134 protein-coding genes and 1 tRNA gene (1 of these 135 running past the window's edge) are annotated in these 165347 nt (G+C 66.2%); 64 read left to right on the plus strand and 71 right to left on the minus strand.

Going from position 1 to position 165347, the window contains the following annotated elements; genetic code table 11:
* The 5 genes from MO486_RS08910 to folE form a co-directional block, all read left to right on the plus strand.
* On the plus strand, nucleotides 1-2705 hold the 3' portion of the coding sequence (locus MO486_RS08910; RefSeq protein ID WP_242906429.1) for an exodeoxyribonuclease V subunit beta. 904 nt of this gene lie to the left of the window's left edge; only the last 2705 of its 3609 coding nucleotides appear in the window; the start codon falls outside the window, past its left edge; it ends in the stop codon at nucleotides 2703-2705.
* A complete protein-coding gene (gene recD / locus MO486_RS08915; protein ID WP_242906431.1) occupies nucleotides 2702-4534 on the plus strand; it encodes an exodeoxyribonuclease V subunit alpha in 1833 nt (610 codons plus the stop codon). Before MO486_RS08910 ends, recD begins: the two co-directional genes overlap by 4 nt.
* Nucleotides 4535-4626: 92 nt before the next feature.
* A complete protein-coding gene (locus MO486_RS08920; protein WP_242906433.1) occupies nucleotides 4627-5031 on the plus strand; it encodes a hypothetical protein in 405 nt (134 codons plus the stop codon).
* A 109-nt stretch (nucleotides 5032-5140) separates the two neighbouring features.
* Nucleotides 5141-5614, plus strand: a complete 474-nt coding sequence (locus MO486_RS08925) for a hypothetical protein (RefSeq protein ID WP_242906435.1) — start codon at nucleotides 5141-5143, stop codon at nucleotides 5612-5614.
* A 64-nt stretch (nucleotides 5615-5678) separates the two neighbouring features.
* The gene (gene folE, locus MO486_RS08930) at nucleotides 5679-6287 is read left to right on the plus strand and encodes a GTP cyclohydrolase I FolE (RefSeq protein ID WP_242906452.1); all 609 of its coding nucleotides are present in this window, start codon (nucleotides 5679-5681) and stop codon (nucleotides 6285-6287) included.
* 65 nt (nucleotides 6288-6352) lie between these two features.
* Here folE and MO486_RS08935 read toward each other — a convergent pair whose 3' ends face one another.
* The 4 genes from MO486_RS08935 to gltB all read right to left on the minus strand — a co-directional run bounded on the left by MO486_RS08935 (nucleotide 6353) and on the right by gltB (nucleotide 15132).
* Nucleotides 6353-6778 (minus strand): hypothetical protein, encoded by a 426-nt coding sequence (locus MO486_RS08935; protein ID WP_242906453.1) that lies wholly within the window; start codon nucleotides 6776-6778, stop codon nucleotides 6353-6355.
* 83 nt (nucleotides 6779-6861) lie between these two features.
* Nucleotides 6862-8952: a TIR domain-containing protein gene (locus MO486_RS08940; RefSeq protein WP_242906454.1), complete on the minus strand. Its 2091-nt coding sequence runs from the start codon at nucleotides 8950-8952 to the stop codon at nucleotides 6862-6864.
* 128 nt (nucleotides 8953-9080) lie between these two features.
* Nucleotides 9081-10562, minus strand: coding sequence for an FAD-dependent oxidoreductase (locus tag MO486_RS08945; protein WP_255746577.1), 1482 nt, complete (start codon nucleotides 10560-10562; stop codon nucleotides 9081-9083).
* Nucleotides 10563-10653: 91 nt separating this feature from the next.
* Nucleotides 10654-15132 carry a glutamate synthase large subunit gene (gltB, locus tag MO486_RS08950; protein ID WP_242906455.1) on the minus strand — a complete coding sequence of 1493 codons (4479 nt, stop codon included), beginning with the start codon at nucleotides 15130-15132 and terminating at the stop codon, nucleotides 10654-10656.
* 229 nt (nucleotides 15133-15361) lie between these two features.
* Between gltB and MO486_RS08955 the strand changes: the two genes are divergently transcribed.
* The gene (locus tag MO486_RS08955; RefSeq protein WP_242906711.1) at nucleotides 15362-16657 is read left to right on the plus strand and encodes a TCR/Tet family MFS transporter; all 1296 of its coding nucleotides are present in this window, start codon (nucleotides 15362-15364) and stop codon (nucleotides 16655-16657) included.
* Nucleotides 16658-16685: 28 nt separating this feature from the next.
* Here the strand turns inward: MO486_RS08955 and MO486_RS08960 are convergent, their stop codons facing one another.
* Nucleotides 16686-17963 (minus strand): acetyl-CoA C-acetyltransferase, encoded by a 1278-nt coding sequence (locus tag MO486_RS08960; protein WP_242906456.1) that lies wholly within the window; start codon nucleotides 17961-17963, stop codon nucleotides 16686-16688.
* Nucleotides 17964-18057: 94 nt separating this feature from the next.
* On the opposite strand from MO486_RS08960, the gene MO486_RS08965 reads away from it, so the two are divergent.
* Together MO486_RS08965 and MO486_RS08970 are read left to right on the plus strand one after the other, a co-directional pair.
* Nucleotides 18058-18924: a hypothetical protein gene (locus tag MO486_RS08965; protein ID WP_242906457.1), complete on the plus strand. Its 867-nt coding sequence runs from the start codon at nucleotides 18058-18060 to the stop codon at nucleotides 18922-18924.
* Nucleotides 18925-19000: 76 nt separating this feature from the next.
* A complete protein-coding gene (locus tag MO486_RS08970) occupies nucleotides 19001-19642 on the plus strand; it encodes a DUF4253 domain-containing protein (protein ID WP_242906458.1) in 642 nt (213 codons plus the stop codon).
* A 13-nt stretch (nucleotides 19643-19655) separates the two neighbouring features.
* On the opposite strand, the gene MO486_RS08975 is transcribed toward MO486_RS08970, so the two are convergent.
* The 4 genes from MO486_RS08975 to MO486_RS08990 form a co-directional block, all read right to left on the minus strand.
* Nucleotides 19656-20135: a GNAT family N-acetyltransferase gene (locus MO486_RS08975; RefSeq protein WP_242906459.1), complete on the minus strand. Its 480-nt coding sequence runs from the start codon at nucleotides 20133-20135 to the stop codon at nucleotides 19656-19658.
* Between the two features lie 128 nt (nucleotides 20136-20263).
* Entirely contained in the window at nucleotides 20264-20815 is a 552-nt protein-coding gene (locus MO486_RS08980) for a superoxide dismutase family protein (RefSeq protein WP_242906461.1), read from the minus strand.
* A 76-nt stretch (nucleotides 20816-20891) separates the two neighbouring features.
* A complete protein-coding gene (gene ntrC / locus MO486_RS08985) occupies nucleotides 20892-22304 on the minus strand; it encodes a nitrogen regulation protein NR(I) (protein ID WP_242906464.1) in 1413 nt (470 codons plus the stop codon).
* Nucleotides 22294-23358 (minus strand): ATP-binding protein, encoded by a 1065-nt coding sequence (locus MO486_RS08990; RefSeq protein WP_242906465.1) that lies wholly within the window; start codon nucleotides 23356-23358, stop codon nucleotides 22294-22296. Before MO486_RS08990 ends, ntrC begins: the two co-directional genes overlap by 11 nt.
* Nucleotides 23359-23474: 116 nt before the next feature.
* On the opposite strand from MO486_RS08990, the gene MO486_RS08995 reads away from it, so the two are divergent.
* The 4 genes from MO486_RS08995 to MO486_RS09010 all read left to right on the plus strand — a co-directional run bounded on the left by MO486_RS08995 (nucleotide 23475) and on the right by MO486_RS09010 (nucleotide 28833).
* Complete coding sequence (locus MO486_RS08995; protein WP_242906474.1) at nucleotides 23475-23885, plus strand: GntR family transcriptional regulator; 411 nt, start codon at nucleotides 23475-23477, stop codon at nucleotides 23883-23885.
* 10 nt (nucleotides 23886-23895) lie between these two features.
* Nucleotides 23896-24864 (plus strand): ABC transporter ATP-binding protein, encoded by a 969-nt coding sequence (locus MO486_RS09000; RefSeq protein ID WP_242906477.1) that lies wholly within the window; start codon nucleotides 23896-23898, stop codon nucleotides 24862-24864.
* 1 nt (nucleotide 24865) lies between these two features.
* Entirely contained in the window at nucleotides 24866-26680 is a 1815-nt protein-coding gene (locus MO486_RS09005; protein WP_242906479.1) for a hypothetical protein, read from the plus strand.
* A gap of 101 nt (nucleotides 26681-26781) precedes the next feature.
* A complete protein-coding gene (locus MO486_RS09010) occupies nucleotides 26782-28833 on the plus strand; it encodes an alpha/beta fold hydrolase (RefSeq protein WP_242906481.1) in 2052 nt (683 codons plus the stop codon).
* Between the two features lie 83 nt (nucleotides 28834-28916).
* Here MO486_RS09010 and amt read toward each other — a convergent pair whose 3' ends face one another.
* From amt to glnA, 5 genes are read right to left on the minus strand one after another with little or no spacing between them, the layout of a single operon-like run.
* Nucleotides 28917-30371 (minus strand): ammonium transporter, encoded by a 1455-nt coding sequence (gene amt, locus MO486_RS09015; protein WP_255746458.1) that lies wholly within the window; start codon nucleotides 30369-30371, stop codon nucleotides 28917-28919.
* A gap of 16 nt (nucleotides 30372-30387) precedes the next feature.
* Nucleotides 30388-30726, minus strand: a complete 339-nt coding sequence (locus MO486_RS09020) for a P-II family nitrogen regulator (protein WP_242906483.1) — start codon at nucleotides 30724-30726, stop codon at nucleotides 30388-30390.
* 9 nt (nucleotides 30727-30735) lie between these two features.
* Nucleotides 30736-31563 (minus strand): TorF family putative porin, encoded by an 828-nt coding sequence (locus MO486_RS09025; RefSeq protein WP_242906485.1) that lies wholly within the window; start codon nucleotides 31561-31563, stop codon nucleotides 30736-30738.
* A gap of 12 nt (nucleotides 31564-31575) precedes the next feature.
* A complete protein-coding gene (locus MO486_RS09030) occupies nucleotides 31576-31812 on the minus strand; it encodes a hypothetical protein (RefSeq protein ID WP_242906488.1) in 237 nt (78 codons plus the stop codon).
* A gap of 49 nt (nucleotides 31813-31861) precedes the next feature.
* On the minus strand, nucleotides 31862-33271 hold the full coding sequence (gene glnA / locus MO486_RS09035) for a type I glutamate--ammonia ligase (RefSeq protein ID WP_242906490.1): 1410 nt from the start codon (nucleotides 33269-33271) through the stop codon (nucleotides 31862-31864).
* A 222-nt stretch (nucleotides 33272-33493) separates the two neighbouring features.
* Here glnA and MO486_RS09040 point away from each other — a divergent pair, with 222 nt between their 5' ends.
* Nucleotides 33494-34339: an undecaprenyl-diphosphate phosphatase gene (locus tag MO486_RS09040; RefSeq protein WP_242906492.1), complete on the plus strand. Its 846-nt coding sequence runs from the start codon at nucleotides 33494-33496 to the stop codon at nucleotides 34337-34339.
* A 9-nt stretch (nucleotides 34340-34348) separates the two neighbouring features.
* A complete protein-coding gene (locus MO486_RS09045; RefSeq protein WP_242906498.1) occupies nucleotides 34349-35128 on the plus strand; it encodes an META and DUF4377 domain-containing protein in 780 nt (259 codons plus the stop codon).
* A 46-nt stretch (nucleotides 35129-35174) separates the two neighbouring features.
* Here MO486_RS09045 and MO486_RS09050 read toward each other — a convergent pair whose 3' ends face one another.
* From MO486_RS09050 to MO486_RS09090, 9 genes are all read right to left on the minus strand, one after another.
* A complete protein-coding gene (locus tag MO486_RS09050) occupies nucleotides 35175-35789 on the minus strand; it encodes a YbhB/YbcL family Raf kinase inhibitor-like protein (RefSeq protein ID WP_242906499.1) in 615 nt (204 codons plus the stop codon).
* A 41-nt stretch (nucleotides 35790-35830) separates the two neighbouring features.
* A complete protein-coding gene (locus MO486_RS09055) occupies nucleotides 35831-36853 on the minus strand; it encodes an alpha/beta fold hydrolase (RefSeq protein WP_242906500.1) in 1023 nt (340 codons plus the stop codon).
* A gap of 59 nt (nucleotides 36854-36912) precedes the next feature.
* Nucleotides 36913-37698: a lysophospholipid acyltransferase family protein gene (locus tag MO486_RS09060; RefSeq protein WP_242906501.1), complete on the minus strand. Its 786-nt coding sequence runs from the start codon at nucleotides 37696-37698 to the stop codon at nucleotides 36913-36915.
* A gap of 149 nt (nucleotides 37699-37847) precedes the next feature.
* Complete coding sequence (locus MO486_RS09065) at nucleotides 37848-38207, minus strand: hotdog fold thioesterase (protein WP_242906715.1); 360 nt, start codon at nucleotides 38205-38207, stop codon at nucleotides 37848-37850.
* An 82-nt stretch (nucleotides 38208-38289) separates the two neighbouring features.
* Nucleotides 38290-38904 (minus strand): YkvA family protein, encoded by a 615-nt coding sequence (locus MO486_RS09070; protein ID WP_242906507.1) that lies wholly within the window; start codon nucleotides 38902-38904, stop codon nucleotides 38290-38292.
* Nucleotides 38905-39024: 120 nt separating this feature from the next.
* The gene (locus MO486_RS09075) at nucleotides 39025-40911 is read right to left on the minus strand and encodes a phospholipase D family protein (protein ID WP_242906508.1); all 1887 of its coding nucleotides are present in this window, start codon (nucleotides 40909-40911) and stop codon (nucleotides 39025-39027) included.
* Nucleotides 40908-41441, minus strand: coding sequence for a YceI family protein (locus tag MO486_RS09080; RefSeq protein ID WP_242906513.1), 534 nt, complete (start codon nucleotides 41439-41441; stop codon nucleotides 40908-40910). The genes MO486_RS09075 and MO486_RS09080 overlap by 4 nt, the downstream gene beginning before the upstream one ends.
* An 88-nt stretch (nucleotides 41442-41529) precedes the next feature.
* The gene (locus MO486_RS09085; protein ID WP_242906515.1) at nucleotides 41530-42006 is read right to left on the minus strand and encodes a histidine phosphatase family protein; all 477 of its coding nucleotides are present in this window, start codon (nucleotides 42004-42006) and stop codon (nucleotides 41530-41532) included.
* A gap of 133 nt (nucleotides 42007-42139) precedes the next feature.
* Nucleotides 42140-42769, minus strand: a complete 630-nt coding sequence (locus MO486_RS09090) for a ParA family protein (protein ID WP_242906517.1) — start codon at nucleotides 42767-42769, stop codon at nucleotides 42140-42142.
* Nucleotides 42770-42870: 101 nt separating this feature from the next.
* On the opposite strand from MO486_RS09090, the gene MO486_RS09095 reads away from it, so the two are divergent.
* Entirely contained in the window at nucleotides 42871-44373 is a 1503-nt protein-coding gene (locus MO486_RS09095; protein ID WP_242906519.1) for an AAA family ATPase, read from the plus strand.
* A 66-nt stretch (nucleotides 44374-44439) separates the two neighbouring features.
* Here MO486_RS09095 and MO486_RS09100 read toward each other — a convergent pair whose 3' ends face one another.
* The 4 genes from MO486_RS09100 to MO486_RS09115 all read right to left on the minus strand — a co-directional run bounded on the left by MO486_RS09100 (nucleotide 44440) and on the right by MO486_RS09115 (nucleotide 50190).
* Nucleotides 44440-45651, minus strand: a complete 1212-nt coding sequence (locus tag MO486_RS09100) for a hypothetical protein (protein WP_242906521.1) — start codon at nucleotides 45649-45651, stop codon at nucleotides 44440-44442.
* Complete coding sequence (locus MO486_RS09105; protein WP_242906523.1) at nucleotides 45648-46001, minus strand: PadR family transcriptional regulator; 354 nt, start codon at nucleotides 45999-46001, stop codon at nucleotides 45648-45650. Before MO486_RS09105 ends, MO486_RS09100 begins: the two co-directional genes overlap by 4 nt.
* Before the next feature lie 65 nt (nucleotides 46002-46066).
* A complete protein-coding gene (locus MO486_RS09110; RefSeq protein ID WP_242906525.1) occupies nucleotides 46067-48985 on the minus strand; it encodes an ATP-binding protein in 2919 nt (972 codons plus the stop codon).
* Nucleotides 48986-48993: 8 nt separating this feature from the next.
* Nucleotides 48994-50190 (minus strand): EAL domain-containing response regulator, encoded by a 1197-nt coding sequence (locus MO486_RS09115; protein ID WP_242906529.1) that lies wholly within the window; start codon nucleotides 50188-50190, stop codon nucleotides 48994-48996.
* Nucleotides 50191-50428: 238 nt separating this feature from the next.
* On the opposite strand from MO486_RS09115, the gene MO486_RS09120 reads away from it, so the two are divergent.
* Nucleotides 50429-54136 (plus strand): indolepyruvate ferredoxin oxidoreductase family protein, encoded by a 3708-nt coding sequence (locus MO486_RS09120; RefSeq protein WP_242906531.1) that lies wholly within the window; start codon nucleotides 50429-50431, stop codon nucleotides 54134-54136.
* A gap of 48 nt (nucleotides 54137-54184) precedes the next feature.
* Here MO486_RS09120 and MO486_RS09125 read toward each other — a convergent pair whose 3' ends face one another.
* The 5 genes from MO486_RS09125 to MO486_RS09145 all read right to left on the minus strand — a co-directional run bounded on the left by MO486_RS09125 (nucleotide 54185) and on the right by MO486_RS09145 (nucleotide 59725).
* A complete protein-coding gene (locus tag MO486_RS09125) occupies nucleotides 54185-56119 on the minus strand; it encodes a hypothetical protein (protein WP_242906532.1) in 1935 nt (644 codons plus the stop codon).
* A gap of 115 nt (nucleotides 56120-56234) precedes the next feature.
* The gene (locus MO486_RS09130) at nucleotides 56235-56444 is read right to left on the minus strand and encodes a hypothetical protein (RefSeq protein WP_242906533.1); all 210 of its coding nucleotides are present in this window, start codon (nucleotides 56442-56444) and stop codon (nucleotides 56235-56237) included.
* Nucleotides 56445-56497: 53 nt separating this feature from the next.
* A complete protein-coding gene (locus MO486_RS09135; protein ID WP_242906534.1) occupies nucleotides 56498-57106 on the minus strand; it encodes a DUF938 domain-containing protein in 609 nt (202 codons plus the stop codon).
* A gap of 8 nt (nucleotides 57107-57114) precedes the next feature.
* The gene (locus MO486_RS09140) at nucleotides 57115-57969 is read right to left on the minus strand and encodes an NYN domain-containing protein (RefSeq protein ID WP_242906535.1); all 855 of its coding nucleotides are present in this window, start codon (nucleotides 57967-57969) and stop codon (nucleotides 57115-57117) included.
* Nucleotides 57970-58039: 70 nt separating this feature from the next.
* Nucleotides 58040-59725, minus strand: coding sequence for an NAD(P)/FAD-dependent oxidoreductase (locus MO486_RS09145; protein WP_242906536.1), 1686 nt, complete (start codon nucleotides 59723-59725; stop codon nucleotides 58040-58042).
* Between the two features lie 71 nt (nucleotides 59726-59796).
* Here MO486_RS09145 and MO486_RS09150 point away from each other — a divergent pair, with 71 nt between their 5' ends.
* Together MO486_RS09150 and MO486_RS09155 are read left to right on the plus strand one after the other, a co-directional pair.
* On the plus strand, nucleotides 59797-60087 hold the full coding sequence (locus MO486_RS09150; protein WP_242906537.1) for an I78 family peptidase inhibitor: 291 nt from the start codon (nucleotides 59797-59799) through the stop codon (nucleotides 60085-60087).
* A gap of 31 nt (nucleotides 60088-60118) precedes the next feature.
* Complete coding sequence (locus tag MO486_RS09155; protein WP_242906538.1) at nucleotides 60119-60415, plus strand: hypothetical protein; 297 nt, start codon at nucleotides 60119-60121, stop codon at nucleotides 60413-60415.
* A 26-nt stretch (nucleotides 60416-60441) separates the two neighbouring features.
* On the opposite strand, the gene MO486_RS09160 is transcribed toward MO486_RS09155, so the two are convergent.
* Both MO486_RS09160 and MO486_RS09165 read right to left on the minus strand, forming a co-directional pair.
* A complete protein-coding gene (locus MO486_RS09160; RefSeq protein WP_242906539.1) occupies nucleotides 60442-60675 on the minus strand; it encodes a hypothetical protein in 234 nt (77 codons plus the stop codon).
* 75 nt (nucleotides 60676-60750) lie between these two features.
* Nucleotides 60751-63114, minus strand: coding sequence for a S9 family peptidase (locus MO486_RS09165; protein WP_242906717.1), 2364 nt, complete (start codon nucleotides 63112-63114; stop codon nucleotides 60751-60753).
* A 166-nt stretch (nucleotides 63115-63280) separates the two neighbouring features.
* On the opposite strand from MO486_RS09165, the gene MO486_RS09170 reads away from it, so the two are divergent.
* From MO486_RS09170 to MO486_RS09185, 4 genes are all read left to right on the plus strand, one after another.
* Nucleotides 63281-64684 (plus strand): cytochrome ubiquinol oxidase subunit I, encoded by a 1404-nt coding sequence (locus MO486_RS09170; protein ID WP_242906540.1) that lies wholly within the window; start codon nucleotides 63281-63283, stop codon nucleotides 64682-64684.
* Nucleotides 64684-65691, plus strand: a complete 1008-nt coding sequence (gene cydB / locus MO486_RS09175) for a cytochrome d ubiquinol oxidase subunit II (RefSeq protein WP_242906541.1) — start codon at nucleotides 64684-64686, stop codon at nucleotides 65689-65691. The genes MO486_RS09170 and cydB overlap by 1 nt, the downstream gene beginning before the upstream one ends.
* Before the next feature lie 115 nt (nucleotides 65692-65806).
* Nucleotides 65807-66076 (plus strand): YcgL domain-containing protein, encoded by a 270-nt coding sequence (locus MO486_RS09180; protein WP_242906542.1) that lies wholly within the window; start codon nucleotides 65807-65809, stop codon nucleotides 66074-66076.
* 10 nt (nucleotides 66077-66086) lie between these two features.
* Entirely contained in the window at nucleotides 66087-69377 is a 3291-nt protein-coding gene (locus MO486_RS09185; RefSeq protein ID WP_242906543.1) for an ankyrin repeat domain-containing protein, read from the plus strand.
* Between the two features lie 376 nt (nucleotides 69378-69753).
* Here MO486_RS09185 and MO486_RS09190 read toward each other — a convergent pair whose 3' ends face one another.
* On the minus strand, nucleotides 69754-71583 hold the full coding sequence (locus MO486_RS09190; RefSeq protein WP_242906544.1) for a monovalent cation:proton antiporter-2 (CPA2) family protein: 1830 nt from the start codon (nucleotides 71581-71583) through the stop codon (nucleotides 69754-69756).
* A gap of 60 nt (nucleotides 71584-71643) precedes the next feature.
* Here MO486_RS09190 and MO486_RS09195 point away from each other — a divergent pair, with 60 nt between their 5' ends.
* Both MO486_RS09195 and MO486_RS09200 read left to right on the plus strand, forming a co-directional pair.
* Nucleotides 71644-72516: an energy transducer TonB gene (locus tag MO486_RS09195; RefSeq protein ID WP_242906545.1), complete on the plus strand. Its 873-nt coding sequence runs from the start codon at nucleotides 71644-71646 to the stop codon at nucleotides 72514-72516.
* Nucleotides 72500-73390 carry an energy transducer TonB gene (locus tag MO486_RS09200; protein WP_242906547.1) on the plus strand — a complete coding sequence of 297 codons (891 nt, stop codon included), beginning with the start codon at nucleotides 72500-72502 and terminating at the stop codon, nucleotides 73388-73390. The genes MO486_RS09195 and MO486_RS09200 overlap by 17 nt, the downstream gene beginning before the upstream one ends.
* A gap of 69 nt (nucleotides 73391-73459) precedes the next feature.
* On the opposite strand, the gene rho is transcribed toward MO486_RS09200, so the two are convergent.
* Complete coding sequence (gene rho, locus MO486_RS09205; protein WP_242906558.1) at nucleotides 73460-75139, minus strand: transcription termination factor Rho; 1680 nt, start codon at nucleotides 75137-75139, stop codon at nucleotides 73460-73462.
* A gap of 187 nt (nucleotides 75140-75326) precedes the next feature.
* Nucleotides 75327-75653, minus strand: coding sequence for a thioredoxin TrxA (trxA, locus tag MO486_RS09210; protein WP_242906560.1), 327 nt, complete (start codon nucleotides 75651-75653; stop codon nucleotides 75327-75329).
* Between the two features lie 210 nt (nucleotides 75654-75863).
* Between trxA and rhlB the strand changes: the two genes are divergently transcribed.
* The 8 genes from rhlB to MO486_RS09250 all read left to right on the plus strand — a co-directional run bounded on the left by rhlB (nucleotide 75864) and on the right by MO486_RS09250 (nucleotide 83183).
* Nucleotides 75864-77537, plus strand: coding sequence for an ATP-dependent RNA helicase RhlB (gene rhlB, locus MO486_RS09215; protein WP_242906562.1), 1674 nt, complete (start codon nucleotides 75864-75866; stop codon nucleotides 77535-77537).
* Between the two features lie 69 nt (nucleotides 77538-77606).
* The gene (gene ftsE, locus MO486_RS09220; protein ID WP_242906564.1) at nucleotides 77607-78296 is read left to right on the plus strand and encodes a cell division ATP-binding protein FtsE; all 690 of its coding nucleotides are present in this window, start codon (nucleotides 77607-77609) and stop codon (nucleotides 78294-78296) included.
* A complete protein-coding gene (gene ftsX, locus MO486_RS09225; RefSeq protein ID WP_242906568.1) occupies nucleotides 78289-79221 on the plus strand; it encodes a permease-like cell division protein FtsX in 933 nt (310 codons plus the stop codon). The genes ftsE and ftsX overlap by 8 nt, the downstream gene beginning before the upstream one ends.
* Before the next feature lies 1 nt (nucleotide 79222).
* Nucleotides 79223-80068 (plus strand): response regulator, encoded by an 846-nt coding sequence (locus MO486_RS09230; RefSeq protein ID WP_242906570.1) that lies wholly within the window; start codon nucleotides 79223-79225, stop codon nucleotides 80066-80068.
* Nucleotides 80065-80814, plus strand: a complete 750-nt coding sequence (gene ung / locus MO486_RS09235; protein WP_242906572.1) for a uracil-DNA glycosylase — start codon at nucleotides 80065-80067, stop codon at nucleotides 80812-80814. The genes MO486_RS09230 and ung overlap by 4 nt, the downstream gene beginning before the upstream one ends.
* Nucleotides 80815-80952: 138 nt before the next feature.
* Nucleotides 80953-81831 carry an RNA polymerase sigma factor RpoH gene (gene rpoH, locus MO486_RS09240; RefSeq protein WP_242906719.1) on the plus strand — a complete coding sequence of 293 codons (879 nt, stop codon included), beginning with the start codon at nucleotides 80953-80955 and terminating at the stop codon, nucleotides 81829-81831.
* A gap of 119 nt (nucleotides 81832-81950) precedes the next feature.
* Complete coding sequence (locus tag MO486_RS09245; RefSeq protein ID WP_242906574.1) at nucleotides 81951-82637, plus strand: amino acid racemase; 687 nt, start codon at nucleotides 81951-81953, stop codon at nucleotides 82635-82637.
* A gap of 78 nt (nucleotides 82638-82715) precedes the next feature.
* Nucleotides 82716-83183, plus strand: a complete 468-nt coding sequence (locus MO486_RS09250; protein WP_242906576.1) for a DUF1203 domain-containing protein — start codon at nucleotides 82716-82718, stop codon at nucleotides 83181-83183.
* A 60-nt stretch (nucleotides 83184-83243) separates the two neighbouring features.
* Here the strand turns inward: MO486_RS09250 and MO486_RS09255 are convergent, their stop codons facing one another.
* Together MO486_RS09255 and MO486_RS09260 are read right to left on the minus strand one after the other, a co-directional pair.
* Entirely contained in the window at nucleotides 83244-84503 is a 1260-nt protein-coding gene (locus MO486_RS09255) for an NAD(P)/FAD-dependent oxidoreductase (RefSeq protein ID WP_242906578.1), read from the minus strand.
* Nucleotides 84504-84507: 4 nt separating this feature from the next.
* A complete protein-coding gene (locus MO486_RS09260) occupies nucleotides 84508-85458 on the minus strand; it encodes an NAD(P)H-binding protein (protein WP_242906579.1) in 951 nt (316 codons plus the stop codon).
* An 85-nt stretch (nucleotides 85459-85543) separates the two neighbouring features.
* Between MO486_RS09260 and MO486_RS09265 the strand changes: the two genes are divergently transcribed.
* The 3 genes from MO486_RS09265 (at nucleotide 85544) to MO486_RS09275 (ending at nucleotide 89373) form a co-directional block, all read left to right on the plus strand.
* On the plus strand, nucleotides 85544-86086 hold the full coding sequence (locus MO486_RS09265) for a MarR family transcriptional regulator (protein WP_242906581.1): 543 nt from the start codon (nucleotides 85544-85546) through the stop codon (nucleotides 86084-86086).
* 61 nt (nucleotides 86087-86147) lie between these two features.
* Nucleotides 86148-86891 carry a protein-L-isoaspartate(D-aspartate) O-methyltransferase gene (locus MO486_RS09270; protein WP_242906582.1) on the plus strand — a complete coding sequence of 248 codons (744 nt, stop codon included), beginning with the start codon at nucleotides 86148-86150 and terminating at the stop codon, nucleotides 86889-86891.
* A gap of 19 nt (nucleotides 86892-86910) precedes the next feature.
* Complete coding sequence (locus MO486_RS09275) at nucleotides 86911-89373, plus strand: hypothetical protein (RefSeq protein WP_242906583.1); 2463 nt, start codon at nucleotides 86911-86913, stop codon at nucleotides 89371-89373.
* Here the strand turns inward: MO486_RS09275 and MO486_RS09280 are convergent.
* Complete coding sequence (locus MO486_RS09280; RefSeq protein WP_242906584.1) at nucleotides 89307-91490, minus strand: primosomal protein N'; 2184 nt, start codon at nucleotides 91488-91490, stop codon at nucleotides 89307-89309. The genes MO486_RS09275 and MO486_RS09280 overlap by 67 nt on opposite strands.
* 444 nt (nucleotides 91491-91934) lie before the next feature.
* Here MO486_RS09280 and MO486_RS09285 point away from each other — a divergent pair, with 444 nt between their 5' ends.
* Nucleotides 91935-93341, plus strand: coding sequence for a DUF3106 domain-containing protein (locus MO486_RS09285; protein WP_242906585.1), 1407 nt, complete (start codon nucleotides 91935-91937; stop codon nucleotides 93339-93341).
* On the opposite strand, the gene MO486_RS09290 is transcribed toward MO486_RS09285, so the two are convergent.
* The gene (locus MO486_RS09290) at nucleotides 93270-93671 is read right to left on the minus strand and encodes a DUF4286 family protein (RefSeq protein ID WP_242906586.1); all 402 of its coding nucleotides are present in this window, start codon (nucleotides 93669-93671) and stop codon (nucleotides 93270-93272) included. The genes MO486_RS09285 and MO486_RS09290 overlap by 72 nt on opposite strands.
* 6 nt (nucleotides 93672-93677) lie before the next feature.
* A complete protein-coding gene (locus tag MO486_RS09295; RefSeq protein ID WP_242906587.1) occupies nucleotides 93678-94844 on the minus strand; it encodes a DUF3667 domain-containing protein in 1167 nt (388 codons plus the stop codon).
* A gap of 38 nt (nucleotides 94845-94882) precedes the next feature.
* Here MO486_RS09295 and MO486_RS09300 point away from each other — a divergent pair, with 38 nt between their 5' ends.
* Together MO486_RS09300 and sppA are read left to right on the plus strand one after the other, a co-directional pair.
* Nucleotides 94883-96268 (plus strand): MATE family efflux transporter, encoded by a 1386-nt coding sequence (locus MO486_RS09300; protein WP_242906588.1) that lies wholly within the window; start codon nucleotides 94883-94885, stop codon nucleotides 96266-96268.
* Between the two features lie 51 nt (nucleotides 96269-96319).
* Nucleotides 96320-98209: a signal peptide peptidase SppA gene (sppA, locus tag MO486_RS09305; RefSeq protein ID WP_242906589.1), complete on the plus strand. Its 1890-nt coding sequence runs from the start codon at nucleotides 96320-96322 to the stop codon at nucleotides 98207-98209.
* A gap of 302 nt (nucleotides 98210-98511) precedes the next feature.
* Here sppA and MO486_RS09310 read toward each other — a convergent pair whose 3' ends face one another.
* Nucleotides 98512-98745, minus strand: coding sequence for a hypothetical protein (locus tag MO486_RS09310; RefSeq protein ID WP_242906590.1), 234 nt, complete (start codon nucleotides 98743-98745; stop codon nucleotides 98512-98514).
* Nucleotides 98746-98808: 63 nt separating this feature from the next.
* Between MO486_RS09310 and MO486_RS09315 the strand changes: the two genes are divergently transcribed.
* Nucleotides 98809-99585 (plus strand): SDR family oxidoreductase, encoded by a 777-nt coding sequence (locus MO486_RS09315; RefSeq protein WP_242906591.1) that lies wholly within the window; start codon nucleotides 98809-98811, stop codon nucleotides 99583-99585.
* Nucleotides 99575-100093: a hypothetical protein gene (locus tag MO486_RS09320; RefSeq protein WP_242906592.1), complete on the plus strand. Its 519-nt coding sequence runs from the start codon at nucleotides 99575-99577 to the stop codon at nucleotides 100091-100093. The genes MO486_RS09315 and MO486_RS09320 overlap by 11 nt, the downstream gene beginning before the upstream one ends.
* Before the next feature lie 72 nt (nucleotides 100094-100165).
* Here the strand turns inward: MO486_RS09320 and MO486_RS09325 are convergent, their stop codons facing one another.
* The 8 genes from MO486_RS09325 to MO486_RS09360 form a co-directional block, all read right to left on the minus strand.
* Nucleotides 100166-100807 carry a DUF4124 domain-containing protein gene (locus MO486_RS09325; protein WP_242906593.1) on the minus strand — a complete coding sequence of 214 codons (642 nt, stop codon included), beginning with the start codon at nucleotides 100805-100807 and terminating at the stop codon, nucleotides 100166-100168.
* Entirely contained in the window at nucleotides 100807-101481 is a 675-nt protein-coding gene (locus tag MO486_RS09330; protein ID WP_242906594.1) for a DUF4124 domain-containing protein, read from the minus strand. The genes MO486_RS09325 and MO486_RS09330 overlap by 1 nt, the downstream gene beginning before the upstream one ends.
* Nucleotides 101482-101578: 97 nt before the next feature.
* Entirely contained in the window at nucleotides 101579-102193 is a 615-nt protein-coding gene (locus MO486_RS09335; RefSeq protein WP_242906595.1) for a DUF1579 domain-containing protein, read from the minus strand.
* Nucleotides 102194-102262: 69 nt separating this feature from the next.
* A complete protein-coding gene (locus MO486_RS09340) occupies nucleotides 102263-102826 on the minus strand; it encodes a Sua5/YciO/YrdC/YwlC family protein (protein WP_242906596.1) in 564 nt (187 codons plus the stop codon).
* 12 nt (nucleotides 102827-102838) lie between these two features.
* Nucleotides 102839-105331: a DNA topoisomerase I gene (locus tag MO486_RS09345; RefSeq protein WP_242906598.1), complete on the minus strand. Its 2493-nt coding sequence runs from the start codon at nucleotides 105329-105331 to the stop codon at nucleotides 102839-102841.
* A 285-nt stretch (nucleotides 105332-105616) separates the two neighbouring features.
* Nucleotides 105617-106108, minus strand: coding sequence for a DUF494 family protein (locus tag MO486_RS09350; protein WP_242906600.1), 492 nt, complete (start codon nucleotides 106106-106108; stop codon nucleotides 105617-105619).
* Nucleotides 106109-106144: 36 nt separating this feature from the next.
* Nucleotides 106145-107299 (minus strand): DNA-processing protein DprA, encoded by a 1155-nt coding sequence (dprA, locus tag MO486_RS09355; RefSeq protein ID WP_242906602.1) that lies wholly within the window; start codon nucleotides 107297-107299, stop codon nucleotides 106145-106147.
* A 75-nt stretch (nucleotides 107300-107374) separates the two neighbouring features.
* On the minus strand, nucleotides 107375-108526 hold the full coding sequence (locus MO486_RS09360) for a LysM domain-containing protein (RefSeq protein ID WP_242906604.1): 1152 nt from the start codon (nucleotides 108524-108526) through the stop codon (nucleotides 107375-107377).
* Between the two features lie 165 nt (nucleotides 108527-108691).
* On the opposite strand from MO486_RS09360, the gene def reads away from it, so the two are divergent.
* The 4 genes from def (at nucleotide 108692) to MO486_RS09380 (ending at nucleotide 113224) form a co-directional block, all read left to right on the plus strand.
* Nucleotides 108692-109210 (plus strand): peptide deformylase, encoded by a 519-nt coding sequence (gene def / locus MO486_RS09365; RefSeq protein WP_242906721.1) that lies wholly within the window; start codon nucleotides 108692-108694, stop codon nucleotides 109208-109210.
* 5 nt (nucleotides 109211-109215) lie between these two features.
* Nucleotides 109216-110157 carry a methionyl-tRNA formyltransferase gene (fmt, locus tag MO486_RS09370; RefSeq protein WP_242906606.1) on the plus strand — a complete coding sequence of 314 codons (942 nt, stop codon included), beginning with the start codon at nucleotides 109216-109218 and terminating at the stop codon, nucleotides 110155-110157.
* On the plus strand, nucleotides 110154-111461 hold the full coding sequence (gene rsmB / locus MO486_RS09375; RefSeq protein WP_242906608.1) for a 16S rRNA (cytosine(967)-C(5))-methyltransferase RsmB: 1308 nt from the start codon (nucleotides 110154-110156) through the stop codon (nucleotides 111459-111461). The genes fmt and rsmB overlap by 4 nt, the downstream gene beginning before the upstream one ends.
* 95 nt (nucleotides 111462-111556) lie before the next feature.
* Nucleotides 111557-113224, plus strand: coding sequence for a glycosyltransferase family 39 protein (locus MO486_RS09380; protein WP_242906610.1), 1668 nt, complete (start codon nucleotides 111557-111559; stop codon nucleotides 113222-113224).
* A 1-nt stretch (nucleotide 113225) separates the two neighbouring features.
* Here the strand turns inward: MO486_RS09380 and MO486_RS09385 are convergent, their stop codons facing one another.
* On the minus strand, nucleotides 113226-114020 hold the full coding sequence (locus MO486_RS09385; RefSeq protein ID WP_242906612.1) for a glycosyltransferase family 2 protein: 795 nt from the start codon (nucleotides 114018-114020) through the stop codon (nucleotides 113226-113228).
* A gap of 25 nt (nucleotides 114021-114045) precedes the next feature.
* Between MO486_RS09385 and MO486_RS09390 the strand changes: the two genes are divergently transcribed.
* Nucleotides 114046-115206: a glycosyltransferase gene (locus MO486_RS09390; RefSeq protein ID WP_242906614.1), complete on the plus strand. Its 1161-nt coding sequence runs from the start codon at nucleotides 114046-114048 to the stop codon at nucleotides 115204-115206.
* Between the two features lie 72 nt (nucleotides 115207-115278).
* Here MO486_RS09390 and galE read toward each other — a convergent pair whose 3' ends face one another.
* Genes galE through MO486_RS09410 form a run of 4 tightly spaced genes read right to left on the minus strand, consistent with a single transcriptional unit; the run spans nucleotide 115279 to nucleotide 119254 of the window.
* A complete protein-coding gene (gene galE / locus MO486_RS09395; protein WP_242906616.1) occupies nucleotides 115279-116262 on the minus strand; it encodes a UDP-glucose 4-epimerase GalE in 984 nt (327 codons plus the stop codon).
* A 25-nt stretch (nucleotides 116263-116287) separates the two neighbouring features.
* Nucleotides 116288-117799 carry a PH domain-containing protein gene (locus tag MO486_RS09400; RefSeq protein ID WP_242906618.1) on the minus strand — a complete coding sequence of 504 codons (1512 nt, stop codon included), beginning with the start codon at nucleotides 117797-117799 and terminating at the stop codon, nucleotides 116288-116290.
* On the minus strand, nucleotides 117789-118298 hold the full coding sequence (locus MO486_RS09405) for a PH domain-containing protein (protein ID WP_242906620.1): 510 nt from the start codon (nucleotides 118296-118298) through the stop codon (nucleotides 117789-117791). Before MO486_RS09405 ends, MO486_RS09400 begins: the two co-directional genes overlap by 11 nt.
* A gap of 2 nt (nucleotides 118299-118300) precedes the next feature.
* On the minus strand, nucleotides 118301-119254 hold the full coding sequence (locus MO486_RS09410; RefSeq protein ID WP_242906623.1) for a lauroyl acyltransferase: 954 nt from the start codon (nucleotides 119252-119254) through the stop codon (nucleotides 118301-118303).
* Between the two features lie 128 nt (nucleotides 119255-119382).
* Between MO486_RS09410 and dtd the strand changes: the two genes are divergently transcribed.
* The 4 genes from dtd (at nucleotide 119383) to MO486_RS09430 (ending at nucleotide 124348) form a co-directional block, all read left to right on the plus strand.
* Nucleotides 119383-119823 carry a D-aminoacyl-tRNA deacylase gene (gene dtd, locus MO486_RS09415; protein WP_242906625.1) on the plus strand — a complete coding sequence of 147 codons (441 nt, stop codon included), beginning with the start codon at nucleotides 119383-119385 and terminating at the stop codon, nucleotides 119821-119823.
* An 81-nt stretch (nucleotides 119824-119904) separates the two neighbouring features.
* A complete protein-coding gene (gene rpoD, locus MO486_RS09420) occupies nucleotides 119905-121752 on the plus strand; it encodes an RNA polymerase sigma factor RpoD (RefSeq protein WP_242906627.1) in 1848 nt (615 codons plus the stop codon).
* A 126-nt stretch (nucleotides 121753-121878) separates the two neighbouring features.
* Entirely contained in the window at nucleotides 121879-124236 is a 2358-nt protein-coding gene (locus MO486_RS09425) for a GH92 family glycosyl hydrolase (RefSeq protein ID WP_242906629.1), read from the plus strand.
* Between the two features lie 36 nt (nucleotides 124237-124272).
* Nucleotides 124273-124348 (plus strand) — tRNA-Ile (locus MO486_RS09430).
* A 351-nt stretch (nucleotides 124349-124699) separates the two neighbouring features.
* Here MO486_RS09430 and MO486_RS09435 read toward each other — a convergent pair.
* The 6 genes from MO486_RS09435 to MO486_RS09460 all read right to left on the minus strand — a co-directional run bounded on the left by MO486_RS09435 (nucleotide 124700) and on the right by MO486_RS09460 (nucleotide 137063).
* Nucleotides 124700-131032, minus strand: a complete 6333-nt coding sequence (locus MO486_RS09435; protein WP_242906631.1) for a D-alanyl-D-alanine carboxypeptidase family protein — start codon at nucleotides 131030-131032, stop codon at nucleotides 124700-124702.
* Between the two features lie 29 nt (nucleotides 131033-131061).
* Complete coding sequence (locus tag MO486_RS09440) at nucleotides 131062-132177, minus strand: hypothetical protein (protein WP_242906633.1); 1116 nt, start codon at nucleotides 132175-132177, stop codon at nucleotides 131062-131064.
* Nucleotides 132174-132620: a hypothetical protein gene (locus MO486_RS09445; protein ID WP_242906635.1), complete on the minus strand. Its 447-nt coding sequence runs from the start codon at nucleotides 132618-132620 to the stop codon at nucleotides 132174-132176. Before MO486_RS09445 ends, MO486_RS09440 begins: the two co-directional genes overlap by 4 nt.
* A gap of 34 nt (nucleotides 132621-132654) precedes the next feature.
* A complete protein-coding gene (locus MO486_RS09450) occupies nucleotides 132655-133920 on the minus strand; it encodes a hypothetical protein (RefSeq protein WP_242906637.1) in 1266 nt (421 codons plus the stop codon).
* Nucleotides 133917-136169 (minus strand): hypothetical protein, encoded by a 2253-nt coding sequence (locus MO486_RS09455; protein WP_242906639.1) that lies wholly within the window; start codon nucleotides 136167-136169, stop codon nucleotides 133917-133919. Before MO486_RS09455 ends, MO486_RS09450 begins: the two co-directional genes overlap by 4 nt.
* 186 nt (nucleotides 136170-136355) lie before the next feature.
* Nucleotides 136356-137063 (minus strand): BTAD domain-containing putative transcriptional regulator, encoded by a 708-nt coding sequence (locus tag MO486_RS09460; protein WP_242906641.1) that lies wholly within the window; start codon nucleotides 137061-137063, stop codon nucleotides 136356-136358.
* Between the two features lie 326 nt (nucleotides 137064-137389).
* Between MO486_RS09460 and MO486_RS09465 the strand changes: the two genes are divergently transcribed.
* Nucleotides 137390-137650: a hypothetical protein gene (locus MO486_RS09465; protein ID WP_242906643.1), complete on the plus strand. Its 261-nt coding sequence runs from the start codon at nucleotides 137390-137392 to the stop codon at nucleotides 137648-137650.
* A 92-nt stretch (nucleotides 137651-137742) separates the two neighbouring features.
* Here the strand turns inward: MO486_RS09465 and MO486_RS09470 are convergent, their stop codons facing one another.
* The 4 genes from MO486_RS09470 to MO486_RS09485 all read right to left on the minus strand — a co-directional run bounded on the left by MO486_RS09470 (nucleotide 137743) and on the right by MO486_RS09485 (nucleotide 145059).
* On the minus strand, nucleotides 137743-140244 hold the full coding sequence (locus MO486_RS09470) for an efflux RND transporter permease subunit (RefSeq protein WP_242906645.1): 2502 nt from the start codon (nucleotides 140242-140244) through the stop codon (nucleotides 137743-137745).
* Between the two features lie 24 nt (nucleotides 140245-140268).
* Nucleotides 140269-141393: a YCF48-related protein gene (locus tag MO486_RS09475; RefSeq protein WP_242906647.1), complete on the minus strand. Its 1125-nt coding sequence runs from the start codon at nucleotides 141391-141393 to the stop codon at nucleotides 140269-140271.
* Between the two features lie 225 nt (nucleotides 141394-141618).
* Nucleotides 141619-142950, minus strand: coding sequence for a DUF1329 domain-containing protein (locus tag MO486_RS09480; RefSeq protein ID WP_242906649.1), 1332 nt, complete (start codon nucleotides 142948-142950; stop codon nucleotides 141619-141621).
* A gap of 15 nt (nucleotides 142951-142965) precedes the next feature.
* Entirely contained in the window at nucleotides 142966-145059 is a 2094-nt protein-coding gene (locus MO486_RS09485) for a DUF1302 domain-containing protein (protein WP_242906651.1), read from the minus strand.
* 254 nt (nucleotides 145060-145313) lie between these two features.
* On the opposite strand from MO486_RS09485, the gene MO486_RS09490 reads away from it, so the two are divergent.
* From MO486_RS09490 to hemC, 4 genes are all read left to right on the plus strand, one after another.
* Nucleotides 145314-146024 (plus strand): carboxylesterase, encoded by a 711-nt coding sequence (locus MO486_RS09490; RefSeq protein WP_242906653.1) that lies wholly within the window; start codon nucleotides 145314-145316, stop codon nucleotides 146022-146024.
* Between the two features lie 177 nt (nucleotides 146025-146201).
* Complete coding sequence (locus MO486_RS09495) at nucleotides 146202-147281, plus strand: histidine kinase (RefSeq protein WP_242906723.1); 1080 nt, start codon at nucleotides 146202-146204, stop codon at nucleotides 147279-147281.
* Between the two features lie 39 nt (nucleotides 147282-147320).
* A complete protein-coding gene (locus tag MO486_RS09500) occupies nucleotides 147321-148052 on the plus strand; it encodes a LytTR family DNA-binding domain-containing protein (protein WP_242906655.1) in 732 nt (243 codons plus the stop codon).
* Between the two features lie 383 nt (nucleotides 148053-148435).
* Nucleotides 148436-149356 carry a hydroxymethylbilane synthase gene (gene hemC, locus MO486_RS09505; protein ID WP_242906657.1) on the plus strand — a complete coding sequence of 307 codons (921 nt, stop codon included), beginning with the start codon at nucleotides 148436-148438 and terminating at the stop codon, nucleotides 149354-149356.
* Nucleotides 149357-149365: 9 nt separating this feature from the next.
* Here the strand turns inward: hemC and MO486_RS09510 are convergent, their stop codons facing one another.
* The 5 genes from MO486_RS09510 to MO486_RS09530 all read right to left on the minus strand — a co-directional run bounded on the left by MO486_RS09510 (nucleotide 149366) and on the right by MO486_RS09530 (nucleotide 155272).
* Nucleotides 149366-150319, minus strand: coding sequence for a DmsC/YnfH family molybdoenzyme membrane anchor subunit (locus MO486_RS09510; protein WP_242906660.1), 954 nt, complete (start codon nucleotides 150317-150319; stop codon nucleotides 149366-149368).
* A gap of 9 nt (nucleotides 150320-150328) precedes the next feature.
* A complete protein-coding gene (locus MO486_RS09515; RefSeq protein WP_255746514.1) occupies nucleotides 150329-150670 on the minus strand; it encodes a heavy metal-binding domain-containing protein in 342 nt (113 codons plus the stop codon).
* Between the two features lie 9 nt (nucleotides 150671-150679).
* On the minus strand, nucleotides 150680-151450 hold the full coding sequence (locus MO486_RS09520) for a 4Fe-4S dicluster domain-containing protein (RefSeq protein WP_305037364.1): 771 nt from the start codon (nucleotides 151448-151450) through the stop codon (nucleotides 150680-150682).
* An 11-nt stretch (nucleotides 151451-151461) separates the two neighbouring features.
* On the minus strand, nucleotides 151462-154470 hold the full coding sequence (locus MO486_RS09525; protein WP_305037365.1) for a molybdopterin oxidoreductase family protein: 3009 nt from the start codon (nucleotides 154468-154470) through the stop codon (nucleotides 151462-151464).
* A gap of 130 nt (nucleotides 154471-154600) precedes the next feature.
* The gene (locus MO486_RS09530; RefSeq protein WP_242906662.1) at nucleotides 154601-155272 is read right to left on the minus strand and encodes a hypothetical protein; all 672 of its coding nucleotides are present in this window, start codon (nucleotides 155270-155272) and stop codon (nucleotides 154601-154603) included.
* A gap of 121 nt (nucleotides 155273-155393) precedes the next feature.
* Here MO486_RS09530 and MO486_RS09535 point away from each other — a divergent pair, with 121 nt between their 5' ends.
* The 10 genes from MO486_RS09535 (at nucleotide 155394) to xerC (ending at nucleotide 165267) form a co-directional block, all read left to right on the plus strand.
* Nucleotides 155394-156362 carry a YafY family protein gene (locus MO486_RS09535; RefSeq protein WP_242906664.1) on the plus strand — a complete coding sequence of 323 codons (969 nt, stop codon included), beginning with the start codon at nucleotides 155394-155396 and terminating at the stop codon, nucleotides 156360-156362.
* A complete protein-coding gene (locus MO486_RS09540) occupies nucleotides 156362-157270 on the plus strand; it encodes a patatin-like phospholipase family protein (protein WP_242906666.1) in 909 nt (302 codons plus the stop codon). The genes MO486_RS09535 and MO486_RS09540 overlap by 1 nt, the downstream gene beginning before the upstream one ends.
* A gap of 78 nt (nucleotides 157271-157348) precedes the next feature.
* A complete protein-coding gene (locus MO486_RS09545; RefSeq protein ID WP_242906668.1) occupies nucleotides 157349-157672 on the plus strand; it encodes a hypothetical protein in 324 nt (107 codons plus the stop codon).
* An 82-nt stretch (nucleotides 157673-157754) separates the two neighbouring features.
* A complete protein-coding gene (locus MO486_RS09550; protein WP_242906670.1) occupies nucleotides 157755-159929 on the plus strand; it encodes a prolyl oligopeptidase family serine peptidase in 2175 nt (724 codons plus the stop codon).
* Between the two features lie 76 nt (nucleotides 159930-160005).
* Nucleotides 160006-162150 carry a S9 family peptidase gene (locus MO486_RS09555; RefSeq protein WP_242906672.1) on the plus strand — a complete coding sequence of 715 codons (2145 nt, stop codon included), beginning with the start codon at nucleotides 160006-160008 and terminating at the stop codon, nucleotides 162148-162150.
* 68 nt (nucleotides 162151-162218) lie between these two features.
* On the plus strand, nucleotides 162219-162590 hold the full coding sequence (locus MO486_RS09560) for a YbaN family protein (RefSeq protein ID WP_242906726.1): 372 nt from the start codon (nucleotides 162219-162221) through the stop codon (nucleotides 162588-162590).
* Between the two features lie 30 nt (nucleotides 162591-162620).
* Nucleotides 162621-162884 carry a lipoprotein gene (locus tag MO486_RS09565; protein WP_242906674.1) on the plus strand — a complete coding sequence of 88 codons (264 nt, stop codon included), beginning with the start codon at nucleotides 162621-162623 and terminating at the stop codon, nucleotides 162882-162884.
* Nucleotides 162877-163725, plus strand: coding sequence for a diaminopimelate epimerase (gene dapF, locus MO486_RS09570; RefSeq protein ID WP_242906676.1), 849 nt, complete (start codon nucleotides 162877-162879; stop codon nucleotides 163723-163725). Before MO486_RS09565 ends, dapF begins: the two co-directional genes overlap by 8 nt.
* Nucleotides 163722-164393 (plus strand): DUF484 family protein, encoded by a 672-nt coding sequence (locus MO486_RS09575; RefSeq protein WP_242906686.1) that lies wholly within the window; start codon nucleotides 163722-163724, stop codon nucleotides 164391-164393. The genes dapF and MO486_RS09575 overlap by 4 nt, the downstream gene beginning before the upstream one ends.
* Nucleotides 164386-165267, plus strand: coding sequence for a tyrosine recombinase XerC (gene xerC, locus MO486_RS09580; protein ID WP_242906688.1), 882 nt, complete (start codon nucleotides 164386-164388; stop codon nucleotides 165265-165267). Before MO486_RS09575 ends, xerC begins: the two co-directional genes overlap by 8 nt.
* Nucleotides 165268-165347: the final 80 nt, after the last annotated feature.

Below are 165347 nucleotides of genomic sequence, written 5' to 3' on the forward strand. Positions count from 1 at the left end.
TGCTCGCCGGCACCAGCGTGAAGCGCGCGGGACACACGCCGCGCTCGCCGCTGTTCGACGCGATGGGCGCGATGCTGACAGCGGATGCGGCGCTGTTGCCGTGGCGCGAAGCGGTCGACTTGACGCTGCTGCATCGGCTGCGCGGTGCTGCGCGCGCGCGCGACCAGGCGCGCAAGCAGGCCTTCAACGTGCGCGGCTTCGACGACCTCGTCGCCGGCGTGTACGAGGCGCTGCTGACACCCGAGGTGCGCGAGCGGCTGGTCGCGGCGTTGCAGGCGCAGTTCCCGCTGATGCTGGTAGACGAGTTCCAGGACACCGACGCTCGCCAGTGGGCGATCTTCGACCAGTTATCGCAACACGGCGGACTGGTGCTGGTCGGCGATCCCAAGCAGGCGATCTACCGCTTCCGCGGCGGCGACGTGCATGCCTACTTGCGGGCGCGGCACGGCGTGGGCGCGGCGTCGCAGCTCGACCGCAATTTCCGTTCGCGGCCCGGCGTGGTGGCGGTAGTGAATGCGCTGTTCGCGGACATGCCCGCCGAGGCGATGGGTGCAGGCATCGATGTCGTGCCGATCCACGCCGCCAAAAGCGATGACAACACGCTGCTAGTCGACCGCGCACCCGCGCCGGCGCTGACCTTCCACTCGGTGCCGCAACGCGCGGATGGGGAAGGCGGCTGGCGCGATCACAAAGCCGCCGAATCGGTCGAGGTCGCTGCCGCGCTGTGCGCGCGTGCGATCCGCGACGCGCTGCAGGCCGCCGCCGAAGGCCGTGCCACCCGCCGCGACGCCAACGGCGTGCAGCGCGCGCTGGAGCCGCGCGACTGCGCCGTGCTGGTGCGCCGCCACAACGAAGCCCAGGCGGTGCGCGATGCGCTGGCAACGCTCGGCGTGCCCGCAGTGGCCACGGGCCGACAGAGCCTGTTCTCCAGCGAAGCGGCGCAGGAACTGCTGACCCTGCTGCTCGCGCTGGCCGCGCCCGGCGATGAACGCCGCCTGCGCGCAACACTCGCTTTACCGTTATTCGGCTTGGATGCGTCCGCGCTGCGCGCGCTGGAAGACGACGGCGAACAGTTGCGGCGCTGGCAACTGCAGTTCGAACACTGGCGCCTGCGCTGGCAACAGCACGGCCCGCAGGCGATGCTCGCCGACGTCGTCGCGCAACGCGCGGCGACGGTGCTCGCGCTGCACGACGGCGAACGCCGCCTCACCCACCTGTTGCAGCTCGGCGAGCTGATGCAGGAGGCGCGCGCCGCGCGTCTGGGCATGCATGGCCAGCTCGACTGGCTGCGTGCGGCCATCGACAGCGCCGACGACGCCGACGAAGCGCAGTGGCCGCGCCTGGAATCCGACGCCAGCCGCGTGCAGATCCTCACCTTGCACAAGAGCAAGGGCCTGGAGTTCCCGCTGGTGTTCCTGCCGTTCGTGGGCATCGGCCGCGGCGGTGGCAACAGCTCCGATTTCGTCAGCTACCACGACACCGATGGTGAGCGCGTGCGGCAATGGAAAACGGAGCTTGCGCACGACGCATTGCCGTGGAAGGCCGCCAGCCAACTCGCCGCGCAGGAGGAGCGCGAGGAAGACATGCGCCTGCTCTACGTCGGCCTCACCCGCGCCATCGAGGCGTTGTGGGTGTGTGGCGGCGCGCTCGCCAGCCACGACAAGTCGGCACTGTCACGCTTGCTGCGTGGCAACGTGCCGGGCGCTGCGCTCAGGTGGGCGCTCGATGGCTTGCTACAGGTGCGCAGCGGCTTGCCCGATCCCGACGACACCACGCGCCTGTACCTGCAGGACGCGGTCGTCGCACCACCCGCGCGCGAACCCCTGCGGCGCCTGCATCGCGACTGGTGGATCCACAGTTTCAGCCAGCTGCACAGGCAACGCCCGCACGGCATGCAGGCGCTGGTCGAAGAGACGCCGGCCAGCGACGAGCGGCCGTTGGCCGTGGCCGTGGAGACGCCGCGCGACCTGCGCTTCAGCGGCGAGCGCTTCGGCAACGTGCTGCACCACGCGCTCGAACATACTGATTTCGCCGCCTGGCGCGATCACGCCGGCGAGGCGCCGCCGCCGGGCCAGGACGACGTGCTGCGTCGCGCGCTGCAAAGCCAGGATTATCGCGACAGCGATTTCGCCGACGGCGTGCGCGCACTGACGCCGCTGGTCGCCGCCACGCTCAACGCGCCGCTGCCCGAAGGAATGCGCCTGTGCGATGTGCCACCGGCGCAGCGCATCGCCGAGCTCGAATTCCACTTCACTCTCGACGATGCCAGCGCCATGGCCTTGCTTGCCCTGCTGCATGCGCATGGCATCGCCCGGGAGCGCCGCGACTTCGGCGCGTGGCCGCGGCTCAGCGGCCTGATGACCGGCAAGATCGACCTGACCTACCGCGTCGACGGCCGCGTCCACGTGATCGACTACAAGTCGAATTACCTGTCCGATTACGACGCAACCACGTTGCAGCAGGCGATGGCGGCCAGCGAATACGACCTGCAGGCGCTGCTGTACGCGGTCGCGGTGCATCGCTGGCTGCGCCTGCGGCTGGGCGACGCCTACGACTTCGACGCGCATTTCGGCGGCGTGCGCTACCTGTTTTGCCGCGGCCTGGATCGCGAGGCGCCTGCACGCGGCGTGGTCGTCCCGACCCTGCCGCGCGCCTTGGTCGAAGCCGTCGATGAACTGCTGGCGCCAGCCGGAGGCCGCGCATGAGCCGGCCGCTGCGATGGCGCGACGGTGACGGCGTGCGTGCGGTCGATCTCGCATTGGCCGATGTGCTGCGGCGGCGCGATCGTGCCGATGGCGTCGAGCCCGACGAACGCGTGTTGCAGGCCGCGGCATTGGCTTCACTGGCGATCGCGCAGGGCCACGCTGCATTCGATCCGGCGCGACCGGAATTGCTGCTCGATGATGCTGGCGAACTCCCCGACGCACGTGCGTGGTTGCAGGCGTTGGCGGCATCGCGCTGGGTCACTACGCCCGGCGGCGATGCCGTTGCCGATTCCGGTGCGCCGCTGGTGCTCGAAGCCGGCCTGCTCTACCTGCGCCGTTACCGCGAATACGAGCGCCGCCTCGCGCACGGCCTGCAGCGGCTCGCTGCTCACCCATCGGACGCAGACGTGATCGATGCGGAAGCAATTGCGGCGTTGTTTGCCGCCTTGTTCCCGCACGCCCGCGACGGCGACCGACAAGCGCGCGCCGCCGCGTTCGCACTCGTGCAACGGCTGCTGTTGATCACCGGTGGCCCCGGGACCGGCAAGACCACCACCATCGCCCGCCTGCTGTTGCTGCTGCTCGCGCAGGCGCAACACGCTGGCAGCGCGCCGCCACGCATCGCCCTGGCCGCACCCACTGGCCGCGCCGCCGAACGCATGGCGCAAAGCCTGCGCAATGCGGGGACGCAATTGCGCGCGACCGGCATCGATGCGGTGCTGTGCGACGCTTTGCCGACCGCAGCCAGCACCCTGCACCGCCTGCTGGGCACGATCGTCGACAGCCCCCGTTTCCGCCACGATATCGACCATCCGTTGCCCTACGACGTGATCGTCGTCGACGAAGCCTCGATGGTCGACCTGCCGTTGATGTGCAAACTGGTCGAAGCCGTCCCCGTTGGCGCGCACCTGATCCTGCTCGGCGATCGCGACCAGCTGCCCTCGGTGGAAGCGGGCGACGTGCTCGCCGCCATCGTCGATGCCGCGGGCGATGACGATGCCTTGCCGGTGGCAAGCGCGCACGCGCTGCAGCCCCTGCTGGGTATCGTGCCGGCAACATCGGGAACAACGCACGGCCTCACCGGCCACCGTGTGCAATTAAAGCGCGGTTATCGCCTGTCCGATGCGCTCGATCTCGCGCCGCTCGCCACGGCCATGCGCGATGGCGATGCCGATCGCGCGCTCGCGGTGCTGCGTGACGACGCGTTGCGCGGCGTGCACTTCCATGACGGTTTGCTCGACCCGCTCGCCGGGGCAACGCGCGATGCGTTGCTCGCACCGTGGCGTGCACTCGCCGACATGGCCGATCCCGCACAGGCGCTGTCGCTGGCCAATCGCATGCGCCTGTTGACTGCCTTGCGCGAAGGTCCGCAAGGCGCGCACGCGCTCAACGCGCGGATCGAGGAGGCGCTCGCCGGCGCACAACGCGCACCCTACTTCCACGGCCGCCTGCTGCTGATCACCGAGAACAGTTATCGCCATGGTCTGTTCAACGGCGACATCGGCATCTGCCTGCGCGACGACGAAGGCGCCACCGTCGCCTGGTTCGCCGGCAGCGACGGCCCACGTGCCTTCCATCCCGCGGCGTTGCCCGCGCACACCGGCGCGTTCGCGATGACGGTGCACAAGGCGCAAGGTTCGGAGTTCGATGAAGTCTGGTTGCAGTTGCCGCGCCTTGATGCCCGCCCGCTGTCGCGCGAATTGCTGTACACGGCGATCACTCGCGCGCGCAGCGCCTTGCATGTGTGTGCGAGCGAGGGCGTATTGCGCGCGGCGCTCGCACGCCATGCCGTGCGCATTTCGGGCCTAGCGGCGCGACTTGCGCGTTGAGCAAGACGGATTTCACTGCGCGTGAACCCGGTCCGATCTAGGATGACTGGTGCGCCTGGCAGTGGCGTGCCTCTCCACGACAGGAGCGACCCATGAGCAACACCAAGAAAGGTCAAAGCATCGTCGCCGATGTGATCGCTCCCGTCGGCACCGTGATCGGCGCGTTCGCCACCACCGCCGCCAAAATCACCGTCGAAGCATCGGACCCGGCCGACAACTACATTGAGCATTTCCACAGCAGTTATCACAACGCCGCGTACTACAAGGGCGGCCGCGATTGGAACGATTACGCCCCGGCCTACCGCTTCGGCTACGACAGCTATCGCCATTACCGTGGCCAGGACTTCGAGGATGTCGAGCATGCGCTCGCGCGCGACTGGAACAGCGTCAGGGCAGGGTCGCGCCTGGCCTGGGACGAGGCTCGCGGCGCCGTGCGCGACAGCTGGCACTATCTCGAAAGCAACCTGACCGGCGATTTCGACCACGACCGCGGCTGAGACGGCACGCGGGCGCCGGTACGTCTGCCTGACGGCCGCTTTCACCGCTGCTGAACGTTATCGGCAATAGCTTGACCACGAACACCGCGGCAATGCGGGAGATCGCGTCATGAGCATCCTCAAGAAGGACCATATCGTCGGCGCCGGCAGTGGCGCGCTCGCCGGCGGGGTCGCCGGCGCCGCGCTTGGCGCGGTGGTGGCGGGACCACCCGGGATGGCGGTGGGTGCGGTGGCAGGCGTCGCGCTCGGCGCCAGTGCCGGCGACCGCATCGCCGAATCGCGGGACCGGCGCGAGAACCTCGGTCACTTCCAGCAGATCTTCCACAGCATGCCGTACTACATCGCCGGCCATGACTGGCACGACTACGCCCCGGCCTACCGCTACGGCATCGATACCTATGCCAGCCACGGCGGACAGCCGTTCGCGCAGGCCGAGTCGGTGTTGCAGGGCGGCTGGGAGGCGCACTCGCGGTTTGGTTCGAGGTTGAACTGGCAGCAGGCGCGACCCGCGGTCGAGCACGCCTGGCGTTCGCTGGACGAGGCCCTGCACAAGACCGAGCACGTCACCCCGGCGCAAAGCTGATCGCGCAGGAAGAAGCCGGGCGCGACCGGGTAACATGGCGACCCCGTAAGCAGGGCGATCCGCCATGAGCGATACACGCACTGATGACAGCCGTAACGATGTCAGCCGCGCCGAGGCCGAAGACGCTGTCCGCGTCCTGCTGCGCTGGTCCGGCGAAGATCCGCAGCGCGAAGGTCTGCTCGACACGCCCAAGCGCGTGGTCAAGGCCTACGAGGACTGGTTCAGCGGCTATGGCCTCGACCCCGAGGACTATCTCGCCCGCACCTTCGAGGAAGTCGAGGGCTACGACGAACTGATCGTGTTGCGCGACATCCAGTTCGAGAGCCATTGCGAGCACCACATGGCCCCGATCATCGGCCGCGCCCACGTCGGCTACCTGCCCGACGGCAAGGTCGTCGGCATCAGCAAGCTCGCGCGCGTGGTCGAGGCCTACGCGCGCCGCTTCCAGGTCCAGGAGAAGCTGACCGCTCAGATCGCCGACTGCATCCAGCGCGCCTTGCAGCCGCGCGGTGTCGGCGTGGTGATCGAAGCCGCGCACGAATGCATGACCACGCGCGGCGTGCACAAGCGTGGCGTCAGCATGGTGACGTCGACGATGCTCGGCGGCTTCCGCGAGGATGCGCGGACGCGCGCGGAGTTCCTGCAGTTCATCAGCGTGGGAACGGGGCGCTGACCGTCGCCTAGGACGGCGGCCGGGCGCATGGTGCCCGGCCGCGATGCAGCGGGGTGCGCTGCTACCTAGTGCGTATGCCGGATCAGGCCTTTCGGCGGATCGCGTTCGTTGCTGATCACCGGATCGCATTGGAACGTGCAGCCGGCGGTGGTGTCGGCCACCCTGACCTTGTAGTGCGCGGTCTCCTCCACGGTGTTGGCGTCGGTGATGACCCCGTTCGCGGGGGCGTTGCCCCGCCAGGTCAGTTGGTTCCCGGTATCGTCCAGGAAGCTCACGGCATCGATGCTGTAACGGTTGTTGTCGTCGTCCAGGGACAGGTTGAGCGTCGCGGTACCGCTGTTGACCCTGACCTCCATGCCGCCGGCACCATCGTTGCCGCCGCTGTACATGTAGCTGTAGACCGCATTGTTGGAGGCGGTGGTGTTGGTGTAGCCGTCGGAGCCGTTGGACGGGAAATTGCGGACGTCCAGGTTGGCATTGGTGCTAGGCATGACTGGGAACTCCAGGTTGGGGGAATGGCCGTCCAGGCCGGGGAAGCGGGTGCCAGCCCGCCGGTCCAATCACAGGTCGTGCGTCATCGCGTGGCCACCGCCGTCGATGCAGGCCAGGGCCGCAGTGGCACATAGCCGGCAGCGTCGAGGCGCTGGTGATACCGCTGTGCCTGGTCGTTGTCACCGAGGTGGCGCAGCGCGCGCACGAGCGGATCGAGTCGCACGAACGGCAGCGGATCGGCGGCGTTCGCCAGCAGTAATTGCCGCGCGCGGTTCCACGAGGCAGCTGCCACGGTGTCGTCGCCTGCCAGTTGCGCCGCTTCACCCTCAAGCAGCAGCGTGTTGACGTGCGTGATGTTCAACGGACCCGGCTGTGTCTGTCCTTCCGGCTCGAGCAGGGCGCGCGCACGCGCCAGCTGCGCGCGCGCCGTTGCCGCATCGCCGCGTGCCAACGCCAGTTGTGCGAGCAGGTTGTGGGCATCGGCGAGTCCGCGCTGCACGCGCTGGTCCTTGGGTTCGGCCGCGTGTGCTGCGGCGAGCAGCGTTTCCGCTGCATGCGCATTCGTTGCCGCTGCAGCCGGGGCTGGGCCGGCATCGAGCTGTGCCTGCCACAGGCGGCAGAGCCCCAGACTGACCTGCCATTTGCGGTTACTGGGATCCTGCCTCGACAGTGCCTCGGTGAGTGCACCTGCATCGCGCACGCTGGCGCGAGCTTCGGTCCACCGCCCACGTTGTGTCTGCGCATCGGCCAACAGGGCCAGCGCTTCGGCCGATTCCTTCTTCCAGCGTGCGTTTCTGGGTTCGGCGCTGCGGTTGCCAGCAATACCGCGCACCTCTTCGGCAAATAGCGCTTCTGCATCACGCAGCTTGCCCTGCCGCATGGCTAGCGTTCCCAGCCAGGACGTGGCGTTGGCGGCCTCGAATTGCAACGCGGTGTCCGTTGGTCGCTGCCTGGTCCAGATGCGATACAAGGCCAGCACCTCGCGCATCGCCTCCTCAGCCTTGGCATAGCGCCCGCGCTTCTCATCCATCACCGCCAGGTTCTGGTGGCCATAGGCGACTTCCTTCTGCCAGCCGAAGTTGTCCCGATCCATCGCCGCCAGCGCGATCGCGCTATCGCGGTACTTGCGCAGCCACGCCTCGGCGTCGTCGTAGCGGCCCTGTTGCAGGGCGACGTAACCGATCCAGTACTCGGCCTGCGCCAGGTCGAACAAGCGTTGCCCGTTGGCCGGCTGGCGCTCGCGCAACGCAGTGCTGCGCGCATGCGCCTCGCGGAACGCGGTCATCGCTGCGTCGTGGCTGCCTTCGTCCAGTCGCACCTGGCCGATGCCGGTGAGTGAGCGCGCCTGTTCCTCCAGTGCCCGGTCGCTGAGGTCGCGCGGATCGAGCGTGGCGAAATACGTGGTGGCCTTGTTGTCGACCGCACGCATCAGGTCGAGCCGGCCGACGGTGGTCAGTTTCTCGCGCAGGTCGCCGAGCATGAAGCCGAGGATGTCCTCGGCCTGCGCCTGCCGGCGCTGCGCATCATTGCGCGCGACGTAAGCGGTCGCCGCCAGTGCCAGCGCGATCGCCATGCCCGCCAGCGACGCGGCCGCGACCATCACCAGCTTGCGGTTGCGGCGCTGGGCTTCGCGTTGCGCCAGCGTGTCGTAGCCGACCCCGAGCAGGCCTGCGACCAGTTTCAGGAACGCGCGTTCGCGGCCGTCGCCCTCGCGGCGTGCATCCGCGGCCAACGGCTCGCGCTGCACGCCGTTGGCGTCGGCCTGCAGCAGTGCCGGCGGAAAACAACCGAGTGCGGGATCGTGCTTGCCGGAGCCGCGACTGGTGGGGTCACCTGCGACCACGAAGCACAGCACGCGCGCACCGCGGCCGCTGCTGCGGAACGCTTCGACTTCGGCATTCACCCATTGCGACTGCGCCGCCGCGGGCGAACAGATCACCACCAGCGTCGCGGAGTCGTCGAGCGCGCTGCGGATCGTCGTGCTCAGGTCGCCGGCGCTGGGCAGCTCGTCGCGATCGCGGAACATCGCGCCCAGCCTTGCAGGAATCGGGCCATCGATACCGGGCGTACCGACCAGCCGCGACGGCACCCGGTAGCCCTCCAGGCGGCGCAGTAACCAGCGCGCCCAATGGGCGTCGGCATGGCTATAGCTGAGGAAAGCGCGGTAGCGCACGGGGGGTTGTCCCGGGGGCGACGGAGGAACAACGCCGTGTCCCCGCGGCAACGGACAGGCATTGGAAACCGTGCCGACGAACGGTCGGCAAGCCTCGCAATACCAGGGCTTCGCGCCTTATGCGGGGGTCACCCGCACAGCAGCTTCACGATCCCCGCCGCCGCCTCGCGGCCTTCGTACGCCGCGGTCACGACCAGGTCCGCGCCACGCACACCGTCACCGCCCGCAAACACGCGCGGGTGGGTGGTCTGGAACGGCAAGGCCGTTGTTGTCGCCCCGCGCCGCGATGCGCAGCCGGCTTGCGGTTGTGCCAGCACGCGGATGCGGCCGTCGCGTTCCAGTTCGATGCCGTGCGCCGCCAGCCACTCCGGCGGATCGGGCTGGAAGCCGAACGCGATGATCACCACGTCCGCCGCCAGCACCGATTCGCTGCCAGGCACGATCTCGGCGCGTTGCCGTCCGCGCGCATCGGGTTCGCCGAGGACGGTATCGGCCACGCGCACGCCTTCGACGGATTCGTCGCCGAGCAACGCCAGCGGTTGTCGATTGAACAGGAACTGCACGCCTTCCTCGCGTGCATTCGCCACTTCGCGTGCGGAGCCCGGCATGTTGGCCTCGTCGCGGCGATACACGCAGCTGACGCGGGCCGCACCCAGGCGCACCGCACTGCGCACGCAGTCCATGCCGGTGTCGCCGCCACCGAGCACCACCACGCGCTTGCCTTTCAGATCGGGCAACGCGATGTGGTCTTCCCAACCGGCGATCGGCGCGCCTTCGGGATGCAGGCCGCTGACGATGCGGCCGTTCTGTACCAGGAACGGCAGTGCCGGCAGCACGTTGGCCAGGTCCTGTCCCGGCAAGCCGCCATCGGTATAGCGATAGCTGCCGATGCCGAGGAACACCGCATCGAAGTCGGCGAGCAGCGTATCGAGGTCGATATCGCGCCCGATCTCGACGCCGAGACGGAACTCCACGCCCATGTCGTCGAGCACTTCGCGCCGCGCCACCATCACCGATTTGTCGAGCTTGAAACTGGGGATGCCGAAATGCAGCAGGCCACCGATCGCTTCGTAGCGATCGAACACGGTCGCGTGCACGCCCGCACGGGCGAGGCGATCCGCGCACGACAAGCCGGCCGGTCCCGCACCGATCACCGCCACGCGCTTGCCGGTCGACACCACCGACGACAAGTCGGGTTTCCAGCCGTCCGCGAGCGCGGCATCGACGATGTACTTCTCGATCGCACCGATGGTGACCGCGCCGAAACCGTCGTTGAGCGTGCAGCTGCCCTCGCACAGGCGATCCTGCGGGCAGACCCGGCCGCAGATTTCCGGCAGTGGATTGGTTTCGTGGCATAGCGCCGCGGCTTCGTGCACACGGCCCTGGCGCGCGAGTTCCAACCATTGCGGGATGTAGTTGTGCAGCGGGCATTTCCACGAGCAGTACGGATTGCCGCAATCGAGGCAGCGTCCGGCCTGGTGCTTGGCTTCGGCGTGATCGAAACGGCCGTACAACTCGCTCCAGTCGCCGTCCTGGCGCAGCGCCAGCGGAATGCGCGGCGGCATCTGCCGCGGTTGTTCGCGGAACAGGAAGGCGGGCTTGCCGATCAGGGGTTTCTTGTCCATGGGCTTGCTCACGCGATGTCCCTCGAAACCGTCATTCGCGGGAATGACCAGCAAGGGCGGATGCAGTGGATCGAACTCATGCGGCCCTCCTGAGATTCTCGGCCAGCAGTTCCAGACTCGCCGCTTTCGGTTTCACCAGCCAGAACTTGCCGAGGAAATCGCGCATTTCCTCGAGGATGCGCTGCGCCCAAACGCTGCCGGTGAGCGCGGCGTGGGTCTCGAGCAGGTCGCGCAGGTGCGAGCGGTGGTTTTCGAATCCGTCGCCGACGATGCGCAGCAGGTCGATCAGTTCGTGGTTGTAGCGATCGACGAAATCGCGGTCGAGATCGAGCACGTAGGCCATGCCGCCGGTGAAGCCGGCGCCGAAGTTCAGGCCGGTGCGGCCGAGCACCGCGACCACGCCGCCGGTCATGTATTCGCAGCAGTGGTCGCCGACACCTTCGACCACCGCGGTCGCGCCGGAATTGCGCACTGCGAAGCGTTCGCCGGCGCGGCCGGACGCGTACAACTCGCCGCCGGTGGCGCCGTACAGGCAGGTGTTGCCGAGGATCGGCGTTTCGTTCGCCGCATAACGCGCTTCCGGTGACGGTCGCAGCACGATGCGGCCGCCGGCCATGCCCTTGCCGACGTAGTCGTTGGCTTCGCCGATCAGTTCGAAGTTCAGGCCGCCGGCCTGGAACGCGCCGAAGCTTTGTCCGGCGCTGCCATGGAAGCGCAGCGTGATCGGCGTATCGGCCATGCCGCGATCGCCATGTGCGCGCGCGATCGCGCCCGACAGGCGCGCGCCGATGCTGCGGTCGGTGTTGCGGATCGGGTACTCGAATTCGCCGCCGCGCTTGTGCGCGATGACGTCGGCAAGCTGGGTGTCGAGTTGCGCGGCCAGGCCCGTCGGTGCGACCGCCAATGCCGGCGTGCCGCAATGACCGCCATGCGCCAGGCCGTCGCTGGCGAGCAGCGGCGACAGGTCGAGCCGTTGTTGCCGCGCGCTATCACCTTCGACCTGCTTCAGCAGATCGGTGCGCCCGACGATCTCGCCCAGCGAACGCACGCCGAGTGCGGCGAGGTGGTGCCGCACTTCTTCCGCCAGCAACTTGAAGAAGTTCTCCGCGCGCTCCGGCAAACCGGTGAAATGATCGCGGCGCAGCGCCTCGTCCTGCGTCGCCACGCCGGTGGCGCAATTGTTCAAGTGGCAGATGCGCAGGTACTTGCAGCCGAGCGCGATCATCGGCGCGGTGCCGAAGCCGAAACTCTCGGCGCCGAGCAACGCGGCCTTGACCACATCGAGGCCGCTCTTCAAACCGCCGTCGGTCTGCACGATCACGCGTTCGCGCAGGTCGTTGGCGAGCAGCGCCTGCCGCGTTTCCGACAAACCCAGTTCCCACGGCGTGCCGGCGTAACGGATCGACGACAGCGGACTCGCCCCGGTACCGCCGTCGTGGCCGGAGATGGTCACGAGATCGGCGCCGGCCTTGACCACGCCGGTGGCGATCGTGCCGACGCCCGCGTGCGAGACCAGCTTCACAGACACCAGCGCCTGCGGATTCACCTGCTTCAGGTCGAAGATCAGCTGCGCCAGGTCTTCGATCGAATAGATGTCGTGATGCGGCGGCGGCGAGATCAGGCCGATGCCGGGCATCGCGTAACGCAGCCGCGCGATCAGCGCGTTGACCTTGTGGCCAGGCAGCTGACCGCCCTCACCCGGCTTGGCACCCTGCGCGACCTTGATCTGCAGCACTTCGGCGTTGACCAGGTATTCGGGCGTGACGCCGAAGCGGCCGGAGGCGATCTGCTTGATCTTCGAGACCTTGTCGCTGCGATAGCGCGCCGGGTCTTCACCGCCCTCGCCGGAATTGCTGCGGCCGCCGAGGCGGTTCATCGCCATTGCCAGTGCTTCGTGCGCTTCCGGCGACAACGCGCCCAGGCTCATCGCGGCGCTGTCGAAGCGGCGCACGATGGCTTCGATCGGTTCGACTTCGTCGAGGGGGATGGCAGCGATCTGCGACGTATCGAGGTCGAGCAGGTCGCGCAGCGCCGCCATGGGGCGTTCGTTGACCGCAGCCGCGTACGCCTGCCAATCGGCGTAATCGCCGGAGGCGACCGCACGCTGCAGCGTCGCGACCACGTCGGGATTGAACTGGTGGTATTCGCCACCCGACACGTACTTCAACAAGCCGCCGATTTCCGGCAGCGCGTTCGCATTCCACGCCGACCTGGCCAGATGCGCCGCGTCGGCCTGCAGGGCAGCGAAGCCCGCGCCGCCGATGCGCGACGGCGTACCGGCGAAACACTTGTCGACTACTTCGCGATCCAACCCGACGATCTCGAACAGCTGCGCGCCGCGATAGCTGCCGATGGTGCTGATGCCCATCTTCGAGATGATCTTGAGCAGGCCCTTCTTCACGCCGCGCCGGTAGCTGCGGCCGATCTGCGCGACTTCGCCGTGCTTGGTCTGCAGGATCCCGCGCACGCCGAGATCGTGCAGGGTCTGGTAGGCGAGGTACGGATACACCGCGGTCGCCCCGAAACCGATCAGGCAGGCGACGTGGTGCGGATCGCGGGCGGTACCGGTCTCGACGACCAGGTTCACGTCGCAACGCAGTCCCGTACGCAACAGGTGGTGGTGCACTGCGCCGGTGGCGAGCAGCGCATGCAGCATCAGGCATTCGCGTCGCGGGTAGCGGTCGCTGAGCAGCAATATCAGGCAGCCCTCGCGCGCGGCGGCCTCGGCTTCGGCGCAGACGCGGTCGAGTGCGGCCTGCATGCCGGTGTCGGCATCGAAGTTGAGGTCGATCAGCCGATGCGTCGTGTCGAACGGCGTCGTCGCCAGCAGCTGCCGCAGTTTGCGTTGCGAGAACACCGGTGAGTTGAGCAGCACGTGGCGCACGTTGTGCGGGCCATCGTCGAAGACATTGCCCTCGCGGCCGATCTGCGTGGCCAGCGACATCACGCAGTCTTCGCGTAGCGGATCGATCGGCGGATTGGTGACCTGGGCGAAGGCCTGGCGGAAGCAGTCGTACAGCGGCCGCACCTGTTGCGACAGCACTGCCATCGGCACGTCGTCGCCCATCGAGCCGACCGCTTCCTGCTCGGTCTCCGCGAGCGGACGCAGCACCTGCTCGCGTTCCTCGCGGCTGAGCTGGAACAGTTTCTGGTAGCGGACCAGCGTTTCGTGATCGAACGGCTCGGCGGCGAGGCTGGGATCGATCAGTTCGCTGTGCAGGTAGGTCATGCCCTGCTTGAGCCAGCGCTTGTATGGCGCGCGCGCGCGGTTGATCGCGTCGATCGCCTCGCTGTCGAGCAGTTCGCCGCGTTCGAGGTCGACCGCGATCATCTCGCCGGGCCCGAGCTTGCCCTTGGCGTCGATGTTGGCTTCGGGTTCGTCCCACACGCCGGCTTCTGAGGCGATCAGGAAATGCCGGTCGCGCGTGCGCAGCCAGCGCGCCGGGCGCAGGCCGTTGCGGTCCAGCGTGCACGCGGCGTAGCGCGTATCGGCGGTAACGATGCCGGCCGGTCCGTCCCACGGCTCGGTGTTGAGCGCGTAGTACTCGTAGAACGCGGCGAGGTCGGCGTCCTTGTATTCCAGCGATTGCGTCGCCGGCGGAATCAGGATGCGCATCGCCTTCAGCAGGTCCATGCCGCCGGCTTGCATCAGCTCCAGCATGTTGTCGAGCGATTGCGAATCGGAACCTTCGACGCTGATCACCGGGTCGAATTCGGCGAGGTCCAGTTCCGGTGTATGCCATACCTGCGCGCGTGCCTGCGCCCAGGCGCGATTGCCGGCGATGGTGTTGATCTCGCCGTTGTGCGCCAGGAACCGGAACGGCTGCGCCAGCGGCCAGCGCGGCGCGCTGTTGGTGGAGAAGCGCTGGTGGAAGACGACCGCGCTGCTGGTGAGTTCCGGGCGCTGCAGGTCGGGGTAGAACTGCGCGAGCCGGTCCGGCAGCACCATGCCCTTGTAGCCGATCGCGTGGGCGGCGAGGCTGACGACGTAGAAATCATCGATGTGCTGCAGCCGTTGTTCGGCACGGCGTCGGGCCAGGTACAGCGCATGCTGGAACGCGGCCGGCTCCGGCCGCTCGCCGTCGATGTCGACCGCCGGCACCACGAACAACTGTTCGATCCGCGGCATGGATTGTTTTGCGCGCACGCCGCACGCGCTGGGATCCACCGGCACCACGCGCCACCCGGCCGCGGCCAGCTTCACTTCACGCAAGGCCTGTGCGAAACCTGCGCGCACTTGTGCGGCGGCCTCATCGTCGTGCGGGAGGAACACCAGGCCTGCGGCATAGCGCGCACCTAGCGCGATCTTTGCTTCCGTGGCCAGCGCACGCAGCCATGCATCCGGCGCGCGGATCAGCAAACCGCAGCCGTCGCCGCTGAGACCGTCGGCGGCGATGCCGCCGCGATGGGTCATGCGGACCAGCGCCGAGATCGCGCGATCGACGATGACGCGGCTGGGCGTGTCGTCGAGTTGTGCAATCAAGCCAAAACCGCAGGCGTCGCGCTCATCGCGCGGGTTGTAGAGCCCGGGTTGCAGTCGCTGGTCTGTCTCCATCGTCGTTTCTCTGTTGAAAAACTGCGGAACGCAGGGACGGGGCAACGCGGTTCGCTTGCGCGGTCCGGCCTGCCGTCATCCTTGGGATGACTCGACTAGACCACAGTTTGTGCGCTGCCGCAAATTGCTTTTTGATCGGTTAAGCGGTTGAAAATGAAACTATTTTTAGAGCTGAAGCCCTAGTTGCTTTCAAGCACGCGCTACACTTCGAACTCGCATTCAATCAGCCATCCCCGTGACCGAACCCGTCCCCCACGGCGCGCGCAAAGCCGCGCTGATCTTCATCTTCGTCACTGTCCTGATCGACATCCTCGCGTTCGGACTGATCATCCCGGTGCTGCCGCACCTGGTGAAGCAGTTCGTGGGTGGCGATACCGCCAAGGCCGCGTACTGGGTCGGCGTGTTCGGCACGATGTTCGCGCTGGTGCAGTTCGTGTGCGCACCGATCCAGGGCACGTTGTCCGACCGCTTCGGCCGGCGGCCCGTGATCCTGTTGTCGTGCCTCGGGCTCGGCGTCGACTTCATCTTCATGGCGGTGGCGAATTCGCTGCCGTGGTTGTTCGTCGGCCGGATGATTTCCGCGCTGACCTCGGCCAGCTTCACCACCGCGAACGCCTACATCGCTGACGTCACGCCGCCGGACAAGCGTGCACAGGCGTTCGGCATGATCGGCGCGGCGTTCGGGCTCGGCTTCATCGTTGGCCCGGTCGTCGGCGCGCAACTCGGCGCGATCGACCTGCGCTGGCCGTTCTGGGGCGCGGCGCTGCTGGCGCTGTGCAACTTCGCCTACGGCTGGTTCGTGCTGCCGGAATCGCTGGCGCCGGAACATCGCACGCACCGCTTCGACTGGGCGCATGCCAATCCGCTCGGTTCGCTGAAACTGCTCAAGCGTTATCCGCAGGTGTTCGGCCTCGCCGCGGTGGTGCTGCTGATCAACCTCGCGCACTACGTCTACCCCAGCGTGTTCGTGCTGTATGCGGATTACCGCTATCACTGGGGCTTGCAGATGGTCGGCTACGTGCTCGGCATGGTCGGCATCTGCAGCGTGATCGTCAACGTGCTGCTGGTGAAGCGCGCCGTTGCGGCGTGGGGCGAGCGGCGCACGCTGATGATCGGCTTGTCGTGCGGCATCGTGGGGTTCGCGATTTATGGCCTCGCACCGACCGGCGCGTGGTTCCTGGCCGGCATTCCGATCATGGCCATCTGGGCGTTCTCGATGCCGGCCACGCAGGCGCTGGTGACGCGCCAAGTCGGTCCCGAAGTGCAGGGTCGCATCCAGGGGGCGTTGAGTAGCCTGGTCAGCCTCGCCGGCATCGCGGGGCCAGCGATCTACACCAGCGTGTTCGCGCTGTTCATCACCCCACGCGCACCGATGCATGCACCTGGGGCGCCGTTCCTGTTGGCGGGTGCATTGTTGCTGGCTGCCCTGTTGGTGGCGTGGCGCTTTGCGCGGACACCGGCGTCGGCGGGTGCGGAACGCGAGGTGGCGTTACCGCCAGCGACGAGCGAGCTGGGCGCGGACTAAACGCTCCAGCGAAAACGGATGACGGTCCTCAGCGTTCGAGGATCGCCACCACACCCATGCCGCCGGCGGTGCAGATCGACACCAGGCAGCGGCCGCCGCCACGTTCTTTCAGCTCTTTCGCTGCAGTCGCGACGATGCGTGCGCCGGTTGCGGCGAACGGATGGCCCGCGGCCAGCGACGAACCATTCGGATTGATTCTGGCCGGGTCGATGCGGCCCAGCGGCGCATCGAGGCCGAGGCGCGTCTTGCAGTACTCCTCGCTTTCCCATGCCCGCAACGTGCACAGCACCTGTGCGGCGAAGGCTTCGTGGATTTCGTAGATGTCGAAATCCTGCAGCGTGAGGCCATTGCGCTTGAGCATCTCCGGCACGGCGATGGTCGGTGCCATCAGCAGGCCTTCGCCATGGACGAAATCGACCGCGGCGACGTGCGCGTCGCGGATGTGGCACAGCACTTCATGGCCGTGCTTCTGCGCCCACTCGTCCGATGCGACCAGGCAGGCGGAAGCGCCATCGGTCAGCGGTGTCGAGTTGCCGGCGGTGAGCGTGCCGCGGCCGGAGGTCCTGTCGAACGCGGGTTTCAGCGTCGCCAGTTTCTCGATCGAGGTGTCCGCGCGCAGGATGTTGTCGCGCGACACGCCGCGGAAGCTGACGACGAGATCGTTGAAGAAGCCGCGCTCATAGGCCGCGGCCAGCTTGTGGTGCGAAGCAACGGCGAGCTCGTCCTGCGAATCGCGCGAAATGTTCCACTGCTTGGCCATGTCCTCGCAGTGGTCGCCCATCGACTTGCCGGTGCGTGGCTCGGCGACGCCGGGAAAATCCGGCTTGAGTTCGCGCGGATGGAAGCCCTTGAACGCCAGCAGCTTGTCCTTGGTCGTCTTCGCCATCGCCGCGGCGAGCAGGCGCCGGCGCAGTTTCTGTCCGTACACGATCGGCACGTCGGATGTCGTATCGCTGCCGCCGCCGATGCCGACCTCGATCTGCCCGGTGGCGATCTTGTTGGCGATGGCGATGATCGAATCGAGCCCCGTGCCGCAGGCGCGCTGCAGGGTGATGCCGGGCGTCAGCGGTGACAGACCCGAGGACAACGTCGCTTCACGGCCAAGGTTCCAGTCGCTGCTGTGTTTGATCACCGCACCCATCGCCACTTCGCCGAGTTGCTGGCCGTGCAGGCCGAACTTCTCGACCAGCGCGCCGAGCGTGCGTACCGACATGCCGAGGTTGCCGACGTCGGCGTAGGCGGTGTTCTGTCGGCAGAATGGAATGCGGACGCCGCCGAGCACGGCGACGGGACGGCCTTGCAGCATCGAACACCTCGCGGAGCGCAATCCGCCGCGGCGCGGCGGGCATAATGCGCTGCAGTGTAGCTCCGGCCGCGTGTATGGCCAATCACAGGTAGCGATGACCGATTCGACCATGCATGTACTGGGCGCATTGGCGCTGGAACTCGCGCCCGGCAGCGACGTCGCGCGCGACACGCTGGCGCAGGCCGAAGCCGGCGCGCTGGCGACCTTGATCGCGCACGATCTCGCCGGCTTCGCGCCGGAGGCCGCGGGCCTGGAGCTGGTCATGGTCGGCGCGCATTACGACGCGGTCGAACTGTTGCGCCCGGGCTGGCCGCTGCACCATGAACTGAATCAACTGGCAGCGCGTGCACCGGGGGCTTCCGAAGCGCGCGTCATCGCCTTCGGTGCCCACGACACCCGCCTGCCCGGCACGTTGACGCCCTCGCTTGACCATGCCGGCGGCCCGTTGCGACTGGTGCCTTTCGTGCTTGGCGGGGAGGCCGCGGTGGTGGCGCGCGTCGGCGATGTCCTCGAGCGCGACCTGATGGAACGCGGCATGGCCGGCGCGGCCACCGCCCTAGCGGCGCAGGAAGCGTTCGGCTTGCGCGTCGAGCACGCGCGCTACCTCACCGTGCACGACCTCGCTGCGCTGATGGCGATGCAGTACGAACACGCCGGCCTTGCTCCGCTATGGCCGATCCTCGAGGCCGCGCTGCTCGCTCCCGGGCATGAGGAATGGCTGGACGCGCTCCCGGAACCACTGCTGCATTACTTCGAATGCGAAGTCCGGATCGCGTTGTTCACGCCGCAAGCCTGGCGCGCGCGCTATGCGCCGCAGGCAGGGGTCGAATGCGAGAAGCTCGAGCGGCAGTTCGAGTTGTTCCAGGCGCGGCAGCGACAGTTTGCGGCGGTGCTGCAGGCGCATGGCGTGGCGGTGAACTTCGTGCATTGCGACGCTGGTGAGACACGCGACGCGTTGTGAACGACCGGTGCTGAAGTAGATGGACTAGTCCAGCGTCTCAGGCACATTCCGTCTGGCTCATCAGGGCAGGTGTCATATGTTCGTCAAACCAATCCTCTTGCTAACCCTTGCACTCATGGTGGGTTGCAACGTAACAGGATCAGAGCTTTCTCCGCAGGAGGAAGCCTTGATCGCTACGGTAAAAATGGAACGTGGCATGGCAGCGAAAGCAAAATCTTCCGGCGTTTCGATCGAGCGACTCACAGCAGTTACGCCGGATTACCACGAAGCCCCGGCGGATGGCATCGTCGTGAACACAAGGCCGAAGCGTGGCCGCGTTGCATTGGCCGAGATGCGGGATCGATTGGCTGGAACGCCGTATCGCGCCTATCTGCTCGATGACGCTTTTGGAACCGGCCCGGACAAAGTGGCTGTCGTAAAGCGCGATGACTATGGCTATCTGGCAATCGTCCGCACCGACGGCATCAACCACGACCTGGATCATTCGAAGGTGATGGAGCGTTACAAGCGGTGGGACGCAAAGTACGGACTGAAGTTGGTTGGCGCTGGCCAGGACTGGCTCGAGGCGGAGTTCCGCAACCCACCCGGCGACTGGTTGGCCTTCGCCAAAGAGGTCTACGAGTTCTGTCCAGATGTAGTTGACCAGGGAACCGGAGAGGTTTCAGTGCTGGCCAAAGAAATGGAAAAATCAAACACAGTCTATCTTTGGTGGGACTAACGGCGTCAGTGGATCAGAACTCCGCTTCGTAGATGCGGTAGCCGGCATCGTGCATGCCGAGTGCGGAATAGGTGCGCTGCGCATTGGCGTTGTCTTTTTCGACGTACAGGCGCAGCCCGATCACGCCGGGCGTGGCGCGAGCGAGTTGTTCGGCATGCCGGTGCAGCGCAGCGTACACGCCCTGGCGACGGTGGTCGGGTGCGACGTACACGCTCTGGATCCACCACCAGTCGCCGTTGCGCCAATCGCTCCATTCGGTGGTGAGCATCAGCGTGCCGACCGGGATGCCTACCGTCTCGTGGCCGGCCATGGCCGCATCCTGCATGGCGACGAAGTAACGCGCCTTGGCCGGATCGGCGATACCCGCTGCGATGCCGGCGCGGATCGTGGCCGGATCGAGGTGCTTGTGTTCGGTTTCCCACGCCATCGCGATCATCCACTGCGCGAGCAGGTCGGTGTCGGCGGGCTGGGCTTCACGGATGCGCGGCGTCATGGGGACAGCATAACGGCGCGGCGTGGATCCCGTGTAGGAGCGGCTTATAGCCGCGAGTTTATTCTCGATGGCGAGCGCAAGAGCTCGCGGCTATAAGCCGCTCCTACAGGATGGGGATGCGGCGTCAGTCAGCGGGTGACGGTGATCACGCCGCAGGCCACGCGCGCGCCGGAGTTGCCGGCAGGTTGCGTGGCGTAGTCATCTGGGGCGGCATGCACCACCAGCGCACGGCCGGCGATGTCGTTGGCCGCACCGCCGCCGAGGGTGACGCCATGCAGGTGGATGTTGATCTGCGCCACGCCTTCGGCGTCGGCGACGAGGTTGTCCATGTCGCCAGCGTGGTGCGGGCCGCTGCCGGCACGGCCGTGCGCGCTCGCGCCCGGATTGAAATGGCCGCCGGCGCTGCTCGCGTCGACAGCGCTGCAGTCGCCTTTCTCGTGCACGTGGATGCCGTGCTGGCTGTTCGGCGCGAGGCCGCCGACGGTGCCGCGCAGGTGCACGCCGTCGCCCATCGGCTGCAGCGTCCCCTTGCCGCTGACCAGGCTGCCGGAGGCCGAGGCGAGCATGACGGTGGCGGCCTGCGCGGTGCTCTGTGCGGGTGGTGGCGGTGCAGGTGCGGGCGGCGCGCTGGCGCAACCGGCGGCGAGCAGTGCGAACGCGACGGCGGGAACGATGCGCATGACAGGCTCCTTGGGGTTCGACGCGGACACACTAGTCCGCTGGCGGTTGACTTGCGATGAAGTTGGGAAACGGCGGCTAGTGCCGCTTGCGGCCAGGCCCCAGCTTGCGCGTCAGCGTGTTGCGGCCGAGCCCGAGCTTCGCCGCGGCTTCGCTGCGATGGCCGCCAGTGTGCGCGAGTGCGGCTTCGAGCAGGACGTGGTCGAGTCGGGTGCGTGCGTCCGCGTGCAGGTCGCTGTCGCCAGCGGCGAGGCGCTCGCGCGCCCAGGCGGCGAGCGCCACTTCCCACGACTCCGCTGCCGTCGTGGTCGCGTCGACGGGCACGAAGGCGGCATCGAGTTCGGCGATGCCGATGGTTTCGCCCGGCGCCAACGCTGCCAGGCGCCAGCACAGGTTTTCCAGCTCGCGCACGTTGCCGGGCCAGGCGTGCGCGCGCAGGCGTTCGAGCGCGGGCTTGGCGAAGCGCTTGGCCGGCGCGCCGAGTTTGTGCGCAGCGGTGGCAAGGAAACGTTCGGCAAGTTGCGGCACGTCGTCACGGCGCTCGCGCAGTGCCGGCAATTGCAGGCGCACCACGTCGAGCCGATGCAGCAGGTCGGCGCGGAAGCGGCCTTCGGCGACCAGTTGTTCGAGGGCCTGGTGCGTCGCCGCGATCACCCGCACGTCGACGCGGATCAGTTCGCGCCCACCGACGCGGAAGAACTCGCCTTCGGCGAGCACGCGCAGCAGCCGCGTCTGCAGCGGTAGCGGCATGTCGCCGATCTCGTCGAGGAACAGCGTGCCGCCATCGGCCTGTTCGAAGCGGCCGATATGGCGCTTGTTGGCGCCGGTGAACGCGCCGGCTTCGTGGCCGAACAATTCGCTTTCGAGTAATTCGGCCGGAATGGCGGCGGTGTTCAACGCGACGAAAGGTTTGCGCGCGCGCGGCGATTCGCGATGCAGCGCGCGCGCGACCAGTTCCTTGCCGGTGCCGGTCTCGCCGGTGATCAGCACCGACAGCGGCGCTTGCGCGAGCCGGCCGATGCTACGGAACAGCGCGCGCATCGCCGGCGTGTCCCCGATCAATTCGGTGGCGGCATCGGTAGCGACGACAACATCGCGGAGTTCTGCGCGCGGCTCGCCCTGCGGCAGCGCGCGCGCGGCGAGCGCGACGGCGTCGTCGAGGTTGAACGGCTTCGACAGGAATTCATGCGCGCCGCCGCGGAACGCACCCGCGGTGCTGGCGATGTCGGTGTAGGCGGACATCACGATCACCGGCAGTTGCGGCTGCGCGGCCTTGAGTTTTTCCAGCAACACCAGGCCGCCGTCGCCGGGCATGCGCACGTCGGTGAACAGCAAATCGGGCGCGCCGCGTGCGTGCAGGGCCGCGAGCGCGTCGGCGGCGTTTTCGAAGCCATCGACCGCGTAACCGGCTTCGCGCAGCGCAGTGGCGAGCACGAAGCGCACGGCGCGATCGTCGTCGACGACCCAGATGCGGATGCCTTCATTCGCCATCGGTCGCTCCTGTCTCTTCCAACGTCAGCGGCAGCAGTACGGTGAACACGGTGTGCCCCGGTCGCGAGCGATACGCCAGCGAGCCGCGGTGTTCGCGCACCACCTGCTGCGCCAACGCCAGGCCAAGCCCGCTGCCTTCGGCGCGACCACTGACCAGCGGCAGGAACACCTGTTCGGCCAGCTCTTCCGGTACGCCGTGGCCGTCGTCGCTGATCTCCAGGCGCAGCACCAGCGGGTGCGCTTCCTCGCCGATGCGCAATCCGTGTTCGGCGCGCGTGCGCAGGGTGACGTTGGTGGCGCCGGCTTCGATCGCGTTGCGCACCAGGTTCCACACCGCTTGCGTGAGGCGATCGCTGTCGCCGGTCAATTCCGGCAGGCTCGGGTCATAGTCGCGCAACAGGCGCACCGCCCAGCCGGCATCGGCTTCGGCGAGTCGCAACACGCGCTCGAGCACAGCATGGATGTTGAGCGGCTCGAACGGGCGCGGTGGTGCCGGTGACAGCAGGCGATCGATCAGCGCGGTAAGACGTTCGACTTCCGCTTCGATCAATCCGGTGAGTTCGCGCCGGCTTTCGTCCGAATGTCCATCGTCGTTGACGCGTCGCGCCAGCAGCTGCGCCGCGCCCTTCAAGCCGGCGAGTGGATTGCGCAATTCATGGGCGAGGCCTTTCAACGCCGCCGACAGCGCCAGCGGCAACGCCAGCGCCGGGTCTTCGCCGGGGAATTCCTCGACCGGATGCGCCTCCAGCCACCAGCCGCCGTCGTCGCGCTGCGACAGCAGCACGTCGGCAAACCGCGAGGTCCCGGTGCCCGGGAACGCCAGCGCCAGCCGTCGCAGCCTGGCGAATTCGCGCCCCGGCGCTTCCACCAGCCACTGCGCGAGCGCATCGCCGTCCTGTTCGAGCGCCGCCAGCGGCAGTCCCGGCAGGCGCTTGCCGCCGACCCCCAGCCAGTGCGCGAAAGCCAGGTTGCCGCCCTCGATCCGACCGTCGGCCGCGATCCAGGCCACTGGCGTGGTCAGTTGATCGAGTACAGCGAAAGGCTCAGGCGACATTGCACCAATATAGTGCAACGCAAAGGAGCTGTGCGATTTCTTCATCGTGCCCTTGACAGCTTGCGTTCGGCGCGATTACCTTCTGTACCACCACACACGGTACAGAAGGTACGGTCATGTCCCGCACGGTTCCTCTGCTCATTCCGGTCAGTCCGGGCGACCCGCGCTCGATCACTCGCCAGATCACCGATGGCATCCGCCGCCAGATCGCCAGTGGCGAACTGCCGGTCGGCGCGCAGCTGCCCAGCGTGCGCGGGCTGGCCCTGCAGCTGACGATCAACCCCAAGACGGTCGCCAAGGCCTACACGGAACTGACCGCCGAAGGCTGGCTCGATGCGCGCCAGGGGCTGGGCCTGTTCGTGGCCACACCGCGCCAGCGCCTCTCCGAGACCGAGCGCGAACGCCGTCTTGGACTAGCCGTGGAGACCTTCACCGCTGAAGTGGTCGGCCTCGACTTTCCGCTGGAGGTCGTGCTCGACCAGGTCAGTACCGCCTTGACCCCTTATCTCAACAAACGCTCTGCCTGAAGAAACCCTCATGCCTGCATCCAACCTGCAAGTGGTTCCGCGCAGCGAGGCGCCACCCTCCCCGGCCGTGTCGGACTACGTAATCGAAACCGATCAGCTCGATCTGCTTTACGGCCGCAAGAAGGCATTGAACCAACTGACGCTGCGCATTCCGCGCGGTCGTATCCACGCCATCGTCGGTGCCAACGGCGCGGGGAAGTCGTCGTTGTTTCGCGTGCTGCTTGGCTTTCAGTCACCGACCAGCGGGCGCGCCCGCATCCTCGGCCACGACTGCACCAAGCTCACCGAGCGCGAACGCGCACGCATCGGCTTCGTCAACGAGGAGCACAGCGTGCCGGCCTGGTTGCGCGTCGATGAAGTGGTCGGGATGCAGCGCCGGCTGTATCCCCAATGGGATGAAGCGCGTTACCAGAGCATCGTCGGCCACTTCCATGTGCTGCCGGAACAGCGCATCGCCGAACTCTCGCGCGGCGAACGCGCCGGCGTGAATCTGGCGATGGCACTCGCACAGGGACCGGAGCTGTTGATCCTCGACGAACCGACGCTGGGCCTGGATGTCGTCGCCAAACGTGCATTTCTCGAAACGGTGCTGTTCTCAGTCGATGACACCGACACCACGATCATCTACTGCTCGCACCAGATGGAGGAGATCGAACGGCTTGCCGATAACCTGATCATCCTCGAACGCGGCGAACTCAAGCACATGTCCCCGCCGGACGAGTTCTGCGAGCGGGTACAGCTGTGGATCGCCGAGTTCCCGTTTGTCGCGCCCGCTGATCTGCCTGGTGTGCTGCATACGCAGCGCATCGATGGCCTGTTCCACTGCCTGGTGCTGGATCAGGACGACGGCTTCGGCGCGCTGCTCGAAGCGCGCGGCGCACGCCGTCAGTACCGCACCACGGTCAATCTCGATCGCGCCGTCAATGCCTTCCTCACCCGCGGCCATGCGGCGCCGGCGCGAGAGGAAGGAGGGGAATGACATGAAAGACCTCTTCTTGTCGGAATGGCGCCGCTTCCGTCGGCACACGTTCATTGCCACCTTGATTCACGCACTCTCGCTGCTGTTCCTGTCGCGCGTGACCAATGTGCTGCATCTCGGGTACGAAGATCAGGGGATGATGCTGGTCGTCTACATGCTGCTCGGCCTCACGCTGGCGGTGGTGCAGATAGGCAGCTATCGCAAGCCCAGCCAATGGTTGTGGCTGATCCATCGGCCGCTGGCGCCGACGCGGATCTTCGCGGCCTTGGCGTTGTCGGCCCTCTCCATGTTGGCGGTGGCGGTGCTGGCTCCGCTGTCGGTATTCGTGCTCGCTACCGACATCTTCACTACGCAGGTAGTGGATAGCCGGCACTACGTCGCGCTGGTTTACGCGATGGCATTCACGATGATGGCGTGGCTGGCCGGCACGCTTGCCTGCGTCAGTCGGCACAAGGCGACGGTGATGGTGTTGATCGCGCCGGTGTTGCTGGCGATGCATCTGGCTTCGGCATGGGCGTTGCTGCTGCCGGCCTTCGTCTGCCTCGGCTGGCTGGCCTGGATCGCCATGCAGGGCTTCCGCGCCGACCGCGAAGCGCCGATTGCGCGGCCGAGTGTGCTGCTGCTTTCCGCGCTGCCGTTGCAGCTGGGCTTCTTTTTGCTGGTGTTTCAGCTGAGCAAGGTGACCTTCGAAGTCGCCGATCTGGTGAAGACCAGCTATCCCGGAAAGACGGTGTTGACCACGGATCCTGATGCGGAAGCACAGATGCGTTCGATGAGTCAGGACTTCGTGATCAAGGGTCTGGCAGGCAGTCGTGATCCGCGCGCAGCCGCGTGGCGTCAACAATTGCCGCTCCTGGACGTTGCCGAGGTCATGCCCGACATCGAGCGCTTTCCCGTGCGTCACCAGATCAGCAATCTCAGCGCGCGCTGGTGGGACGAGAAGCGCAATGTCGAATGGACCTTCAGCCATGATCGGATGATGTTCCATGGCCGCGACCCCAAGACCGGCGTCGACCGCGGCTGGTGGGGTACGGCTGGTGCGGGTACGACGCAGTCGTTCGCGCAGATCCCCACCTTCGGCATGACGGCCAATACGTTGTACGCCATCGATGACACCACCCAGCGTCAGCACGCACTCGTGCGATTGCCGCCGGGCGAGCGGTTCGTCGGCCGTCCGGTACGCGCCCTGAATCGAACACTGGTGCTGACCAATAAGCGCGTGCTTGCCTATCGCTCGGATTGGCGGACGTCCTCGCCTGACTCACCACCGCTGCTCGACTGGCAGCTCGCAACGGCGAGCGACAACGAACAGCCGGTCACGGTGAGCGTCGTCGAGCTTCTGGACGGGTGGCTGGTCTCGCTCTTCTATTACCCGGGCCCGGAATTCGATGGATTCGAACGCCTGGTAGCGCCCTGGCAGCAGGTCGTGTACGTCGGCGCCGATGGCGAGACCAAGGTAGTGGGAGAACGCCGCGATCTAGGCGGTGTCCAGATCGTGCTGGGCGGTTCCATCGCGGTACCAAAAACGTCGTGGTGGCTGTCTCCGCTGCTGTACACGCTGGGTCGATGGCCGGGGAGCGTGCTCGACAAGGGACTGACGCAGCCGCCGAAACTCGCACCGCTGCCCGAAGTGCGCGTGTTCTATCCGGTGGCCGCAGCGCTGATGTTGCTCTCGCTGGCGTTGGGTTATTGGTGGCTGCGCGGCGCACCGATCAGTGCGGCACGACGACACCTGTGGCTGGCCAGTTGCGCCGCGCTCAGCCTGCCTGCGTTCCTGAGCCTGATGTGCCTGGAGCCGCGCGCACCTCGGCGTTAGCCCTGCATCGCGTGCGCAACTTCGGCTGCGCACGCAGGAACCTCTTTCGGAGAACCGCAATGCCAGTGTCGAAGATCGGCTGGCAAGCCAGAGGCTTGCCCATGCAAATGCTGGGAGCGGCGCTGGCCGTGCTACTCAGCGGCCCGTGCTTCGCCGCCGATCCGGTGGCGGCAACGCGCGACGCGCTGCAACAGGCCAAGCAGCGGGCGGCGACGCAATCCCGGCCGCCGCTGATCTCGCGGGAACTGCTGATCCGCCAACCCGAGATCGGCATCGTGCGGCTCGCACCGGATGGACGCTATCTCTCGTTCCTCAGGCGTCGCGAAGATCGCACCGATGTGTGGCTGCAGGAGGTTGCCACCGGCAAACGATTCCGGATTCTCCCCGATGTGCGCGGCGTCGAGCACGCGTGGTCGGGGGATGGTCGTCGCCTATGGCTGGCCGATGAGCAAGGTCTCGCCGTGGTCGATAGCGCCGATCGCAAGGCCAGGCGCATCTTCAAGTGGGACAGCGCGCGCAAGCAACGTTATTGGGGCGTCGACCCACGTGAGCCGGCATATGCGCTGATCAGCGAAGAGATCCGGCGGAACGGCGCAACGCGGTATCGCTATCTGCTGGTCGATGTCAGCGGCAAGACCCGGCCATTGCACGAGTCCGCGCTTCCCCTGCGCAAGGTGCTGTTGACCGGGGACGGCCGCCTGGCCTTCGCCGCTGCCTATGACGGCCCTCGCTATGACACCGTCATCCGGCAATACACAGCGAACGGCGTGCGCGAGCTCGCCCGCTGCGTCGGGATCGAGAGCTGCGATCTCGTCGGCCATAACGCGCAGCGCAATGAGCTGTGGGTGCTCGCTCACTTCGGCGAAGACAAGCTTGCACTGCGGCGCTGGCAGGCGAGTACTGGCCGCTGGCAGACGGAGCATCGCGATCCGGCCGGCATCGCAGATGCCGATGCCTTGCTTTGGAACGCGATGCGCGAGGACTGGCAGGCGATTGCGTACTATCGCGACCGGCGCCATTGGTACGGCAATGGCGCGCAGGCGCATCTGGACACGCTGCAACGGCGCCTGCCGGAAGCCAATCTGCAGTTGTCGCCCTCGGCCAATGGCCGCGTGTGGTTGGTGCGCGCACAGCAGGCCAACTGGCCCATCGCGCGCCACTTCCTCTATCAGCCGGGGCGCGATCGTCTGCATCCGCTGTTCGCACGCGATGATGCCGCGTTGAAGATGCCACACACGCAATACTTGACGACGGCGCAGGCGGTCAGCTGGCGTGCCAGTGACGGCATGCTGCTGCACGGCTATGTCTATCTGCCGCGTGGCGTCGAACTCGCCAAGGCGCCGCTCCTTGCCTGGGTGCATGGCGGGCCGTTCGGCAGACTCGAAGACAACTACGACGCGCGCATGCAGTTGTTGGCCAATCGCGGCTACGTGGTGTTCCTGCCTAATTTTCGCGCCTCGACCGGTTACGGCCTGCGCTATACCCGGGCCGCGCAAGGCGATGTCGGCAACGGCCGCGTCCTCAAGGATGTCATCGACGGTTTGGATTTTCTTCTGGCGCAAGGCATCGGCCATCGCGACCGGCAGGCGGTGATGGGGCATTCCTTCGGTGGCTATGCGAGCCTGCTGGCCGTCAGCCACTATCCGACTCGCTTCCGCTTCGCCTTCGCAGGTGCTGCGGGGACGGACTACGGCTGGATGAAGCAGTGGCAGGTCGATAACGAAAGCGAGGCGCTGCGTAGCGAAGGCCCGCCGGTCGCGCTAGGCTTTCCGCAACACGGTCTGCCGTTCGCTGACGCGGCGTGGCGGCAGAAGATGCAGCGCGAGTCGCCTCTGGCATCGGTGTCGAAGCTGCGCGTGCCGGTCTATCTCTGGGCCGGCGCGAAGGACGATCGGGTGCCGATCAAGAGCGTGGTTCATTACGCCGGCGAGGCGCAGCGTCACGGCAAGCAGCTCACGCTGCTGATCGACCCCGAGACCGGCCATAACCCGCAGCAGCTTCTCAATGCCGAGGCCTGGCTGTTTCTGCTGGAGCACGCGGCGCATCGACACTTCGGCGGTGGCGTCACGCCCGCGTCGCCGGAACTGGAGGCGTTCCTGCGCAGGCATGTGCGGATCGATTCGCAACGCGCGCTGACCGGCTACACGAAGTAGGCGTCATTCCAATCGACTTCATGTTCGCAAAACCAGAAACCCCGGCCGAAGCCGGGGTTTCTCGATACAGCCAAAGCGACAACTCAGCTTTCGTACGCCGCTTCGCCATGCGAAGCAATGTCGAGCCCCTCGCGTTCGGCTTCCTCCGGCACGCGCAGGCCGACGGTGTACTTCACGATCAGGAAGGCCACCAGCGCGACCACGCCCGACAGCGCCACCGTCACCAGCACGCCCTGCAGCTGGATCCAGACTTGCGAGGCGATCGAGTACTCCGGCAGCGCGGTTTCGGTGACGTAATCCCAGATGCCGCTGCCACCCAGCGACGGTGCCGCGAACACGCCGGTCAGCAGCGCGCCGAGGATGCCGCCGATGCCGTGCACGCCGAACACGTCAAGCGCGTCGTCGGCGCCGAGCAACCGCTTCAGGCCGCTCACGCCCCACAGGCAGACCACGCCCGCGAGCGCACCGATCACCAAAGCGCCGCACAGGCCGACGAAGCCGGCGGCCGGCGTGATCGCGACCAATCCCGCGACCGCACCCGATGCGGCACCCAGCATCGACGGCTTGCCCTTGCCGATCCATTCCACCGCAGTCCAGCCGAGGACTGCCGCAGAGGTGGCGAGGAAGGTGTTGACGAAGGCCTGCGCCGCGACCGCATTCGCTTCCAATGCGGAGCCGGCGTTGAAGCCGAACCAGCCCACCCACAGGATCGACGCGCCTACCATCGTCTGCGTGAGGTTGTGCGGCTTGATCGCCTCGCGCCCGTAACCGACGCGTTTGCCGATCACGTAAGCGCCGACCAGGCCCGCGACCGCGGCATTGATGTGCACCACGGTGCCGCCGGCGAAGTCGAGCGCGCCTTTCGCGAACAGGTAGCCCGACTGTGCCAGTACGCCCGGCACCGCTTCGTTGCTGGTGAACGCGTCCGGCCCCGGGAAGAACCACACCATGTGCGCCATCGGTGCGTAGGCGAAGGTGAACCACAGCACCGTGAACAACAGCACGCCGGCGAACTTCACCCGCTCGGCGAACGCGCCGATGATCAGTGCGCACGTGATGCAGGCGAATGCGCCCTGGAACACGAAGAACGCCAGCTCGGGCACGTACACGCCCTTGGTGAACGTCGCGGCCATCGCACTGCTGGTCAGCCCCGCGGCGAACAAGCGGTCCCAACCGCCGATGAAGGGATTGCCGGTGGTGAACGCCAGCGAGTAGCCGTACAGCACCCACAGCACCGTCACCAGCGAGAACACCAGCAGGCACTGCATCAATACCGACAGCACGTTCTTGCTGCGCACCAGGCCGCCGTAGAACAACGCGAGTCCCGGCAAGGTCATGAAGATCACCAGTGCCGAACACACCAGCAACCACGCGGTGTCGCCCTTGTCCGCGACCGGTACGGCAGGTGCAGCGGCCGCGGCGGCTTCTTGCGCAAACGCATTCGCCGAGGCGAACAACGCCGCGATGGGCGCGACGCCCAACGCAAGCTTGCGTCCCAGTTCCCCGCACGCGCGGGTTTCGATCATTGTCGTGTTCATATCGAATCTCGCAGGGTTAGAGGGCATCGTCGTCGAGCTCGCCGGTGCGGATGCGCACCGTCTGCTCGACCGGCAGCACGAAGATCTTGCCGTCGCCGACCTTGCCGGTTTTCGCGGCGGTCTGGATCGCCTCCAGTGCCGCGTCGAGCAGTGCTTCCGGCACGGCGCATTCGACCTTCAGCTTCGGCAGGAAGTCGACCACGTACTCGGCACCGCGATACAACTCGGTGTGGCCTTTCTGCCGGCCGAAGCCCTTGACCTCGGTGACGGTGATGCCCGAGACGCCGACTTCGGTGAGCGCCTCGCGCACCTCGTCGAGCTTGAACGGGCGGATGATCGCGATGATCAGTTTCATGTCCTCTCCTCAGAACGCCTTGGCGAAAGTGAGCGTGAACGTCGAGTCGCCGATGTAGTTGCCATGCGGATTGGTGTACAGCGCTTCATCCGTGTCGGTGTCGCTGTAAGCGGCGGCGATGGAGAAGCCGCTGTCGAAGGCCTTGGTCACGCCGAGCTTCCAGTCGGTGTACTCGAACGCCTCGTTGTTCTCGATCCACTGCTTGCCGCCATGCGCGTTGAGCGTCCAGCCAGGCGTGAACGTCCAGTTGACGGCGAGATCGAGATAGCCGCTACCGTCGGAATCGACGTAACCGAAGAGGTCGGTGAGTGAGTAGAAGTACTTGACGCTGAGCGGGCTGCTAGAAGCGGGGCCCACGGTGATGCCGGCGTAGACCTCGCCGGTGTTGGCGCTGTTGAAGCCGTCCGGGAACTCGCCCGGGTAGTAGTAGTACAGCGCGCCAACGTCGAAGCCGACGCTGTCGCTGAACTTGCCGCGATAACCGCCATAGGCATCGAACTCCAGGCTGCTGGAAATCGGTGCCGCGTCGGATGAGAGGTCCGACAACCAACTGATGTTGCTGCCCCATGCACCGATGTAGAAGCCGCTGTCGGCGGCGTATTCGATGCCGCCCTGTACGGCAGGGTCCTGATCAGTCTGCGAAATGCCGCGGAACACATAGTCGCTGGTGAGCGACACGGTACCGGCAACTCCACCACTCGTGCTGGGTGCGGGCGCGCTGGGATTCGGCGGGCCCTCTTCCGCATTGTCAGTAGTACCAGCCTGCACCGCCGTCATCCCCATGCCGACGAGCGCGAGTGAAACGGATAGTGCAACTGCCTTTTTCTTGGACGACATGACGCGAGCTCCTCATAAGTGGTAGCCCTCCCCGGTCACTGTTCGTTGCGTTGCGGCGCGGTGCAGGTCCTTTGCGGCCGGGCTGCGTGCCTTGCGGCGTGATTCAACTCCTGCGATTTCTAAATTTTTATTGGTGATGCTTTTTGCTCCTCCCCTTTTTTGCGAAGCAAAAAGGGGGAGGTTGGGAGGGGGTGCTTTTGCTGTGGCCTTGGCTTTGTTCGGATCGATACAAAGCGACAGCAAAAGCACCCCTCCCCAACCCTCCCCTTCGCCTGCGGCGAAAGGGAGGGAGTAATGCTTAGATCGTGTAGTACATCTGGTACTCGAGCGGGTGCGTCGCCGCGCGGAAGCGCGTGACTTCCTGCATCTTCAGCGCGATGTAGCCGTCGATGAAGTCGTCGGTAAACACGCCGCCGGCCTTGAGGAAGTCGCGATCCTTGTCCAGCGCTTCCAGTGCCTGGTCGAGCGAGTGGCACACGGTCGGGATGTTCTTCTCTTCTTCCGGCGGCAGGTCGTACAGGTCCTTGTCGCTCGGCGCGCCCGGATCGATCTGGTTCTTGATGCCGTCGAGGCCGGCCATCATCAGCGCGGCGAAGGTCAGGTAGCCGGTGTTCATCGGATCCGGGAAACGGATCTCGATGCGGCGCGCCTTCGGATTGGCCACGTACGGAATGCGGCACGACGCGGAGCGGTTGCGCGCCGAGTACGCCAGCATCACCGGCGCTTCGAAGCCCGGCACCAGGCGCTTGTACGAGTTGGTGGTGGAGTTCGCGAACGCGTTGATCGCGCGTGCATGCTTGAAGATGCCGCCGATGTACCACAGCGCCATCTGCGACAAGCCGCCGTAGCCGTCGCCGGAGAACAGGTTGGTGCCGCCCTTGGCCAGCGACTGGTGCACGTGCATGCCGCTGCCGTTGTCGCCGACGATGGGTTTCGGCATGAAAGTCGCGGTCTTGCCGTTGCGGTGGGCGACGTTCTTGATGATGTACTTCATCGTCAGCAGCTCGTCGGCCTTCTGCACCAGCGAGTTGAACTTGGTGCCGATTTCGCACTGGCCCGCGTTCGCCACTTCGTGGTGGTGCACTTCGACTTCGATGCCAACCTGCTCCAGCGTCTTGCACATCTCGGCGCGGATGTCGTGCAGCGAGTCCAGCGGCGCGACCGGGAAGTAACCACCTTTCACCATCGGCCGGTAGCCGGTGTTGCCGCCTTCGTATTCGCGGCCGGAGTTCCAGTGCGCTTCTTCCGAATCGATGTGGAAGAAGGTGTGGCCCATTTCATTGGCGAAACGCACGGAGTCGAAGATGAAGAACTCGGGTTCCGGGCCGAAGAAGGCCTGGTCGGCGATGCCGGTGGACTTCAGGTACGCTTCGGCGCGCTTGGCGACGCCGCGCGGATCGCGCGAGTAGGCCTGCATGGTGGCCGGGTCGAGGATGTCGCAGGTCAGCACGATGGTCGGATCGGCGGTGAACGGATCCAGGAACGCGGTGCTGGGATCGGGCAGCAGCACCATGTCGGACTCGTTGATGCCCTTCCAGCCGCTGATCGACGAGCCGTCGAACATCTTGCCGTCCTCGAACAGCGAGGCATCGACGATCGACTTCGGGAAGGTCACGTGGTGCTGCACGCCGCGCATGTCGGCGAAGCGCAGGTCGACGAATTCGACCTTGTGGTCCTTGATGAGCTTTTCTACGTGTTCGAGCGACATGGGTCGGCCTCAAAGGTTGGAGTGGATGGGTTGCCTTGCTTAAAGCAAGTCGCGTGCCAGGTTTCTCGACTTGGCAACTTATTGATTTTGCGTGGAAACTTTGCTTCGAAGCCGCAGAGTTGCACGATTGCGGTGCGGCCCAACTCGGCTTAAGCACCAATCTGGTGCGGGACTGCCTTCGGCTATGCTGGCCCCTGTTCACTCTCCATCCTCGTCACCCGCATGACCGACCTGCTCGCCGCGCTGCTGCTCGGCATCATCGAAGGCATCACCGAATTCCTGCCGATCTCCAGCACCGGCCACCTGCTGATCGCCGAGCGCTGGCTCGGGCACCGCAGCGACCTGTTCAACATCGCGATCCAGGCTGGCGCCATCCTCGCGGTGGTGCTGATCTACCGCGAGCGCCTGTGGCAACTGGCGATGAGCTTCCTGCATCGGGGCGACGTGCCTGCGGCTTCAACCGGCGTGTACGGACAAGCGCCGCGCGATTACGCGTACAAGCTGGCGTTGGCGTTCGGCGTCACCGCCGTCCTCGGCGTCGCGGTGAAGAAGCTCGGGTTCGAGCTGCCCACTGCGGTCACACCGATCGCCTGGGCGCTGGTGCTGGGTGGCGTGTGGATGCTCGCGGCCGAACATTTCGCCGCGAAACGCGCGACCGCACTCGGCGAACGCAGCCATGTCACCTGGAGCGTTGCGACGCTTGTCGGCATCGCCCAGGTTGTCGCCGGCGTGTTCCCCGGAACGTCGCGCTCGGCGACCACGATCTTCGTCGCGTTGCTGTTCGGCGTCACCAACCGCGCCGCCGCGACCGAGTTTGCCTTCCTCGTCGGCATCCCGACCATGTTCGCCGCCACCGGTTACGAACTGCTCGACGTGCTCGGCAATGGCCAGGCCGCGCACGAGGATTGGGGACTGCTCGCGATCGCCTTCACCGCTTCGGCGTTCACCGCCTTTGTCGCAGTGAAATGGCTGTTGCACTACATCCAGAGCCACCGCTTCACGGCATTCGCGATCTATCGCTTCGTGCTCGGTGCTGCATTGCTATGGTGGGTACCGGCCGGTCACTGAGGGTTCGCCATGAAAACGTTCGTCGTATCGGTGTTCGCCGTGATGCTCGGCGCCTGCGCCGCCTCGCCGACCGCCGACGCGGACCAGCCTTCGCTGAGTGGCTTCCACTGGCACCTGACCAGCGCGACGGATCGGGCAGGGCAGCCGATCGTCGCGCTGCAACCGGACGCCGGGCACCAGTTGCGCCTGTTGTTCGACGACGGTCGCGTCAGCGTCAGCGGTGGTTGCAACCGCATGAGCGGCAGCTATCTCCAGGAGCGCGACACGCTCAACGTTGGCGCGATGGTGCAGACGGAGATGGCCTGCAGCGACCAACGGCTGATGGACATGGACAGCGCCATCGGCGCGCGCTTGCACGGCGAACTGCAGAGTCGCGTCGAAGGCGACGATGCCGCGCCGCGCTTGTCGCTGGTCGCCGCAAATGGCGACCGGCTTGCGTTCGCAGGCGTGCCGACCGCAGAAACCCGTTATGGCGGGCCGGGCGAGACCATGTTCCTGGAAGTGGCCGCGCAACGCGTTCCCTGCGCGCATCCGTTGATCCCGGACAAGCAATGCCTGCAGGCGCGCGAGCGCCAGTACGACGCGCAGGGCATCGCCGCCACGCCGTCAGCGCAGTGGCAACCGCTGTATCAGCAGATCGAGGGCTACGAGCACCACGCCGGCGAGCGCAACGTGTTGCGCGTGAAACGCTTCGATCTCCGGAACCCGCCGGCCGATGCGCCGTCGGTCGCCTACGTGCTCGACATGGTGATCGAGAGCGAGATCGTCACACCCGAGCCTCGCAACTAGAGCGTGCGCGTCTGCCCGCCATCCACTTCGACACGCGACACCGCGCTCAACCAGCGACCTGCGGGTGCAGCGAATACGTGCCGTAGATCGCGGCTTCGGCCAGCACATGCGTGTTCATCGCATGGAACACGTCGGCAGCGGTGAAACGCTGCGGCAGGTCGAGGCGTTCGACGTCGAGCGCGAACAGGCGGAAGAAGTAGCGGTGCAGGCGCAGGTCGTTGGAGGGCGGGTAGGGGCCGTCGTAGCCGTAGTAGTCGCCCCCCATGGCGTCATCGCCGGCGAACCAGCCGGTGTAGTCGTTAAGGCCCTGGCGCGAGCCCGGCGGCCCGGGTGGATTGAGCTTGCCTTTGAGGCTGATGCCGTCGCTGCAGGCGCCGGTCGCAATCGAATGCGTGGTCGCGGGGATGTCCGCCATCGCCCAGTGCACGAAATCGGCGCGCGGTTGCTCGACGGGGATGTCCATGTCGTCGCGACCCACGGTGGAGCCGTCCGTCGGCGCATCGGTGTCGATGCACAGCAACGCGAACGAACGCGTGTTGGCCGGCGCGTCGTCCCAGGCCAGGTGCGGGTTGCGATTGCCGCCGAAACCGTCGGGGGTGCCCATCGCGAACTCGGCGGGAATGCGTCCGCGATGTTCGAAACTCTCGCTCCAGATCCGCATCGTGCTGTCTCCTCAGGCGGGGCGACAGTATTGATCGCCGTTTACGACATTGCGACCGTCGCCGCCAGCCGGTCCGCGACCCAGCGTTCGGCGAAACCGGCGCCATGCATGTTTTCGAGGAAGCCGCAGTGGCCGCCGTGGGTGGCGATTTCCAGCGTTGCCGTAGGCGGCAGCTGCAGCGCCCGCAGATCGCCGACCGGGATCACCGGATCGTCTTCGCTGGTCAGGATGCTGGTCGGCACGGTCAGCGCGGCGAGGCGGTCGTGGGCGATGTTGTAACCATCGAAATAGCGGTCGAGGGTGCCGAAGTCGGTGTATTGCTCGACCAGCCAGCGGGTCAGCTCGCGCAGGTTCAACGCCAGGGTACGGTCGTCGAAGTTGTGCCGCTGCGGGAACAACTCGCGCTTGCGCTTGAGTGAACGCACCCACTTGCGCTGGAAATACCAGTGATACAGGCCGAAGCCGGTTTCCAGCGTGTCGATGACCTGCGCGGGATCCACGGCCGGGCAGACCGCGGCGACGTGCGCCACCGACAGACCGGCGGCGGGTGCGCGCAGCGCCAGGCGCAAGGCGAAATTGCCGCCTAGCGAGTAACCACCGATCACCAGCGGGCGCGTGGCGAAACGGTTGGCGACGTCGACCGCCGCGTGCACGACTTCGTCGAGGCGGTTGGAGTGGAACACTTCCTCATTGAGGTGATGGGTGTCACCGTGATCGCGGAAGTTGAGGCGGAACACCTCGAAGCCGCGCGCGAGCAACTGCGCCGCGGTGGTGCGCATGTAACTGGACTCGGTGCTGCCTTCCCAGCCGTGCAACAGCAAAGCCAAGCCGCAGGGCGTGACCCCCGGCACCGCACTGTGCAGGCCCTGCAGGCGCACGCCGTCGCCGCCGTCGACGATATGGGTGGTCGTCACCGCCCCGGTCGCTGCCAGCGCGCGCTGGCCATGCCGCAGGCGCCACGGGCTTGAGCTCAACCCCGACTGCAGATGCGGGCTATGCAGCCAGCGCGGTGGCTGGTAATCGGCGGCTCGCAACAACGGTGGATGCCCGGTGTGGAGGTTCATGTCCGCAGCCTAGTCCTGCGCATGTGAGGCCAGGCTCTAATTGAGGTGCGCACTACGCACTAGGCGGCCGACATGGCCGCGATGATGCGTTCGCGCGCCAACTCGGCGATGCGGCGGCGGCCGCCGGCGTCGGAGGCGTCGATCGGATCGAGGAAGCAGACCTCGGCATGCCGCGTCGGCTCGCCGAGCAGGCGCAGGAAATTGGCGAAGAAGCTTTCGCCCGGCTGGAACGCCACCACCGGCTGCGCCGCGCCGCGCTTGCCGTAGCGCAGCGCCACCGGCTGTACGCAGGCGCCGGCTTCGACCGCGGCGAGGAAGATGCGGGCGTGGAACGGGCCGATTTCACGGCCATCGCGGGTGCGGCCTTCCGGGAACACGCCGACCGAGCGTCCCTCGCGCAGGCGCGTCAGCATTTCGTGCAGCACGCCGCCGAGGGATTCGCTGCTGCCGCGATGGTGGAAGATGGTCTCGCCGCGCTGCGCGAGCCATCCGATCAGGGGCCAGCTTTCGATCTCGCGCTTGGCGACGAAACCCATCATGCGTTGGCTGTGCAGCGCCACGATGTCGATCCAGCTGACGTGGTTGGCGACGAACAGCGTCGGTCCCTCCAGCGGTGCGCCACTACGGTGCAGGCGGAAGCCGAAGATCCACATCATCCCGCCCGACCACTGCCGGATCGCCCAATAGCGCAGCGGCTCGCGACCGATGCGGATGCCGTCGGTGAGCGGCGTCATCAGCAGCAGCATCAGCGGAATGTGGACAACGACGTGCCACAACAGCAGCGGCACACGGAGCAGATAGCGGAACCAGCGAGCGGAATCGGTGACAGGGGATGCAGCATTCATGCCGTCACGATAAGCCGGGAATGAGGAATGGGGAACCAGGAACGGCGAGGCTGGTCTTGGGCGATAGGCTGTAGGAGCGGCTTATAGCCGCGAGCTTTCCACGCTGGAGAGCAACAACTCGCGGCTATAAGCCGCTCCTACGTCGGGATTTATGGACGCGCGATCACCGCCAGCGTCAGGCGCGAGATGCACACCAGTCGGCCCTGGTCGTCCTCGATACGGATTTCCCAGACCTGGGTGCTGCCGCCGAGATGCAGCGGCCGCGCAGTGCCGGTGACCAGGCCCTCGCGCACGCCGCGGACATGGTTGGCGTTGATCTCGATGCCGACCACGCCTTTGCCCTGCGGCACGGACAACCCACCGGCGCTGCTGCCCAGGGTTTCCGCCAGCAGCACCGAAGCACCGCCGTGCAGCAGGCCGTAGGGCTGGTGAGTGCGTGCATCCACGGGCATGGTGCCGCGCACGTAATCCGTCCCAAGCTCGGTGAAGCGGATGCCCAGTACTTCCATCGCCGTGTTGGCGATGAGGCCATTCAGCGTGTCAACGCTGCTGCCCGGGCGGAACAACGAGGCTGCCTTCAATCCGCTGCGCTCAGCCGAACTTGAAGATGCCCGGGCGCCAGCCGCGGGTGTACGAGCCTTGCTTGGAGGCGTAGCCGCTGCTGCTGCCGTAGCCGGTACCGAAGTCGCGTTCACGACGGACGTGCATGCGGTCGATCAGCTCGTCGCGACGGCTGGCGAGCCAGTCGGCGTGGCCGACCGTGGCCGGATCCTGGCTGCGGCGCTGCGCTTCGTGCTGGCGGTAGTCGCAGAAATCGTCGTAGGCGTCGAGTTCGTGCTTCAGTTCCCGCACCGCCAGCTCGATCATGAGCGCGTCGTCGAGGAAGCCCAGCACCGGCACGCTGTCCGGGATGACGTCCTTGGGGTCGGCGAAGTACACCAGGACCGACAGCACGCGCTGGCAGTCGGCTTCCGGCAGCGCCCAACCCACGTCGCGCACCATCGCGATCATGTCGTCCAGGCGCAGCAGGCGCTCCTTGATGAAGTCCGGCACGTGCACTTTCTGCGCTTCGGTCAGCAGCCCGGTGGCGGCATCGACGATCTGCTGGGCGCTCTGGCCCGCGGTCGCGGCGCGCGCAGCTTCCATCGCCTTGTTGAAATGCTCGAGATCGCGGTCGTTCAGGTCGATGGTCAGCGAGATCGCCATGGCAGGTCCGGAGGTGGCAGGGGAAAGGCGGGCAGACTAGGCCGAGGGTCGTCGGTGCGTCAAATTAAAGCAACGTCGGGGGCGGCCAGACACGGCCTCCTCAAATGTGAAGCCAGTGGATTACAGGATCGGCGCGAGCCCGGCGCCGAAGGCGGTGAAGATACGCGTGGTCAGGCCCTTCAGGCTGAGGCTGACCTCGGGGAACTCGCCGACCGGGCGATAGCAGCGGCGGAAGTCCGGATGATCCTGTGGCAGCGGCTGGGGGCACTGCGGCCCGGGCACGAATTCGTAGCTGGTGGCGTAGCGCAGCGGCCACAGGTCGAACAGCGGCAGGTGTTCGGACACCTTGCCCAGCGAGTAGTCCAGGCCCGAGAGCACCGGTAACTTGTCGCGGCGCGCGATGGCCCATGAATTCTGCGGTGCGATATCGCGCCGGATGCTGGCGGCCAGCGCCTGGGCGAACACGGGATCGTCGATCACAACCGCGCTCTCGGTGTTGTAACGGTCGGCGCGGGGATCGAAGTTGTGGGTGCCGACCACGCCGACGCGTTCGTCGATCACCAGCGACTTCGCATGCAGTCCCACGCGCACGCCGGCGCGGCGCAAGGGCACCGGGTCATTGGCACCGCTACCGAAGAACCGGGTGGCGACGTGTTCGCTCTGCTGCTGCGGCGTTTCGCGTATGCCCGCATCTTCGGTGACGGTCTTGCCAGGTTCGAGGGGTATCGCGCCAGTGGTGGCCGGATCGATCGGCGCATCCGCAGGGAACGGCTTGTATTCGTAGATGTTGAAACCGAATTCGCGCAGGTAGCGGCGCTTGTACTTGTGCGACAGCGCATAGACGATGAAGGCGTCGGTGGCGGCGAGGCTGTTGGTGGAAACGACCACGCGCGGCGCATCGCTGCGCTGGTGCATCGCGCGGAACATCTCCTGCGCCGGCTTCGACAGCACCAGGTAGGGCGTCTGCAGCAGCACTTCGCGCTGCGCCGATTCGATCAGCCCGCGCAGCGAATCGCTGGCTGCGCGCTCATCGCGTGGCGCGCTGCGGCGGTGTTTCTGCGGCAGGTCGGCGATGAACTGCACCGCGCCGACCGGGATGGCGGGCACGACCAGGCGTTCGTGCACCAAGGCCGCGTCATCGGCATCGCGCGACATCGCTTCGGCGCGTTGTTGCTGCACATAGGCGGCGTGCGGCACCGCCGGTACGCCCTTGCGCAGCAGCCAGCGGCCCACGTCGTTGAGGCGTTCGGCGGGCACGCTGCGGCGCGAGGTCCAGAACGCCTCGAAATTCGCCGCCATTTCGCCGGCGACCGGCCCGGCGATCAGCACGTCGCGGTCGCGGAAGTTGTATTCGGCATCCCAGTCGTAATAGTCGTCCTGGTAATTGCGGCCGCCGGTGACGCCGATGGCCCCGTCCACCAGCAGCAGCTTGCTGTGCATGCGCTGGTTGAGCCGCTTCCAGCAGCACGCCGCGGCCAGCAGGTATTGCGGATAGGTGATGCGAGCCTGCCGGAAGAGCGGGTTGTACACACGCAATTCGAAATTGACGTGCGCACCGGCCAACGCCGCCAGGGTATCGACGTTGCGCAGCGCCGAGAGTTGGTCGATCAGCACCCGCACCTTGACCCCGCGCCGCGCCGCGGCCAGCAGCTCGTCCAGGACCAGGTGGGCGGCGTCGTCCTCGTCGAAGATGTAGGTCTGGAGGTCGATGCTGTGGCGTGCGCTGCGCAACAGGTCGAGCCGCGCCAGCAGCGCGTCCGGGCCGCGGTCGAGGATCAGCGCGTAATGCCGCGGCGCTTCCGGTGTCGAGGCGGCAAGCGCGTTGTTGCCCAGTTCCTGCAGCGGCGACGGTCGTGCGCAGTTGGCGCCGGGGCCGCAATCGATTGCCTGCGAACGCGTGTCCAGTGCGATGGTCGCGGCGCGGTCGCGTTGCGCCTCCGACAACGTCGCGCAGCCGCTGCACAACGCAGCGACCAGCAGCGCGGCGATGCGTTGTGCACGCGTCATGGGGATGCGTCGCCGGCAGGGGTGGGCGCGGGCGCGCGCCAACGCACGCGCAGTGCGAAGCGCACCTGTTCGCGCAGTGCCAGCGTCCAGCGATCCAGCCCATAGTTGCTGCGACGGACGCTACCCGCGGCAACGATGTCGCAGTCGTAACCCGGGCGCTGGCAGGTGGACGGCTCCAGCAGGAAACGTTCGCGCCGGCGCACGCCGTGCATGCGCAGTTCGCCATCGAGTGCGCCGCCGGCGTGGGGCAGCTGCGCCGAGTAAGGATCGGACACGAACTCGATCAACGGGTAGCGGGCGACGTCGAAGAAACGCGGGCCGCGGGTGATCTCGGTATAGCGGGGATGGTCGACGATCTCGATCGCGCGCGCGTCGATGCGGAAGCGCACCTGGCGACGGCCATCGGCCAGCGCCACGACTTCGCCGTCGACCTGCGGAAAGCGTCCTTCCAGCGTCCGTCCCCAGCGGGTGTGCAGGCGGAATTCGAATTGCGACGCCGGATCGAGCGTGCCGAGGCTGTCGCCGGCCATGGTCGTTCCTGCAATAGCGGTACCGACGACGGCTGCGCCTGACACCAGCCACCACCACGCCCAGGCCATCCGCATTGCGTTCAGACCGTCACGGCCACCAGAACGCCGACAACTGTGCGATGCCCGGTTCGATCGCCGCCGTCGCCGGCAGCGACAGCACCGCGATGCCGCCTGGTGGCATGCCGCGGTAATCGCCGGACTGGCCGCTGTGCATCAGCGCCGCGAGTTGCTCGAAGCCCGGGTTGTGACCGACCAGCAGCAGCCGTTCGACCTCGCGGTGCGCATCGGCCAGGGTGGCGAGCGTGCCGGGCGTGGCGTCGTAGATCACCGGTTCCAGGCGCTGGTCGACATAGCCGATCGCGGCCAGCACCGCTTCCAGCGTCTCGCGGGCGCGGCGTGCGGGCGAGCACAGCACCTGGTCGGGAACCAAGCCCTTGTCGCGCAACCAGCGCCCGGCCGCTTCGGCCTCCGCCAGGCCTTCCGGCGACAGCGGTCGATCGATGTCGGCCTGGCCGGCGCTGGCGGGTTCGGCGTGAGCGTGTCGCAGGAGGATCAGTTCGCGCATGGCAGGCCGTAATGGTTGGGTTCAAATCACTCTACGGGGAATCGGTTGTAGGTGGTGTAAAACTTTGTGCAAAGCGGGGTTCACGCCGACCGTACCGCGGCGCGATGTCCTTCCCCGGATGCCGTTGCGGCTTTCAGGCCCGCTTGAGCCACTTCAGCAGTGGCGCCCAGTCGTCCTGGTGTTCGCGGATCTGCGCCGAGTGGTAATCGAACAGGCTGCGTCCCAGCCCGGCCATCAACACATAGGCCTGGGTGTCTCGGAGCTCCGCCACCAGCGGGTAGGGCCATTGCCGCAGCGTCTCCATGTACTGCTGCGAGGCATTCGTCCACGGCTTGAGGCGGTTGCCGACCAAGCCGACCGGCAGCTTGCCTTTCTTGATCCGCGGATGCTGCGCCAGCGTGTTGAGGAAGGGCACGGTGGCCTCGAGGTCGATGAGCGACGGCAGCACCGGCACCACCACCGCGTCGGCGACGTCGAGGAAGTGCGCGAGTTCCGCGCCGTGCGCGCCGGCGGCGGCGTCGATCACCACGCGGTGCACGCCGTCGGGCAACTTGCGGTCCCAGTCCCTGCGGGTGCCATCCAAGGGCAGCACCGCGGATTCCAGGGTCGCGCGTTTCTCGGCCCAGTGCCGCGACGAGCCCTGGCGGTCGGCGTCGACCAGGACCGTCCGCTTGCCGTCGACCGCGAAGTGCGCGGCGAGGTTGGTCGACAGCGTGGTCTTGCCCACGCCCCCTTTGGAACTGGCCACGAGTACCGTCTTCATTCCGACCCCCGGCTGAGTGGAAGTCGCAGCGTACACGGGCCCGCCCCGGGCTGCGACCGCCCGCTTTGCTATCGTCCGCGCACCTCTCCAGCCCGACTGCCATGAGCGAACTGCAGGACCTGACCGCACTCATCCGCGCCAACACCGCATTGATCGTGATCGAGACGCCCGATGAGGCGCGCGTGGTCGAGCTGTTCCGGCAATCGCTGCTACATGTCTGGCGCGCGTTGTTCCGTTGGTCGATCACCGAAGGCCTGCGCCGCGTCGACCTCGATCGCGAGGATCCGTCCGAAGTAGCCCCGGATGCCAGCAGCACCTTGCAGGCGATCCGCGATGCCGACCAGCGCGGCATCTACCTGTTGCTCGATTTCCATCCTTACCTGGGCTACGCCAGCACCCAGCGGCAGTTGCGCGAAATCATGCAGCGGCGCGATTGCCAGCCGCACGTGCTGGTGCTGATCGGCAACAAGATCGAACTGCCGCCCGATCTCGAACCGCTCGCGGTGCGTTACAACCCGCGGCTTCCCGACGCCAATGCGCTGTTGAAACTGGTGCGGGACGAAGCTGCGTCCTATGCCAGGGAACACGGCGGCAAGCGCGTGGAGGTGGAACAGGAAGCGGTCGTGCAAATCGTGCGCAACCTGCAGGGGATGAGCGAAACCGACGCGCGGCGCATTGCCCGCCACCTCATCTTCCGCGATGGGGTGCTCGGCGCGCACGATTTGCCGGAGTTGGCGAAACTCAAGTTCGAGTTGCTCAATCGCAGCGGACACCTGCATTACGAATACGACACCGCGCGCTTCGCCGATGTCGCCGGCGCCGCCCGGCTGAAGCGCTGGGTCTCGCAGCGACGCGATGCCTTCGTCGAGGACCAAGCGGCTGCAGGCAGTGCTTTGTACCGCGTCGAGCCCCCCAAGGGCATCCTGCTGCTGGGCGTGCAGGGCTGCGGCAAGTCGATGATCGCCAAGGCCGTTGCCGGCGGTTTCGGCGTGCCGCTGGTACGACTCGATTTCGGCACGCTGTACGACAAGTACCACGGCGAAACCGAAAAGAACCTGCGTAGCGCGCTGGCGTCGACCGAGCAGTTGGCGCCGTGCGTGCTGTGGATCGACGAGATCGAGAAGGGCCTGGCCGCCGGCAGCGGCGAGGGCGACGGCGGCGTATCGCGACGCGTGCTCGGTTATCTGCTGACATGGATGGCGGAGCGCAAGTCGCGGGTGTTCCTGGTCGCCACCGCCAACCAGGTCAACGAGTTGCCGCCGGAATTGCTGCGCAAGGGTCGCTTCGACGAAATCTTCTTCGTCGATCTCCCCGATGCGTCGACGCGCGAGGACATCCTGCGCCTGCACCTGCGACGGCGCGGTATCGATCCGGCAGGCTTCGATTTGCCCGAACTGGCTCGGGTCGCCGATGGTTTTTCCGGTGCCGAGATCGAACAGGCCATCGTCGCCGCGCTCTACACCGCGAACGCCGAACGCGCACCGCTCGATCAGGCGATGCTGGCGCACGAACTGCGCAACACCCGGCCGCTGTCGGTATTGATGGCAGAACCAGTCGCGGCGCTGCGGCACTGGGCCCGGGAGCGCACTGTCAGCGCGGATTGAGCATGCGGAACGACGCCAGTTCCGCTCGGTGACAGGTCGCTACCGATCTCGCGGATGGCCTCGCGCCTATAGTGGTTGCATGGCGTTGGCAGCGCGCGCGAGCAGCGCACGCTCGTCGACACCGGAGCCTGCGAGCGTCGCGCGCTGTTCGGCAGGCATCCGCCGCCATGCGTCTACCCTTGCGTTCAAACGCTGGTAGAAGGGTTCTGCTTCGGCGGTGATTGCCTGCCCGTCAGCGCCAGCGATCCGTCTACGACCGATCCGGCGTATCCACTCCGAATCGGCGGAGGCAGCAAGCACGGCATACGCAGCACGACATTCCACCTGCAACGCGGCATCGGCAGTGCCTTGCTGCATCGACCAGCACAACGAGTGGAGGCCGTCGTGCTCGCGGTCGTGTGCGACCCAGAGCGCAGTGTTCAAGAATTGCGTTCCCTGCGGGGAGAGTTCGCGTTCCAGCGCCGGCGGCAGCGGTTTGCGCGACAAGACATCGGTCAATGCGACCAGCAGTGCCCCGGAGCGACTGTCGTAGGTTTTGCTCTGTGCCATTCGCACCAACGCCGCACGTGCGCCTTGGTTGTCGTGAGCCTGCTGCCGGCAGGTCGCGGTCATCGCCCAGACTGCACCGTTGTCAGATTCCGCTGCCTGCAGATGTGCGAGCGCAGACGGTGAGCGACAGCTCGCTGCAGCCAGGTACCGGCCCAGATGTGTATTGGAAACGTCGGCGACAATCGCATCGAGCTGTGTCTGCAGTTCCTGCGGCAAAACATCAGCGTCCACCGACCAGCCCTGCAGTCGAGCAAACGAATAAGCCAGTGCGCGCTCGTCTGTGCGGTCGCTGGCCAATGCAGTGCGGATCAGATCGAGACGGTATTCGGCATAGGCCGATTCAAGCGCGCGTTGTTCCCGGTTCTGAACCCACTTGGTAGCCGAGAACAGCAGATCCGAACCGACGTTGTAAGTTTTCGACCACCATAGCAGTGACAGCGAACCCAATAGCAACATCGTCAACAGCGACATCCTTTTCATCGTGGCTTCCTCTTCGAATGCGGTCCATTGCTCGCGGCCAGCGCTGGCTGCTAGATCCGGCAGCAGGTCGACGCAGACCCAGGGCAATGGGTGACGTTGCGTGTGCGCAAGTTCACGACAGCGATCGCGCAAGGCTTGGCGCATCGATGCGCCCCAAGCTTCGCGAAAGCGACGGGGGTACAAGTGCAGGGCGAAGCCGTAGAGACGATCGACGGGTGCCAGCCACCACGGATCCCGTGGGCGGCTCATGCGCCACCCTGCGTATGGGGCAGGTGGCCATGGGCGAAAGCGACGAGGCGCTGCAGGCGCGCGGTCTCTTCGCGCACGGCGCGGCGGCCCAGGGCGCTCAGGCGGTAGTAGCGGCGACGTTCGTCGCCCGCCGGGTCGGTGCGCTCGCCAGCTTCCTCGATCAGGCCGCTCTCAAGTAGACGTTTGATCGCGCCGTACAAGGTGCCTGGCCCCATCCGCGCCGCGCCGTCGGTGATGCGTTCGACCGCCTGCATGATCGCGTAGCCATGGCGTTCGCCTTCGAGCAGTGCCAGCAGGATGTGGTGCAGTACTGGGCTGAGTGGTGGCAGTTCAGCAGGGACACGAGGCATGGCGGCGTCTCTATATCGCGTTGCGATATATATATCGCAACGCGATATAGAACGGCAAGGGGCGATCAAGCCGGATATCGCTCGACGACGTACAACTTCAACCGCTCGGCCGCGGTGGCGAGATCGGCGGCGAGGGGAAGGATGGCGGGCCATTCCTGGCCACGACCGGCTGCTTCGAGCTGGCCGGCGGTTTCGGCCAACTCCAGGGCACCGACGATGCGGGCGGCGCCCTTGATCTTGTGCGCCTGGCGGGTGAGGGCGATGAGGTCGCCGTTGGCGCGGGCGGAGATCAGTTCAGCAAGGTCCTGGGTGGTGCTGGAGAGGAAATCGTCGAGCACCGCGCGCGCTTCGCGGGCGCTGCCACCGGTGAGCATGTCGAGCGTGGTCGGGTCCAGCGGTGGCGGGGTTTCGAGTTGCGGCAAGGACTGCCCGATCGCAGCAGCGGCATTGGCGTCGGCGGCGATCGGCGTGGTCGGCACGGTATGCGGCAACCAGCGGCGCAGGGTGGCGGAGAGGGCGGGAATGCCGACCGGTTTGGCGAGGTAATCATCCATGCCGGCGGCGAGGCAGCGTTCGGCTTCGCCTTTCAGTGCGGCAGCGGTTAACGCGACGATCGGCGTGCGGGCGCGTCCGTCGCGCGCTTCCTCTTCGCGGATCGCACGCGCGAGTTGGTAGCCGTCGAGCTTCGGCATGTGCACGTCGCTGAGCAGCAGGGCGTAGCGGCCGCTGCGCCACTTTTCCAGGCCTTGCTCGCCATCTTCGGCGGCTTCGCTGGCATAGCCGGCGAGCGCGAGCTGACGCGCGATCACCAGACGATTGGTCGGATGGTCATCCACCAGCAGTACCAGGCTGCGTTCGCGCTCGGCTTCGTCCACCGTCGGCAGGCGGCGTGGGGCGAAGCTGGCGATCTCCGCGGCACTCTGCGTTTCCACTTCGACTTCGGTTGCAGGCGCGCGCGGCAAGATCACCGTCAGCCGCATGGTGGTGCCGAGTCCGGGCACCGATTCCATCGTCACCGTGCCGCCCATCAGTTCGGCCAGACGCCGGCAGATCGCGAGGCCGAGTCCGGTTCCGCCAAAGCGTCGGGTGGTATCGCCCTCGGCCTGCGCGAACGGCTCAAACAATCTCTTTTGCGCTTCGGCGCTGACGCCGATGCCGGTGTCGGTGACGCGAAAACACAATTCGTCGCTGCCGAGCACGCCGGCATTGCGATCACTGCGTTTGATTTCCAGTGCCGCCTGCACCAGGCCTTGCTCGGTGAACTTGATGGCGTTCGACAGAAAGTTGCTGAGGACCTGTCGCAAGCGCAGCGCGTCGGCGTAATGGGCGGGCGCAAGGCGCTCGTCGACGGTGCAAGTCAGGGTGAGTCCTTTGCTCGAAGCCGAGCCGCCGAAGTTGGCGACCGCGCTTTGCATGACGCGTGTCAGGTTGACCGCCCTTGGCGCCAACTCCAGCCGTCCGGCTTCGATCTTCGAGAAGTCGAGGATGTCGCCGATGATCTGCAGCAGCGATTGTGCCGACGACTGGATCACATTCAACGCGCGGCGCTGGTCGGGATCGAGTTTGGTATGGGCGAGGATCTCGACCATGCCGGTGACGCCGATCATCGGCGTGCGGATTTCGTGGCTCATCGCCGCGAGGAAGGCGCTCTTGGCGTGATTGGCTTCCTGCGCGCGTGTTTCGCTGGCGCGCAATTCGGCTTCGAGTTGCTTGATCCGGGTGAGGTCGACCGCGACGCCGAGGATGCCGTTGCCGCCATGCTGCTCGTCCGCGATCGGGGCCAGCGCCAGCAGCACCGGCACAAGGTGGCCGTCGCGATGCAGCATGAAGGTTTCGCTGGGCGGCAGGCCCAGTTCGGCGACGGTGCGGTATGCGCGCCAATCCGCCGGGATCTTTTGACCCAGGCGTGCGCTGAGGGCTTCGGCGATGTGCTGAAAGGTGTGCGGCGGCTGCAACGATGGCGCGAAATCGCCGACGCGGTCGAGCATCGGCGCGTCTTTGCCGATGAATTCCTCGGCGCGATAACCGAAGAGAGATTCGGCGGCGGTGTTGAAGAGGAAATAACGGCCGGCGCCATCGATCGCGGCGACCGCAGTCGGGGCAGCGTCGAGCAGCGAACGCTGGAAGGCTTCGCGGCGCGCGAGTTCGGTGCGGGTACGTTCGTTGCGGGCAAGTTGTGCCGTCAGTTCGTTCTCGAACTTGACTACATCGCTGCGCATCTCGAGGAAGGCGTCCAGCACTTCGCCGGGTTCGCCGTGTGGCTGGTAACGCGGTTGCGCGGTGTAGTCGTGTGCGCGCATTCGCCGTACCAGCCAGGTCAGGCTTTCGACGCCGCGGTAGGCGTTGCTCAGCACCTGGCGTCCGATCAGCCCCGCCGCCAGCAGCGCCAACAACGACAGGCCGATGCGCAACGCACTGACCCGTTCGCCGCGGACGATGTCGGCGCGCACCACCTGTTCGGCCTGGACCATGGCCAGGTCGGACAGCGTCTTGAGCCGGGTCGTGACGGGGTCGATCGCCGGATACAGCTCGGTGTCGGCGAACTGGCCGAGCGCGGCGATGTCCTGCTTCACCAGGATCGCGCGCAAGGTGTCGCTGGCGCGGTCGGCGCGCACGCGGGCTCGTTTGATTTGCTCGAACAGGTCCTGTTCTACGCCGCTGCGCGGCATCTGTTCCAGCAGCGTCCATTGCTCGCGGATGCGCGCCTTGGCGTTGTCCACCCCGGCCACGCCTTCGTTCCAGGTGATGAGGTAATTGCGTGCCTTGAACGTCGTGTCGACCACGCCGAGGCTGTAACCGTCGGCGACCGCCTTGATCCGGCGCAGGCCCAACAGCGATTCATCCTTCAATGCATACAACGATTGCCGTGTGCCGTATTGCGCGATCTCGTCGATCACCAACACGGTGGCGCCCGTCAGCAGGAACAGCCCGAACAACGCCCACAACTGGCGGCGGATGCTCAGCTTGGACAGCTGTAGGCGCAAGGCGCGCCTCAGTGTTCCGGACGCCGCCAGCGGTCGATCATCGCGGGCAGTTCCTCGCCGGGCACCGGCTGTGCGATCAGGTAGCCCTGCGCCATGGTGCAGCCGAGACTGGCGAGCATCTGCCACTCCTCCACTGTTTCCACGCCTTCGGCCACGGTATCCAGTTGCAGTTTTCGCGCCAGATCGAGGCTGGCTTCGATCACCGCGCGCTTGCGCGGTTGTTGCGGGGCGCCGGAGACGAAGCCCTGGTCGATCTTGAGTTCGGTGAACGGCACCTGCGACAACTGCGCCAGCGAGGAATAGCCGGTGCCGAAGTCGTCGATCGACAAGCCGAAGCCCTTCAGCCGCAACCGCGCCAGCACGGCGAGGCCGCGCGCCGGATCGGTCATCAGCGAACTCTCGGTGACCTCGAGCACGACGTCGGCTGGATCGACGCCGTGATCGCGCACGATCTGCTGGTAGTGGTCGGCTGCGGCCGGATCCTGCAGGGTCGTCGGCGACACGTTCACCGACAGTTTCAGGCGCAGGTCATCGCCCTCCCAGCGCCTTTTCCACGCGCAGGCCTGTTCCAGCATGCAGTCGGTCAGCGCTGCGGCCAGGCCTTCGCGCTCGAGGACATGAATGAAATGCAGCGGACGCACGATGTGGCCATCGGGTCGCTGCCAGCGCGCCAGTGCTTCGACGCCAACCACCTTGCCATTGCCGAATTCCGCCTGCGGCTGGAACCACGGCACGATCTCGCCGCCGGCCAGCGCCGCGCGGGCATCTTCGACGCTGACGTCGGCTTCGTCGTCGTCGGCATCGACATGCAGAGTGTCTTCGTAGCGCAGCAGCACCGCTTGCAGCTTGTCCGAAGTCAGCGGTTTCTCGACACTACCAAGCACGCGCAGGCCATAGGCGCGGGCCATGGTCTGCACGGTGTTGAGCAGGGCCGGATCGAGTGCGCTGACCAGGGCGACGCCGCGCGCAAGCCGGCGCTGGGCGACGTGGCCGATGAATTCGATGCCGTCCATGCCGGGCATGTCGAGGTCGACCAGAACCACGTCTGGCGGCTGCAGCAGTTGTTCGAGCATGGTCAGCGCGGCGTTGCCGTCGGCCGCTTCCTGCACGTGCTCGACGTCGAGCTCGGCCAACAAGCGCAGCGCCATCCGGCGCTGGAAGCCGTGGTCTTCGACCACCATCACGCGAAGGGCTGACAGGGTCATCCGTTTCCCCTGGAAGGATGCTTGCCGGCGAGCGCCCAAGCCTACTCCAGTCGATGCGACAAGCAATAGCAGCAATACGCAGGCATTTGCAGCCCGGGTGTACGCTGGAAACGGTGAGTTGAAGCGGGCCCGCTGCTAGAATTCCGCTTCTTCGCTCGGACTTCCGGCGTGCACCCTGCATTTGAATCGCTGGGGCATGCCGCTTCCCCCTGTCCCGAGCTTGTCGAATGGGCCCCCCATGACCAGCACCGCCGAACTCAGCTCCCCCGATTCCGCCAACACCACGCTCACCCATTGCGGGGTTCAAGCCGGCGTGCTGGACACGGACTACACCCTCGACGACAAGTACGGTCGCGTACAGGGCCGCATATATCTCTCGGGCGTGCAGGCGTTGGTGCGGCTGCCGCTGATGCAGCGGCTGCGCGACCAGGCCGCGGGCCTGAATACGGCCGGCTTCATTTCCGGCTACCGCGGCTCGCCGCTGGGTGGCTTCGATCTCGAGTTGTGGCGCGCGCGCAAGCACCTGGAAGCGGCGGCGGTGAAGTTCACCCCCGGTTTGAACGAAGACCTCGGCGCGACCATGGTCTGGGGCACGCAGCAGACCAACCTGTTCCCGGGCGCCAAGGTCGAGGGCGTGTACGGCATGTGGTACGGCAAGGGCCCGGGCGTGGACCGCACCGGCGACGTGTTCAAGCACGCCAATGCCGCGGGCACGTCGAAGCATGGTGGCGTGCTGGCATTGGCCGCCGATGACCACGCCTGTCGCTCGTCGACGCTGCCGCATGGTTCCGAAGGCGAATTCGTCTCCGCGCTGATGCCGATCCTGAATCCGGCCGGCGTCCAGGACATCCTCGACCTCGGCCTGATTGGCTGGGCGATGTCGCGCTTCACGGGGCGCTGGGTCGGCTTCAAGACCATCGCCGAGACCGTCGAGTCGTCGATGTCGGTGGACGTCGATCCGTTCGCGCTGCAGATCGTCACCCCGGACGATTTCGAACTGCCGCCGGGCGGTCTCAGCATCCGCTGGCCGGATCCGCCGATGGACCAGGAGATGCGCCTGCACCGTTACGCGGTGAAGGCGGCGCAGGCATTCGCGCGCGCCAACCGGATCGACCGCATCGTGCTCGATTCGCCGAACGCGCGCCTGGGCATCATCACCACCGGCAAGTCGTACCTCGACGTGCTGCAGGCGCTGGAATACCTCGGCCTCGATGCGCGCGCCTGCGCCGATCTCGGCATCCGCGTCTACAAGGTCGCGATGACCTGGCCGCTGGAACCGGTCGGCCTGCGCAACTTCGCGCGCGGGCTCGAAGACATCCTCGTGGTCGAGGAAAAGCACGCCTTCATCGAAAGCCAGATGAAGGAGTCGATGTACAACTGGACCGAAGGGCAGCGTCCATCGATCGTCGGCAAGTACGACGAAGCCGGCGAGTGGATTTTGCCGTCGACCGGCGAACTGACGCCGGCGCGCATCGCGCAGGTCATCGCGCGCCGCATCCAGCGGTTCCACAACAGCGAACAGATCGAGAACGTGCTGCGCTGGATCGCCGAGAAGGAGGGCGAGCTGGCGCTGCCGCGCGCCAACTTCCCGCGCGTGCCGCATTACTGCTCCGGCTGTCCGCACAACACCTCGACCGTGGTGCCGGAAGGTTCGCGCGGCCTCGGTGGCATCGGCTGCCACTACATGGTCACGTGGATGGACCGCAGCACCGATACCTTCACCCACATGGGCGGTGAAGGTGTGACCTGGAGCGGGCAAGCGGCGTTCACCGAAACCCAGCACGTGTTCCAGAACCTTGGTGACGGCACCTATTTCCACAGCGGTTCGCTCGCGATCCGCCAGTCGGTCGCCACCGGCGTCAACATCACCTACAAGATCCTCTACAACGATGCGGTCGCGATGACCGGCGGCCAGCCGGTCGACGGCACCCTGTCGGTACCGCAGATCGCGCACCAGGTCCGCAGCGAAGGCGTGCAGACGATCGTCGTGCTTTCCGACGACATCGAAAAGTGGACCGATCATTCGATCTTCCCGTCCGGCGTGGAGTTCCTCGACCGCAAGGAACTCGACGCCACGCAGAAGCGCCTGCGCGAAGTGAAGGGCGTCAGCGTGCTGATCTACGACCAGGTCTGCGCGACCGAGAAGCGCCGCCGCCGCAAGCGCGGCAAGATGGTCGATCCGCAGAAGCGCGTTGTGGTCAACACACTGGTGTGCGAAGGCTGCGGCGATTGCGGGCAGAAATCGTTCTGCGTGTCGGTGTTGCCGAAGGACACCGAGTTCGGCCGCAAGCGCGAGATCGACCAGTCGAACTGCAACAAGGACTACAGCTGTGTCAACGGCTTCTGCCCAAGCTTCGTCACCGTGCACGGTGGCACGCCGCGCAAGGGCAAGAAGATCAATGCTGCCGAACGTCTGGCCAATTTGCCGTTGCCGACGATGGCGACCGACCTGTCGCAACCCTGGAACATCCTGATCACCGGCGTCGGCGGCACCGGCGTCGTCACCATCGGCGCGTTACTCGGCATGGCCGGCCATCTGGAAGGCAAGGGTTCGACCGTGCTCGACCAGACCGGTCTCGCGCAGAAAGGCGGCGCGGTCACCACGCATATCCGCATCGCAAAAACGCCGGCCGATATCCACGCCGTACGCATCGCCGCCGGCGAAGCCGACCTCGTGCTCGGCTGCGACATGGTCGTGGTCAACGACTACTGGGCGTTGTCGAAGGTCCGCGCCGATCGCACCAAGGTCGTGCTCAACACCTACGAAGCGATGCCCGGCACGTTCACCACGCGTCCGGACATGCAGTTCCCGGCCGCCGACATCGTCGCCGCGGTACGCACTGCGCTCGCCGGCCAGGATCCGTTGCAGATCGATGCGACCCAGCTCGCCACCGGATTGATGGGCGATGCGATCGCCGCCAACCTCTTCATCCTCGGCTACGCCTGGCAGCAGGGCCTGGTGCCGATTTCGTTCGAAGCGCTGATGCGTGCGGTCGAACTCAACGGCGCCGCGATCGAGATGAACAAGACCGCGTTCGCCTGGGGCCGCCTCGCTGTGATCGACCCGGCTGCCGTCAACGAAGCCGCCGGAATCGTCCGCAACGTTCCGACCGCCGCCGAACGCACCCCGCACGCGCTGCCAGTGCTTGCTCCGCGTCCCTCGGAAGGCCACGAATCCGGCCTGGCCGACGCGCTTGCCGCGACCCGTCGCGAAGACGAACTGCGCCACGTGCCCGAGGCCAGTGGTGGCGAAGTCGCCTTCCTCCCGCTCGACGACTTGCGCTTGTCGCGTTCGCTCGATGAAGTCATCGCCCGCCGCATCACCTTCCTCACCGACTACCAGAACGCGGGCTACGCCAAGCGTTACTCGGACTTCGTCGCCAAGGTGCGCGCGGCCGAAGCTGCGAAAGCACCGGGTAGCACCGATCTCACCGAGGCTGTCGCCCGCTATGCCTTCAAGCTGATGGCATACAAGGACGAATACGAAGTCGCGCGTCTGTACACCAGCGGCGACTTCAAGCGGAAGCTCGAACAGCAGTTCGACGGCGACTACAAGCTGCACTTCCACCTTGCCCCGCCGCTGCTGGCGAAGAAAAACGCGCAAGGCCAGCTGCAGAAGAAGGAATACGGCCCGTGGGTGTTCACGGCGTTCAAGCTGGTGGCGAAACTGCGTGGCCTGCGCGGCACCGCGTTCGATATTTTCGGCTACACCGCCGAACGCAAAGGCGAGCGCCAGTTGATCGCCGATTACGAAAAGACCATTGGCGATCTTCTGGCCACGCTCGATAGCGGTAACGTCGGCCTCGCCGCCGAGATAGCCTCGATCCCCGAGCAGATCCGCGGCTACGGCCACGTCAAGGAAGCGCACCTGCACAAGGCCAAGCTGCGCGAGGCTGAGTTGCTCAGGGAGTGGAAGAACCCATTGCGGGTGGTGCAGGTCGCATAACAAGAAAGCCCCGCTATTGCGGGGCTTTTTTCGTGGGTGCGACGCGCGTTACTTGCGCGGCGTGAAGATCGGCGTCAGGTAATCCGGCTTGCCCTGGATCCGCTCCAGATGCGGATAGCGGAGGCCGTCGTGGTAGTCGACGGTGATGGTGCGGAAGCGATCGAACTCCTTCACCAGCAGGCGGATCGGCGCCTTGTCGGTCTTCGCCGCCTTGATCGCGTCGCTCAACGTCTCCTTGCCATATTCGAGATCGTTGACCGCGACGATCGTCATGCCGTTGCCGATGCCGGCGTTGAACGCGGCGCTATCCCAGCGCACGTCGCCGACTTTGCCGTCCTTGCCGACGTTCATGCCGATCGAATAGGTGAAGTCCGCGCCGCCGTCGTTGTCCTTGGCGCGGGCCTTGGCGTAGGCATTGGGTTCGTCCTTGTAGACCAGGCGCCAGCCGCTGGCCTCGATGCCGCCAGTGACCGGCGTTTTGCCGTCGAGGCGATCGCGCAGGAAGGTAGCCCAATCGTCCGCGACCACGCCGTTGAGCGTGGCGACCACGTCGTCAAAGGTGTAGGTGTTCTGCGTCTTCCAGACACCATCGTCGACGCCGAAGAAAGCGCGGGCGAAATCATCCAGCGACTTCTTGTTGCCGCTCTTCGCGCGGATGCGCGCATCGGCCTCCAGCCAGATCATCTGCCCGGCGGAGTAGTAGTCCTCGCTGAGTTGCCAGTTGCGGTACGGCTTGGGCGAGCGCCGGGAGATGATCGGGTCGTTGGTCGTGTCCTGCACCGCGCGCCACTGCATGCCCGGGCGGTTGTCGGCATACGTCGCCGCGACCAGCGCCAGCGCATCGCGCGAAGCGTCCTGCGGACGCAGTCCCGAGCGGGCGGTCAGCACGTTGCCCCAGTACTGGGTTTGTCCTTCGTAGACCCACAACAGGCTGTCCTGCATCGGTACGTTGTAGTTCGGCGTCCACAAGTCGGCGGGGCGGCGGAATTTGCCGTTCCACGAATGCGTGTACTCGTGCCCGAGCAGATCGGTGCTGCCTGTTTTCTTGTCCCAGTCGGTGAAGTAGTCGGCGCTAACGCCGTTCTCGCTGGAGCGCTGGTGCTCCAGGCCGATGCCGCTCATCTGTTCGGACAATGCAAGCAGCAAGTCGTAATGGTCGTAGTGCTGCGCGCCGTAGAGCTTCACCGCCTGGCGCACCAGTTCGACGTGTTGGGCGAGGTGCTCGGGCTTGGCTTCGAGGTACTTCTGCGCGTCCGCGACCATGCTGAGCCGTACCGGGACCTTCGCGCCCGGGGCGAGGTCGATCTGCTTGAAGTAGCGCCCGGCGAACACCGGCGAATCGGCCAGGATGTCGAGCGGCACGGTCTTGTAACGGACCGTATCGCCGTCCTTGCCGGCGACGTCGAGTGCCGTCGCCGCGGACCAGCCCGTGGGGTAGGTCACGCTGGCGTCGTAGGGAATCCGGCTCGCGTTGTGTCCGGCGGGATACAACACCATCGCGTTCCACTGCAGGTTGAGCATGTTCGGGGTCATCACCACGCGGCCCTGCGCGCTCTCGGTGGGCGAGAGGAACTGGTATTCGGCGTTGATGGATTGCACGCCCGCAGGCACGTCGATATGGAACGCATAGACGTTGAGCGGATCGCGCTTCCAGGCGAGCGCCTGGCCGTTGCCTGTGATCTTCAGTCCCGCGAGCTTGTCGATCGGGCCCGATGGCCCGTGGTTGCCCGGCAGCCACTGCGGGTACAGCAGCGTCAGGCGCCCGGCCTGCACCGGGATGGTTTCGCGGATCTTGAAAATGCGCTGCGACAAATCGGTGGCGTCGACCGCGATCGCGATCGTGCCCGGATAGGCGACATCGGCGGGTGCGGCAATCCCGGCACTGGCCAGCGACGGCGGCGGCGTGGTCTGCGCCTGCACGGAGGAAACCAGCAACAACATCGGCAACAACGCCGGGGACAGACGACGGAGCGAACGGGACATGCACAACCCCTGGGACGGACACAAACTCCGCATCCTACGGACGCCGCGCGTCGGCGCACCCCCCATTCGGCATGGTCGATGCCGATTGCGTCACGTCTGCGCGCCCCGCCGGGGCTTACACCGGCCGCCCGCTCTCCCGCATCAGCTGGTCGAACCGCGTCCAGTTGAGCTTGCGCCGATAGACCTTGTTGGTCGGCCGCCACTCGATCGCGCCCTTGGACACCAGCAACGTGCCGAAGCGCTTGCCGTCCTGCTCGATGACGAACTCGATGTCCTCGCGCCCCAGCTCGCGCTTCGGCAGGTTGAAAATCACCTTGTGGGCCATGCGCCGGCTCCAGTCAGGGCCAATCGCCTGCCATGCACCTTAGCGCGGCGCCGTCATCCCGCCGTGATGCCGCGACGCCAGACCAGCGTGTGGTTGTTCGCCGGCATCGCCACGTCCGCGACCAGGGGCAGTCCGATGCCACGCGCCAAGGCATCCACCGCTTCGAAATCGCGAATCGCCGAGCGCGGATCGCGCGCCTGCAGCCAGCCGTCGAACTCGCGGTTGCTGGCGCTGGTGTAGTTGCCGTCGTAGTTGAAGGGCCCGTAGACCGCCAGCGTCGCGGTGTCGGCCAGCGCCGCATCGAGCGCCGCAAACATCGCCTCGACTTCGACCCAACCCATGATGTGCAAGGTGTTGGCACTGAATACCGCATCGTAGCGCTGCGTCGGCCATGGTCCACGCACATCCAGTGCGATCGGCGCCGGCGCGTTCGGCAAGCCCGCCTCGTCCAGCCACATTCGGATACCGGGCAGGTTCTCCGCGACATCCGAGCACTGCCACGTCAGCCACGGCATCGCCGCCGCGAAATGCACCGCGTGCTGGCCGGTGCCGCTACCGATTTCCAGGACATGGCGGCGATTGGCGAAGTGTTCGCGCAACACCGCGAGGATCGGATCACGATTGCGGTCGCAGGAAGGCGAGAACGGTTTGTCGGTCGTCATCTGCCGGGTCAGTCCAGCGCACGCACGTAGATCGTCCTGCTGCCGCTGCCGCCACGTTCCTCGATCGCGAAATGACGCGGGTGGTGCTTCACCAGGTCGCTCAACTTCTTGTGGCCGTACAGGCGCGGATCGAAATCGGGACGGATCTTGGTCAGGTACGCACCGACGGCGCCAAGGTGAGCCCAGCCCTGTTCATCGGACTCTTCCTCGATCGCACGGCGCAGCAGGTCCACCGGCAACGGCAACACTGCCGGCTTCGCGGGCGGTCCTGATCCGGCGTTGGCGGCGGTGGGGGGCGCGGCTTCCATCGTTGTCGTCACCCGTGCCGTGGTCTTCTTCTTCGACCTCGCCGGCTTTGCGACGACCGGCTTCGATGCCGCAGCCGGCGCGACCTCTGCACGCAATACCTCGGTATAGATGAACTTGTCGCAGGCCTGTACGAATGCATCCGGCGTCTTGCGTTCGCCGAAGCCATAGACCGTCAGGCCTTCCTCGCGCATGCGTTGCGCCAGGCGGGTGAAGTCGCTATCGCTCGAGACCAGGCACATGCCATCGAAACGCCCGGTGTACATCAGGTCCATCGCATCGATGATCAGCGAGCTGTCGGTCGCGTTCTTGCCGCTGGTGTAGGCGAACTGCTGCACCGGGTTGATCGAGAACTTCAGCAGCGCGTTCTTCCATTGCGTCGCCCGCGTGGAAGTGAAGTCGCCGTAGATGCGCTTGACGCTGGCCACGCCGTACTTCGCTACTTCTGCCAGCAAGCCTTCGATCACCGAGGGCTGCGCGTTGTCGGCATCGATCAGTACCGCGAGCTTGCGCTGCTCGTCGTCGACGTCAGGCTTGCCGTTGTTCCTGGGCTTCATCCTTGTCCGCTCCCGTCGAAGGTCAATCACTGAAGCGGCATTGTGCGCGCCTGCGACGCAGGACGGTTGCCTACGCTGCGCGCGCCACGCCGGCCAGGATGCTCATGGCCACCGCTTCCGCGGTCTTGATGCCATCCACGCCCGCCGACAGGATGCCGCCGGCGTAGCCCGCGCCTTCACCGGCCGGGAACAGCCCGCGTGTGTTGACGCTGTAGCCATCGCCACCGCGGGTGATGCGCAGCGGCGACGAAGTGCGGGTTTCCACGCCGGTCAGCACCGCATCGTGCATCGCGAATCCCTTGATCTGCTTGTCGAACGCCGGCAGCGCTTCGCGGATTGCGGCGATCGCGTAGTCGGGCAGCGACTGGCCGAGATCGCCCAGGCGCACGCCTGGCGTGTACGAGGGCAGCACCGCACCGAACTCGCGCGACGGCCGGTCGCGGAGAAAATCGCCGACCAGCTGTCCCGGCGCCTCGTACTCGCCGCCACCGAGCACGAATGCATGGCTTTCCCAATGCCGTTGCAACGCCACTCCAGCCAGCGGACCTTCACCGTACGCCGCGTAATCCTCCGGCGCGATGCCGACGACGATGCCCGCGTTGGCGTTGCGTTCGTTGCGCGAATACTGGCTCATGCCGTTGGTGACCACGCGTCCCGGCTCGCTCGCCGCCGCCACCACCGTGCCGCCAGGGCACATGCAGAAGCTGTAGACCGAGCGCCCATTGCGGCAGTGGTGCACCAGCTTGTAATCGGCTGCGCCGAGCAACGGGTGCCCGGCCTGCGGCCCGAACCGCGCCTGGTCGATCAGCGATTGCGGATGCTCGATGCGGAACCCGATCGAGAAGGGCTTGGCTTCGAGGAACACGCCGCGTTCGTGCAGCATCGCGAAAGTGTCGCGCGCGCTGTGGCCGAGCGCCATCACCACGTGGTCCGCGCGCAGTTCCTCGCCGGTGGCGAGCGTCACTCCGCGCACATGGCGGTGGCCGGCGGCATCGGTCTCGATCAGCACATCGTCGACGCGGCTGGAGAAGCGGATCTCGCCGCCCAGCGATTCGATCGTCGCCCGCATGTGCTCGACCATCGACACCAGCCGGAACGTGCCGATGTGCGGCTTGCTGACGTATTCGATCTCCTCCGGTGCACCGGCTAGCACGAACTCGCGCAGCACCTTGCGTCCATGATGCAGCTTGTCGCCGATCTGGCTGTGCAGCTTGCCATCGGAGAACGTGCCCGCGCCGCCCTCGCCGAACTGCACGTTGGACTCCGGGTTGAGCACCTTCCTGCGCCACAACCCGAACGTATCCACGGTGCGCTCGCGCACTGCCTTGCCGCGCTCGAGGATGATCGGACGGAATCCCATCTGCGCCAACACCAGGCCTGCGAACAAACCGCACGGTCCCATGCCGATCACGATTGGTCGCAATGGCATGGTCGCCGGCGCCTTGGCGACGAACTTGTAGGACGTGTCCGGCGTCGGCATCACGTTGTGCAACGGCTTACCGTTGTCGCCACGTGCGGGCGCCGCCGCTCCGGCATCCAACTGCAATCGCTGCAGGAGGTCTGCCTCGCGCGGCGTCTCCACGTCCACGGAATAGATCAGCACGATGGCACCGCGCTTGCGCGCGTCATAGCTGCGCTTGGCGACGGTGTAGCCGCCCAGTTCATCCGCGGCGATGCCGAGCCGCGCCAGGATCGCGTCGGTCAGCGCGGACTCCGCATGGTCCAGCGGGAGTTTGATGTCGGTGAGGCGGAGCATATGGAGCGGGATTTTACGCGACACTGACACTTGCTGAGGCACGCTGGTGCCTGATTCCAGGGAGAAGACTGATGCACCGCAATCTCAATCTACTCATGCTGCTGGTCTTGCCCTTGAGCGCTTGCGCGCCAATGCCGCCTGGACCTCCGCCGCAGGCAGGGCAGTGCGTCGATGCGCCGGCACAATGGGCGGTCGGCAAAACCGCGACCGCCGACGTCGTCGAGCGCGTACGCGTCGACACGCATAGCCGTACCGCGCGGGTACTCAAGCCTGGCGAGGTGGTGACGATGGAGTTCAACGCCGAACGCGTGAACATCTACGTCGACGCCAACGGGCGGATCGAGCGTGTTGCCTGCGGCTGACGCGGGCTTCAGGCGCATTGGATAGAAAACGATGGATTCCGACCTCGATGCCTTGTCGCGCGACGAGTTGATTGCGGAGTTGATCAAGCTGCGTAACGCCGTCCGCGCCCACCGCGACAGCACGGAACATGAGCTTTGCTGGCATCACCCCGCGCTATGGAATCTCCTGCCCGAGCAGTCCCTCGTGTCTCCGGTAGTGCCGGAATGGCCGGTGTTCCTGCGGGGTTGCATCCGGTATCGCGAATCGCTCAATGCACAACTTCCCGGCGCTCCGCGTTCGCATGAGGAGTTCGGGGAGGGCAGTGCCAACCCACCGAAGCCGGGTTGAAAACCGTCCGAGGGTGCAGGCAGCGTTCAAATCCGATCGTCGATCCCGACCACGCCTGACTGCTTGGCGCAGTGTGCGCAGCAGTAGAAGACGCCTGCGTGCTCGGCGCCGTGGCCGATGATGCGGCAGTCACAGTGGGCGCAGGTCGGGGCGAGGGCATGGATGGCGCATTCGAACGAATCGAAGGTGCCGTTGCCCATCGGGCCGTTGATGGAGAAGGCCTTGTCGTAGTCGTTGCCGCAGACGTCGCATCTGGCCATGTCGCACCTCGATCACAGGCGGGGCCGTGATCGTGGCGCGGGTCGTGCGCAGGCGCGGTGAAGACGTCGTTGCGGCTATTTCAGGGTGCGCTCGAACAGCTCGTAGATGCGGCGGTATTCGTCGTACCAGCTCTCGGGGTGGGTGAAGCCATGGCGTTCCAGCGGGTAGCTGGCCAGCTCCCACTTGTCCTTGCGCAGTTCGATCAACCGCTGCGCCAGCATCACCGAGTCCTTGTAGAACACGTTGTCGTCGATCATGCCGTGCGCGATCAGCAGCGAGTCCTGCAGGCCGGCGGCATATTCCAGCGGCGATGAAGTCTTGTATGCCTCGGGATCGAGTTCGGGCGTGTTGAGGATGTTGGACGTGTATTCGTGCTCGTACTGCGACCAGTCGGTGACCGGACGCAGCCCGGCGCCGGCCTTGAACACGCCGGGTTGCTTGAACAGCGCCATGAACGCCATGAAGCCACCGTAGCTGCCTCCGTAGATGCCGACGTGGTCGCGGTCACCCTGTTTGTTCGCGACCAGCCAGTCGAGGCCGTCGAGATAATCCTCGAGTTCGGGCGTGCCCATCTGCCGGTAGATCGCGGTGCGCCAGTCGCGGCCGTAGCCTTCGCTGGCGCGATAGTCGAGGTCGAGCACGATGTAGCCCTGCTGCACCAGCAGGTTGTGGAACATCTGCTCGCGGAAATAGTTCGGGTATTTGTCGCTGACGTTCTGCAGGTAACCGGCGCCGTGCACGAACAGCACGATCGGATAGGTTTTGCCGCTCTCCATCTGTTTCGGCGCATAGAACTTGCCGTGGATGACGCCAGCACCATGCTTCGACGGCACCTGCACGTATTCGGGTTCGATCCATTCGCGCGCCTTGAACGCAGGCTTGCGCGTGTCGGTGAGCTGCACCAGGCCATCGCCGTTGGCGTTGACCACGGCGAGTTGCGGCGGGGTGTAGCTGTCGGAATGGCGCACCAGCAATTTCGAGCCATCCGGCGACGGCACGAAATCCTCGACGCCATCGAGTGCGGTGACTTCGCGCACGGCGCCGCCGCCGACATCGACGTTGCAGACTTCGTAATCGCCCGGTTGCTGCTGGTTGCAGAGGAAATAGAAGCTGCGGCCATCGGCGGACAGTGTCGGCGCAGACACCTCCCATTGGCCGCTGGTGAGCGCGCGGGTGTTAGTGCCTTCGACCAGGTACAGGTGCGAATAGCCGCTCTGTTCCGACAGCAGCCACAACGTCGCGTTGTCGCGCAGCCAACCGAATTCGTTGAAGCTCCAGTTGATCCAGGCCGCGTCGTGCAGGCGGTGGCGCGGTTGCAGGGTGGCGCCGGCGAGATCGATCGTCGCGATCCAGCGATCCTTGTTGTCGATCGCGCGGACCAGGACCGCGACGTTGCGGCTGTCGGCGCTCCAGCTCACGCCGGCAGCGGCGTTGCTGCTGTCGCTGCCGATGCGCACGTCGCGGTTGCCTTTCAATGGGTCCTTCTTCGCAGTTTTCCGCAACGTGGCAAGCGGGTCGTCTTTGATGCCGGGCAGTACACCGAAGTCGAGTTGCTTCGCGCTCGCGTTCGCCACGTCGACCAGCCACAGCTTGTGCGGCGGCAGCGGATTGCGGCCGACGCGGGTGCGGACTTCCTCGAATTCCTCATAACCGGAGTCGGTCACGTATTTCGGCATCTTGCCTTTCTGGCCGGTGTCCGCGCCCTTGGCGGTGGTGACGACGAGCAGCCAGCGGCCGTCGGGCGAAAGCGCGCTGTCGGCGATCTCGACCTCGTTGCCGAGGTACACCGGGGCCGGCGCGCGGGTCGGATCGGTCTTTCGCCAGGCCTCGCTCTGTTCGCGCAAGGCGTCACGGCGCGCCTTGTCCTGCTGCAGCGTTTCGATCAGGCGCAGTTGGCGCTCGCGCAGATCATCGGCTTCCGGTGGTGCGGTCGGCGACTTCTCCGCCTTGACGTTTGCCGCCTGCACGATGCCGTCGCGTGGGGTCCAGCGATACCAGTCGGTGCCGACGCGCCACACCAGCGCACCGTTGCTGCTCCATTGCGGTCGCGTGTCGTCGTCGTCGTTGCGCGTGAGTTGCGTCAACGCGCCGTTGCGCAGATCGCGCACGAACACGTCGCCGTTGCGGACGAAAGCCATGCGTGCACGCTGCGCATCGAACACGGGTGCAGCCGCGTCGATCTCCGCGCGCGCAGCGCCATCGAGACGGGTCGCGCTGCCACCCGCGCGCGACTGCGCGTAGGTGTCGCGTATGGTCGCGCCCTCGCGCTTGAGCGTGTAGTACGCGCGCGTGCCATCCCATGCCCACCACGCCTGTTCCACCGGTGGCCCGATCCAGTCGGGGTCGGCCATGATCTGTTCGAGGGTGAGTCGCTCGCCCGTCTGTGCGAGGGCCGTGGTGGCGAACAGGAAAAGCGACAAAGGCACGCAGCGGCGCATCGGCATGGGTCGGAACTCGAGGAAATCGTTGTTTTAAGCCGGCCGCAGCGTAGCAGTCCGGTTGTCCGCAACGACCGGCCATCGGTCATGGTGGCTGGCACCGTCGCATGATGCGGCGCACAATATGCGGCGCGGCGCTCCCCCGCGCGCTGCGGAGGCGCCTTGCGTGGATGCACTGCTGCTGTCGCGGATCCAATTCGGCTTCGTCATTTCCTGCCACATTCTGTTCCCCGCGTTCACGATCGGCCTGGCCAGTTGGCTGGCCTTCCTCGAATTCCGCTGGCTGCGCACGCGCGATGAACTCTGGCGCGACCTGTACTTCTTCTGGCTGAAGATCTTCGCCGTGTCCTTCGGCATGGGCGTGGTCTCCGGCATCGTCATGAGTTTCCAGTTCGGCACCAACTGGGCGGTGCTGAGCGAGAAGGCCGGCAACATCCTCGGGCCATTGCTCAGTTATGAAGTGCTGACGGCGTTCTTCCTCGAGGCCACCTTCCTCGGCGTGATGCTGTTCGGCTTCAAGCGTGTGTCGGACAAGTTGCATTTCTTCGCCACGTGCATGGTCGCGCTGGGCACGTTGATCTCGACGTTCTGGATCATCTCGGCCAACAGCTGGATGCAGACGCCGCAGGGCTACACGCTCACCGCGGAAGGCGTGTTCGAGCCAGCGAGCTGGTGGGCGATCGTGTTCAACCCCTCGTTCCCATACCGGCTCGCGCACATGGTGCTGGCCGCGTTCATCACCACGTGCTTCGTCATCGGCGGCGTCAGCGCCTGGTACCTGCGTCGCGGCGTGCATGTCGAAGCCGGCAAACGCATGTTGAAACTGGCGGTGGCGTTCGCGGCGATCGCGGTGCCGGCGCAGGTTTTCGTCGGCGATCAACATGGGTTGAATGCGCTCGAACATCAGCCGATCAAGGTGGCTGCGATGGAGGCCCACTGGCGCAGCGAGCCCGCGGGTGAGGGCGTGCCGCTGGTGTTGTTTGCGGTGCCGAACGAGAAGGAAGAACGCAACGATTACGAAATCGCGATTCCCAAGATCGGTAGCCTGATCCTCACGCACACGCTCGATGGCGAGATCCAGCCGTTGACGGCGGTGCCGGCGAGCGAGCGGCCGCCGGTGAAGCCGGTGTTCTACGCATTCCGGGTGATGGTCGGCCTCGGCTTGGCGATGTTGCTGCTGACGCTGGCTTCATTGTGGGCATGGCGACGCCAGCATCTGTTCGAGTCGAAGTGGCTGCTGCGCAGCTGGATCGCGATGTTGCCCACGGGGTTCATCTGCATTCTTGCCGGCTGGTACGTGGTCGAGATCGGGCGCCAGCCCTACGTGGTCTATGGCCTGCTGCGCACCGCCGATGCGGTGACGCCGACCATCGATGCCGGCAGCGTGCTGGCGTCGTTGCTGGTGTTCGCCGGCGTCTATGTCACCGTGTTCGGCGCGGGCATCTGGTACCTGTTCAAGCAGGTGCGCAAAGGCCCACAGCCGCATGAGCCGGCACCTGAGCGCGAACACGGCGAAAAAACACCGGCGCGGCCGTTGTCGGTTGGCGACGATGCAAGGGAGATGCCGTGATGGAGTACTGGCTGCCCATCCTGTGGTTCGGCGTCATCGGCTTCGGCGTGCTGATGTATGTGTTGCTCGACGGCTTCGTGCTCGGCCTCGGTATCCTCGCGCCGTTCGCGGAGGACGAGCACCAACTCGACCACATGATGAACACCGCCGCCCCGATCTGGGACGGCAACGAAACCTGGCTCGTACTCGGCGGCGCCGGCCTGCTCGCGGCGTTTCCGAAAGCGTACGCATTGATCCTGTCGGCGTTGTACCTGCCGGTGCTGTTGATGCTGATCGCGCTGGTGTTCCGCGGCGTCGCGTTCGAGTTCCGCTTCAAGGCACAGCGCGCCAAGCTGTTCTGGGGCGCGGCGTTCGCGCTCGGTTCGATGTTCGCCGCCTTCGCGCAGGGCGTGATCCTCGGCGCGCTGGTCGAAGGCATGCCGCTGCAGGCCGGGAAGTATGTTGGCGGTGCATTCGGCTGGTTCAGTCCGTTCTCGATGCTGACCGGTGTCGCGGTGGTGTTCGGTTACGCCTTGCTCGGTTCGACCTGGCTGATCCTGAAAACCGAAGGGCGCATGCAATTGATCGCACGCACCCTGACGCGGCCGCTGGTGCTGGTCGTCGTCGCGTTCATGGGCCTGGTGAGCGCGTGGCTGCCGTTCCTCGACTCACGGATCATGGCGCGCTGGTTCGAAGGCGGGAATTTCTGGTGGTTGTCGCCGGTGCCGTTGCTGGCGCTGTTGAATGCATTCCTGTTGTGGCGCGCGGCGATGCGCGAAGGCCGCGACGCGGCGCCGTTCGTATCGGCGCTGTGCTTCTTCGGGCTCGGTTTCGCCGGGCTGGTGCTCGGCATCTGGCCCTACCTGGTGCCGCCGGCGATGACGATCTGGGATGCGGCGTCGCCGCCGTCGTCACAGGGCTTCGTGCTGGTCGGATTGATCGTGTTGTTGCCGGCGATCCTCGGTTACACGTACTGGTCGTACTCGGTGTTCAAGGGCAAGGTCGCCGCCGACGCCGGGTATCACTAGCCCGGAACAGAATCCCGCTCTACTGACTGCCGCGTTCAGCTGCGGCGAAACTGCGGGTTCCGTCACAGCGGTGTTTCCGACACAATCCCCGGTATTCCAAGCAAATGCCGGGGCGATGCAAGCCTACGTCTACAAGAGCCTGAAAAAGGCCGACACCTACCTGTATCTCGCCGCGCGTGACGATTTCGCGCGCCTGCCGGAACCATTGCGCACGCAGCTGGGCGGTTTGCAGTTCGTGCTGGAGCTGGTGCTGACTCCCGACCGCAAGCTGGCACGCGAAGATGTGAGCGTGGTGCGCGAGAACCTGTCCGCGCGCGGCTTCCACCTGCAATTCCCGCCGACCGTCGTCGATCCGATGACCGAGGATTGGGGCACCGATGGCTGAAGTTAAGTCCATGCTCCTGATCAAGCGCGGCTTGCCGAAATTCGCGATCGCCGCCGCGGTGGGCGTGGTACTGGCGGCGTTGGGTGGCTTTGGCGGCGTCATCGCGGCGCTGGCCGGGACCTTGGCGCAACCGGCGTTCGCGCTGGCGTGGTCGTGGCGACGCGGAACGCGCGCGGCTGGCGATTGGCGTCGTGACGCCCTGGCGCTGGCGACGTTGTGGGGGGCTGGATTGGCGGTGGTTGCCGTTGGCGTGGCCTGGCCGCTGGCGACGCTGCGCGAGAGCGGCAGCCTGGGCGCGGCGATCGGCCTAAGCCTGGTCGCGGGCCTGTTGCTGCTCGGGCTGTGGCGCACCTGGCCGTTGTGGCATGGGCTGGAGCGAGACGGCGGCCCGTGGCGCACGCACGTGCGCAGCCTGGGCGAAGTCGAAGTCGGCGTCTGGCGAGGACTCGGCGTTGCCGCGCTGGTTGCGGCAGTCCTCACGCTGGTCCTGCTGCCGGCCTGGCCCGACCTGCTGATCCCGACCGCGCAATGGTTGCTCGCTGGCGCACTTGCGCTGCTGTCGCCGCTCGCGCATTGGCTGCTGCAACGCACGCCGGCGGCGACACCGTTGCCGCAGGTCGAGCTGCCGTTCGATGACGAGGACGAAGCCTTCGACGAGCACGGTCTCGACGCGACCACGCCGACGACTGCCGTCGAGCTCAACATCGCGCTGTACGCCGCCGCGCGCAGCGGCCGCGTCGATCGCGCGCTGGCCTTGCTCGAAGCCGGCGCCGATGCGCATGCGTTGCCGCCGCATGAAGACCGCGACCAGCGCACGCTGCCGATGCTGGCGGCGGTGTTGCCCGACCTGCGCCTGTTGCGCGGGCTGATCGGGCATGGCGCCGATCTGAACGCCGCGCATGCCGGCATGGCGCCGCTGCTCGCCGCGACGCGCGACAGCTGGCACGGCCGCCCCGAAGCGGTGATGACCCTGCTCGCCAACGGCGCCGATCCGCGCGTTGCCGATGCCGATGGCAACACCCCGCTGCACCACGCCGCGCGCAGTTCCGATCCCGGCGTCGCCGCATTGCTGCGCGATGCCGCGGCCGAACTCGATGCCCGCAACCACGATGGCGTGACCCCGCTCGGCATCGCCTGCGCCTCCGGCAACTGGCGGTTGGCGCGCTTCCTGCTTGAACGCGGTGCGAAAACCGAACCCGCCAACGCGACGCCCGCGCTGCTCGCTGCCGCCGCGCCCGAGGAAGACGATGCCGCCGGTGTCGCCTTGCTGCTCAAGCACAAGGCCAAAGTCGACGCGCGCGATCGCCATGGTCGCAGCGCCCTGCACGAAGCCGCGCGCGCCGGTCATGCCGAAATCGTTGCCACCCTGCTCGCTGCCAATGCCGACGTGCAGGCGCGCGATGATCGCGGTCGCACGCCATGGCTGGATGCGGCCCGCGGTGGTCACCTGGCGGTGATCGAGCGCCTGTTGCCGCTGCGGCCGGAGTTGCACACCGACGACCACGAAGGTCGCGATGCGTTGCAACTCGCCAGCGCTGGCGATCCGCCGAACCTGCCACTGGTGCAGCGCCTGCTCGAACTCGGCCTGGATCCGAATCGCCGCGGCAATGACGGCAAACGCGCAGTCGACCTGGCTGCCGAATCCGGGCGCTGGAGTGTGGTCGCAGCCCTCGATCCGGACTATCCATTGCCCGCCACGGTGACGGATGCCGGACCTGCCGCACCACCTCCCGACCGCGCGCCCGCGACGTTGCTGCGCGAAGGCCTGCTCGCGGGTCGTTACGCCGACCTCGATGCATTGGTGCAACTGCTGGCGCCGCGCGAACTGGGCGCGTTGTTGCTGGACACCGACATCGCCGCGCAACCGGCACGCATCGACTGGCTGCTCGCGCATGGTGCCGATCCCGAGGTGCGCATCGACGGCGGCGACAACGCGATGTTTGCGGCGATCTCGCAGGGTCCTGCCGCGCTGCCCACATTGCAGACGCTGCTGCACCGAGGCGTGGCGCCCGCGGGCAGTGGCGGCGTCGCGCGTTTCCTCTCTGCCTGCGTCGTCACCGATCATGCTGGCCGCGGCCTGGAAGCCTGCGCACTCGACCTGCTCGAACGCGGCGCGGATCCGTTCGCGCCTTCGCTGGCCGGTGACCCACCGTTGGCGCTGGCGGTGCGGCTGGGCTGGTCGCGTCTGCTCGAACGACTGGTAGCGCATGGCGTCGATCTCGATGCGCGCGACAGCCACGGCATGACCGCGCTACATCTTGCCGCGGCGCTGGGCCGCGAAGCGTCGCTGAAGGCGTTGATCGCACACGGCGCCAATCCCGAGATGCGCGCCGCCGATGGCCAGACGCCACTCGGCGTGGCGCTGTCCGCCGGTCGCCGCGACCTTGCCGACTGGCTCGACTGGCGCGGCTGGCCATTGCCCAAGCGTGCGCTGCAGGCCTCCGACCTGCCTGCCGCTGCGATCGTCGGCGAAGTGGATGCCGTGCGGCGCCTGCTCGATCTCGGCCTGCCGGTCGATGCGCTCGACACGCAAGGGTGCACGGCGCTGTTGCGCGCTGCCGGTGGCGGTCATCGCGCCGTCGTCGATCTGTTGCTGGCGCGTGGCGCCGATCCGAAAATCGCCGCGCGCTCCGGCGCGACGCCGCTGTCGGCCGCGGTCAGCATGCGTCAGGGCGAGATCGTCGAGCGGTTGCTCGACGCCGGCGCGCCGCTGGAGCAGCGCCTGCCTGGCGAAGTCACGGTGTTGATGCTCGCCGCCGCCCTCGGTTTGCCGGATCTGGTCGCGCGCCTGCTCACCGCTGGCGCCGACGTGCACGCCGGCGATGCGCAAGGCCTCGCGCCGCTGCATTGCGCCGCACTGTTCGGTTTCACCGCGCGTGAACGTCCGCGTCTGGTCGCGTTGCTCGACACCCTGGTGTTGGCCGGCGCCGAGCCCGATCAGGCGGCCGCCGGTGGCGTCACGCCCTTGCTGCTGCTGCTCGGCGCGCGCGCCGAACCTGGCACTGCCTGCGACGAGGAAGTCGTCCTGGCCGGTCTCGACCGTCTGCTCGACGAAGACGTCGCGCTCGACGCCAAGGATCCGCGTGGCTTCGGTCCGCTGCACCTGGCCGCGCTGCACGGCCTGCTGAAAGTGGTGCAACGCCTGCTGCGTGCCGGGGCCGATCCCGACCTGCGCGACACGCTCAATCGCAGTGCCAAGGAAATTGCGGTGATGCGGGGCTTCGTCGACGTCGCCGCCGAATTTGTTCCGGCTACGCCTGGCGGTGTGTCGATGGCGCGTTTTTTGCGCGAGCCGCGCTGATCCTGCCTTTCCTCGTCATCCCTGCGTAGGCGGGGATCCAGTGACGTTGCTCCTGCCTTTGCTCGTCATCCCTGCGGCCTTCAACAGCCGAATGGCTGTTCAAGCAGGGATCCAGTGACTTTGCTCTTTGCATTTTGGGCAAAGGCATTCCACTGCTGCGCAGCGGGTCACTTTTCTTTGCTGGCCCAAAGAAAAGTAACCAAAAGAAATGGCCTTCTTGGCAAGAGCACAGCCAGCGACGTGGAGATTGCGGAGATTTTTCGACTCGGCATCCTGCCTCGGTCGAAAAACGGCGCACGTCCAGTGCGCCGCCCTCCGGGTTATGTGTTTGGTCGATCCGTGGTGGCTCTGCGAAGCAAAGCGATAGGCGGTGCCATCAGTTGCGCTGCGGGTCTTCGTCGTTCGACGCAACGATCTCTCCCAGTACGCCTTCGCCAACGTCCGCGCTGAACAGCTCTTCCAGTTCACGACGCGCGTCGTACACGGTTTGCATCAGCGCGTCCTCGTCGTCGCGGACCAGGTGTTGCGCGCGCAACAAGCGCTCGTCGTGTTCGTGGAAGCGCCGTACGTGGTCGCGGGCGACGTCCGTCGGCACGCCGAGTTCGACCAGCACCTGTTCGCCCAGCTTGAGGCTGGAGTGATAGGTCTCGCGCATCACTTTCGCGCCCAGGTCCAGCAGTTCCCACGCGTGGCGGCGATCGCGCGCTCGCGCGTAGACGACAGCGTCGGGATAGAGCCGGCGGATCACGCGCACGGTGCGCAGGTTGTCGTCCTGTTTGTCGATCGCGACCACGAACACCTTCACGTTGGCCGCACCGGCGGAGCGCAGCAACTCGGTCTTCGCCGGGTCGCCGTAATAGATGACGTTGCCGAAGCGACGCGAGAAATCCACTTGTTCGACATCGTTCTCGATCGCGATGAACGGCGTTTTGTGCGCAGCCAGCAGGCGCGCGACGATCTGGCCGAAACGGCCGAAACCGGCGATCAGCACCTGCGGATGACCGTCGGGGATGGCGTCGAACGCGCGTTTCTCCACCCGCGGCGGATTGGCATCGAGCATGCGCGTCACCGCAACCATCAGCAGCGGCGTCAACGCCATCGACACGCCGACCACGGCGACCAGGCGGTCGCGCATCGCCATGTCCAACAGGCCGGCTTTCACCGCTTCGGCGAAGACGACGAACGCGAATTCGCCGCCCAGCGCGAGTACCGCCGCGAGCCGCAACGATTCGCGGCGGCCGAGTCCGCCCGGATGCAGGCCGATCGCGAACAGCAGCGCGAACTTCACCGCCATCAGCACCGCGACCATCGCCGCGATCACCAGCGGCTCCGACATCACCCGCTGCAAATCGATGCTCATGCCTACGGCCATGAAGAACAGGCCGAGCAACAATCCCTTGAACGGATCGATCTGCGATTCGAGTTCGTGCCGGTACTCCGAATCGGCCAGCAGCACACCGGCAAGGAATGCACCGAGGCCCATGCTCAGGCCGGCCAACTGCATCAGCCACGCCGCGCCGAGGACGGTCAGCAACGCGGCGCCGGTGAACACCTCCGGCATCTTGGTGCGCGCGACGATCCGGAACACGTGCCGCAGCAGCAGGCGACCACCGAGTACCAGTGTCGCGATCGCCGCAATCGCTTTGACCACCGCGAGCCACGCGGGCTCACCCGCGGTCGCGGAAGCGACGTGGCCCAGCAGCGGAATCGCCGCCAGCAACGGGATCGCCGCGAGGTCCTGGAACAGCAGGATCGCAAACGCCAACCGCCCGTGTTCCGCGCCCAGCGCCTTGCGTTCCGACAACAGCTGCAATCCGACCGCCGTCGACGACAACGCCAACCCGAGACCGACCACCACCGCGGCTTTCCACCCAAGTCCACCGGCGAACATGGCAATCACAGCCAACGCCAATCCGCTCAATGCCACCTGGGCCCCGCCCGCCCCGAAGACCGGCTTGCGCATCACCCGCAACCGCGCTGGCGAGAGTTCCAGTCCGATCACGAACAGCATCATCACCACGCCGATCTCCGACGCCGCCAACACCGGCTCGGCATCGCTGATCACCTTGATCCCGTAGGGTCCCAGCGCCACGCCGGCGACCAGGTAACCCAGCACCGCGCCCAGGCCGAAGCGCCGGAACACCGGAACCGCGATTACTGCGGCCAGTAAAAAGACCAACGCGAGTTCGAGACCACCGCCGTGCATGGGCACCTCCTGGGGCGATTATGCGGCCTACGAGAATTCGCACCCCATTTCCCGTCGTGCTTGAATGCGGTCGTCGAAAGGACCTCCGGGCTGCTGCTGGGCCCTGCAACAATGAAAGGGAAAACCGTGAAACGAATAATTCTGACGCTATGCCTGCTGTTGTCCGATCTGGCGTCAGCCGAGGATCGCAAACCGCTTGAGCTCGATGTCAGCGGCGAACTCATTATCGACAAGCAGGGTGCGGTGCTCGACTACAAAATCAACGCGCCGCTCGAGCCGCCGGTGAAGCAGCTGGTCGACACAGCCGTGCGCAAGTGGCGGTTCGAGCCAGTGCTGCGCGGTGGAGTACCGGTCAACGCGAAGAGCCTGATGTACTTGTCGCTGACGGCGATGCCGGTCGATGCCGGTTACCAGTTGAAGGTCGACCGCGTGCGCTTCGGCGGAACTCGCATTCTTGCGACGCATCCCATCCTCCCGCGGTATCCGCTCGAAGCGGTGAGGGCGCGCGTCAATGCCGAGGTGATCGTGGCACTGCGCATCGACGGTGATGGCAAGGTTGTCGATGCAGTCGCCGTTCGTTCGCGTTTGTTGAACGCCAAGGGACCGGAGAAACTGCAAGCCGCTTTGCGCAAGCGTTTCGAACAGGCCAGCGTCATCGCGACCAAAAGCTGGACATACCAGGCTGCGGAAGCCGGTGACGTGCCCGAAACGACAGTCCTGCTGCCGGTCTCGTACTGCGTGGGGGAGGGCTGCCAGACCCGGACCGGGGAGTGGCGCGTTGCTGACGCAACCAATCCGGCTCACCCGGTCCCATGGTTGCCCGCCGACAAGCAGCAATTCGATACGGATGGTCTTCGCGACGGCCAGATGATTGCCGTGGACAACGCGATCAAGCTGCAGGCGCCGGTCGTTGTAGTTGGCCGGCAGCTATAGCGGTCCCACCATCCTGTACATTCCCGCCGTGGAGCGACACGATCGGGAACTTGCTTTGGAAAAGGACATTGGGGCGATGAACAGGATTCTATTGGCGTTGTTGTTGCTGACCTCGGGGTTCGCGCAGGCGCAGACGCCGGGGGAAGAAAGAAAGCCTTTGCGGCTTGATGTGGATGGCGAAATCGCCATCGACCAACAAGGAGTCGTGTATCAGCACAACCTGAGCACGATCCTGGCACCGGATGTCAAAAAGTTGGTTGATGCAGCCATCAGCAAATGGCGGTTCGAACCGGTCTTGCGTAATGGCAAACCCGTAGCCGCGAAAAGCGACATGTACCTGACGCTGACCGCCAGACCGGCCGATGGCGGATATCGCTTAAGCATCGAACGTGTGCGGTTCCACAGCAGCCGACAGGCCACGCACAAGATCGCTCCCGCGTATCCGTTGGATGCTTTGCGAGCGGGAGTTGGTGCCGACCTGCTGGTAGCGTTACGCGTGGACAGGGAAGGAAGCGTGCTGGACGTGGCAGTCGTCCAGGGTGAGCTTGTGTCCAAACGGAAGCGCGTCAATCCTGCAATGCTGAAGAGCTTTGAAAAGGCGGCAAAAGACGCCTACAGGAAATGGAAGTACGAACCAGGCGATGGAGACGCCGCATCCGATACGACCCTGCTGACGATGATGTCTTTTAGCACCGGGGATAGCGATCGGGTGCTGGGCGGCTGGAAGCCCCTGGACAAAACGCAGCCAAACCCGATTCCGTGGCTGCCGGCAGCGCAACAGGCATTCGACGCAGAAGGACTGCGTCAGGGCCAGTCGATTGCGCTGGATGGCGGGGTCAAGCTGCAAACGCCGGTGGCAGGGACGTCGTTGTAGGCACCTAAGGCACCAAAAAAGAAAAACGCCCCGCAATGCGGGGCGTTTTCGTTTTGCAGTACAGAACGATCAGCGCTTCATCGAAGCAAAGAACTCGTCGTTCGACTTGGTCGTCTTCATCTTGTCCAGCAGGAACTCCATCGCCGCGATCTCGTCCATGCCGTGCAGCAACTTGCGCAGGATCCAGATCTTCTGCAGCAGGTCCGGCTCGATCAGCAGGTCTTCGCGGCGGGTGCCGGAGCGGTTGATGTTGATCGCGGGGTAGACGCGCTTCTCGGCGATGCGGCGGTCCAGGTGCACTTCGGAGTTGCCGGTGCCCTTGAACTCTTCGTAGATCACCTCGTCCATCTTGCTGCCGGTGTCGATCAGCGCGGTGGCGATGATGGTCAGCGAACCGCCTTCCTCGACGTTACGCGCGGCGCCGAAGAAGCGCTTCGGGCGATGCAGGGCGTTGGCATCGACGCCGCCGGTCAACACCTTGCCGGAGGACGGCACGACGTTGTTGTAGGCGCGGGCGAGGCGGGTGATCGAGTCGAGCAGGATGACGACGTCGCGCTTGTGTTCGACCAGGCGCTTGGCGCGCTCGATCACCATTTCGGCGACCTGCACGTGGCGGCCGGCGGGTTCGTCGAACGTGGAGGACACCACTTCGCCGCGCACGGTGCGCTGCATCTCGGTGACTTCCTCGGGGCGCTCGTCGACCAGCAGCACGATCAGGTGCACGTCCGGATGATTGGTCGTGATCGCGGTGGCGACCTGCTGCATCAGCATGGTCTTGCCCGCTTTCGGCGGCGACACGATCAGCGCGCGCTGGCCTTTGCCCTGCGGCGCCATCAGGTCGAGGATGCGGCCGGTGATGTCCTCGGTGGAGCCATCGCCGCGCTCGAGCTTGAAGCGGCGACGCGGGAACAGCGGCGTCAGGTTCTCGAACAGGACCTTGTTCTTCGACGCTTCCAGCGGCTCGCCATTGATGGTGTCGACCACCGACAGCGCGAAGTAGCGTTCGCCGTCCTTCGGGAAGCGGATGCGGCCCGACAGATGGTCGCCGGTACGCAGGTTGAAGCGGCGGATCTGGCTGGGCGAGATGTAGGTGTCGTCCGGACCGGCGAGGTAGCTCGCCTCGGCCGCGCGCAGGAAGCCGAAACCGTCCGGCAGGATTTCGAGCACGCCATCGGCGGCGACGCCTTCACCGTGGCGGGTCAGCACCTTGAGCAGGGCGAAAATCACGTCCTGCTTACGGGCACGGGCGACGCCTTCGGAGATGTTCAGCTGTTCGGCGATGTCGAGCAGCTTCGGCGCCGGCATGCGCTTGAGGTCGCCGAGCGAATACTGCGGGAAGCCTTCCGGCACGTTCGGATGCGGGCGCGGGACGAAGGTCTCGCCGTTGCCGCCGTCGTCCTGCATGCCACCACCACCGCCCTGGTAGCGGTCACGCTGGCGATCGCGGCGGTTGCGGAAGCGGTCGCGGCGGTTGTTGTTGAAGCGGCCACCCTGCTGATCGCCGCCTTCGCTGCCGCCGCCAGCTTCGCCGGCGTCGTTCTGGACGTTGGCGGAGGCGGGTGCGCTCGGAGCGGGCGCTGAAGGCGCCGGTGCGTTCGGGGCGGTCGTTGCAGCAGGGGCGGGCGTCGGAGCGGGCGGCGGCGTGCTGGCAGCGGATTCGGTCGGGGCGGCGGCCGCGGCCTGGCTGGCGCGCGGTTTACGCACGCGCTTCTCGGCGACGTCGCCGGAGTCGGTGTTGTTATCGGACAAGCGTGGATTCCTCGCTAAGGCGAGCGCTCGCGGTGCGCGAGCGGGTCTGGGGTTCGTGCGGATTAAAAGCTGGGGCTTCAGAAGGGTGCGGCGCCGAGAAAACGCGCCGGGCGAATGGAAACTAGCACCGCGGTGCCGCCGCGGCAAGCGGCCGCGGCGTTTTCATGCAGTTGGTTCAGGAATGCGGTTACAGCACCTTGTCGATCAGCTGCGCCAGCTGCGCCTTGCCGACCGCGCCGATCTGGGTGGCCTGGACCTGGCCATCCTTGAACAGCAGCAGGGTGGGGATCGAGCGCACGTGGTACTTCATCGCGGTGGTGCGGTTCTGGTCGATGTCGACCTTCACCACCTTGGCGCGGCCGGCGTAGCTCTCGGCCAGCTCATCCAGCGCCGGGGCGATCATCTTGCACGGGCCGCACCAGGTCGCCCAGAAATCCACCAGGACCGGCTCGGCAGAATTGAGCACGTTGGAGTCGAAATCGGCGTCGGTGGCGTGGATGACCTTGTCGTTCATGGGAATTCCTTGGGAATCAGCGTGCTATTCAAGGGATGGCGCGGCCGTGGCGGCGCTTGGTTGCTGTTAAACTGGGGTGTTTCCGCAGGGCTTCAAGCCCCTGCGCGACCTCGAAATCGATGACGGCAGTCTGCTTCGCGGACGCCCCCTACGCAAGCGCGCCCCGCCGCGCCGACCACCTGCAATACACCTGGATCGCACGCCAAACGCATGAGCGACAAGCCCCTTACCGATATTTCGTTTTCCGAATTCGACCTGCATCCGGCCCTGTTGGCCGGGCTCGAAACCGCCGGATTCTCCCGCTGTACCCCGATCCAGGCCCTGACCCTACCGATCACCCTGCCCGGGCGCGACGTCGCCGGCCAGGCCCAGACCGGCACCGGCAAGACCCTCGCGTTCCTGATCACGGTGATGAACCGGTTGCTGACCCGTCCGGCGCTGGCCGAGCGCAAGCCCGAGGACCCGCGCGCGCTGATCCTGGCGCCGACCCGTGAGCTGGCGATCCAGATCCACAAGGATGCGGTGAAGTTCGGCGCCGACCTCGGCATCAAGTTCGCCCTGGTCTACGGCGGCGTCGATTACGACAAGCAGCGCCAGCTGCTGCAGGACGGCGCCGACGTGATCATCGCCACCCCCGGCCGCCTGATCGATTACGTCAAGCAGCACAAAGTGGTGTCGCTGCACGCCTGCGAGGTGTGCGTGCTGGACGAGGCCGACCGTATGTTCGACCTCGGCTTCATCAAGGACATCCGCTTCCTGCTGCGCCGCATGCCGGTGCGCACCGAACGCCAGACCCTGTTGTTCTCGGCAACGTTGTCGCACCGCGTGCTCGAGCTCGCCTACGAGCACATGAACGAGCCTGAGAAAATCGTGGTCGAGAGCGAGTTCATCACCGCGGCCAAGGTCCGGCAGAAGGTGTACCTGCCGGCCAATGAAGAGAAAATCCCGCTGCTGCTCGGCCTGCTGTCGCGTAGCGAAGGCGCGCGCACCATGGTCTTCGTCAACACCAAGGCCTGGGTCGAGCGCGTCGCGCGTGCGCTGGAGCGCGGCGGTTATCGTGTCGGCGTGCTCAGCGGCGACGTGCCGCAGAAGAAGCGCGAATCGCTGTTGCAGAAGTTCCAGAAAGGCCAGCTCGAAATCCTGGTCGCCACCGACGTCGCAGCGCGCGGCCTGCACATCGATGGCGTCTCGCACGTCTACAACTACGACCTGCCGTTCGATGCCGAGGACTACGTGCATCGCATCGGCCGCACCGCGCGCCTCGGCGCCGAAGGCGACGCGATCAGCTTCGCCTGCGAGATCTACGCGCAGAGCCTGCCGGATATCGAGGCCTACATCGAACAGAAGCTGCCGGTCGAACCGGTCAGCGCGGAACTGTTGGTCGCGCTGCCGCGTAAGCCGCGCGAAGGCGTGGAAGCCGAAGCCGCCGACGGCGAAAGCATCAGCTCGATCTTCAAGGAAGCGCGCGAACAACGCGCTGCCGACGATGCGCGTCGTGGCGGTGGCCGCGAGGGCGGCGGTCGCAGCCGGAGCGGAGCCGGCGGTGGCGGGCGCAGCAGCGGTCCCGGCGAGCGTCGCAGCGGGCCGGGAGCAAGCCGCGGCCCGCGTCCGCCGCGCAAGCCGGACGTCGCGCATACGCCGAAGCCGGTGGTCGCAGCGGTCGCCGCAGCGCCAGCGAGCGAAGGTGAACGCACAGCACGCAAGCGTCGCCGTCGTCGCGGCGGCCAGCGTATCGAAGGCGGTGAAGGCATCCAGGTCCAGCGCACGCAGGCGGCGGCACCCAAGCCGGCGGCATCTGCTGGCGATGCCAAACCGTCGTTGCTGTCGCGCATCGGCAAGGGTTTGAAGTCGCTGGTGACGCGCGCGCCGCGTTCGCAGCACTGATGCGCTAGCCGCAGCGAACCGCACGGGCGATACTGCGGCCTCCTCCGTGGAAGGCATGCCGCATCGCCCATGTCGGTCCTGCGTTTCGATAACGTCAGCAAACAATATCCCGGCGGCCACGTCGCGTTGAGCGACGTCAGCTTCACGGTCGCGCCGGGGGAGATGCTGTTCGTCACTGGCCATTCCGGCGCGGGCAAGAGCACGCTGCTGAAGCTGATCCAACTGGCCGAACGCCCAACGCGAGGCGCGGTGCTGTTCACCGAGAAGAACCTGCTGAAAGTGCGCGGCCAGCGCGTACCGCTGCATCGGCGCAGCGTCGGCGTCGTCTACCAGAACCACCAGTTGTTGATGGACCGCAGCGTCGGCGAGAACGTCGCACTGCCCCTGATCCTGCGCGGGATGAAGCGCGGTGAGATCGGCAAGCGCGTGCGTTCCATCCTCGAACGCCTCGGCCTCGGCGCACGCGAACGCGCGCTGCCGTCGCAACTGTCGGCCGGCGAGCAGCAACGCGTCGGCATCGCCCGCGCCATCGTCGCCGAACCGACGATGCTGGTCGCCGACGAACCCACCGGCAACCTCGATCCCACCCTATCGGCGGAGATCATGGCGCTGTTCGCCTCGCTGCCCGAGCGCGGCACCAGCGTGCTGGTCGCCAGCCACGACCTCGGCCTGGTCAAGCGCATGAAGAAGCGCGTGCTGGTGCTCGATCACGGCAAGCTGGTCGACGACATCGCGCCGGAGGATCTGGCCGATGCATGACCGCACCGCCCATTCCTCGCGGCTTGGCGCGTGGTTCGACCACCACCTCTACAGCTTCGTCGCCAGCCTCGGCCGTTTCTTCCGCAAGCCGTGGTCGACCTTGCTGACCATTGGCGTGATGGCGGTAGCGCTCGCGCTGCCGCTGGGGCTGTGGCTCGTGCTCGGCAACGTCGCGCGCTTCGCCGGCGAGGTGAAGGCCTCGCGCGAGATCTCGGTGTTCCTGAAATCCGACATCACGCCTGAGCGCGCGCGCGCCTTGAGCGAAGCGCTGCGCGCGCGCGGCGATGTCGCCACGATCACCTTGCGCACGCCGGAACAGGGCTTGGCGACGTTGCGCGAACGTAGCGGCCTCGGTGAGGCCATCGATGCGCTCGACAGCAACCCGCTGCCGAGCTTGTTGCTGGTGACGGCGAAAGGCGATGACCTGCTGCTTGCGTCGTCGCTGCAGTCACTGCCCGAAGTCGAGTTGGTGCAGCACGACGCCCTGTGGCGGCAGCGCCTGGATGGCTGGCTGCGTTTTGGTGGCCGCGTCGCCTGGGTGCTGGCGGCACTGCTCGGCCTCGGCGCATTGCTCGTCGTCGGTAACACCGTGCGCCTCGACATCCAGTCGCGGCGCGAAGAAATCGGCGTGCTGCAGTTGCTCGGCGCCACCGACGGCTTCATCCGCCGCCCGTTCTTGTATCTCGGCGCGTGGTACGGCCTGGCTGCAGGCGTATTCGCGCTGGCGTTGCTGACGATCGCGCACCTCGCGTTACGCGCACCCCTGGCGGAACTGGCGACGAGCTACGGCAGCCACTTCGCGCTCAACGGCGTCGATCCGCAGCAGGCCGGCATCGTGTTGCTGGGTGCGACCGCGCTCGGCTGGCTCGGCGCCGGCATCGTCACCGGGCATTTCCTGCGCCAGACCCGGCCAACGGATACCTGAGATGGAGCCCCAGAACCTCCGCCACGTCATCAGCGATGCACCGCGCGTCATGGTCGTCGACGGCTCGCGGCTGGTGCGCAAGCTGATCGGTGACGTGCTCACGCGCGAATTGCCGAATGTCCAGGTGCTCGGCTGCGCCGGCCTCGTCGAAGCGCGCGAAGTACTCGCCGCGGGTCCGGTCGATCTCGTCACCACTGCACTCGTGCTGCCCGATGGCGACGGCCTGGCGCTGGCACGCGCAGTGCGCGAAGCCGGGGGCCAGGCTTACGTGCCCGTGATCGTCGTCTCCGGCGACGTGCAATCGCGACTTGAAGATCGCAGCCTCAGCGAAGACATCACCGATTATTTCGACAAGGCGCTCGGCCACAGCGCGCTGGCCGCCTTCATCCGCGGCTACGTGCAGCCGCAACCGATCGCCGGTGCGCGGGTGCTCTACGTCGAGGACAGCAAAGTGGTCGCGCTGGCGACCAAGCGCATGCTCGAGCGCCAGGGCCTGCAGGTGATCCACTGCATCAGCGCCGAAGACGGACTCGCCTATCTCGAAGCGCACCGCAGTGGCGATGACGTGCCTGGCGCCGACCTGGTGCTGACCGACGTCTATCTGAAAGGCGAACTCAGCGGCCGCGACCTGGTCGCGCGCATCCGTGGGGAGTTCAGCTATGGCAAACGCCAGCTGCCGGTGCTGGTGATGACCGGTGACGAGAACCGCGACAACCAGAGCGGTTTGCTGCGGCTCGGTGCCAACGACCTGGTGCTGAAGCCGATCGAGGAACGCCTGCTCGTCACCAAGGTGTTGTTCCAGCTGCGCCTGGGACGCCTGCCGGAACAGCGCAACTTCGACGCATGAACGAGGTCGCGGCTCGAGACAGGTTCGACCGCATCAGGCTCGAGCCGAGCTGGAAAGCGCATGTCGGCGATTACCTGCAGCGCGACGACATGCAGGCGCTGGCGGCCTTCCTGCGCCAACGCAAGGCCAAGGGCGCACGCATCTATCCGCCTGGTCCGAACATCTTCGGCGCCTTCGACGCGACGTCGTTCGACGCGACCAAGGTGGTGATCCTCGGCCAGGACCCGTACCACGGCCCCGGCCAAGCGCATGGTCTGTGCTTCTCGGTGTTGCCCGGCGTGGCGGTGCCGCCGTCGCTGGACAACATCTTCAAGGAAATCCAGCGCGACCTCGGCATCGCCCGCCCGGACCACGGCTGCCTGCTGCCGTGGGCCCACCAGGGCGTGCTGCTGCTCAACGCGGTGCTGACGGTGGAGGACGGCCGTGCCGGCGCACACCAGGGCAAAGGCTGGGAAGGGTTCACCGACCACGTCGTCGATGTGCTCAACCGCGAGCGCGAGGGCCTGGTGTTCCTCCTGTGGGGCAGCTACGCCCAGGCCAAGGGCAAGGTCATCGACCCGCGCCGCCATCGCGTCCTCAAGGCCCCGCACCCTTCGCCGCTGTCTGCCCATCGCGGCTTCCTGGGCTGCGGGCACTTTTCCGCGACCAACGAATACCTGGCCCGCCACAGCCAAACCGCGATCGACTGGTCGCTGCCGTCGCGGGCGGCCCTTGCGCTGGCGGCCGCCGCCCCCACAACCGTTTGACGGCCTGTGTGCTGTATTGGGGATGGAGTGCTGCCGATAAGCCGGTCAGTGTTCCATGAATGCAACGCTACAGAACTTCTGGCACGGTTAGCAGTCATAGATGGCCACTGCTAAAATCGGCCCATGAGCGAAATCACCATGTCTCAAGCTGCCATGTCCCAAGCGTTGGTTGCCAACAACCTCCCGATCCCGAGCGCGCTCGGTTCGCTGGACGCCTACATCGGTACCGTGCACCGCATCCCGGTGTTGTCGGTCGAGGATGAGCAGGCGCTCGCGCAGAAGTTCCGCGACGAGGACGATCTCGACGCCGCCAAGCAACTGGTGCTGTCGCACTTGCGCTTCGTGGTCCATGTCGCGCGCGGCTACAGCGGTTACGGTCTGCAGATCGGCGATCTGATCCAGGAAGGCAACATCGGCCTGATGAAGGCGGTCAAGCGCTTCGACCCGAACGTCGGCGTGCGCCTGGTCAGCTTTGCCGTGCACTGGATCCGTGCCGAGATGCACGAGTTCATCCTCAAGAACTGGCGCATCGTGAAGGTCGCCACGACCAAGGCGCAGCGCAAGCTGTTCTTCAACCTGCGCAAGTCGAAGACGCGCCTGGGCTGGTTGAACGCCGAGGAAGTGCGCGCGGTGGCGAAGGACCTCAACGTCTCCGAACGCGAAGTGCTGGAGATGGAGTCGCGCCTGTCCGGCCGCGACATCGGCTTCGACCTGTCCGGCGACGACGATGACGATCACGCCCCGCCGGCGCCGGCCGCGTACCTGATGGCGCTCGAGGAAGATCCCTCGCAGGCCTACGAACGCGCCGACAGCGAAGACAACCAGCTCGAACTGCTGCGCGAAGGCATGAGCCAACTCGACGCCCGTTCGCGCGACATCATCAAGCGCCGCTGGCTCGACCCCGACAGCAAGATCACGCTGCAGGAACTGGCCGACGAATACGGCGTCAGCGCCGAACGCATCCGCCAGGTCGAGGCCAATGCGCTGAAGAAGATGCGCGGACTGTTCACCGCCTGACCGCGGCATCACGATGAATCCACGACGGCCCGGGTAACCGGGCCGTTTGCATTTGCGGCCCTGCGTCCGTATCCGCATTACGATGAAGGTTCCTGCATCCCTGCACGGAGCTCGACGTCATGCCCCAGCACATCGGCATCGTGGCCTGTTCCGCCGAAGGCGCGGCCCTGTGCTATCGGACCATCTGCGTGGAAGGCGCGCAGCACTTCGGCCCGCACCACCACCCCGAGATTTCGATGCATACGTACTCGCTCGCCGAGTACATGAAGTACATCGACCGCGACGACTGGCAGGGCGTGGGCGAGCTGATGCTCGGTTCCGCAAACAAGCTGGCGAGCATCGGTGCCGATTTCGTGATCTGCCCCGACAACACCATCCACCAGGCACTTCCCTGCATCGAGGCGCGATCGCCGCTGCCATGGCTGCATATCGCCGGAGTCGTCGCCGCCGAGGCGACCGAGCGCGGATTCAGCCGCCTGGGCTTGACCGGGACGCGTTGGCTCGTCGACAGCGATATCTATCCGGACAAGCTCACGGCACGCGGATTGGGGTTTGCGCGTCCGTCCGCTGCCGAACGCGACGCGATCAACCGCATCATCATGGACGAGTTGGTCTATGGCGTATTCAAACCCGAAGCGGTCGCCTGCTTCCAGCGCGTCATCGGCCGGATGAAAGATGCGGGCTGCGATGCCGTCGTGCTCGGGTGCACCGAAATCCCGTTGCTCATGAACGACGGAAATTCGCCGCTGCCGACGCTCGACTCCACGCGACTGTTGGCGCGCGCGGCGCTGGCCCGGGCAACGTGACCTGACGAACCGCAAGAATCGGATATCGCGTCCCAACCAGCACGCCTAGCCTGCGCACATCCCACAACGGAGTGCGCCATGAACTATGTGATCAGCGGGTTGCCATTGCAGTCGTTCCAACCCTTGTTCGCTCTCGACGACGACGCGTTGCGCGAACGCGGGGTCGTGCGCCAGATCGCCGACCGCAAGCGCAGTTTTCCCTGCCGGATCACCTTGCAGGACGCCGAGCCCGGTGAATCGCTGTTGCTGCTGTCGTGGACGCATCAGGACGCGGCGACGCCGTATCGCTCCGGCGGACCGATCTTCGTCCGCGAATCGGCGTTGGTGACGGGCGCGTTCCGCAACATGATCCCGGAACAGCAACGCAGCAGGCTGTTGTCGGTGCGTGCCTATGATGCCCACGGCTGGATGCGCGATGCCGAAGTTGCCGAGGGCACGTTGCTGGAAAGCCTGATCGAACGCTTCTTCGCCGATGCGCAGGTCACCTACCTGCACGTGCACAACGCGCGCCGCGGCTGCTATGCCTGCCGCGTGGATCGCGGCTAACGACACTGCCATCGTAGGAGCCGCGATCGTCTGCGCAAAGATCGCGGCTATAGGCCGCTCCTACGGGAGCTGATCCTTGCCCAGGATGATCCGCGCATGCCGCTGGTAGCCGACATAGGCCCAGCTCCAGTTGATCAGCACGATCAGGCGATTGCGGAAGCCGATCAGGAAGAAGATGTGCACGACCAGCCAGAACAGCCAGGCGAACAGCCCGGAAAACTGCAGGTCGTGTAGTTCGACCACCGCCTTGTTGCGACCGATGGTGGCGAGGTTGCCGTAGTCGCGGTAGCGGAACGCCGGCGTCGGCGCGTTGCGCAGGCGTGCGCGGATAGCGCTGGCGACGTGCGCGCCCATCTGCTTCGCCGCGGGGGCGACGCCGGGAACCGGGCGTCCACCCTGTTGCACGCTGGCGAGATCGCCGGCGACGAAGATCTCGGGATGATTCGGCACGCTGAGATCGGGCGCAACCTGCACGCGTCCGGCGCGGTCGCGAGGGGCATCGAGTAATGCGCCCAACGGCGATGCGGCGACGCCCGCGGCCCAGACCACGGTGCGCGCGGGGACGAAGCGGTCGCCGAGTCGATAGCCGCGCGCATCGATGGCGCTGACCGGCGTGCCGGTGACGACTTCGACGCCGAGCTTTTCCAGTTGCCGCTGTGCCTTGATCGAAAGCGATTCCGGGAACGATGCCAACACCCGCGGCCCAGCTTCCAGCAACCGCACTTTCGCCTCGGCCGGATCGATGTTGCGGAATTCGTGCTTGAGCGTATGCCGTGCGATTTCCGTCAGCGTGCCGGCGAGTTCGACGCCGGTCGGGCCGCCGCCGACGATGGCGAAATTGAGCCAGGCCGCGCGTTCGGCCGGATCGTCGCAACTTTCGGCATGTTCGAAGGCGAGCAGCAGGCGGCGGCGGAGTGCGAGCGCGTCGTCCAGCGTCTTCAGTCCCGGCGCATGCGGGGCCCAATCGTCGTGGCCGAAGTAGGCGTGGGTGGCGCCACTGGCAAGCAGGAGATAGTCGTAAGCGACGCTGTCGCCATCGGCGAGGATGACGCGGCGCGCGGAGGCATCCAGTTGCACCACTTCGCCCAGGCGCACTTCAGCATTGCGCTGGTCGCGCAGGATATGCCGCAGCGGCGCGGCGATGTCCGGCGCCGACAAGCCGGCGGTCGCGACCTGGTACAGCAGCGGCTGGAACAGATGGTGGTTGTGACGATCGATCAGGGTGATGCGGACCCGATCACGCGCCAGGGCGCGCGTCGCCCACAAGCCGGCGAAGCCGCCGCCGACGATCACCACATGTGGAACGGAAGTTGCGGTCATAGGCTCAGCTCGTCGGTCGAAGTACGCCAGCAACCGGTTGCAATGCGGGCGCTACCACGCCGACCTCGCGCGGTGCGCGGCCGAGCAGTTCCGGCAGCCGGTTGCGGCGTGGGCAGTTGTCGTATTGCAGCAGCTCCCAGTGACCGTACGAAAACGGCGTGACGTGCAGCAGATCGCAAATGTGGCTGGCCAGCCGTGCAAGCAGGGTCGGAATCGCCAGCTGCCGCGCTGGTGCGCCGGCGTGCAGGCCCCGCATCGCAGCGAGGTGCTCGCCGAGCGTGCGTGCATGCAGGCCACCGAGGTCGAATTCGCGTGCGTCGCCACCGCGCGCGGGGGCGAGCGCGAGCCGCGCGATGGCTTCGCCGAGATCGCGTACATCCAGCACCGCGATCCGCCCATGCGCGTCTTGCGGCAGCACGTGGATCGGCCAACGCGCCACGCGCCGGATCCAGCGCGCGCCATAGCCGCCTTCGCCATCGAGCAATGACGGTCGCACGATGCACCAGTCCGCGCCGCTCGCGCGCAGCGCGGCTTCACCATCGCGCTTGGAGCGCAGGAAGCCGCTGCGCACGGGCGCCTCGAGGCCGAGGGCGGAGACGTGGATGAGGCGCAGGCCGCGCGCTGCGCAGGCCGCTGCCAGCGCCGCCGGGGCGAGGTGGTGCACGCGCTGGTAGGTCTCGCGGCCGCGTTCGCGCAGGATGCCGACGCAGTTGATCACGATGTCGCAATCATCCAGTACGCTGCGCCAACTGCCGGCGTCGAGCAGGTGTTCGAAGCGGATTTCGCGGTATTCGGCGCCGCCTGCCGGCAGCTGCCGGCGTCGTCGCTGCGGGTGGCGGCTGCCGATCACCACCGGGCAGCCCACTGCCTGCAATGCGGCGACGACGTGGCGGCCGATGAAGCCGCTGCCGCCCAGGACCAGGACCTTCCGGTCCGGTACTTCGGGAGTACGCATCTCCTTGCTCCCCGCGTCAGTAATTTCTGTCTTGACAGAAATATATGACGGAATTAGCTTGCATGCAAAGCCCGCGCACAGCCACATGACCACGCCCGTCGACACGCTCTCTCCGGTCAGCCGCCGCTTCGTCCTGCACTGGGGCGAGATGGGCTCGCGCTGGGGCGTCAACCGCACCGTGGCGCAGATCCACGCGCTGCTGTTCCTCGCCGGGCGGCCGATGCATGCCGAAGAGATCGCCGAGATCCTGGTGGTGGCGCGTTCCAACGTCAGTACCAGCCTGCGCGAGTTGACCAACCTCAACCTGATCAAGGTCGTGCACCTGCTGGGTGATCGTCGCGATCATTTCGAGACCGGCAAGGACGTGTGGGAGCTGTTCCGCACCGTGGTGCGCGAACGCAAGGCGCGCGAGTTCGACCCGACGGTGGGCGTGCTGAAGGAGTGCGTGGCCGATCCGGCATTTGCGCAGGAACCAGCCGACGCGCGCGCGCGGATGAAGGAAACGTTGGTGCTGATGTCGGCGCTGTCGGCCTGGGGCGAGGAAATGCTGCGGCTGGAACCGGCCACCCTGATGAAGCTGATGAAGCTGGGCAGCAAGATCCAGAAGCTGCTGCGCGAGAACGCGTAGCAGCGTCATCACCCACTTGCGTTGCCGTGTTGCTCACGGTGGCGAGCCTAGACTCCGCGCCATGCCGGGTAAGGCCGCCACCGCCAAGGGGCTGCAGCGCGCGCTTTACGTGCTGGTGCTGGGCTTGTGTCTGGCATCGGCGGGCGCGCAGGAGCGCGAGGCTCCATACACCGCACTACGCCGCGCGATGGTGGTGGAGATCCGCCAACAAGCCGCTGGCGAAGCGGACATCGACCGTCGCGTTCTGGAGACGATGGCGCACGTGCCGCGCCATGCGTTCGTGCCGGAGACGCAGCGATCGCATGCGTATGAAAACCGGCCGCTGTCGATCGGTTACGGCCAGACCATCTCGCAGCCTTACATCGTGGCGCTGATGACCGACCTGGCACGGCCTGGGAAGGCGCACAAGGTGCTGGAGATCGGCACCGGCTCCGGCTATCAGGCGGCGGTGCTGGCGGAGCTGGTCGCGCAGGTGTATTCGATCGAGATCGTCGAGCCGCTCGCCACGCAGGCGGCGCAGCGCCTGCGCGCGCTGGGTTACACCAACATCCATACGCGGGTCGGCGACGGGTACTACGGCTGGCCGCAGGCAGGGCCGTTCGACAGCATCGTCGTGACCGCCGCGGCGCCGGCGGTGCCACCGCCGTTGCTGCGACAACTGAAACCGGGTGGGCGCATGGTGATCCCGGTCGGCACTTCGTTCTTCACCCAGACGCTGATGCTGGTGGAGAAGGATGCGCAAGGCCGGGTACGCACGCGGCAACTGGTGCCGGTGCGGTTCGTGCCGCTGACCGGCAACCACTGACGCGATCGATGCTGCGGCCATGTCCGCGCGCCCCGTCCGTCTTGCTTGCGCCATCGCATTGATCTCGGCCGCGGCGTTGGCCTACCAGTTGCTGCTGATGCGCTGGCTGGCGATCGCGCACTGGCATCCCTTTGCGGTGGTGATCATCAGCCTGGCCTTGCTTGGCCACGGCGCCAGCGGTACCGCGCTCAGCGTATTGCGCGAACGCGCGGTGGATCGCTTCGACGCATGGTTCCCGGCAGCGGCGATCGTGTTCGCGCTCACTGCAGCGGTGTGCCTGGGACTGGCGCGCGCGTTGCCGTTCAACGGCCTGGAACTGGTGTGGAACTGGCGACAATTCCTGTGGCTGAGTGCGCTGTACTTGTGCCTGGCGCTGCCATTCTTCTTCGCCGCGGCGTGTTTCGGCCTGGCGTTCGCGCGTCATGGCGACGACATCCCGATGCTGTACGGCGCCGATCTGTTCGGCGCCGGCGTCGGCGCCGTGCTGGCGTTGGTCATGTTGTGGCTGGTGCCGGTGGATGTGGCTTTGCTGCTGGTCGTGCTGCTCGCGCCAGCGGCTGCGGTGGTGATGCGTGGGCTCGCATCGCGGACGGCCACGTGCGCCATCGTCGCAATACTCGTCCTCGTGATGTTGGCGACGACACGCGCGCTGGCACCGGCGCCGAACGAATTCAAAGGATTGGCGAAAGCATTGCTGGTACGCGACGCGCGCATCATCGCCGAGCGCCACAGCTCCTACGGCTGGCTGGCGGTGGTGGCGAGTCCGCGACTGCCGTTGCGGCAGGTGCCTGGATTGAGTCTCAACAACCTGCAGGAGCCGGCGCCGCAACTGGGCGTGTATACCGACGGCGACTCCCTCAGTGCGATCACCCGCAACGACGGCAAGCGCGCATCGCTTGCCTACCTCGGGCGCACGACCTCGGCGTTGCCATATCGGCTGCGCCTGCGTCCGCGCGTGCTGGTGCTCGGCGCCGGCGCTGGCTTCGAAGTGCTGCAGGCCTTGGCGCTGGATGCACGTACCGTGCGCGCGGTCGAGACCAATCCGCAGATGGTGGGCCTGGTGACAGCGCGCTATGGCGACTATGCCGGCGGGCTGTACCGCGATCCACGCGTACAGGTGCAAGTGGCCGAGCTGCGCGGTTTCGTGCGTGCGACGACCGCACGCTACGACCTGATCGTGCTTGGCCAGGGGGGGTCGTTCGCTTCCGGCAGCGCCGGCGTCACGGCGGTCGCGGAGGACTACGCCGCGACGGTGCAGGCCCTGCGCGACGACTACGTGCGGCTGGCGCCCGGTGGACTGCTCGCGATCACGCGCTGGGAGAAGCAGCCGCCGCGCGATGCGCTGAAGTTGTTCGCCACCGCCGTCGAGGCATTGCGTGCCGAAGGCGTGCGCGATGCCGGGGTGCAACTGGCGATGATCCGCAACTGGGACGCGAGCACGCTGTTGCTGAAGCGCGGCGCATTCACTGCCGGCGAGATCGAGCGATTGCGCGCGTTCGTCGAGGAGTTCAGCTTCGATCCGGTGCATTACCCGGGCATGCGTGCAGGCGAGGGCAATCGCTACCACGCGCTCGCACGCGCCGAGGCATTCATTGGTGCACGTGAACTGCTGTCGCCACGCGCCCAGGCGTATGTCGAGGCCTACAAGTTCGACATCGCGCCGGCGACCGATGACCGGCCGTACTTCGCCAACTTCTTCAAGTGGGCGACGCTGCCGGAGCTGTGGCGCCTGCGTGCGCAGGGTGCGGCGGTGCTGCTGGATTCCGGTTATCTGCTGTTGCTCGCGGCGCTGGCGCAGGCGATGCCATTGGCGGTGGCATTGGTGTTGTTGCCGTTGCTGGCGCTACCGCGGCGCGACGAGATCGCACGCGGCCTGCGTCTGCGGGTACTGGCGTACTTCGCCTGCCTAGGCCTGGCGTTCATGCTGATCGAGATTGCGTGCCTGTCGCGGCTCACGCTGCTGGTTGGGCAGCCGCTGCTGGCCATCGGCGTGGGCTTGGCGGGGTTCCTGCTGTTCGCCGGTGGCGGCAGTCTTTGCGCGCAACGTTGGCGCCACGACCCGGCGCGTTCGATCGTGCTGGCGGTGTGCACGATTGCGCTCGCGCTGGCCTGGCACTTCGCGGTGTTCGCGCTGGCGTTACGAGTCGGTGCAAGTTGGTCGCCGTGGTTGCGCGCGATCCTCGGTCTGCTGACGATCGCGCCGCTGGCATTCGCGATGGGCCTGCCGTTTCCACTGGGCTTGTCGCGGCTGGCACGCACCGTGCCGGCGCTGGTGCCGTGGGCCTGGGGCATCAACGGCTGCGCGTCCGTGGTCGCGGCGATCGCGGCGTTGCTGCTGGCGATCGAAATCGGGCTGGCGACGACGTTGCTGGTCGCGCTGGGGTTGTATGCGTTGGCGGCTGCGGTATGGCCGGCTCAATACAGATCGACGGGATCGATGTCGAGCGACCAGCGCAGTTTGCGTGCTTCGGGCAAGGCATAGATTGCGGGTAACGCGGCATCGAGCGCCGCGTGCAAACTGCGACGATCGCCTGCGGACAGCAGCAACTGTGCGCGCTGATAGCCGGCGCGCCTCGGCATCGGTGCTGGCAGCGGCCCTTGCAGTTCGAGTTGCGTGTCGACATCGCGCAACACCGCCTTTGCCGCTTGCAGGAACGCCAGCGGCGGTTCGGCGTGCTGCGCTTCCGCGCGCAGAAGCGCGAGGGGCGCGAATGGCGGGAAGTTCGCTGCCTCGCGCTGCGTGAATTCGCTGTCGGCATACGCGTGGTAGCCGCCGTTGATCAGCGTCAGCAATAGCGGGTGCTCGGGATGGTGCGTCTGCAGGAGTACTTCGCCGCGCTTGTCGGCGCGACCGGCGCGCCCGGCGACCTGGATCAGCAACTGCGCCAGTTTTTCGCCGGAACGAAAATCGGCGGAGAACAGGCCTTCGTCGATGCCGACCACGGCGACCAGGGTGAGGTTCGGCAGGTCGTGGCCTTTGGCGAGCATCTGCGTGCCGACCAGGATGCCAGGTCGCGTGCCGAGTTCTGTCAGCAAAGTTTCCAGCGCATCACGCCGCCGGGTACTACCGCGATCGACGCGCAGCACCGGGACGTCGGCGAATGTTTCCGCCAGCCATTCCTCGAGCCGCTCGGTCCCGATGCCCTGCGGCTGCAGCGCGAGGCCGCCGCAATCCGGACACGCATCCGGCACCGCCTGGCGCGCACCGCAGTGGTGGCATTGCAGGCGACGGCCGCCGGCGTGCACGGTCATCGGTGCGTCGCAGCGTTTGCATTGCGCCGACCAACCGCAGTCGTGGCACAGCAGCACCGGTGCGTAGCCGCGACGGTTCTTGAACACCAGCACCTGGCCACCGGCGTCGAGTGCGGCGCGGATCGCGGTGAGGAGCTCCGGCGACAGACCTGCCTGCAATGGGCGTTTGCGCACGTCGAGCACGCGCACCGACGGTGGCCGTGCATCGCCGGCGCGCTGGGTCAGGCGCAGGTGCGCATAACGCCCGCCACGGGCGTTGTGCAGCGTTTCCAGCGAAGGCGTGGCGCTGCCGAGCAGCACCGGCACGCCCAGCGCCTTACCGCGCACCAGGGCGAAATCGCGGGCGTGGTAGCGGATGCCGTCCTGCTGCTTGTAGCTGCCATCGTGCTCTTCGTCGATCACGATCAGGCCGGCGTCCGGCAGCGGCGTGAACACCGCCGAGCGCGTGCCGACGATCACCCGCGCTTCGCCGCGCCAGGCCGCCGCCCAGACGCGCGCGCGCTCGCCATCGTTCAGGCCCGAGTGCAGCGCATGCACGGGCACGCCGAGGCGCGCGCGGAAGCGCGTCAGGGTCTGCGGTGTCAGCCCGATCTCCGGCACCAGCACCAGCGCCTGTTTGCCGCGCGCGAGGCAGTCGGCGATGGCGTGCAGGTAGACCTCGGTCTTGCCGCTGCCGGTGACGCCGTCGAGCAACAAGGCGGCGAAGCCGTCTGTGGCCTGGATGGTGTCAATGGCGACACGCTGTTCGGCATTGAGCGTGGGTCCGGGCTGCGGCGTCGGCGCGTATTGCGTAGCGGGAATCGCCATCCGTTCGGCGAGGCCGCGCTTGAGCAGGGCGCGTGCGGCGCTGCGCCAGTCTTCGAACTGGTCGTCGAGTCGGCTTTCATCCAACGCACCTTCGAGCAGCAGATCGGCCAATCGCCGTGGTCTGCCGCGCAGGCGCGAGTGCGCGGTCACGCCGGCTTCGGTCAGCACCCAGGCCCAGGCGTGAGTGTCCGGCAACGGCTCGCCGCGTCGCAGCGCCGCCGGCAAGGCGGTGGCGAAGACCTCGCCGAGCGGCGCATGGGTGTAGCGCGCTAGCCAATGCAGCGAGTCGCGCAACTCGCCGTGGAACAAGGGCGTGGCATCGAGCAGGGAGAGCGCCGCGCGCAACGCCGGCGCATCGGGATCGGGCGCGCCGATGGCGGCGACGAGGCCGACCAGTTCGCGGTTGCCGAACGGCACGCGCACGCGGCTGCCGACGTCGTCCGGCATGGGCGCGTGGCCTTCCGGCGCGTAGTAGTCGAACAGTCGCGGCAACGGCAGCGGCAGGGCGACGCGCAGGATGGATTCGGCGGCAACGGGCATCGCGCCAGTCTAGCGGTCGCCGAGTTCGTGCCGCAGGCGCGGCGAGTTGCCGGCGACAGCTGGTCGATAGCGTGACGAAGGTCTCGCAAACGCTCGAATCAAAAGGGATTTTGTCCTTATCCACACGATCTGTGGATAAGGCTGTGCATGGACGTGCGGCAGGAATGCGCGAAGACGGATTTCCAAGCTCCGCAGCTTGCTTGGTGAAAAAAGTGCCACAAGGCACTTAGTCTTTAGAATCAATGGGTTGTTCGTGAAACCAAGTTGAAATACGGCGCGGCCGGGTCGTGAACCGAGTCCGGGTGACGTTTCTATTACCGCTGTGCACAACCGATTTGGGCGCAAGCCTTGTACAGCCTCGCGGAGCCGGACTTTGCAGTGCTGTCAAGACGGTCTCTCGGCAATGCGCATCGCTATGATCCGGAGGATGACGACTGAGTTTCGATGACCGCGGTGCTTCCCTCCACGGCCGCGCTGGCCGCCTTCTTCCGCGGGATCGACCGCCGCGCGGCTGTCCTGGCCGAACTGCAATGCGGCGACCCGCTCGCTGGTAACGCCGCACTCGCCGCGGCGATGCGCGCATTCCGGACCAGCGCCGGGCCATTGCCGTTGGCGCAGTGGCCAGAGCGGTTCTGGGCATTGCTGCTGGCGACTCCGCAACTGCGGCGCAGCGCGCCGCCGTCGGCATGGGCGCCGCAGTGGCAGCCCCTGGCCGCGCTTGGTAACGGACCGCGTGCGGCGGTGCTGCTGCGACTTGCGGCGGGACTGGACATCGACGCAGCGGCAGCCGTGCTGGCGGTCGCGCCAGCGACCTACCTCGCCGCGCTGCAACCCGTGGCTACGGACAACGTCTGGCAGGCGCTCGAGGCCGCCATCCAGCAACAGGTGCAATCCCTGTCGCCGCAAAGGCTCGCGCACCTGGCACAGCTGCGCGAACGGGCGTTGCTCGGGCAGCCGGCGCCGCCGCCTCGTGCACCGGTGGCGGCAACGCAACCACGCGCGCCGCGGCGTTGGTCGCTCGCACTGTCATGGCTGGGACTGGCCGCCTGCGTCGCGGGCTTCGCTGCAACCTTCTTCTGGTCGCGTCCGCCGGGAGACGCCGATGCCGCGCTGCCAGGTCGCAGCGAAGCGCTCCCGCCGGCGGCAGCACCCGCAGCACGCTTCGATGCTGACTTCGCCGCGTCCAGTCATCGCGATTTCGCCTTGCTGGCTGATCCGGAAGGACTGCGGAAGGCCCAAACCCTGTCGTTGAACGCGTGGTACGTGGCGGAGCTGGCGAAGACGCCCGTCGCCGCATCTGCGGCCCCGGTGATGGACGTCGTACCGGCCATCGCCGCGCCAGGACCTGTGCTGCCGTCAGCGTCCTGGGCGGCGATGGATGCAAGCCAGCGCGCCGGGTACCTCCAGCGCATGGCGTCCTGGGATGCCTTGCCGGCCGCCGAACGGGGTGCGCAACGCGAGCGCTACCACGCCTGGCAAGCATTGAATGCCATTGAGCAGGCGCAGGTGGATACCGCGGCGCAGGCGTTCGCCGGCTTGCCCGAGGCGGAACAGCAGGCGGTGCGGCAACGGTTCGCGGCGCTCGACGCCAGCATCCAGCGAGGCTGGCTGCTGGGCCCGGATCTGGGCGCCGATTATCCGAAGCTGCATCCGTTGCTGGCGCAATTGCCCGCAGAGCAACATGCGTCGTTGCTGGTCGCGTTGCGGGTCATGGGCGCGGCAGAACGTGCGGATCTTGCGCGATTGGCGCAACGGTTGCCGCCGCAGCAACGCGCGGACTTACTCCGCGGCTTGCTGGCGACGCCGGTCGCGGACCGCGGCGCCTGGCTGCGGCTGCGTGTCGCGGACTGAAGACGGCTGGTCGATGTTGTCCAAAGCAACCTCACGCAGGGTGCGGCGCCGGATGCGCACGCCTTCCTCGCCGAAGCGCTGCAGGCCATCGGCGCGCAGTCGCGGGGCGTGTTCGCGCAGGTAGCTGTCGAGCGACGCATCGTCGCGCACCAGGTAGCGCACGCTAAGACCAAGCCGGCCCGCGGTCGGCCGTGGATCGAGTACTTCATGCAACTGCGCGCTGACGAAACCGGGCAGCGCGAGGATTTCGCGGATGTGGATATCGAGCCAGGCGCGGTACTCCTCCGCGATCGCGACATCGAATTCCAGATTTACTTCGTAGACGACCATTCCGCTTCACATCCAGACAAGACTGGCTGCCATGGTGACCACCACGCCGATGGACAGCAACACCAAATAGCTGACCCCGAGCACGAAATACTTCAGCAGGGTCATCAGCCAGCCCTGTTCATATATCCGTTTCTGCATGAGCAGCAGGTACAGCGGCATCCAGATCCACAGCAACGCCTCCAGGATGCCCAACAACCCGTTCAGGAAGCCCGCCTTGGGCCCCACCCAGTCTTCCAGCGCGTTCAGCGAGACCAGCCCGAGCAGCGCCAGGCAGAGGAAGGCGTGGCTGTGCAGGCCCACGATCAGGTGCTCCATGTACATCCGACGCTTGAACAGGTACGCCAGCTTGAGCAGCAGCGCGAATACCGGCAGCAGCAGGAACAGGGTCGAGGGCACCGCGCTGAGGACGGCGTCCTTGAACCGGTTCGGGTCGTGCTTGAGGCGGGCGATGTTGGCTTTGGCGCGCCCGACCTGGACGTTGATCCAGCGGTTGGCGAAATCCGGCAGCCACGACACCGTGAGCGGGTTCTTCTGGGCGTCCCACGGCTTGCCATTGAAGGAGATCGTGTCTTCCTCTTCCTCTTCCTCGGAAGATGGCGGCGCGCCCTTGCCCTGTGCTTCGCGCAATTGTGCGATGCGCCTCTCGGCGGCTCTGTTGATGGCGACTTCCGCGGCGATCAGCGCACCGTCGACGCCGGGAACGCCGTGCTCCTCGCGGCGGGCCTTGGTCAACTCGGCCAGCGCTGCGTCGCGCCGTTGCTCAGCTTGGACGACTGTGGTGGCGCGTCCGATGTCGCTGTCGTCGCGGCCGTTGAAGTTGACATTGTCGCCGCTGATATCGAACGCGAACTGCGCCATGAAGAACGTGATGATGCTGAGGAACACGAACAATCGCACCGGACTGACGAAACGGATGCGATGACCGGCGAAGTACTCGCGGCTGAGATAGCCGGGCTTGGCGAACAACGGCCACAACGTGCGGAACACGCGCGCATCGATGTTGAACACGCTGTCGAAGAAATCGCCGAAAAAGCTGCTGAAATGCCGCACCAGCCCCTTCACCGGCTGCCCGCAGGCGTAACAGTGTTCGCCGAGGAGCGGCGTGCCGCAGTTCTGGCACGCCGGCGGCGTGGGGTCCCTGGTGGCCGTAACGGCCGTCGTCGTTGCGTTCATGCCACTAAGATAACGAAAAGAAACTTCGAGACGACTTCGTGACGTTTTCCCCCAACGCGCCGCGCTTCGCCCGCGAAGTGCGCGCCACCGCCTTGCTCGCCGCACCATTGGTACTCGGGCAGCTGTCGGCGGTCCTGATGACCTTCGTCGATACCGTGCTGGCCGGGCGCCACGGCGCGACCACGCTGGCCGCGGTCGCGGTCGGCAGCGCGGTGTGGTCGGTGGTGATCCTGGTGCTGGTCGGGGTACTGATGGCGATTCCGCCGTCGGTGTCGCAACTCGACGGCGGCGGGCGCCGCAGCGAGATCGGCCCGTTGTACCGGCAGGCGCTGTGGCTGGCTTTGGCGTTGGGCCTGGCCTTGTTCGTGCTGGTCAGCCTGGCGGCGCCGCTGCTGGCGGCGATGGGCATCGCAGACGACGTGCGTCCGGGTGCGATCGCCTTCCTCGGCGCGATCCGCTGGGGTGCGCCGGCGCTGGCGTTGTTCTTCGCCAGCCGCTACCTCAGCGAAGGCCTGGCCTGGACGTTGCCGACGATGCTGTTCGGTATCGCCGGCGTGCTGCTGCTGGTACCGGTGGGATCGACCCTGATGTTCGGGTACGGGCCATTGCCAGCGCTGGGCGCAGCCGGGCTCGGATACGCCACCGCGCTGGTGCTGTGGTTGCAGGCGCTGGGCCTGCTGGCTTATCTGCACTGGTCGCCGCGCTTCGCCGATCTCGACTTGTTCTCGCACTGGCAACCGCCGCATCCGCGCGAGATTGCCGCCCTGCTCAAGCTGGGCCTGCCGATCGGGGTGACGGTGTTCCTTGAAGGTGGGTTGTTCGTCGCCACCGCGCTGTTGATCGGCACCCTCGGCGCGACTGCGGTCGCCGCGCACCAGGTCGCGATCAACGTCGCCAGCCTCGCCTTCATGGTGCCGCTGGGCGTGGCGATGGCGACCACGGTGCGGATCGGCCAGGCCGCAGGCCGCGGCGATGGCGATGGCGTGCGCGCGGCCGGGCGTGCCGGGTACGCGATCGTGCTCGGCACCCAGTTCATCACCGCCTCGATCATGGTGTTGGGCCGGCACGCCATTGCCGGCGTCTACACCGACGACATGGCGGTGGCCGGATTGGCCGCGACATTGATGTTGTTCGCGGCGACTTTCCAGTTTCCCGACGGCATCCAGGCCCTCTCCGCCGGCGCCCTGCGTGGACTCAAGGACACGACCTGGCCGATGGCGATCACCGCATTGGCGTACTGGGGCCTGGGCATGCCGCTCGGGGTGATCCTCGGGCTGCGGCTGGGCTACGGCGCGCAGGGGATGTGGGTCGGGCTGATCGTCGGCCTCGCCGTCGCCGCGACTTTGCTGGGCTGGCGATTCTTGCGACTGGCCCGGCGCGCCCCCATGGTCAGTACAAGCGTCGCAGTGACCTACGACGCATGAAAGCGCGCCGCGGCGCGGTTACGCTGTCAGCAATGTTCCTGGAGTGATGCAATGAACCAAGTCCGCCATCGCGGCCCGATCGTCAGTTTCTTCGTCGGTCTCTGGGACGTGATGAATTTCACCCGCCGGCTGATCCTGAACCTGTTCTTCTTCGGCCTGGTGCTGCTCCTGCTCATCATCCTGTTCGCCAGCGGCGAGCGCGCCGCGATCCTGCCCGAACGCACCACCCTCGTGATCGCGCCCGAAGGCCGGCTGGTCGAGCAGTACACGAGCGACCCTGCGTTGCGCGCGCTGTCCGCCCTCGTCGGCGAGGAACGCGACCAGGAAGTACAGTTGCGCGACCTGTTGCGTGCGCTCGATGCCGCCAAGGACGACAAGCACATCGAACGCGTGTTCCTGCGCGTCGACCAGCTGCAACCGACCGGCTTCGCCTCGCTGCGTGAGGTCGCCGACGCGCTCGCCAAGCTGCGCGCCGCCGGCAAGCAGATCGTCGCCTTCGGCGAAGGCTTCGAGCAGGGCCAGTACCTGCTCGCCGCACAGGCGAACGAGGTCTACCTCGACCCGATGGGCGGCATGTTCCTCGAAGGCCTCGGCCGCTATCGCCAGTACTACCGCCAGGGCCTGCAGGAGAAACTCGGCGTCGACGTGCACCTGTTCAAGGTCGGCGAATACAAATCCGCCGCCGAGCCGTATGTGCTCGACGCAGCTTCGCCGCAGGCGAAGGAAGCCGACCTGTACTGGATGAACGACGTGTGGCAGCGCTTCCTCGGCGACATCGCCAAGGCGCGCAAGCTCACCCCGCAGCAACTCGCGGCCGGCATCGATACGCTGCCTGAAGGCATCGCCGCGGCGCAGGGCGACCTGGCGAAGTTCGCGCTGCAGCAGAAGCTGGTCGATGGCCTGAAGACGCAGGAAGACGTCGACAACCTGCTGATCGAACGCGGCGTCGCCGACGAGGATGCCGAGGGCGGCTTCCGTCAAATCGGATTCGATGACTATCTCAAGCACGTCGATAGCGGCCTCGTCGCCACGGATCCACGCCCGCAAGTCGCGGTCGTCGTCGCCGAAGGCGACATCAGCGGCGGCGAACAACCGCCCGGCAACGTCGGCGGCGTTTCCACCTCGGCCCTGCTGCGCGAAGCGCGCGACGACGAGCACGTGAAGGCGGTGGTGCTGCGCGTCGATTCGCCCGGCGGCGAAGTGTTCGCCTCGGAGCAGATCCGCCGCGAGATCGTCGCATTGAAGGAAGCCGGCAAGCCGGTGGTGGTGTCGATGGGTGATCTCGCCGCGTCCGGCGGTTACTGGATTGCGATGAATGCCGATCGCATCTACGCCGACCAGTCGACGATCACCGGTTCGATCGGCATCTTCGGCCTGATCCCGACGATCCCGCGCGCGCTCGACAAGATCGGCGTGCACAGCGATGGTGTCGGCACCACGCGCTTCGCCGGCGCGTTCGACATCACCCGTCCGCTCGATCCGGCAGTGGGCGACGTGATCCAGTCGGTGATCGACAAGGGGTATCGCGATTTCACCGGCAAGGTCGCGCAGGCGCGCAAGCAATCGATCGAGCAGATCGACGAAGTCGGACGCGGCCGCGTCTGGACCGGTGCGCAGGCGAAGGAGCGCGGTCTGGTCGACGCATTCGGTGGTATCCAAACGGCGATCAGCGATGCCGCCACTCGCGCCAAACTCGGCAAGCCCGATGCATGGCGCGTGCGTTACATCGAGAAATCGGCGACGCCGTTCGAGCGCCTGTTCGCTGGTTTCGTCGAAAGCCGCATCGGCGGTGCGTGGGTGCGTGATTCCGGTTTCGCGCGTGGCCTGTTGGCGCGCGCGCTGCCGCAAACGGAACACGACCTGCGCTTCCTCGAACGCGCGCTGACGCCGAGCCGCAATGCGCCGGTGAAGGCGCTGGCTTACTGCTTCTGCGGGTTCTGATGGGTGTCTCCTTCTCCCCGTGAAGCGGGGAGAAGGTGGCCCGAGGCGGCGCCTCGGGATCCAGCCCGCTCTTAGCTCTTGCCCTTCAAAAGACAAGGCATTCCACTGCTTCGCAGCGGGTCACTTTTCTTTGCTGGCCCAAAGAAAAGTAACCAAAAGAAATGGCCTCCTCGGCAAGAGCGCAGCGCGGAGGTCACGGAGATTTTTCGACTCGGCATCCTGCCTCGGTCGAAAAAAGGGGCACGTCCTGTGCGCCGCCCTCCGGGTTATGTACTGAATCGGCTCGTCATTGCAGGCAAGGGCTACTGCCCCGATGTCTGCGCATCGATCTCGGCTTTCTGCTGCTCTGCCGCGTCCAGCACCGTGTCTTCAACGGCCTTGGCCTTGTCGATCGGTGCCTGGATCGCGTCGCGCAACTCGGTGTGCGTTTCCACCGCGGCCTGCGGTTCTGGCGGACGCTCCTTTTCCGGCGGTTGCGGCTTGGAGCAGGCGGCGAGCGTGGTCAGTAGCAGTGCAATGAGCAGGGTTCGCGGCATCGCGGCAGCCTCGGTCGGGTCCGGCGCTATGCTAACGCCTCGTCGCATCGGCAAGGAGCAAGCATGGACCCCAAGCGCTGGCGGCTGGACGGACAACTGGCGCTGGTCACCGGCGGCAGTGCGGGCATCGGCCGCGCGATCGCGCGTGAGCTGCTCGGCTTCGGCGCCGACGTGCTGCTCGCCGCACGCGACGTCACGGCGCTGGAATCGGCGCGCGCGGAATTGATGGAGGACTTTCCCGACCGTGAGGTCAATGCCTTCGTTGCCGACGTCGCCGAGGACGAACAGCGGCGCGAACTGCTGGACTGGGTCGAGGACTTCGGCGAAGGCCTGCACATCCTGGTCAACAACGCCGGCGGCAACGCCACCAAGCCGGCCACCGAATACACCGAAGACGAATGGCGGCAGATCTTCGAGATCAACCTGTTCTCGGCATTCGAACTCTCGCGCTACGCCTATCCCATGCTCACCCGCCACGCCGCGTCGAGCATCGTCAACGTCGGCAGCGTCTCCGGCTACACCCATGTCCGCAGCGGTGCGCCCTACGGCATGAGCAAGGCGGCGATGCACCAGATGACCCGCAACCTCGCCGTCGAATGGGCCGAAGACGGCGTCCGCGTCAACGCCGTCGCCCCCTGGTACATCCGCACCCGCCGCACTTCCGACAAGCTCGCCGACCCCGACTACCTCGATGAAGTGCTGTTGCGCACGCCACTTGGGCGCATCGGCGAGCCGGAAGAAGTTGCCGCTGCGGTAGCGTTCCTGTGCTTGCCGGCGGCGAGTTACGTCACCGGGGAATGCATTGCGGTGGATGGTGGCTTCCTGCGATATGGGTTCTGACCAGAAAACGACACGGCTCCTGGTCGTCGCGGTCTTGCTGGTGTCCTGTGCCAGTGTCCTTGCTGCGCAACCTGCAACGTCGAACACGACGGATGCGCAATGCGTGCGTGGCGAACCGGAGCCGCAACTGACGGGTTCGACGCAGTTGCGTTCGCACGAATTCGTGCGGACCGGTGCGCTGGAATCAGTGGAAAGTGCCGTCCTGCGCAATGGCCTGGTGGTCACGATCAACCAATACGGTTGCGCGCATTTCGGCCTCGAGGTCGCGTTCGATGCCGCCGAGCGGCGCCGCGATGAATCCGTGCTACAGGCCGTTCTTCGATTAATGCAACACTTGTTGCGGGTGGCACCTGGTTTCTCGATCGGGCAACGCTTCCTCGATGTGAGTGCACAGGGTGCGCAAGCCACGGTCCCGATCGAATTCGTCGAAACCGAAGGCTACTCGTGGTTCGTCGTGGCTGCCGACAGTCGCGGCAGGCTGGTGGTGACATACGACGTTGCCCTGTAGCGCCTGGGTTCGCCTCGAACACGCGGCAGGCGCGACTGATTCGCACGGGAACGCGTTGCAATCGTCTCGCGCTTATTTGTTGCAGCTGCTCTCGGCGAGGATTTTCGCAAGGCGGTCGTATTCGGCCTTGCGCGGGCTGCCGTCGCCGGCACGGGCGTACTTCCAGCGGAATTCGGCTTCGTCGACGCGACCGCGCCAAGCCTGGCACAACGCGTCATCGACGATCGGCGTGCATTCGTCGGTGCGCATCTCGCAGGCTTCGCCAGCAGCCATGTCGGGGTTGCCGTCGAGGCCCGTGGTGGCGAGAGGGGCGCATCTCTCTTCCGGCTCTCCGTTCTCAGTGACGAAGACGTCCTCGTCCCACGTCTTGCACTGGAACAGTGCCGGTGGCGGCTCGCGTTCGGCTTCGGGCGTGGCGGCCGTCGGCAGCGGCGTGGTTTGGGGGCCGACCACCAGTTCGAAATTGCCGAGGATGGGCGGGGCTGCGGCTGGGGCTGGTTGTTCGCGTGCCGTCGGCGGCGGTGCAGTGGGCAGGACGCCGACATTGCGCGTCACTTGTTTCATGCCCGGACCACAGGGCTTGTTCTGCATCGTGACCGCCCCGGTGGCATCGGTGCAGCGGTAGATCACGGAGTCTTGCGCGTGCACTGCGGGGACGGCCGCCAGCAGCAAGGCGAGGGCGGCCAGGCCCAATGAAAACAGGGCATGACGCATCAATCGGTCCCGCAATCGTTGGCCAAGCGTGCATTGATACCGCGTTCCTCGACACGGAGCACGTCGCGCTCGGACGGCATCGCGTTGAAGAAGCGGCGGCGTATCGCGTCGCGGCGATCGACCATGCGATCGCAGACCTCCGCCTGAGGCAGGGCGTAGCAGGTATCGCGGATCCAGGTGCCCGCGCCATAGGCGGCGATCGGGTGCCTCGAGCCCGAGACCGTGTGGCTGCCGCCGCTGATGTCGACATGGTCGTTGCGGATGCGGAAGTCGACACCCGCTTCCTGGCGTGGAAAGACGGGATAGACCGGGTAGCCGAGCGTCCAGAGCGGCACCCAGCGCGGATTGCCCTCGGCGTTTTCGCTGGTGTAGCGATCGCCATCGGGCGTGGTGCATTCGTACAACGGCCGCGGCGGATAGGCGACGACGACGCGCGGTGGCTGGGGATAGTCGTCCCGGGCCGGTGGCGGCGGTGGTGCAGGCGGGCGTGGCGCGGCGTCCTTGGGGCGCACCATCGTCCGTGTCTCCTGCTGCTCGCCCTTCAGGCAGGGTGTATCGCGCAGCGCGACCTTGCCGCGCGCATCGACGCAGCGGTAGATGGTGACGTCGGCCGCCGGCACCGGCCGCGACACGGCGGCGAGCAGCAGGAGCGCGATAGCAAGGGTGCGGGCCATGCGCGCATCTTGCGCGCGTCGCGTGCTGTCGCAAAGCGGGTGGCAGCCGAAGACGGTGCCGGCTTTCAGCACCGTTCATGCATCGGCCGCCCCGGGTTCACTTTGCCCGCGTGTACTCGATTTCCATGGTCTTGGCTTCCTTGCCGTCGCGGGTTTCGTGCATCTCGAAGACGTGGTGATCGTTGTCGACGATGCGCAGTACCTCCCGCACCGGAATCTTCGCGCCACCCTTGCCGGCGTCGGCCATCTCGCCGGTGAGGATGTAGGTCTTGGTGGCCGGATCGTAGTCGCCGTGGGCGACGAACATGCCGGTCGAGGCGTCGTCCATCCAACTGCTGTAGTACTTGCCGGTGACGTTGTCGTAGCCGGTGTAGCCCACGCCTTCGAACGGTTTGCCCATCCACTGGCTGTGGAATTCCGAACGCAGGTGGCGGCCGCCCAACACGAGCGTGTTGGTGGCGGTCCCGGTTTCGGTCATGGGCTTGCCCTTCGGGTCCATCCACATCGATTGCTTGGTGGTCCAGTTGCCGGCCATGGTTTCGAGTTGCTTGTGCTGTTCGCCGGGTTGGCCGGCTTTTTCCCAGGCATCCATCATCGCCTTCTGCTCGGGGGTCATCGCCGGTGGCGCGGCATCCTGCTTCGTCTCTTGTGCGGCCAATGGCAGGGCCAGGGCCAGGGCCAGCGTCAATCCGCAGAGATGGGACATCTTCATGGCAGCCTCCTCGAAGGAATCCGGATGCCGCGGGAAGCTACGGTCGCGCGCGTGAAGCGCACGTGGGCATCAGCCGCGCAACTGGGCGCCAGTGCGGGCGTCGTGGATCGCGGTCGGTGCGGCAAGGCCGTCAGTGTCGCCGGCGACGAGGCCGTCGAGTTGCGCGAGCAGGGCGGGGTCGAGCTGTTCGCGCGCGAACGCTGGCGGTTGGCCGCTGGCATTGGCACTGGTCGACACCAGCGGGCCCACGAAGGCTGTGCACAACCCGACCACGACCGGGTGTGCGCTGACGCGTACGGCGACACCGCGGTGCAGGCCGGTGATCCATGCCGGCACGCGCGCGGTCGCCGGCACGATCCAGGTGTGCGGACCGGGCCAGCTCGCGTATACGGCTTCGCGGCGGTCGGTGGGCAGCAGGTCCCAGTCGAGCAGGCCGTCGAAGTGTTCGAGCGTACCCGCGATCAGGATCAGGCCCTTGTCGACGGGGCGCTGCTTGATGGCCAGCAGGCGGGTCACCGCGGCTTCATCGAATGGATCGCAGCCGAGGCCCCACACAGCTTCGGTGGGGTAGGCGATGACGCCGCCGCGATGGAGCTGCTCGGCGGCTTCGGGGATGGTCAGCGGCGTGGACATGTCCGCATGGAATCAGAACGGCGCGTCGTCGGCGCCGACACGTGCCGTTTTCCTGGCGACTTTCTTCGTTGCCTTCTTCGCCACTTTCTTCACGGCCTTCTTCGCCGTTTTCTTGGTGGCTTTCTTGGCGGGCTTTTTATCCGTCGCGGCGGCCTTCTTGGCGACCTTCACCGCCGGCTCCTTCTTCGCCGCGGCTTTCTTGCCGAAGCGACCGCGCATCGGCTTGCCAGTCTTCTCCATCAACTCCTGCGCTTCTTCCAGCGTCAGCGAAGCAGGTTCGCGATCCTTGGGGATGCGGCCGTTGAGTTTGCCGTCGCTGAGATACGGGCCGAAGCGGCCGTTGAGCACCTGGATGTCACTACCGGGGAATTCCTTGATGATGCGATTGCGCGCGATCTCTTCCTTCTCTTCGATCAGGAACACCGCACGAGCCAGGTCGATCGTGTACGGATCGTCTTCCTTCTTCAGCGAGGCGTAGACGCTGCCACGCTTGGCGAACGGGCCGAAGCGACCGATGCCGACGCTGACTTCATGATCATCGTGCGTGCCGAGCTTGCGCGGTAGCTTGAACAGCTCCAGCGCATCGGCGAGCGCGATGGTGTGCATGCTCTGGCCGGGACGCAGCGAGGCGAAGGTGGGTTTGTCCTCGTCATCGGCGGTGCCGATCTGTGCATACGGGCCATAGCGGCCCAGGCGCACGCTGACCGGCTTGCCCGACTTCGGGTCGGTGCCGAGCTCACGCGCGCCGGTGGCTTCGCTGCGTTCGACCGATTCGGTTTTTTCGTCGACCAGTTGTTTGAACGGGCCCCAGAATTTTTCCATCAACGGCACCCAGTCTTCCTCGCCGCGCGACACCGCGTCGAGTTCGTCTTCCAACTTCGCGGTGAAGTCGTAATCGACGTACCGGGTGAAGTGACCGCTGAGGAAGTTCGACACCGCGCGGCCGACATCGGTCGGACGGAAGCTGCGGCTTTCCATCTCGACGTACTTGCGGAACAGCAGGGTCTGGATGATCGATGCGTACGTCGAGGGCCGGCCGATGCCGTATTCCTCCAGCGCCTTGACCAGCGCCGCTTCGGTGAAGCGCGGCGGCGGCTGGGTGAAGTGCTGGTCGGCGTGGATGCGGTCGAGCGGTACGCGCTCGCCGGGTTTCATCGCCGGCAGCTTGCGGCCTTCGTCCTCGTCCTCGGTGTCCTTGGTGTCCTTGCCTTCTTCGTATACGGCGAGGAACCCGGGATCGATCACGGTGGTGCCGGATGCGCGGAAGCTGTGCTCGCTGCCCGCCGCGAGGTCGACGCTGACGGTGTTGAGCGTGGCCGGCACCATCTGCGAGGCGACGGCGCGCTTCCAGATCAGTTCGTACAGACGGCGTTCGTCGTCGGACAGGAAGCGTCCCACCTGGGTGGGCGTACGCAGTGCCGAAGTTGGGCGCACCGCTTCGTGCGCTTCCTGCGCGTTCTTCGATTTCGTCTGATAGACGTTGGGCTTGTCCGGCAGGGCGCGCGTGCCGAAATCGCGCGCGATCACGTCGCGCAATTCGCTCAGCGCTTCCGCGGACAGGTTCACCGAGTCGGTACGCATATAGCTGATGAGGCCGACGGTGCCTTCCTCGCCGATCGCTACGCCTTCATATAGTTTTTGCGCGACCTGCATGGTGCGCTTGGTGGTGAACCCGAGCTTGCGCGAGGCTTCCTGCTGCAACGTGGACGTGGTGAACGGCGGCGACGGACGACGCTTGCGTTCCTTGCTGGCGACATCGGTGACGTGCAGCGCGCCGTTGGCGGCACGGATGATGCGCGCGCGCGCGGCTTCTGCGGTATCGCCATCGGTGACGGTGAATTGCTCGAACTTCTTGCCGTCGAGCTTGGTGAGCTTCGCGGTGAACGATTGCGACGGGTGCGCGCATTCGGCTTCGATCGACCAGTACTCGCGTGCGATGAAGGCTTCGATCTCCTCCTCGCGCTCGACGATCATGCGCAGGGCCGGCGACTGCACGCGGCCGGCAGACAGGCCACGTTGCACCTTGCGCCATAGGACCGGAGAGAGGTTGAAGCCGACGAGGTAGTCGAGCGCGCGGCGCGCCTGTTGCGCGTCGACCAGCGGCGTGGCGATGTCGCGCGGCTGGCTCATCGCTTCCTTGATCGCGCGCGGGGTGATCTCGGTGAACACCACGCGTTGCAGCGTCTTGCCCTTGAGCAGGCCGCGCTCCTTGAGGATCTCGGCGATGTGCCAGCTGATCGCCTCGCCTTCACGGTCCGGGTCGGTCGCCAGGAAGAGTGCGTCGGCGGACTTGGCGGCCTTGGCGATGGCGTCGACGTGTTTCTCGTTCTTGTCGATCAGGTCGTAGCGCATGGCGAAACCGTTGTCCGGATCGACCGCACCTTCTTTCGGGACCAGATCGCGGACATGGCCATAGGAGGCGAGGACGGTGAAGTCCTTGCCAAGGTATTTGTTGATCGTCTTGGCCTTGGCGGGCGACTCGACGATGAGGAGGTTCTTGGCCATACGCGGCAGAGAGTCCAAGTTGAAGCGGGAGCGCGCCATATCGGCAACGCCAAAGGACGCTGGAGAAGGCAACGCCCGGGGCCGGGGCCACGGGCGTTGGAAGTGTTTCCTTATTTAGTGGTGTCACGCCGTGGCCGCGGCTGTCAAGCGCGGGCTGGCTTTCGCTCCCTCCCCTGCGAAGGCAGGGGAGGGTTGGGGAGGGGTTGTGTGGTGATTCGAATAGCTCGGCGCTGCGCGCCTCGCCACCCCTCCCAACCTCCCCCTGCAAGCAGGGGGAGGAGTCAATCAGTGCACCGGTTCCGGCTCGTCCAGGAACATCTGGGTTTCCATCCACGCGTAGGCCGCTTCCGAGCCCGGCTGGTTGAACAGCACCAGCAGCACGACCCACTTCAGGTCGTCGAGGTCGAGTTCGTCCTGATCCAGCGCCAGCGCGCGGTCCAGGACCAGTTCGCGCTGGTCGGTGTCGAGGATGCCCTGTTGTTCGAGGAACAGCAGGAAACCGCGGCATTCCACGTCGAGTTTGTCCAGTTCCGGACCATGGAAAACCCGGGTCGGGCCGCCGACGCGCGGGGTTGCCGCTTCCGGCCGCTGTTCGGCGAGGGCATCGAGCCAGTCGAAAGCCTTGTGGATTTCAGCGGGGCTGAAGCCGGCCTCGGTCAGTTCGTTGAACAGCGGGCCGCTTTGGAGGGAGTCGCGATCCCCAACCGGTGGGACGGCGTCATTGGTGAAGTAGTGTTCGAACAGGTACAGCAGGACGTCCAGAATGCTCTCTTTCATTTCCCTCGGCCTGCACCGCGGTGGTGCTGTAGAGGATCAGGATAACTTGCGGGTGTAGCGGCCGTGCTGAACAACCACGCGGCCCTCAAGCTCCATGACCAGCAGCATGGAGGACAGTTCGGCGGCCGTCAATCCGGTCCGCGCGACCAGTCGATCCATACCGGTAGGGTCGTGGCCAAGTGCCTGCCACAAGCGCTGGTAGTCAGGGTCGACCCAATCCAGCCCGTCGGCTGAAGGGGCGGCAACGGCTATCGAGGGTGAGTTGGGGGCCGTCAGTCGCCCACGCAAGGCTTCGGCCAGCTCTGCCGCCAGCGGCGCGAGGGCCACGACCACTTCCGGTGCACTTTCGACCAGCCCAGCGCCTTCGCGGATCAGCCGGTGGCAGCCATGCGCCATGGGGTTGTGGATCGAGCCGGGCACGGCGAAGACCTCGCGCCCGGCCTCGGCGGCTTGGCGGGCGGTGATCAGCGCGCCCGAGCGTTCGGCGGCTTCGATGACGAGGGTGCCGAGGCTGAGGCCGGCGAGGATGCGGTTGCGGCTGGGGAAATGCTCCTTGCGCGGCCCAGTGCCGGGCGGGTGCTCGCTTACCACTGCGCCCTGTCCGGGGATTCGTGCCATCAAGCGGGCATTGCTACGCGGGAAGGCCACATCGGGGCCCGTACCGAGCACGGCGACCGTCAGCCCGCCCGCAGCGAGTGCGCCTTCGTGTGCCGCGGTATCGATGCCTGCGGCCAGGCCGCTGGCTACGCACAAACCGGATTCGGCGAAGGCGTGGGCAAAGTCGTAGGCATTGTCGCGACCGCCGGCGGTGGGTGAGCGGCTGCCGACCAGCGCCAGCGTCGGATGCCAGAGCAGGGACGGGTTGCCAGCGACGAACAGCGCCAATGGCGGGCTGGCGATGCGGCGCAGGAGCGGCGGATAGTCGGGTTCGTGCCAGCCGAGCAGGTGATGGCCAGGTTCGCCGAGCCAGTCGCGACAACGCGCCAACACAGTGGGGTCCGGGGCTTCCAGCGTGCGGATCTGATCGTCGTCGAGGCCGTGGGTGCGCCAGTTCTTCACGCCTGCCGCGAGCGCATCCTGCGGCGTGCCATGGGTATCGAGCAGGCGCCGGCGTGCGGCCACGCTGCCGCCGGTGAGGATGAGATGCAGGAGGGCTGCATTCGTGTTGTCGCGTTGTGTGTCGTCTTGCATCGACACAGGCTGGGACAGAAACAGCGACGGCGCCCTCGGGCGCCGTCGCATTGTTGCGTCAGGTTTTTCCGGTGCTCAGTACGGCGCGTCCGGATGCTTGAGCTCGTAGCCGATGCGCGAAGGCTTGATGCTCTCCATCACCAGGCCATAGCTGACCTTGTCGAAGGTGCGGAACACCATCACGTGGCCGGCGAACTCGTCGGGCAGGCGCAGCGTCTGGCTCTTGGAGAAGAGGTCAGGGCTACGGTTGGTGCCATATTTCACGCGATCGGGGACTTCGCTGCCGACGCGCCAGATCGAGAAGACGGTGCCATTATCGACACCTTCGCGGGAACCGACCGACAACGCGACCACGTCACGTGGACCGCCGAAGGCAACCTGGTCGGCGACGCCGACGATGCGGGCGCGGCCGTAATCAAGCTGCTGCTTGGGCGGATGCGGGAAGAACTGCAGGTCATAGGGCTGGGCTTCGACAGCGATCAGGCGGTCGCCGACGCGAACCTCGCGGCCCTCGTCGTCGATGACCAGCGTGCTGGCCTCGATGCCGCCGACTTCGCCACGGCTGATGGTGCCGGTAGTCAACTGCACCAGTTCGTAGCCAAGCACTTCGCTGTTGTCGCCGGCCAGCGCCACGCTGGTCCAGTAGTTGGCGGAGTCGAGAGTACGACGACCGCGGAAATCCAGGTCGTCCTTGCCGAAGATGTCGCAGCAGTTGACGCGGTCGAGGCGGGTAAAGCGCACCGAGGGACGCACGATCGCGTAGCGCTGGCCGGCGGGCGCATCCGCCACACCCTTGACGTAGGCCACCTGGCCCTTAGCGCTGAGCAGGCGGTCTTCCTCGAGGCCGACCACGTAGGGCAGCTGCTCGAACTGGTCGACTACGCGCAGGTTCTTCAGGAACGGCTCGATTTCCGACAGCGGCACGCCGGTGACCGGTGCTTCCTGGCGCGGGCCTTCCTGCACCGCGACGCGGTTGAGGTAAGCCAGTGAGATGATGTCGCCCGGGTAGATCAGGTGCGGGTTCTGGATCTGCGGGTTGGCCTGCCAGATCTCCGGCCACAGCCACGGCCGCTTGAGGAACCGTCCGGCGATGTCCCACAAGGTGTCGCCCCGCTTCACCACGTAGGTGTCCGGGTGGTCGCCGCGCATTTCGACAGCGGCGGCATAAGTGGCGACGGTCAATAGCGCGACGGCGCAAGCCGTCCGCATCGTATGAGTGACACGCATCCAAGAATTGCGCTCAAGCATGGCGGCCATGTATCCGCTCCCCTTCAAGAATTTCCCCTTGCAGCCGGGCCACTATAGCCCACAAACGACGAGCCATTGCAAGCACTCGGCGTTACAATCCCACTACCACTTGTGCCTGTGACCGGCACCCCTATTTCTATCGATATGGCCCTGCTCCCCATCCTCGAATTCCCCGATCCGCGCCTGCGCACCAAGGCAGCCCCGGTGGACCCGGCACGGCTGGCTGACCCTGCGTTCCAGCAGCTGTTCGACGACATGTTCGAGACCATGTACGCCGCACCGGGCATCGGCCTGGCTGCGAGTCAAGTCGACGTGCACCAGCGTTTCATGGTGATAGACGTGACCGAGGAGAAGAACCGGCCTCTGGTTTTCGTGAACCCGGTCATCACGGCCCGTGATGGCGAGCAGGTCTACCAGGAAGGTTGTCTGTCGGTGCCCGGCATCTTCGCCGATGTCACCCGCGCCAACGAGATCACGGTACAGGCGCTGGACCGTCATGGACAGGCATTCGAGCTGCATGTCGACGGCCTGCTGGCGGTATGCATTCAGCATGAGATGGACCATCTCGAGGGCAAGCTGTTCGTGGACTACCTGTCGCCGCTGAAGCGCGAGATGGTGCGCAAGAAGCTGGTGAAGCAGCGCCGCGCCGCCGACGCGGCGTAGAGCGAATGACCCTTCGGATTGTTTTCGCCGGCACGCCGGACTTCGCCGTGCCGTCGTTGCGCGCGGCTGCGCAGCGCAATGAAGTCGTCGCCGTATACACGCAACCCGATCGCCCGGCCGGGCGCGGACGCGGGCTGACTGCATCGCCGGTCAAGCTGGAGGCGTTGCAGCGCGGGATCGAGGTGCTGCAACCGGAGTCGTTGAAGTCCGAGTTGTCGCGCGATGCACTGCGTGCGCTCAAACCCGACCTGATGATCGTGGTCGCCTACGGTCTGATCCTGCCGCAACGCATCCTCGACATTCCGCGCCATGGCTGCTGGAACGTGCATGCCTCGCTGCTCCCGCGCTGGCGCGGTGCCGCACCGATCCAGCGGGCAATCGAAGCTGGCGATACCGAAACCGGCGTGTGTCTGATGCAGATGGAAAAGGGCCTCGACACCGGCCCGGTGCTGCTCGAGCAACGCATCGCTATCGGCGAACACGAAACCGGCGGCCAGCTGCACGACCGCCTCGCTGCACTCGGCGCACAGGTGCTGGCCGATGGCCTCGGCCTGCTGCGCGCCGGCATTCGTCCGGTCGCGAAGCCGCAACCGGCCGAAGGCGCGACCTACGCGCACAAGCTCGACAAGGCCGAGGCGAAACTCGACTGGTCGCAACCAGCCGAGATGCTGGCGCGCAAGGTGCGTGCATTCAACCCGTGGCCGGTGACCGAAGCCGAAGTCGCGGGCGAGCGCCTGCGCATCCACGGCGCCGTGGCATTGCCGCTCGCACATCGCGCGGCGCCAGGAACGCTGCTGCTGGCCAGCCGCGACGGCCTCGACATTGCCTGTGGTGAAGGCGCGCTACGCATCCGCGTGCTGCAGCGCGAAGGCGGCAAGGCGATCACCGCCGCCGACTACCTCAACGCGCGCCGCGACTTGCAGCACACCGGGTTGAACCACACATGAGCGGAACCGCCACGCGCGTCGCAGCCGCACAAGTGCTCGACGCCGTGCTCCACCGCGGGCGTTCGCTCAAGGCCGAACTTGCCAACGCGTTGCCGAAGTTCTCCGATCCGCGCGATCGCGCACTGGTCGAGGCCATCTGCTTCGCCGCGCTGCGCCAGCGTGCGCGTTATGACGCTGCGCTCTCGAACTGGATGCCGAAGCCACTGGGCCGGCGCGATGGTGAGTTGCGCGCCTTGTTGTATGCCGGGTTTGCGCAACTCGATGCCCTGGGCCTGCCGGCGCATGCCGCGGTCGCGGAAACCGTCGAGGCAACGCGCGCCCTGCATCGAACCCACCAGGCCGGATTGGTCAACGCCTTGTTGCGCCGCGCAGTACGCGACGGTCTGCCGCAGGGCGACGCCGCGTCGACCTGGCCGGACTGGTTGCTCGCGCAGCTGCGCCGCGACTGGCCGGATGACATCGAAGCCATCCTCAAGGCCAGCGCCGAAGCGGGGCCGCTATGGCTGCGCGTGAATCGCCAGCGCAGCACGCGCGCATCCACCGGTGAGCGCCTGCATGCCAGCGGCATCGAAGCGCATGCGCCCGAGACGCTTGCGGATGCGTTGCGCGTCGACACGCCGGTGCCGGTGTCCGCACTGCCCGGATTCGCCGATGGCGAAGTGTCGGTGCAGGACGCCAGCGCGCAACTGGTGGCCGATGCCCTCGCACCCATCGCCGGGACACGCGTGCTCGACGCCTGTGCCGCGCCGGGTGGCAAGGCCGCGCATCTGCTGGAACGCGATCCGTCGCTGCGGCTGACGGCGCTCGATGTCGATGCCGCCCGCCTGCAACGCGTGCGCGCGACGTTCACCCGCCTGGCACTCGGGCGCGATGCACAGCTGCAGGTCGTCGACGCGGCCGATGCGGCCACGTGGTGGGATGGCGTCCCGTTCGACGCGATCTTGCTCGATGCGCCGTGCTCGGCCACCGGCATCGTGCGCCGGCAACCCGATGTGCTGCTGCATCGGCGCGAAAGTGATATCGCTGCACTCGTTGCGACGCAGGCGCGCCTGCTCGACGGCTTGTGGCCGGCGCTCGCACCCGGTGGCGTGCTGCTGTACGCGACCTGTTCGATCCTGGCCGATGAAAATGCGCGCCAGATCGATGCCTTCCTCGCCCGCACGCCGGATGCACGTGCCGACCCGCTCGACGAACGTTTCGGACGCGAAATCCCGTTCAAGAATGGCGGGGTCGGTCGGCAGCGACTGCCCGGCGAAGATGGCATGGATGGCTTCTTCTACGCGCGATTGCGAAAGCAGAGCTGAGCTGCCTTCTGTGGGAGCGACTTAAGTCGCGATCGGACAATCCGCATCGCGACTTAAGTCGCTCCCACACATACGACCGCTATGATGCGCAACCGATGACGCTGACCATCGACCAACGCCGCCAGCTGTATTGGTTCTTCGCGATCGCCTTCGTCGTGCTCGCCGCGGGCATTGGCCTGCGCGAACCCTGGCCCGCGGACGAGCCGCGCTTCGCCCTCGTCGCCAAGCAGATGTGGGAATCGGGCGACTGGCTGTTCCCGCATCGCGGCCGTGAGCTGTATCCGGACAAGCCGCCGCTGTATTTCTGGTTGCTCGGCGCGGCGTATGCGGTCGTGCGAAATTGGACCTGGGCCTTCCTGTTGCCGTCGCTGCTGGCGGCGCTCGGCACGCTGTTCCTGACTTACGACCTCGGTCGTCGCCTGTGGTCGCACTGGGCCGGGTTGTGGGCCGCGGTCGCGGTGCTCGCGGCACTGCAGTTCATCTATCAGGCCAAGCGCGCGCAGATCGATCCGACGGTGACGTTCTTCATCACGCTCGGCGTGTACGGCATCCTGCGACACACGCTGCTCGGGCCGCAGTGGCGCTGGTACTGGCTCGGCTGTTTCGCCGCCGGGTTGGGCGTGATCAGCAAAGGCGTCGGTTTCCTGGCGTTGCTCGCAATGATTCCTTACGGATTGATGCAATGGCGACGCTGGCCGGGATTGACGTCGCCCGGCGCGGGCCATGCTGGGCATTGGGCGCTAGGCGCGCTCGCCTTCATCGGTGCGATCGCGTTGTGGTTCGTGCCGATGGTGATCAGTGCGTTGACCAGCGGCGATCCCGAGCAACGAGCCTATCTCGACGAACTGCTGTTCCGTCAGACCGCGACGCGCTACACCAATGCGTGGCATCACACCCAGCCGCCCTGGTACTTCCTCGGCGTGATCGCCGGTTTCTGGCTGCCGTTCTCGCTGGCGTTGCCGTGGTTGCTGCCGCGCTGGCGCGATGCGTTGCGAGCACGCGATGCGAAGGTCTGGTTGCCGCTGGGATGGGCGCTGCTGGTGCTGCTGTTCTTCAGCGCCAGCCCGGGCAAGCGCGACATGTACATCCTGCCCATGCTGCCGATGGTGGCACTCGCGGCGGCGCCGTATCTCGAGGCGATTGCCGCATCGAAACGTTTCCGTGCACTGCTATTGGCACTGGCTGCGCTACTCGGCGCGGCGTTGCTCGGCGCCGGCATGGCTGCGCTGTTGGGTGATCCGCGTTTCGAACTGAAGATCGAAGCCGAGCGCGGCCTGATGCCAGGCACGGATCAGCCATGGTGGCTGTTGAGCGGCGTCGGCGCCGCGATGTTGCTTGCCTTGCTTGCGCTGCGACGACATCCGCTGCACGCAGCGGCGACTGCACTGGTGACCCTGGTGGTCGCGCTGTTCAGCGGAACCGCGTTGCTGCTCGATGCTGAGAACTCGGCAGCGGCGGTGATGGCGCGCGCACGTGTGTTGGCCGGCGACGCCGAGATCGGGCTGGTCGCTTGGAAGGAGCAGAACCTGCTGCAGGCGCAAGGGCCGACGACGGAGTTCGGCTTCAAACGCACGCCCGAAGCGCAATTCGCGGACGGCGCGGCCTGGCTGCGCGCGGCGTCGCAGTCGCGGCGGCTGTTCGTGCTCGATGAGGCGATGGAAGACTGTGTCGTGCGTGATCGCGCCCAGTTGGTCGGGACCGCGAACCGGCGCAAGTGGTATCTGCTGGACGCCAGCGCGATCGCGGCGTGCTCAAGCCAGTGAACTAGGTCGCGCGACCTGCGAGCAAGTCGTATTTGAGCTTGGCGTACCGTGCATGCAGCAGGTGGAAACGCCAACCGGCGCTGCCATCGATCAGGCCGCCGCGGACGACCAGGTTTTTCAGCAGATACGCAAACGCAGCCAGCAGGCCGCGGCCGACGAACGCGCTGCGTCCGCGCTCGCGTTGTTCGCTCGCCCACAGCTGCGCGTAGCCTTGCAGCTTGCGCCAGTACTCTTCCGCATCGCGCGCGGTGTCGTGCTCCAGCACGACGTCCGACGTTTCCACCTTGTTGCCAGCGACGTCGAGGTATTCGTGTACGGCTTTCAAACCGTGGCGCAGATGGGGGCGGAACAGGCGATGCACCGGCTCGCGCGCGAAGCTGCCGGCGCGCATCGCGTGCCCAAGGAAATGGGTGCGGCGCAGCAGCAGCCACACGTCGGCCTGCTCCACATTCGCATGTCCAACGTCGCCGGAGCCGGAGAACAAGGCGCGCAACGCGTCCTGTGCCGGTGGTTCGAGCCATTCGTCGGCGTCGAGCAGGATCACCCACGGCTGCGCAGCCATGGCGATCACGGCGTTCTTCTGCGCGGCGAAACCGCGCCAATCCTGGTGCTCGACGCGCGCGCCGAGGCCGCGCGCGATCGTCACGGTGTCATCGTTGGACCCGGAGTCGAGCACGATCACCTCGCGGCACACCGGCAGCAGCGAACCGATGCAGCGGGCGATGCGGTCGGCTTCGTTCTTGGTGATGACGACGCCGGACAGGGGCAAGGTCGATGGCGCGGATGATGAAGGCATGGGCGGCGATTGTAGACTGCACGACATGAGCGAGACCGTGCCGACAACACCCGTACGCGTGCTGCATTTCGTCACCGGCGGGTTTTCCGGCGGTGCCACGCAGGTCGCGATCGCGCTGGTCAATGCCGCGTTGCACAGCGAGCGCGTGCAGCCGTTGCTGGTGCTGCGGCGCAAGCGTCGCACCGATCCCAAGCGCATCGCCGAACTCGAACAGGCCGGAACACCGTTGGCCGTCGTGCCCGGCTGGTCGCATGCGGCGACGATCTGGAGCCTGGTCAAGCTGTGCAGGCAGTTCCGCCCCGACGTGCTGGTCGCGCACGGCTTCAGCGAACACTTGTGGGGGCGCTACGCCGGCCTGCTGGCGCATGTGCCGCACCTGGTCCATGTCGAGCACAACACGCGCGAACGCTACACCGCCTGGCGATTGCAGCAATCGCGCTGGCTGGCGCAGCGCACCGACCGCATCGTCGGTTGTTCGGAAGGCGTGCGCCTGCGCTTGCTGGAGATGGGCATGCCGGCCGGGCGCACCATCGCCATCCCGAACGGCATCCGCCTGGAGCCATTCGCCGATGCCGAGGCGCACCCGTTCGCACAGCGCGTACCGGGCATCGTGATGGTGGCGCGCTACTCCAAGCAGAAAGACCATGCGACTTTGCTGCGCGCCGTGGCGCTACTGCACGACCGCGGGCTGCAACCGCCGCTGCTGTTCGCGGGTGGTGGCAAGGCGGCGCACCGCAAACCGATGGAGCAGCTGGCCTCGCAGCTGGGGTTGTCGGATCAGGTGCACTTCCTCGGCCTGCACCGCAACGTGCCCGACCTGCTGATGCGGCACCAGATCGCGGTGTTGAGCACGCATTACGAAGGCATGCCGCTGGCGTTGATCGAGGGCATGGCGGCCGGTTGCGCCGTGATCGGCAGCGCCGTGCCGGGCGTGCGCGAAGTGATCGACGATGGTGTCGATGGCCGGCTGGTGGCAGAGAGCGATCCGACGGCGTTGGCGGATGCGCTGGAAGCGCTGTTGCGCGATCCGGGATCAGCGGCGCGGCTCGGCACTGCGGCGCGCGCGGTGGCGATCGAACGCCATAGTCGCGAGTTGATGAACCAGCGTTACGAAGACCTGTTCCTCGCCCTGGCTTCTGCTCCCTCCCCTGCGAAGGCAGGGGAGGGTTGGGGAGGGGTTGAGTAGTTGCCGACGAACACTCGGCTCTGCGAGCCTCGCACCCCATACCAACCTCCCTGCAAGCAGGGGGAGGAGTAGTCAGGTAGGCCAGTGCGCGTGCTTGCGCTCCCACGCCCAGGCATGCGCGACGATGGTGTCGAGATTGGCAAACCGTGGCTGCCAACCCAGCTCGGCGCGCGCGCGATGTGAGTCGGCGACCAGGCTCGGCGGATCGCCCGCGCGACGTTCGCCGACCACCACCGGGATCTCGCGACCGGTCACGCGTTGTGCGGCCGTGATCACTTCGCGCACCGAGAAGCCATTGCCATTGCCGAGGTTGTAACGCGCACTCCCGCCACCGGCCAGCAGCTGCTGCAACGCGAGCAGGTGCGCATCGCACAAGTCTTCGATATGGATGTAGTCGCGCACGCAGGTGCCGTCGGGCGTGGCGTAGTCGTCGCCGTAGATGGTGATGTGCGGGCGGCGTCCGGCGGCGGCTTGCAGGATCAGCGGCAGCAGGTGCGTTTCCGGCTCGTGGCATTCGCCGAGTTCGCCGTCGGGATCGGCGCCGGCGGCGTTGAAATAGCGCAGGCACACCGACTTCAATCCGTAGGCGTGGTCGTAGTCCTCCAGCATCTGCTCGACCATCCACTTGCTGCGGCCGTAGGGGTTGATCGGCTGCTTGGGATGGGCTTCGTCGATCGGTACGTAGGCGGGATCACCGAAGATCGCCGCGGTCGAGGAGAAAATGAAGCGTGCGACGCCATGGGCGCGCATGCCGTCGAGCAGCACCTGGGTCGCGGTGACGTTGTTGCGGTAATACTTGGCGGGATCGGCCACCGATTCGCCGACCTGGATGCTGCTGGCGAAATGCATCACCGCCGCGGGTTGGCATGTACGCAGCACTTGGTCGACGAAAGCGGCATCGTCAATGTCGCCGACATGCAGCTCCGCGTTCTGCACTGCGGCGCGGCGGCCGCTGCTCAGGTCGTCCGCCACGATCGGGTTGAAGCCCGATTGCCGCAGCCGTTTCACCATGTGCGAACCGATATAGCCCGCACCACCGACGACCAGGATGTTCAAGATGCACCTTCAGTAGAAAACATGCTCACCACTGCAACTTGCGCTGCGCCAGCGTGCGCGCCAGGCGCGTGTACAAGGCGCGCGCGTCCGCTTCGGCGATGTAACGGATGCGCAGCGGTGGCGCCAGCGCGGAGGCGCCGGCGGTGTCCAGCCACAACGTCGCCATGCCGTGGTGGCGATCGAACGGGGTCCGCTCCAGGCGCAAGGCCTGCAACTTGTCGAGCTCGGCGAAGCGCCAGTAACGCGACCACCAGCCGCCGCGGAGTGCGATGAGGCGCGCGTTGAGCGAGTAACCCGCGCGACGCGCGTGCTGGCGCGCGGCGTAGATCGACCACGGCGCCCACAACAGCGCGAGCAAGCCCCAGCCGCCGAAGCGCCACGTCAGTGCGATCGTGGCGATCAATGCGAACACCACGCCCGGCTTGCACAACCGGCGCCATGCGCGCGGATGCAGCGGTTGCCAGTCGAGTGCGTCCCAACCAGCGTCGGCCGGGAGCAGGTGGCGGATCAGGTCGTCGCAGGCCTGCGGCGTGGCGATCGGGGCCAGTTCGCGCAGCGCGCGTTGCGGCTGTCCCTGTTGTTCGCCGACCGCACTGTCGATATGCAGGCTGCGGCGCTTGAACCAGCGATGCAGCACGCCTTCGTGCAAGGTCCAGGCCTGGATCCGCCGCCGCGCCGCGCTGGTCCTGGTGCGCGCGAGCAGGCCGCGTTCGACGGTGAGGCGGCGGCCGTGTTCGCTCAAGGTGAAACCGTAGTACTGCAACAACGCCAGCACGATCGACAGCAGCCGCAGCAGCGCCACGAACGCGAGCAATAGCGACGCCGCGGCCAGCACGTATTGGGCTGGTCCGAAGTGATGCGTGCCAGCCCAGCCGAACAACGCTTCGCCCCAGGATTCGAACAGGTTCGGGATCAGGCGCGAGTTGTACTGCGAGGCGCCGGCAAAAGCGCCGCCGATCACGATCAGGCCGCGGTTCGAGATCAGGCCGAGGCGTACCAACTCACCCGGCGACAATGCGAGCAGCACCTCATCCCGGGGCGCATCGATCACGTCCGGCGCCGGCACCTGTCCGCGATGGCGGATCAGCTGTTCCAGCGCCAGCGCATCATCCATGCGCAGCACGCGCATCTGCGCCTCGGGTTTCTGTCCACCCGCCGACTCCAGCCGCAACTCGGCAACGCCGAACAGGCGATGCAGCAACGACTGCTGCACGACCACGTTATGGATGCGCGCGAACGGAATCTCGCGCCGGCTGCGGTGCAACCAGCCGCTGCGGATGGTGATGCCGTCGCTACCGATCCGGTAACGGTAGGTGAAGTACTGCAATACCGAGATCAGCGCGAGCACACCGACGCCGATCAGTGGCCACAGTTCGTTGTTGTCGGCTCGCTGGCCGAAGAAGAACACTGCGACCAGCGGGACGATGAACTGCTTGAGCTGCGCCACCAGCACGAACAACCATGACCACGGATGCAGGCGGCGGTCCGGGGCTTCCACGGTGTCGGCGGGCACGGTCTCCACCGCGTCAGAGGGCATCGTCGTCGTGGTCGAGCTGGCGGGCGAGGCGATCGCGCAGGCGTTCGGCGTCGCCTTCGTCGAGGCCGGACACCGACACCGCGCTCATCCTGCTGCCGGCGGTATGGATCACCAGCGTGGCCAAATGCCAGCGTCGTTCCAGCGGGCCGTGCTTGAGGTCGAGGTGTTGCACGCGCGAAGCCGGCACGCGTGTTTCGCGCCGCCACAGATTGCCGCGCAGCAGCGCGAAGCCATCGGCGTCGAGCAGCCAGAACGTGCGGCGATGGCGGCGCGTGCCGCTCCAGCTGCCCACCATGATGCCGACCGTGAGGCCGATCGCTGCCGCCAGCAACGGCGAAACGACATCGCGTGCTTCGGCCGCCATGCCGAACGCGAAGGCCAGGCCCACGCCGAGTACGGAGGCATCGGCCAGCACGAACAGGCTGCGAGCACGCGGCGGCAGGGGGTTCCACTCGGGTGCGGGCAACTCGGATGCGGACAATGTGGCGGCTTCGGTCATGGTCACGATTCGGCGCGGCGTTGGTAGCGGTGAGGGTAGCAACCCGGCCAATACGGATTGCACAGCGGCGAGCCTTGCGGCTGGATGGAATAGCGCTTGTAGGTCCATTGGTACTGCGCCGGATCGCGGCGAGCAATGTGTTCGACCGCAACGTTGAGCGCGGCGACGCCCGCCTCCGCATCGGCGATGCCCGCCGGCGCTGGTTCGAAGCGCAGGGCGAATACCGGTCCTGCCGGCGAATCGCCAACCCGCTCGCAATACCCGAACAACACCGTCGCGCCGGTGCGTTGCGCCAGCCGCGGCAACAAGGTCATGGTCAGCGCGGGAATACCGAAGAATGGAGCGAATTCGCCGTCGCCGGCCTTCGGCTGCTGGTCGGGGAGGATGCCGGTGACGCCGCCGTCCTTGAGCAGCTTGAACAGTTGCCGGATCGCCGGACCTTCGGCGCGCACCTGGGTGACACGGCCCGCATCGCCGTGCGCGGCGCGCACGCGATTGAGGAAGGCCTCGCCGACCACCGACTCCGGCGGTGCATACAGGATCGCCAGCGGCGTACGCCAGGCCAGCCACTGGTTCAACAGTTCCCAATTGCCGTAGTGCGGTGCGGCGACGATGAGGCCACGGCCGGCGGCGACGGCTGCGTCGAACAGCTCGACGCCCTGCGTCTCGCGGATCAGCGCCAGGTTGTCGGCGTGCGGCCGGGTCCAGAAGCGCAGCGTTTCCAGCGTCTGTCGTGCGGTGGCGCGGAGGATGCCGGCATGCAATTCAGCACGCTGGCCCGGCAGCAACTCGGGATAGGCCAGCTCGAGGTTGCGTCGCGCCACTTTGCTCATGCGTGCGTCGCGCCAACGCCACCAGGCGGCGATGGCATCGGCGAATGTTCGCAGCCACGGCCAGGGCAGGCGGGCGAACGCTGCGGCCAGCGCGTAGAGGAATCGGGCGGTGAGGTCGGTCACGGCCTCAGTCTAGCGGGTGCCTTGCAGTGCAGAACCTGGTCCGGCACGCGCGCGCTGCAAATGCCGTAAAACGTGGCGGGCAAGGTTTGGTACTACAAAATCATCGACCCCGACTACTCCCGATTCGCATGCTTGCCCTCATCCAACGCGTCACCTCCGCTTCCGTTGCCGTCGCCGGCGAAACCACCGGCGCCATCGGTCCCGGCCTGCTCGCGCTGGTCGCAGTGGAGCCCGGCGACAGCGAAGCGCAGATCGCACGCATGGCCGAACGTCTGCTCGGCTATCGCGTATTCGACGACGGCGCGGGCCGCATGAATCGTTCGCTCGCCGACACCGGCGGCGGCCTGCTGCTGGTCAGCCAGTTCACCCTCGCCGCCGACACCAGCTCCGGCATGCGCCCAGGCTTCTCCACGGCCGCGCCGCCCGCCGAGGCTGAACGCGGATTCAACCGTCTGGTCGCGATCTGCCGCGAAAAACACGCCTCGGGGGTGGAAATCGGCCGCTTCGGCGCCCATATGACCGTCAGCCTGGTCAACGACGGCCCGGTCACCTTCCTGCTCCGGCCTTAGTTTCCAGCCGGCGGCGGTGGGGCTACCGCCCGGCTGGTATAATGCTGGGTTCCCTTGACACCCTCTACGGTGGCGCGCCACATGGCCAACGAACGTCCAGCCCCGCAATCCGATATCAAGCAGCTGATCAGCAAGGGCTTGGAACAGGGGTACCTGACCTACGCCGAAGTCAACGATCACTTGCCCGACGACGTCGTCGATCCCGAACAGATCGAAGACATCATCGGCATGATCAATGGCATGGGCATCGAGGTGCACGAAGTTGCACCGGATGCCGAAACCCTGCTGCTCGCCGGCCAGTCCGGCAGTGGCCGCGAAGTCGACGACACCGCGGCCGAAGAAGCCGCCGCCGCGCTGGTCTCGCTCGATTCCGAAGGCGGCCGCACCACTGACCCTGTGCGCATGTACATGCGCGAGATGGGCACGGTCGAACTGCTGACGCGCGAAGGCGAAATCGCCATCGCCAAGCGGATCGAGGAAGGCCTCAACCAGATGCTGTCCTCGCTGGCCAGCTTCCCGTGGTCGATCCAGCTGCTGCTCGAGGAATACGACCTGCACAAGGCCGGCAAGAAGCGCCTGGCCGAAATCGTGGTTGGCTTCAACGACATCGAGGAGCCGGTCGAGGAAATCCCGGTCGTCGCCGTCGACCCCGACGCTGAAGTCGAGGAAGAGGAAGAAGAGGCCGCCGGCGAAGCCGAAGAGGCCGGTCCGACTGGCCCGGATCCGCTCGAAGTCGCGCGCCGCATGGAAGTGCTGGGCGCCACCTACGTCAAGTTCCAGAAGTCGTACGCGAAGAACGGCCCGAGCGCGAAGCCGGTGCAGAAGCTGCGTGAGGAGATGGCCGAGGTCTTCATGACCTTGAAGCTCCCGCTGGGCCTGACCGACACCCTGGTGCGCAAGCTGCGCGACGTGGTCGGCGAGATCAAGGACCACGAGCGCCGCATCCTCGACCTGTCCACACGCGTGGCCAAGATGCCGCGCAAGGACTTCATCCGTGCCTGGGAAGGCAACCAGACCAATCTCGGCTGGGTCGACGAAGTCCTCAAGCGCAAGCAGAAGTGGTCATCCGGTCTGCGTGACGTGCGCGAGCAGGTCATCGCCGAGCAGGAAGCGACCATCGCCGTCGAGCAGGCGCTGTACCTCACGCTCGCCGACATCAAGGACATCAGCCGCGCGATGGCCTATGGCGAAGCCAAGGCGCGCAAGGCCAAGAAGGAAATGGTCGAGGCCAACCTGCGCCTGGTCATCTCCATCGCCAAGAAGTACACCAATCGCGGCCTGCAGTTCCTCGACCTGATCCAGGAAGGCAACATCGGCCTGATGAAGGCGGTCGACAAGTTCGAATACCGCCGCGGCTACAAGTTCTCGACGTATGCGACCTGGTGGATCCGCCAGGCGATCACCCGCTCGATCGCCGACCAGGCGCGCACCATCCGCATCCCGGTGCACATGATCGAGACGATCAACAAGTTGAACCGCATCTCCCGCCAGATGCTCCAGCAGTTCGGCCGCGAGGCCACGCCGGAAGAGTTGGCGAAAGAGATGGACATGCCCGAGGACAAGATCCGCAAGGTGATGAAGATCGCCAAGGAACCGATCTCGATGGAGACGCCGATCGGCGACGACGAGGATTCGCACCTCGGCGATTTCATCGAGGACACCAACGTCGAGTCCCCGATCGAGTCCACCACCAACATCAACCTCTCGGAAACGGTCCGCGACGTGCTCGCCGGCCTGACCCCGCGCGAGGCCAAGGTGTTGCGCATGCGCTTCGGCATCGACATGAACACCGACCACACCCTCGAGGAAGTCGGCAAGCAGTTCGACGTCACCCGCGAACGCATCCGCCAGATCGAAGCCAAGGCACTGCGCAAGCTGCGTCATCCGAGCCGGTCCGAACAGTTGCGTTCGTTCCTCGATATCGACTGACGCACGCGGCAGTTCCTGCGACACCACAACGGCCGCCCATCGCGGCCGTTGCTTTTTGTGGTCATCGCGACACGACGCCGGTGGATCGAATACGCTGCGCATTCCGTTGAACCGTACGGGGAACGCATGCGCAGATCGGCTGACCACCCATCCCGGCAACGTTCCTTGCCGCTGTTGTGCGCCTGGGCCATCGCCGGCGCGACGATCGCAGTGCCGGCGCAATCTGCCGACAGTGTCTATGCCGCGGTCGACCCCTTCATCGGCACCGGTGGCGAGGGCCACACGTTTCCCGGCGCCGTCGTGCCGTTCGGCATGATCCAGCTCAGCCCGGATACGCAGATCAAGCCGCGCAAGGAAGCCTACGGCTGGGCCGCCGGCTATCGCTACGACGACAGCAGCATTGTCGGCTTCTCGCACACCCACTTCTCGGGTACCGGGCACTCCGATCTCGGCGACGTGCTGCTGATGCCGATCGCCGGCGAGGTCAAGCTCGAACGCGGCGATGCGAAGCAATCCGGGAGCGGCTATACCTCGCGTTTCAGCCACGACGGCGAAGTCGCCGAGCCCGGCTACTACGCGGTCACGCTGGACGATTATGCGATCCGCGCCGAACTCACCGCGAGCGAACGCGTCGGCGTGCATCGCTACACCTTTCCCAAAGGCAAGGCCGCGCACGTGCTCGTCGACCTGCGCACCAGCATGTACGACTACGCCGGCAAAGTGCAGTGGTCGCGCCTGCGCCTGCGTGCCGACGGCACGGTGACGGGCTTCCGCGAAACCCGCGGCTGGGCACCAGGCCGCCAGCTGTATTTCGCAATGCGCTTTTCGCGCGCGCCCAGCGGCCACCAGTTCCACGACACCGAGCAGGACGTCGTTTACAAGGGCTTTCCGCCGCCGGCCGAAAAAACGCCGTCGCAGCGCGCGCAGATCGAAGGTCGCCAACTGGTCGGCGCGTTCGATTTCGCCGATGCACCTGGCGCGCAATTGCTGGTCAAGGTTTCGATTTCACCGGTCAGCGAAGACAACGCCATCGCCAACCTCGATGCCGAAGTCCCCGCATGGGATTTCGATGGTGTTCGCAAACAGGCACGCGCCGCTTGGACGCAGGCCTTATCCGCGATCGACGTCGACGCACCCGAGCCGATGCGCAAGAGCTTCTACACCGCGCTCTATCACACGCTGATGGGCCCGAGCCTGTTCATGGACAGCGATGGCCGCTATCGCGGTCCGGACAATGCCGTGCACCAGGCCAAGGGCTTCCGCAATCATTCGACGTTCTCGCTGTGGGACACCTACCGTGCGCTGCATCCGCTGCTGACGCTGGTGCAACCGGCACAGCGCAGCAACGACTTCGTCAATTCATTGCTCGCTGCGCGCCGCGAAAGTCCGTACGGCGTACTGCCGGTATGGTCGTTCCATGGCCTGGAGACGTGGTGCATGATCGGCTACCACGCGGTGCCGGTGATCGCCGATGCCTACATGAAGGGCATCCGCGGCTACGACGCCAACGAGGCCTTGGACGCGATGGTGGCGAGCGCGAGTTACGGCCCTTACGACGGCATCGCGCAGTACATGGAACTCGGCTACGTGCCGATCGACGAAGAAGGCGAGGCCGCATCGAAGACGCTCGAATACGCCTTCGACGACTGGACCATCGCGCGCACGGCCGAAGCAATGGGCCGCAACGACATCGCCGCGCAATTCGAAAAACGCGCAGCGAACTGGACGCACGCGTTCGACCCCGCGACTGGGTTCATGCGTGCGCGCAAGCGCGACGGCGGTTTCCGCGAACCGTTCGATCCCACCGTCAGCGGCTACGGCAGCGACTACACCGAGGGCAATGCCTGGCAGTACTCGTGGTACGTGCCGCAGGATGTCGCCGGACTGAGCGCGGCACTCGGCGGCGACGACAAGCTGGTCGCCAAGCTCGATCAGGTCTTCGACGCCAAGGTCGACCCGAAAACCTTCGAACACATGGAAGACATCACCGGCCTGATCGGCTGGTACGCGCATGGCAACGAACCGAGCCATCACGTCGCCTATCTGTATGCCTATGCCGGGCAGCCGTGGCGGACGCAGGAACGCCTGAAGCAGATCATGGACAGCCAGTACGCTCCGCGGCCCGACGGCCTCGCCGGCAACGACGACCTGGGCCAGATGTCGGCGTGGTTCGTGTTCACTGCGCTGGGCTTCTATCCGGTGGCACCGGGCAGCAACGAGTACGTGATCGGGCGTCCGTTCCTGCCGCGCGCGACGTTGAACCTGCCCAACGGCAAGCGCTTCAGCGTGGTCGCCGAGAATATGGACGACGCGCATCCCTATGCCGGGGGCGTCACGCTCAACGGCAAGCCGCTCGAACGCAGCTACCTGCGTCATGACGAGATCATGGCGGGTGGCGAATTGCGCTTCGTCATGCAGGCGACGCCCGATAAGCAGTGGGCGACGGCTGCGGGCCAGCGCCCGTACTCGATGTCGACGCGATGAGATGCGAGTGCGCGCCTGCACTAAAATGTACAACGCGGGCCTATAGCTCAATGGTTAGAGCAGAGGACTCATAATCCTTTGGTTCCAGGTTCGAGTCCTGGTGGGCCCACCACTTACCGATCATGCACTTAGGCCGACTTTCGAGTCGGCCCGTCGGGTGGGCGGCAGCTCGCGTGAGCGGACCCTAAGGCGAATCCGTTTCTAGCGAAGTCATCAACGGCTGCTATCGACCCATAGCGAACGCCCTTTGGCGCAGCTCGTGCCGGTCCGATAGCGCGTTTCCGCGCGTCTTCGGGTTCGTCGGGGTTGGGCACGCGACGCCGAGGTCATCGTTGAAATCTGCACCTTCCCGCTTCTCGCGGAACATGCGACGCGGGCCGCGCAGGGTGACCGTGTGCGCCCTCGGTGAACGTCGCGAGCCAGTCGCCGTTCACGTCGAAGGCCATCGCCTGCAGCAGCCCGTTCATACGCCGCCGTCGTCGCCTTCCGTGGGCTTGTCGAACGCGGGTTTGACGCGGTCGTAGACGTCCTTGAACAGCTGGCGGGTGGCCGTGTTCTTGGCCGGGTCGTCATGGAACAGCGCCCTCTCTCCGCCGATCTTCAGCATCCACAGCGCGATCTGTTCGTTGTAGCGGCCGGCCGTCTTGAGGTCGGCGAGGTAGCCGTTGTCGCGCCAGGCGCCCCCGTCCAGCGCAAGCGCATAGCGATAGAACCCTTTGAGATTGGGGTTCGTGGGCACCGGCGTTTTTCGGCTGCGATTGCGCAGGTCCTGCCGGACGCGCCACGCCACGTGGTTGCACGTGACCTCGCCCATGACGTACCACGCAATGCCCGGGGTGCCGCTGTACGCATTCGCCTTGGCCAGGTCGACGTAGAATCCCGGATTCGCGGAGGGCGTGCTCTTCTCGAGTGCGATGAAGAAGTCGCGATTGCGGAAGTGCGTGAGCTCGTGCGCCAAGACTTCGGCGAAGCGCTCGCGCGCCTGTCCGTGCGACTTGCCGGCCTGCACGATCGTGGTTGCGATCAGCACCTCGCCCTTCCAGGCCCCCGCGCTGCCGTAGTAGACCGTGACCCCGTTGCCGATGCTCGCGGCCGCGTTGGCCACTTTCGTTTGCTCCGCGGCGGGTACGGCCGCCTTGGCCCTGGCGACACTCGCGGAACTGAAGATGCCCGCGAGGTTACCGACGTCGAGCTCGTGGAATGCAAACGTCGCGAGCTGTTTTGCCCAACTGCCCGACGGATATGTATCCAGCGCACGCAGGATGTCGGCGATCTCGAGGTCGAGCCGGTCGGCGGTGACGAAACGCGCAAAAATGCCGGCGCTCAACGTCGGCGCGACCGGGCTGGGTGCTGCGCCGCCAGTTCCCGGACTGCCGCGATCCCTGCGGGTGGGTTGATAGTACGCATCGAGGTCTTCGTGCTCGAAGCCTGCGTCCAGCGCTTCCATCGACTCGCGGGTGTCGGTGGCTTCGTCTTCCGACGCGCCGCCGATGCTCTCGTCCATGGCCTCGCCGATGGTTTCGTCTGTCGCTTCGTCCATGCCCTCGTTCGCGGCGTCGAAGTCTTCCCCCGGCCATGCTTCGTCGAGCACGGTGCGGAAGGTTTCCTCGACGCGCGCTTCGTCATCGGGCGCGAGGGTGTCCTCCATCCAGGACGGCGAGTCCGCTTCATACGCGGCTTCATCCGCAGGGACGTACGCCTCGAACGCCTCGGGCGTCTCGCCCTGTCCGCCGGTCGCGCGGGACGAGTACTTGTACATGTGCCAGCCCGACCTGCCGCCTAGCAGATGCGTGACGTTGACGTCGACTTCGCTCCCCACCTTCACGTCGACGATCGCAACGGCGTTCTTGTAGAGCGAGATTTTGCCGGCCCTGCCTGCGGTCACGGCCTCGGTCCCGCTGTCGGACATGAACCCGGGCGAGATCCGGTACTGCCCTACGTGGAAGGGGGTGTAATGCCTCCCTTCGGCATACCACTCCTTGGCACCCAAGCGGATCTTCGTCTGCAGGCCGGACGACGTGATCTGCAGCACCTCGGGCTTCGGTCGCCCGCTGCCGGGGAGGTTCGCGGTCATGCAGTAGCTGTGGTGGACGTCGCCGGACACCAGCACCAGCGTCTTCAGCCCGGTGTTCCGCTTGCCCGCGACCAGGCCCCACAGGTCGCGCCAGCTCTTGTCGCGCACCATATGCTCGAGGTCATTGTCGCGCCGGAACCTCTTTGTCAAACGCGGTGTCGGCGTTGGCGCGATGAAAGCCCGGATCGCATCCCACGTGCTGTCGGCCGCCCACGCTTTCGCAAAGGCGTCGGGGTTGGTCATGATCTCCATCGGCGCTTGCGGCAGCAGCAACGGCGTCGACGGCGCGATGAAGGCCACCGCGTCTTTCGATGTCGCCAGCGCAGCGCGCATCCATCCGATCTGGCCGTCGTCGATGGTCTGGCTCATCGGCGATTTCTTGTCGTGGTCGATGCGCGTCCAATCGTCTTCAGCCGTGAGCATCCGCTTGCGCGAACGGCAGTCCGGCACGAGGAACGGCGGATCGAATGGCAGGCGGTAGTACCACGCCAGGTCGGGGATGCCAGCGGGCTTCTTGTTCGGCCCGGCGACGCACGCCGCATGCACGAGCTTGCGCAGTTCCGGCAGCGCGTCGGTGCCAGCACCCTGCGCCGCCGCGACGAGGGCGGCACGCGGGTCACCGGCCTGCTTCCACTGCGACGGCGCCTTGTTGCCCCAGCCCTGGTACATCCAATACGCGCACAGCGCATCGGTGATCGTCTTGGGCCACATCCGGTAATGGTCCTGCGACGAGTGGATCATGCGCATCCACGCGGTGTCGACGTTCCAGTCGTCGGTCACCTCGTGGTCGTCGAACATCAGGAACGTCGGGATGTTGCCGAGCGCGAAACGCACCTCCGGCGAACTGGTCCACGCGCGTTCGTAGAGGAATCCGTACTCGGCGAAGTCTCCGGCGTGCCGGCCTTTGTTGGCCGATGGGTGGCCGAATTGGTTGGGTCTGCGCACGCCACTTTCGCTCGACGCCTGGTCCTTCAGCGTCGGCAGTTCATCTTCGAAGTCCGGGAGTTTCCACAACAGGAAGTTGCACGACCGATAGCGGAATGCGCGCGGGTTCGCCAGTACTTCCTGCCGCCCCGAACACCAGTAGTCCTGATAGACGCGATAGGGCGCCGTCGAGATTTCCAGCGCTTCGACCTTCGGAATCAGCGCAATCGCTGCCTGCATCTTCCGCTCGTAGTCCGACGGGTTCTTTGCGCCTTGCACGCTGGCCCGCTTGGTGTGCTCGGTGTCGTAGGACAGCTGCATCTGTTTCCTGGTCACCAAGCCGTCCCTGAACTTTTCGAGGATCGGGTAGCTGGCGTAGACCTGGTCGAGCTTCTTCAGGCCGGCCTCCACCACGCTGGCGTGCTTGAGCCACGCCTGGCTCAGTGGATTGATGTCCTTGTAGCGATGCGTGAAGCGTCCCGCCCACGCGCCGTCCACGAGCCGGTTGGCGACCGTCGCGTTGCTGTCCTCCGATGGGCCTGGCAACCGGCAGGAGAAGCGTCCGCGGACGATCTCAGCGTAGTGCTTGTCGCCGACCTCGTCGGCGTAGATCTGGTCTCCGCCGAAGAACAGGAAGTCGGGCCACAACGACGGCGCGCGATCGCGGAGCCATGTGCCGAGTCCTTTGAGCATGTCCGGCCCGACTTTCTCCGGCGGCCAGTCCTTGATCGAATCACCGGGATACCAACGGCAGGACCCCGTGGCGAAGCGCAGCGACTTGTCGTACTTGCGACGCAACGTGCGGAAGCCGGGCCGCGTGGACCCTTGCCGCGCCGCCGGCTTGAGTTGTGCTTCGATCGCCGCGCGCGTGGCGTTCTGCAATGTGGGGAAGACCGCCAGGATCTGCGCCGCCTCGACCGGCACCGGGCCCGCGCCGGGTAGCGGTGCCAGTTCGACCGTGTATTGGTACTCGCTCGCCTCCTTCAGTCCTTCGACCTCCGCGATTGCGAAATGGCGCCCGCCGACGCGCACGGTCGATGCATAGGCCTCCCATTTGCCGCCGGCGCTGTCCCTGACGGACAGCTTCACCATGCCCGGCGTCACCAGTTCGAGCCAGACCGTGGCGCGGCCGTGGTCGGTGTAGCGGACCAGCGGGCCGGAGCGGATCTGGAGCGGGATCGCGCGGATTCGCACGGGGGTCGTGCGTTGCTGCGCAGCCTTCGTGAGCTGGATCTGCCGACGCGTGATGTGTTCGTGCTGCCAGAACCGGTCGACGCCACGCCGGCTCGTATCGGGGCCGGTGTCCTGTTGCATCGCCAGCAGATAGTGCGGCCAGAACTCTTTGTCCGGCTGTTTGTTGTCGCGCACAAGCGTCCAGTCGTGGCGCGTGCCGCCGTACTCGATGGCCCGCTCGTCCGGATCGAGGAACGCGCCCGCGCGGATCGCGCAGACGCGATCGCGGATTTCGAACACGAACGGGCGTGAGGGGTCGACCTTGCCGAAGAAGGCGTAGCCGCTCGATAGCGATCCCGTCTCGACGACGTTACCCTGGCGAAAGACGTACTCGCCATCGGCAATCGGCTTGTCCTGCGCATCAACGACGACAAGGTGCGGGCGGAGGCGGGTTTCCTCCGGCTTCGTCTTCGGCGGTTCGCGCATCAGCGACTCGAGGTCGGCCAGCGCTTCGGGCTCGAAGGACTCGAGGACTTCGTTGTTTTCGTCGAGCAGTTCGAACTCGCGGTCCTCGCATTCCGACTCGTCTTCGTCTTCGTATTCGGCGTAAGTCGCTTCGTTGGAAGGCGGCGGCCCCGGCAGCGCCGCGAGCAGCCGTGGCAGGTACGTCGCCGGAATGTTGCAATGGCTGGTCTTGCCGGCGGCCACCGGCATGGTCGACAGGCGCCCGCCAAAGTCGGCGGCCAGCGCATCGAACTGCTTGCCGCGCACGCCGGTCGGGAGCGATCGGACTTCGTCATTGCGCGTGCGATACGAGCCGTGGCGATACACCACGGTGGCCTTGAAGTCGTCACGCGAGCGCAGCCACGCGCGCCAATCGGCGACGGGCGCGGTGTAGGTCGTGTCGAGCGCCCACACGTGGGTCAGGCGGGCGAGGGCGCCTTGCCGCATCTCCGGTGCGGCGTGCGCGTGCGCGAGTGCGTCGAAGAACCCAAAGGCGCGCGAATGCCCCGCGAGGATCAAGCGCTGCAACGCCGGTGCGGCGGCGCGGCCGGTGAGGGTGCGCGCCTGTTCCAGCGCTTCGGCGATCACCTGGTTGAACAGCTCGGGCTTGGCGATCTTGTGCCACTTCCTCCCGAACGCCATGCCGTTCTGCTTGAGGTGTTCCCAATCGAAGTAGGGCACGACGAGCACGATCGGGCGACGCGACGCTTCGACCAGCGCGCCGAGGTTCAACGGACGCCCCGTCACGAAGGTCATCGGGCGATTCCCGACCACCGGTCTGCAAACATCCAGCCCGTGGGCGAAGACCAGCACGTCGACCTGATCCGCCGTGCGCGCCGCCTCCGTGACGAGCACGGCGACCTTCATGCCGAGCGCCTTGACATCGAACGCGCGCGTCAGCGGTGCAGTGGTCGTGCGCGCTTCGTCCTCCGCTTCGGCGATGTTCGCTTCGGCCACGGTTTCGTCGAGCTGTTCCCAGGACGTCTCGTCCGCTTCCGACGCCGTCGCGGCGCCTTCGAAGCGCGCCTTGAACCCCGGCGGGTTGTATTCCCAGTGCCACGGTTCGCGTCGATACGGATACCAGCCGAACTCGCGCGCGCGCAGCGCCAGCCACTTGTAGACCGGCGAGCGGTACATGCGCACCACGTTGCCCATCTTCGCGAGCGTGCCCCTTTTGTCGGCCTCCGCCTTGTCTAGCCGCGTGTTCGCTTGCGCGATCGGCAGGCCGGGTACCTGCATGAGCACGTCGATCGCGAGGCCGTACATGTGCGCCGAATTGCCGCGGGCCACGGCTTTGGAATTCGATTGCTTCTTGCTCAGGGCCTGCTGTTTCTTCCGCGTGCGGAACGACGACGTGATGACGAGCCTGATGCCGTCGGCCTTGGCGGCATCACGCATGCGCACGAAGGCCTCGAGCGCTTCGGCGAACAGCTGGTGGCGCGGCTGGCCCGGCACCTTCACCACCACGGGATCGTGGAAACGGATCGACGACGGGACGCGGCGCTCCGGCACCACCTTGGTCATCGCGCTGAACAGCGACTCGGACAGGCGCCAGTGCTCCTTGATCGCATCGGTCAGGGATTCGTTCTTGGGGACGTTGCCCGGGAACTCGACGTCGGCCCAATCGATCGCGAGATAACGCGCGCGCGTTGTGGCATCGGGCAGACGTTCGAGCGCGGAACGGTCGAGCGCATGGATCCAGGTGCGATCCGACGCGGCTTCATTCCATTCGCCTTCATTGGTCGCGCCCTCATTCCAGGCGCCTTCATTCCACTCGGATTCGTTCCATTCATCCTCGCCGGCTTCCAGCGCGGTGGACTCGGTTTCTTCCTCGAGCTCGGGCGTCTCGCCCGTCCACTCGGCTTCGCCGGGCGCTTCGACATCGAGCCACGCGAGCTCCTCGGGGTCGATGGGCACCTGCTTGTCGAAGGCCTCCGACCATGTGTTGGCCGTCACTTCGGTCGCCGCGGCCTCCAGGGTCGCGGCTTCGGCAAAGGGCGACTCGCCGAGCACATCGCGCGCGAGCGGCGGGTCGAAGCGTTCGCTGTCCTGTTCGTCCGCGAACGGCACTTCTAGACCGAGCGAGTCGAACTCGCTCGGGGGGGCAGGGGAAGCTGACATGGGTCCTCCCGGCGCAAGGCGCCCTTGGATCAACGCACGCTCACGAGCTTGGGTCGGCCCACCTCGACGGGTTTGTCGCGCGCCTTGAGGTCCTTGCCGGTGGCGGCGGCCCATTCGGTGATGACGCGTCTCGACGCGTCTCCGATGTCCGTCGCCGACGTGTAGAGCACGGGCACCGCACTCGGACCCGAGATCGCATTCGACTCGATGACGCGCAGGAACCGCGACAGCTCGTTGCACATCGAGAACAGCGCGGCGGACTTGCTGTGCGCCGCCAGGCCCACGCGTTCGCCGATCAGCTTCAGGCGATTGGCGGGCGAGGTGGCGATTGCCTTGAGATCGATGACGACCGGAGTATTGGCGCTGAGCGTCAATTCGACCCAGCCGAGGGCCGTGGCCGCCGCGAGCTCCTCGCGGGCCAGCATCTGCGACTGCCGGCGCGACCGCAGCGCGAACTGAAGCTCCTCGGTGATTCGGAAAATGCGGTCGTTGTCCGAATTGTTGACGCCGACGAGGTTTTTCACGTTGATCATGGCTTGCCACAGTTCGTACAGTAGTTCCTCGAACAAGCGGACGAAACCGGTGTTGGTGGCGGCGGCCTTGTCATACGTAGCCGGGCGGTTGTCCTCGGTTCCGAACGCGAGCTGCACGCCCATGAGGCGATCGTAAGCATTGCGACGCACCTCTTCGGGGTCCTTTCGCACCACGCTCGTCGATAGCCAGGGCGCAATGGGATTGGCCGCGCCGAACAGTAGCGCTTCGGTGGCATCGAGCCACCGTTGCGTGGACACGGATGGTGCGCCGAGATTTTCGCCGGAGCGATACTCGCGCACGACACGCCGCAGGATCTGCACTGCGCGGGTGTTCTCGAGCACGTAGCTGTAGCCCAGGTGATCCCATGCGGGCGAGGCCGTCGCGATCACGTCAGCGAACAGCCCCGTCTTGTAGAGCGTATTGCGGGCGCGACCGGCAGGCGGCGGATTCGGTGCCCACGGATTGAACGTATCCCAGATCTGTTCCATGTAGAGCAGCAGGTCGAGCGGATCGGCCGTCAGCACCTTCAGTGCGGCGACGTCGATGGGCATACTCCCGACGACGCCTGCGCCGCCGTTGGCGGAAAGATCGTTGACGAGTTGGCGGATCATGACGCGTCACTCCTCAAATACTGTTCCAGTTGAATGGGTGGCTCGGGCACCAGCGCCGGCTCGGCATCGCCGATGAAGCGTGTCGGTGAGTCGCGGACCGGGAGTTGGTCGCCGGGAAGTTTCAAAGGCTTGGTTCCAGCGATCAGGTTCTTCAGACGCGCCCGTTCGCCTTCCGTGAGCGCAGGGTCGGGCTGGCCCAGGAGCTGCAAGGGACGCATCTGCTGGTTGATCTCCGCCAGCTGCTCGACGGCGAACTGCAGGTACTTGGACACTCCGTCGAATCCGTAGCCCATCGTGGTGTCGATCGATTCGTTCTTCGCAATGTTCCAGACGAGTGCTTGCAGACTGGCGAGGTCTGCACGCAACGCCTTGATATCTCCCGATTGGTCGGATTGGCCGGGATTGCCAGGCCTGCCGGGCTTGCCGGTCTTGTCGGTGGTCATGACGCGTGTCCTCCTCGTGTGTCGTGCAATACATTCACGCCGCGCGCGCTTCGGTCGTCAGCCACGTGCGCGCGCGATCGATCCATTGCGATGCGGCCTCGGGGCGCTCGGCCTCGCGCAAGCCCGCGAGCGCAACGATGCGAATGCCTTCGGTGTTCCGCCAATGCGGGGACGTCCACAGCGCAGTGCCCGCGGTGCGTTCCAGTTCCGCCAACGCGGCAGGTGAGACGCGCGCCGGATCGAGCACGTCGGTCATGGGCCGACCGCCCAATGCGGGAACACCCGCGGACAGACACGCAGCCGCGATACGCGGCATCGCCGCGAGTGAGCGCGTGAGCAAAGGTTGCAACGTCGCTTCCGCGGTGCTGGCGGGGAAGTGCGTTTCCATCGCACGCTGCAGCGACACCCACGGACCTTCCGCACCGAAGCACTGCCGCGAGAACGCGCATCCCAATGCCGTGCGCAGCCAACCGACCGGATGCGGATCGCCGATCGGCCAGCGCAGGATCGAGGCGGCATCGCCGACCACGTCGTAGAGCGCCGCGACGGAGGCATAGCCTGTCAGCAGGAACGCATACACATCGGCGGCGATCTCCGACGCCCACGGCGTCCACATCGCGTGCAGTTCCACATCGTCGGCGAGCGCCTTCGCGATCGACGCGTGCATCGACGGCACCCAATTGGTGAGGTGCGCGACCTGGTGGCCTGACTCATGGAACAGCGACGTCGGGCGATAGAGGTTGTGGCGTACGATCTTGATCGCCGCCACCGGCATGACCGCGCCGGGCGCCCACAACCGCACGCCGGCGCGCAGGATCGACGCACCCGTGCCCTTGTCCTGGTAGACCAGCACGCGCGGCACCGATTTGTTCGCACGCTGCAGCACCGGCGCCATGCTGGCGACGGCGAGGCGATCGAGCGTCGTCAGCGCCGCGCGCAACACGGGGCTCGTACGCGAGTTCACCGCGTCACCGAGGAAATCGAGCGTGGTGTCGACCTGCGCATAGCGACGGCGGAAGCGCTGCACCGCCGCCGCGGCCGGCGCGATCGCCGCGGGATCGCGGCGCGCGGCGGCGACCAGTGCGGCGGTCGCGTCACCGAGCGCGATGAGTTCCTCCACGCAGGCATGCAACTGCTTGCGCAGCGGCGCACCGGTGTCGCGCTCCACCGACTTCCACGCTTCGAGCGACGCGAACTCCTCCGCATCGCGGAACGTCCGCGCGGCGGCCAGCCAATGCGCGACCTGCCGCTCAAGATCCGCGGCGACGAGGTGCCGATCGAGTTCGACGACGGTGCTCATCGACGACGCTTTCCGGAATCGACAGTGATCGCAATATTTGGCGTGCCGCGCGCGCCCGGCCCGGGCACCGAGGTCAGCACCGCGCGGATCGTCGCGCCCGCATCCGGATGCGCCGCGGCGCGAGCGAACGCTTCGCCATTGGCGCGCACCCAGTTCGCCAGCGCGGGCATCACCCACGCGCGCAGGCGGCGGTGCAGGGGATTGCGGCTGCGCGTCGCGAGCTCGCCGTAGATCTTCGTCAGCGCCTGCAGCAGCACCTGGCCGCCGCGGCCTTGACGAATGGATTCTGCGACGCCCTGCGACTCGGCTTCCGACAGATACAACCCGACGACGATGCGCGTGCGCTGCGGATCGGTGTGCGTCCATGCACGGCTCGGCGCGAGGCGCGCACGATTCGCGCGCGTGCCCGCCTTGACCGGCAGCGCGAGCGCGCCGACCGCACCGAGTGGTTCCAGCAGGTAGAAACGCTGGCCAACGGCAATGCGCTGGCGCGACTGCAGGAAGGTCGCCGGCACCGCCACGCCCAGCTTCGGCTCGCGCAACAGCAGTCCTGCCGCCAGCGGCGTCAGCGGATGCAGGTTGGACGACGTGACGTAACCGCGTCCGCCGCCGGTATTGGCGCGATCGATGCGCACCATGCGCGGCAACGTCGTGCCGACCGCCGACTGGTAGATGTGCATGCGCGCCTTGAAGGGGAACGTCGCCCCCGCCGCGCGCAATACCGCGCCGACGGTCGAGCCGCCGAACGTCGGCAGTGCATCCGCGAGTTGCGCGGTCACCTCGACGTCGGGAATGCGGCTGTACTTGCGATACGTGCGCACGCTGCGCGGGCGGCGCGCCACGAAAGTCCCGCCGATCGCCGGCGCCTGCTGCAGGCCCGGACGGACGAAGCGCGGTGGGAAGTGTGTCGCGACCGCTTCGCCGAATGCGTCGGCGGTGGCGAGCTGCATGAGGTCTTCATTCTCGAAGATATAGTCTTCGTTCTCCGCGAGGCGGCGCGTGGCGTCTTCGATGACGGTGGCGAGCGCGATGGGCGCGGCTTCGTTCGCGCGCGGCTCGCCGGCTTCGTCGGCCTCGGCTTCGAGCGTCACCAGGCGCAGGCCGGTGTCGACGATGGCGTTCGACAGCGGGCCGGAGAGATTCGGGCCCACCCAGCGCCTGATCAGTTGTCCGAGATAGCGCGCGAGGAAGCCGACCACCTTCGGACGGCCCACGAGGTTGATGCCAAGGCGCAGCGCGCCGAGCAGGGCGGGGACGAACTGCTCGATGGCGGGTGTCAGGTCTTCCTCATCGCCGGCGTTGCGCAACCGATCGATGAGCACGCCGCGGGCCTCGGCGAGCACTTCGAGTTCACGGCTTTCGACGCTTTCGCTGTCGCGCGCGTCGTAGGCTTCCTCTTCCGCCTCGCCGCTGCCATCGCCGACCAGCGCTTCGGCCAGCGCGGCATCGAAGGACTCCGACAGCGCTTCGACATCGGTGAGGTTGGCGGGCGACATCGTCCCTTCGTCTTCGCCCATTTGCGTGTTTTCGTCTTCGCCGGCCTCGGAGGTGAAGCGCGCCGCCAACGTGCGCGCAGCCGGTTGCAGATTGGCGGGCAGGCGACCGATCGCGAAGGACAACACCCGGCGCAGCAACGGATTGATGAGCCCCTTCAACTTATTCAACACGGGGCCGAGCAGGGCGCCGGCGACCTTTCCGACGCTCTTCGCCGTGTTGGCGACGACCTTGACGACGCTCTTCGCCTTGCGCACGAGCGCGCCGATGAACTCTTCACCCGCGGGCGTGAGCTCGCCGGTCTGCGGGTCCATGCGTTCGAGCACTTCGTCGAGTTGGTCGGGGGAGAGGGACTCGACGTCCATGCCGGTCAGGCCCGCTTCGAGCGCATCGAGGTACTGCTGCGCCTCGAAGCGCACCGCGGAGAGTTGCGCATCGCCGTAGCGTTCGCGTTCCATCGCCGAAGCCGGCGATTCGTTCGTGAAGCGGTCGGCGACGGCCTGTTCGGTTTCTTCTGCGAGGAAGGCGACGGCTTCGTCGAAGGCTTCATCGCGCAATTCGGCGAAGGCTTCGGCGTACAGACGATCGGATTCGGATTGTCCGACGGGCGCGCCCATCGTTTCGCTGAAGGGGGCGGCAGTCTCGCTCCATGCGGTCGATTCCGCCTTAAGGGGCACATCCGCTTCCGCTTCCGCGAAGGGGCTGCTCTCGGATTGCACGCTCCACTCGCGTTCCTGCGTTTCCTGGATCGTCATGGCACGACTCCGCCCGCTGGTTGGGCGACAGTCGATCACGACGGCCATCCACGACCGTGATGCGTGGCGATGCGTGCGTGTCGTCGGCGGGTCGGTGCCGTGTCGCGGCCGCATGGCCCCATGGATGACGTGCGTGCGCAGCGTGTCGTCGTCGTGATGTCGCCGCAGCGTCCGCGTAGAGTCCGATCAGTGCGGACGCTGTTCGATGCCGCCGATCCCGACGCGCGCCGCGAGTGCGGGATCCGGTGTTACGCCGAGTTCCCGGTCGAGGCGCTCGGCCAACAGGCGGAAGCACTGCATCGCTTGGTAGCGATTGCGCTGCGCGAGGTGGGCATCGATGAGCGCTTCGGCGGCGGATTCGCACAGCGGTTCCGCGGCGATCGCCGCCGCGCCCGCCTGCGTCGCGAGCGCATGGTGGCCCGCCGACGCCATTGTGCGGCAGGCGGCCTCGAGCGCCTGCACGCGCAACAGGCGGAACGCATCCTGCGCTGGCACGATCCACTCCTCGTGCCAGCCGGGCAGGATGTCGTCGGACAGCAGTTCGATCTCTTCCAGGCTCAGCGGTTCGCCGCCGAGTGCACGTGCGGCGACTTGGTGGGCCTGCACGAGGTCGCATTGCGCTTCCAGGGCGAGTTCATCGCCCGTAGCGCTCACCCAACCGCGCGGCACATGCCACAGGGCGCGGCGGAGATTGCTGCGCCCGATGTCGTCCGGCACGTCAGGCCAGAGTTCCGCCGAGGCGACGCCGCGTTGCACGGGATGTCCGCGCACGGCGAGGTACGCCAGCAAGCGTCGTGCAGGCAGCGACAGGCGCACCATCGGGTACACCCCTAGACGACCGACGATCGCAATCTTGCGCTTTGCGACATCCAAGTGAGCGAGCTGTTGTTCCATCATCCCTGACCTCGCAGATGCCTTGCACGAGACGATATAAGAGCGCAACGCTGCCAAACGGCTGATCCGGACAGCAGCATCAAAGCGCTAGCCAGTGCTGCGGGCGCCGTTGCAGGCGGGCCAATAGCAGTGGGCACTGGAGACCAAAAGTAGCTGAAAGATGGTAGTGCCAGTAGCTCAGATGCTTGAGAGAGCCGCTTATCAATGGCAAATCGGTGACCCAGACGAAACCGGGATACCAGAAGTAACTACGCCCATCGATCTGGTGCGGGCGTGGCGGATGTCTTCGGCTTCCTGCCAAACCACTTGCACCCAGGGAGCAACACATGGCCGAGAGCCGCGATTACCTCGAGATGGCGTTCCATTCCATCTGCTGCTTCACCGACGACGGGCGCCTGGATCTGGGCGAACTGAACCGCATCGTCGCGATCGCCGAAGCCGACGGCACCGTGGACGACAACGAAAAACGCGTGCTGCAGGGCATCCTCGGCCGCGTGCGCGAGACCGAAGTCGACGCCGCGATGCAGGCGCGCATCACGCAGCTTGGCCAGCAGCTGGGTCTGGAGTTCGCGTTGAAGGGAGACTGAGGCAACGACGCCCGCATGCGACACGCCGTATAACCAGGCCGCAAATACAAAAACGCCCGCATTGCTGCGGGCGTTTTGTCGTGTGGAGTCCGTCAGGTCGCGTGCGGCGGCACCCAGTCGTCCTTTTCGGTCGGCCGCAGGATCCAGCGGCACAGGGCCGGGAGGAAGATGATGGCGGCGATCATGTTGACCACGAACATGAAGGTCAGCATCAGGCCCATGTCGGCCTGGAACTTCAGGTCGGAGAAGATCCACAGCGCCACGCCTACCGCCAGCGTCAGCGCGGTGTAGAAGATCGCGATGCCGGTGGTCTTGAGCGCGATGAAGTACGACTCGCTGAGCGTGTTGCCGGCGCGCATCGCCTCGGCCATGCGTGCGTAGATGTAGATCGCGTAGTCGACGCCGATGCCGACGCCGAGCGCGACCACGGTCAGCGTGTTGATCTTCATGCCGATGCCCAGCTGCACCATCAGCGCGTGGCCGAGTTCGGTCACCAGCACCAGCGGCAGCACGATGCACAACGCCGCGCGCCAACTGCGGAAGCTGAGCAGGCACATCAGGAACACAGCCCCGTACAGCATGTACAGGATGCGGTGCTCGACTTCGCGCACGGTGTCGTTGATCGCCGCGGCGACGCCGATGTGACCGGTGCCGATGCGCAGGTTGACCTGGTCGCTGTTGAACTCCTCGCCCTTCTCTTCGGCGGTCTTGGCGTCCTTCGCCAGTTTTTCGCGCAGGTTGACGTTGCCGCCGGACCAGGCGCCGTTCTTTTCGCGGAACTCGCGTGCGGTCCTGATCACTCGGTCGATGGTCTCGGCGCGATGGTCGGCGAGGAACACCATGATCGGCATCGCCGAGCAATCGGAGTTGAGCAGACCCGAGTCGGTCTCGAAGCCCTGCGTCGCCACGCGCAGGCTGTCTGAATCGCGCGGCAGCACACGCCAGCGCACCGAGCCGTCGTGCCAGCCGGCGTTGACGATCTTGGCCGCCATCGGCAGCGTCATCACCTGCTCGACGCCCTCGACGTTACCCATGTGCCAGGCGAAGCGGTCGATCAGGTCCATGGACTTGAAGCTGAGCGTGCACGCATCCGGCCGCGCCTCAGCGATGACATTGAGGATGTCGATGCTGAGCGCGAACTTGGCGGTGATCAGTCGCGCGTCCTGGTTGTAACGCGCTTCCGGACGGAGCTCGGCGACGCCTTGCTCGGCATCGCCGACCATCACCTTGTCGCCGCGCCATTCGGCGACGAACCAGATCGCCACGCCGAGCAGGATGACCACGGCAGCTGCAGTCGGGCGACTGAGGCGGGCGAGGAAGGCCCAGATCTTGTCGAACTGGGTGAGCTGGCGCAGGCGGTATTCGCGCTTGCGTTCGAGGTTGCTCAGCTTGGTGTAGCTGAGCAGCACCGGCAGCAGCACCAGGTCGGTGAAGATGATGATGGCGACGCCGACGGTGGCGGTGATCGCCAGTTCGAAAATGATCCGGATCGGGATCATCAGGATCGCGGCGAAGCCGATGCAGCCGGCCGCCAGTGCGACCGCGCCCGGGATCAGCAGCATGCGGAACGCCAGCCGTGCGGCATCCGACGCCGGCACGCCCTTGCGCGCGCGCAGCTCCTCGATGGTGCCGTCTTCCAGGCCACCGAAGAACAGCTCGCCGCGGAAGCGGTTGATCATCTGCTCGCCGTGGCTGACCGCGATCGCGAAGATCAGGAACGGCGTCAGCATGTTCATCGGGTCGATGCCGAAGCCCATCAGGCGCAGCGCGCCCAGCATCCAGATCACCGCCACCAGCGCGCACGCCACGGTGAGCGAAGCGAGCTTGCCGGACGTGGAATACAGGAACAGCAGCAGCCAGGTCAGGCCGATGGTGACGACGAAGAACTTGATCACCGAACGCGCGCCGTTGGCGATGTCGCCGACGACCTTGGCGAAGCCGATGATGTGGACGGTGTAGCCCGCCTTCTCGTACTTGGTGCGGATGTCCTCGAACTGCTGGGCGACGGCCTGGTAGTCGAGCTTGGTGCCGGAATCCTCGGGAATCAGGTCGGCCCAGACCATCGCGCCGGACCAGTCTTTCGCCACGAGGCGGCCGAGGATGTTGGCCTTGACGATGTTGCCGCGGATGGTCTGGAACTGATCAGGCGTGGCGTTGTCGCTGCTGAAGGTGTCAGGCACTACGTTGCCGCCGGCGAAGCCGTCTTCCACCACTTCCACGAAGCGCACGTTGGGCGTGTACAGCGAGCGCACGCGGGCGTCGTCGGTGGCGTCGAGCGCCATCACGTCGGCGGTGACCCCTTCCAGCGTCTTGAAGAAGCCCGGCGTGAACATCTTGCCGTCCTTCGCCATCACCGCGACCAGTACGCGGTTGGCCGCGCCGAAATCCTTCTCGTAGTCGAGGAAGGTGCGCATGTATTCGTGCTGCAGCGGGATCTGCTTCTTGAAGCCGGCGTCCACCTTGAGCTGACTGGCGAAATACAGCATCGCCAGGGTGATCGCGGCGAAGACCAGCAACACGATCGGACGCGCGCTGAAGACCACCTTCTCGGCGAACAGGGTGAACGGGCCGTGCGGAACTTCGGTGTTGTGCATGTGGATCCCCGGAATGGTTCCGCGTTATGGCGCCTGGTGACCGACGCCGCGGTCGCCGAAGACGAGCAGATCGTTGCCGGCGCCCGGCAACGCAGCGGCGAGTGTCGGTGTTTCGCCGGACTTGGTGAGGTGGATCTGGCGGCGGAAGGTGCTGTCGCCACGATCGCGACGGAGCACGGTGCCTTCGGCGCCGACCAGCACCGCGCCGCCATCGGCCAGCGCAGTGCCACCCATCAGGCTGGCGCCGACGCCGCTGTCGACCTGCGTCCAGGTATCGCCGAGATCGTGCGACTCGAACACGTTGCCGCGCAGGCCGAACACGAGCACGTGGTCGCCTTCCCAACCCAGTGCGCCGAGCATCGAGCCCTGATAGGGCAACTTGCTGCGTTGCCACGTCGCGCCGTTGTCGCGCGAGCGGTACACGGTGCCGCGTTCGCCGACGATCACCAGGCCGCCGGACGCGGTGCGGGCGATGGCGTTGAGGTGCGGATCGGATTCTTCTTCCAGCGCGAGTTCGTCGGCGCTGAAGTTCCAGTCGTCTTCGGTCGCCGCATCTGCCGACGGCGTGGGCTCTGCCGCTTCGGGCTCCGCTGGCACGGCTGCCTCCGGCGCCGCGCCGGCTTCGCCGTGCAGCGACCGGGTGATCCAGGTCGCCCCGCCGTCGCTGGTTTCCAGCAGCAGCAAAAACGCGCCGACGGCATAGCCATGCTGGGCATCGGTGAAGAGCAGGTCGAGCACCGGGATGCCATGGGTCGGGTCGGTGTCCTCGATCGACCAGGGCGCCACGCGTTGGCGCGTCCAGGTCTTGCCGGCGTCCTTCGAATGCAGGATCACGCCATCGTGGCCCGCGGCCCACAGTGCATCGCCGACGGCCGTGAGCGTGGCGAGGGTGCTGCGGGTCGGCACGTTGGCGACCTGCTTCCAGCTTTGCCCATCGCTCGACAGCAGGACGTGGCCGCGCTCGCCGACCGCGACATAGCCGTTGCCGACGCGGTTGGCGTCGAGCAACAACGCCTGTGCGCTTTTCGGCATGACTTCGGTGGGGAGCAGGGCCAGGTCGGCAGCGGGTTCGGCTGCGCTGGCCGACAACACCAGTACGCTGGCCAGCGCTAGGCCCGGGAAGCGCAGGCGTGGAAGTGGATACGACATGGGTTCCCCTCTCGATGACCCGGCCCCTAGGATCGCGGCGCCGATGCGCGAGCGATGTCCGTCCATGGCGGCCGGGCGATGTTCAGCCTGCGGTGACTGCAGGTCGCGTGGTCGATCGCTTGTGGGAGGGGTTCCAGTGCGGCGGTCGCACGTCGCCCTGAAGCCCCTCCCACAAACCACCGTCAAAAAAGCCGGGCCTTCACATGGAAGGCCCGGCTTCGCGGATCAACGCACGCCGGAAGCGCGCAGGTTCTGTGGCGAATAGTCCGCCGGGCCGGTCACGTGCTTGAAGTCGCGCGGCCTTTCCTCGTTGTCGAGGAACATGCCGAGGTAACGGCCGGACTTCAGGTCGTAATGCACATCCGTGCCGGTCCAGAACAGCGGCACTTCGTAGTACTGGATCGGCAGCGATTCCGAGTAACGCCAGAGCTTGCCGGCACCGTCGTAGTGATCGATCTGCAGGATCTGCCAGCTGTCCTCGTCCAGATAGAACGTGCGGCGCGGGTTGATGTGGCGCATGCCCGGCTTGAGCGTCGCTTCGACCACCCACACGCGGTGCAGCTCATAACGCAGTTTGTCGGGGTTGAAGTGTCCTGGCTTGATCAGGTCCTTGAGCTTGCTGAGCTTCGCCTTGTACGCGTTGTACGGAACGTACATCTCCTTCTTGCCCACCAGCTTCCAGTTGTAGCGGTCCAGCGCGCCGTTGAACATGTCGTACATGTCGTTGGTACGCAGGCCGTCGGATGCCGTGCCGGGATTGTCGTAGGCGATGTTCGGTGCGCGACGCACGCGGCGCTGACCGGGGTTGTAGACCCAGGCTTGGCGCGGCGAGACCTTGTCGTTGATCGACTCGTGCACCAGGATCACCTGGCCGGCCAGGCGTGCCGGGCCCAGCACTTCCTGCTTGAAGAAGAAGCCGATGTTGTTGATGTTGTCGGAGGTGTTGCCCGGCTTGTCGTAAGGCGCCAGGTACTCCTCGCGGATGCGCACCATGTTGTAGGTGCCGCCCGCCGTCACCGGGGCTTGGTTGTCGAAGATCTGCAGCGAGAAGCCCTTGTACTTGAGCTTGTGGTTCCAGATCGCCTCGGCACCGGTTTTCGGTGTCGGGAACGGGATGCCGGCACCGGCACAGCCCTGCACGCCGGCGCTTTCCCCGACCAGCTTGCACGAGCCGACATTTTTCTCGGTGGCGTCATAGACGCGTTGCGGGAATGCGGCGGTGCGGTGGGTCGGATAGACGTCGACGCGATAGCCCTTGTACTTCGCCAGCATCGCCTTCAAACCTGCCGACAGCTTGTCGCCGTATTGCCCGGCGTTGGCTGCGGTGATCTGCAGGATGGGTTTTTCGCCGGCGAAGGGGTCGGGATGGTGCTGGCCCGACTTGTAGCCGGCCTGCGGCTTGGTCAGGCCGCCATTCCAGGCCGGAATCGAACCGTCGCTGTTGGCACCCTGGTCGGCGCCGACCGGGGTGGCGGCCAGCGCCGCTCCCATCGTCAGCAGGCAGGCTCCGCCCAGCACTGCGCTACGTGCGCCCAATTTCTGCATCTTGATGCTCATCGGTGTGCCTCCCAATTAGAACGAGTATTTGATGCTGGCCGATGCGAAATCGCGGTCAGCGATCTGGTTGTAGGGCTCGGCGCCACTGAAGCGGGTGTAGCTGATGTCGAAGACCCAACTGTTGAGGTAGTTCGCCTCCAGTCCCAACGTCAGCGACTTGCGGCCTTCGAGGAAGTTGCCACCTGGCCCCGGCGTGGTGCCGTGGACGTCGTGGTTGAAGGCGATGCGCGGCGCCAGGTTGACCGGGCCACCGAACACCGAGTTGTAGTCGGCGCGTGCGGCGAGGCGGTAGCCCCAGGAGAAGTCGGTGGGGAAGCCGCCGCTGGTCTGCGGGTTGCGCAGGCAGCCGCGGCGCAGGATGCCGGCGTTGGGAATCAACGGCCAACGTCCGGTGAGCGGATCCTGCGGACCGAAAGTGCCGGTGTCGGCGACGTCGCAGCCGCCGCCGGTATCGGTGCCTTCGCCTTCGAAGCGCAGTTGCGACTCATCCGGCATGTCGTTCACCTTGGTGGCGCCGATTTCCCCGACCAGCGAGATCTGGTCGGCACCGAGCACTTCGCCGAAGACCTTGGTGAAGGTCGACTGCAACTGGGTGACGTGGTAGCGGCCCCAGCCCTGGATGTACTGGCCCGGTGCGTACTGGCCGAGCTGGCTGTCGAACAGCATCGCCGGTGGCGCGCCCGACAGCTGCAACAGCGGATTGAGCGGGGTTAGGCCGGCGAACAGCAGTTCGACATCGTCGTACTGCAGCGGCATGTTCGGGCGGTAGCTCACTTCACCCTGGAAGGCGATGCCCCACGGCAGGTTGGTGTTCCAGCTCACGCCGTAGAGGTCGATGTTCTCGGGATATTCGATGACGACGCTGGCGCCACGGGTCGGTGCGCCGAAGCCCGCGCCACCCGGTGTGGTGCCGGGAGCGCCGGTCGCGGCGTAACCCGAGATCACCGGAAGGCGGCTGTGGTAGCGCAGGTAGTAGAAGCCGAACTCGGTGTCGCCCAGCGCCGGCACCAGCCAGTGCGCGGCGATGCCCCACTGGCCGCTGTCCTTGGCGTTGTCGTTGGGCCCGCGCTGGAACGTGGCGCCACACCCGACGCCGACCAGGCCGAGGGCCTGCTGCTGGATGATCGCCTCGGGCGTGCCGGCCGGAAGCCGGGCGCGGAACGCCTCGACGTACTGGGCCAAGCGATCGCTTTGCGACCAACCCGCAGGCGTGCCGGTGCAGACCTTGTAGTACAGCTCCGGGTTGTTCACCGGCTGCGGTGCGGTGCCGAAGCCGAGCATGGCGTAGGTGCCGCCCGGCGAGGCGAAATCGTTGGCGCTGAAGTAGGTGCCGGAAGCGTCGACTTCGACTTCTTCGAACTCGCCCAGGATCACGCCTTCGACGGAGAAGTTGTTGGTGACCTGGAACGAGCCCCACAGCGCATCGATCGGCAGGAACGCTTCCTTCAACTCGGCACCGGCCACGCGCAGTGCGGACAGGTCGACCGGGTTGATCACGTTGATGCCGTTGCTGATGAAGGTGCTCTCGCCCCAACTCACCACCTGGCGGCCGAGGCGTACGGTGCCGGTCTTGTCCTCGCCGTACTTGAAGTCTTTGTAGATGAATGCATCGAGCAGGCGGCCGCGTTCGCCCACGCGGTCCTTGGCGGCGCGAGTCAAGTCATCGCGGTCGGCGTTCTCGAAATCATAGAAATAGGTGCCGCGGGTGAACGCGCCCCAGCTCCGCCACTTCAGGCTCAGCTCGGAGGTGACCTTGATCGCGCTGGAGATCAGGTCGCCGTCGTCGTACTTGAGGTTGCCGTCGTCGCGGTTGCCCGAGAAGCGGCCGGGCGCGGCGATCTGCGACGGGCTGCCCGGGAACGTGGACGTGCCCAGCACCACTGCCTGGCCGCCGATCAGCGGATTGATCGTGGCCTTGCCGATCAGCCCCGGATCCTGCTCCTCCATGCGCTTGGACGCGCCGTAGGAGATGGTGGTGTCGAAGCTGCCTTCGAGTTCGCCCTTCTGGAAATCGATTGCATATGCGGCCGGTGCTGCGAGCAGGGCTGCGACCACCGCGATGGTCAGTGGTGCGCGGCGCGCGAGCGCCGGATTGCGTGCAAAGCTCATTTCATTCCCTCCCCAGGGCGTAACGCTTAGGCGTGCAGATAATGGTGGTATGTATTTACGTGCGCGTGCTCGACTCACATTGCGCCCCCGGATCGGGCGCTTGCGGCATCTTAGTTATGCCGTGTGCGGAAACGCAATGCTGTGGAGTATGGTGTTTCTGTACTGACCGGTAAGCGAAACACATCGCCATGCTTCGTACCGATCGCAGCGCTCACGAGATGACGATCAGGGATGGCAACGGCCACAATGCCGCCATGGACGCCATCGATCTGCTCGAAACCATCGAAGAGGACACCGGCCCGGATCCGCAATGGTCGGTGCTGTGGTTGCACGGGCTCGGCGCCGATGGCCACGACTTCGCGCCGATCGTGCCGGAACTGGTGCGACGCGACTGGCCGGCCGTGCGCTTCGTGTTCCCGCACGCGCCGGTGCGGGTGGTGACGATCAACGCCGGCATGCGTATGCGTGCCTGGTACGACATCCGCGACCTCAGCTTCGCCGCGAATGCCGACCGCGCCGATGCGGCGGGAATGGCAGCCTCCATCGCGCAGGTCGGCGCACTGCTGGACCGTGAGCACGCGCGCGGTGTCCCGGCCTCGCGCACGTTCCTCGCCGGTTTCTCGCAGGGCGGGGCGGTGACCCTCGCCGCAGGCCTCCGCCGCGGTGAACCGCTGGCGGGCCTGATCGCGTTGTCGGCCTACCTGCCGATGACGCAGCAGGCCGCGACCGCTGCAGTGCATGAAGCAGCAACCTCGCAACCGCTGTTCATGGCCCATGGCACCCAGGATCCGGTGGTGCCGTTCACTGCCGGCGAACAAAGCGCGCAACTGCTGCAACACCTCGGCTTCAACGTCGATTGGCATGGTTATCCGATGCCGCATGCGGTCAGCCCGGAGGAAATCCGCGACCTCGGCGATTGGATGGGGCGGCTCTTCAGCAAACGCGTATCTTCAGCAAATGATTGAACATTCTGTTCAACATTTGCGCGCCGAGTCCGGCATATGTCCGGACGATTCGGCGCATCCATGCGCCTCACCTTCGCTGCGCGAAGGTCAGTTGCACTGTTCGGCCGCGCTCCGGCGCGGCTCGTCAGCTTCGCTGCGCAAGCGCAGCACGCGGCCGCGGCGTTTCGCCACCGGCTGATGGACCCCGTGCCGCCGCGCGAGCCTTGGCTGCCGGACCTGTGCCGGCTGGGACGGTTGGCGACGATGCTCGGCGTGGCCGAGTTGGTGATCATCGTGATTGCGCTCGCGCCCGCCGCCGATGCCGAATGGACGCTCACCCGTTTCGCTTCCGCGAGCGGCTTCGCGTTGTGGCTGGCGCTGACGATCACGGTGCTGCTGTGCGTGTCGCGGGGGCAGTTGTCGCGCTTGACGCCGGCACTCGGCGGCACGCTGGCCGTGTCGATGGCGGCGCTGATTGCTGCCTGTGGCGCAGCGATGCTCTACGCCATCGACAGCAGCCTCGGCTATGGCCTAGTGGCGGAATCGGTGCGATTGCAGCGCTTCGCGCTCGGCAGCGCGGCGATCGCGGCGCTGATCGTGGCGATCGTGTTGCGCTATCTGTATGCGGTCGATGGCTGGCAGGCGCAGGTGCGCGCCAGCGCGCGCGCCGAGGCCGATGCGTTGCAGGCGCGGATCAAACCGCATTTCCTGTTCAACAGTATGAACATGATCGCGGGGTTGCTGCGGCGCGAGCCGGAGGTCGCCGAACGTGCGGTGCTGGACCTGTCCGACCTGTTCCGTGCCGCGCTCGGTGCCGGCAAGGGCGAATCGAGCCTGGCCGAGGAAGTGGAGCTGGCCGAGCGTTACCTGTCGATCGAACAGCTGCGCCTCGGTGAGCGCCTCCAGGTGCGTTGGCGTCGCGCCGAACCCTTGCCGTGGGACCTGCCGCTGCCGCGGCTCGTGCTGCAGCCCCTGGTCGAGAACGCGGTGTTGCACGGCATTTCGCGCATCCCGGCCGGGGGCAGGATCGATATCGAACTCAACGCCGACGCCGACACCTTGCAGATCAGCGTGCACAACCCGGCGCCGGCGCCGCGCGAACGCGAAAGCGCCGGGCCGGACATGTCAAACATGGGCATCGACGCGCGCGCCGGCAACCAGCACGCCCAGCGCAGCATCGCCCATCGCCTTACTTTCGCCTTCGGCCCGCGCGCACGGGTGACCGGGCGCTGGCACGAAGGCTACTATCTGGCCGAATTGCGGGTGCCGTTGCGTTGAGGATTTGCGTTTAGGGACGGAAGTCATGAAGGTGTCGTCATGAGAGTGCTCATCGCCGATGACGAACCGCTGGCGCGCGAACGCCTGCGCGACCTGCTTGCCGAGCAGCCGGGGGTGGAACTGGTCGCCGAGGCGGTCGACGGCCGCGAGGCGCTGCACGCCTGCGCAGAACACCATCCCGACCTCGTCCTGCTCGACATCGCCATGCCCGGCATCGACGGGCTCGAGGCCGCGCGCCACCTCGCTGCGTTCGAGCCGCGTCCGGCAGTGGTGTTCTGCACTGCATTCGACGCGCACGCGCTGTCGGCGTTCGAAGCCGCGGCGATCGATTACCTGGTCAAGCCGGTTCGCCCGGAGCGGCTCGCCGCCGCAATCGAGCGTGCGCGAACGTTCGCCGCTGGTCGCACGCATGCGGCGGTCTCGCCGCAGTCCGACCAGCGCCGCACGCACCTGTGCGCGCGCCTGCGCGGCAGTCTGCGCCTGATCCCGATCGAGGACGTGCATTACCTACAGGCCGAGGAAAAATACGTCGTCGTCCACCACGCCCGTGGTGAGGATTTGATCGAGGAATCGCTGAAGTCGCTGGAAGAGGAATTCGGTGAGCGCTTCGTCCGCATCCACCGCAACTGCCTGGTGGCGCGTCACGAGATCGTCGAGCTGAAGCGCGGAGCTGACGGGCATGTGCAGGCGGTGCTGCGGCATGGGGCGCATCCGCTCGAGGTCAGCCGGCGCTGCGTGGCCGGCCTGCGCGAGACGGTGAAGCACCTGTAGGGCCGCTTGTTGTGCTCGTCATCCCCGCGAAGGCGGGGATCCAGTGACTTTGCCCTGCTTCTGCCTTTGCCCTAGCTCGTCATCCCGGCGGAAGCCGGGATCCATTTTGACTTTGCCCTTTGCTTTTAAGGGCAAGAGCATTCCACTGCTGCGCAGCGGGTCACTTTTCTTTGCTGGCCCAAAGAAAAGTAACCAAAAGAAATGGCCTCCTTTGCAAGAGCACACCCTGTGGCGTGGAGGTTACGGAGATTTTTCGACTCGGCATCCATGCCTCGGTCGAAAAACGGCGCACGTCCTGTGCGCCGCCCTTCGGGTTATGTGGCTGCTCGATGTTCGGGCTTTTCTTCGAAGCAGAGCCTGGGTGCTTGGCGGATAATGGCGGCATGAAGACGCTGCGCATCGCTACCCGCAAAAGTCCGCTCGCCCTGTGGCAAAGCGAGCACGTCGCCGCGCTGCTGCGCGCCGCGCATCCTGGGCTCACGGTCGAGCTGGTGCCGATGAGTACCCGTGGCGATGAGGTACTGGACCGTTCGCTGGCCGCGATCGGTGGCAAGGGCCTGTTCCTCAAGGAGCTCGAGCTCGCCATGCAACGCGGCGACGCGGATTGCGCGGTGCATTCGTTGAAGGATGTGCCGATGGTGCTGGAGCCGGGCTTCGCCTTGGCGGCGATCCTGCAGCGCGCTGATCCCGCCGATGCCTTCGTCAGCAATCGCCATGCCAACATCGATGCGCTCCCGCAGGGCGCCGTCGTCGGCACGTCGTCGCTGCGGCGGCAGGCACAGTTGCGTGCACGCCGCCCCGATCTCGACTTGCGTGACCTGCGCGGCAACGTCAACACCCGCTTGTCCAAACTCGATGCCGGCGATTACGACGCGATCGTCCTTGCCTGCGCCGGGTTGCAGCGCCTGGGTTTCGATGCACGTATCCGTTCACGCCTGACGGCACCGCACTGGCTGCCGGCGCCGGCGCAAGGGGCGATCGCGATCGAATGCCGTGACGACGACGCGGCAACGCAATCACTTTGTGCCGCGCTCGATCACGCTGACACGCGCACTTGCGTCGAAGCCGAGCGTGCAATGAACCGCGCGTTGCACGGCAGTTGCCACGTTCCGGTCGCGGCGTTGGCGCAACTCGACGGCATGCATCTGCATTTGATCGGGCTCGTGGGTTCCGCCAGCGAAGGCCGCGTCGTGCGTGCGCATGCACAGGGCCGAGGCGACGCGCCGGAATGCCTGGGCCTGGAAGTCGCCGAAAAACTGCTGGCGCAAGGCGCACGCGAATTGATCGGCGCAGTCGATCAGTGATCGACTGCTTCAGTAATACAGCGTCACCATGTGCTTCGCTTCGGCGAAGAACAACCAGCGCTCGACGAACGCTCCCGCAAGCGCGCTGATCGCCGCAATCGCGAACCATGGCGCCGCATCGAGGTGCACGAACAGCCACACCGGCAGCATGCACAGGATCGGCACCACCGCGAATAGCGCGACTGCAAGCAGGCGCATCCGCTTCGAATGCTTGCGCGCGACCACGAACGCCATCTCGCGGGTCAGGTAGTTGGCTTCGGTGTGCGGTCGTTCGAAGACGGTCACCTGGCGTTGCGGCAGACCGACCGCATCGCCGCGCGTCGCCGGCAACGGCACATCGACGTCGCGCCAGTAGCGTCGCTTCAGCAGCCACAGCGCGACGGCGAGCCCGACGGCGACCATCGCCGGGCCATTCTCGAGCCTGGTGCCGCGGTAGGTGTCGATCGCCATCAGCAGCAACCCGCCCGTCAGCAGCGCGAACAGCAGGTAACCCGGCACCACCAGGCGATGCCCCCAGGCCGGGATCGGCTTGAGCGAGGCATAGATCATCGCGGTGCAAACGACCGTGATCGCCGCGAGTCCAGCCAGCGCGACGCAGAGCGTGACGCTGAAAAAGTCGAGCGGAATCGAGTACACGCCCTCATGCACGTCGAGCAGTTGCGCGAAGGCGAGCAGACCGAACATCAACGCAGGCACGTAAGTCGCGAGGGCGGCAACACCTTCGCGCGACAACCAAGAAGTCCGCCATTGCGAGAACGCACGCCAGGCCCGTGCCGGCTTGCCGAGGTGCAACAGCGAGCTGAGCAGGCCGGCAGTGACCAGCACCAGCGCCAGCAGGGTCGCGATCCACAAGGACCAGGGATGCATGCGGCCGCCAAGCGTGGCCAGCGCACTCCAGAACAGCAGGCCGTAGCCCGCGCCCGACAGTGAGGTGAAAAAGATGACCGACAGGGCGGGATGCATGGAAGACGCTTACTCGAGCACGACCGCGGTGCCGGACGCCGACACCATCAGCATGCTGCCCCCGTCCTGGACCTGGATGGTTTCGTAATCCAGGTCGACGCCGACCACCGCATTCGCGCCGACTTCGCGCGCCTGCTCGATCATGTCGTCGATGGCTTCCTGCTTGGCCTTGCGCAGTACTTTTTCGTAGCTGCCGGAGCGGCCGCCGACGAGGTCGCGGATGCCGGCGAAGAAGTCGCGGAATATGTTCGCGCCGAGGATGGCGTCGCCGCCAACGAGACCTTTGTAGTCGACGATGCGGCGGCCTTCGATGCTGTGCGTCGTGGACACCAACACAATGGGCTTGTTCATGCGGTTTCCTTAGCGTTTGAGGATGCGGTCCAGCCAGCGCTTGGGTGTGGCATCGGCTTGGGTCGATTCGACGACAGCAACTTCATCGCCACCGGCACGGCGCGGTCGCGGCGGCAGGTAGCGGTTGACCGGGGCATAGCCGAGCTCCGGCAGCAGCGCGACACCACCACGCTCGGCCACCAGCTTCGACACCTTCGATTCGGGATCGCCGAGATCGCCGAAGTGGCGCGCGCGGGTCGGGCAGACCTGCACACAGGCCGGTTCGCGTTCGGCTTCCGGCAAATTCTCGTTGTAGATGCGGTCGACGCACAGCGTGCATTTCTTCATCACGCCTTCGACTTCGCTGTACTCGCGCGCGCCGTACGGGCAGGCCCACGAGCACAGCTTGCAGCCGATGCACTTGTCCTCGTCGACCAGCACGATGCCGTCCTCGGCGCGCTTGTAGCTGGCGCCAGTCGGGCACACGGTGACGCAGGCCGGGGTTTCGCAGTGCAGGCACGAACGCGGGAAATGCAGCGTCATCGCCGGCTGCGCGGCTTCCGCGGCGATGCTGCCGGACGAAGCACATGCCGTCGTGGCCGCGACTTCGTAACTGTGCACGCGGTTGAACCACACGCCCGAGGGATCCTTGCCGTACGGATTCTGGTCCGTGACCGGGCCGGCGACGCCGCCGGCATTCCATTCCTTGCAGCCCACTGCGCAGGCATGGCAGCCGACGCAGGTATCGAGGTCGATAACGAGCCCGAGTTTCTTTTTCGACGGTGGCGGCAGATCGGTCATGGGTTGGCTGCCTAGGCGCTCGTCTTGCTGCGGTGGACACGGTTGCGGAGGTCCGCGCCGTAGCGCAGCGGTTGTTCGTTGGCTTCGGCGAATGGCAGCGGCGCGAACTGCGGATCGCTGGCTTCGCGCGCCTCGACCTTGCGGATGTTCACGCGCAGGTCGAACCACGCCGCCTGGCCGGTGACCGGGTCGGCGTTGGCGTAGTCGCCCTTGGGCGTGATGTCGGAAATCAGATGGTTGAGCAGGAAACCCTGGTTCGACTCGGGCGCATCCTTCGCCAGCTTCCACGCGCCCTTGCGCTTGCCGATCGCGTTCCAGCTCCACACCGTGTCTGGCTGCACGTTCGCCGCGAATTTGGCTTGCACGCTGATCGTGCCGTGGTGCGAGGCGACCTCGACCCACTCTTCGTCGGCGAGGCCGTACTTCGCGCCGGTGTCAGGGTGCAGGTACAGCCAGTTGCGCGTGGCGATCTGCCGCAACCAAGCGTTCTGCGAGCCCCAGGCGTGGTACATGAACATCGGCCGCTGCGTGACTGCGTTCAATGGAAACGTCGTGCGGCTGGTCTGGTCGTGTTCGAACGGCTCGTACCACAGCGGCAGCGGATCGAAATACGTGGCGACGCGTTCGCGGTGTTGCAGCGGTGGTTGCAGCGCCCCATGGCCCTGCGCCGCGAGGCGGAACTGCTGCAGCGTTTCCGAATACAGCTGCAGCACGATCGGCGTGGTGCTGGCGACGAAACCGAACCGCTGCGCCCATTCCAGATAACCGCGGTTGGCCATCTTGTAATAGCGTGCGTGCTCGGGAATGGACTCGTGCCAGAACCCGCCGTTGGCGATGTAGCGCTGCAGCTGTTCGGGATTCGGCGCGCCCTTGCCCGACTGCGTGCCGTCCTCGCCGCGCCAGCCAGCGAGCAGGCCGACACCGGGCGCGCGTTCGTGGCGGACGATGTAGTCGGCGTAGTCGCGGTACGCAGGCGAGCCGTCGGCATGGACCATGCCCGGCAGGCCGAGCCGTGCGCCAAGGTCCAACAGCACCGACTGGAAGCCGCGCACGTCGCGCGCACTGCCGTCCTGTGCAAGCTGCGTGGCCGGATCGAACACCGGGTGGCGGATCGCATCGCTCACCGCGTCGGCGTCAGAGATCGGCCGGTCCAGCAGCGAGATCGCGTCGAAGCGTTCGAGGTAGGTCGTGTCCGGCAGTACCAAGTCAGCGTAGGCGACCATCTCGCTGGCGTACGCGTCGCTGTAGATGATGCGCGGGATCTTGTATTCGCCGTTGGCATCCTTGTCGGTGAGCCACTGCATGGTCTCGCGCGTGTTCATCGCCGAGTTCCAGCTCATGTTGGCCATGAACATCAACAGGGTGTCGATCCTGTAGGGATCGCCGGCCCAGGCGTTGCGGATCACCGTATGCAGCATGCCGTGCGCGGCCAGCGGATAGGCCCACGAATAGGCGTGGTCGATGCGGCGCGGCTGTCCTTCCGCATCCACCAGAAGATCTTCCGGCGCGTGCACGAAACCAAGCGGGGCGGCATCGAGTGCGCCATTGTCCTTGCGGGTCTTGCCCGGACGATTCACCGGCGGAATGGGCTTGGGGAACGGCGGCTGGTAGCGGAACGAACCCGGCGCATCGACTGCGCCCAGCAGCATCTGCAGCACATGCAACGCCCGGCAGGTGTGGAAGCCGTTGCTGTGCGCGCTGATGCCGCGCATCGCATGCATCGCCACCGGGCGGCCAACCATTTCGCTGTGCTCGCGGCCCCAGCTGTCGGTCCAGGCGATGGGCAGGCTCAGTTTGCTGTCGAACGCGGCCGCGGCGAGTTCGCGCGCGATGCGCCTGATCGTGTCGGCGGGAATGCCACAACGTTCGCTGACAGCATCCGGCGAATATTGCGGATCGAGGTAGCGTTCGGCCAGCAACTGGAACACCGGCACTGCGATGCGGCCATCGGAAAGGGTGTATTCGCCGACTACTGCGGGCGAAATATCGATCGCGTCCGCGCACGCTTCTGCTCCCTCCCTTTCGCGCAGCGAAGGGGAGGGCTGGGGAGGGGTGCTCTTTGCCTGTGCTGCTCCAGAAGCAAGATCAAAAGCGACCCCCTCCCAACCTCCCCCTTCGCTGCGCGAAAGGGGAGGAGTGGAAGCGTCACGGTCCCAACACAACACGCGTCCGTCGATGTCGCGCGCGAACAGCCCATCATCGGCACCGCCCGGATTGCGGACGACCAGCCAATGCGCATTCGCATAGCGCACCAGATAGTCGAGATCGATCCGGTCCATCCGCAACAACTCGTGGATCAACGCGAACGCGAACAGGCCATCGGTCCCGGGACGGATGCCGATCCACTCATCGGCGATCGCGCCATACCCGCTGCGCACTGGATTGACCGCAACGATCTTGGCGCCGCGCCCTTTGAGTTTGCCGAGACCGAGCTTGATCGGATTGGAATCGTGGTCTTCGGCCACACCCCACAGCATCAGATACTGGGTGTGCTCCCAGTCGGGTTCGCCGAATTCCCAGAAACTGCCGCCGAGCGTGTACAGGCCGCCCGCGGCCATGTTCACCGAACAGAAGCCGCCGTGCGCCGCGTAGTTGATGGTGCCGAACTGCTGCGCCCACCAGCCGGTCAGCGCCTGCGACTGGTCGCGCCCGGTGAAGAAGGCGAGTTCATCCGGATTGCGTGCGCGGATCGGCGCCAGCCATGACGTGGCGAGCTGCAGCGCCTCTTCCCACTCGATCTCCTTGAATTCGCCGCTGCCGCGCTCGCCCACCCGGAGCAGCGGTTTGCTCAGCCGCGCCGGTGAGTAGTGCTGCATGATCCCTGCCGAGCCTTTCGCACACAGCACGCCACGGTTGACCGGGTGCGCGGGATTGCCCTGGATGTAGCGGATCTTGCCGTCGGCGAGCCACACCTTGATGCCGCAACGGCACGCGCACATGTAGCACGTGGTCGTCTTGACCTCGTCGCCTGGCGAGGCCGAATAGTTGATGACGGGTTCGGAGGGGGCCTGCTCGCGCATGCCGCGCATTGTGCCGCGCCGCGGTAAAACTAGCACCCCCACTGCTTCCAGCGCGCCGCCGCGCTCCTTGCAATCCACTCACGAGCTGTTCTTGCCCGTATTGCGGGGTTGCGGCAGTGTGACTATGCGATTACTGCGGCGGATCGATCCGGATCGTCGGATCGTTGATGCGCGAATAGCGGATCGTGGTGGTGCTTGCCTGGCCGTTGAGGTTGCCGTCGACGCGGATCTGCAGCGGATAGCCGCTGCCGCCGATCCACATCGTCACGTCGGCCGGATGCGGCTCGGTGTGGTGGACGAGATATTTCCGCGCCGACACGCCGTCGACGGACTCGCTGCCTTGCGACTCGACGGTCATGGTCGCGGCGCTCTTGTCCATGTTGGCCGGATCGCGCCACTGGGTCAGCGTGCCTTTCGGCATCGGCACCTTCATCGTGCGGCCTTCCATGCTCATGTACATGGTGTCGCCGATGATGACCTGGGTGCCCATCGGCATCTTCATCCGGAAACGGTCCGGGGCGACGAAGTCGACTTCGTTGGTGATCGCGCCGCGAGGCCCGCCGTCCATGTGCATCGTCGCGTGGTAGCTCCTCACCCCTTTGAATTTCTCGACGCTGGCCAGGATGTCGTCCTTCGGGCTCGACAACGGCTTCAGTGACGCAGCGGCGGCTGCGACGGCATTGGTCGAGGCGGGTTCAGTCGCCGTCGCCGGAGTATCCCCACCGGCGGCATTCGCGGCAGGTTTGCAGCCGATCAGCGCGAGGACGCCGAGAAGAACCAGGGAAGAAGTGTGTCGGGACATGGGTGGCTCCGGCGGAAGGTTCGCCAATAAGTACGCATGATGGCGACCGGATCGGTCAGTCGCTGGGCCTGCTAACGCTATCCATGCGTTAGCGCGCCCCAACTTGCGCATAATTGGATGCATGGACCGCTACGAACGCATCAACGCCCTGCATCGCATCCTCAAGTCGGCGCGCTACCCGGTGACGGTGCCGCGGTTGCAGGACGAGCTCGGTTGCTCACGCGCCACCGTCTACCGCGACCTCGCCTTCCTGCGGGATGGCTTGATGGCGCCGGTGACCGGTGACGGCGAAGCCGGCTTCCGCTACGACGCCAGCGAAGGCGGTCGCTTCGAACTGCCGGGGCTGTGGCTGAATTCGGAAGAATTGCACGCCTTGCTGGCAGCGCAGCAGTTGCTGTCGCGCAGCGGTGGCGGTTTGCTGTCGAGCGCGCTGGCGCCGCTGCAGCAGCGCGTCGAGAAGCTGCTGGAGGAACAGGCCGGCGGCAAGCGCTGGCCTGTGGAACGGGTGCGGGTGATTGCCAGCCGTCCGCGCAAGCTCGACGAGCATGCGTTCCGCGCGGTCGCCTCGGCGGTGCTCGGCCGCAAGCGGCTCAGCTTCGAATACCGCGCACGTTCCACCGATGAGAAAACACGGCGCACCGTCTCGCCGCAACGCATCACCCACTATCGTGACAACTGGTACCTCGATGCCTGGGACCACGATCGCGAAGCGCTACGCAGTTTCGCCGTCGATCGCATCGCTACGGCGAAGATGCACGACGATGCGGCGCGCGATATCGGCGAAGCCGAACTCGACGAGCACCTCGCGTCCAGCTACGGCATCTTCTCGGGCCCGCCGAAGGGGTGGGCGACGATCGTGTTCAGCGCCAAGGCCGCGCGCTGGGTCGCCGACGAGCGCTGGCATTCGCAGCAGCAGGGCCGCTTCCTGTCGGACGGCCGCTACGAGTTGAAGCTGCCTTACAGCGGTACTCGCGAACTGCTCATGGACGTCCTGCACTACGGCAGCGACGCTGAGATCGTCGAGCCGCCGGTGCTGCGCGAACAGGCGCGCGCGTTGCTGCAACTGGCGATGAGCCATTACGACCGGTGATGGCACCCGCTGACGCACCGAAGATCGGAAGCGGCGAGAAAGTCGCGCTGGTGCTGGGCGCGGGCGGTGCGCGCGGGCTGGCACAGATCGGCGTGATCGAAGCGCTGCAGGCGCGCAATCTGAACATCGTCGCCATCGCCGGTTCCTCCAGCGGCGCGTTGGTCGGGGGCCTGCATGCCGCCGGGAAGCTGGGCGTGTATCGCGATTGGCTGCTCGGTCTTGATCGGCGCGCAATGCTGCGCCTGCTCGATCCGGGGTTTGGCCAGCCGGCGCTGTTCAGTGGACACCGCCTCATCGCCGCACTGCGCGAACTCGCCGGCTCGCCGCGCATCGAAGACCTGCCGATCGATTTCACCGCGGTCGCGGTTGACCTGCTGCGCCAGCGCGAAGTGTGGCTGCGCGAAGGCGACCTGTGGGACGCGATCCGCGCCTCGATCGCGATCCCCGGGCTGTTCACGCCTTACGAATTGCACGGCCGCGAACTGGTCGACGGTGGTTTGCTCGCACCGTTGCCGATCGCAGCGACGCGCCTGTCCGACGCGCACCGGCTGATCGCGGTCGATATGCATGGCTGGCCGCAGCGGCCGCCTGGCGAGCCGGCTGAAGAAGAGCCGGCACCAGGCGGCGGGTTATCCTGGCTGAGCGGTTGGTGGCGGAACCACGAAGGGACCGAGGTCGCGCCTGCCAGCAAGACGAGCAACCGTCTCGGGTTCACCGAGGTGATGGCGCGCTCGCTCGACACCATGCAGGCGCAGATCGCGCGCGTGCACCTGGCCCTCGACCCGCCGGAACTGGTGATCCGGATCCCGCGCGATGCCTGCCAGTTCTACGAGTTCTGGCGCGTCCGGGAGCTGGTCGCGATCGGCCGCACCGAGGCCGACAAGGCGCTGGACGCAGCCGGGTACTGAACGAGTCGACTGGCGTCGCAGCTTTTGAGAAGGCCCCGCGGGAGGCTGTGCTTCCTGGTTCTCACGTGGAGCACTGCCATGCCGAACTTCGTTTCCCGTACGAACACGCCATCGCCCGTCGATTCGCGCCTGGAGCGCGCCTTGCGCCGCATCGTCCTGTGCGGCGTGTTGGCGGTCCTGCTGCTGCCGGCCGCGCGCGGCGCCAATTTCTGGATTGGCGCACTGCCGCTGTGGCTGCTCGCGATGCCGGCCAGCGCCTGGTGGGCCTTGCATCGTTTCCGCTTGCCGTCATGGCCGTCCGCGGCCAGCGAACCAGCCCGGCGCCGCCGCCGCACCCAGGCGCAGGCCCGCCGGCGCGCGCTGCCGGTCGTCGCAGCAGCGGCACGCTTGCGTGCGGCCTGAGTAACGCCCTGACCTTCGACAGGGCGCGATCCGGACCGGGCGTGCTAGCGTTTCCGGCTCGCCCACCGGCCGGAACTCGCCCATGCCCAAGCTTTCCAACGCCTGCCATGCCCTCGGTATCGCCGCCGGCCTCGCTGCCGGCGCCATCGCCCTCGACGCCAATGCGGAGGACGCCATGCCTGCCACAGGCGCGACCGACCCGTATCAATGGCTCGAAGACGTCACCGGTCAGAAACAACTCGACTGGGTGCGCGTGCAGAACGCGAAGGCCGAAGGCGAACTCGCCAAGACCGCTGAGTTCAAGCAGCTCGAAGCCGACATCCGCGCGATCCTGGATTCCGACGCGAAGATTCCCGCGGTCGAAAAAATCGGCGCGTACTACTACAACTTCTGGAAGGACAAGCAGCACGAACGCGGCCTGTGGCGACGCACGACGCTCGCCGAGTACCGCAAGGCCAAGCCGCAGTGGGAAACGGTGATCGACCTCGATGCGTTGAACAGTGCAGAGAAGGAGAACTGGGTCTGGCATGGTGCCGATTGCCTAAAGCCGGCCTACGAACGGTGCCTGATCGCGCTCTCACGTGGCGGTGCCGATGCCGATGTAACCCGCGAGTTCGACCTCACGACGAAAAGCTGGATCAAGGACGGTTTCTTCCGCCCCGAGGCCAAGGGCGGCCTTGGCTGGATCGATCGCGACAGCGTCTATGTGTATACCGACTTCGGCGCCGGTTCGATGACCGAATCCGGCTATCCGCGCATCGTCAAGGAATGGCAGCGCGGTACACCGATCGAGTCGGCGAAGGTGGTGTACGAAGGCAAGGTCGATGACATGTACATCGCCGCGTCGCGTGATCATTCGCCCGGTTACGAGCGCGATTTCGTCAGCCGCACCATCGCGTTCTACAACGACGAGCTGTATCTGCGCGAAGCACATGGATGTGCGAGTGGCACGGGCGCAGGATGCGCAGGAGCGCCCGGAAAGGACGGCGCGCTGACCAAGATCGATGTGCCGAATTCGGCCAACAAGTCGGTGCACAACGCCTGGTTGACGCTGGAATTGCGTGAGCCGTGGGCGGTTGCTGGCAAGACCTACGCGGCCGGCTCATTGCTTGCCGCGCGGTTCGACGACTTCATGGCCGGCAAGCGCGAGTTCGACGTGCTGTTCACGCCGAGCGAAACCACCTCGCTGGCAAGCTTCTCCTGGACGAAGAACCACCTCGTCCTCAACGTCCTCGACGACGTCAAGAACAAGTTGTCGGTGTTGACGCCGGGCGCGGAAGGCTGGAAGACATCCGCGTTTGTCGGCGCGCCGACGTTCGGCACCCTCGGTGTCGGTGCGGTCGACGCCGACGAGAGCGATGCGGTGTGGCTGACGGCGACCGATTACCTCACGCCGACCACGCTGGCGCTGGCGGACATTGGTAAAGCGCCGGAAGTGCTGAAGACGATGCCGACGTTCTTCGATGCCTCGAAGCACGTGATCGAGCAGCACTTCGCCACCAGCAAGGATGGCACCAAGGTGCCGTATTTCCTGGTCCGGCCGAAGGACCTCAAGCTCGACGGCAAGGCCCCGACGCTGCTGTACGGCTACGGCGGTTTCGAGATCTCGCTGACCCCGGGCTACTCCGGCGGCGTCGGCAAGGGCTGGCTGGAGAAGGGCGGCGTGTACGCGGTGGCGAATATCCGCGGCGGCGGTGAGTACGGGCCGCGTTGGCATCAAGCTGCGTTGAAGGCCAATCGCCACAAAGCGTATGAAGACTTCGCCGCGGTCGCGCAGGATCTGGTCGCGCGCAAGATTACTTCGTCGCAACACCTCGGCATCCAGGGCGGCAGCAATGGTGGCCTGCTCACCGGCAACATGCTGACGCAGTATCCGGAGTTGTTCGGTGCGGTCGTGGTGCAGGTGCCGCTACTCGACATGCAGCGCTATCACAAGCTCCTGGCCGGCGCGTCGTGGATGGCCGAATACGGCGACCCCGACACCGACGACTGGAAATTCATCCAGACCTTCTCGCCTTACCACCTGGTCGGCGCGAACAAGGACTATCCGCCGACGTTGTTCATGACCTCGACCCGCGACGATCGCGTCCATCCCGGACACGCGCGCAAGATGATGGCGAAGATGCTCGAGATGGGGCACGACGTGCGCTATTACGAGAATATCGAGGGCGGACACGGCGGCGCGGCGAACAACGCGCAAGCCGCGCATATGAATGCGTTGGCCTACACGTTCCTGTGGGATCAATTGAGCAAATGAGGATCCTGTCCGTCCTGCCCGCGCAGGCGGGCATCCAGTACTTGTCGTTGCGTCCTGACCAACCGGACCCATCTAAATGAAACCGTCCCTTTTCCTGCTAGCTGCCACTTTCCTGATGACTACGTCCAATCCGATTTCTGCCGCCGACTCCGGATCAAGTCCGGGGCAGGCTCTGGCGCCACCCGATGTCACCAAGAAGCCGCACGTGGTGAAGGCCCCGCACGGCGCCGAGCGCAACGACGAGTACTACTGGCTGCGCGACGACGATCGCAAGAATCCCGAGATGCTGGCTTACCTCAATGCGGAGAACGCCTACGTCGACGCGTTCATGGCACCGTTGAAGCCGCTCGAAGACAAGGTCTACGAGGAAATCATCGGCCGCATCAAACAGGACGACAGCAGCGTGCCGTACCGACTGCGCGGCCACTGGTACTACAGCCGCTTCGAGACCGGGCAAGACTATCCGATCTACGCACGACGCAAGGGCGAGATGGAGGCTGCCGAGGAAGTGCTGCTCGACGTCAACGTCATGGCGAAGGGCAAGGACTACTTCAGCGTCGGTGATTGGGAAGTCAGCCAGGACAACACGCTGCTGGCCTGGGCCGAGGACGCCGTCGGCCGGCGCCAGTACACGATCCGGATCAAGAACCTGGCCACCGGCGAGGTCTACGCCGACGAGATCAAGGGCGTGAAGCCGGACCTGGTGTGGGCTGACGACAACAAGACGCTGTTCTACATCGAGAACGACCCGGAAACGCTGCTGACCAAGCGGGTGAAGAAACACGTGCTCGGCACCCCGGCCAGCGCGGACGTGCTCGTGTACGAGGAGCAGGACGACAGCTTCTACATGGACATCTCGCGCACGCGCGACGACAAGTTCATCGTCATCGGCGTGAGCAGCACGGTGTCCGACGAGTTGCGCTATGCGCCGGCGAGCGATCCGCAACAGTTCACGGTGCTGGCGCCACGCGCGCGCGACGTCGAGTACGACGCCGACCACCACGGCGGACGCTGGGTGATCCGCACCAATGATGGCGGAGCGAAGAACTTCAAGCTCGTGACCGCGGCCGATGGTTCGAAGTCGCGCAGCGAGTGGAAGGAATGGGTGGCGCATCGCGACGACGTGTTCATCGATGGCCTTGAACTCTTCGACGGCTTCACCACCATCGCCGAGCGTTCCGATGGCCTCGAGCGCCTGCGCGTGCTCAAGCCCGATGGCACCGAGGAATATGTAAAAGCGGACGAGCCCGCGTATTCGATGGGCCTGTCGGTCAATGCCGAACCGGGCACCGAGTGGCTGCGCTACACCTACACCTCGATGACCACGCCGGCCACGGTGTACGAGCTGAACACCAGGACCGGCGAGCGCAAGCTGATGAAGCGCGAACCGGTGATCGGCTACGACCCGGCGCAGTACGTCACCGAGCGCCTGTGGGCCACGGCGCGCGACGGCACCAAGGTGCCGGTGTCGCTGGTGTACAAGAAAGGCTTCGAGAAGAATGGCAAGGCCGCGCTGCTGCAGTACGCCTACGGCAGCTACGGTGCGTCGATGGACCCGGGTTTCAGCCTGTCCGTGGTGAGCTTGCTCGATCGCGGCATGGTCTTCGCGATCGCGCACATCCGCGGCGGCCAGGAGATGGGCCGGCACTGGTACGACGACGGCAAGCTGTTCAAGAAGAAGAACACCTTCACCGATTTCGTCGACGTCACCGACTTCCTGGTGCAGGAAGGTTACGCGGCGAAGGGTCGCGTCGCGGCCCAGGGCGGCAGCGCCGGCGGCCTGTTGATGGGCGCCGTCGCCAACATGGCCCCCGACAGGTACCGGGTGATCCTGTCGCAGGTGCCGTTCGTGGACGTAGTCACCACCATGCTCGACGCCAGCATCCCGTTGACCACCAACGAGTACGACGAGTGGGGCAATCCGGAAAAGAAGGATTACTACGACTACATGCTGTCGTATTCGCCCTACGACAACCTGAAGGCGCAGGCCTATCCGGCGACCTTCGTCGGCACCGGCCTGTGGGATTCGCAGGTGCAGTACTACGAACCGGCCAAGTACGTAGCGCGCCTGCGCGACGTGAACACGTCCAAGCTGCCGCTGCTGTTCCGCACCAACATGGATGCCGGCCACGGCGGCAAGTCCGGGCGTTTCCGCAGCTATCGCGAACGCGCGGAGATGTACGCGTTCCTGCTCGACCAGTTGGGCGTGGCGACGAAGTAACCGAGTGCGCGGGGCTTGCTCCGCGTCACGACGGTGACGGCATACTGCGCGGCATGGATGACACCCCCATGGCGCGCAGTCGTTTCCGTTGGGCCTGGTGGCTGCTGGCTTACCTCAGTTTGGGTCTGGGACTGATCGGCATCGTCGTTCCCGGTTTGCCGACGGTGCCGTTCGTGTTGCTGGCGGCCTTCGCCGCCGCACGCGGGTCGCAGCGACTGCATCGGTGGCTGCTCGCGCACCGCCAGTTTGGTCCGGTCATCCGCGATTGGGAGACGCAGGGTGCAGTCAGCCGCCGTGCCAAGTGGCTGGCGACGATCATGATGTCGGCCTGCGCGGTGATCATGTTCCTGACTGCGCCGAAGACGTGGATGGCCGCCACCGGCACCGCGATCATGGCCGTCGTCGCCGCATGGCTGTGGCGGCGGCCGGAGCCGCATTGAGCTCACGGCGTGCCGCGCTACACTGGGCATATGAACACCAATTTCAAAGCCGGCACACTCATCGCCGCACTGATCGCGTCGTCGCTGCTGCTGTCCGGCTGCGGCAACAAGGGCCCGCTGGTATTGCCGACCGCGCCGGTTGAAGTGCCGCCGCCAGAGGCAACGCCAGCCGAGGCAGCGCCTGCCGCCGAGCCCACAACGGACGCGACCGCGCCAGAGGCACCGACGCCGGTGGAAGAGGGACAGCCCGAAGCAGAGCCGGCCACGCCACCCAGCGACGACGGGAATGGCTGAGCGCACCACCGGCCTTCGCTTCAGCAAGATGCAGGGCGCGGGCAACGATTTCGTCGTGCTCGACCTGCGCGACGGTATCGCACCGCCCTCGCCGGAGCTGAGCCGCACGCTCGCAGACCGCCACTTCGGTGTCGGCTGCGATCAGATCCTCACCATCGAACCGCCGCGTTCCGAACAGGCGATCGCGTCGTATCGCATCTGGAACGCCGATGGGTCCAACGCGCAGCAATGCGGCAACGGTGCACGCTGCATCGCCGCGTGGCTGGTGCGCGATGGTGCCATCCACGGCGACAGCTTCACACTCGACAGCCCCACCGGAACGCACGTGGTGACGCGTCTGCCCGGCGATCGTTACGCCATCGCCATGGGTGTGCCGCAGTTCGCGCCGCAGGCGGTGCCGCTGCTCGGCTATCACGATGCGCAGGACGAGTACGCACTCGATATCGATGGCGGCGCCGTGCACTTCGGCGCCGCATCGATGGGCAATCCGCATGCGCTGGTCGAAGTGAACGACATCGCCACGGCGCCGGTCGAAGTGCTCGGCCCGGCGTTGCAGGCGGATGCGGCATTTCCACAGTCGGTCAATGTCGGGTTTGCCGAAATCGATGCGCGCGATCGCATCCGCCTGCGCGTGTACGAACGCGGCGCCGGCGAAACGCTCGCCTGCGGCAGCGGTGCCTGCGCCGCCGCCGCCATCCTGATGCGGCGTGGCCGCGTCGATCGCGAGATCACCGTGTCGTTGCCCGGCGGCGATTTGCAGATTGCATGGCCGGAGGATGGCGCATCGATCGTGATGGCCGGGCCGGCCGCATTCGTTTTTGAAGGGGAATTCATTGCATGAGCGATACCACGGAAAAACTGAGCGCCCATGAAGTCGCCGCCTGGTTGCGCCGGCATCCGAAGTTCCTGCAGCAGTTCCCCGATCTTGCGATCAGCATGGTGGTGCCGCGCGACAACGGCCCGGCCGCATCGCTCGCGAGTTACCAGCTGGAAGTGCTGCGCGACAAGAACCGCGAACTCTCGCGCCGCCTGCAGGAGCTGTTCGCCAATGCGCAGGAAAACGAACGCCTCGCCGTGCGTACGCACCAGCTCACGCTGGCGCTGATGCGCCAGACCACGGCTGCCGACACGCTGCGGGCGATGGTCGCGAGCCTGGCCGAGGATTTCCAGGGCGACCTGGTCCGCGTCGTGTTGTTCGAGCCAGTGGCCGGCCTCGACGATGATTGGTTGCAGGTGATCGACGAAGACGACCGGCGCCTGGCGGCATTCCACGATGCGCTCAAGGACGGTGAACCGATCTGCGGCCGCCTGCACCCCGATAAGCACGCGCTGCTCTACGGCATGCGCGCAGAGGATGTGCAATCGAGCGCGTTGCTACCGATGTCTGGCGTCGGCCTGGTCACGGTCGGCAGTCGCGACCCCAACCGCTTCTTCCCGGGCATGGGCACGCTGTTCCTGCGCATGATGGGCGAGGCGCTGGCGGTGGCGTTGCGCAGGTTCGATGGCTAAGACGTCGCCGGTCGAAGACTTCCTCGCCCACCTGCAGGTCGAGCGGCGCATGTCCGCGCATACGCTCGACGCCTATCAACGCGATCTGGCCGCACTCGCCGAGTGGTCGGACGCACAAGGCGCTGACATCGCCGCGTTGCAGACCGAACAGCTGCGCGCCTTCGTCGCCGCGGAACACCGCCGCGGCCTGTCGCCAAAAAGCCTGCAACGACGCCTGTCCGCGTGCCGCAGCTTCTATCGCTGGCTGCTCAAACACGGCCGCATCGCCGCAAGTCCCGCCGATGCGATCCGCGCCCCGAAAGCTCCGCGCAAACTGCCGCAGGTGCTCGATGCCGATGAAGCCTCGCGCCTGGTCGAAGTGCCGACCGACGTGCCGCTCGGCCTGCGCGATCGCGCGCTGCTGGAATTGTTCTATTCGTCGGGCCTGCGTCTGAGCGAGCTGTGCGCGCTGCGCTGGCACGACCTCGATCTCGCCAACGGGCTCGTGACCGTACTCGGCAAGGGCAACAAGCAACGCCGCGTGCCGGTCGGCTCACACGCGCGCGCTGCACTCACGGCTTGGCGCGACGAGCAGAAACCCGCGAGCGACGCGCCGGTCTTCCCGGGGCGCAACGGCCCGATCACCCCGCGCGCGGTGCAACTGCGCCTGAAGCAGCTGGCGATCAGGCAGGGCATGTTCAAGCACGTGCATCCGCATCTGCTGCGCCACAGCTTCGCCAGCCACGTCCTCGAATCCTCTGGCGACCTCCGCGGCGTGCAGGAACTGCTCGGCCACGCCGACATCGCCACCACCCAGATCTACACCCATCTCGACTTCCAGCACTTGGCCAAGGTCTACGACGCCGCGCACCCGCGCGCCAAGCGCAAGCGCTGATCTCTCTCTCCTGTTGTGGGAGCGGCGGGGGGTGGCGAGGGGGTGGCGCACAGGCCACGCCGCGCCCCGCGCGCACCCCC

Origin of the sequence: Lysobacter sp. CFH 32150 (genome assembly GCF_022758295.1) — a bacterium.
Lineage (GTDB): Bacteria > Pseudomonadota > Gammaproteobacteria > Xanthomonadales > Xanthomonadaceae > CFH-32150.

Coding starts and splice junctions, on each gene's coding strand:
- MO486_RS09340 (WP_242906596.1), bottom strand. CDS start 102,826: ATGTCCACGCCGCTGACCATCCCCGAAGCCGCCGAGCAGCTCCATCGC.
- MO486_RS09115 (WP_242906529.1), bottom strand. CDS start 50,190: ATGACCCTGTCAGCCCTTCGCGTGATGGTGGTCGAAGACCACGGCTTC.
- MO486_RS08935 (WP_242906453.1), bottom strand. CDS start 6,778: ATGCCTAGCACCAATGCCAACCTGGACGTCCGCAATTTCCCGTCCAAC.
- MO486_RS09075 (WP_242906508.1), bottom strand. CDS start 40,911: ATGACGCGTGCACAACGCATCGCCGCGCTGCTGGTCGCTGCGTTGTGC.
- MO486_RS09255 (WP_242906578.1), bottom strand. CDS start 84,503: ATGACCGCAACTTCCGTTCCACATGTGGTGATCGTCGGCGGCGGCTTC.
- MO486_RS09540 (WP_242906666.1), top strand. CDS start 156,362: ATGGCACCCGCTGACGCACCGAAGATCGGAAGCGGCGAGAAAGTCGCG.
- MO486_RS09450 (WP_242906637.1), bottom strand. CDS start 133,920: ATGAGCACCGTCGTCGAACTCGATCGGCACCTCGTCGCCGCGGATCTT.
- MO486_RS09065 (WP_242906715.1), bottom strand. CDS start 38,207: ATGGAAGTACTGGGCATCCGCTTCACCGAGCTTGGGACGGATTACGTG.
- xerC (WP_242906688.1), top strand. CDS start 164,386: ATGGCTAAGACGTCGCCGGTCGAAGACTTCCTCGCCCACCTGCAGGTC.
- MO486_RS09575 (WP_242906686.1), top strand. CDS start 163,722: ATGAGCGATACCACGGAAAAACTGAGCGCCCATGAAGTCGCCGCCTGG.
- MO486_RS09050 (WP_242906499.1), bottom strand. CDS start 35,789: ATGCGGATCTGGAGCGAGAGTTTCGAACATCGCGGACGCATTCCCGCC.
- MO486_RS09270 (WP_242906582.1), top strand. CDS start 86,148: ATGCCGGGTAAGGCCGCCACCGCCAAGGGGCTGCAGCGCGCGCTTTAC.
- MO486_RS09550 (WP_242906670.1), top strand. CDS start 157,755: ATGCCCAAGCTTTCCAACGCCTGCCATGCCCTCGGTATCGCCGCCGGC.
- MO486_RS09515 (WP_255746514.1), bottom strand. CDS start 150,670: ATGAACAAGCCCATTGTGTTGGTGTCCACGACGCACAGCATCGAAGGC.
- ftsE (WP_242906564.1), top strand. CDS start 77,607: ATGTCGGTCCTGCGTTTCGATAACGTCAGCAAACAATATCCCGGCGGC.
- MO486_RS09250 (WP_242906576.1), top strand. CDS start 82,716: ATGAACTATGTGATCAGCGGGTTGCCATTGCAGTCGTTCCAACCCTTG.
- MO486_RS09345 (WP_242906598.1), bottom strand. CDS start 105,331: ATGGCCAAGAACCTCCTCATCGTCGAGTCGCCCGCCAAGGCCAAGACG.
- ntrC (WP_242906464.1), bottom strand. CDS start 22,304: ATGGCGAATGAAGGCATCCGCATCTGGGTCGTCGACGACGATCGCGCC.
- MO486_RS09390 (WP_242906614.1), top strand. CDS start 114,046: ATGAGCGAGACCGTGCCGACAACACCCGTACGCGTGCTGCATTTCGTC.
- MO486_RS09145 (WP_242906536.1), bottom strand. CDS start 59,725: ATGCTCCGCCTCACCGACATCAAACTCCCGCTGGACCATGCGGAGTCC.
- MO486_RS09440 (WP_242906633.1), bottom strand. CDS start 132,177: ATGATCCGCCAACTCGTCAACGATCTTTCCGCCAACGGCGGCGCAGGC.
- MO486_RS09490 (WP_242906653.1), top strand. CDS start 145,314: ATGGACGCCATCGATCTGCTCGAAACCATCGAAGAGGACACCGGCCCG.
- MO486_RS09400 (WP_242906618.1), bottom strand. CDS start 117,799: ATGCCCTCTGACGCGGTGGAGACCGTGCCCGCCGACACCGTGGAAGCC.
- MO486_RS09465 (WP_242906643.1), top strand. CDS start 137,390: ATGGCCGAGAGCCGCGATTACCTCGAGATGGCGTTCCATTCCATCTGC.
- gltB (WP_242906455.1), bottom strand. CDS start 15,132: ATGGAGACAGACCAGCGACTGCAACCCGGGCTCTACAACCCGCGCGAT.
- MO486_RS09025 (WP_242906485.1), bottom strand. CDS start 31,563: ATGTCGTCCAAGAAAAAGGCAGTTGCACTATCCGTTTCACTCGCGCTC.
- recD (WP_242906431.1), top strand. CDS start 2,702: ATGAGCCGGCCGCTGCGATGGCGCGACGGTGACGGCGTGCGTGCGGTC.
- MO486_RS09085 (WP_242906515.1), bottom strand. CDS start 42,006: ATGCGCGAACTGATCCTCCTGCGACACGCTCACGCCGAACCCGCCAGC.
- MO486_RS09160 (WP_242906539.1), bottom strand. CDS start 60,675: ATGGCCAGATGCGACGTCTGCGGCAACGACTACGACAAGGCCTTCTCC.
- MO486_RS09325 (WP_242906593.1), bottom strand. CDS start 100,807: ATGCGTCATGCCCTGTTTTCATTGGGCCTGGCCGCCCTCGCCTTGCTG.
- MO486_RS09165 (WP_242906717.1), bottom strand. CDS start 63,114: ATGCGCCGCTGCGTGCCTTTGTCGCTTTTCCTGTTCGCCACCACGGCC.
- sppA (WP_242906589.1), top strand. CDS start 96,320: ATGAACCAAGTCCGCCATCGCGGCCCGATCGTCAGTTTCTTCGTCGGT.
- MO486_RS09405 (WP_242906620.1), bottom strand. CDS start 118,298: ATGACCGAAGCCGCCACATTGTCCGCATCCGAGTTGCCCGCACCCGAG.
- MO486_RS09070 (WP_242906507.1), bottom strand. CDS start 38,904: ATGGCGATCTCGCTGACCATCGACCTGAACGACCGCGATCTCGAGCAT.
- MO486_RS09485 (WP_242906651.1), bottom strand. CDS start 145,059: ATGAGCTTTGCACGCAATCCGGCGCTCGCGCGCCGCGCACCACTGACC.
- MO486_RS09330 (WP_242906594.1), bottom strand. CDS start 101,481: ATGGCCCGCACCCTTGCTATCGCGCTCCTGCTGCTCGCCGCCGTGTCG.
- MO486_RS09020 (WP_242906483.1), bottom strand. CDS start 30,726: ATGAAACTGATCATCGCGATCATCCGCCCGTTCAAGCTCGACGAGGTG.
- MO486_RS09425 (WP_242906629.1), top strand. CDS start 121,879: ATGCGCAGATCGGCTGACCACCCATCCCGGCAACGTTCCTTGCCGCTG.
- MO486_RS08920 (WP_242906433.1), top strand. CDS start 4,627: ATGAGCAACACCAAGAAAGGTCAAAGCATCGTCGCCGATGTGATCGCT.
- dprA (WP_242906602.1), bottom strand. CDS start 107,299: ATGCAAGACGACACACAACGCGACAACACGAATGCAGCCCTCCTGCAT.
- MO486_RS09545 (WP_242906668.1), top strand. CDS start 157,349: ATGCCGAACTTCGTTTCCCGTACGAACACGCCATCGCCCGTCGATTCG.
- MO486_RS09280 (WP_242906584.1), bottom strand. CDS start 91,490: ATGCCCGTTGCCGCCGAATCCATCCTGCGCGTCGCCCTGCCGCTGCCG.
- MO486_RS09060 (WP_242906501.1), bottom strand. CDS start 37,698: ATGAATGCTGCATCCCCTGTCACCGATTCCGCTCGCTGGTTCCGCTAT.
- MO486_RS09495 (WP_242906723.1), top strand. CDS start 146,202: ATGGACCCCGTGCCGCCGCGCGAGCCTTGGCTGCCGGACCTGTGCCGG.
- MO486_RS09140 (WP_242906535.1), bottom strand. CDS start 57,969: ATGAAGCCCAGGAACAACGGCAAGCCTGACGTCGACGACGAGCAGCGC.
- rpoD (WP_242906627.1), top strand. CDS start 119,905: ATGGCCAACGAACGTCCAGCCCCGCAATCCGATATCAAGCAGCTGATC.
- MO486_RS09310 (WP_242906590.1), bottom strand. CDS start 98,745: ATGCCGCGAACCCTGCTCATTGCACTGCTACTGACCACGCTCGCCGCC.
- rhlB (WP_242906562.1), top strand. CDS start 75,864: ATGAGCGACAAGCCCCTTACCGATATTTCGTTTTCCGAATTCGACCTG.
- rsmB (WP_242906608.1), top strand. CDS start 110,154: ATGAGCGGAACCGCCACGCGCGTCGCAGCCGCACAAGTGCTCGACGCC.
- MO486_RS09380 (WP_242906610.1), top strand. CDS start 111,557: ATGACGCTGACCATCGACCAACGCCGCCAGCTGTATTGGTTCTTCGCG.
- MO486_RS08965 (WP_242906457.1), top strand. CDS start 18,058: ATGACCGATTCGACCATGCATGTACTGGGCGCATTGGCGCTGGAACTC.
- MO486_RS09360 (WP_242906604.1), bottom strand. CDS start 108,526: ATGCGTGTCACTCATACGATGCGGACGGCTTGCGCCGTCGCGCTATTG.
- MO486_RS08980 (WP_242906461.1), bottom strand. CDS start 20,815: ATGCGCATCGTTCCCGCCGTCGCGTTCGCACTGCTCGCCGCCGGTTGC.
- MO486_RS09445 (WP_242906635.1), bottom strand. CDS start 132,620: ATGACCACCGACAAGACCGGCAAGCCCGGCAGGCCTGGCAATCCCGGC.
- MO486_RS09385 (WP_242906612.1), bottom strand. CDS start 114,020: ATGCCTTCATCATCCGCGCCATCGACCTTGCCCCTGTCCGGCGTCGTC.
- MO486_RS08975 (WP_242906459.1), bottom strand. CDS start 20,135: ATGACGCCGCGCATCCGTGAAGCCCAGCCCGCCGACACCGACCTGCTC.
- ftsX (WP_242906568.1), top strand. CDS start 78,289: ATGCATGACCGCACCGCCCATTCCTCGCGGCTTGGCGCGTGGTTCGAC.
- MO486_RS09080 (WP_242906513.1), bottom strand. CDS start 41,441: ATGGCCGGCGACAGCCTCGGCACGCTCGATCCGGCGTCGCAATTCGAA.
- glnA (WP_242906490.1), bottom strand. CDS start 33,271: ATGTCGCTCGAACACGTAGAAAAGCTCATCAAGGACCACAAGGTCGAA.
- MO486_RS08970 (WP_242906458.1), top strand. CDS start 19,001: ATGTTCGTCAAACCAATCCTCTTGCTAACCCTTGCACTCATGGTGGGT.
- MO486_RS09265 (WP_242906581.1), top strand. CDS start 85,544: ATGACCACGCCCGTCGACACGCTCTCTCCGGTCAGCCGCCGCTTCGTC.
- fmt (WP_242906606.1), top strand. CDS start 109,216: ATGACCCTTCGGATTGTTTTCGCCGGCACGCCGGACTTCGCCGTGCCG.
- MO486_RS08990 (WP_242906465.1), bottom strand. CDS start 23,358: ATGTCGCCTGAGCCTTTCGCTGTACTCGATCAACTGACCACGCCAGTG.
- MO486_RS09095 (WP_242906519.1), top strand. CDS start 42,871: ATGAGCGAACTGCAGGACCTGACCGCACTCATCCGCGCCAACACCGCA.
- MO486_RS09005 (WP_242906479.1), top strand. CDS start 24,866: ATGAAAGACCTCTTCTTGTCGGAATGGCGCCGCTTCCGTCGGCACACG.
- MO486_RS09455 (WP_242906639.1), bottom strand. CDS start 136,169: ATGACGATCCAGGAAACGCAGGAACGCGAGTGGAGCGTGCAATCCGAG.
- def (WP_242906721.1), top strand. CDS start 108,692: ATGGCCCTGCTCCCCATCCTCGAATTCCCCGATCCGCGCCTGCGCACC.
- MO486_RS09510 (WP_242906660.1), bottom strand. CDS start 150,319: ATGCATCCCGCCCTGTCGGTCATCTTTTTCACCTCACTGTCGGGCGCG.
- amt (WP_255746458.1), bottom strand. CDS start 30,371: ATGAACACGACAATGATCGAAACCCGCGCGTGCGGGGAACTGGGACGC.
- MO486_RS08995 (WP_242906474.1), top strand. CDS start 23,475: ATGTCCCGCACGGTTCCTCTGCTCATTCCGGTCAGTCCGGGCGACCCG.
- rpoH (WP_242906719.1), top strand. CDS start 80,953: ATGTCTCAAGCTGCCATGTCCCAAGCGTTGGTTGCCAACAACCTCCCG.
- MO486_RS09350 (WP_242906600.1), bottom strand. CDS start 106,108: ATGAAAGAGAGCATTCTGGACGTCCTGCTGTACCTGTTCGAACACTAC.
- hemC (WP_242906657.1), top strand. CDS start 148,436: ATGAAGACGCTGCGCATCGCTACCCGCAAAAGTCCGCTCGCCCTGTGG.
- MO486_RS09125 (WP_242906532.1), bottom strand. CDS start 56,119: ATGTCCCGTTCGCTCCGTCGTCTGTCCCCGGCGTTGTTGCCGATGTTG.
- MO486_RS09320 (WP_242906592.1), top strand. CDS start 99,575: ATGGGTTCTGACCAGAAAACGACACGGCTCCTGGTCGTCGCGGTCTTG.
- ung (WP_242906572.1), top strand. CDS start 80,065: ATGAACGAGGTCGCGGCTCGAGACAGGTTCGACCGCATCAGGCTCGAG.
- MO486_RS09100 (WP_242906521.1), bottom strand. CDS start 45,651: ATGAGCCGCCCACGGGATCCGTGGTGGCTGGCACCCGTCGATCGTCTC.
- MO486_RS08960 (WP_242906456.1), bottom strand. CDS start 17,963: ATGCTGCAAGGCCGTCCCGTCGCCGTGCTCGGCGGCGTCCGCATTCCA.
- dtd (WP_242906625.1), top strand. CDS start 119,383: ATGCTTGCCCTCATCCAACGCGTCACCTCCGCTTCCGTTGCCGTCGCC.
- MO486_RS09290 (WP_242906586.1), bottom strand. CDS start 93,671: ATGGTCGTCTACGAAGTAAATCTGGAATTCGATGTCGCGATCGCGGAG.
- MO486_RS09180 (WP_242906542.1), top strand. CDS start 65,807: ATGCAAGCCTACGTCTACAAGAGCCTGAAAAAGGCCGACACCTACCTG.
- MO486_RS09285 (WP_242906585.1), top strand. CDS start 91,935: ATGACCGCGGTGCTTCCCTCCACGGCCGCGCTGGCCGCCTTCTTCCGC.
- MO486_RS09040 (WP_242906492.1), top strand. CDS start 33,494: ATGACCGACCTGCTCGCCGCGCTGCTGCTCGGCATCATCGAAGGCATC.
- MO486_RS09500 (WP_242906655.1), top strand. CDS start 147,321: ATGAGAGTGCTCATCGCCGATGACGAACCGCTGGCGCGCGAACGCCTG.
- trxA (WP_242906560.1), bottom strand. CDS start 75,653: ATGAACGACAAGGTCATCCACGCCACCGACGCCGATTTCGACTCCAAC.
- MO486_RS09520 (WP_305037364.1), bottom strand. CDS start 151,450: ATGACCGATCTGCCGCCACCGTCGAAAAAGAAACTCGGGCTCGTTATC.
- MO486_RS09010 (WP_242906481.1), top strand. CDS start 26,782: ATGCAAATGCTGGGAGCGGCGCTGGCCGTGCTACTCAGCGGCCCGTGC.
- MO486_RS09120 (WP_242906531.1), top strand. CDS start 50,429: ATGACCAGCACCGCCGAACTCAGCTCCCCCGATTCCGCCAACACCACG.
- MO486_RS09260 (WP_242906579.1), bottom strand. CDS start 85,458: ATGCGTACTCCCGAAGTACCGGACCGGAAGGTCCTGGTCCTGGGCGGC.
- MO486_RS09190 (WP_242906544.1), bottom strand. CDS start 71,583: ATGCACGGCGGTGGTCTCGAACTCGCGTTGGTCTTTTTACTGGCCGCA.
- MO486_RS08925 (WP_242906435.1), top strand. CDS start 5,141: ATGAGCATCCTCAAGAAGGACCATATCGTCGGCGCCGGCAGTGGCGCG.
- MO486_RS09135 (WP_242906534.1), bottom strand. CDS start 57,106: ATGACGACCGACAAACCGTTCTCGCCTTCCTGCGACCGCAATCGTGAT.
- MO486_RS09185 (WP_242906543.1), top strand. CDS start 66,087: ATGCTCCTGATCAAGCGCGGCTTGCCGAAATTCGCGATCGCCGCCGCG.
- MO486_RS09560 (WP_242906726.1), top strand. CDS start 162,219: ATGGCGCGCAGTCGTTTCCGTTGGGCCTGGTGGCTGCTGGCTTACCTC.
- MO486_RS09470 (WP_242906645.1), bottom strand. CDS start 140,244: ATGCACAACACCGAAGTTCCGCACGGCCCGTTCACCCTGTTCGCCGAG.
- folE (WP_242906452.1), top strand. CDS start 5,679: ATGAGCGATACACGCACTGATGACAGCCGTAACGATGTCAGCCGCGCC.
- MO486_RS09460 (WP_242906641.1), bottom strand. CDS start 137,063: ATGGAACAACAGCTCGCTCACTTGGATGTCGCAAAGCGCAAGATTGCG.
- MO486_RS09535 (WP_242906664.1), top strand. CDS start 155,394: ATGGACCGCTACGAACGCATCAACGCCCTGCATCGCATCCTCAAGTCG.
- MO486_RS09055 (WP_242906500.1), bottom strand. CDS start 36,853: ATGAACCTCCACACCGGGCATCCACCGTTGTTGCGAGCCGCCGATTAC.
- MO486_RS09155 (WP_242906538.1), top strand. CDS start 60,119: ATGGATTCCGACCTCGATGCCTTGTCGCGCGACGAGTTGATTGCGGAG.
- MO486_RS09105 (WP_242906523.1), bottom strand. CDS start 46,001: ATGCCTCGTGTCCCTGCTGAACTGCCACCACTCAGCCCAGTACTGCAC.
- MO486_RS09295 (WP_242906587.1), bottom strand. CDS start 94,844: ATGAACGCAACGACGACGGCCGTTACGGCCACCAGGGACCCCACGCCG.
- MO486_RS09090 (WP_242906517.1), bottom strand. CDS start 42,769: ATGAAGACGGTACTCGTGGCCAGTTCCAAAGGGGGCGTGGGCAAGACC.
- MO486_RS09045 (WP_242906498.1), top strand. CDS start 34,349: ATGAAAACGTTCGTCGTATCGGTGTTCGCCGTGATGCTCGGCGCCTGC.
- dapF (WP_242906676.1), top strand. CDS start 162,877: ATGGCTGAGCGCACCACCGGCCTTCGCTTCAGCAAGATGCAGGGCGCG.
- MO486_RS09275 (WP_242906583.1), top strand. CDS start 86,911: ATGTCCGCGCGCCCCGTCCGTCTTGCTTGCGCCATCGCATTGATCTCG.
- MO486_RS09150 (WP_242906537.1), top strand. CDS start 59,797: ATGCACCGCAATCTCAATCTACTCATGCTGCTGGTCTTGCCCTTGAGC.
- cydB (WP_242906541.1), top strand. CDS start 64,684: ATGGAGTACTGGCTGCCCATCCTGTGGTTCGGCGTCATCGGCTTCGGC.
- MO486_RS09315 (WP_242906591.1), top strand. CDS start 98,809: ATGGACCCCAAGCGCTGGCGGCTGGACGGACAACTGGCGCTGGTCACC.
- MO486_RS09000 (WP_242906477.1), top strand. CDS start 23,896: ATGCCTGCATCCAACCTGCAAGTGGTTCCGCGCAGCGAGGCGCCACCC.
- MO486_RS09565 (WP_242906674.1), top strand. CDS start 162,621: ATGAACACCAATTTCAAAGCCGGCACACTCATCGCCGCACTGATCGCG.
- MO486_RS09245 (WP_242906574.1), top strand. CDS start 81,951: ATGCCCCAGCACATCGGCATCGTGGCCTGTTCCGCCGAAGGCGCGGCC.
- MO486_RS09335 (WP_242906595.1), bottom strand. CDS start 102,193: ATGAAGATGTCCCATCTCTGCGGATTGACGCTGGCCCTGGCCCTGGCC.
- MO486_RS09130 (WP_242906533.1), bottom strand. CDS start 56,444: ATGGCCCACAAGGTGATTTTCAACCTGCCGAAGCGCGAGCTGGGGCGC.
- MO486_RS09525 (WP_305037365.1), bottom strand. CDS start 154,470: ATGCGCGAGCAGGCCCCCTCCGAACCCGTCATCAACTATTCGGCCTCG.
- MO486_RS09475 (WP_242906647.1), bottom strand. CDS start 141,393: ATGTCGTATCCACTTCCACGCCTGCGCTTCCCGGGCCTAGCGCTGGCC.
- MO486_RS09480 (WP_242906649.1), bottom strand. CDS start 142,950: ATGAGCATCAAGATGCAGAAATTGGGCGCACGTAGCGCAGTGCTGGGC.
- MO486_RS09555 (WP_242906672.1), top strand. CDS start 160,006: ATGAAACCGTCCCTTTTCCTGCTAGCTGCCACTTTCCTGATGACTACG.
- MO486_RS09230 (WP_242906570.1), top strand. CDS start 79,223: ATGGAGCCCCAGAACCTCCGCCACGTCATCAGCGATGCACCGCGCGTC.
- MO486_RS09530 (WP_242906662.1), bottom strand. CDS start 155,272: ATGTCCCGACACACTTCTTCCCTGGTTCTTCTCGGCGTCCTCGCGCTG.
- MO486_RS09435 (WP_242906631.1), bottom strand. CDS start 131,032: ATGTCAGCTTCCCCTGCCCCCCCGAGCGAGTTCGACTCGCTCGGTCTA.